This is a genomic window from Streptomyces sp. NPDC025793 (assembly GCF_055558375.1).
Genome location: NZ_JBVHMR010000015.1, coordinates 55,348 through 241,764 on the forward strand (window position 1 = coordinate 55,348; position 186,417 = coordinate 241,764).

Consider the following 186,417-nt stretch of genomic DNA (forward strand, 5'->3'; position numbering starts at 1 on the left):
CGGCGAAGAACAGCGGGGCGCCGATCAGGACGAAGGCGTAGGCGTACTTCTTCTCGTGCCTGTGCAGACCGGGCGCGACGAAGGCCCACAGCTGGTACAGCCAGATCGGCGAGGCGGTGACGACGCCGGCCATCAGCGAGACCTGGAGGGCCAGGGTGAACGGCGCGAGCAGGCCGTTGATGGTGATCTCCGCACACTGGTGACCGCTCTTGGTCTTCGCCAGTTGCTCGAAGCTCTGTGCGCAACCGACCGAGTCGAGGATCGGCTTGGTCAGGAAGTTGATGATGTCGTTGTAGAAGAAGGCGGCGACGATCGTCACGACGACGATGGCCAGCATTGCCTTCGCGAGCCGGTTGCGGAGCTCACGGAGGTGATCCGCGAGAGGCATCCGCCCCTCGGGATCCTTCTCCTTCTTGCGGGCGGGCTTGGGCAACCAACGTCCTCATCTCGTGCGGCAGGCCGGGGGCTTCCGGCCGTGCGTCAGCGCTGGGTGGTGTCCGTCGGCTCGTTGACCGGGCGTGAGCTGGTCACGTCGCCGGGGGCCGCCTGGATGGTGCGCTGGGACTGGGCCTGCTCGTCGGGGGCGGGCGCCTGGGCGGAGGCGTTGCCCTCCTCCTTCATCGCCTTGGCCTCGCTCTTGAGGATCCGCGCGGACTTGCCGAGCGAGCGGGCCATGTCCGGAAGCTTCTTCGCGCCGAACAGCAGGAAGATGACGACGAGGATGAGAATGATCTCGGGGGCTCCGAGCCTTCCGAACATAAGTCTTTACCTTCTCACCGAGGCGGCTGGGGTGGGATGCTGTCCGATCAGTCGGACATGCGTCCGATGGTCGTGCTGGCAGCGATCGTAACGCCGGGGGGTAAACACGAAGCAATCCCCTTGCGTACTCCCGGTCCACGGAACGGGCCTCGTTCTCCGCACCGCGACAAGCAGCGTACCTGTCCCGATGGGCAGCGTGACAGGGCGAAGGGTCCCGAAGCGCGTGCGTCGCAGCACTCACCGGAGGCCCGCGGGCGGGCTCACAGGGAATCGGCGGCACGGGCCGCGCTGACGGCCGCCCGCTCCAGGTCCTCGGCCGCCCTGCTGATGCGGCGCCCGGAGTCGGCGACCTGCAGTCCGAGGCGCCGCGCCGCCAGGAAGACCCGGACGGCGAGCACCCCCAGCACGACGAGACCCAGGAAACCCAGCGCTACCGCGAACATCGGCCAGAACATGACGTCGAGACTAGACGGTGGAGTGCAGCCGCAGTGTTCTGACCCCGCCGCCGGTGAGCAGCTCGACGATGCGCTCACCGGCCGGTTTGCGGACGGCAACGCCGCAGTCGGGGCAGGTGAAGGAGTAGAACGTCGTACGGCTGGAGGCGCCGATGGCGAGGCGCAGCGCGCTCGCGGCGAGCTCGAAGCGGCCCCGGCAGTCCGGGCAGCCCGCCTTGAACAGCACGGGAGCGACTCTTCGCATCCCGGCGAAGGCGGATGCCACGGTCATGTCACCAGCAGTGGTCACCGGAGACTCGGTCATGGGCCTGCTCCTTCTTGTGGTCGTTCGCCAGCCGTCGTGCCGTGATGTGCCGTCCCGCGTCCGCCGCGCCGTCGTGGCCGGTCGTCCCCGCCCCCCACGTGCTCGGCTTCGCTCGAACCCGGGCAGACCCCCAACGCGGCGGAGCCGCCTGTCGCGCACCGCCCCGCACCCCTTCAGGGGCGCTGCCCTCACTCCGCGTATGCCGCCAGGGCCTCTCCGGCCGCCCTTCGGGCGCTCTCCGCCAGTTCCGGTGGAGACACGATCCGGCCGTCGGCGCCGAGCCGCAGGGCGAGGCGGCGCAGGGAGGCCGGGTCGGGCGTGCGCAGAGTGATACGCAGCCCGCCGTCGGGAAGCTCATCGGCGCTGTCGTGCGGGTAGTACTCGGCGACCCAGCGGCCGCCGGGGCCGACCTCGACCACCACCTCCGGGTCCTCGGCGGCCGGCTGCACCAAGGCCTCGGAGAGGTCCCGCAGCTCTATCTCGGGCGGTGCGGACGACTCGTCCAGGATCCGGATCTCGGCGACCCGGTCGAGCCGGAAGGTGCGCCGGGCCTCGGAGCGCCGGCACCAGGCCTCGACGTACGTGTGGCCGACGCTGACCAGGCGGATGGGGTCGATCTCGCGCTCGGTGACCTCGTCGCGGGCCGGGGAGTAGTAGCGGATCCACAGCCGGCGGCGCTCGGAGATCGCGCGGTCGACGTCGGCGAAGACCCCGCCCTCGGACTCGAAGGTCACCGACAGCCGGGAGCTGGCGCCGGCCGCCTCACCGGCCGCGGTCTCCACCTTGGCGGTGGCCCGCAGCAGGGCCTGGCGGTCGCCCTCGCGCAGGCCGGGCAGCGTGGCGACCGCGCGGGCGGCCACCAGCAGGGCGGTGGCCTCGTCGGCGGCGAGCCGGAGCGGCTCCGCGGCCTCCTCGCCGAGCGCCGCCGGGTTGTGCCACCAGATGCGCTCGCCGTCGGTGTCGATGTCCAGCAGGTCGCCGCCGCGGAAGCTGGTGCCGCACATGGGCAGCAGATCGAGGTCGGAGACCAGCTCGTCCTCGGTGATGCCGAAGGCGCGGGCGACGTCCGCGATCCGCGCGCCGGGGCGCTCCCGGAGATACGTGACCAAAGAGAGCATCCGCCGGGTCTGGTCGATGGCGTTCACGGGCCTGACCGGTTTGCCTGCCACAGTTCCGCTCCCCCACTCAGCCCTTGGCCACGGCACGCAGCCGGTCCACGACGTCCGCGCGCAGCTCGGCCGGCCCCAGCACCACCACGTCCGGCCCGAACTCCACCAGCCAGGCGTCCAGGCCGTGCCCGTACGGAATCTCCAACTCGTCCCAGCCGTCGCCGAGTTCCCGGACCTCGGTGGCCTTCGCCCGAAGGGGGTACCCGGAGCCGGAGCGCAGCCGGATCAGCGCCGAGCGGTGGGCGATCTCGCCCGCCCAGCTCGCAACGGTCTCGCGCACGGTGACCACGTCCGGCACGGGCACGGTGAAGCCCGTGCCGCGCGAGCGGACCCGGCCGGTGATCCGGGACAGCCGGAAGACACGCTCAGCGCCCCGGTCGCGGTCGAAGCCGGCCAGGTACCAGTGCCCGCGCCAGCACTCCAGGGCCCACGGCTCGACGTGCCGGGGCTCGGGGTGGGCGGCGGAGGCCTTGCGGTACTCGAAGAGCACCGGGCGGCGGTCGCGGCAGGCCAGCATCAGCGGCTCGAAGGCGGCCTCGTGCACCGGGATACGGGGTTCGAGCGCGCCGTGCGCCTCGTACGGGTCGACGTCCTCCGGGAGCCCCGCGGCCCGCAGCTTCTGCAGGGCGCCGCTCGCGGCGCCGGCGAGCCGGGCCTGCTGCCACACCTTGGCGGCCAGGCCGAGCGCGGCGGCCTCCTCGGCGTCCAGGACGATGGGCGGCAGGCGGTTGCTGTCGCGGCGGGCGAGGTAGCCGACCTCGCCGTCGAGGTTCTCGACCGTGTCGATGACCAGGCCCAGCTCGCGCAGGTCGTCCTTGTCCCGCTCGAACATGCGGTTGAAGGAGTCGTCCGAGCCCGCTTCCAGATAGGCCTCGATGGACCCCCGCAGCTCACGCTTGCTCAGCGGCCGGCGCGCCCCGAGCAGGCACAGCGCGAGGTTCATCAGCCGCTCGGCCTTGGCAATGGCCATCGACGCCCTTCGCCTCCCCTTTTCATGCTTCCGACCGATGACCGTACCGCTCCTCGGTGCGGTGGCAAAAGCGAGGGCCCATGCCCGGACAGGCATGGGCCCCGACCGATCGGATCCGATCAGACGGCGAGGAGGTCGACCACGAAGATCAGGGTCGAGCCCGCCGGGATGAGCGGGCTCGGGCTCTGGTCGCCGTAGGCGAGGTGGGCGGGGATGGTCAGCTGGCGACGACCGCCGACCTTCATGCCCTGGACGCCCTGGTCCCAGCCCTTGATGACCCGGCCGGCGCCGAGCGGGAAACGGAACGGCGAGTTACGGTTCCAGCTGGCGTCGAACTCCTCACCCGTCTCGAAGGTGACGCCCACGTAGTGCACGGTGACGTTCTGGCCGGCCACGGCCTCCGCTCCGTCACCCTCCCAGATGTCCTTGATCTCAAGGTCCTTCGGGGGCTCGCCGCCCGGGAAGTCGATCTCGGGCTTCTCGATGCTCACGTCAAAGCTCCTGCTTGTGTACGACACGAATCAGGGACAGTCTTTCATCCCCGTGGCCTCCCCGCCCGCCACGGGGACCGGGGGCTACATCGCCGCGAGCACGTCCACCGTGAACACCAGGGTGGAGCCCTTCTGGATGGGCCCGCCGCTCGGCGGGGTGTCGCCATAGCCGAGCTCCGGCGGGACGACGATCAGCACGCGGCTGCCGACCTTCTTTCCGACCAGGCCCTGCGCCAGGCCCTTGACCGTCTGCTGCATCTGTTCCAGCGAGAACTGGGCGAGCCGGCCCGAGCCGTACGTCCGCTGGAAGGTCTTGCCGCCGTCCCAGACCAGGCCCTGGAACTGGCACAGCACCGCCTGGTCCGCCTTCAGCTCGTCGCCGTCGCCCTCCAGGACATACGTCGACACGAGCTTCTTCGGCGGGTCGGTCTTCGGGACCGTGACCTTCGGGACGGCGCCGTCGGTGTTGGTGGCCACCTTCGGCAGGGCCGCGTCGCTCTGCGCGACCGCCTTGCCCGTGACGGAGCTCTTGGAGTTGTAGGACTCGATCACGTCGATGACGAACACCAGGGTGTCGGTGCCCTTGATGCCCGCCTGCGCGTTGCCCGACGTGCCGTAGCCCCAGGTGGGCGGGACGGCGATCTGGACACGGCTGCCGACCTTCTTGCCCGTCAGGCCGTACCGCCAGCCGTCGATGATGCTGCCCTGCGCGAGCTGCATGACCAGCGGGCGCTTGCGGTCGTAGGAGTTGTCGAAGACCTTGGCCGTGTCCCAGATCTGGCCCAGGTAGTTCGCCTTGATGAAGTCGTTCTCGGCGACCGTGCGGCCACTGCCCGCGATCACCGTCTTGACCGCGAGGTCCTTCGACGGCGCGCCCGTGCCCTTGGCGACGGTCGGCTTCTCGCCGAACCTCGTGCCCGCCGTGATCGCCGGCAGCGGTCCCGCCACGATCTTCGGCGGCGGTGGAGCGGACACCGAGGGCGTCGGCGAGGCACTCGTCTTGCTGGAGGCGGACTTGTTGTCACCGCACGCGGAGAGGGTGACCAGTCCCGCGGGAACGGCGGCGAGGAGGAGTGAGCGTCGGCGCACGGAAGGCCTCGTAATCGGTCGATCTTGTGGATTGGCGTGCGCGCAACTCTACGACGCGAGAAGGGCGCCGTACGGGAAACGTACGGCGCCCGTGTGGCGTTCCGGCATTACGGCGCGGAAACGCCCGACTCGGAATCCTTCGTCACATTCCGGCGATGAGCTTCTCCACCCGGTCGTCCACCGAACGGAACGGGTCCTTGCACAACACGGTGCGTTGTGCCTGGTCGTTGAGCTTCAGATGGACCCAGTCGACCGTGAAGTCCCGGCGCTGCTCCTGTGCCCGGCGGATGAAGTCGCCGCGCAGCCGGGCCCGAGTGGTCTGCGGGGGAACGGACTTGCCCTCGAAGATCTTCAAGTCGTTGCAGATCCGCGTGGCTTGGCCCTTGCGCTCCAGCAGGTAGTACAGGCCGCGGCGACGGTGGATGTCGTGGTAGGCGAGGTCTATCTGCGCGACCCGCGGATGCGACATCGTCATGTTGTGCTTGGCCCGGTACCGCTCGATGAGCTTGTACTTCATCACCCAGTCGATCTCGGTGGCGATCCGGTCGAGTTCCTCGCTCTCGATCGCGTCGAGGGTACGGCCCCACAGCTCCAGCACCTGGGCGACCGTGCCGGTGCGGATGCCGCGGCGGTCGCAGAAGTCCACAGCCTTGTCGAAGTACTCCCGCTGTACCTCCAGCGCCGAGGCCTCCCGGCCGCTGGCCAGGCGCACCTTGCGGCGGCCGGTGATGTCGTGGCTGACCTCGCGGATCGCCCGGATCGGGTTCTCCAGGGTCAGGTCGCGCATCACGGTGCCCGCCTCGATCATGCGCAGCACCAGGTCGGTCGCGCCGACCTTGAGCAGCATGGTCGTCTCGGACATGTTCGAGTCACCCACGATGACGTGCAGCCGGCGGTAGCGCTCGGCGTCCGCGTGGGGTTCGTCGCGGGTGTTGATGATCGGCCGCGAGCGGGTCGTGGCCGAGGAGACGCCCTCCCAGATGTGCTCGGCGCGCTGGCTGACGCAGTACACGGCGCCGCGCGGCGTCTGGAGCACCTTGCCCGCGCCGCACAGCAGCTGCCGGGTGACCAGGAAGGGGATGAGGATGTCCGCGAGCCGGGAGAACTCCCCGTGCCGCGCCACCAGATAGTTCTCGTGGCAGCCGTAGGAGTTGCCCGCCGAGTCGGTGTTGTTCTTGAAAAGGTAGACGTCGCCCGCGATTCCCTCCTCGTGCAGGCGTCGTTCCGCGTCCACCAGGAGTCCTTCGAGAATGCGCTCGCCGGCCTTGTCGTGGGTGACCAGTTCGGTCACGTTGTCACATTCGGGTGTCGCGTATTCCGGATGTGAGCCCACGTCGAGATAGAGCCGGGCGCCGTTTCGCAGAAAGACATTGCTGCTGCGGCCCCATGACACGACACGGCGGAAGAGGTACCGCGCCACCTCGTCAGGCGACAGGCGGCGCTGTCCCCTGAACGTGCACGTGACGCCGTACTCGTTCTCCAGCCCGAAAATGCGGCGGTCCATGACTGAACATTACGCCCGATCCCCTGAGCTGAAACGGGGTTCGACAGCACGATTTGGATCAGTTTCCGATGAAGCCGCAACAACCGCACCCCGCGCGGGAGCTGCGAGGACCCGCCCGGTGGCGAGCAGGACCAGCAACGACACGGCACCCGCGACACCGGGAACCGCGAAGCCCCACACCGTGCCCCCGGCCTGGACCACGGGACCGGCGAGCCCCGTACCGACCGAGGCACCCACCGTGAACGTCGTGACAAGCCAGGAGAACGCCTCGGTGACGGTCCCCCTCGGCGCGTGCCGGTCGACGATGATGAACGCGCAGGCGATACACGGCGCGAGGAACACCCCGGAGACCACCGTCAGCAACACCATGGGCACCGCACCCGGCACCAGCATGAGCGGCAGGTAACACACCGCCAGAAGCGCCACCAGCAGGCGCAGTCGCCGCTCGGGCACGCCGGACCACCGACGGGCGCCGTACACCGCGCCGCCGACGAGCGCACCGAGGCCCAGCCCCGCCATCATCCAGCCGTAGACCGCGTCACCGCCGTGCCCGTCGGCGTACGAGACCGACGCGACCGTGATGGAGCCGAGCGCGATGCCGATGAACAGGAAGGCGCCGAGCAGGGCGAGCAGGCCGGGCGAACGCAGGGCACCGAGCCAGTGGGCCTCGCGCGGGGCCGAGCGCCACGCGCGCGAGGGCGGCGAGACGACCACGGAGAGCGCGCCGAGGACACCCAGGAGGTTCAGCACGAGCAGGGCGGCACGCTCGTCCCACACGGACACGCACAGGGTCACCAGCAGCGGCCCCACGGTGAACATGACCTCCTGCGCGATCGCGTCCATGGCGTACGCGGTGTGCACCTGCTCCTCGCCGCGCAGCACGGACGGCCACAGCGCGCGCAGGCCGCCCTCCAGGGGCGGGGCGAACAGCCCCGCCGCGGCGACGGCGGCGTAGGCCAGAGGCAGCGGATCGGTGCCGCTGAAGGCGAAGACGGTCATGGAGGCGGCGGCGAGGACCGCGGCGGGCAGCTGGACGCGCGGCTGTCCGTGCAGGTCCACGAGCCGGCCCAGCACCGGCTGGCCGACCGCGTTGGCGACGCCGTAGACGGCCGCGAGACCGCCGGCGAGGCTGTAGGTGCCGCCCTCGGCACGCACGAAGAGCACCAGGGCGATGGCCGCGGTCGCGTTGGGCAACCGGCCCACCAGCGTGCCGGTGAGCAGCCGCAGCGCGTGCCGCGCCCGGAGTATCCCGAGGTATCCGGTGGCCATGTCCTGCCCTTCAGCAGCTCGCACGCGGCGCCTCGCCCGCCCCACGTGTTACGTATAACGTCCTCCCTCATACGTACCATGTGCGCTGTTCGGACGTCCAGGTGAAGGAGCGCAACCACGGTGGCACGCAGCAGCACGCGACCGACCAGCCGTGACGTCGCCCAGGCAGCCGGGGTCTCGCAGGCCGCCGTCTCACTCGTCCTCGGCGACAAATGGCGCGGACGCGTCTCCGAAACCACCGCCGAACGAGTCCGCGAAGCAGCACGCGAACTCGGCTACCGGCCCAACCTCGCCGCCCGCAACCTCCGCCTCGGCCGCACCCGCACCGTCCTGCTCGTCGTCCCCGCCCTGACCACGGAGTTCTTCGCGGGCGTCTACACGGGCGCCGCACGCGTCGCCGCCGAACACGGCTTCGGCGTCGTGCTGTACCCCTCCCCGGAAGGCATCGGCCCCGCCCGCGACCCCTTCGCCTCCGCACAGGCCGCCCTGGACGGCGTCCTCGCCTCCTCGATGGCCGCCGACGCACTCACCGCGATCCGCGGCGACCAACTGCCCCTCGTCATGCTCGACAGCGACCCCGCGGGCAGCCTGGGCGCGGCGACCGTCAACCTGGACATCGCCGACGGAGTCCGCCAGGTCACCGACCATCTCCTGACCCTCGGCCATCGCCGAGTACTGCACCTCGCCGCCGACGTGCCGTCCTGGACCTTCGAACTGCGCGCACGGGAACTGGCCACACGCATGGCAGCCGCACCCGGCACCGAGGTCCGTACAGCCAGGGCCCCCATCTCCATCGACGGCGCCCAGGCCGCCACCGAGGCCGCACTCACCACACCCGGACCACGCCCCACCGCGGTCGTCTGCGACGACGACAAACTCGCCGCCGGCGCCTACAAGGCCATCCGCCGCCTCGGCCTGCGCATCCCGGACGACATCTCCGTCACCGGCCTCGACGACCTCGCCCTGGCCACCGCCATCGACCCCGAACTGACGACCGTACGACTCGACGCCGAACTGTTCGGCGAACGCGGCATGCAGGCCCTGCTGGCCGTCCTGGAGGGCACCGTGCCCGAAAGCGGGGACATCCCCGTCCACCTGGTCGTCCGCGGCTCGACAGCGCCGCCACCGCGCCACTGAGCGGACCCGACGAACGAAAACACGTGTGCCCCGGCCAGGACAACGGCCGGGGCACACCGGAGCGGAACAGGGCCGCAGGCTACTCCTCGCCCGACTCCTCCGGCTCCTCGGCGCTCTCCGCCTCGGTGGCCGCACCGTCCGCCTCCAGCAGACGGGCGAGCTGACGGCCGACGATGCGCTTGAACTTGCGCTTCTGCGGCCGCGTACGGTCCAGCACCGCGACCTCCAGCCGGTCGGCGGGAATCTCCCGCTGCGTGCCGTTGGACTCGCGGGACAGAGCCTGCACCGCGAGCTTGAGCGCCTCGGCCAGGCTCATGCCGTCGCGGTGCTCACGCTCCAGATAGGTGGTGATCTGCTCCGGATTGCCCCCGACCGCGACCGAGCCGTGCTCGTCCACGATGGACCCGTCGTGCGGCAGCCGGTAGATCTGGTCGCCCTCGGCGGTCTCCCCCACCTCGGCGACGATCAGCTCCACCTCGTACGGCTTCTCAGCCGCCGACGAGAAGATCGTGCCCAGCGTCTGGGCGTACACGTTCGCCAGACCACGGGCCGTGACGTCGTCACGGTCGTACGTGTAACCGCGCAGATCGGCGTAGCGGACACCGCCGATGCGGAGGTTCTCGTACTCGTTGTACTTGCCGGCGGCCGCGAAACCGATCCGGTCGTAGATCTCGCTGAACTTGTGCAGCGCACGGGACGGGTTCTCGCCGACGAACACGATGCCGTCGGCGTACTGCAGCACGACGAGGCTGCGACCGCGCGCGATGCCCTTGCGCGCGTACTCGGCCCGGTCGGCCATGGCCTGCTGGGGTGAGACATAGAACGGCGTCGACACCGGTTATCCGTCCCTTTCTGTCGTGGTCACTGGATCACCTTCACAAGAAACCGGGGCCCGCTGCCTCAGAGCAGGGCGGCCTTGGGGCCGTCCGGCTCCTCCAGGCGGCGCTGGAGCACCGCCCGGGACAGCTCCGAGGCCTCGTCCTCGGTGAGCCGGCGGAAGCCGTCCTCGGTGATCACGGTGATGATCGGGTAGATCCGGCGGGCGACATCGGGACCACCGGTCGCCGAGTCGTCGTCTGCCGCGTCGTAGAGAGCCTGGACCACCAGGGTGGTGGCCTGCTCCTCGGTCAGGTCGCCACGGAACAGCTTCTTCATCGCACCACGCGCGAAGATCGAGCCGGAGCCCGTCGCCGCGAAGTTGTGCTCCTCGCTGCGACCGCCCGTGACGTCATAGGAGAAGATGCGCCCCTTCTCACGGTCCAGGTCGTACCCGGCGAAGAGGGGGACCACGGCCAGGCCCTGCATGGCCATGCCGAGGTTGGAGCGGATCATCGTCGACAGCCGGTTGGCCTTGCCCTCCAGGGACAGCTGAGCACCCTCGACCTTCTCGAAGTGCTCCAGCTCCAACTGGAAGAGCTTGACCATCTCGACGGCCAGACCGGCGGTACCGGCGATACCCACCGCCGAGTACTCGTCCGACGGGAAGACCTTCTCGATGTCCCGCTGAGCGATGACATTGCCCATCGTCGCCCGCCGGTCACCGGCCAGCACGACACCTCCGGGGAACGTCACGGCCACGATGGTCGTACCGTGCGGCGCCTCCAGCACCCCCTGGGTGGGCGGCAGCTGCCGATTGCCCGGCAGCATCTCGGGCTGGTGCTCCGAGAGGAAGTCCATGAACGAAGAAGAGCCCGGCGTCAGGAAGGCAGCTGGTAGACGCCCGGTGCCACGAGTATTGGCTTCCACGAGATTCCTTCCAGATAGGCAGCGGCCCGGCGTACGGCGTCGGGGTCGTCACCCAACTTGCCGATGGCCGAGTTGCAGTTGAAGCACAGTACGCCTCGGACCCTACCCGTGTTGTGGCAGTGATCCACATGCACGGGCAGGGCATCCAGGCAGATCGCACACAGGCCTCGCTGGGAGGCGATCATCGCGTCGCGTTCGGCTTCGGTGAGGCCGTAGTTGCGCTTCAAGTGATGTGCTCGCCCTGCGGCTGCGCGGCACGCCTTGCAGCGGGTCGACAGGCCATCGGACACGGTGGCATTGCGATGCCATTCGCTGCGCGGCTTGACCTCCCCACACTTCAGGCAGAGCTTGTACCCATCAGGCACTTCCACCTTGGGCCTGACCTTCTCGCCAAGGCTCTCCTGACGCGTCCGGTGGTAGTCCGATGCGCACTCCCGGCAATGTCGCTGCAGACCGTCGAGGTTCGATCGCCGTTTAGCGAAGGCTGCGTGCGGCTTCGACTCGCCGCACCGCACGCAGCGCTTCACACCTTCGTCGCTTGCCAACTTCTCCGCCCCCATAGCCTTCGATTCGAAGGCTACTGACCGCCTTTTTGAACGAATGATCGAACGAAGTCCTCGGCGTTCTCCTCCAAGACGTCATCGATTTCGTCCAGCACGGAGTCCACGTCATCCGACAACTTCTCGTGCCGCTCCTTGAGGTCCTCCGAAGCCTGCGCGTCCTGCGCCTGCTCCTCGACTTCCTCGGTGGACCGTGTGGCCTTCTGCTGGCCGCCGCCGGTGTCCTTCGTCGCCATAACCCTCACCCCGCTCAGTTCGCCTGCCGATCGGTGATGATCAGACCCTACAAGCCGGGTCCGACATCGGCCCCGCAGTTTCCACAACGTGCGGGGGCCACCTCGATGATTCCCGGACGGCGGGTTTTCCACCCTGTCCGCCCGGGGCGCCGCGGCTGTCCGCCGGCTGTGCTCAGCCGCCCGACAACACCCTGACCAGGTCTTCTGCCGTGCGGCAGCGGTCCAGGAGCTCCTTGACGTGATTTCGCGTTCCGCGTAGCGGTTCCAGGGTTGGAACGCGCTGGAGGGAGTCGCGGCCGGGGAGGTCGAAGATGACCGAGTCCCAGCTCGCGGCGGCGACGTCGTCCGCGTACTGCTCCAGGCAGCGGCCGCGGAAGTAGGCCCTGGTGTCCTCCGGGGGTGTCGTGCGGGCCCTGTCGACCTCGGACTCGTCCAGCAGGCGCTTCATGCGGCCGCGGGCCGCCAGACGGTTGTAGAGGCCCTTCTCGGCGCGTACGTCGGCGTACTGGAGGTCGACCAGGTGGAGCCGGGCCGCGTCCCAGTCGAGGCCGTCGCGGCGGCGGTAGCCCTCCATGAGCTCTCGCTTGGCGACCCAGTCCAGCTCGCCCGCGAGGCTCATCGGGTCGTTCTCGAGCCGGTTGAGGGTGTCCTCCCAGCGGGTCAGGACGTCCTTGGTCTGTTCGTCGGCGTCGGCGCCGTAGCGCTCTTCGACGTACTTGCGCGACAGCTCGAAGTACTCCATCTGCAGTTGGACCGCGGTGAGTGTGCGGCCGCTGCGGAGGGTGACCAGGCGTTGCAGGCCGGGGTCGTGGGAGACCTGGTGGAGGGTGCGTACGGGCTGGTCGACGGCGAGGTCCACGGCGATGAAGCCGTCCTCGATCATGGAGAGCACGAGGGCGGTCGTGCCGAGCTTCAGGTACGTCGAGATCTCCGACAGGTTCGCGTCGCCGATGATCACGTGCAGTCGGCGGTACTTCTCGGCGTCGGCGTGCGGCTCGTCGCGGGTGTTGATGATGGGGCGTTTGAGGGTCGTCTCCAGGCCGACCTCGACCTCGAAGTAGTCGGCGCGCTGGCTGAGCTGGAAGCCGTGTTCGTGGCCGTCCTGGCCGATGCCGACGCGGCCTGCTCCGGCGAAGACCTGGCGGGAGACGAAGAAGGGGGTGAGGTGGCGCACGATGTCCGAGAAGGGGGTCTCCCGCTTCATCAGGTAGTTCTCGTGTGTGCCGTAGGAGGCGCCCTTGTTGTCGGTGTTGTTCTTGTAGAGGTGGATCGGCTGGGCGCCGGGGAGCTGGGCGGCCCGCTCGGCGGCCTCGGCCATGATCCGTTCGCCGGCCTTGTCCCACAGGACGGCGTCGCGCGGGTTGGTCACCTCGGGGGCGCTGTACTCGGGGTGGGCGTGGTCGACGTACAGCCGGGCGCCGTTGGTGAGGATCACGTTGGCGAGGCCGATGTCCTCGTCGGTGAGCTGGCTGGCGTCGGCGGCCTCCCGGGCGAGGTCGAAGCCTCGTGCGTCCCGCAGCGGGTTCTCCTCCTCGAAGTCCCAGCGGGCCCGTCGGGCCCGGTGCATCGCCGCCGCGTAGGCGTTGACGATCTGGGACGAGGTGAGCATGGCATTGGCGTTGGGGTGGCCGGGGACGGAGATTCCGTACTCCGTCTCGATGCCCATTACTCGCCGTACGGTCATGCGGCCCTCCTTGCCCGGCGGCACCCTCGGTCGTGGGCGCCGCTCACGTACCACCGGGGCTCCGGTGCGTGCGCGGTGCCCGTCCCCGCACGGCGCGACTCGGCGGCAGGAACGAGCCTAGAACGCCTTTGCGCTGGTGGGGAGATCATTTGCGTCATTGCCTGCTCCGGTCGTGGCCGGTGGTGGCGGGTGGTGGCCGGAAAAACAGAGGGCTGCGGGTACCCGGTGAGGGCACCCGCAGCCGCCCTGCTTTTACAGGTATTGACCGGTGTTCGCCACCGTGTCGATGGAGCGTCCGGTGTCCGCGCCCTGCTTTCCGGTGATGAGCGTGCGGATGTACACGATCCGCTCGCCCTTCTTTCCGGAGATTCGGGCCCAGTCGTCCGGGTTGGTGGTGTTGGGCAGGTCCTCGTTCTCCTTGAACTCGTCCACGCAGGCCTGGAGGAGGTGGGAGACGCGGAGGCCTTTCTGTGTCTTTTCGAGGAAGTCCTTGATCGCCATTTTCTTGGCGCGGCCCACGATGTTCTCGATCATGGCGCCGGAGTTGAAGTCCTTGAAGTAGAGGACTTCCTTGTCGCCGTTGGCGTAGGTGACTTCCAGGAAGCGGTTTTCCTCGGACTCGGCGTACATCTGCTCGACCGCCGTCTGGATCATGCTCTGGACGGTGGTGGTCTTGTCGCCGCCGTGTTCGCCGAGGTCGTCGGCGTGCAGCGGGAGGCGTTCGGTGAGGTACTTGCCGAAGATGTCCTTGGCGGCCTCGGCGTCGGGACGTTCGATCTTGATCTTCACGTCGAGCCGGCCGGGGCGCAGGATGGCGGGGTCGATCATGTCCTCGCGGTTGGAGGCGCCGATGACGACCACGTTCTGCAGGCCTTCCACGCCGTCGATCTCGGCGAGCAGCTGGGGGACGATGGTGTTCTCCACGTCCGAGCTGACGCCGGAGCCGCGGGTGCGGAAGAGGGACTCCATCTCGTCGAAGAAGACGATGACGGGGGTGCCCTCGCTGGCCTTCTCGCGGGCACGCTGGAAGACGAGGCGGATTTGCCGCTCGGTCTCGCCGACGTACTTGTTGAGCAGTTCGGGGCCCTTGATGTTGAGGAAGAAGCTCTTGCCGGCGGCTTGGCCGGTGACCTCGGCGACCTTCTTGGCCAGGGAGTTCGCGACGGCTTTGGCGATGAGTGTCTTGCCGCAGCCGGGCGGGCCGTAGAGCAGTACGCCCTTGGGCGGGCGCAGCTCGTGCTCCTTGAACAGGTCGGGGTAGAGGTACGGCAGCTCGACGGCGTCGCGGATGGCCTCGATCTGGTTGCCGAGGCCGCCGATCTGGTCGTAACCGATGTCCGGGACTTCTTCGAGGACGAGTTCTTCGACCTCGCTCTTGGGCACGACTTCGTAGACGTAGCCGGAGCGGGGTTCGAGGAGGAGGGCGTCGCCGGGGCGGATGGTGACGTCCAGCAGTGGCTCGGCGAGCCGTACCACCCGCTCCTCGTCGGTGTGCCCGAGTACGAGGGCGCGCTCGCCGTCCTCCAGGATCTCCTTGAGGGTGACGATGTCGCCGACGCTCTCGTATTCCATGGCCTCGACCACGTTGAGCGCCTCGTTGAGCATGACTTCCTGGCCGCGCCGCAGGTCGTCGAGGTCGACGCTCGGGCTGACGTTCACCCGGAGTTTGCGGCCGCCGGTGAAGATGTCGGCGGTGCCGTCCTCGTTCGCTTGCAGGAAGACACCGAAGCCGGCCGGTGGCTGGGCGAGCCGGTCGACTTCTTCCTTGAGGGCCACGATCTGGTCGCGGGCCTCGCGGAGGGTGTTGGCCAGTCGTTCGTTCTGGGCGGACACGCCGGCCAGGTTCGTCTGCAGCTCGACGATCCGCTCTTCGAGAATCCTCGTGTGCCGCGGAGAGTCGGCGAGCTTGCGTCGCAGGACGGCGATCTCCTGCTCAAGGTAGGCGATCTGCCCGGCCGGGTCGTCGGACCCTCGTCCCGGGCGGATGCCGCGGTTCATGTCGTCGTCGTGGGCTGCCACGGTCCTCACCTCCTCCAAGGGGAGCTGGACGCTTCCAGACCCTACCTGGGTGGGTGTCGATTGAAACCCCTAGATCACCAAGACTGTCAAGGTGTGTCGTCGGTCACCCGATGCGCTCTCCCTCGCACGGAGGGGATACCCACTCAACGTGATGTGGAAGCAGCTTGTTCCGGGCATCGCGTGGTCGAATTCCTTCGGTGCTGGCCGGAGTTGTCCGTTCAGGGCTGGTCGGCCTGTGTGCGGGCAGCCTGCCGCGCGCTCGCACGTCCTCACGCAGAGCGACGGTCCGGGCGGACGGTGTGACCGTCGGCGCGGCCTGAAGTGGTCGTTCCCCTGGCCGGGGCTCCCCTGTCCCGGTCGGGCCGTCGTACCCGTAGGTGATCGTGTGGAAACCCCGTCACCGGCGGAAGAGGGCCGGAAAGCGGCGGAGGTAGGGTCGAGGGGTGTTCAACAGCCGCTGGAGCGGACCCGGCTGGCGCTCCCGGCGCCCCGCCGCCCGGCGAACCGATACGGCAGGAGAGGTGACCGTGCAGCAGGAGGCCCCGGGGGGCGAGGCGCTGGAGGTCTGGATCGACCAGGACCTGTGTACCGGCGACGGGATCTGTGCCCAGTACGCCCCTGAGGTGTTCGAGCTGGACATCGACGGGCTGGCGTATGTGAGGGGCGCGGGCGACGAGCTGTTGCAGAGCGCGGGGGCGACGACGCCGGTGCCGCTGCCGCTGCTCGCGGACGTGGTGGACTCGGCCCGGGAGTGTCCCGGTGAGTGCATCCATGTGCGACGTGTTTCGGACAGGGTCGAGGTGTACGGGCCCGACGCGGACTGAGTCCCCGCCGGGCTCCGGGCCGCACGCCCCGGGTCAGACGCTGTGGGTGTCGGCGGGCGTGGTGCGGACGAACGCGCTGCCGCTCCACTTCCAGGTGACGGGGGTCTTCAGGTCGGGGCAGCAGTTGGGCACCGCGTCCGAGGAGTAGCCGAGCAGGGTGGCGGCGACCGCGCCCGCGCGTAGGGAGAAGCCGGTGACGGTGAACCGGTCCTGGGGCTTCACGAGGGTGGCGACCACGCGCGGCGTGCCGCCGTCGGACGGTCGGGTGATGACGTAGACCCCGTCCGGCGGGGTGCCCATGGCGGTGTCGCAGTGCACGACCGCGACCGTCTCCGGTCTGCCGTCCCCGTCCAGGTCCCCGCTGGCCTTCTTCACCACCACTGCCTTGACCGGTCCGCAGTTCAGCGGGAAGGCCACGCCGGTGGTGCCCGGCGGGGCGACGGCCGTGCGGGCGGCTCTGGGCTGTGTGCCGGTGGCGGCCGTGGCGGAGCCGGGCTGTACGACGGAGGAGAGGGCCACGACGCCGGCGACGGCGGTGGCCGTGGCGACCCAGTGGATGGGCCTGGTCTGGGTGTGGGCGAGCTCCGGGACGGCGGATTGCTGCACGAGGAGTGTCTCCTGTGAGGGCTGTGCCGGTGGGGTGGCCAGCATGGTGCCATACGTCACAGTGCGGGGGAACGGCGGGGTCCGGGATTCCCGCGGGGCGCAACGCCCGCGCGCGTGCGGGGTGTACGCACCGTGGGGGACGGGGAACCCTGGCATCCCGTCAACGAAGGGGCGCCGTGCCGGAGTTCCCGGTGGTCGGTGGGAACTCGGGCACGGCGCCCTCACGTTGAGCCGTGTGTGGCCGGTCAGCGGCCGGTGCCGCCGTCGGCGTTCGGTCCGGCGTAGTCCTCGCCGTAGGCGCCCTTGGCGGGGCGGCGGCGGCGCATGGGGGGTTCGACGCCGTCCGCGAGGCGGCGGGCGGTGAGCAGGAAGCCGGTGTGGCCGATCATCCGGTGGTCCGGGCGGACGGCCAGGCCCTCGATGTGCCAGTTGCGGATCATGGTCTCCCAGGCGGTCGGCTCGTTGAAGCAGCCGATCTCGCGGATGGACTCCACGGTCCGGGCGAGCTGGGTGGTGGTGGCCACGTAGCAGCACAGGATGCCGCCGGGGACGAGTGCCTTGGAGACGGCCTCCAGGCACTCCCAGGGGGCGAGCATGTCGAGGATGACGCGGTCGACGTCGGTGTCGGACAGGTTGTCCTGGAGGTCGCCGACGGTGAGCTGCCAGGCGGGGTGCGGGCCGCCGAAGTAGCGCTCCACGTTCGCCTGCGCGATCTCGGCGAAGTCCTCGCGGCGTTCGTAGGAGTGCAGCATGCCCTGGTCGCCGATGGCGCGCAGCAGGAAACTGCTGAGCGAGCCGGAGCCGACGCCGGCCTCCACGACGCGCGCGCCGGGGAAGATGTCGGCGAAGGCGAGGATCTGCCCCGCGTCCTTCGGGTAGACGACGGCTGCCCCGCGGGGCATGGACAGGACGTAGTCGGGGAGCAGGGGGCGCAGCGCGAGGTAGGCCACGTTGCCGGTGGTGCGGACAACGCTGCCCTCGGGAGCACCGATCAGTTCGTCGTGCGGGAAGGAGCCCTTGTGGGTGTGGAAGTTCTTCCCTGCTTCGAGCGTGAACGTGTAGTGGCGGCCCTTGGGGTCGGTCAGCTGAACCTGGTCCCCGACCTTGAAGGGCCCGCGCCTGCGGGCGGCACCGGTCGGTTCGGACATGTGAACAGACTACCGGCCCCGGCGGGGGCCGCCGACCACCAGGCGGAGGGGCGGGGCTAGGCGGAGGGGCGGGCCATGGCCTTGACGAAGGCGCGCTCGACGTCGGCCGCGGACAGGACGCCGTAGATCTCGCCGGTCTCCTCGACGACCAGGTACTCGGTGGCCGGGGTGGCGCGCAGGACGTCGAGGAGGTCCTCGCCGGCCAGTTCGGCGGAGACGCGCATGCCGTCGGTGAGGTCCTGGGCGAGGCCGCTGACCGCGACCCAGGGGCGGCGGTGCTCGGGCACGCCGACGATGGCGGCCTCGCGGACGAGGGAGAGGGGGTTGCCGTCGGCGTCGACCACGACCAGGGCGCGGGCACCGGCGGCGTTGGCGCGACGCAGGGCCTCGGAGAGCGGGGTGTCGGTCTGCACCGGCACGGCCCGCCGGGTGAGGGTGCGGGCGCGCAGCTCGGGGAGGTGCTCGCGCAGCCGGGCCATGCGCAGGCTGTTGCCGGCGCCGGTCCAGATGATCGCGGCGAGGATGGCGGCGAGCAGGGCGTCGGTGACGGTGTCCATGCCGTTCACCTCGGTGCCGTCGCCGCCGAGCGCGCCGGACTGGTTCATCAGCGGCAGGCCGATCAGTACGGCGACGGCGAGCGCGCGGCCGACCCAGGCGGCGGCGACGGTGCCGCTCATGGGCTTGCCGGTGATCTTCCAGACGACGGCGCGGAGCATGCGGCCGCCGTCGAGGGGCAGGCCGGGCAGGAGGTTGAAGATCGCCACGATCAGGTTGGAGATCATCAGCCCCGCGAGCAGCACGCCGGGCACGGAGCGGGGTTCGACGGGCTGCATGGCGAGGTAGAAGACCCCGGCGAGGACGAGGGAGAGCAGGGGGCCGACGAAGGCCAGCACGAATTCCCGGCCCGGGGTCTCGGCCTCCTTCTCGATCTCGGAGACGCCGCCGAAGAACTGGAGCTGGATGCGGCGGACCGGGAGCTTGAAGCGGATCGCGGCGACCGTGTGGGCCAGTTCGTGGACCAGCACGGAGGCGTAGAAGGCGACGGCGAAGAACAGCGAGACCAGGTAGCGCGCGGCACCCAGTTCGGGCAGCACGCGGTCGAGCTGGCCGCCGAAGACCCAGGTGATCAGCGCGGCGACGAGGAACCAGCTGGGCGCCACGTACACGGGCACCCCGAAGGGGCGCCCCATGAGGATGCCGCCGCCCGGCTCCTTGGGCCGCGGCTGCGGCGGTTCGCCCTTGGCGATGCCGGAGTGCGCGAGGGAGCGGTGTTCCGAGGGGGCCGCGGTGTCGTGGGGGTGGTCGTCGGGGGCGGAGGCGGTGCTGTCGGTCTCGGGACGTCGCGGGGTGCCGGCCCGGTCGTCGGCGTCCTGGGCGCCGGCCTGCCGAGCGCTGTCGTCCTCGGCGTTCTCAGGGGCCGGAGGAACCGCGGGGTGCTCGGCCGGCTCGTCGTTGCCGGGCCGTGGCTGCCCGCTCCCGCCGCTCACGTCCACGGTGTCCCCTCGTTCGAAGCGTCTTCCGCACCTGCCGGCCGGAAGGGTCCGAGGTCGATGGTATGCGGCCGTGGTGTCGTGTTTCGCCCCGGCACCCGTTGTGTTCGCCGCGTGGTCGCGCGGCCGGTCCGGGCGGCGGGTGGGTCACTGTCAGTGGCGGGCCGTAAGGTCTGTGGGCATGGACAGCAGCTTCGAGGGCGCGGCGGCCGAACACGTCGCCAAGGCGCCCACCTCCCTGTCGCCCTCGCGGGCCGGCGACTTCATGCAGTGCCCGCTGCTGTACCGGTTCCGGGTGATCGACCGGCTGCCGGAGAAGCCGAGCGCGGCGGCGACGAGAGGCACGCTGGTGCACGCCGTGCTGGAGCGGCTGTTCGACGCGCCCGCCGGGGAGCGGACCGCGCCGCGGGCCAAGGCGTTGATCCCGGGCCAGTGGGACCGGCTGCGGGAGAGCCGGCCGGAGGTGACGGAGCTGTTCGCCGACGATCCGGACGGTGAGCGGCTGGCGGGCTGGCTCGCGGAGGCCGAGCGGCTGGTGGAGCGCTGGTTCACGCTGGAGGATCCGACGCGGCTGGAGCCCGCGGAGCGGGAGCTGTTCGTCGAGGCCGAGCTGGAGTCCGGGCTGCGGCTGCGCGGGATCATCGACCGGGTCGACGTGGCGCCGACGGGCGAGGTCCGCATCGTCGACTACAAGACCGGCAAGGCGCCCCGGCCCGAGTACGCCGAGGGCGCGCTCTTCCAGATGAAGTTCTACGCCCTCGTGGTCTGGCGGCTGAAGCAGGTCGTGCCGCGCCGTCTGCAGCTCGTCTATCTCGGCAGCGGGGACGTGCTGACGTACGACCCGGATCTGGCCGATCTGGAGCGGGTCGAGCGCAAGCTGCACGCGCTGTGGGAGGCCATCGGGCAGGCCACGGAGACCGGCGAGTGGCGCCCGCGCCCGACCAAGCTGTGCGGCTGGTGCGACCATCAGGCGCACTGCCCCGAGTTCGGCGGCACTCCCCCGCCGTATCCGCTGCCGGTGAGGGCGGCCGAGCCGGAGGCCGGGTCGCAGGGCAGAATGGGCGCGGACTAGCGAAGGAGTGTCACGTGGCCATCCGCGTCCTACTGGTCGACGACCAGCCCCTGCTGCGTACGGGTTTCCGGATGATCCTGGAGGCCGAGCAGGATCTCGCGGTCGTGGGCGAGGCCGGTGACGGTCTGCAGGCCCTCGATCAGGTGCGGGCCCTGCAGCCGGACGTCGTGCTGATGGACATCCGTATGCCGCGGATGGACGGTGTGGAGGCGACCCGGCAGATCACCGGGCCCGACCGGTCCGGCCCGGCCAAGGTGCTCGTGCTGACCACGTTCGATCTCGACGAGTACGTGGTGGAGGCGCTGCGCGCCGGGGCCAGCGGCTTCCTGCTGAAGGACGCCCCCGCCAACGAGCTGGTGCAGGCGATCCGCGTGGTCGCGGCCGGTGAGGCGATGCTGGCGCCGAGCATCACGCGTCGTCTGCTGGACAAGTACGCGACGCATCTGCCCTCCGGCGAGGAGCCCGTGCCGGACACCCTGCACACGCTCACCGACCGCGAGGTGGAGGTGCTGAAGCTGGTGGCGCGCGGGCTGTCCAACGCGGAGATCGCCGCTGATCTGTTCGTCAGCGAGACGACGGTGAAGACGCACGTGGGGCACGTGCTGACCAAGCTGGGCCTGCGGGACCGGGTGCAGGCGGCGGTGTACGCGTACGAGAGCGGGCTCGTCCGCCCGGGCGCGCAGTAGCCCTGTACACAGCAGGGGCGCTGCCTCCTCCGTAGGGGGAAGCAGCGCCGCTGCGTCTGTATCGCTCAGTCCTTGCTGAGTTCCCAGAACCGGAACACGGTCGAGGCGTCCAGGCAGTACTCCAGGCCGTAGACGCCGTCGCGGGCGACTGCGTACTGCTTGGCCTGCCACACGGGCAGGACGGGCAGTTCGGCGGCGACGATGTCCTGGAGCCGGCCGAAGTCCTGGTCGGTGGCGCCGCGGTCGCTCTGCGCGGCGGTGTGCGGGATGAGCGTGCCGGTGATGGTGCTGTTGCGGTAGTGGTTGTCCAGCACGTTGCCCTTGCCGAAGAACGGGGCCGTGAAGTTGTCGGGGTCCGGGTAGTCCGGCACCCAGCCCTTCACGTAGACGCCGTATTTGCCGGCGGCGATGTCCTTCTCGTACTGGTCGAAGGTGACCGACTTGACGTCGGCGTCGAACAGGCCGCCGGCGTCGAGCTGTCCGGCGATGGCCTTCAACTCCTGGTCGGTGGCCGGGCCGTAGCGCGACGGGGTGGACCACAGGGTGAGCTTCACCTTGCCGGTGATGCCGTCGGCGCGCAGTGCGGCGGCGGCCTTGGCCTGTGAGGGGCGGGCGCCGTAGGTGTCGAAGAAGGCCGTGTTGTGGCCGGCGATGCCCGCCGGGACGATCGAGTACAGCGGGGTGGCGGTGCCCCGGTAGACGTTCTTGATCAGGGCGTCGCGGTCGAGGAGATAGGCCATGGCCTTGCGGACGCCGAGCTTTCCGGCGACCGGGTCCTTCATGTTGAAGACCAGGTGCTGGACCTCGGCGCTGCTGCCCTCGACGACGTCGACGCCCTTGCTGTCGTCCTGCTGGTCGAGGCCGGCGACGTCGGAGGCGGACAGGCCGCGGTAGGCGAGGTCGACGCCGCCGTCGAGGAGGGCCTTCTTCAGGGCGGCCCGGTCGCCGTGGAAGAACTTCAGGGTGATGCCGGAGTTCTTGACCTTCGCGGTGCCCCGGTAGTTGCCGTTGACCGAGAAGACGGCCTTGTCCTGGTCGAAGGAGTCCAGCCGGTAGGGGCCGGAGCCGACGGCCTTGCCGTCCTTGCGGAGCCCGTCCGCGTCGTACTGCCGGTGGTCCACGATGGAGCCGGCGCCGGAGGCGAGCTTGCTGGGGAAGGTGGCGTCGGGGACCTTCAGGTGGAAGACGACCTTCTTCGCGTCCGGGGTGTCGACCGAGCCGAGCGTCGGGAACATGATCGCGGGCCCCGACGGGTCGTTGATCCTCAGCATGCGGTCGAAGGAGAACTTCACGTCCTGCGAGGTGAGCGCGTCATCGTTGCTGAACTTCAGGCCGTCTCTCAGCTCGCACTGGTAGACCGTGGCCCGCGGGTCGGTGAAGGTGCACTTCTTGGCCAGTTCGGGCTGGGGTTCGGTGCCACCCTTGGGGAAACTGAGCAGCGACTGGAAGACGTTGTCGAACAACAGCCAGGAGCCGGGGTCGTAGCCGGACGCCGGGTCCGTGGCGAGGACGTCGTCGGACATCCCCATCACCACGGAGGTGCCGGTGCCTCCTAAGTCGCCGCTCTCCGTTCCACAGCCGGTCAAAAGGCCGGAGGCCAGCCCCGCCACGATGGGCAGGACCGGCCACTGGTAACGCATGTTCACTGCATGTGCCTTGTCGTCGGTTCCGTCACCCCGGGGCCGCCGTCCTGGCCCCGGGTCCCGGGTCAGCCGTTTGCGGCCCCCGGACGAGGAGAGCCGTCAGCCGCTCACACCGCGGCCGAGCTCCCACAGCTGAAGCGCCGAGGAGGAGTTGAGGGCGTACGCGACGCCCGTGATGTCGCCCCGTGCGGCGACGTACTGCTTGCCCTGCCACAGCGGCAGGACCGGGACGTCCTCGGCGACGGTGTCCTGGATCTGGGTCAGGCTCTTGGCGGCGGAGAGCCGGTCGGCCTCGCGGCGGGAGTCCGGGATCAGCGTGTTCTGGATGGTGGGGTTGGAGTACGGCGAGCCGAGGAAGTTGTCCTTGTCGAGGAAGGGCGCGAGGAAGTTGTCGGCGTCCGGGAAGTCGGGGAACCAGCCCATGCCGTAGACGTCGTACTGGCCCTTCTTCTCGGCGGGCCGGAACTGGTCCCAGGGGTGCCCCTGGATGGAGGCGTCGAACAGGCCGCTGCCGTTGAGCTGCTGCTGCAGGACCTCGAACTCCTGCTTCGTGGCCGAGCCGTAGTGGTCGGTCGTGTAGTGCAGGGTCAGCTTCACCGGGGTGCTGATGCCGGCCTTGGTGAGCAGGTCCTTGGCCTTGGCGGCACTGGGGTTGCCGTACTTGTTGAAGAACGAGTTGGAGTGGCCCGTGACGGTGGCCGGGACCAGCGAGTACAGCGGCTCGGCCTCGGTGCCGTAGACCTTGGAGACCAGTTCGCCGCGGTTGATCAGCTGGGCCATGGCCTGGCGGACGGCCTTGGACTTCACGCTGGGCGCGTTGGTGTCGAAGGCCAGGTAGCGGATCTCCAGGCCCGGCATGTCGACCAGGTCGACCTTGTTGTCGCTGCCGGAGTCCAGCTTCTGGATCTGCGCGGGATCCATCGTGCGGGTCATGACGTCGATGTCGCCCTTGTCGATCGCCGTGCCCATGGCGTCGGCGGAGTCGTAGGAGCGCAGCACGACCTTGCTGTTGTTCACCGTCACGCTGCCCTTGTACGAAGGGTTCTTGGTGAAGGTGGCGCTGACGATCGCGTTGTCCTTGACGTCGGCCTGGAAGCTGTACGGCCCGGAGCCGTCCACCGAGAAGCCGTCGCGCAGCTTGTCCTTCTCGTAGTCCTTCGGGTCGACGATGCCCGCGGGAGGAGTGGACAGCTTGTACGGGAAGGTGGCGTCGGCCGCATTCAGGTGGAAGATGACCTCGCGGTCGCCCTGCGTCTCGATCGTGTCGATGGTGTTCAGCAGCGCGGAGACACCGCTGTCCGACTTGATGCGCAGCACCCGCTCGATGGAGTACTTGACGTCCTCGGCGGTCACCGGGTCGCCGTTGGCGAACTTCAGTCCGTCGCGCAGCTTGCAGGCGTAGCGCTCGCTGCCGCTGTCGGTGAAGCCGCAGCTCTCGGCGGCGTCCGGGACGGGGTCACCCTCGCCCTTGGGCTGGGCCATCAGCGTCTGCTGGGTCTGGCGCAGGATGTTCCAGGTGCCGACGTCGTAGGCGTAGGCCGGGTCGAGCGGCGCCGGGGCGTCCTTCGTGGCGGTGAACCGGTCCGTGGTGCCGACGACGATGGCGTAGCCGCTCTTGCCCCCGCCGCCGGATCCGCCGCACGCGGCGAGAACCGGGGTGAGCAGGCCGGCCAGCGCCGGCAGCACCAAAGTCTTGCGGTTCATGCGGAAGTTTCTCCAGAGCTGTTCGGGTCCGTGTATCCGGCACGCGGGGATGGTGCGGCGGAAACACGGGGGATGCGGCGATGTTCTCGCGACGAGATTAGTCCGCGCCCGCAGGGGGCTTCACGGCCCTGCGAGTTGACCTGTCATCACGCAGTGAAACCGGCTGCGGACGCACAGAAAACCCGACAGCGGCAGGATTAGTGCAGCTTCCCACCAATCGGGACACAAGGAACCGCCGATCCCCCTCGAACGGGGCCGGTCAGCACACTCGGGTAACATTGTCGATACCCTGGAGGGTGGCGAACATCACACCTTCAACTGTGCGGGGAGTCAGTGGAATTCGGCCGCGCGACCGGGTGCGAATTCCACTCGGGTGTACTTCCCGGGATATTTGTCCAGTGCGCCTCTTCGCACCGCCGGTACCCCCGGTGAACGGCTAGGGCATTTCCGTCATCAGACCGCGCAGAAATGCCAGGTCCACCTCTTCCAGGGAGGTCACGACGGTGCGTCCCAAGGCCGGGGCGATGGGGGCGACGGACGGTACGGCGACCACCCGGCAGCCCGCGGCCTCGGCGGCGGCGACGCCGGTCGTGGTGTCCTCGACGACCGCGCAGCGGGCCGGGTCGGCGCCGAGCCCCGCCGCGGCGAGCAGGTACGGGTCGGGGTAGGGCTTGGTGCGCGAGACCTCGTCGCCCGCGATGGACAGCGCGAAGTGGTGCGGGCCGAGGACGCTCAGCACACGGTCGATGATGCGCCGGTGGGAGGCCGAGACCAGGGCCGTGGGCACGGCCTGTTCGTGCAGTTCGGCGAGGAGCCGCGCGGCGCCCGGCATCAGCGGCAGGGCGCGGCCGATGCGGCTCTCGAAGCCCTCGTTGAGCAGCGCGCTGAGTTCGGCGAGGGTGACGGCGGCGCCGGTGGCCTCGATGAGGAAGCCGGCGCTGCGGGTCATGGGGCCGCCCACCACGACATGCCGCCAGGACTCGTCCAGGGTGTGGCCGAGCGCGGCGAAGACCTCGACCTCGACGTCCCACCAGAAGCCCTCGGTGTCCACCAGGGTGCCGTCCATGTCCAGGAGCACCGCTTGCAGCGCCGAGCCTTCGGCCGTACGAGCTCCGAGCGCGGGGACCGTGCTGGTCATCCACGCACCTCCTTGCGGGACGAGCAGGCCGGTTCCCGCGCGGGAACCGGCCTGCAATGGGCCGACAAGTGTACGACTTATCCGATCAGCGCGCTGGGTGAGACGCGCCTCACCGGGCGTTGAAGTACTTCGCCTCCGGGTGGTGGATCACGATCGCGTCCGTGGACTGCTCGGGGTGCAGCTGGAACTCCTCGGACAGGTGGACGCCGATCCGCTCGGGCCGGAGCAGCTCGGCGATCTTCGAGCGGTCCTCCAGGTTCGGGCAGGCGCCGTAGCCGAGGGAGAAGCGGGCGCCCCGGTACTTCAGGGCGAACATGTCCTCGATGTCGGCCGGGTCCTCGCCGGCGAAGCCGAGCTCGCTGCGGACGCGGGCGTGCCAGTACTCGGCGAGCGCCTCGGCCAACTGCACGGACAGGCCGTGCAGTTCGAGGTAGTCGCGGTAGGAGTTGGCCGCGAAGAGCTTGGCCGTCTCCTCGCCGATGCGGGAGCCGACGGTGACGACCTGGAGGCCGACCACGTCCGTCTCGCCCGATTCCTCCGGGCGGAAGAAGTCGGACAGGCACAGCCGGCGGCCCCGGCGCTGGCGCGGGAAGGTGAAGCGGGTGCGCTCGTTGCCCTGCTCGTCCAGGATGATCAGGTCGTCGTCCTTGGACACGCAGGGGAAGTAGCCGTAGACGACGGCCGCTTCGAGGAGGTTTTCCGTCTGCAGCCGGTCCAGCAGACCGCGCAGCCGCGGCCGGCCCTCGCTCTCCACCAGGTCCTCGTACGACGGTCCCTCGCCGGTGCGGGCCTGCCGCAGCCCCCACTGGCCCTTGAACAGGGCGCCCTCGTCCAGCCAGGACGCGTACTCCTTGAGCTGGATGCCCTTGACGATCCGGGTGTCCCAGAACGGCGGGGCCGGCACCGGGTTGTCGGTGGTGACGTCGGAGCGGACGTGCCCCTCCTCCGGGCGTTCCTCGGCCGGGGCGACGACCGCGGGCCGCACCCGGCGCTGCTTCAGCTCGGGCAGCCTGGCTCCGGGGACGCCGCGCTTGACGCCGATGAGGGCGTCCATCAGGCGCAGGCCCTCGAAGGCGTCGCGGGCGTAGCGGACCTCGCCCTCGTAGATCTCGTGCAGGTCCTGCTCGACGTAGGCGCGGGTGAGGGCGGCTCCGCCCAGGATCACCGGGTAGGTCGCGGCCAGCTTGCGCTGGTTCAGCTCCTCCAGGTTCTCCTTCATGATCACCGTGGACTTCACGAGCAGCCCGGACATGCCGATCACGTCGGCCCGGTGCTCCTCGGCGGCCTCCAGGATCGCGGAGACGGGCTGCTTGATGCCCAGGTTGACCACGTTGTAGCCGTTGTTGGACAGGATGATGTCGACCAGGTTCTTGCCGATGTCATGGACGTCGCCGCGCACCGTGGCCAGCACGATGGTGCCCTTGCCCTCCGCGTCCGACTTCTCCATGTGCGGCTCCAGGTAGGCCACCGCCGACTTCATCACCTCGGCGGACTGGAGCACGAACGGCAGCTGCATCTGCCCCGAGCCGAACAGCTCACCGACGACCTTCATGCCGTCCAGGAGGGTGTCGTTGACGATGTCGAGGGCCGGCCGGTCCGCCAGGGCCGTGTCCAGGTCCGCTTCGAGGCCGTTGCGTTCGCCGTCGATGATCCGGCGCTTCAGGCGCTCCTCCAGCGGGAGGGCGGCGAGTTCCTCGGCCTTGCCGGCCTTCAGCGACTTCGCGGTGGCGCCTTCGAAGAGCCGCATCAGCTTCTGGAGCGGGTCGTAGCCCTCGGCGCGGCGGTCGTAGATCAGGTCGAGGGCGGTGGTGACCTGCTCGTCGTCGAAGCGGGCGATGGGCAGGATCTTGGAGGCGTGCACGATGGCCGAGTCCAGCCCCGCCTTCACGCACTCGTCGAGGAAGACGCTGTTGAGGAGGATGCGGGCGGCCGGGTTCAGGCCGAAGGAGATGTTCGACAGGCCCAGGGTGGTCTGCACATCGGGGTGGCGGCGCTTGAGCTCGCGGATCGCCTCGATGGTGGCCAGGCCGTCCTTGCGGGACTCCTCCTGACCGGTGCAGATGGTGAAGGTCAGGGTGTCGATGAGGATGTCCTCCTCACGGATGCCCCAGTTGCCCGTCAGGTCGGCGATCAGCCGCTCGGCGATCTCCACCTTCTTCTCGGGGGTGCGGGCCTGCCCCTCCTCGTCGATCGTCAGCGCGATCAGGGCCGCACCGTGCTCCTGGGCCAGCCGGGTGACGCGGGCGAAGCGGGAATCGGGGCCCGCGCCGTCCTCGTAGTTCACCGAGTTGATCACCGCGCGGCCGCCCAGCTTCTCCAGGCCGGCCCGGATCACGTCGACCTCGGTGGAGTCGAGCACGATCGGCAGCGTCGAGGCCGTCGCGAACCGCCCGGCCAGTTCCTCCATGTCGGCCACACCGTCCCGGCCGACGTAGTCCACGCACAGGTCGAGCAGGTGCGCGCCCTCGCGGATCTGCTCCCGCGCCAGCTCCACGCAGTCGTCCCAGCGGGCCTCCAGCATCGCCTCGCGGAACTTCTTCGACCCGTTCGCGTTCGTCCGCTCGCCGATCGCCAGGTACGACGTGTCCTGCCGGAACGGCACCGTCTGGTACAGGGAGGCCGCTCCCGGCTCCGGGCGCGGGTCACGCGCGGGCGGGGTCACGCCGCGCACCCGCTCGACCACCTGGCGCAGATGCTCCGGCGTCGTACCGCAGCAGCCGCCCACCAGGGACAGGCCGTACTCGTGCACGAACGTCTCCTGCGCGTCCGCCAGCTCGGGCGCGGACAGCGGGTAGTGGGCGCCGTCCTTGGTGAGGACCGGCAGGCCCGCGTTGGGCATGCAGGAGAGCGGGATGCGGGCGTTGCGGGCGAGGTGGCGCAGGTGCTCGCTCATCTCGGCCGGGCCGGTCGCGCAGTTCAGGCCGATCATGTCGATGCCGAGCGGCTCCAGGGCGGTCAGGGCCGCGCCGATCTCGGAGCCGAGGAGCATGGTGCCGGTGGTCTCGACCGTCACCGAGACGATCACCGGCAGGTCGAGCCCGAGGGCCGCGAGGCCGCGGCGGGCGCCGAGGACGGCGGCCTTGGTCTGGAGCAGGTCCTGGGTGGTCTCCACCAGCAGCGCGTCGGCGCCCCCGCCGACCAGGCCCTCGGCGTTGCGCTGGTAGGCGTCGCGCAGGGTCTGGTACGGGGCGTGGCCGAGGGTGGGCAGCTTGGTGCCGGGGCCCATGGAGCCGAGGACCCAGCGCTGCCGGCCGTCCCGCGCCTGGAACGCGTCGGCGACCTCGCGGGCCACCCGGGCGCCGGCCTCGGACAGCTCGTACACGCGCTCGGAGATGTCGTACTCGCCGAGGGCGGAGTGGTTGGCGCCGAAGGTGTTGGTCTCGACGCAGTCCACGCCCACGGCGAAGTACGCCTCGTGGACGGAGCGGACGATGTCGGGGCGCGTGAGGTTGAGGATCTCGTTGCAGCCCTCGAGCTGCTGGAAGTCGTCCAGGGTCGGGTCCTGGGCCTGGAGCATCGTGCCCATGGCTCCGTCCGCGACCACCACACGCGTGGCGAGCGCCTCTCGGAGCGCGGACACCCGGGTCCGGCTGTCGGCATGCGGGGACGTTGGCAACGAGGCCATGAAGGGGCTCCCTAGGTGCGACGGCTGTCGGCTATGCGGCTTCCCCGGATCGGGCTGGGGAAGAGCACGGCGTCAGAGTAACCGGGAGTGGGCTTGGATGGGCAGCGGCGTCCACGAGGCGGACCGGGTGGCCCCCGCGTCACGCTCCGGCCACGTGTGATGTAACAGGTGTCGACCGGCCATTGGCGGCAGGTCGACATGGACCGGTAGTGTTCGGCATTGCCGAACGCTGGGTAGCACGCCATGCGACGGTGTGCGATGGACGACGGGTGACGACACTCGGCACCGGGGACGACCGCGCGCGCCGCGTTCGTCGGCGGTCGAAGGGGACGGAGGCAGGACGGCGATGGCACGGAACATCCAGTCGCTCGAACGGGCGGCCGCGATGCTGCGGCTGCTCGCGGGCGGCGAGCGGAGACTGGGCCTGTCGGACATCGCCTCGTCGCTGGGCCTCGCCAAGGGCACCGCCCACGGCATCCTGCGCACCCTCCAGCAGGAGGGGTTCGTGGAGCAGGACGACGCCTCGGGGCGCTATCAGCTGGGCGCGGAGCTGCTGCGCCTCGGCACCACGTACCTGGACGTGCACGAGCTGCGCGCCCGGGCCCTGGTGTGGACCGACGACCTGGCCCGCTCCAGCGGGGAGAGCGTGCACCTGGGGGTCCTGCACCAGCAGGGCGTGCTGATCGTGCACCACGTCTTCCGGCCGGACGACAGCCGGCAGGTGCTGGAGATCGGCGCCATGCAGCCGCTGCACTCGACCGCGCTGGGCAAGGTGCTCTCGGCATACGACCCGGTGGCGCACAGCGAGGCGCTGGACACCGAGCGCAAGGCCTTCACGGACCGCACGGTGTGCGAGTGGGACGCCTTCGAGCACCTTCTCGACATCACGCGTGCGCGCGGCTACGCGGCCGACGTGGAAGAGACCTGGGAGGGCGTGGCGTCCATCGCCGCGCCCATCCACGACCGGCGCCGGATGCCCGTGGGCGCGGTCGGCATCACCGGAGCCGTGGAGCGGCTGTGCCGGGACGGCGAGCTGCGGCCCGAGCTGATCGCGGCGGTGCGCGACTGCGCCCGCGCGGTCTCCAGGGATCTGGGCGCGGGCCGGTTCTGAGCCCCCTGCCTCTCGCCGAGGGGCGACCGGGACGCCGGGCGGCGTTCCGGTTCTCGCCCTACCCTGAAGTGGACATATCGGGCTAGATCCTTTGAGATCCCACGTCAGTGCCTACGTCAGGTGCGCGATGAGTGATAACCCGCAGCGATCAATAACGATCCTGTTTTCAATAACAGAACCCTTGACGCATGCGTGACGCCGAAGCAAGACTCCCGTCCATCGGTCGGCATTGTCGAACACCTACCGGCAATACGCGTTAGAGTGTGACAACGCCAAGGGCCGACATCGCTCTCACCCCCGAGGGCAGCTCGAACTCCCGGAGGGACCCGGGGTTCGGTCCCCTGGACGAAGGACAAAGGAGTCGCGGGTGTCCAGCTCCGACATCTTCATCGGCGAGACCATCGGTACCGCCATACTCATCCTGCTCGGCGGCGGCGTCTGCGCGGCCGTCACGCTGAAGGCCTCCAAGGCCCGTAACGCCGGTTGGCTCGCCATCGCCTTCGGGTGGGGCTTCGCCGTCATGACGGCCGTGTACATCTCCGGACCCCTCTCCGGTGCACACCTCAACCCGGCCGTCACCATCGCCCTCGCGATCAAGAACAGCGACTGGACCAACGTCCCGGTCTACCTCGCCGGACAGCTGCTCGGCGCGATGATCGGTGCCGCCCTGGTGTGGGTCGCCTACTACGGCCAGTTCCTCGCGCACCTGACCGACAAGGAGATCGTCGGCGGTCCGGGCGCACAGGCCACGGACGCCAAGGCGGTCGAGGCGCAGGAGACGGGTGCCGGCCCGGTCCTCGGCATCTTCTCCACCGGTCCGGAGATCCGGAACGTGGCGCAGAACCTCGCCACGGAGATCATCGGCACCGTCGTGCTCATCCTCGCGGTCCTCACCCAGGGCCTGAACGACAAGGGCAACGGCCTCGGCGTCCTCGGCGGCCTCGTCACCTCGCTCGTGGTGGTGTCGATCGGTCTGTCCCTGGGCGGCCCGACGGGCTACGCCATCAACCCGGCCCGTGACCTCGGCCCGCGCATCGTGCACGCTCTGCTGCCGCTGCCCAACAAGGGTGGTTCCGACTGGAGCTACGCCTGGATCCCGGTGGTCGGTCCGCTGATCGGCGCCGCCATCGGTGCCGGAATCTACAACGTCGCCTTCGCATAAGAAGCCCGCCGTCTTCCGGCACGCGCCCCACGGACAGCCCCCTCACCACGGATCTTTCAGGAGCACACAGTGACCGACGCCCACACCGCAGGCCCGTTCATCGCCGCGATCGACCAGGGCACCACCTCCAGCCGCTGCATCGTCTTCGACCGGGACGGCCGTATCGTCTCCGTCGATCAGAAGGAGCACGAGCAGATCTTCCCGAAGCCGGGCTGGGTCGAGCACAACGCCAACGAGATCTGGACCAACGTCCAGGAAGTCGTCGCCGGTGCCATCGCCAAGGCCGGCATCACCCGGGACGACATCAAGGCCATCGGCATCACCAACCAGCGCGAGACCACCGTGCTGTGGGACAAGAACACCGGTGAGCCCGTCTACAACGCCATCGTCTGGCAGGACACCCGCACCGACGCCCTCTGCCGCGAGCTGGGCCGCAACGTCGGCCAGGACCGCTTCCGCCGCGAGACCGGCCTGCCGCTGGCCTCCTACTTCGCCGGGCCCAAGGCCCGCTGGCTGCTCGACAACGTCGAGGGGCTGAAGGAGCGCGCCGAGGCCGGCGACATCCTCTTCGGCACCATGGACACGTGGGTCATCTGGAACCTGACCGGCGGTGTCAACGGTGGCCGGCACGTCACCGACGTGACCAACGCCTCCCGCACCCTTCTCATGAACCTGCACACGATGGAGTGGGACGAGAAGATCGCCGAGTCCATCGGCGTGCCGCTGCAGATCCTGCCCGAGATCCGCTCCTCCGCCGAGGTCTACGGCGAGGTCACCGGCGGCACGCTCGGCGACCTGCTCGGCGGCATCCCGGTCGCCTCCGCGCTTGGCGACCAGCAGGCGGCCCTGTTCGGCCAGTGCTGCTTCGCCGAGGGCGAGACCAAGTCGACCTACGGCACCGGCACCTTCATGGTGATGAACACCGGTGACAAGATCATCAACTCCTACGCCGGTCTGCTGACCACGGTCGGCTACAAGATCGGCGAGCAGCCGACGGTGTACGCCCTGGAGGGCTCGATCGCCGTCACCGGCTCGCTGGTGCAGTGGATGCGCGACCAGATGGGCCTCATCTCCACCGCCGCCGAGATCGAGACGCTCGCGCTCTCGGTCGAGGACAACGGCGGTGCCTACTTCGTGCCGGCCTTCTCCGGTCTGTTCGCCCCGCACTGGCGCTCCGACGCCCGCGGTGTGATCGCCGGTCTGACCCGGTACGTCACCAAGGCGCACCTCGCGCGCGCCGTCCTGGAGGCCACCGCCTGGCAGACCCGGGAGATCGCCGACGCCATGGTCAAGGACTCCGGCGACGAGCTGGTGGCCCTCAAGGTCGACGGTGGCATGACCGCCAACAACCTGCTGATGCAGACGCTCTCCGACGTCCTGGACGCGCCCGTGGTGCGCCCGATGGTCGCGGAGACCACCTGCCTCGGCGCCGCCTACGCCGCCGGCCTGGCCGTCGGCTTCTGGTCCAGCACCGACGAACTGCGCGCCAACTGGCGCCGGGCCGCCGAATGGACCCCCCGCATGGACGCGGAGACCCGCGACCGTGAGTACAAGAACTGGCTCAAGGCCGTCGACCGGACCATGGGCTGGATCGAGGACGAGAGCTGAGCTGCCCCACAGCTCGGCTCTGACGAGGAGTAAGTACCCGACATGACCAGTCAGTCCACCCTGTCCGTGCCTGCCCTGGGGACGCACCCGGCCTCCGGCTCCAACCCGAGCCGCGCCGAGACCAGGGAGCAGCTCTCCAAGGCGTCGTACGACCTTCTTGTGATCGGCGGCGGCATCCTGGGCATCTCCACCGCCTGGCACGCCGCGCAGTCCGGACTCAGGGTGGCGCTGGTCGACTCCGGCGACTTCGCCGGGGCCACCTCCTCCGCCTCCTCCAAGCTGCTCCACGGCGGTCTGCGCTACCTGCAGACCGGCGCGGTGAAGCTGGTGGCGGAGAACCACTTCGAGCGCCGTGCGGTCTCCCGTCAGGTGGCCCCCCACCTGGCGAACCCGCTCACCTTCTACCTCCCCGTGTACAAGGGCGGGCCGCACGGCGCGGCGAAGCTCGGCGCGGGCGTCTTCGCCTACTCCGCGCTCTCCGCGTTCGGCGACGGCGTCGGCCACCTGCTCTCCCCCGCCAAGGCGGCGCAGGACGTGCCGGAGCTGCGCACCGAGAACCTCAAGGCCGTGGCCGTCTACGGCGACGACCAGATGAACGACGCGCGCATGGCGCTGATGACGGTCCGCGCGGCCGTCGAGGCGGGCGCGGTCGTCCTCAACCACGCCGAGGTCACCGGCCTGCGCTTCACCCGGGGCCGGGTCACCGGCGCCGAGCTCAAGGACCGTGTCTCCGGCGAGGAGTTCGGCGTGAGCGCCCGCCTGGTGCTGAACGCGACCGGCCCCTGGGTCGACCACCTGCGGAAGATGGAGGACCCGAACGCGGCCCCCTCCATCCGCCTGTCCAAGGGCGCGCACCTGGTCCTCAAGCGCACCTCTCCCTGGAAGGCCGCGCTCGCGACCCCCATCGACAAGTACCGCATCACCTTCGCCCTCCCCTGGGAGGACATGCTGCTGCTCGGCACGACCGACGAGGAGTTCGAGGGCGACCCGGCGGACGTCTCCGTCACCGAGAAGGACATAGCCCAGATCCTGGACGAGGCCGCGTTCTCCGTCCGGGACCAGCAGCTCCGGCGCGAGCTCATCACGTACGCGTTCGCCGGTCTGCGCGTGCTGCCGGGCGGCCCCGGCGACACCGCCAAGGCCAAGCGCGAGACCGTGGTGACCGAGGGCAAGGGCGGCATGCTGTCCGTCGCGGGCGGCAAGTGGACCACCTTCCGCCACATCGGCCGCACGATCATGAAGAAGCTGGAGGCGCTGCCGGGTCACCCGCTCGGCGACGACTTCGAGCCGATCTCCTCGCTGCCGAAGAAGCTCCCGCTGCCCGGCGTCGCCAACCCGCGCGCCGTCGCACACCGCCTGCTGGTGGACCACCCGGCGCCCGGCCCGCGCATGGCGGCCGACACGGCGAAGCACCTGGCCACCCACTACGGCTCCCTGGCCTTCGACATCGCCCGGCTGGCGAACGAGGACCCGGAGCTGGCCGAGCGCGTCCACCCCGACGCCCCGGAGATCTGGGCGCAGGTCGTCTGGGCCCGCGACCACGAGTGGGCCCAGACGCCGGACGACGTGCTGCGCCGCCGCACGACGCTGACGATCCGGGGCCTTGCCACGGACGAGGTCCGCGGCAAGGTCCAGGACCTGCTCGACAAGAGGTAACCGGGCACGGCGAAGGGGTGGTCCCGCTGCGGTGGGGCCGCCCCTTTCCCATGGCTCACCCGAACGGCCCCGGGAAGGGCCCGCATAATGTGGCTGAGACATCCGATGTCTGAGCGCATGCGCGCGGGGTGCGGGCGACAGGAGGCCGGTCATGGCAGTCACCGACGAGGCGATCGAGAAGATCAAGGACATGATCGTCTCGGGTGCGCTGCGCCCCGGCGACCGGCTGCCCAAGGAGAGCGAACTCGCCGCCGAACTGGGCCTGTCCCGCAACTCGCTGCGCGAGGCCGTACGGGCCCTGTCGCTGATCCGGATCCTGGACGTGCGCCAGGGCGACGGCACGTACGTCACGAGCCTCGACCCGCAACTCCTGCTGGAGGCCATGAGTTTCGTGGTGGACTTCCACCGCGACGACACCGTGCTGGAGTTCCTGGCGGTGCGCCGGATCCTGGAGCCGGCCGCGACGGCGATGGCGGCCTTGCGGATCAGCGAGCAGCAACTGGACGCACTGTCCGCCCAGTTGGACGCGCTGGGCGCGGAGCCTTCGGTGGAGGAGCTGGTCGCCGCCGACCTGGAGTTCCATCGCGGCATCGTGCGCGGCGCGGGCAACTCGGTGCTGTGCTCGCTGCTGGACGGCCTGTCGGGGCCGACCACACGGGCGCGGATCTGGCGGGGCCTGACCCAGGAGGACGCGGTCGGCCGCACCCTGCGCGAGCACCGGGCGATCCTGGCCGCGCTGCGCGACCGGGACGCGGAGGCGGCCCGCTCCTGGGCGACGGTGCACATCGCGAGCGTGGAGCAGTGGCTCCGGTCCACTCTGTGAGTCCGGGTGTTCCGCACTGGTGCACGGGGCAGTGATCCGTTCACTCCCCCGTGCAAGGGGGCTGCGGGAGCCCCCGCCGGACGCCGTAAGGTTGGTGAGTCAGGCGAGGGCACGTCGGAAGGAGGCACTGGGTGATCGAGCTGGAGGGGGTTCCCGAGCTGATCGACCCAGTCATGGTGGCCGCGTTCGAGGGCTGGAACGATGCCGGTGACGCCGCCTCCACGGCGGTCGCGCATCTGGAACGCGAGTTCAAGGGCGAGGTGTTCGCGGCGCTGGACGCCGAGGACTACTACGACTTCCAGGTGAACCGCCCCACGGTCTTCATGGACGGCGGGGTGCGCAAGATCACATGGCCGACGACCAGGCTGTCGGTGGTCCGCGTCGGCGGCGAGAAGCCACGCGATCTCGTGCTGGTGCGCGGCATCGAACCGTCCATGCGCTGGCGCTCGTTCTGCAACGAGCTGCTGGGCTTCGCGCACGAGCTGGGCGTGGAGCTGGTGGTCGTCCTGGGCGCCCTGCTCGGTGACACCCCGCACACGCGTCCGGTGCCGGTCAGCGGGGTCACGTCCGACCCGGACCTGGCCCAGCGGATGGACCTGGAGGAGACCAAGTACGAGGGCCCGACGGGCATCGTCGGCGTGCTCCAGGAGGCGTGCACGCACGCGGGCGTCCCGGCGGTGTCGCTGTGGGCGGCCGTACCGCACTACGTCTCCCAGCCGCCCAACCCGAAGGCGACACTGGCGCTGCTCAACCGGCTGGAGGACCTGCTGGACCTGCGCATCCCGCAGGGCGAGCTGCCCGAGGACGCGCGCGCCTGGCAGGTGGGCGTGGACCAGTTGGCCGCGGAGGACAGCGAGGTCGCCGAGTACGTGCAGACACTGGAGGAGGCTCGGGACACCGCCGAGCTGCCGGAGGCGTCGGGCGAGGCCATCGCCCGCGAGTTCGAGCGGTACCTGCGGCGCCGGGACGTGGGCCCGCCGGGCGGCCACGCGACGGCGGACGGCACGGACACCGGCCCGTGGCTGCGCGACAACCCGAGCGGGCGGACCCGGCCGCCCCTGCCGCCGCGGCCCGACGCCTCCGGCGGCCCGGACGACGACGAGGACTCCGAGGACTGACCCGGCAGTGACGGAAGGGGCGGTACGCGTGCGCGTACCGCCCCTTCCGCGTGTGCCGGAGTGGCCGGGCTAGACCGCCACGCCCAGCAGGGCGTCCACCGCCCGGGTCACCAGGCCGGGGGCACCCGTGTCGGTGCCGCCCTGCTGCTCCTGGCGCTCCGCCCAGCGGTCCACCGCGGCGAGCGCGGCCGGTGCGTCCAGATCGTGGGCCAGAGCCTCGCGGATCTCCTCGACCAGGGCGTCGGCGGAGGGGCCGTCGGGGCGGGAGACGGCGGCGCGCCAGCGGCCGAGGCGGGCCACGGCGTCCGCCAGGACCTGGTCGGTCCACTCCCAGTCGGCGCGGTAGTGGTGGGCCAGCAGGGCGAGCCGGATCGCGGCCGGGTCGACGCCGTCGCGGCGCAGCGCCGAGACGAAGACCAGGTTGCCCTTGGACTTCGACATCTTCTCGCCGTGCAGGGCGACCATGCCGGCGTGGACGTACGCCTTGGCCATCGGGAACTCGCCGGTGAGTACCTGGGCGTGCGAGGCGCCCATCTCGTGGTGCGGGAAGGCCAGGTCGGAGCCGCCTCCCTGGACGTCGAAGCCCATCCCGAGGTGGTCGAGGGCGATGGCCACGCACTCGATGTGCCAGCCGGGTCGGCCCCGGCCGAGCGTCCCGCCGTCCCAGCTGGGCTCGCCCTCGCGGGCCGCCATCCACAGCATCGGGTCGAGCGGGTTCTTCTTGCCCGGGCGCTCCGGGTCGCCGCCGCGCTCGGCGGACAGCAGCCGCATCGCGGCCGCGTCGAGGTTCGAGACCTTGCCGAAGTTCGGGTCGGACTCGACGGAGAAGTAGATGTCGCCGTCCAGGTCGTAGGCCGCGCCGAGGTCGCGCAGCCGCTCCACGAGCGGGACGATGCCGGGTATCGCCTCGACGGCGCCTATGTAGTGCCGGGGCGGGAGCAGCCGCAGGGCGGTCATGTCCTCACGGAAGAGGGCCGTCTGCTGCTCGGCGAGGGCGACCCAGTCGACGTTGTCCCGCACCGCGCGCTCCAGCAGCGGATCGTCGACGTCGGTGACGTTCTGGACGTAGTGGACCTGCCGCTTGGTGTCGAGCCACACGCGCTGAACGAGGTCGAACGCGTTGTAGGTCGCCGCGTGACCCATGTGGGTCGCGTCGTACGGAGTGATGCCGCAGACGTAGATACGGGCGACGGGACCGGGGTCGAGGGTGACCAGACCGCCGGTCGCGGTGTCGTGGATCCTCAGGTCGCGGCCCTGACCAGGCAGGGCGGGGACCTCGGAAGCGGGCCAGGCATGCATGTACATGAGCCTAACCGGCCAGGAGCTGCGTATACGAACGGGATCGGGCCGGATGGCCCGTTAGACGGTCTTGTACATCTGCCGCCGTTGTGCTCACACGGGCGGCCACGGGATCGCCGGCCACTCACCGCCCGGTTCCGGATGCACGCCCGAGGAGAGCAGTTCCTCGGTACGCGCGCGTGTGGCGTCGATCTCGGCCGGGGTGATCAGTCCGGCGAGCCGCTCGCCGAGCGGTCCGCCCAGGCCCTCGCGCAGGCCGCCCAGGACCTCGACGGCCTCGGCGGTCAGCGGCTCCCCGGCCCAGCCCCACAGCAGGGTGCGGAGCTTGTTCTCGACGTTGAAGGTGACGCCGTGGTCGATGCCGTAGAGCCTGCCCTCGGTGGTGGGCAGCAGATGGCCGCCCTTGCGGTCGGCGTTGTTGATCACGGCGTCGAGGACGGCGAGCCTGCGCAGCCGCTCGTCGTCGGCGTGCACGAGCAGCGCGGTGCGGCCCTCGCCGACCTCGGCGAGGCCGATCGCCTTCCAGCCCGGCTCCGGCTCCTCGGCGTCCACCAGGGCGAGCAGCTCCGCCTCGGCCTGGACGTCGATCCACAGCTGGCACATGCCCTCGCCGTAGGGCCCCTCGCGCAGCACGGTCGGCGGGACGAGGCCCCAGCCGGTGGCCTCGGAGACCGCGTAGGCGGCCACCTCGCGGCCGGCCAGGGTGCCGTCGGGGAAGTCCCACAGCGGGCGCTCCCCGGCCACGGGCTTGTAGATGCAGGAGGCTTCCCGGCCGTCGTACGCGACCGTGCAGAACAGCGCGGCGTTCGACGCCTCGCGGATGCGACCGCGTACGGTCAGCTCACCGCGCGCGAGCAGTTCGGCGGCGGCCGCGTCGGCGGACGTGTCGACGGACGTCACGCTCCGCGGCGGTATCCGTTCTGGCGCGGACATACATGTCCTTCCGGATCGAGCGGGAGGCTGCACAGCGGGCACGGCGGCCGCCCGGCGTTGACGACGTCGAGGGCGCGCTTGGCGAAGGCCCTGGCCTGCGCGCCGGTCAGCCGGACCCGCAGCATCGGGGGCCCGTTCTCCTCGTCCTGGAGCAGTCGCTCCTCGGCCTCGGCGAGGTCCTCGTCGGTGTCGGCGTCCAGCTCCACGAGGGCCTGCGCCTCGACGATCATGCGCTGTTCCTCGCCGTCCCACGCCAGCGCCATGGTGCCGACGCGGAACTCCTCGTCGACGGGGGTCTCCAGCGGGGCGGTGTCGGCGATCTCGGTGGGCGCCATGGCGGGGACGGCCGCGCTGCCGCCGCTGCGCCGTACGACCTCGTCGAGCAGTTCGTCCATGCGCTCGGCGAGCGCGGCCACCTGCGTCTTCTCCAGCGCCACGCTGGTCACCCGGGAACCTGCGACGGCCTGGAGGAAGAACGTACGGCGCCCGGGCAGTCCGACCGTGCCGGCGACGAAGCGGTCCGGCGGGTCGTAGAGGAACACCTGACGGGACACGTCCTGATCTCCATTGGGTTCGAGAGCTTCAGCGGTGCTGGCCACGCGGGTACGCGACTGCGGTGGATCCGAGTGCGGTGGATCGCTTCACCCTACTGCGGCCGACGATCACGGTGCGCCCGCACCACCCCCGACCGGTGCGTCGCCCTCACCGGTGCCCTCGTCCGGTTCGGCGCCCGGTTGTTCGCGCGGGGCGAGGGAGGCGAAGTCCCCGGTGTCGCCGAGCCGGATCAGGAACGGCCGCAGCCGGGTGAAGCGGATCGCGGTGACGGAACAGGGCTCCACGGAGATCCGCTGGAAGAGGTCGAGATGGAGCCCGAGGGCGTCGGCGACCAGGGACTTGATGATGTCGCCGTGCGAGCACATGAGGTAGACGGCGTCGGCGCCGTGCTCGCGCTCCACGCGCGCGTTCCACTCGCGTACGGCCTCGGCGGCGCGGGTCTGCATGGCGCGCAGGGACTCGCCGCCCGGGAAGGCGGCGGCCGACGGGTGGGCCTGGACGACCTCCATCAGCGGCTCGTCCTTCAGCTCGGCGAGCTTGCGGCCGGACCAGTCGCCGTAGTGGCACTCCCCGATCCGCTCGTCGGTGTGGACGCGCAGTCCCGGGCGGGCCTCCAGCAGCGGGCGCACGGTCTCCTGGCAGCGCTGCAGCGGGCTGGCGACGACCTCCGAGATCGGCAGGCCCGCGAGCCGGGCCGGCAGCGCGGCGGCCTGCGCGGCGCCCCGCTCGTCCAGGGCGACGCCGGGCGTCCACCCGGCGAGCAGACCGGAGGTGTTGGCGGTGGACCGTCCGTGCCTTACGAGGATCAGGGTGGGCATGCGGCCCAGGGTAGGCGTACCAGCGCGTGCGCCGCTGGGCGGGCGAGGGGAGAACGCGCTCCGTGATCGTGGACCGCGCCGTCTACCGGCACGGGCTCCGCGCCGAGGGCCCGGAGGACCTGTCCGAGGCGCCGGCGGAGGCGCGGGCGGCGGGCGGTTTCGTGCGGATCGGGCTGTACGAGCCGTCGGAGCGCGAGTTCGGCCAGGTCACCGAGGAGTTCGGGCTGCATCCTCTGGCGGTCGAGGACGCCCTCAAGGCGCATCAGCGGCCGAAGCTGGACGTGTACGCCGACTCGCTGTTCATGGTGCTGAAACCGGTCGTCTACGAGCCCGAGGGCGACACCGTCACGACGGGCGGGATCACGGTCTTTGTCGGCGACTCCTTCGCGGTGACCGTCCGCCATGAAGGAGCCGCGGTGCGTTACGAACACGGCATCGTGGAGACGCCGTCTGCGACACAGGGAGTCTCCCGGCTCACCGGAGAGAGCTCCAGACCTTCGAGCGGCAGGTCGGCATTGCCGTCGTTCCGCCGCGCTCGACGAGTCCGCTGCCTGTGAGCGACCCGTACGGCGCGGCGGAGCCTTTCGTGCACGACATAGGCGCGGCCCTTCTTCCGGGACGTGGGCGACCATCTGCTGCCGGTGAACGAGTCCGTGGAGGCGCGGGACCGGCTGGTGCCCGACATCCTCTCGGCGCATCTGGCGCAGATGAGCGTCCGGCAGAACGACGACATGCGGAAGATCTCCGCGTGGGCGGCCATGGCCGCGGTGCCCACGATGATCGCCGGGATCTGCGGCATGAACTTCGACCACATGCCGGAGCTGCGCTGGCTGTGGTCCTACCCGGCGGTGATCCCGCTGATGGCCGGGCTGGAGGAGGCACCGCGACTGGCTTTAAGGGGCCGGTTCGGCTCAGGCGAACTCGTGGGCCGGGGCGGTGGGCCCGCCGAGGGCGTCGCGGCGCTCGGGCATGCGCAGGGCGGCCATCCGGTGCCAGCCGGCGAGGCGTTCGTAGCCGTACAGCGCGTGGATGCCGGCGGCGAGCAGCGCGGACGTGGCCCGGGGCCAGCCGAGGATGCGCCCCATGTGGGCCATCACGGCGAGGCTGACGTCCCGGTGGACGGCGATCTCGGCGAGCGCGTACGCGCGCAGGGTCCGCTGGATCAGCCGGCCGTGTCCGGCGGCGGCGAGGCGCAGCAGTTCCTCATGGGTGTAGGCGAGGTGGTTGTCCTCGTCGGTGGAGATCATGCGTACGGCCTTGCCGACGTCCGGGTCGTCGGCGAAGTACCGGCGGAGCATCGTCATCTGCTCGGCGGCGCGCTGCTCGGTGACACGGCTGTGGGCGAGGTAGACGACGATGTCCCGTACGGACAGCGGCGCCTCGCGCCGGAGTCTGTCGTGCGCGAGGCCGATGCCGCGCCGCTCCAGGAGCATCGTGTAGTCGGTCTCGGGCGGTACGGCGACGGGGGTGAGCCCGCGCTTCCTCATCAGGGCGTGGAAGATGCGGCCGTGCTTGTCCTCGTCGGCGCCGTGGCGGGCGATCTTCGGAGCGAGCGCGCGTTCGCTGTCCGGCACGAGCGCGGCGATCCGCCCGTTCTCCCAGCCGCCCTGGCACTCCCCGCCGGCGGCGATGGAGCAGAAGAGCCGGAAGGACTCGTCGTGGTCGAGGATCTCCTGGAACAGACTCCTGGCCGAAAGCATCGAGGTCCCCTCTCCGCAAGATGCATGATTTCGCATCATCCGCGACATTCCGCAGAGAACGAGTCAAATGCGGGTGGAGAGGAGCCGCAACACGGATGCCCGGCGACTCGGCCGGAAGAAGGAACGCCGGGGTCGTAACCGCGCGGCGCCCGGCGCGTTGTTCCGGGTGACGGCCGTGGCGGGGAAGACCCCCGAGCCCCCACCACGGCCGCAGAAACCTTTACTGAACCCCTTCGGCCGAGGCCGTCAGGCGAGCCCGGCGCGCTCCAGCGCCTCGCTGCCGGCCCGCAGGGAGGCGAGCCGCTCGTCCAGCGTGAAGCCGGCCGGGGCGAGGCTGAGGGTGGTGACCCCGGCGGCGGCGTAGGCCTTCATCCGGTCCGCGATCCGGTCGACGGAGCCCAACAGCGTGGTCCTGTCGATGAGGTCGTGCGGCACGGCGGCCGCGGCACCGGCCTTGTCCCCGGACAGGTACTTCTCCTGGATGTCGGCGGCCTCCTTCTCGTATCCCATGCGCCGCGCGAGCTGGTTGTAGAAGTTCTGCTTGGCGCTGCCCATGCCGCCCACGTACAGCGCGGTGTAGGGCCGGAAGGTGTCGGCGAGCCGGGTCACGTCCTTGTCGTCGCCCACGGCCAGCGGCAAGGTGGGACAGACGTCGAACCCCTCAAGGGTCTTGCCGGCCTTCTCGCGCCCCGCGCGCAGATGCGTGATCGTGGTCTCCTCCAGGTGCTCGGCGGAGGGGAAGATCAGCAGGGCGCCGTCGGCGATCTCGCCGGTCTGCTCCAGGTTCTTCGGGCCGATCGCGGCGATGTACAGCGGGATGTGCTCGCGCTGCGGGTGCACGGTCAGCCTGATCGGCTTGCCGGGGCCGCCGGGCAGGGGCAGCGTCCAGTGCGCGCCCTCGTACGTCAGCCGCTCCCGGGTCATCGCCTTGCGCACGATCTCGACGTACTCACGCGTGCGTGTCAGCGGCTTGTCGAACGTGACGCCGTACCAGCCCTCGGAGACCTGCGGACCGGAGACGCCGAGGCCGAGCCGGAACCGCCCGCCGGAGAGCGAGTCGAGCGTCGCGGCGGTCATCGCGGTCATCGCGGGCTGCCGGGCCGGGATCTGGAAGATGGCCGAGCCGACGTCGATGCGCTCGGTCTGCGCGGCGACCCAGCTGAGCACCGTGGCCGCGTCGGACCCGTACGCCTCGGCGGCCCAGCACACGGCGTACCCCAGCCGGTCGGCCTCCTGGGCCACGGCCAGATTGTCCCCGTCCATTCCGGCGCCCCAGTAGCCGAGATTGATCCCGAGTTGCATGGCCCATTCCCCTTACCCGTGAGTAACGTCCCTGTGGGGGCGACCTTAGCGCGGGGGTGGGGGTCCGAGGCAGGGCGTGGCCGGGACAGGGGCCGGGATCACCGGTCCCGGGGTATGTCCGGCACCCGTCCGCCGAGTTATCCACAGGCCACCCACCGCATGGGTTCTGGCCAGTAATCTCGCGGTCATGGAGCAGAGGCATCTCGGCCGAACCGGCCTGCGCGTGTCCCGGATCGGACTCGGCACCCTCACCTGGGGCCGGGACACCGACCAGCACGACGCCGCGGACTTGCTGAAGACGTTCTGGGAAGCCGGCGGCACACTCGTCGACACCGCGGACGTGTACGGCGACGGGGAGTCGGAGTATCTGCTCGGCCAGCTGATGGAGGGTCTGGTGCCGCGCCGGGACCTGGTGATCTCCACGAAGGCGGGCAGCGTCCCCGATCCAGACCGCCGCTTCGACGGCTCCCGCGGTCATCTGCTCGCCGCCCTCGACGCCTCCCTGGCCCGCCTCGGCACGGACTACGTCGACCTGTGGCACGTGCACGCCTACGACCCCGGCACCCCCCTGGAGGAGACGCTCCAGGCCCTCGACATAGCGGTGAGCAGCGGCCGTGCCCGCTACGCCGGCGTCTCCAACTTCTGCGGCTGGCAGCTCGCCAAGGCCGCCACCTGGCAGCTCGCGGCGCCGGGCACCCGGACCCGCCTGGCCAGCACGCAGATGGAGTACTCGCTGCTCCAGCGAGGCGTCGAGCGCGAGGTGCTGCCCGCCGCGCTCGACCTCGGCGTCGGCCTGCTGCCCTCCTCCCCGCTCGGCCGGGGCGTGCTGACCGGAAAGTACCGGCAGACCACTCCCCCGGACTCGCGCGGCGCCTCCGAGCATCTGGCGCCGTTCGTAGAGCCGTACCTCGACGACACGGCGAGGCACATCGTGGACGCGGTGACGACGGCCGCCGACGGCCTCGCCGTCACCCCGCTCCAGGTGGCCCTGGCCTGGGTCCGGGACCGGCCCGGCGTGGCCGCCCCGATCGTCGGCGCGCGCAACGCGCAGCAGCTCACGGCGGCATTGTCAGTGGAGGCGCTTAGTCTTCCTGACGAGATCTGCCGGGCGCTGGACGATGTGTCGGCGCCCCTGCACCGCTATCCCGATCACGACTGGAGCACGCTGTGAGCACGGAGCCGGAGACCACGGAGAAAGCCGGGCCGGGGACACCGGACACCCCCGAGGCCCCGGGCGCCGAATCCGCGCCCGCGGAGAGCCGTGCGCAGGGCGGCGTGGGTGAGGACGGGAGCGACGGCGCGAGCGAGGCCGGGGCCGAGACCGAAACCGAGGACGGTGCGAGCGCCGGCGTCGCCGAAGGCGAGAGCGGCTCGGGTGGGGCCGGCGGCGGTGAGGGCGCCGGGGCCCAGGTGTCCGAGGCGGAGGCCGAGTTGGCCGCGCAGCGGGTCGAGCGGGAGCGGATCGCGCGCCGCAAGGCCGAGAAGACGGCCCCGGTCGAGAGCGGCGCCAAGCTCAGCGGCACGGCGGCGGACCTGCTCGCCGCGATCCGGGCCGTGGAGGGCGGCGCGAAGCCCGCGGCGACGGTGTTCGCCGAGCCCGCACCGTCCCCCCGCCGTCTGGCCCCGGAGCCGGTGCACCGGCCGCAGCCGACCCCGGCCCCGTCCGTCGCGCCGGGCGCTCCCGCCGCTGAGACCGCCGAGGCCGTCCGCCGCGTGCTGACCGAGGGCGGAGCCCCCGAGGCCCTGGCACCCCAGGTCGCGGCGGCGCTCGGCGAGGGCGCGGACACCGCGCTGCGCGAGGACCCCTGGCAGTTGCTGCGGGTCGGCGGCGTCCGGCCGGAGCAGGCCGACGGCTTCGCCCGGGCCCTGCTCGGCGCCGCCTGCGGACCCGACGACGAGCGGCGGGGCCGCGCGGTGACCGTCTGGCTGCTGGAGCAGGCCGCGCTGGCCGGGCACACCGCGCTGGAGCTGCCCACGCTCATCACGGCGCTGGGCCGGCAGGGCGTGCCCGACCCGGACGCGGCGGTGCAGAGCACACTCGCCGAGGCCGAGGCGCTGGCCTTCCAGGACGCCCTGGAGGACACCACCGGCGCGGCCCCCCAGGGGGCGGACGAGGGTGACGACGAGGGTGAGGAGGAGGAGCGGCCGGTCCGTGTCCTCGTCGGTCTGGAGCGCTACGCCCTGGCCGAGGAGAGCCTCGCCGACGGCCTCGCGAGGCTCGTCAACTCCCTGTCGAAGGACACCGAGGAGGCCTGGCGGGCGGCGGCCGACGCGGCCCGCGGCGGCGCGGCCGAGCTGGTCCGCGCGGTCGCCGGGCACGGCCTGGTGCTGCACACCGGCGGGGAGGCGGCCCGCGCCGAACCGGCCGCGCTGCTCGATGCCGCCCGCGCCGCCGGCCTGCGGGCCTTCGCCGTCTGCCACACGGCCGACGGCCGCCGTCGCCTGGCCGCAGTGCCGGGCCCCCGGACCAGCGGGGACGCGGCGACACGCGGCGTGGGTACGGCGGCCGGGCTGCTGTCCGGTGCCGAGGGCCCGGGCCGGGGCGCGGACGGCGCCCTGGAGCTGGACCTGCTGATCGTGCTCGACGCCCCGCAGCTGGACGTGGAGAGCGCCGCGATGCTCGTGGAGTCCCTGCCGGACGGGGCCCGGCTGGTGCTCAGCGGCGACCCGGCGGTGCTGTGGTCGGCCGGTCCGGGCCGGGTCTTCGCGGACCTGCTGGCCGCCCGTGCCTGCCCGCAGGTCGCCTCCCGCGTGCCCGACCCCGGCCCGATCGGCGAGCTGGTCTCCGGCATCGGCATCGGCGAGCTGAATCAGGTCGACGCCCCCGGCAAGGAGATCGTCATCGTCCCGGTGCGGGACGCGGGCGAGGCCGTGCACCGCACGGTCCAGCTGGTCGCGGACTCGGTGCCGCGGGCGATCGGTATCCCGGCCGACCAGACCGTGGTGATCACCCCGGGGCACGGCGGCGCGGCCGGCACCCGCGCGCTCAACGCCGCCCTGAAGGAGCGCCTCAACCCCGGCCCGGGCCGCTTCGGCGGCTTCGACCCCGGCGACCGGATCGCCTACACCCCCGCCCCGGGTCGTACGGTGCCGGGCGTGGTGGTGAAGGCCGACGCCGACGGGCTGCACCTGTCCTGCGCGGGCGCCCCCGTGGTCGTCCAGCGCGAGCGGGTGGAGGGGGCCGTACGGCACGGCTGGGCACTGACCGCGCATCAGGCGGTCGGGGCCCGCTGGCCGGCGGCGGTCGTGGTGCTGCCCGGTGACGCGGCGCAGACGCTCAGCAGACCGTGGGTGTACACGGCGTTCTGCCGGGCCGAGCGGCATCTGTCCGTGGTCCACGGGGTGGAGCAGGCCCTGCCGAAGGCGGTCGCGGAGACCTTGGCCAAGCCCCGCACGACCCGCCTGCGGACGCTGCTGCGCACCCAGGTGCCGACGGCGGCCGGCTGACCTCCGCGCCGGCGGATCGGCCGCGACGGCGGATCGCGGTGGTGCCGCGGCGGCCTCAGGCCGTCACGGCACCACCGGCGGACGTCATCTCGTGACGCCCTCGACCTCGTCGTCCGCTTCCGTGTCCTCGTCCGCGTCCTCGACGAATTCGAGATCCTCGTCGTCGGCGTCCTCGTCGTCGAACACCGCGCTCACGTCGAACCGGCACACCACACCCAGCGGGTCGACGTGCTCGAACGGCGTCTCCAGCCACTCACCGGGTTCCGCGGGCTCCTCCGCCGCGGTGACCCAGAGCGTGGAGTCGCCCTCCTCCAGACCGAACTCCTTGTGCCGGGAGGCGATCTCGTCCGGTTCGAACTCGCCGAAGAGGACGCCCAGCGCGCCGGGGACCGTGCCGGCGGCGCCGTCGGCCGAGCCGCCCGACTCGTCGTACTCCGCCGCCTCGACCCGCTGGGCCTGCGCGAGCAGCCGCTGGGGTTCCGCGACGGCGTAGTCGCGGCGGATCAGCACGCTGATCGCGTGGGGTTCCTCGGGGCCCGCGTACGGCGGCAGCTCCTCCGCACCGGGGATCTCGAAGGGTGTGACCTCGTCGTAGCGGTCGTAGAGCAGCTCGTCGTACACCTCGGCGGCCGCGGCGAGCTGGTTGAACGCCTCGGAGACGGCCGGGTCGTCCTCCCCCGACCTGCGTTCGACCGCCGCCAGATGACGGTCGAGCGCGGTCTTGACCGCCTCGGCGGCGGCACGTACCTCGGCAGCGGTGGGCTGCGCAGCATCAGACATAGTGCAGACGCTATCCGTACCGGGCCCCAGCCCGCACAATAGATGCGATGCCGGAATACGAATTTGTCGACGTGTACGTACCTCGCGGGGTCTCCCGCAAGGAGGCGACGCGTCTGCTGACGGACCATGCCGAGTACGGACACTGGGAGTTGGACCGACTGAGCCTGATGCGCGACGGCAGCCGCAGGGTGCGGTTGCGCCGGCGGATCATCCGCCAGGTGCGCGCCACGTGGTGAGGCCGGACACATGAACGGAGCGGGCCCGGCCGGCATGGCAGGGCCCGCTCCGTTTTCCGCGCCGTACGGCCCACAGTGCCGTACGCCCTTGTCCTCACCCGGTGTTGACCGCTGCCGGGCCGCGTCGGCCGCTAGGCGGAGGCGCGTGCCTTGCGGTACAGCACCGCGCCCGCGAGCAGCGCGCCCGCACCGGCCGGCAGCGCGAGGCCGAGCGGCACGTCACTGCCGGTGTGCGCCAGCTCACCGGTGGTGGGGAGCTGTTCGCCGCGGTCGCCCTGTGTCCGGACCTGGGAGGCCCCGTGCGGCTTGTGGGCCTGCTGCGTCCCCTGGGGCCCGTGGGGCGTGTGGCCCCCCTGACCGGGCGGGGTCGTCGGACCTCCCGGATGGGTCGGCTTACCGGGGTGACCGGGGTGTCCCGGGTGTCCCGGATGGCCAGGGTGACCCGGATGTCCCGGATGGCCGGGGTGTCCCGGCGGGTTGCCGTTCCCACCCCCCGGCGGCTGGGTCTGGTGACCGCCGCCGCCGTTGGCACAGTCGTTGCCCGTGGCGGTGTTGCCCACGCCGATGACGTTCACGCTGTTTCCGCAGACGTTCACCGGAGCGTCGATCGGCACCTGCACGGTGTTGCCGGAGCCGACGCCGGGCGAGCCGCCGGTGTGACCGCCCGCGTGCGAGCCCCCGGATCCACCGGAGCCGCCCGAGCCGCCGTGACCCCCCGACGCACCGCCGTGGTTGGCGCACGAGTTGCCGGCGGCCGGGTTGAGCAGTCCGACCACGTTCACGGTGTTGCCGCACACGTTCACCGGTGCGTGCACCGGCACCTGCACGGTGTTGCCGGACAGTACGCCCGGCGAGCCGGCCGCGGCGCCCATGGCGCCGGAGTCCGCGTGGGCGTAGCCGCTCGCGGCGGCGATCATCCCAGTCGCGGCGGCCATCGTCATCAGGCCTTTGCGCGTGCTTTGTCGCATGCTGATTCCCCCCTGCCTTCGCTTCACTTCGGAACGGAAAGGCCAGTCGGCCCCGGAGCGCATGGGGCGCACTCCGAGGCCGACGGCTTGTCGCGCACGCCCCCTCAGGGAGCCTGCGTCACTTGTTCAGGCAGGTGTTGCCGAAGGCGGGGTTCAGGAGCCCGATCACGTTGATCGTGTTGCCGCACACGTTCACCGGGACATGGATGGGCGCCTGAACGACGTTGCCGGAGACGACACCCGGGGAGTGCACGGCGGCACCCTGAGCACCGGAGTCCGCGACAGCCAGGCCCGCACCCGCGAGAACCAGCCCACCGGTGGCAGCCGCAGCAGCGACGACCTTCTTGATCATTACTTCCTCCTCGTTGGCAATGCGATCCCAAGCTGCTGGGATCACGTCACTTGTAACGAGGAGGGAGTAATGGAGCTACGAGCTTATGGTCGCATTCACCCTTCTCAGTCGGTGTCGTACGCGCGCCCGATTACTCCAGGGCAAGGCTTCACGACGCGTCGATGAACCGGTCCAGCACCCGCACGCCGAACTGGAGGCCGTCCACCGGCACCCGCTCGTCCACACCGTGGAACATGCCGGCGAAGTCCAGCTCCGGCGGCAGCTTCAGCGGGGCGAAGCCGAAGCCGCGGATGCCGAGGTCGTCGAAGGACTTGGCGTCGGTGCCGCCGGAGAGCATGTAGGGGATGGCCTTGGCGGTGGGGTCCTCGGCGAGCAGCGCGGACTGCATGGCCTCCACCAGCGCGCCGTCGAAGCCGGTCTCGACGGCCTTGTCGGCGTGCACGTCCTCGCGCCGGACGTGCGGGCCGAGCAGCCGGTCGAGGTCGCCGAGGAACTCCTCCTCGTAGCCGGGCAGGAACCGTCCGTCGATGTGCGCGGTGGCCTCGCCGGGGATGACGTTGACCTTGTAACCGGCGTTCAGCTGCGTGGGGTTGGCCGTGTTGCTGAGGGTGGCGCCGATCAGCTTGGCGATGCCGCCGAGCTTGGCGAGGGTGGCCTCCATGTTCTCCGGGTCCAGCTCGGTGCCGAGCGCGTCGCCCAGCTCGTCGAGGAAGGCCCGGGTGGTCTTGGTGACCCGGACGGGGAACTTGTGCCTGCCGACCCGGGCCACGGCCTCGGACAGCTCGGTGATGGCGTTGTCCCGGTGGATCATCGAGCCGTGCCCGGCGGTGCCGGCCACGGTCAGCTTCATCCAGTGCATGCCCTTCTCGGCCGTCTGGATCAGATAGAGCCGCCGCTGCTCGTTCACGGTGAAGGAGAAGCCGCCGACCTCGCTGATGGCCTCGGTGACGCCCTCGAAGAGGTCCGGGTGGTTGTCGACCAGGTACCGGGCGCCGTACGTACCGCCCGCCTCCTCGTCCGCGAGGAACGCGACGACGATGTCGCGCGGCGGCCGGCGCCCGCTCCTGAGCCGGTCCCGGACGACCGCCAGGGTCATGGCGTCCATGTCCTTCATGTCGACGGCCCCGCGCCCCCACACGCAGCCGTCGGCGACCTCGCCCGAGAACGGGTGGTGGGTCCAGTCGTCGGCGTTGGCCGGTACGACGTCGAGGTGGCCGTGGATCAGCAGCGCCGGCCGCGACGGGTCCTCGCCCGCGATACGGGCGACCGTGGAGGCGCGGCCCGGGTGCGACTCGTAGATCTTCGGCTCCAGCCCGACCTCGGCCAGCTTCTCGGCGACCCACTCGGCGGACGCCCGCTCACCGGGGCCCGAGTGGTCGCCGTAGTTGCTGGTGTCGAACCGGATCAGCTCGCGGCAGAGGTCCACGACCTCGTCCTCGCCGGTGACGCTCCTGGCCGTGTCCGTCTCGCTCACGTGCTTCCTCCCGCTGTCACTGCTGCTGGGTCCCCTCATCCTCTCTCCGGCCCCGCCCCCGGCCCAAGACGGGGCATGGCCCGTCACACGCCGTTCATGCGGCACGGCCCCGGGACCGGGGGTGATCAGCCATCCCCGAAAGCCTGGTAATGTTTCCTTCGTCGCCGCGAGGGAAACCCCGCCGAAAGGGATCCTTCGCACGACAGACACCTTGTCCGGGTGGCGGAATGGCAGACGCGCTAGCTTGAGGTGCTAGTGCCCTTTATCGGGCGTGGGGGTTCAAGTCCCCCCTCGGACACCAGTGAGGGCCCCTGTTGATCAGGGGCCCTTTCGCATGCGCCCCGAGTGGTTCCGCCCGCCGTCCGGCGCCCCAACCGCCCCTGATTGTCCGCTCATTGGCGGTGTGTGGGGCATGTCTCGTACGGCGCGAGGATTCCCAGCTCAGCGCCCTCGGGCCGGCTTCCTCCCGGCCACCGGTACGGCCCTCCCGAGTGGCCGGACCCGGAGCCTGCTCCTAGCGTCGGAGTAAAATCTTCGGTTTGTGACTTCAGCCGGACCGACGTGAGGACCCGATGGCAGCCATAGACGAGAGCAGTGCTCTCGGCCTGCTCGACGAAGAGATCCGCACGGAGTTCGGCGACCGGGCCCGCTTCTCGGCGGGGCCCGCCGGGTCGCCGCGCACGCTGGTGGACGTCTTCGACGCGACCGTGCGGGCCCACCCGGACGAGCCCGCGCTGGACGACGGTACGACGTGTCTCAGCTACCGGGCGCTGGCCGGTGAGGTCGAGCGGGTGCGGCGGCGGCTGGCCGAGGCCGGGGTCGGGCTCGGGGACCGGGTCGGGGTGCGGGTGCCGTCGGGGACCAACGAGCTGTACGTCGCGATCCTCGCCGTGCTCGCCGCCGGTGCCGCCTACGTCCCCGTCGACGCCGAGGACCCGGACGAGCGGGCGGAGTTGGTGTTCGGGGAGGCGGACGTACGGGCGGTCGTCGGGGCCGGGTGCGCCATCAGCGTGCGGGGCGACGCCGGCGGCTCCGCTGCCGCGCGGCCCGGGACCGGGCACGACGCGTGGATCATCTTCACCTCCGGGTCGACCGGAAGGCCCAAGGGCGTCGCCGTCTCGCACCGCAGCGCCGCCGCGTTCGTGGACGCGGAGGCCGCCCTGTTCCTGGCCGAGGAGCCGATCGGGCCCGGGGACCGGGTCATGGCCGGGCTGTCCGTCGCCTTCGACGCGTCCTGCGAGGAGATGTGGCTGGCGTGGCGGTACGGCGCCTGTCTGGTGCCGGTGCCCCGGTCGCAGGTCAGGAGCGGTGCCGATCTGGGCCCGTGGCTGGTCGAGCAGGAGATCACGGTCGTGTCCACCGTGCCGACGCTGGCCGCGCTGTGGGAGCCCGAGACCCTGAACGACGTACGGCTGCTGATCTTCGGCGGTGAGGCCTGCCCGCCCGAGCTGGCGCAGCGGCTGGTCACCGAGGGGCGCGAGGTGTGGAACACCTACGGGCCGACCGAGGCGACCGTCGTGGCCTGTGCCGCCCTGCTGACCGGCGAGGAGCCGATCCGGATCGGGCTGCCGCTGAACGGCTGGGAGCTCGCCGTCGTCGACGACGGCGGTGAGCCCGTGGCCATGGGCGACAGCGGGCAGCTCGTGATCGGCGGGGTCGGGCTCGCGCGGTATCTCGACGCCGAGAAGGACGCGGAGAAGTACGCGCCGCTCCAGTCGCTGGGCTGGGAGCGGGCCTACCGGAGCGGGGACCTGGTCAAGGCCGAGCCCGGGGGGCTGGTCTTCCTCGGGCGGGCGGACGAGCAGATCAAGCTCGGCGGGCGGCGGATCGAGCTGGGCGAGGTGGATGCCGCGCTCCAGGCGCTGCCGGGCGTCGCGGGGGCCGCCGCCGCCGTGCGCACCGCCCGCAGCGGCAATCAGCTGCTCGTCGGCTACGTCGTCACGCAGGACGGCTGGGACCACGCGGCCGCCGTCGAGAAGCTGCGCGCCGAGCTGCCCGCCGCGCTCGTACCGCTGCTCGCGCCCGTCGCCGAGCTGCCGACCCGGACGTCCGGGAAGGTGGACCGGGGCGCCCTGCCCTGGCCGCTGGAGGGCGTCGAGACGCCCAAGGCCGATCTGTACGGCACCGAGGCCTGGCTCGCCGAGCAGTGGACCGAGGTGCTGGGCATCCCGGTGACCGGCGCCGGCGACGACTTCTTCGCGATCGGCGGCGGCAGCCTCGCCGCCGCCCAGCTCACCACCCGGCTGCGCACCCGCTACCCGAGCGCGGCCGTCCTCGACATCTACCAGCAGCCGACCCTGCGCAAGCTGGCCCGGCGGCTGGAGCAGTCGGTGCAGGACGACGGCGGCACGCGGACCGTGGCTCCGGTTCCCGTCCGCGCCCAGGTCGTCCAGCTGCTGCTGCTCCTTCCGCTGTTCACGCTGCTCGGGCTGCGCTGGACGCTCGTGCTGGCCGCCGTCGGCAACGTGCTGCCGGGGTACGCCTGGCTGCCGACCGCCCCCTGGTGGCTCCTCGGCGCCGGCGCGCTGCTGTTCTTCACGCCGCCCGGCCGGATCGCGCTCGCGGCGGGCGGGGCGCGGCTGCTGCTGCGCGGGCTCGCACCCGGGCGGTATCCGCGCGGCGGGAGCGTGCATCTGCGGCTGTGGGCGGCCGAGCGGCTGGCCGAGTTCAGCGGGGCGACCACGCTCACCGGTTCCTGGCTGGAGCGGTACGCGCGGGCGCTGGGCGCCAGGATCGGGCCGGACGTGGACCTGCACTCGCTGCCGCCGGTCACCGGCATGCTCAGGCTGGGCCGGGGCGCGGCCGTGGAGTCCGAGGTCGACCTGTCCGGGTACTGGCTGGACGGCGACCGGCTGGAGGTCGGCCCGGTCAGGGTCGGCGCGCACGCCACCGTCGGCACCCGCAGCATGCTCTTCCCGGGCGCCCGCGTCGGCAAGCGCGCCGAGGTGGCCCCCGGCTCGGCGGTGAACGGGCAGGTCCCGACCGGCCAGCGCTGGGCGGGCGCGCCGGCGGTGAAGCTGGGCAAGGCCAAGCGCAACTGGCCGAAGGAGCGCCCGCAGCGGGGCACGTACTGGCGGGTGATGTACGGCCTGACCGGGCTCGCGCTGAGCGCGCTGCCGCTGGTCGCGGGCGTGGCCGCGCTGCTGGTCGCCGGGCTCTTCGTGGCGTCGGGCGACTCCGCGGGCCGGGCCCTGCGCGGGGCCGCGGAAGCCCTGGTCCCGGCCACGCTGGCCTACGGGCTGGCGTACGCGCTGCTGATCCTGGTCGCCGTACGGGCGCTGAGCCTCGGCCTGCGCGAGGGCACGCATCCGACGCACAGCCGGATCGGCTGGCAGGCGTGGACCGTGACGCAGCTGATGGACCGCGCGCGCGAGACGCTGTTCCCGCTGTACGCCGGGCTGGTCACGCCGGTGTGGCTGCGCCTGCTGGGGATGCGGATCGGGCGGGGCGCCGAGGTGTCGACCGTGCTGGCGCTGCCGAGCCTGACCACTGTCGGCGACGGGGCGTTCCTCGCCGACGACACGCTGACCGCGCCGTACGAGCTGGGCGGCGGCTGGGTGCGGATCGGGCGCGCGGAGATCGGGCGGCGGGCGTTCCTCGGGAACTCCGGGATGACGGCGCCGGGGCGCAGCGTGCCGGACGGCGGGCTGGTCGGGGTGCTGTCGGCGACGCCGAAGAAGGCGAAGAAGGGCACCTCGTACCTGGGGCTGCCGCCGGTGAAGCTGCCGCGCAGCGCCGCCGACGGGGACCAGAGCCGTACGTACGAGCCGCCCGCCCGGCTGCTGTGGGCGCGGGCTCTGGTGGAGCTGTGCCGGATCGTGCCGGTGCTGTGCTCGGCGGCGCTGGCCGCGGCGACGGTGGCGGCGCTGTGCGCGCTCGGCGTGTGGGCGTGGGCGCTGTCGGGTGCGGTGCTGCTGCTGGCCGGTGGCGTCGCGGCCCTCGGGTCGGTCGTCGCGAAGTGGGCGCTGGTGGGGCGGCACCGCACCGGTGAGCATCCGCTGTGGAGCTCCTTCGTGTGGCGCGACGAGCTGGCGGACACGTTCGTCGAGGTGCTGGCGGTGCCGTGGCTGGCCGGTTCCGTGCCGGGGACGCCGGTGATGACGGCGTGGCTGCGCGGGCTCGGGGCGCGTATCGGCCGGGGGGTGTGGGTGGAGAGCTACTGGCTGCCGGAGGCGGACCTGGTGACGCTGGAGGACGCGGCCACCGTGAACCGCGGCTGTGTGCTCCAGACACACCTCTTCCATGACCGGATCTTGCGGACGGATACTGTGGTACTCCGTGAGGGCGCCACACTGGGTCCTGGCGGGATCGTGCTGCCCGGCAGCACGGTCGGGGCCCGTACGACCCTGGGTCCCGCGTCGCTCGTCATGGCCGCGGAGTCCGTCCCGGACGACACCCGCTGGCTCGGCAACCCGATCGAGGCATGGCGTCCGTGACCGCGGGCCTCTCGGCGTCGGTGAACGGTGCGCCGGCGCAGCGGAGTGGTGGCACAGCGCAGGGAGCGGACACAGCAGTGGCAGTTCAGCAGTCGGCCGGCCCGGACCCCTACTTCCCGGACAACGGTGACGCACGGTACCGGGTGCATCGCTACGAGCTCGCGCTGGACTACCGGCCCGGCCCCAACCGGCTGGCCGGCACGGCCCGGATCAACGCCATCGCGGGCCGGTCGCCACTGACCGAGTTCCAGCTCAACCTGGCCGACTTCAGGATCGGCCGGCTCCGGGTGGACGGCCGCCAGCCGCACTGGACGCATCGCGGCGGCCGGCTGCGGATCAAGCCCGCCAAGCCGGTCCGGGCCGGGGCCGCGTTCACCGTCGAGGTGCACTGGTCCGGCAACCCGAAGCCGGTGGCCAGCCCCTGGGGCGGGCTCGGCTGGGAGGAGCTGGCGGACGGGGCGCTGGTGGCGAGCCAGCCGACCGGCGCGCCGTCCTGGTACCCGTGCAACGACCGGCCCGCCGACAAGGCGTCGTACCAGATCTCGGTGACGACGCCGTCGGCGTACGCGGTGGTCGCGGGCGGGCGGCTGCTGACCCGGACGACGAAGGCGTCCACGACCACGTGGGTGTACGAGCAGTCCGCGCCCACGTCCAGCTATCTCGTGGGTCTCGCGATCGGCAAGTTCCAGACGGTGCTGCTGGGCGATCCGGGTCCGGGCGGGGTGCCGCAGCACGGGCACATCCCGGCGCACCTGCTCCCGGAGTTCTCCCGGGACTTCGCGCGGCAGCCCGCGATGATGGAGATGTTCCAGGAGCTGTTCGGGCCGTACCCGTTCGACGAGTACGCGGTCGCGGTGACCGAGGAGGAGCTCGATGTGCCCGTCGAGGCACAGGGGTTGTCGCTGTTCGGCGCCAACCACGTGGACGGCGCCCGGGGTTCGGAGCGGCTGGTGGCGCACGAGCTGGCGCACCAGTGGTTCGGCAACTGCGTGTCGGTGGCGGACTGGCGGCACATCTGGCTGAACGAGGGTTTCGCCAAGTACGCGGAATGGCTGTGGTCCGAGCGTTCGGGCGGCCGCAGCGCCCAGCAACTGGCCGCCACCGCACACCAGTTGCTGACCACGCTGCCGCAGGATCTGCGGCTGGCCGATCCGGGGCGCCGGTCGCTGTTCGACGACCGGGTCTACGAGCGCGGCGGTCTGACCCTGCACGCGGTGCGCTGCGCGCTGGGCGACGAGGCGTTCTTCCGCATGCTGCGCGACTGGGTGCGGCTGCACCGCAGCGGCACGGTGACGACGGCCGCGTTCGCCGAGCACGTGGCCCGGTTCGCGGACGAGCCGACGGCCGGACTGTTCGAGGCGTGGGTGTACGGGGCGAAGCTGCCGCCGCTGCCGGTGCTCGCCAGGCCGCTGCCCGGGCAAGCTCCCTAGACTTGAGGGGTGGCCCGGCCCAACGAGGAGGTCGAGGCGCTCCTGCGGGAGTACGCGGACCTCGTCTCGATCACGGGAGGCGACGCCTTCAAGGCGCGCGCCTACGAGAAGGCGGCGCGTGCCATCGGCGGGTATCCGACGGACATCGCCACGCTGGACCTCGCCGGTCTGCGGGAGATCCCGAACGTGGGCCGGTCGATCGCCGAGAAGGTCGCCGAGTACCTGCGCACGGGGAAGATGGCCGTGGTCGAGGAGCGGCGGGCGAAGATCCCGGCCGGGGTCCGGGAGCTGACCGCGATCCCCGGCCTCGGCCCGAAGAAGGCGCTGCGGCTCTACGAGGACCTGCACATCGCGTCGGTGAGCGAGCTGGCCTCGGCGATCGAGGCGGACGCGCTGGCCGATCTGAAGGGCTTCGGCGAGAAGACGCAGGACAACATCCGGCACGGCATCGAGCTGCTCCAGCAGGCGGGCGCCAGGGTCCCGCTGTCGCTGGCCCTGGAGACGGCCGAGGAGATCGTCGGCGAGCTGTCCGGGGTGAGCGGGTGCAGGCGCTGTGCGTACGCAGGTTCGCTGCGCCGGATGCGGGAGACCGTCGGCGACCTGGACGTCCTGGTCGCGGCGAAGCGGTCGGAGGCGTTCATGGCGGCGCTGTGCGAGCTGCCGGCCACGGCCGAGGTGATCGCGCGGGGCACGAAGAAGACGTCGGTGCGCACCGCGAAGGGGCTCCAGGTGGACCTGCGGGTGGTGCCGCCGGAGTCGTGGGGTGCCGCGCTGCAGTACTTCACCGGTTCCAAGGCGCACAACATCCGCACCCGGACCATCGCCGTGCACCAGGGGCTGAAGCTGTCGGAGTACGGCCTGTTCGACGCGGACAGCGGTGAGTCGCTGGCCTCCCGTACCGAGGAGGAGGTGTACGCCCGGCTCGGGCTGCCGTGGATCCCGCCGACGCTGCGGGAGGACCGCGGGGAGATCGAGGCGGGCCTGCACGGCGAGCTGCCCGAGGTGGTGACGGAGAAGGACATCCGCGGTGATCTGCACACCCACACCGACCTCACCGACGGGCTGGCCCCGCTGGAGGAGATGGTGGCGGCGGCCGCGGCGCGCGGCTACGCGTACTACGCGGTCACCGATCACGCGCCCGACCTGTACATGCAGCGCATGACCGACGAGAAGATCCTCGCCCAGCGGGAGCGGCTGCGGGAGCTGGACGGCGGCCGGCGGAGGATGCGGCTGCTGCACGGCACGGAGCTGAACATCGGCCCGGACGGTGCGGTGGACTGGCCGGACGAGTTCCTGGCGGGCTTCGACCTGTGCGTGGCCTCGCTGCACTCGCACTTCGACCTGGGCAGCGGGGCGATGACGAAGCGGCTGGTGCGGGCCGTCGAGAACCCGTACGTGAACATCCTCGGGCACCCCACGACCCGGCTGATCGGCCGGAGGCGCGGGGTCGACGCCGACTGGGACGAGGTGTTCGCGGCGTGCGCGCGCACCGGCACGGCGCTGGAGGTCAACTCCCAGCCGGACCGGCTGGACCTGCGGGACGAGGACATCCTGCGCGCCCGCGAGCACGGGGTGCGGTTCGCCGTGAACACCGACGCGCACGCCGTCCCGCATCTCGCCGCGTTGCGCTACGGCATCGGCACCGCGCAGCGCGGCTGGCTGACCGGTGAGGACGTGATCAACACGTGGCCGCTGGCGAAGCTGCGGAAGTTCCTGCGCAAGGGGCGCTGAGGAGGCTCATTCCCATTTCCGGTCCATCCACAGCGGCGACAGTTCCTCCATGTCGGCCGCTCCCACGGCCTTCATGTCCCCGTCGGCCGCGCGCAGCAGGATCCGGCCCATGGCGATCAGCGCCCGCCCGGCGGCGAGTTCGTCGCCGATCTCCGGCACGTCGGGGTCGTACGGGCTGCGGCGGGCCTCCGCCCGGCTCTCCAGAACGTTGTCCCCGGTGTCCAGCACGATCCGGGCCGTGGTGTCCGGGTCGTGCTCGGACAGATACAGGTTCAGCCGCCACTCCTTGACGGCCGGGGGACGGCCCCGCATGGAATCGGTCATCGCCCGCCTCGCCTCCCTGCACCGCGCGTCGCCCTTCCACTGTGCACCCGACCCGCAGTGGCCGCCTCTCCTCGGCCGGGCAGAATATGGCCCATGACCTCGCGCACGTGCCCCTGCGGACTCCCCGGGACCTACGACGACTGCTGCGGCCGCCTCCATCGGGGAACCGCCGGCGCGCCGACGGCCGAGTCGCTGATGCGGTCGCGGTACAGCGCGTTCGTGCGGGGGGACGCGGGGTACCTGCTGCGCACCTGGCATCCCCGGACCCGGCCGGAGCGGCTGGAGCTGGATCCGCGGATGCGGTGGACGGGGCTGGAGATCCTGGACAGCACCGACGGGTCCGCGTTCCACACGACGGGCACGGTGACGTTCCGCGCCTCCTACCGGGGCGGTTCGCTGCACGAGCGCAGCCGTTTCGAGCGGGTCGACGGGGCGTGGGTGTACGTCGACGGGGACTTCCTCGACTGACGCGGTCAGGGCGCCAGGATGTCCAGTTCCTGGAGGGCGCCCACGGTGATCTGCCGGGTCAGTTCCTCCGCGCGGGCCGCGTCGCCCTCGCGGACGGCCTCCGCGACCTGTACGTGCAGGGTGACGGCCGCCGGGTCGGGGTCCTCGAACATGACCTCGTGATGGGTGCGCCCGGCCAGCACCTCCGCGACGACGTCGCCGAGGCGGGCGAACATCTCGTTGCCCGAGGCCGTGAGGATCACGCGGTGGAAGGCCATGTCGTGGATCAGGTAGCCCTCCAGCTGGTGGCCGCGTGAGTTGGCGACCATGCCGAGGGCGCACTCGGTGAGTTCGGCGCACTGCCCGGCCGTCGCGTGCCGCGCGGCGAGGCCCGCCGCGACGGGTTCGACCGCGGAGCGCAGCACGGTCAGCGAGCGCAGCTGGTGGGGGCGGTCGGCGCCCGCGAGGCGCCAGCGGATGACCTGCGGGTCGTAGACGTTCCACTCGCACTTGGGGCGGACGGTCACACCCACCCGGCGGCGGGACTCGACCAGGTGCATCGATTCGAGCACGCGGACCGCCTCGCGCATCACGGAGCGTGACACCTCGAAGTGCTGGGCGAGTTCGTCCGTCCGCAGGACGCTGCCCGGGGGGTACTCGCCCCCGGTGATGGCGGGTCCGAGGGAGTCCAGTACATGGCCGTGCAGCCCCCGGCCCGGTGTGCTCATGCACTCAGCGTACGGCCTGGATCACCGACCGAAAAAGTCAGACTTATATGTCACACACTCTTGAATTCGTCGTACCTAATGAGTTTCAGTGTGGCGACGCCGATGTGGCGTCGGATGTCGAGGAAGACAGCGAGGCAGAAATGCGTAGCCCCCAGGTCGTCGTCGTGATGGGCGTCGCGGGGACGGGCAAGACCACCATCGGTCCCTTGCTCGCCGCGCGGCTGGGCGTTCCGTACGCCGAGGGCGACGACTTCCATCCGCCGGCCAACATCGCCAAGATGTCGGCCGGGACCCCGCTGGAGGACGCCGACCGGTGGCCGTGGCTGGACGCCATCGGGCACTGGGCGCACGGGCGGGCCGGACTGGGCGGGGTGGTCAGCAGCTCGGCGCTGAAGCGGTCGTACCGCGACCGGCTTCGGGCCGCCGCCCCCGGGATCGTGTTCGTGCACCTCACGGGCGACCGGAAGCTGATCGAGGACCGGATGGGCCACCGCCAGGGCCATTTCATGCCGACCGCGCTGCTGGACTCCCAGTTCGCCACGCTCCAGCCCCTGGAGCCGGACGAGGCCGGTGTCGCCGTGGACGTCAGCGGCGGCCCCGAGGAGATCACCGAGCGCGCCGTACGGGCGCTGGCCGCCCTCCCCGCCGCCGCGTGAGGCCCGCGTTACCCACGCCTTCGCGTGACCCCCGCATCCGTGCAACCCCCGCCCCGGCGGGACACCCCCGAAAAGTCCCCGTAACCGCAAGGGAACCCCCGTGACCAGACTCAGCGTCGAGATGCTGGCAGCGGACGCGCCTGCGCCGATCACCTCCGCAGGACACGCCCAGCTGGGCATCGCCGTCCTCGTGGGCATCGCCGTGATCGTCCTGCTCATCACCAAGTTCAAGCTCCACGCCTTCCTGGCGCTGACCGTCGGGTCGCTGGCGCTCGGGGCCGCTGCCGGGGCACCGCTCGACAAGACGATCACCAGCTTCACCACCGGGCTCGGCTCCACGGTGGCCAGTGTGGGTGTCCTGATCGCGCTCGGGGCGATCCTGGGCAAGCTGCTGGCCGACTCCGGCGGTGCCGACCAGATCGTCGACACGATCCTCGCCAAGGCGGGCGGGCGCGCCATGCCGTGGGCGATGGTGCTCATCGCCTCCGTGGTCGGCCTGCCGCTGTTCTTCGAGATCGGCATCGTGCTGCTGATCCCGGTCGTGCTGATGGTCGCCAAGCGCGGCAACTACTCCCTGATGCGCATCGGCATCCCGGCCCTGGCCGGTCTGTCCGTGATGCACGGCCTGATCCCGCCGCACCCCGGGCCGCTGGTCGCGATCGCCGCGGTCAAGGCCAACCTGGGCGTGACCCTGGCGCTCGGCATCGTGGTCGCGATCCCGACGGTGATCATCGCCGGTCCGCTGTTCTCCAGGGTCGCGGCCCGCTGGGTGGACGTCCAGGCGCCCGACCGGATGCTGCCGCAGCGCCCCTCGGAGGAGCTGGAGAACCGTCCCGGCTTCGGCGCGACGCTCGCCACCGTGCTGCTGCCCGTCGTGCTGATGCTGGCCAAGGCGCTGGTGGACATCGTCGTGGACGACCCGGCGAACCGGACCCAGCGGGTCTTCGACGTCATCGGCTCTCCCCTGATCGCCCTGCTCGCCGCCGTGATCACCGGCTTCTTCACGCTGGGCCGGGCCGCCGGGTTCGGCAAGGACCGGCTCCAGCAGACGGTCGAGAAGGGCCTGATGCCGATCGCCGGCATCCTGCTGATCGTCGGCGCGGGCGGCGGCTTCAAGCAGACGCTGATCGACTCCGGGGTGGGCCAGATGATCCTGGACATCTCCAGGAACTGGTCGATCCCGGCGCTCCTGCTGGCCTGGCTGATCGCGGTCGTGATCCGGCTGGCGACGGGTTCGGCGACGGTCGCGACCGTGTCGGCGGCGGGACTCGCGGCTCCGCTGGCGGCCGGCATGTCGACCACCCACACCGCCCTGCTGGTCCTCGCCATCGGCGCCGGCTCGCTCTTCTTCAGCCATGTCAACGACGCCGGCTTCTGGCTGGTGAAGGAGTACTTCGGGCTGGACGTCGGGCAGACCGTCAAGACCTGGTCGGCCATGGAGACGATCCTCTCGGTGGTGGCCGGCGGTCTGGTCCTGCTGCTCTCACTGATCATCTAGGGGTACGGCGATGACGGCTCACCCGCTCTTCGACATCAGCGGCCGCACGGCCCTGGTCACCGGCGCCGGCCGGGGCATCGGACTCGCCCTCGCCCGGGGCCTGGCCGAGGCCGGCTGCGCGGTCGTCCTCAACGGACGCGACGCCGGCCGCCTCGCGACAGCGGCGGCACAGCTGCCCGGGGACCGGGACCGGATCCACACGGCCGTGTTCGACGTGACCGACGGCGCCTCGGTGGCCGCCGGGATCGCGGACGTCGAGGAGCGGGTGGGCCCGCTCGACATCCTGGTGAACAACGCGGGCATGCAACTGCGCGCCCCCTTGCTGGAGTTCGCGGACGCCGACTGGCACCGGATCCTGGACACCAACCTCACCGGCCCGTTCCTCGTCGGGCGCGAGGCCGCCCGACGGATGACGGAACGCGGCCACGGCAAGATCATCAACATCTGCTCGCTGCAGAGCGAGGTCGTCCGCCCCGGCATCGCGCCGTACGCGGCGACCAAGGGCGCGCTGAAGATGCTCACCAAGGGCATGTGCGCGGACTGGGGGCCGTACGGCGTCCAGGTCAACGGGCTCGGCCCGGGCTACATCGAGACCGAGCTGACCCGGCCCCTGGTGGACGACGAGGAGTTCGACGCATGGGTGCGCCGGCGCACCCCGGCCGGCCGCTGGGGCCGCACGGAGGACCTGGTGGGCGGCGTGCTCTTCCTGGCCTCGCCCGCGGCCGACTTCGTGAGCGGGCAGATCCTGTACGTCGACGGCGGCATGACGAGCGTCCTGTAGAAAGGAGCGGTGGCCATGCCGGGTTGTGTCATCCACGGCGCGGGCGACCTGCGGGTCGCCGAGCTGCCGATGCCGGTCCCCGGGCCCGGCGAGGCCCTGGTCGCCGTGCGCTACGGCGGCATCTGCGGCTCCGATCTGCACTACTGGCGGCACGGCGGGGTCGGTGACTTCCGGCTCCGGGAGCCGATGGTGCTCGGGCACGAGGTGGTGGGCACCGTGGTGTCCTACGGCGCCGGGGCCACGGGTCCCGCGCCGGGTACGGCGGTCGCCGTGCACCCCGCCACGCCGTGCGGACACTGCCCGGAGTGCGCGGACGGGCGGGCGAACGTCTGCCGGGACACCCGGTACCTGGGCAGCGCGGCCCGCTTCCCGCATGTGCAGGGCGGGTTCGCGGCCCACGTGGCCGTTCCCGCCGATCAGTTGAGGGAACTTCCGGACGGGCTCGGGCTGCGGCGGGCCGCGCTCGCGGAGCCGTTGTCGGTGGCGCTGCACGCGGTGCGGCGGGCCGGGGACGTCACGGGCCGGCATGTGCTGGTGACCGGGGCCGGGCCGATCGGGTGCCTGGTGGTCGCGGCGGCGAAGGCGGCCGGCGCGGCGCGGGTGACGGTGACCGACCTGCTGCCGGAGGCACTGCGGTACGCGGCCGTCGCCGGAGCCGACGCGCTCGTGCGGGCCGACGACCCGGACGACGCCGGATGGCCGGACGAGGCGGACGAGGCGGACACAGCCGTCGAGGCGTCGGGGGCCGTGGGCGGGCTCGACACCTGTCTGCGGCGCGTGCGGCGCGGGGGCGTGGTCGTCCAGCTCGGGATGCTGCCGCCGGGCCGGAGCCCGTTCGCCGGGAACCTCCTGGTGAGCCGGGAGATCGAGCTGCGGGGCGCGTTCCGCTTCGGTGCGGAGTTCGACGACGCGCTGGAACTGCTCGCCGCGCGCGGGGAGTTCGACGGACTGATCAGTCGCGTGGTTCCCGTGGGGGACGCCGAGGAGGCGTTCGCGCTGGCCGCCGACCGCAGCCGCTCCTGCAAGGTGCTGCTGGAGTTCTGAGCGGACTCACGGGCGCCACAGCGGGTGTTCCCGCTTCGCCCAGTCCCTGCTCACCGTCCCCGTGCGCAGGCCCCGTCGCGCCTCCGGGTCGCCCAGGGCCATGCCGATGTGGCCCGCCAGGACCACGCCGATCGTCAGGGCCAGCCAGTCGTGGACGAAGGTCGCCGAGGTGCGCCACATCAGCGGGGCGAGGTGGGTGAACCACATCAGCAGCCCGGTGCCGAGCATGACCAGGGTGGCGCCGGCGATCCAGGCGGCGTAGACCTTCTGGCCGGCGTTGAACTTGCCAGCCGGGCGGGAGGACCGGCGCTTGTCGCGCAGCAGCGCGGCGCGCAGCCACATCCGGTCGTGCGGGCCGAAGCGGTTGAGGAAGCGCAGGTCGGTGCGGAAGGCGCGGGAGGCGAGGCCGAGCAGGACCGGCACCGGCAGGGCGAGGCCCGCGCACTCGTGGACCCGGACGACCAGTTCCCGGCGGCCGACCAGGATCGCCAGCTGCGGGACGTAGAGGATCGCCGCCGTCGCCACGCACACGCCCATCAGGGCGGCGGTGACGCGGTGCACCCAGCGTTCGGCCGGGCTGAAGCGGCGGACCCGGGCGTCCGGCGGGGCCGGGGTGTCAGCTCGTAGGGGCATCGGTCCGTCCGTTCGACTTGCCGACCCAGGCGTCGACGTCGTAGCCGAGGTGCTCCCAGTAGCCGGGCTGGACATGGTCGGTGACCGTGATGCCGGAGAGCCACTTGGCGGACTTGTAGAAGTACATGGGGGCGACGTAGAGGCGGACCGGGCCGCCGTGGTCGTGGCCGATGTCCTTGTCCTGCATGCGCAGCGCGACCAGGATGTCGGGGCGGCGGGCCTGGTCGAGGGTGAGGCTCTCGGTGTAGGTGCCGTCGAAGCAGGTGAAGCGGATCGCCTTCGCGGCGGAGCGGACCCCCGCCGCGTCCAGCAGGTCGGCGAGGCGGACCCCCTCGAAGGGGGTGCCCGGCACCCGCCAGCCGGTGACGCACTGGACGTCCTTGACCAGCCGGGTCTGCGGCAGGGCGCGCAGGTCGGCCAGGGTGTAGGTGCGCGGGTGGTCGACCAGGCCGTCGATCGTCAGCTGGTAGTTCGCGGCCGTCCTGTCCGGCACCGACGCGGCGACGGAGTAGTAGCGGAAGCCGCCGCCGTTGGGCAGCAGGCCGGTCAGGCCCGTGGGGTCCTTGCCGGCGACGGTGCCGAGGAAGCCCTCCATGCCGCGCTGGAGCGTGGGCGCGGCGACCACGCCGAGCGCGCCCAGGCCGAGGGTGCCGAGGAGCACGCGGCGGCCGACGGGCGTGCCGCCCCGCTCACCGTGCCGTTCCTCGGATTGTTCAGAGTTCACGTTTTCATTCGAGCACTCGGGGCTGTGGGGAGCCAGGGAATCGGGGCACCGGTCAGACTTCCGTAATGACTTCTTACATACGCCTCGGAGAGCCGTACGGCTCAGCGGGCCGTGCCGTTCAGCCCACCGTGCCGTTCAGCGCGCGGGCGCGGGCCTCGCGGAAGGAGGCGCGCGGGTCGCGGTGTGCGTAGCACCAGGGCGCCCGGGTGGCGTGCCGGCCGATGCGCTGGAACAGGGCCGCCGCCTCGGCGGGGCGGCCGGCGCAGGACAGCGCGAAGGCGAGGTGGTTGAGGTCGACGTGGCGGCGGGGGTGTTCGTCGTGCTCCCACTCCAGCCACCAGTCGAAGCAGGCGCTGAGGATCCGGCGGGCCCGGGGGCCGGACCAGTGCCCGGAGGCGGCCGGGTCGGCGGAGGCCAGGCCGGTGGCGGCGAGGACCCGGTAGCGCTCGGCGTACGCGACGACCGGCAGGACGGCGAGCGGGGAGTCGGCCGGGGCCTCGGCGGCGGCCAGCTCGGCCAGGTCGTACGCCTCGTGCATCTCGGCGCCCCGGCCGCCCGCGGGCCGCTCGGCGAGCCGGGCGAGGAGCAGGTGGTGGGCGTGGTGGTGCTCGGGGTGGCGGCGGCGCAGCTCGGCGAAGACGCCGAGCACCTCGCGCTCCGGGCCGAGGGTGCGGGCGAGCCGGAGCAGGCCGAGCCAGGGGGTGGGGTCGACGGGGGCGAGGGCGGCGGCCGCGGCGCAGGCCTCGCGGGCCCGGTCGGGGTCCTCCTTGCCGCGCAGGGCGCGGTGGACCTGGGCGAGGGCGGTCAGCGCGGCGGCGTCGGCGGACTCGGGCTCGGCGAGCTGCCAGTCCCGGGCCCAGGCGAGGGCGTACGGCTCGGCGGCGAGCGCGGTGAGGCGGTGGCCCCGGCGGTCCCAGTCGTCGCCCGTGTGCAGCAGCAGGGAGCGGGCGGCCTGCCGGCGTCCCTGGGCCAACGCGGCGCGCGCGGTGAGCAGTTCGCCGTCGTCCAGGGCGTCGTCGTAGACCCCGTGGACCCCCGGACCGTGCGGGCCGGAGCCGTCCGGGGCGGTGTCGCCGGACTGGTCCGTGGGGGCCCGGCCCGCGCCGAGCAGAGGGAGAGGAGGGGGCACCGCGGAACTTCCTGTTTCTCGGGCTGCCATCGACCGATCACGCACAGCAAACCCTCACCCAAGGATCGCGTCAAGCGGAACGCGGCGTTACGAGCTTCAACTTCCGCTTTCGAAGCGGAACTTGACGAACTACGCGCAGGTGGGCCGGGAGGCGGGCGGGGCGGTCGGCGAGCGGTTGTGGCGTACGCCATGGCGCGGACGGACGCGGCCACGGAACATGGCGAGCCGACCGCCCGCCGACTGCTCCGGGTGCGGGCGCTTCCGGGTCGACACCGCCCCCGGGACGCTACAGTCGGCCCTTACACGCCCGTGGTCCGGCCCGATGATCGAGGTACGCAGCGTGTCCGTTCTGGTTCTCCTTGTCGCCGTGAGCGCGGCCTGCTGTCTGGGCTTCGGTTTCGTGCTCCAGCAGAACGCCGCCCAGCAGGCACCGCTCGGCGACTTCCTGTCGTTCCGGCTGCTGCTCGACCTGATGCGGGTGCCGCGCTGGCTGGGCGGGCTCGCCCTGATGGTGTCCGGCATGGTGCTGGGCGCCGTCGCGCTCGGCGAGGGCGAGATCTCCCTGGTGGAACCGCTGCTCGCGACCAACCTGCTGTTCGCGCTCGCCCTCTCCCGGTACCAGACGAAACAGCCCCTGGGCCGGCAGGGCTGGGCGGGTCTGCTGCTGCTCGCGGGCGGGGTGAGCGCGTTCATCACGGCGGGTGAACCGCGCGCCGGGCATGCCGTCACCGATCCGCTGCGGCACTGGCTGATCATCGGCCTGACGGTCGGCGCCGCCCTGGTGCTCACGACGTACGGCAAGCGCTCCCGGCTCAGCTGGGGCCCGGTCCTGCTGGCCACGGCGGCCGGGCTGCTGTACGGCGTGCAGGACGCGCTGACCCGGGTCAGCGGCACCCGCTTCGCCGCCGGCGGCTTCCCGGAACTACTCACCGGCTGGCAGCCGTACGGCGTGCTGGTGTGCGGGGTCACCGGGCTGGTCCTGGTGCAGAGCGCGTTCGAGACGGCCCCGCTGCGCATGTCGCTGCCCGCGCTCACCGCCGCGGAGCCGCTGGCCGGGATCCTGTGCGGGGTGGGCTTCCTGGGCGACCGGCTGCGCACCGACACCGGGGCGCTGGCCTGGGAGGCGGCGGGGCTCGCGGCCGTGGTCGCGGGCATCGTGCTGCTCGGGCTGCACCCGGCGATGCCGTGCGGCCCGGCGCAGGCGCAGCCCCCGGCCCTCGACCTCCAGCGCCGCTGAACCCCGGGGCTGTCACCGGGTCCTGCTTGGATGAGGGCATGAACCCTGCTGACGTGAACTCCTCCGACGTGAACCCCGCCGACGAGATCCTCGACATCGTCGACGAGGACGACCGGGTCGTCGGCCGGTACCCGCGCGGCGAGGCCTACGCCCGGGGCCTGCGCCACCGCTGTGCGTTCATCGAGGTCCGGGACGCGGCCGGCCGGCTCTTCGTGCACCGGCGCACGGCCACCAAGCTGGTCTTCCCCTCGCTGTACGACCTGTTCGTCGGCGGGGTCGTCGGCGCGGGCGAGTCCTACGACGAGGCCGCGCTGCGGGAGGCCGAGGAGGAGCTGGGGGTGAGCGGGCTGCCCCGGCCGGAGTTCCTGTTCAAGTTCCTGTACGACGACGGGGCCGGGAACAGCTGGTGGTCGGCGGTGTACGAGGTGCGCTGCGAGCTGCCCGTGCGCCCGCAGGCCGAGGAGGTCGAGTGGCACGCCTTCCTGCCCGACGAGGAGGTCGAGCGGCGGCTCACCGAGTGGGAGTGGGTGCCGGACGGGCGCGCGGCGTACGAGCGGCTGCGGGCGTTCCGTGCCGGCAGGTGAGCGGCCGGCGGGGTCGGCCGCGTAAGCGACTTCGTGCGGAACGCCCGGCTGCGGTGCGCGCCGGCCGGCCCGGCGTCGTACGACTCTCTCCGCCGCCGTGGCCGCCGTACTCACCGCGAAGGCCGCGCCACGCGTCCCATATGTTCGGATATTTACCATCCGCGCGTAGCCTGTGCGGCGTCGCATCCCGCCACGACCGCCCCCTGCGGGCGAGATCCCGCCCCCGAAGGTGAGCAGCATGACCACCCTTCACCAGGAACACACCGAGCACGGCACACACCGCCACGGTCCGGACTGCGGGCACAGCGCCGTGCCGCACGGCGACCACACGGACTACGCCCACGACGGACATCTGCACCGCGAGCACGAGGGCCACTGGGACGAGTGCGAACCGGCAGGGCACGCCCCGCACCAGGGCCATGAGCACGTGCACCACGACGAGTGCGGGCACGCGCAGGTGCGCCACGGCGACCACGTCGACTATCTGCACGACGGACACCGGCACGCGGAGCACGGGGACCACTGGGACGACCACTGACCCGGGCGGAACCAGGGCCGACGGCTCTCCGGGCGGCGCGCCGGGGAGCCGTCGGCCCGACGTGGCTCCGGTCACGTTCGGACGCGTCTTCGGCACGCGCACTGGACGACATACCGACCGGTCGGCATCATGAACGGGTCCTGTTCACCCGTTCGTAGGAGTGATGTATGAGCGCCGACCACCCGCCCGGACTCGACCTGGACCGGCTGCGCGCCCTGCTCGACCGCGAGCGCCCCGGTCTCGTCGCCGGCCCGCTGACCGGCCGGCTGATCGAGGGCGGCCGGTCGAACCTCACCTACGCGCTCTCCGACGGCACCTCGAAGTGGGTCGTGCGGCGGCCCCCGCTCGGCCATGTGCTGGCCACCGCGCACGACATGAAGCGCGAGCACCGCGTGATCAGCGCCCTCCACCCGACGCAGGTGCCGGTGCCGCGTCCGGTGCTGCTGTGCGAGAACCCCGAGGCCACGGAGGTGCTCGGGGCGCCGTTCTACGTCATGGAGTTCGTGGAGGGCACTCCGTACCGCACGGCGGAGCAGCTCGCCCCGCTGGGCGCCGAGCGCACCCGGAACGCGCTGCTGTCCCTGGTGGACACGCTGGTCGAGCTGCACGCGGTGGACCCCGCCGAGGTGGGCCTCGCCGACTTCGGCCGCCCCGAGGGCTTCCTGGACCGCCAGCTGCGCCGCTGGGGCAAGCAGCTCGACGCCTCCCGCAACCGCGAACTGGCGGGCATCGACGAACTGCACGCGGCCCTCGGCCGGGAGCTGCCCGTCTCCCCCGCCCCGGCCGTCGTGCACGGCGACTACCGCCTCGACAACGTCCTCATCGGTGAGGACGACCGGATCAAGGCGATCCTCGACTGGGAGATGTCCACCCTCGGCGACCCGCTGACCGACCTGGGCCTGCTGGTGATGTACAGCCGCCCGCTGGAGCTGCCGGACTCCCCCATCTCCACGACCGCGACGGCCGTCGGGCACCCCTCCCCCGAGGAGCTCGTCGAGCGGTACGCCGCGCGCTCGGGGCGCGACGTGTCCGCCGTCTCCTGGTACACGGCGTTCGCCTGGTTCAAGCTCGCCGTGATCCTGGAGGGCATCCACTACCGGTACACGCTGGGCCAGACGGTGGGGCGCGGCTTCGACCGGATCGGCGATCTCGTACCCGTCTTCATCGACCACGGACTGACCACTCTTCAGGAAGGCTGATCCAGAAATGGACTTCGCGTTCGACGCGCGCACCGAGGAACTGCGCGCCAAGCTGCTCGCCTTCATGGACGAGTACGTCTACCCCGCCGAAGCGGTCGCCGAGGAGCAGCGGGCCGCGCTGGCCTCCCCCTGGGACACCCCGGCCGTGGTCCACGAGCTCAAGGCCGAGGCCCGCAGGCAGGGCCTGTGGAACCTCTTCCTCCCGGACGCCGAGTACGGCGCGGGCCTCACGAACCTCCAGTACGCGCCCCTGGCCGAGATCACCGGCCGCTCCCCGCATCTCGCGCCCACGGCGACGAACTGCGCCGCGCCCGACACCGGCAACATGGAAGTGCTGGCGCAGTTCGCCGACGAGCGGCAGAAGAAGCAGTGGCTGGAGCCGCTGCTGGCCGGCGAGATCCGCTCGGCGTTCGCGATGACCGAGCCGGAGGTGGCCTCGTCCGACGCCACCAACATCACCACCCACATAGAACGGGACGGCGACGACTACGTCATCACCGGCCGCAAGTGGTACATCTCCGGAGCGATGAACCCGGACTGCAAGATCTTCATCGTGATGGGCAAGACGGACCCGGACGGCGCCGACATCCGCCGCCAGCAGTCGATGGTCCTGGTCCCGCGCGACACCCCGGGCGTCATCGTCAAGCGGGCGATGCAGGTCTTCGGCTACGAGGACCACTCGCACGGCGGCCACGCCGAGGTGATCTTCGACCACGCGCGCGTGCCGGTCACGAACCTCGTCGGCGAGGAGGGCGGCGGCTTCGCCATCGCCCAGGCCCGGCTCGGCCCCGGCCGGATCCACCACTGCATGCGGCTGATCGGCATGGCCGAGCGCGCGATCGAGCTGATGTGCCGCCGCGCGGTGTCCCGTACGGCGTTCGGCAAGGCGCTGGCCCAGCAGGGGGTCGTCCAGAACTGGATCGCCGATGCCCGGGTGACGGTGGAGCAGCTGCGGCTGCTGGTGCTGAAGACGGCCTGGCTGATGGACACCGTCGGCAACAGGGGCGCCCACACGGAGATCCAGGCGATCAAGATCGCCACCCCGCGCGCGGTGGTCGGCATCCTGGACCGGGCGATCCAGCTGCACGGCGCGGGCGGCGTGAGCCAGGACTTCCCGCTGGCCGAGCTGTACGCGAGCGCCCGCACCCTGATGCTGGCGGACGGCCCGGACGAAGTGCACCAGCGGTCGCTGGCGCGGCGGGAGTTGAAGAAGTACCTGTAAGGCGGCGCAGGGAGCACGGGTAAGGGGCGTCCGCCGGACGGGCGCCCCTTACCCGTGCGTCGCTACGGCCGCAGCGCCCGCAGCAGCAGGTCCGCCAGGTGGTCGGCGACCTGCTGCGGGGTGAGCGGGCCGTTCGGGCGGTACCAGGTCGACAGGTGGTGGACCGAGCCGAAGTGGTAGTCCACGACGAGATCGGCCGGGGTCGCCGTGGAGAAGACGCCCTCCTTCTGGCCCTCCTCGATCAGCGCGCGGAACCGTTCGTGGTAGCGCCTGCGCTCGGCGCGGACCTGCTTGCTCTTCTCCGGGCTCAGATGGTGCATCGAGCGGAAGAAGATCATCGCGTCGTCGAGGTTCTCGATCGTCGTGACGACCACGTCCGCCGCGGCGCCCCGCAGGCGCTGCTCGACCGGTGCGGCCATGTCGGCGAAGTGGTCGAGCCGCTCCATCTGGAGGCGCAGCACGCGCGCGTACACCTCGTGCAGGAGGTCGTCCTTGGAGCCGAAGTAGTGGTACAGCGCGCCCTTGGTGACGCCTGCCGCCTCCACGATCTCCTGCACCGAGGTGCGGTCGTAACCCTGCTCGGCGAAGAGCCGGGTGGCGGCGGCCAGCAGCCGCTGCGGGACGGGTGTCCCGTCCCCGTCCGTCGTCCTGGGCACTGCCGGCCACCTGCCTTTCCGTGTCGCTCGATGGTGCTCAGTGTTCGTCGTGCGCGCGGGAACGCAGTTCCCGGCGGAGGATCTTCCCACTCGCCGTCTTCGGCAGCTCGGGCAGGATCTCCACCTGACGCGGGTACTTGTAAGCCGCAAGTCTCTCCTTGCAGTACACCGCGAGTTCGTCCGGGTCCGTCTCGGCGCCCGGACGCAGGCTGATATACGCCTTGACGGTCTCGCCACGATAGCCGTCGGGCACCCCGACGACGGCCGCCTCGCGCACCGCCGGGTGGGTGTAGAGCACGTCCTCGACCTCGCGCGGCCACACCTTGAAGCCGGACGCGTTGATCATGTCCTTCTTGCGGTCGACGACGTAAAGCCAGCCCTGCTCGTCCATGAAGCCGATGTCGCCGGTGCGCAGCTCGCCGTCCGGGAAGGTCTCGGCGGTGGCCTCCGGGCGCCGCCAGTAGCCGGGTATGACCTGCGGGCCGCGCACGACGATCTCACCCTGTTCCCCGAACGGCACCTCCTCGCCCCGCTCGTCCAGGATGCGCACGAGCGTGTCGGCGCCGGGCACGCCGACCGACAGCGTCCCGGAGACGGGGTCCACCGGCGCCTCCAGGCCGGGCGGGACGGAGGCGCAGGGGGCGGTGCACTCGGTGAGGCCGTAGCCGACCCGGATGTAGGGCCCGAAGCGCTCCCGGAACCCCTCGACGAGGGCGGGCGGCACGGGGGCGCCGCCGGAGGAGATGTTGACGAAGGAGGCGAAGTGCTCGCGCGTCGCGTCCGGTCGGGCGGCCAGCGCCATGAAGGCGGTGGCGGGGCCGACCGTGTAGTGCGGGCGGTGCTCGGCGAACGCCTCCAGGACGACCCCGGGCTCGAAGCGGTAGGTGAGCACCAGGGTGCCCGCGCTGTTCAGACAGGCGCCGAACTGGCAGACCATGCCGGTGATGTGGAACAGCGGCGCGAGCGCGTAGTACACGGGCGCCTCGGGCAGCCCGAGCCCGGTGCTCTGCCGCTCGGCGTTGTGCATGATGTTGGCGTGCGTGTTGGTGGCGCCCTTGGGCGTGCCGCTGGTGCCGGAGGTGTAGCTGATCAGGGCGATGTCGTCCGGACGCGGAGCGCGGCCCTCGGGCGCCGTACCGCCCTGCCGGGCGACGGCCACGAGATCGTCGGCGTCGGCGGCCCGCGACGGCCGCTCGAACCCGAGCACGCGCGCGTCGTCACGCGTCTGGAAGTCCAGCTCGGACGCGGTGAGCACGATCCGCACCGGCGAGCCGGCCGCCGGCTCGCGCAGATACGACTCCCAGGCCCGGTCGGAGCAGACCAGCGCGGTCACCTCGCCGTCCCGCAGGACGTGCCCCACCTCGGCCGACTTGTACATCGGGTTGACGGGGACGACGACCGCGCCCGCCTTCCAGGCGCCGAGGAGGGCGAGCACGAAGTGCGGGGAGTTCTGGAGCAGCACGGCCACGCGGTCACCGCGCTCCAGCCCGCGCGCGGCGAGGTGGGCGGCGACGGAGTCGCTCAGCGCGTCCACCTCGCGGTAGCTCAGCCGGGCGTCGAAGTAGGCGAGGAAGCTGCGGTCGGGGGCCTCGGCGACGGCGGCGGCGAGCGCGTGCACCAGCGAGTCGGCGGGGTCGACGGGACCGCGCTGGGCCTCGTCGAGCAGGGCGAGCCAGGGCCGGTCGGCGTACCGGGAAGGGCGGCTCACCGGGCCTCCTCCCACGTGCGCTGGATGCGGTTCATGCCGCGCAGCCAGCGGTCGGGCTCGGCGGCGCGCGCCTGGTAGAAACCGGCCACCTCGGGGTGCGGCAGGATCAGGAAGCGATCCTCCTCGATCCCCCGGAACAGGTCGTCCGCGACGGCCTGCGGCTCGATCGCGGTCGACTGGAGCACCAGCTCCCCGGCGCTGCCGGTCGCGGCCAGCATGTCCGTGCGCACGCCCTGCGGACAGATCGCGTGCACCTTGACGCCCCGGTGCCGGTACGTCAGCGCCAGCCACTCGGCGAAGGCGTAGGCGCCGTGCTTGGTGACGCTGTAGGAGGGGGCGCCGATCATGGTGAGCAGCCCGGCGGCCGACACGGTGGACACGAACCGGCCGCGGCCGCGCTCCAGCCAGTCGGGCAGCAGCTCATGGGCCGCGCGGACGTGCGCCATGACGTTCACGTCCCAGGACAGCGCCCAGGACCGCTCGTCGAGCGGCCCGCCCGCACCGCCGTCCTCGAAGGCGACCCCGGCGTTCGCGCAGTAGACGTCGACGGTGCCGCCGAGTGCGTCCCGGGCGTCGGCGACGATCGCGGAGGCGTCGCCGGGCACGGCGGTCCCGCCGATCTCCGCGGCCACCGCCTTCGCCTTCTCGGCGTCCAGGTCGTTCACGACGACCCGCGCCCCCTCGGCGGCGAACCGCCGGGCCAGCGCGGCCCCGATCCCTCCGCCCGCCCCCGTGACAACCACTCCCGCATCCTGCACGGCTTCCACCATCGGTCTCCTTCGACACGACGCGACTCGGCTCAGCGCTCGCCAGACTAACCAGTCGGTATGTGTAAAAGGAAGAGCGACCGCACCACCCTCAAGGCATGCCTCTGTCCCGACGGAACCTCCTCGCATCGGCCACGCTGGCCGCCGCCCCACGCCCGCCGATGCACCGCGAACGCGTGCGAACCGGCTTCGAAAGGCTCGCGGCCGACGGCTACTCCCTGCTGGCGGACCAGCGCGTCGGCGTCGTCACCAACCCCACCGGCATCACCCGGGACGCCCTGCACATCGTCGACGTGATGCACCGGGACCCCCGGGTGAGGCTGACGGCGGTCTTCGGCCCCGAGCACGGCTTCCGGGGCACCGCGCAGGCCGGCGGCTCCGAGGGCCGCTCCACCGACCCGGCGACGGGCCTGCCAGTCTACGACACGTACCTCAGGAGCGGCCGGGCCCTCGCCGACATCTTCACCGCCGCCGGCGTCGACACGGTCGTCTTCGACATCCAGGACGTCGGCGCGCGCTTCTACACGTACATCTGGACGCTCTACGACTGCATGGAGGCGGCCCGGCTCGCAGGGAAGCGGTTCGTGGTCCTCGACCGGCCCAATCCGGTGACCGGCCGCGAGGCCCGCGGACCGGTCCTGCACAAGGAGTTCGCGACCTTCGTCGGCCGGCAGCCGATCGCGCAGGCCCACGGCATGACCGTCGCGGAGCTGGCGCGGCTGTTCAACGGGGAGTTCCTGGACCGGCCGGTCGCGCTGGACACCGTCCCGGTGAGCGGCTGGCGGCGCTCGGACTGGTACGACGCCGCCGCCCTGCCGTGGGTGCCGCCGAGCCCGAACATGCCGACCCCCGACACGGCGCTCGTCTACTCCGGCACCTGCATGATGGAGGGCACCAACCTCTCGGAGGGCAGGGGCACGACGAGGCCCTTCGAACTGCTCGGCGCCGAGGGCGTCGACGGCCGCTGGGCCGCCGCCGCGAACCAACTCGCCCTGCCCGGCGTCCGGTTCAGGGAGGCGTACTTCGCGCCCACGTTCTCCAAGTTCGCGGGCAGGACGGTCGGCGGGGTGCAGATCCACGTGACGGACCGGACCGCCTACGACCCGGTACGCACCGGGATCGCGCTCCTGGTGACCGCGAAGCGGGTCTGGGCGGACTTCGCCTGGCGGCCGGACGACTGGATCGACAAGCTCACCGGTTCGGACCGGGTGCGCACGATGATCGACGCGGGCGCGGGCACGGACGAGGTGACGGGCGCCTGGCAGGACGAGCTGGCCGCGTTCCGGCGTACGCGAAAGGGGTATCTCCTGTACGAGTGAGGCCCGATGGACGGCCGAGGGAGCCCGGCATGGCGGATCCTGGAACGATCGTGTCTCCCTACTGGGAGCTGACCTTCGACGCGGACGGGGACGTGGACGGCCCCGAGCGCGACCGGTTGCTGGCACAGGTCGCGCAGCGCGGCGTCCGTGACCTGATCGTCTTCGCCCACGGCTGGAACGACGACCGTTCGGGCGCGACCGCCCTGTACCGCCGTTTCTTCGCCCCGATCCCCGGGCTCGCCCCGCGCGCCCGGCTCGGCTACGTGGGCGTGATCTGGCCGTCGATGCGCTTCAGCGACGAGCCGATCCCCGACTTCCCGAGGTCGACGGCGGTCGCGGCGGCGCAGCCGGCGGGGCTGGACGCGGACACCCAACGGGCGTTGGTGGCGGTCTTCCCGGACCGGGCGGCGCTGATCGGCCGGTTGGCCCGGATGCTGGACGAACGGCCGGACGGCGCCGAGGGGCTGGCCGAGTTCGGGCGGCTGGTGCGGCGGCTGATCGACGGGGAGCGGCTGCCCGGCGTCGCCGACACGGAGGAGGAGGGCGAGCCGCGGGTGTTCGCCGAGGACCCGGCGACCGCGTGCGCGGAGTTCGCCGAGGCGCTCGCGTCGGTCCGGCCCGCGGCAGCCCCCGCCGAGGGGTTCAGCATCCCGAACCCCTGGGAGGGCGCCAAGGAGCTGCTGCGGCAGGCGGCGTACTACACGATGAAGCGGCGCGCCGGGACCGTCGGCGAGCGCGGACTCGGCCCGGCGATCGGGAAGCTGGCGGAGGCGGTGCCCGGGGTGCGGGTGCATCTGATGGGGCACAGCTTCGGCGGGCGGCTGGTGTCGTTCGCGCTGCGCGGGCTGCCCGACGGGGTGCGGGCGGTGAAGTCGGTGACGCTGCTGCAAGGCGCCTTCTCGCACTACGCGTTCGCGGAGCGGGTGCCGCAGGCCCCGGACCGGGCGGGGGCGTTGAAGGACCAGCAGCGGCGGATCGACGGCCCGCTGGTGGCCTGCTACTCGCACTTCGACTCCGCGCTCGGCACGTTCTATCCGCTGGCCTCCCGGCTGTCGGGGGACGACCGCTCGTGCGTGGGCAGCGAGATCGCGGCCCTGCTCGGGCCGGAGTGGGGTGCCATGGGGCACGACGGGGTGCAGGCGGTGCCGGGGGCCGCGCGGCTGGACCTCGCGACGGCGCTGGCGTCGGGGCTGCCGGCGGCGGGGTGCGTGAGCGTGGACGCGGCGTCGGTCGTCCGCCGGGGCGGCCCGCCGGCCGGGGCGCACAGCGACATCGTGCACGCCGAGCTGGCGCGGGTGGTCCTGGCGGCGGGCCGTATCGGCTGAGCCGGCCCGCCGCCGGGGCGTCACCTCGTCCGCGTCACCTCATCGGTGCGAGGTGTACTCCACCACCTGCTGGAAGGTCGGCCGGTTCTGCCAGCTGATGTTGCCGTGCTTGATGCCGCCCAGGGTGCGCTGCACGATCGAGTCGGCGCACCACTGGTCGCCCGCGGAGCACAGCGAGTCTCCGGGGTAGACCTGGGCGGCGGTCATGCCCGCGGCCTGGTCCAGGGTGCTGATCAGGATGTTCCGGCAGGAGCCGAGGTCACCGCCGCCGCAGTACGTCTCGGCGAGTCCGCCCTGCACGTTCTCCCCGAGCACCGCCCGGATGTCCTTGTCGACATAGCTCCACCAGCCGTACTGGAAGGAGCTGCCGGCGTGCGAGCCGGTCGGGCCGTGTCCGGCGGACGGGGCCTCGTCGATCGACAGGTTGCCGGTCAGGTCGGTGTACAGGTCGCTGCCGAGGCCGGGTTCGAACTCCGCCTTGACCAGCAGCGGCCACCACGCGTCCAGGATGCGGATCGCGTCGGCGTCGGCGTACGTCTTGGAACCCGCCGAGGTCTCGGTGCGCCGCGCGCCCGCGGTGCTCCAGGCCTGGAGCTTGTTCACCGCGGCGACGGCCGTGGGGTCGGTCACCGCCGAGGAGTTGATCACCTTCAGCAGCTTCGGCAGCACGTCCTCGGCGCGCAGGTCGGCGAGGGCCGCGTCCGCCATGGCCTGCACCAGCTGGGTCCGGGTCACGCCGCCGGCCGCGACCAGCTTCTTCACCCGGTCGTCCAGCAGATTGCCGCGGTGCACCGAGCCGTCGCCCCAGGACGCGGTCGTGTAGTCCTTGGCCTGCTTGTTGTTCCAGGAGACGTAGTAGTCCTGGTCGATCGAGTTGGGATGCGCGGAGGCCGGGGTGTAGTCGGCCGTGTTGGTGTCCGGGTCCCAGTTCCGCCACTCGTACGCGGGCTGCGCCCAGACGGGGAACTCGGCGTCGACACCGGCGGCCCGGACCGGGTTGTCACCGCTGTTGTAGTACGCGGTGTGCCGGGAGTCGGCGTAGAACCAGTTGAACGTGAAGTTGATGTGCTGGGCCGCGCTCTGGAAGTCCTGGGGACCCTTGACGTAGTCCGGGTCGTTCAGCATCTGGAAGCCGATGATCGAGTCGGCCTCGTGCAGGTACGACGAGCGCAGCGTGGTGTAGGCGACCTTCTTGCCGCCGACGCTCGCGCGGTACTCCACCGGCCCGTACTTCGTGCGCCAGACCTTCATCGTGTACGACCCGGCCGGCGTGCTGTCGGCCGTGGTCGGTGACCAGGAGTTCTTCTGCTCGACCTCGTCCATGGCCGTACAGGTGCCGTGGTACAGGTAGTGGTGGTCGTCCTGGCACAGCTCGACGGCGTAGGTGTCGATGATGTCCTGGCCCGAGGTGGTCGCGGACCACGAGTAGTCCTGGCCGCGGCCGAGTTCGACGTACATGCTCAGGCCCGCGAAGGAGGCGCCGCGCGCGCTGATGCCGGGGCCCTGGATCTCCTGGAGCATGAGCAACTGCGGGGCGAAGTAGCCGGTCTGCGGCCCGAAGACGGCGATCGGATGCCCGCCGGCGGTGTACTTGCCGCTCACGACGAGGGCGTTGGACATCCCGCGGTGGGACGAGCTGAGCGTGGTCTTCGCCGCGGCGGCGGAGGTGCTCCTGGCGGCCGTGGTGGCCGCGCTGCCCGTACGGTCGTAGACGAGCGGCTCCTGGGTGACCGAGCCGGCGTCGGGCAGGGCCTCGCCCTGGGCGGTGTCCGGCTTGCCGCCGTAGGGGAAGCTCGATCCGTCGTGGACGGTCAGCACGGCCTCGGGGTCGTTGCGTTCACGGAAGGACTCCCAGACCTTGGTGCCCTCCTCGACCCCGTACTTCTGCTGGGCGGCGAGCAGGGAGACGGCGTTGTTGACCTCGCCGCCGCCGCCGGAGCCGAACAGCGTGCCGATGACGGAGGCCAGCGCCACCAGGTCGGTGATCTTGAAGTGGTCTATGGTGCCGGCGTTGGTGATCGGGTCCTTGTGGCCGGTGAGGTCGTACTCGCCGGGGAAGTAGCGGCCGCTGTCGGAGGCGTCGATGTACGAGTTGATGCCCGCGAGGTAGGCGTCGGCGTCGGCGAGGGCCTGCTGGCCGCGGGCGCCGTTCCTGGCCACCGCGTTGTCGATCTGGGCCTGGAGGTCGGCCTCGGTGTAGGGCGCGTTGCGGTAGAACTCCTGCTCCAGGCCCTGGTTGGCGGCCGCGCCGCCGGCGAAGGAGGTCAGCTGGCCGCGGCCGACGTGCCGGAAGACGTCCATCAGCCACAACCGGTCCTCGGCCGCCGCGTATCCGGCGCCGAACTCGGTGCCGTACCGCGTACTGCCTGTGATGTGCGGCACGCCGGTCTTCTTGTCGCGGACGATCGTCACGTCACTGCGGCCGGCCGGGTTCTCGGTGGAGGCGACCTGGTCGGACGGGACGCCGAACGACGAGTCGTTGAAGAAGTTGTTGATCGTCGCGTCGGTCAGGCCCTTGTAGCCGCTCGCCAGGTTCGCGTACGGGCCGAGTTGGTCCTCGGCGTGCGAAGGCTGGGTGCCGAAGGCCTGGTTGAGCAGGATCTGCGCGAGGGTGGCGTTGCCGTTCTCGCCGGGCGGCAGGATGTCGGAGCACTGGCCGCCGCAGTAGTCGTTCGAGGCGGTGGCCGTGGCGGCGGAGGCCGCCGTCTGCGTGAGAGGGGAGAGCAGGCCGCCGACGAGGACGCAGATCGAGGCGGTCTTCAGGAACCTGGTGAAGCGGCGGGACGTTCTCAGTCTGACAAGGGCGGTGCGTGGGGTTCGCCGTGGCATGGCAGCTCCAAGCGACTGGGGTGGCCGAACGTTACCGCCGGTATCCCCAGCTTTAAAGATGAACATGCGTCAGTTTTGGGAGTCGGCAAGCAGAACCACAGGACGAGATGGAGCCGAATCGCCTGTCGATACGTCTACTCGTCGACGCCGCGCGCGGTTCGCGAGGCAACGCCGAAGTGACCGAAGTACAGGTGCAGGTGTGACGGAGGTGCAGGGCGATGGCGGGTTTCCGGAGTCTGGCGAGACAGGTACGCGATCCGGGCTGCGATCTGGCACTGCGGCGGTACTCACTGCGCAAGTGCCTTGAGAAGTTCGCCCCTTACGGGCATCGGGCGACCTGGGACCATCTCTGCTCCCGGGCGGGCTTCGGCCCGGAGGACCGCTCCCCCGACCCGGTGCGGCTCGTGGCCGCGCTGGAGGAGCTGGAGGAGGCCCGGTCCGTCTGGCTCGCCTATGAGACCGACTTCACCGAGCGGCGCAGGAAGGAGAAGCACGACGGGCTGCGCCGGCCGGGCAGCGTGGACGACTGGCACCGGATGACCTGGGGGGGCTTCGGGGTCGCCTGGTGCGAAGACCCCCGGGTGCACCCGCACGAGCCGCTGGCGGAAGTGCTGCGCCGCCTGATCACCGCGCTGGAGCGCACACCGGGTTCGTGCTGCCCGGTCTGCGGCGCGGACCGCCTGGTCTGGCGCTACGGCCTGGACCACGAGCCGTCCTCCGGCCCTGTCTGCACGGACTGCGGGATCCTCGTCCCGCGTCCGCTGCTCACCGCGCGCGTGCTGGAGTACGCCCGGCGCGAACGGCTGCTGATGTCGGCCTGAGAACGGGGGGTCTTCCCTCGGGGGGTGCGAAGGGGGATGCCGCACCCCTGCCCGGGACCGAGCCCGTTGTCAGTGGCCACTGCCACCATCGGGGGCATGGTGCAGGTCTGTCTGAACGGGCGCCGCTCCGCCGTCGACGGCGCGAGCGTGCCGATGTCACCACAAGAGCTGGCCCGCAGCGCGGCGGAAGCCGTGGCAGCCGGGGCCACCGAGATCCATGTCCACCCCAGGACGCCGTGCGGCCACGACAGTCTCTCCCCGCGCGTCCTCGCACCCACGCTGGAGGCGATCCGGGCACGGGTGGCGGTTCCGGTCGGGGTGACCACGGGCGCGTGGGCGGAGCCCGACCCCGCGGCCCGGCTCGCGCGGGTGCGCAGCTGGTCGGCGCTTCCCGACTTCGCCTCGGTCAACTGGCACGAGCCGGGCGCCGAAGCGGTCGCCCGGCAGTTGCTGGACAGGGGCGTGGGCGTCGAGGCGGGCCTGTGGTCCGGCACGGACGGCGCGGCCCGGTTCGCGCGCTCCCCGCTCGGGCCGAGGGTGCTGCGCGTGCTGGCCGAGGTGACGGATCCGGACCCGGCGAGCGCCGAGTCCTCGGCACGGACCCTGCTGTCCGCGCTCGGCGAGACGTACGGCCGCCCGGTGCTGCTGCACGGCGAGGAGGGCGGCACCTGGCCGGTGCTGCGCCTGGCCGCCCGGTCGGGCCTCGCGACCCGGATCGGCCTGGAGGACACGCTGTTCCTCCCGGACGGCCGCCGCGCATCCGGCAACGCCGAGCTGGTCGCGGAGGGCCTGGTCCAGTACGCGCGCTCCCGGGGCCGGGCAGGAGCCGAGGATCACGACGGTAGCAGCCGCCAATCCACTCGCTCCAGCCGTTTACGGCTCGCAGAGTAGGGCGTGATGAAACACGTCTGAGGGCCGTCAACGTGCCCTTCTCCCCGAGGAGTTGCGATGTCGACGCTGCGCGTCACCGCCGAAGTGCTGACCGTCCACGAGCATCCGAACGCCGACGCGCTCGAACTGGCCCAGGTGGGCCTGTACCGCGCGGTCGTCGCCAAGGGCGCGTACCGCACCGGTGATGCCGCCGTCTACATCCCCGAGCAGGCCGTGCTGCCGCCCGGGCTGGTCGAGGAGCTGGGGCTGACCGGCCGGCTGGCGGGCGGCGAGGCCAACCGGGTCAGGGCGGTGCGGCTGCGCGGCGAGCTGTCGCAGGGCATCGTGTGCCGGCCGACGGCGCTGGCCGGCCTCGACCTGGCGCACGCGGCGGCCGAAGGCACGGACTTCGCCGAGCTGCTGGGCATCACCAAGTGGGTGCCGCCGGTTCCGCCGACCATGAACGGCGAGGTCGAGCAGGCGGCCGCGCTGCTGCCCTGGGTCGACATCGAGAACATCCAGCGCTACCCGGACATCTTCACGCCGGGCGAGCCGGTCGTCCTCACGGAGAAGCTGCACGGCTCGGCCTGCCTGCTGACGTACGTCGCCGGTGAGGGCCGGGCGTACGTGTCCTCCAAGGGCTTCGGCGCCAAGTCCCTGGCGCTGAAGGAGGATCCGCGGAACCTGTACTGGCGGGCGGTGCGCGGACACGGCGTCGCCGAGGCCGCCGCACGGCTCTGCGAACGGCTGGGCGCCACCCGGATCGGCGTCTTCGGGGAGGTGTACGGCGCGGGGGTGCAGGACCTGGCCTACGGCGCGGACGGCCGGCGGGAGACGCTGGGGTACGCGGCGTTCGACGTGTCGGCCGAGATCGACGGCGTCGTCCGCTGGCTGGACGCCGCCGAGCTGCTGACGGGGGAACTGCCGCTGGTGCCCCGGCTGTACGCGGGGCCGTACGACATCGATCGGGTACGGGAGTTCGCGAGCGGCCGGGAGACCGTGTCCGGACGGGGACTGCACCTGCGGGAGGGCGTGGTCATACGGCCCACGGTGGAGCGGTACAGCGCGGTGACGGGGGGCCGGGCCATCGCGAAGGCGGTGAGCCCGGCGTATCTGACGAGGAAGGGCGGCACCGAGTACGAGTAGGGGGCACACCCGGCGGGGCACCGGACCCCCGACGGTCGACACCGCGCGGCGATCAGCGCCCCTCCGCGAACAGCCGCGACCCAGTCAGCCGCTCGCCGAACACGTCGTCCGGGTTCGACAGCACGCAGTTCTCCAGCGACAGGCAGCCGCACCCGATGCAGTCGGTCAGGTGATCCCGCAACCGGTTCAGCTGCCTGATGCGCTCGTCCAGCTCCGAGCGCCACCGCTGCGACAGCCGCGCCCAGTCCTCACGGTTCGGTGTGCGCTCCTCGGGCAGCTCCGCCAGGGCGTCCCGGATCATGGCCAGCGGGATGCCGACCCGCTGGGCCGCGCGGACGAAGGCGACCCGGCGCAGGGTGTCCCGGCTGTAGCGCCGCTGGTTGCCGGTGGTGCGCCGGCTGCTGATCAAGCCCTTGGCCTCGTAGAAGTGCAGCGCGGACACCGCGGCGCCACTGCGCGCGGACAGCTGGCCGACGGTCAGCTCATGGATCTTCTCGGGAATCTGGGGCACTCCTCACAGCCTAGCGACCCGATCCCCGTCGCGGTCCGTTGACAGGCGCCCCGCGCCCGACCATGCTAAGCAGTCGCTTAGAGAATCGAGCGAGAGGCCGGGAACATGGCAGAACCGAGGACCTTCACCTCCCCCGACGAGCTGAGGGCGGCCGTGGGCGAGCAGCTGGGGTACACCGACTGGCTGGAGGTCGACCAGAAGCGGATCGACCTGTTCGCCGACGCCACGGGCGACCACCAGTGGATCCACGTGGACCCGGAGAAGGCCGCGAAGGGGCCGTTCAAGACCACCATCGCCCACGGCTACCTCACGCTCTCGCTGCTGCCGCTGTTCGGCCCGCAGCTGATCCGGGTCGAGGGCGTGACGATGGGCGTGAACTACGGCACGAACAAGGTCCGCTTCCCCGCCCCCGTCCCCGTGGGCTCGCGGGTGCGCGCCACCGCGAAGATCACCGGCGTCGAGGACGTCACCGGCGGTGTCCAGGTGACGGTCGCGTTCACCGTGGAGCGCGAGGGCGGCGACAAGCCGGTGTGCGTGGCGGAGTCGGTGTCCCGGTACTACCTGTGACGGAGCGGGCGCCCTACCGGGCGCCCACCATCCGCAGGACGAGGTCGGCGTAGAGCGCGCCGACCTCCTCGGGCGTGCGCGGGCCGTTCACGGTGAACCAGCGGGCCACGTCGATGCAGAGCGAGAGCACGGCGAGCGTGGTGCCCTGGACGTCCAGCACGTCGAACTCACCCGCGGCCACGCCGTCCTCGATGATCCCGCGCACCTCGGCGTCGACCTGGCGGCGCAGCGCCACGATCTCCGCGCGGGCCTCGGGGCCGAGGGCGTCGAGTTCGTACTGCACGACCCGCGCGGTGGTGCGCCGCCCGGCGTGCCAGCGCACGAAGGAACTGACCGCGTCGGCCAGTCGCTCGGCCGCGGTGCCCTCGCGCCGCGCCGCCGTGCGCAGGATGTCGAGGGCCTTGTCGTGGCCGATCCGGCTGATCCGGTGGAGCAGCTCTTCCTTGGTCTTGTAGTGGATGTAGAGCGCGGCCGGGCTCATGCCGGCGCGGCCCGCGATGTCCCGGGTCGTCGTCGCGTGGTAGCCGCGCTCGGCGAAGGCCTCCACGGCGGCGACCAGCAGCCGCCGGGCCGCGTCAGGGGTGACCTCTTCCCACGGCTCGATCTCGCCGCCGGTCGTCTCCTGCGCCGCACTCATCGCTCGCTCGCCCCTCTCGATGACAGGAGCACCACCATACCGCCGAAGGTGAGCGCTCGCTTAGCGCGCCTGCCCGGATCTTCGCGGTTCAGATCTTCGCGGTTCAGATCTTCGCGGTTCAGATCTTCTCGAAAGGATCGTGCTCGGCGAGGAGCTTCTCCAGGCGGGCCTGGTCGACCCGGCTGACGATCTGCCCGGCCTCCTGCCGGTCCCGGATCACCTTGGCGAGGGTGAAGGCGGAGGTGACGAGGTACAGGACCGCGATCGCGAGGAAGGCCCGGACCCAGGCGTTGGTGTCGAGCTGGTAGATGCCGATGGCGGTGGCCGCCATGGCGATGGCGAAGGACGCGACGGACTGGCCGTAGAAGGCGGTCGTGCTCTGCTGCTTGACCGGTGTGTCACTCATGGGGAAGAGCATCGACGCACGTGGCCCGCGCCACATCCGCACACATACTCAGATCGGTTACTCAGAACGCCGAAACCCCGGTCAGGGAACGGCCGATGAGGAGCTTCTGGATCTGGCTGGTGCCCTCGTAGAGGGTCATCACACGGGCGTCGCGCAGGAGTTTGCCGGCCGGGTACTCGTCGATGTAGCCGTAGCCGCCGAAGACCTGGAGGGCGTTGTTCGCGGCGCGCACGGCGGCCTCGGAGGCGAACAGCTTGGCCTTGGAGGACTCGACGGCGAACGGCTGCCCGCGGTCGATCAGATCGGCGACCCGCCAGGTCAGCAGCCGGGCCGCGTCCACGTCGACGGCGATGTCGCTGATCAGCTCCTGCACCAGCTGGTGCCGGGCGATCGGCTTGCCGAACTGCTCGCGCTCACCGGCGTACCGCACGGCCGCGTCCAGCGCCGCCTGGGCGATGCCGACGCACCCGGCCGCCACCGACATCCGTCCCTTGGCGAGCGCCGACATGGCGACGGAGAAGCCCTTGCCCTCCTCCCCCAGCATCGCCGAGGCGGGCACCCGGACGTCCTCGAAGGCGAGTTCGGCGGTGGTCTGGCCGCGCAGGCCGAGCTTGCCGTGGATGGTACGGCGGGTCAGGCCGGGGGCGTCGGTGGGCACGAGGAAGGCGGAGACTCCCTTGTGGCCGGGGGCGTCGGTGGAGCGGGCGAAGAGCAGCACGACGTCCGCCCAGGTGCCGTTGGTGATGAACATCTTCGCGCCGTTGACGACGTAGTGGTCGCCGTCGCGTACGGCGCGGGTGGTGAGGTTGCCCGCGTCGGAGCCGGTGCCGGGCTCGGTGAGGCCGAAGCAGCCGACGTACTCCCCCGAGGTCAGACCCGGCAGCCAGCGGCGCTTGTGCTCCTCGTCACCCCAGGCGGCAATGGTCTTGGCGACGAGCCCGAGGGAGACGGAGACGATCCCGCGCACGGAGGAGTCGCCGCGGCCCAGTTCCTCGGTGACGAGGCAGTACGCGAGATGGTCGCCGCCGGAGCCGCCGTACTCCTCGGGGACGGTCAGCCCGAGGAAGCCGACGTCGCCGAGTTTCCGCACGATGCCCCGGTCGACCTCCTCGGCCCGGTCCCAGGCCACGACGTGCGGGGCGATCTCGCGCGCCACGAAGTCCCGGGCGAGCTGCCGTACGGCGGCCTGCTCCTCGCTCAGCTCCAGGTTCACCACGAGATCACCCCACAGAAGACGGCACGGCAGACGACGGCACGAGCGGCAGATCTTGAAAGCCGGACATTTAAATTAGCACTGCTAGTTTCTGGCTCGCAGCCCTACTATGTGCGCCATGGCCCGACCGCGCAAGCCCCTCCTCAGCACCGAACGGATCGTCGAGACGGCCCGGGAACTCGTGGACCGCGAGGGACTGGCGGCCGTCTCCACCCGCCGGCTCGCCGCCGAGCTGGGCGTGAGCGGGCCTTCGCTGTACAACCACTTCCGCACCAAGGACCAGATCCTGGAGGCGGTCGCGGACTCGGTGAGCGCCCTGGTGGACCTGGCCATGTTCGAGGACGGCCGCGACTGGCGCACCGCGCTGCACGACTGGGCCGTCTCCTACCGGGCCGCCCTGCGCGACCACCCCAACATCGTCCCGGTGCTGGCCCGCGGCCCGGGCCGCCGTCCGGCCGCGCTCCGCCTGGCCGACGCGGTCTACGGCGCGATGGTCGACGCGGGCTGGCCGCCGGCCCAGGCGACCTCCATCGGCGCGCTGATGCGGTACTTCATCATGGGCTCCGCGCTCGGTTCGTTCGCCGGGGGCTTCGTGGACGACGCGAGCGCGTACGACCCGGCCGACTACCCCCACCTCGGCCAGGCCCACCTCCTCGCCGAGCAGCAGGAGAAGATCGACGAGCGGGCCTTCGAGACGGGGCTGACGGCGCTGCTGGACGGGCTGGAGCGGCAGTACGAGCAGGCCAAACAGGGAGGGCAGCAATAGTTCGGCGGGCGCCGAAATGTCGGTGCCGCATGCTGGGAGGCATGACCGTCAAGGATCCGCGGGCCGCCGCACTGGCCGCGCTCGCCGCGTTGCTCGCCGACGAGACCCGGGCCACGTGTCTGCTGGCGCTGCTCGACGGGCGGGCCTGGACGGCGGGTGAGCTGGCCCGGCACGCCCGGGTCGCCGCGTCCACGCTCAGCGAGCACCTGGACAGACTGGTGGCCGGCGGCCTGCTCGCGCAGGAGAGGCAGGGGCGGCACCGGTATGTGCGGCTGGCCGACGCGCGGGTCGCGGGGCTCGTGGAGGATCTCGCCGCGCAGGTGCCTGCGGCGGCGCGCCGGGCCCCTCGTACCCTGCGGGAGTCGGGTGCCGGGTCCGCGATGGCGCGGGGGCGCACGTGTTACGACCATCTCGCGGGGCGGCTCGGGATCGCGCTCACCGACGCGCTGACCGTCCGGGGGCTGCTGCGGCAGGACACCGGGTTCGCGCTGACGGACGCGGGGGTGCAGTGGTTCCGGGAGATGGGTATGGGGCTGGAGGTCTCGGGCCGGCGTCCGCTGGCCCGTGCCTGCCTGGACTGGACCGAGCGGCGGCCCCATCTCGCGGGGGCGGCCGGGGCCGCGCTGTGCCGGCACGCGCTGGAGGCGGGGTGGTGTGCGCGGATCGGGTCGGAGCGGGCGGTGAAGGTGACCGCGTCGGGGGAGCGGGAGTTGTCGGAGCTGCTCGGCATTCCTGCGGAAGCGTTGCGCTGAATTCCGGCTCCCCCGGGCGTCTTCGGGGCGCGAGCCTCAGAACACCACCAGCGCCCGGCCGCCCTTGCCCGCGAGCATGTTCTCGAAGGCCGCCGGGATGCCCTCCAGGACGATGCGTTCGGTGACCAGGGCGGACAGGTCCAGGCGGCCCGCGCGTACGTGCGCGGCGAGGACCGGCAGGTCGCGGGCCGGATCGGTGTTGCCGTAGACGCAGCCGGACAAGGTGCGGCCCCAGTGGAAGATCTCCAGGGCGTTGAAGGTGACCTGCTCCTCCTTGCCGCCGATGCCGACCACCGTCGTACGGCCGCCCCGGCGGGTCGAGTCCCAGGCGGCGCGGATGCTGACCGCGCGGCCCGCGCACTCCACGGCCACGTCCACGCCCTGTTTGCCGGTGAGGGCGCGGATCTCGCGGGCGGTGGTGTCGGAGGCGAGGACGAAGTCCGTCGCGCCGGCCGCGCGGGCCAGTTCCTCCTTCGCCGGGGAGACGTCCACGGCGATGATGCGGGACGCGCCCGCGATGCGCGCCGACTGGAGGGTGGCGAGGCCCACGCCGCCCACACCGAAGACCGCGACCGTCTCGCCGGGGCGGACCTTCGCCGAGTGGTGCACGGCGCCGTACCCGGTCAGGACGGCGCAGCCGAGGAGGGCGGCGTCCACGAGGGGCACGCCCTCGGGCAGGGGGAGCACGCAGGACGCGGCGACGACCGTCTCCTCGGCGAACGCGGCCACGTTGAGGCCGGGGTGGAGGTCGGTGCCGTCGGCGCTGCGGGCGTAGACGTCGGCGGCGCCGTTCAGCGCGTTGGCGCACAGCCAGACCTCGCCGAGCGAGCAGGTGTGGCAACTGCCGCAGGAGGGCGCCCAGTTGAGGACCACGGGGGCACCCGGGGACACGTGTGTGACGCCCTCGCCCACCGACACGACCGTGCCCGCGCCCTCGTGGCCGAGGACGGCCGGGACCGGCACCCGCATGGTGCCGTTGGACAGGGACAGGTCGGAGTGGCAGACGCCCGCGGCCGCGAGGCGGACGCGGACCTGTCCGGGTCCGGGGTCGGGCAGCTCGACGTCGGTGATCTCCAACTGCGCGCCGACGGCGGGCAGGACGGCGGCTCGTACGGCCATGGGTCGCGTACTTCCTTAGAACTGGAGGGACTTGGTCTGGAGGTACTCGGCGAGTCCGTGCGTGCCGAGTTCCCGGCCGACCCCGGACTGCTTGTACCCGCCGAAGGGGGCGAGGGGGTTGAACCGGCCGCCGTTGATGTCGACCTGGCCGGTGTCCATGCGGCGGGCGAAGGCGACCGCCTCGGCCTCATCGGCGGCCCACACGGCGCCCGCGAGGCCGTACACCGTGCCGTTGGCGATGCGCAGGGCGTCGTCCTCGTCGTCGTACGGCAGGATCGCGAGGACCGGTCCGAAGATCTCCTCCTGGGCGACGGTCATCTCCGGCGTCACGTCGGCGAAGACCGTCGGGCTGACGAAGTAGCCCTTCTCGTGCGGCGATTCGGGGCCGCCGACGACGAGGCGGGCGCCCTCGGCGACGCCCTTCTCGATGTAACCGCGCACCCGCGCCTGCTGCTTGGCGCTGACCACCGGGCCGATGCGGTCGCCGTACTTGGCGGCGGCGGTGCGGGCCAGCTCGACGGCCTCGTCGTACCGGTCGCGGTGGACCAGCATGCGGGTCCAGGCGCTGCACGTCTGGCCGGAGTTGGACATCACGTTGGCGACGCCGACGTTCACCGCCCTGGCGAGGTCGGCGCTCGGCAGGATGACGTTGGCGGACTTGCCGCCGAGTTCGAGGGCGACCCTCTTCACGGCCGCTCCGGCGACGGCGCCGATCTGCCGGCCGACGGCCGTGGAGCCGGTGAAGGAGACCAGGTCCACGCCCGGATGCTCGGCGAGGGCCTGGCCGGCGACCGGGCCGAGGCCGGTGACCAGGTTGAACACACCGGCCGGAACACCCGCCTCGTGGACGGCCTCGGCGAACAGCTGGGCGGTGAGCGGGGTGTCCTCGGCGGGCTTGAGGACGACCGTGCAGCCGGCGGCCAGGGCCGGGGCGACCTTGGCGACGATCTGGTGCAGGGGGTAGTTCCAGGGGGTGATCGCGCCGACGACACCGACCGGCTCGGCGAGGACGGTGGAGTTGCCGACCTTTTCCTCGAAGGAGTGGGCGGCCGCCAGTTCGGCGTAGGAGCCGGCGACCGCGATCGGCACCGCCGCGTGCACGGCCTGGGAGAACGGGAGCGGGGAGCCCAGTTCGGCGGTGACCGTCTCGGCGATCTCATCCTTGCGGGCCACGAGGACGTCCCGGAGCGCCGCGAGGCGTGCGGCGCGCTCGGCGGGGGGCGTGGCGGCCCAGCCGGGCAGGGCGGCCCGGGCCGCCCGGACGGCCGTGTCGACGTCCGCTGCGCCACCGGCCGGGACGCGGCCGATGACCTGCTCGTCGGCCGGGTTCACGACGTCGATCGCGTCCGCGCTCACGGCGGGGCGCCAGGCGCCGTCGATGTACAGGCCGTCATGTGCCCTCATGATGCTGCTTCCTCCCGGCGGGTCGGCATCGTCCGGCACACAAACTAGCGGCGTTAGTTTTTCTGCGCCAGACACCACCGGCTCCACCGGACGCTCCCGGACATCATCGCCGGGCCGGGCGGCCTTCACTCGCCCACCCCCTGCCCTGCCGGGCCGGCCGCGGATCGGCGGGCCGCCGTGGTTCAGCGGGCTGCCGCCGACGTGCCCGGTTCGCGTACGGCGGTGAGGTGGGCGAAGACGACCACGTTGCTGGTGTAGCCCGTCCGCCGGCTGTAGTAGCCGCCGCAGGTCAGCACGCGGAGCTCCGGGCGCCAGGCCGGGGCGTAGACCTCCTTGTCCGGGAAGCCCGCCTTGTCGTACACCGTCATCCGGTCCACCGTGTAGACGGCGGTGCGACCGTCGGCGCGGCTCACCTCGATGAGCTTGCAGGGTTTGACCTGGGCGAGCCCGGCGAAGACGGCCGGGCCGGTCGACGTGTCCCGGTGGCCGACGGCGATCGCGGTGCCGGACTCGCCCGGTGTGGGGCCGCCCTCGTACCAGCCGACCAGTTTGGGCCTGTCCATGGGCGGGGTCTCCAACTGCCCTGCCCTGTCGAGCCGGAGGCCCGTGATCTGGCCGTCGATGCCCAGCGAGGGGATGCGGAAGGACACCGGCCGGGACCGCGACAGCGGGTCGGGCGGGCGTCCGGAAGGCGCCTCGCAGGATCGTGCCCCGGCCGCCCCCGCTCCATGGGCGGCCGTCATCCCGCCCTGGTCCCCCGGCCCGGCGTACCCGCCCGCGCACCGGCGCCCCGCCGCCACCAGGACGGTCACCAGGAAGGCCGTCCTGGTGAGGCGGTAGGCGCGGGTCCGGTGCCAGGGCCTGCGTCGGCGTCTACGCGGCGCCATGAGGCCGCCGGCGGCTGCGGCGGAGGTACATCACACCGCCGACCGCACTCAGACCCACGACACCCGCGGCGGCCACCGGCGAGTACGCCGCGGCCGTGTCGATGAGACCGCCCCCGCCCGCGTGCACACCGCCCCGCGGCGGATCGTTGTGGTCTCTCCCGTCCCAGCCCGGACCGTCCTGCTGATGGTGGTCCCGGTGGTCCTCGATCTGTCCGTTCGCACCGTGCCCCTCGTCGTGCCCCTCGTCGTGCCGGGCGTCGTGGCAGTTGACGCGGAAGAGCTTCTCCTTCACGGCACCCGCCGCGACCCAGGTGAGCTTGTACTGCCCGTCGGTCAGGCCGATCGCGTCGGTGTGTCCGGCGCCGCCGGCGAGCTGGATGACCCCGGTGACGGTGGCGGCACTGGGCAGCGGGGGCTGTGCCTGGATGATGTAGGGGATATTGGGCAGGATGTCGAAGTTGACGGCGTCGAGGTAGAACTTGCAGACCGTCGGCTCATCCTTCGTCACACCGTAGGGCACGCCCACGCTGTGCACCCTGATGTCGCCGTTCTCCCCTTGGGCAGCCGCGTGCGGCGCCGCCACCCACGACGCACCCACTGCGGCCAGGGCGGCGATGACGACAGTGGCGCCCGCACGGGGGCCGAGAACACGTGGTGAGGTCTGAGTGGGCATGCACGTTCCTCCGAGTCAGACGATTTTCATACAAATCCATCTTTCGTCTGGACTCTGCGCGATGGCCGCCTCATCCCACGGCACCGACCTCCGACGCGCCGTCAGAGATCGCTCGTGCGGCGCAATCCCGTACGCCCCGCCCGCTTCCCCGCCACCCGTCCGGCCCCCTTGCGCCCCGGTGAGCGCACCGCCACCCCCGCCGACAGCAGCAGCAACGCCCCGAGCATCACGAACGGCGCCGCCGCGCCCGTGACCCCGGCGACCAGACCGGCGGCGGCCGGGGCGGCGACCTGGCCGAGCCGGTTGCCGGTCAGGCGCAGGGCGAGCGCGGTGGAGCGGGCCTCGTCGGGCGCGGCCTGCACCACCGTGGTCATCGACAGCGGCTGGCCCACCCCCAGACAGAAGCCGAGCAGCGCCAGGAGCAGGCCGAGCGTCCACACCGGCAGCGGCAGGGCGACACCCGCGCACAGCACCGCCGCCAGGAAGCAGGTCACGGTGAGCAGCGCGGGCCGGCCCAGCAGCCGCAGCAGCGGGGTGAGGACCAGACGGCAGGCGATCGTCGCCCCGGCGCGCAGGCCCAGCAGTACGCCGACGACCGCCGGTGTGATGCCCCGGTGTTCGCCGACGACCGGGAGGTAGGCGGTGAGGATGTCCGTGGCGGACAGCACGGAGAGGCTGACGAGCATGCCCGCCGGGACGCCCCGGGCGCGCAGGATGCGGCCGACCGGGACCCGGTCGCCCCGCTCCGCACGGGACGTGGCGGCCGTACGGACCGTGCGGTCTTCGAGTCGCCACAGCGAGGTGAGGGCGACCGCCGCGCCCGCGCCCGCCGCCACGAGGGCGCGGGCACTGCTGCCGGCCATGTCCGGACCGCCGATCAGCAGGCCCGCGGCGATGGGGCCGAGGAACTGGCCCAGGGAGGCGCCGATGGTGAAGTGGCCGAAGTTGCGGTCCTGTTCGTGCGGCGCGGACCGGCGGGCGACGAGCGACTGGGCGCCGATGACGAAGCCGAGGTGGCCGAGGCCCATCACCCCGCTCCACAGGGCCATCGCCCACAGGGAGTTCGCCGCTCCGCTCAGCGCGCAGCCGCCGCAGATGAGGACCACGCCCGCCGGGAGCAGGGGGGCGCACCGGCCGTGGTCGGTGCGCCGACCGAGCGGTACGGCGGCGAAGAGGGGCAGCAGCGCGTACACACCGGCGATGACACCCACCGCCCGCTCGTCGGCGCCGAGCGCGAGGGCCCGGTAGGAGACGGCGGGCCGGGCCATCGACACCGCCCCCTGCGCGAAGCCGAAGGCGAGGACGAGGCGGAGCAGCCAGCCGCGGTTCCCACCGGGTGCCATGGATACGACCTCCGTCGAGTGATCGGCTCGCGGTTGTCAGACGATGCCGAAGACGATTCCTGCCCCGAGCACGGCCAGGGATGTCAGCGCGGCCCACGTGACGACGAACCGGGTGTGGTCGCCGAACTCCACCTTGGCCATGCCGACCAGGACGTAGGCGGCCGGGACGAGCGGGCTGGACATGTGCAGGGGCTGGCCGACGATCGAGGCGCGGGCGATCTCCAGCGTCGGGACGCCGTGCGCCCCGGCCCGCCTCGGCGAGCACCGGCAGGACGCCGAGGGAGAAGCCGTCGTTGGACATGAAGTACGTCGGCGCGATGCTCAGCACGCCGGTGACGAGGGCCATGTGCGGGCCCATGCCGTCGGGGACGTCGTCCACGAGCCACGTCGCCATGTGGTCGACCATGCCGGTGCCCTGGAGGACGCCGCTGAAGACGGCGGCGGCGAAGACCATGCCGGAGACGTTGAGGACGTTCTCGGCGTGGGCGGCGATGCGGGCCTCCTGGTCGGGCGTCTGCGGGAGGTTGACGCTCAGGGCGAGGGCCGCGCCGAGCAGGAACAGCACCGGGATCCGCGGCCACTCCATGATCACGGCGGTCAGCAGCGCGACCGTGAGCAGTGCGCCGCACCAGTACGGCCCGGGGCGCAGGGTGGTGCGGCGGGGGTCGAGCCCCTGGAAGCCCTCGTCCTCGACGGACTCGTCCCCTGGGCGGCCGGGGCCCGTGCCGGCACCGGGGCCCGAACCCCGCGGACGCCGGGGACTTGGCGGAGCCGGCGCCCACCAGGACGGTCTCCTGCTCCGTCACGAGCACCTCGTCCAGCGTGAGCACGCCGAGCCGGCGCCGTTCGCGGCGGCCGAGGACGCAGGAGAGGACCAGGACGAACAGCAGGCCCACGGCCAGGGCCGGGATCATCGGCACGAAGGCATCGCTCGCGTCGGCCTTCAGCGCGGTGGCGGCGGTGGGGGTCCCTGCGCGCGAGCGAAGCCGAGCGTGGGGGACGTCGGGCCGCCCCACGGCGGCGTGTTCATCACGCCGTTGGCCATGGCGGCCACTCCGGTCATCACGACCAGGGACATCTTCGGCCGCTTGTACAGCGGGGACATCGCCGAGACGGCGATCATGAAGGTGGTGGAGCCGTCGCCGTCCGGGGAGACGATCGCCGCGAGAGCGCCGTACCGACGACGACGCGCAGCGGATCGGCCTTGCAGAACCTGAGGATGCCGCGCACGACCGGGTCGAAGAGGCCGACATCGAACATCACACCGAAGCAGACGATCGCGAACATGAGCATCGCCGCGGTGGGCGCGAGGGCGGTGACGCCGTCGATGACGTAGTCGCCCAGGTGGGCGCCCTTGCCGACGAACACACGGAAGAGTGCGGGGATCAGCACGAGCGCCGCGATCGGCGACATCTTCTTCAGCCTGATCAGGACCAGGAAGGTCGCGATCACGGCGAAGCCGAGGATGGTCAGCATGAGTGGATACCCGGCGTTCGCCCTTGAACATCCCGCCTGGGAGTCGGCGGTGCGATGACGTCAGGTCCGGCCAAACGGCGTCAACAAGACGTTGACGCACGAGCAATAAGCGCAGAATTCCAGGTCACAGCCTTGCGGCCGGCGACTCAGTCCAGCACGCGGCCCAGGTACGCCCGCAGCAGCTCACGGGTCTCGGTGATGATCGCCTCGTCGCCCTGGGGGTCCGTGCGGAAGGCCAGCTGGACGAGGGCGTCCGCGCTCTCCACGGCGACCAGGAAGACGCGCCGCAGTTCGTCGTCCGGGGCGCGGCCGACATGGCCGGAGAGCAGCCGGACGAGCCGGTCGGCGACCCGGGTGTTGGGCTCGGACCGGCGGTCGCCGACCGGTATCTGATTGCCGAAGTCGACCAGCGAGAAGCCGGGCGCGGTGCGCTTCATGGCGAGGTACTCGTCGAGGACGGCGTCCATCGCGGCCCGCCAGTCTCCCCCACGTGGGGCCTGCTTCAGCCGATCGGTGACGCGCTCGGTGTAGCGCTCCAGGTTGCGTTGGGCGAGGGCGTCGGCCATCTGCCGCTTGTTGCCGAAGAAGCGGTAGACGGAGCCGATGGGCACACCGGCGCGCAGCGCGACCGCGCGGGTGCTCAGGTCGTCGTAGCCGACCTCGTCGAGGAGTTCGGCACAGGCGTCGAGGATCCTGGTCAGCCGTTCGGCACTGCGGCGCTGGACGGGCGCACGGCGGAGCGAAGTCGCGTGGGGCACGGGCTTCATGATGCCTCTCCGCCCCGGGTCCGGTGAACCTCGCCCTCCCGCACGGACAACGGTGGGTGATGCACTCATCGCACCGGGGAAGCGCCCATCGTCGGCGCGGACGCCCTTCCCGCGGACCGCGACGAGGCCGGCGCGGGAGTCGGCGACGAGGCCGGCGCGGGGCTCCGCGAGGGCTCCGGGTCCGAGACCGTGATGTCGGCGGTGCTCTGGACCGGCTTGCCGTGCACGGCCCACGCGGTGCCGTCGTCGGCGTACAGGCGCGCGGTGACGTGGTGGGTGCCGCGCGGGACGAGCCGGCCCGGCAGGTGGTAGTCGTACGAGCGCAGCCGGGCGGCCTCGTGGCCGTCGACGAAGAGATAGGCGAGCCCGCGTCCGGTCGCCGCCGCGCGTCCGGCGCCGGGCGCGGAGCAGTGGAAGCGGCGGAAGGTCAGGCGCACGTCCCAGCCGTCGCGCCTGTCCGGCGTGACCTCGACGCCGACCTCGGGCGCGTTCTTCGTGTCGACCTCGCGCAGATGGCGCCCCGTCCCGTCGGTGTCGCCCAGGACCTTGCCCACCGGCGCGGGCGACGGCGCGCCGCCCCGTGCGTGACCGCCCGTACAGCCCGCCGCGCCCAGCGGCAGCAGGACGCACGCCGCGAGTGCGGTGAGAGTCCTGCGGGTCCACGGCGTCCTGGGCATGGTCGCGAGGGTAGAACAGCTTTCCGGCCTTTCGAATCCGTCTGAAGTCTGGTTCCGGCCGGTCTCCGTGGTCCCCCGGAGGGAGTGGGCGAGATCCTCTTGCGCCCGCCCCCACTCATTCCTACGGTATTACATAGGAATCGGCACGCGAGGGAGCGATCATGAGCGGGGACGCGCGGAAGACGGCCGCGGGACTGTCGTACCTGACGGGGTTCGGCAACGAACACGCCTCCGAGGCGGTGCCGGGCGCCCTGCCCGAGGGCCGCAACTCGCCGCAGCGTGCGCCGCTCGGCCTGTACGCGGAGCAGCTGAGCGGCTCGGCGTTCACCGAGCCCCGGGCGCACAACCGCCGCTCCTGGCTGTACCGCATCCGCCCGTCGGCCGCGCATCCCGCGTTCACCCGCACCGACAACGGCGCGCTCCGCACGGCGCCCTTCACCGAGTCCGTGCCCGACCCCAACCGGCTGCGCTGGAACCCGCTGCCCGAGCCGCCCGTCGGCACGGACTTCCTCGCCGGCCTGTGGACGCTCGGCGGCAACGGCGACGCGGCGCAGCGCACCGGCATGGCCGTGCACCTGTACCACGCCAACTCCTCGATGGAGCGCGTCTTCTCGGACGCCGACGGCGAGTTGCTGATCGTCCCCGAGCGCGGCGGGCTGCTGCTGCACACGGAGTTCGGGCGCCTGCACGTGGAGCCCGCGCACGTGGCGCTGGTCCCGCGCGGGGTGCGCTTCCGGGTGGAGCTGCTGGACGAGTCCGCCCGCGGGTACGTCTGCGAGAACTACGGGGCGCCGTTCCGCCTCCCCGACCTGGGTCCGATCGGCGCCAACGGGCTCGCCAACGCACGGGACTTCCGGGCGCCGGTGGCCGCGTACGAGGAGGGGGCGGGCCCGGTGGAGGTGGTGAACAAGTTCTGCGGCAACCTCTGGGCGGCGACCTACGACCACTCCCCGCTCGACGTCGTCGCCTGGCACGGCAACCACGTGCCCTACGTCTACGACCTGCGCCGGTTCAATGTCATCGGCAGCATCTCCTACGACCACCCGGACCCGTCCGTCTTCACGGTCCTGACCTCCCCGTCGGACACCCCGGGCCTGGCCGGCGTGGACTTCGTGCTCTTCGCGCCGCGCTGGCTGGTGGGCGAGGACACGTTCCGGCCGCCGTACTTCCATCGGAACGTGATGAGCGAGTACATGGGCCTGATCGAGGGCGCGTACGACGCGAAGGCCGAGGGCTTCGTGCCCGGGGGCGGCTCGCTGCACAACATGATGTCGGCGCACGGCCCGGACCGGGAGACGTTCGACCGGGCGAGCGCGGCCGAGCTGACGCCGCAGAAGATCGACGACGGTCTGGCGTTCATGTTCGAGACCCGCTGGCCGGTGGCCCTCACCGCGCACGCGGCGGGCGCCGACCACCTCCAGCCGCGCTACGACGACGTGTGGCGGGGTCTGGAGCCCCACTTCCGCGCGTGACACGTGTGTTGCGCCTGATGTTCATCGACAGGTACGGATAGCCGTGTGACCTCCTTCGCCCCGGACTCGATCGTCCTGAACCGCAAGCTGCCGCTCTGGTACCAGGTGTCGCAGTCGCTGCGCGCCTCGATACTGGGCCGCTCGGCCGAGGCCCCGCTGCGGCTGCCCACCGAGGAGCAGCTGGCGGAGCACTACGGGGTGAGCGTGCTGACCATGCGGCAGGCGCTGAAGGAGCTGGAGGACGAGGGGCTGATCAGCCGGCACCGGCGGCGCGGCACGTTCATCGAGCCGGACGCCCACCGGGGCGCCCCGGTGCGGCTGCTCGGCTCGGTGGACGCGATCGTGGCCCAGCAGTCCGGCATGACGACCGAGCTGCTGGACCACGGCAGCGCACCCGTGCCGGCACCGCTCGCCGAGTACTTCCCGGACCTCGACGAGGTCGCGACGTACCACCGGCTGCGCAGCGACGAGAAGACCGGCGAGCCGACGAACCACGCCGTCAACCACATCCGCCCCGAACTGGCCGCGCACGTCGACCTGGAGGACCTGATCCGCTGGCCGATGACGAAGGTGCTGCGGGACATGGTCGGGGCGGACATCAGCCGCATCACGGACACGGTGGAGGCCCGGCTCGCCGACCCGGAGACCGCCCGTCTCCTCCAAGTACCGCTGCTCAGCCCGATCCTGCACTACACGGGAGTGACGTACGACACCGAGGGCCGGGTGCTGGACGTGGCGGTGATCCACTACCGGGGGGACCGGTTCTCGTTCACGGTGACCTTGGAGGCGACCTGAACCGGTCCGTGCAGGGAGCCCGTACCATGCCCTGCGTGACGTACGCCGACGCTCCGCTGCTGGCGGACCTCATGCCGTGGTCCGTCGCACCGCTGCGGCCGGGGCGCGCCTGGCCGGTGGCGCCCGATCCGGATTCCCTGACGGCCCGCTGGGACGCGCTGCTGACGGCCGAGGGCGAGGGCCGCCTGGCCCTGTTCGAGCCGAGCCGCGCCCGCACCCTCGACTCGGCGGTGGGCCAGCTGCCGGGGCAGTCGACCGGCACGGAGCGGCTGGCCCGCGCCGAGGGCCCCTGCGCGCGGCCGGTACGGGTGCTGGCCGCCCCCTTCGACGAACAGTGGCTGATCCCGGACCACCGGCTGCTCGACGCCGCCCGCCCGGAGTTGTGGCGGGTGGCGGACGCGCACCAGGTGTTCACGGCGGAGACGGCCGACCCCGGTCTCCCGCTGCTGGCCACGTCGCTCCTGCCCACCCTGCGCGGCACCCGGATCCGCCCCCTCTACCGCCGCCCGGGCGGCGCGGAACCCAATCTGGCGCCGGGCCTGCTGGGCCTTCTCGCGGACCGCCTCGGCAGCCGCCCCACGGCGGCGGACCTGCTGGCCTGGATCCTGGCGGCGGTCCGCCCGGACCTCACCGTCCCGCTCACCGGGGACGCCGAAGTATGGGACCGGGGTGTGGAGTTGGGCCGCCGCACCCGGTGGCTGATGCGCCGCGACGGCGACCGCCCCAAGCTGCCGGGCGGCCGCCGCCCCTACGTCCGCGCACCCCTGCCGCCCCGCCCCCTCACCGTGCACTACGACGCCGAGGAGGAGACCCTCCACCTGGACGACGGCCGCATCTCCCCCGTCCCGCCGCAGGCCTGGGACTTCGAGGTGGCGGGGGTCCGGGTGCTGGAGTCCTGGTTCACGGCCCGTACCGCCCCGGCCGCCGCCGGCACCCTGGCGGCGATCCGCCCGGCGGTCTGGCCGCAGGGCTGGACCTCGGAGCTGCTGGAACTCATCACGGTCCTGGCCCTGCTGGCCGAACTGTGCCAGGGACGCGCCGAGTTGGAGATCGCCTCGCCGATCACCACCGGCGATCTGCACGCGGCCGGCATCCTTCCGCCACCGGCCGCGTCCCGCCGCCCCGCCTCCGTCCTGGACCACCACGAGGAGGGCCCGGAGGGCCAGTTCGCTCTGCTCTGACGGTTCCGTCCGGCGAGGTCGTGGACGGATGGGCCAGGTGTCTGCTGAGGGATCTTGAACAGGTGAAGACCTTCCGGGTTCGGTGTCGACCACGACGTCCGCCCCGAACAGGAAAGGGCCTCGTGCCCCACCGTAATTCCCACCGTCGCATCCCGGTCGGCGAGGGTGAAACTGCTGCCCAGCGCGCCCCTGACGAAGTCGAGCTGGAGATCGGGGGCGGGCCGCTCGGCGAGGGGCGCGGCGTCCCGTGCCCGCGCGCGCCGGTCGATGTCCCCGTGCTCCCGGGTGACCTCCCCGAGGAAGAAGTCCACGGCCCAGCCGCCGCGCAGCCAGAGCGGGATGCCCTGAAGACGGGCCGCCGCGGGGGTCTGTGCGATCAGGGCGAGTTGCCCCCCGGAGCGTTCCCGGTTCGCCGGTCGCCGTTCCCCGGGGCGAAGCCGTCGAGCAGCCGCCCGAGCGCCCGCTCGAAGACCTCCTCCAGATCCACCGGCCCCGCGTCCCGCGCGAACACCTCCGCCATCCTCGGAAACGCGCCGGAGGCCAGCTGCCGCCCCAGATACGCGCCGCGCGCCCCGTTCTCCTCGGCCTCCGACCACGGCAGCGCACGCACCCGCTCGGCGGTGTCGAGTTCGTTGCGGACGTACGTCGTCACCACGCCGTTGACCATCGCGACGAGTTCCAGCTTCGTGCCGTAGGACGCGTCCAGCGGGTCCAGGCAGGCCAGGCAGTGCTCCAGATAGCGCAGGGCGTGGGGGCTGAAGCCGTAGACGGGGGACATCAGGCGCGCCATCCACGGATGCCGGCGCATCAGCGCGCGCGTCTCGCGCGCCACCCTCATCAGGTCGGCCCGCCAGTCGCCGCCCGGCTCCCACAGGACGTGCTCCGCGCTGGCCGTGTCCATCATCAGCTCGTACAGGTCCTCCTTGCGGGGGACGTAGTTGTACAGCGACATGGTGCCGCACCCGAGCTCGGCCGCGACGTGCCGCATCGACACCGCGTCGAGCCCCTGCGCGTCGGCGATCCGGACGGCGGCCGCCGCGATGTCGTCGCGGGTGTACGCCGGTTTCGGACCCCGCCCGGTGCGCTCGGGGCGCGCCCAGATCACCTCGGGGACGGTCCCTCGGACTGCCATCGGTCATCACCTCGGTCACCATGCTAGTTACGTACAGCGTACGCAGTGCGCTATGGTCGACGCATGACAACTACGTACGCTGTACTTAGTGAAGGCCTGGAGAAGCGCTTCGGCGCCGTCCACGCCCTGCGGGGACTGGACCTGGCCGTCGCCGAGGGCACCGTCTGCGGACTGCTCGGGCCGAACGGCGCCGGGAAGACGACCGCCGTACGGCTGCTGACGACGCTGCTGCGGCCGGACGGCGGATCCGCGCGGGTCGCCGGGTGCGACCTCGTGCGCGAACCCGCCGCCGTACGGAGCCGGATCTCGGTCACGGGGCAGTACGCCTCGGTCGACGGGGACCTCACCGGGCGGGCGAACCTGCGGCTGTTCGCCCGGCTGCACCGGGTGCGCGGACCGGCCGACCGGACCGGCGAACTGCTGGAGCGCTTCGGGCTCACCGAGGCCGCCGACCGCAAGGCCTCGACCTACTCGGGCGGCATGCGGCGCCGGCTGGACCTCGCGGCGAGCCTCATCCGCCGCCCCGACGTGCTCTTCCTCGACGAGCCGACCACCGGGCTCGACCCGGCCAGCCGCAACCACGTCCACCAGGCGGTGCGCGAGCTGCGGGCGGACGGCACGACGGTGCTGCTGACCACGCAGTACCTGGAGGAGGCGGACCAACTCGCCGACGGCATCGCCCTGGTGGACCGGGGCCGGGTCGCGCACACCGGCTCGCCCGCCGAACTCAAGGCGCTCATCGGGTCGTACGCCGAGGCCGTGGTCGCGGCCCCGGACGCGCTCCCGAAGGCCGCCGCCGTGCTCGACCAGCTCACCGGCGGCGAGCCCGTGTTCGACCGCGAGCGCGGCGCCGTCGGCGCGGTCACCACCGACCCGACGCTGACCCTGCCGCGCCTGGTGCGCGAACTCGACGCGGCGGGCGTGCCGTTGCTCGACGCGAGCCTGCGCCCGCCCACCCTCGACGACGTCTTCCTGCGGCTCACCGGAGGCTCCGGGGCCGCGTCCGCCGACAGCAAGGAGCCGGTGACATGAGCGCGTTGACCCACGACGGCCTGGCGATGACGGGCAGGCAGCTGCGCCGGGTCCTGGGCAACCCGGGCCTGACGGTCCTGACCCAGCTGATGCCGGTCAACATGCTGCTGTTCTTCGGCTACGTCTTCGGCAGTGCGCTGGCCATGCCCGGCCGGGAGTACCGCGCCTTCCTGGTGCCCGGACTGCTGGTCGCGACCGCCGCCGGCGGCCTGATGAACGGCATGTTCCAGGCCGCCGCCGACACCCACCGGGGCGTGATGGACCGGTTCCGGACGATGCCGGTGAGCCGGGCCGCCGTACCCCTCGGTCAGGCCGTGGCGGACCTCGTGGTCACGACGCTCGGCACGATTCCGCTGCTGCTGGTGGGGCTCGCGGTGGGCTGGCGGGTCGAGGGCGGCACGCTCGACGCCGTCGCCGCCGTCGGGCTGCTGCTGCTCTTCCGGTTCGCCTGCACCTGCGTCGGGATCCACCTCGGGCTGCTCACCCGCAGCGAGGACGCGGCCGGGCAGCTCGGGGCCTCCTCCTTCGTGCTGCCGCTGCTGTCCGACGCGTACATCCCCACGGACAACCTGCCGGGCTGGCTGCGCGCGGTCGCCGAGTGGAATCCGATCAGCGCCGTGACGACCGCCCTGCGAGACCTGTTCGGCAACGCGCCCGTCCCGCGCGGCGCCGCCTGGCCCGTGACGCACCCGGTCGCCGGGTCGCTCGCCTGGAGCCTCGCGCTCAGCGCCGTGTTCCTGCCCCTGGCGGTGCGCCGGTACAGCCGCGGCGGCTGAACCGCACTACTTCCGGGCTCGTGTCGGTGACCGGGACTCCGGAGCCGGGGCACCGCTGCACCACGCGATGCACGGGGGCGAGTCCCCCGCGCGTACCGGGCTCGCGCACGCCGTGATCGCGCCGTACGACGCCTGTCCGACGGCCGGCGGCGGGCACGTGCCGCTGTCCGTGCGGAACGACCGGGAGGGGCGGCGGCCGGCCGAGCGGGGAGCGGTGGCGTCAGGTGGGTTCGCCACTGGGGCCGCTGAAGGGGCGCTGCCTCCCTGCCCCAGCTGCCGGGTGGGGACGAGGCACGGATGGGTGATGTGCCCGCGCTCGGGCAGCACACCGGGGCGCTGCTGCGTGCCGTGGGGATGACGGACGACGAGATCGCAGCGATGCGCCGGGACGGTGTGACGGCCTGAGCGCGGGCGCCCCGGATGGGTTCCAGGGGGCCGCTCGCTCGGTCAGCGGCGGCTCACCGTCCGCTCGGCCCGTTCAGTGCCCGCGTCCGTGACCGCCGAAGAGCGAGCGGCGCAGCCGGCGCAGCGGCGCGAACAGGGAGACGCGGCTGACCCGCTTGCCCCGGTCACTGCGCTGGTGGGCGGTGTCACGCGCCGTCAGTTCGAGCATCAGCGAGGTCGCCTCGACCGTCTCCCGCTGCGGTATGGCGGGACCCGCCAGCACCGACAGATGGCGGTCGAGGCGCGAACTGGTCGCGCTGCTCCCGCAGGTGATCGCAGGGATCCTGGCCCTGCTGCGCACTGTTATCTGATCCATGTCACTCCCCACCCGTACGAGTCCACCCGGCCCGGGCAGGGTAACCCTATCGCCCCAGGGCGGCACGCGTGTATCTCGGCCACAGGATTCACCTTCCCCGCAAGGAGGTTGACCATCCCTCGATGACTACTCTCCGAATCCGACCGATTTCAGGGTGAGTTGGACAATGGGCTGGCCGGTGGGCTGCGCTGAGCCGCCGCCAGGCTCGACGGTTACGGCGAGTGACGTCGAGGAGGTCTCAAGCCCCTTGGCGATCAGCGGCGTGTCAGCCGTGAAGAGCCCGAGGGAGCGCGGTTGCGCATGGGGGCGCATCTGCCAGAGCTGGTGTACACGGCCGCCGGACGGGGTGCCGTATCCGCTGAGGGTGACGACGGCCTCCTGCTCCGAGGCGGAAGCGATCACTCCGATACCGCGGCCCCGAGCGTCCTTGCTGCTCGTGGCGCGGGCGTCGGGAGCGGCCAGAACGTGGGCGATCTCACGTGCCCGCACCTGCGCGGCGTCGAGCCGGCCCTGTGCGCGGTGCGCCTGGACCCCGAAGAGCGAGGCGACGACGAGGGCCGCCGCCGCGGTCGCCGTGGCGAGCGGCACGAACAGGGGGCGCGTGCGGGGCGTACGGGTGCGTCCCGGCGGCGGCTGGGTGCCCCAGACGTGCGGCGGCAGCCGGGGCGTGTGCTCCGCGCCCGACGCCGCGGCGGCCGGCGCCGGGGCCTGCGGTGTCGCGCGTACGGCGGCCAGCACCCGGTCCCGCAGGGCGGCCGGTGCCGGGGCCGCCGTGGACCAGGCGAGCCGCACGGCGTCCTCGGCCAGCGCCCGGGTCTCGGCGCCGCAGCGCTCGCAGTCGCGCAGATGCTTCTCGAACCGGCGCCGCTCGCCGGGTTCGAGGGCGTCGAGCGCGTACGGGGCAGCGAGGGAGTGCGGATCGCCGCGGCGCAGCAGCCTGCCGAGGATGCTCATGCGGCGCCTCCCAGGCACTGGCGCAGCCGGGTGAGTCCGTCGCGCATCCGCGTCTTGACCGTGCCGAGCGGCAGCGAGAGCCGCTCTGCGACCTCACGGTAGGTGTAGCCGTCGTAGTAGGCGAGGGTCACCGACTGGCGCTGGAGGTCCGTGAGCCGCTGCAGACAGCGGCGCACCCACTCCCGCTCCAGTCCCGCCTCGACCTCCTCGGCGACCTGGTCGAACGCCGGTTCCCCGGCGCGCAGTGCCTCCCGCTGCTCGCGTTCGCCGGCCGCGCGGGCGCTGCGCACCCGGTCGACAGCGCGGCGGTGGGCGAGGGTGAGGATCCAGGACAGCGCGCTGCCCCGGCCCGGATCGAACCGGGCAGCGGACCGCCAGGTCTCCAACAGCACCTCCTGGGCCACCTCCTCGGACTGGGCGGGGTCGCGCACCACCCGCCGGACGAGCCCGTACACCGGGCCGGACACCAGGGCGTACAGGTCCTCGAACGCCCGGTGATCGCCGCCCGCGACGAGCACGAGCAGCTCGTCCGCCTGTATGCGGGCCCCCTCGCCGTGGCCGCAGCCGGCCCCTCCCCGTGCTCCACGCATCCGCACGAACGCCCACCTCCCGCCGGTGATACGGATCAGCGGGCCGAAAACGCGGGTCGGAAGCCGCCCAAAACTTTTTTCCCGTCCGGCCAATCCGTCCCCCGCCCGGCTCCGAATGAGCGTCCGTCAAGGGCAAGTCGGCACCGAGGACGGACGGACAGACGGCATGACACCTCTTGTTTCCAGGCGCGGCCGGGGCCGCACGGGCCTGGTCACGCTCCTGTGCGGCGCGCTGGCGGCCGGCGGGCTCACCGCCGCGGGCGTCGCCGCGCTGGCCCCCGGGGCGGCCTCCGCCTCCTCCCACCGGGAGGCCCCGCTGATCTCGGGGACCCCGCAGTACGACAACACGGACCTGTACGCGTTCGTCAGCCCGGACAAGCCCGACACGACGACGATCGTGGCGAACTGGATCCCGTTCGAGGAGCCGGCGGGCGGGCCGAACTTCTACACGTTCGCCGACGACGCCCAGTACGACCTGCACATCGACAACAACGGCGACGCGCACGACGATCTGGTCTTCCGCTACACCTTCAGGACCCACACGAAGAACGGCAGGACGTTCCTCTACAACACCGGTGTCGTGAAGAGCCTCGACGACCCGAACCTCAACATCACGCAGACCTACGACATCGATCTGCTCCAGTTCAGGCACGGGCGGGTGGTCTCGCGCGCGAAGCTCGCGAACGACGTGCCGGTGGCGCCCTCCGACGTCGGCAAGGCGTCCATGCCGGACTACGCCAGACTGCGCGCCCAGGCGATCCACCGGACGAAGGGCGGCGGCACGACCTTCGCCGGGCAGGCGGACGACCCGTTCTTCGCCGACCTGCGCGTCTTCGACCTGCTGTACGGAGGCAACCTCAGCGAGGTCGGCAACGACACGCTCAAGGGCTACAACGTGAACACCATCGCCCTGCAGGTGCCCACCGCCCTGATCCGCGAGTCCGCGGGCCAGCCGGTGGTCGGCATCTGGTCCACCACCCAGCGCCGTAACGCGCAGGGCTACTACAGCCAGGTCTCCCGCCTGGGCAACCCGCTGGTGAACGAGGTCGTGAACCCGCAGAAGGACAAAGACAGGTTCAACGCCTCCCAGCCCGCCGACGACGGCCGGTTCCTGAACAACGTCATCCACCCCGAGCTGCCGAAGCTCATCGAGTCGATCTACAAGATCAAGGCGCCGAGCGAGCCGCGCAACGACCTGGTCGACGTGTTCCTCAAGGGGGTCAAGGGCCTCAACCAGCCGCCGAACGTGCGGCCTTCGGAGGAGCTGCGCCTGAACACGTCGATCAAGCCGAGCGCGCACCCCAAGCGGCTCGGCGTCCTGGACGGCGACAACGCGGGCTTCCCGAACGGCCGTCGGCTCGGCGACGACGTGGTGGACGAGGCGCTCCAGGTGATGGAGGGCGAACTGGTCGGCATGAAGAACGACTTGGGCGACGGGGTGAACGCGAACGACCAGACCTTCGAGAAGTCCTTCCCGTACGTCGCCGAGCCCACCTCCGGCTCGCGCGGCCCGCTCGCCAAGGGCACGAGCGCGGGCACGGACGTCCGCAGCCAGCTGGGCGACGCGCTCCAGCCGGCGGGCTCCTCCGGCGGCTCCGGCGACACGATGCTGATCGCCGCGTCGGCGGCGTCGGGCGCGGCCGGGATCCTGCTGCTCGGCACCGCCTTCGCCTGGTGGCGCCGCCGCCTGCAGCGCCCGTACTGACCCCGTCCCCACCCCAGACCGGCGCGGCCCGTATCCCCCCCCACGGCGGGCCGCGCCTCCCACCCCGTCGACGGAGCAGACGGGGAGCAGACGGAGCAAGGAGAGGCGGAGAGGCCATGAGCCCGCGCGCGAAGAACGAGAACGACACGGCCGCCGCCGACGAGCGGGGCGCCGCCGGGCGGCGGTGGCGAATCCTTCAACTCGGGGGCGCTGCCGTACTGTTGGCGACGGCGCTGACGGGCGGTGCGGTGGCCGTCGGCGCCGGCCGGGCGCCCGCGGCCGCGCCTGCCGCGTCCCGTGCCGTGGATCCCGGGCTCCTCGGCACCGGGAACCTGGACGCGAGCATCGCCTCGCTCCAGGCGCATCTGCGCACCCAACCCAAGGACGCCGGGAGTTGGGCCACGCTCGCCCTGGCCTATGTCGAGCAGGCGCGGACCAAGGGCGACCCGTCGCGGTACCCGCAGGCGGACCAGGCGCTGCGGCGCTCCCTGGCACTGGCGCCGGACAGCGACCAGGCGCTGGCCGGACGCGCCGCGCTCGCCGCCGCGCGGCACGACTTCGCGGGCGCGCTGACCTACGCGGACCGGGCGCTGCGGCAGAACCCGTACAGCGAACGCGCGTTGTGCTCCCGTGTCGACGCCCTGGTGGAGCTCGGCCGGTACGACGAGGCGGCGCGGGCGGCGGACACCGCCGACGCGCGCAGGCCGGGCGTGCCGGTGTTCACGCGGTACGCGTACGTGCACGAGCTGCGCGGGGACGTGCCGGGCGCACGCCGGGTCCTCCAGCAGGCGCTGTCCTCCGCCACCTCGCCCGGCGACATCGCCTACGTGGCCGCCCAGCTCGGCCAACTCGCCTGGAACCAGGGCGAGTACGGGACCGCGCTCGCGGAGTACGCGCGCGCCCTCGCCGCCGACGAGACCTACCTCCCCGCACTGGAGGGCCGGGCCCGGGCGCAGGCCGCGAGCGGTGACCGGGCCGCGGCGATCACGGGCATGGAGTCGGTGGTGTCCCGGTATCCGCTGCCCGCTCCGCTCGTCGAGCTGGGCGAGCTGTACGAGGCGCGCGGCGCGGCCGGGGACCGGGCCAGGGCGCGGGAGCAGTACGCGCTCGTGGACACCTGGGTCGCGCTGGCCCGCGCCAACGGCGTCGACGCCGACCTCGACACCGCGCTGGCCGCCGCCGACCACGGCGACAAGGCGGCCGCCCTGCGCGCCGCCCGCGCCGAGTGGGCCCGTCGGCACACCGTGCACACGGCGGACGCGCTCGCCTGGGCGCTGCACGTCAACGGCCGGGACGCCGAGGCCCTTTCCTACGCCCGTCGGGCCACCGCCACCGGCTACCGCAACGCCCTCTTCCTCTACCACCGCGGCGTGATCGAGGTGGCCACCGGCGACCGTGCGGCCGGCCGCGCCCTGCTGGCCTCGGCCCTGAAGCTGAACCCCGGTTTCTCCCCCGTGGGCGCGGCCGCGGCCCGCACGGCCCTGGAGGCCGCGAAGTGAGACCGCGTCTGCCGTTCGTCCTCGCCGCCGGGTGCGCGCTCGTGTTCCTGCCGGCCGCCGCCGCGAGCGCGCATCCGCTCGGCAACTTCACCGTCAACCGGTACGACGGACTCGTCCCGGCGCCGGGGCAGCTCCGGGTGGAGCACGTCGAGGACCTGGCCGAGATTCCGGCGACCCAGGCGAAGCCCGACATCGAGCGGCTGGGGACGGCTCGGTGGGCCCGGCAGCGCTGCGAGCGGGACGCCCGGGGCAGCGAGGTGAGCGTGGCCGGGCGCCGTGTCCCCCTCACCGTGCGGGACAGCCGGGCCACGCCACGGCCCGGCCAGGCGGGGCTCAACACCCTGCGGGTGGAATGCCGTTGGACCGCCCCGCTCCCCCGCACCGGGTCGCTCGCCCTCGGTTTCCGCGCCGACACGAACTGGTCCGGTCCCGGCTGGCGGGAGATCACGGCGCGCGGCGACCGGACGACGCTCACCGGCTCGGACGTGCCGAGGACGTCCGTCTCGCACGAACTGACCACGTATCCCAAGGACTTGCTGTCGTCTCCGGCCGACGTCTCCACCGCGTCGCTGCGGGTGCGTCCCGGCGGTCCCGCCCTCGCCGAGGAGCGGCCGGACGCCCCGGCCGCCTCCGTGCTGCCCCGGGGCGCCGACCGCTGGACGCGGGCCCTCGACGGTCTGGTGGCCCGCCATGACCTCACCGTCGGCTTCGCCGCCCTCGCGCTGCTCGTCGCGGTCGTCCTCGGCGCCCTGCACGCCCTCGCGCCGGGGCACGGCAAGACCCTGATGGCGGCCACCGCGGCGGCGCGCGGCGGCCGGGCCGGGCTCCGGGACGTACTGCCGCTGGCCGCGTCGGTCACCGTCACCCACACCCTCGGCGTCGTCGCCCTGGGCCTGCTCGTCACCGCCGGGTCCACCGCCACGCCCTCGGTGATCGCCTGGCTGGGCCTGGCGAGCGGGGCCCTGGTCCTGGCGGCGGGCGTGAACCTCGTACGCCGGGCACTGCGGAACCGGACACACGGCCACGAACACGCCCACACGCACCCTCATGACGGCCACGCCCACGGTGAGCACACCCACACCCACACCCACACCCACGGCGGTCACACCCACACCCACCCCACCGTGCCCACCCTGCGCGGCACGATCCTGCTCGGCTTCGCCGGGGGGCTCGTGCCCAGTCCGTCGGCCGTGGTCGTGCTCGTCGGCGCCGCCGCACTCGGCAAGGCCTGGTTCGGGCTGCTGCTCGTCGTCGCCTACGGCGCCGGGCTCGCGCTGACGCTCACCGCGGCCGGGGTCGCCGTGGTCCGGCTGGGCTCGGGGGCGTCCCGGGTGCTCGAACGGCGCCCGCGGTGGACCGCGCACCCCGTGAGCGCGCTCGTGCGCCGGAGCCTGCCGCTCGCCTCCGCGCTCACCGTCCTGGCCCTGGGCGCCGGATTGGTGCTCAAGGGGGCCGCAACAGCCCTCGGTTGAGCTACGTTTGTGGAGAAATCACGCGACATGCCTGGGGGGCGCTCGTGTCCGAAGATCCGGGCCGCGACCGTGTGATCGCGGGCCGCTACCGTCTGCTGTCCCCGCTGGGCGAGGGCGGCATGGGCACCGTGTGGCGGGCCCGGGACGAGGTGCTGCACCGAGAGGTGGCCGTCAAGGAGGTGCGCGCCCCGGCCGGGCTGTCCGCCTCCGACGTCGAGCGGATGTACGCCCGCCTGGAGCGGGAGGCGTGGGCCGCGGCCCGGGTCGCGAACCGCAACGTGGTCACGGTGTACGACGTGGCGATGGAGGGCGGCCGCCCCTGGATCGTGATGGAGCTGGTGCGCGGGCTGTCGCTCGCCGACCGGCTGGAGGCGGAGGGCCCGCTGGCACCGCAGGAGGCCGCGCACATCGGCGCCGAGGTGCTGTCCGCGCTGCGCGCCGCGCACGCGGCCGGGGTGCTGCACCGGGACGTGAAGCCGCCCAACGTGCTGCTCGCGAACGACGGCCGGGTGGTGCTGACCGACTTCGGGATCGCCTCGGTCGAGGGCAGCTCGGCGATCACCATGACCGGTGAGGTCGTCGGCTCGCCCGAGTTCCTGGCTCCGGAGCGTGCGCTCGGCCGCACCCCCGGCCCCGAGCCGGACCTGTGGTCGCTGGGCGTGCTGCTGTACGCGGCCGTCGAGGGCGTCTCCCCGTTCCGCTACGACACCCCGCTGAGCACCCTGCGGGCCGTGGTGGACGAGGAGTTGCCGCCGCCGCTGCGGGCAGGTCCGCTCGCGCCGGTGATCGCGGGCCTGCTGCGCAAGGACCCGGCCGGGCGGCTCGGTGCCGAGCGGGCGGAGCGGGAGCTGCGGCTCGTCGCGGCCGGGGGTACCCCCTCCGGAGGAGTGGCGCCCCGCCCGGAGCCGCCACCGGATCCGTCCGCGTACGCCCGGACCGTCGTGGCCCGGGAACCGTGGTCGCGGCAGCAGTCCTGGGCGCCCCAACCACCGCCCGCCACCACGCAGTCACCGCCCGACGAACCGGAACCCGGGCGCCGCCGCGGGGCGGTGGTCGCGCTGGTGGCGGGGCTGCTCGTGATCGTGGTCGCGCTGGCGGGGCTGGCGTACGCCCTGCTCAACCGTGACAACGGCGGGCACGGGAGCGACGGCGCGAGCGGCACGGGCGGTCCCCTGGTGAGCGGCAGCGCCCAGGCGCCCACGCACAGCGGCACGGACGCGGGCAACGGCACGCCGTCGGCCCCGCGCAGCGGCGCCTCGTCGTCGGCCCCGCCCGCTCAGTCGGTTCAGGTCACGCTGACCGGCGCGCACACGGCGTACTCCGGCCCCTGTCCGCCGCCGAGCGGACAGACGCCCGCGTTCACGGCGACGTTCACGGTGGGACGGGTGCCGGCGCAGGTGGCGTACCGGTGGGTGCTCGCGCACGGGTCGGTCGCGGATCCCGGCTGGCAGACGCTGTCGTTCGGGGCCGGTGACGGGACGCGCCGGCAGGTGCGGGTGACCCTGACGACGTACTCCCAGCACGGTTCGGCCGACAACGCGGTCAGCGTCGAGGTACGGGCCCCGGTGCGGGCCACGTCGAACGCGGTGCCGTTCTCGGTGAGCTGCGCGACGGCGACGGAGACCCCGTCGGGCGGGGCCTCCGCTTCCGCTTCGGACTCGTCCGGAACTTCACCCTGACGAGTGATCGGAACGGGTGACGTGCTGACGCGTGGATCACCCGTGCCGCGTACGGTCGGTTACGCGTTGTCGGTGAACGCCGGCAGATAGCCGCCGGAGTGGCCGGCCGCGGTGGGGTGGTACGACTCGGTGATGTCGAGCCAGTTCACGCTGTGCAGCCACGAGTCGCCGGAGCAGATCTCGTGGCTGGAGAAGGCCGAGCGGACGTCGGCGAAGACGAAGCCGTGCGCCGCGGCACGCGCTTGGATGGCGGTGTCCATGTAGTCGGCTGCGCCGTTGATCGCGGAGCGCTTGGTGTCGGACAGCCCGAGGCAGGTCTGGCCGAGCAGGTAGAAGCGGGGGTAACTGAGCACGACCACCCTGGCGTTCGGGGCCTTGGCGCTGATCTGGTTGTAGACGTTGTCGAGCTTGCCGGGGAGCGTGGAGTCGACGTACGCCTTGGCGGTGTTGATGCGGCTGATGCAGCTGCTGTCGGACTGGAGCACGCAGGTCGTCATGACGTCGGAGAACCCGGCGTCGTTGCCGCCGATGGTGATGGAGACCAGTGAGGTGCCGGAGTTCAGCGCGCCGAGCTGGTTGCCGAGGACGTCGTCCGTGGTGGCGCCGGAGCAGGCGTTGAAGGCGAACGACGACGGGGAGTGGGCCGCGTTCCACAGGTACGGGTACGCGTTGGTGCTGCGGTCACAGCTGCCGCTGGAGCCGATGTAGCTGCCCGCTCCCACTCCGGAGGAGTAGGAGTCACCGAGCGCCACATAGCCGCCGGTTGCCGCCGTCGAGGCCTGGGCCGCCGCGGCTCCGCCGAGTCCGAGTCCGGCGGCGAGGAGGAGCGAGGTCACGAATCCGAAAAGTCTGGAACGACTCATGGTGCCTCCCTATAGCAGGATCTCTGCCTACAACTGTGGTAACTCCTACGCGTGTTGACCGGAAGTGTTCATGCCAAGAACTTTTGAAGTCTGAACAAGATCAGCCGAAGAAGTTCACCGCACCGCATCTTGCGCGTGCATGCCAAGCGTGTTGACCGCGAGTCAACTCGGCCCCGGATCCCGTCTTGACGCCCCGCCCCGGCCTGCGCCACATTGAAGCCCGACATCCCGCGCGTCGGGGTCAAATCGGGGGGCACGGTCGCCAATGCAGACCTTACGCATCAAGTCACGTCCATCGGACGGCGCCACCGAGCAGCCCGAAGGGGCACGGCCAGGACCGGGGAGGGTCCTGTCGCCGCTGCTCATGGGGGCCGCGACCGCCGTCGCGGCGGTCGGCGCCCTGCTCGCCCTGACCGACTCCGGCTCACCGCTGCGCGGTCCGTGCACGCTGTTCTTCCTGCTCGCCGCGCCGGCCGCGGCCATCGCGGCGGCGCTGCGCGGGCTGGATCCGTACCCCCGGACGCTCGCCGCCCTTGCGGGCTCGGTCGTCCTCAACATGCTGGTGGCCCAGAGCATGCTGGCCGTGCACCGCTGGTCCGTCCACGGCGGGGTGATCGCCGTGACCGCACCGAGTCTGCTGCTGCTCCTGTGGGTTCTTCTACGTAAAAGTGAGTAACTCCGGCCAAAGTTATGCAACGGCCAAACCAACAGAAACGTGAGACTGATATCCAGGTCTTGCCATTCTGGTTCAATCGTCAATACCGTCATACGTCTCACCCGCATCGGTCCGTCAGCACACGGTTCAGGGGAGGGCTCAGGGCCGTGACGTTCCGGCGCGGGGCGCGGTAGGGGGGTGCCGTGCTCGGTGACCACAGCTGTGACCGAGTCGTGCCGCGCGACCGGCTGCCGTATTTCCCGGGCAGACCGGCCAGCTTTGCCAGCTCATCAACGTGCCCGGAGATCATTTCGCCGTACCGAAGATGAGTAACCCCCCTTTCGAACCGGACAGACAACCGGGCCACCCGGGGGTGGGTGGTCCACCGGACGAGAGGGAAAAGACCCATGAGTTCCGTTCTGCGCCCGCCGGCTTCGGGGCAAGATCCGTTAATCGCCGCGAACTACCGGCCCATCTCCTCTCACCTCGCGATCACTCCGCCGGTGAGCGTGGTGATTCCCGCCATGAATGAGGCGGAGAATCTGCCCTACGTCTTCAAGACCCTTCCGGACTGGATACACGAAGTCGTTCTGGTGGACGGCAATTCCACCGACGACACGGTCGAGGTGGCCCGGTCCCTGTGGCCCGGCGTCAGGGTCGTCGAACAGAGTGGCAAGGGCAAAGGGGATGCCCTGATCACCGGGTTCGAGGCCTGCCGGGGCGACATCATCGTGATGGTCGACGCGGACGGCTCGGCGGACGGCGGCGAGATCGTGTCGTACGTCTCCGCGCTCGTCTCCGGCGCCGACTTCGCCAAGGGCTCCCGCTTCGCCAACGGCGGCGGCACCGACGACATGACCTTCATCCGCAAGCTCGGCAACCGTGCGCTGTGCGCCGTGGTCAACCGCAAGTTCGGGGCGCGCTACACCGACCTGTGCTACGGCTACAACGCCTTCTGGCGGCACTGCCTCGACAAGATCGACCTCGACTGCACCGGCTTCGAGGTCGAGACGTTGATGAACATCAGAGTGGTCAAGGCGGGGCTCAAGGTCCAGGAGATACCGAGCCACGAGTACCTCCGCATCCACGGCACCAGCAACCTGCGCGCCGTACGCGACGGGTTCCGGGTGCTCCAGGTCATCCTGAAGGAGCGCTCCAACCGGCGTGAGCTGCGCCGCCAGGAACGCCACTCGCCGATGCTCGACGCGGTCCGGGGAGAGGTGTCTTGAGAGATCCCGACATCTCCGTCGTGATCTGCGTGTACACCGAGGACCGCTGGGAGGACATCCTCGCGGCGGTCTCCTCGGTGCGCGCGCAGTCGCGCCCGGCGCTGGAGACGCTCCTGGTCGTGGACCACAACCCGGCCCTGAAGGACCGGCTGGAGCGCGAGTACAAGGAGGAGTGCGAGCCGACCGGGAGCGTCCGCGTGCTGGCCAACGCGGGCCCGCGCGGCCTGTCCGCCGGCCGCAACACCGGCATCGCGGCGTCCCGCGGTGACGTGATCGCCTTCCTCGACGACGACGCCGTGGCCGAGCGGGACTGGCTGCGCCACTTCGCCGCCGGGTACGCCGACCCGCGCGTCATGGCGGTCGGCGGCCGTACGGTGCCGGTCTGGGCGTCGGGCCGGCGCCCGGACTGGTTCCCGGAGGAGTTCGACTGGGTGGTGGGCTGCACCTACAAGGGCCTGCCTGCCGGCCGGGTGCGGGTCCGCAACGTGCTCGGCGGAAACGCCTCGTTCCGGCGTACGGCCTTCGACGCGGCGGGCGGCTTCGCCACCGGCATCGGCCGCGACGGTGACCGCCGCCCGCTCGGCTGCGAGGAGACGGAGCTGTGCATCCGCCTCACCCGCGCCCGCCCCGACGCCGTCCTGCTCATCGACGACCGGGCGGTGATCCACCACCGGGTGCCCGCGCCCCGCGAGCACTTCGCCTACTTCCGCACCCGCGCCTACGCCGAGGGCCTGTCCAAGGCACTGGTCGCCCGCAGCGTCGGCGCGGGCAAGGGGCTGGAGTCCGAACGCCGGTACACCACCCGGGTGCTGCCCGCCGGGGTGGCTCGTGGTCTGCGGGACGCCCTGCTGGCCCGCCCGGGCGGCGCGGGCCGCGCGGCCGCCATCGTCGCGGGCGTGCTGAGCGCCGCCGGCGGCTACGCGGTGGGCAGCCTACGGGCGCGGCGCAACGGTACGACGTTCTCGGCGGCCCCGATCCAGGCGGCACCGTCCGCGCCTGCAACCCCACAGACACCCTCCACACCACCGGACAGGGCAACGCCGTCCACCCCGCCGGTCCGGGGGACGCTGTCCACGCCCCCGGTCCCGGGGGCACCGCCTGCACCGCCGGCCCAGGGGGCGCCGTCCGCACCGCCGGCCCAAGGCACGTCACCCGCGCCACCGGTCCAGCAGACGCCCTCCGCGCCACCGGCCCAAGGGACGCCGTCCGCGCCACCGGCCCAGACGACGCCACCCGCACCGCCAGTCCACGGGCCGCCACCCGTGCCACCGGCCCAGCAGGCACCCGCGCCACCGGCCCCCGGCGGCGCTCGGGCACACGGCGCTGCCGCAGAAGGCGGTCGGGCGCACGCCGGTTCGGCGGGGGGCACCGATGGATGAGTCGACCGTGCCCATCCTCATGTACCACTCCGTCGCCACCGCCCCCAACGACGCCACCCGGGCCCTGTCGGTCGCGCCGGAGGCGTTCGCGGAGCAGATGGCGCTGATCGGTGATCTGGGCCTGGCCCCGCTGACCACCGCCGGCCTCGCGGAGCGCTGGCGCACCGGCCGCCCGCTGCCCGCCCGGCCGGTGCTGATCACCTTCGACGACGGCTACGAGGGCGTGCACCGGCACGCGCTGCCCGTGCTCGCCAAGCACGGCTTCCCGGCCACGCTGTTCGTCTCCACCGGCTGGCTCCGGGGCGCGTACGACACCGGAGGCGGACTGGACACCATGCTCGACTGGCCCCAAGTGCGCGAACTGGCCGCCGCCGGCGTCGAGATCGGCGGCCACAGCCACACCCACCCGCAGCTCGACCAGCTCGGCGACGACGAGCTCCGTGCCGAGCTGGACCGCTGCACCGAGATCGTCGAGGGCGAACTCGGCGCCCGCCCGCTGTCGTTCGCCTACCCGTACGGCTACTCCAGCCGCCGGGTGCGCCGGGCGGTGCGGGCGAGCGGCTACGCCCAGGCCCTCGCCGTCGGCAACGCGCTCGCCCGCCGACGCCAGGGGCCGTACGCACTCGAACGGGTCACGGTCCGGCGCGGCACCACGGTCGAGGAGTTCGAGCGGCTGCTCCAGGGCCGTGCGATCGCCCGCACCTTCGCCGGGGACCGAGCCCTCACCAAGGGGTACGCCCTCGTCCGCAGAGCCCGCCAGATCCGCCAGGTCCGCCGGAAGGCCATGCGTTCCCGTGTCTGACACGACGACCACCACCGAGGCCACGACCAGCGCCGACGAGGCGCCCGGGGCGGGCCGGTCCCCGCGCGACGGCAGCCCGCTGTTCCGCAATGCCTACGCGCTGATGCTCAACACCGGCATCAGCGCCGTCCTCGGGCTGGGCTTCTGGCTGGCCGCGGCGCGCTACTACTCCGAGTCGGCGGTCGGGCAGGGCTCGGCCGCCATCGCCGCGATGAAGTTCCTCGCCGGACTGACCGCGGTCACCCTGACCGGTGCCCTCGCCCGCTTCATCCCGGTGTCCGGGAAACGCACCGGCACGATCATCCTCCGTACGTACGCGGGCAGTTCGCTGGTGGTGGCGGTCGCGGCCGGCGTCTTCCTGCTGACCCTGGACTCCTGGGGACCGTCCTACCGGTTCCTGCACGGCACGCTGCACGGGCTCGGTTTCGTCGTGGCCGTCATGGCCTGGAACCTGCTCACGCTCCAGGACGGTGTGCTGACCGGGCTGCGCAGCGCGACCTGGGTGCCGGTGGGCAACACCGTGTTCTCGGCCGTGAAGCTGGCCCTGCTCGCCGCGTTCGCCGTCGCCATACCCGCCACCGGTGTCTTCGTCTCCTGGGTGGCCGCCATCGCCACCTCGGTCGTGCCGCTGGGCTGGCTGGTGTTCCGGCGGCTGGTGCCCCGGCACGTCAGGGCGACCGAGGGCCGCACCGAACCGCCCACGCTGCGACAGGTCGGCCGGTTCCTGGCCGGGGACTACACCGGCTCGCTGTTCTCGCTCGCGGTGATCTACCTCGTCCCGGTGATCGTCGCCTCGCAGGTCAGCTCGGCGCAGAACGCGTACTTCTACATCGCCACCACCATCGGCGGCACGACCGACCTGCTCGCCATCAACATGGGCGCCTCCCTCACCGTCGAGGGCTCGCACGACCCGGACCGGCTGGCCGCCCACACCCGGGCGGCGCTGCGGCGGATGGCCCGGATCATGCTGCCGATCGCCGCCGTCCTGATCGTCGGCGCGCCCTGGATCCTCGGCGTGTTCGGCGCGGGCTACGCGGACGCGGCGACCCCGCTGCTGCGCTGGCTCGCGGTCGGCTCGGTGCTGCGGGTCGTGATCGAGACGTACTTCGCGGTGCTGCGCGCGCGCAGCCGCACCGGCGGACTCGCCCTGTTCCAGGGCCTGTTGTGCGCTCTGGTGCTGGGGGCGACCCTGCTGCTCCTGTCCCGGATGGGGCTGACCGGCGCGGGCGTCGCCGAGGCCGGCAGTCTCGCGGTGATCGCCGCGCTCGCCGCGCCGCGGCTGTGGCGGACGATCCGGAGCGCCCCCGACGCCGCGGCCGACGCGGCCTCACCCGACGGGGACCTCGCCGACCTGGGCCCGCGCGAGGTCCCGGCCGCCGGCGTCACGACGCGCCGGCCCGGTCCGGCCTGGGCGCTGGACTCGGACACCCTCGCCCTCGGCATCCACGTCGACTTCGACCACGCCGAGCGCCGTCCCGACGTCCGCCCGGGCCCGGGCACCCCGCCCACGGGCACGCCGCTGCCGCGGGAGGCGGCGGCGGCGGTCGACGCGCCGTCCACGGCGGGGGGACCGGACACGTCCCTGGCCGCCGAACGCGCCGTACCGGACGAGGAAGAGGCCCCTGAGGAGCACGCGGCGCACGGGCCGCTCACGCAACGTCTGTTGCCCACCCGCTCCGGAGTCGTCCTCGGCTGTCTGCTGATCGCCGCCCTGCTGCTGTACTGGGTGCCCGCGCTGCGGCTCGGCGAGGCGGACCTGGACCGGATGGGCGGGCTCGGGCTGGTCTCGGTGCTGCCGCTGCCGACCCTGGCCGGGGCCGCTCTGCTGGTCACGGTATTCGCCGCGCTGCTGTGGCTGCGCCGCGAACACCGGGCGCTGCTGCTGCTCACCCTGCTGGCGACGGTCGTGTCACTGCACGCCCTGCCCGCCGTGCTCGAAACCGAGCCGCGCTTCCCCACGGCGTGGCAGCACCTCGGCTTCCTCGACTACATCGACCGCACCGGCTCCGCCGTACCCGACCTGGACGCCCGCTGGAGCTGGCCCGGGTTCTTCGCGGTCGCCGCGTTCGTCGGCCGGGCCTGCGGGGTCACGGACTTCACCGAGGTCATCCGCTGGTGGCCGACCGCCGTCCAACTCGCCTATCTGGCCCCGATGTTCCTGCTCACCCGGTCGATGCGGGCGAGCTGGCGGGCGAAGTGGACCGGCGTCTGGCTGTTCGTGCTGTGCGGCTGGGTCGGCCAGGACTACTTCTCCCCGCAGGGCTTCACCTATCTGCTGTACCTGATGTTCGTGGCGATCCTGCTGGTCTGGTTCCGGTCGCCGCGCGTGATCTGGACGGCGTACCGGCCCGGCGAGGCCGAGCCGGCACCGGCCGACCGGCAGCAGCGGTCCGTCCTGCTCCTGGTGTTGATCGGCCTGTACGCGGCGAGCGTGCCCGCGCACCAGCTCACCCCGTTCGTCATGCTCGGCGTGCTCGCGGCCCTGGTCCTGCTCGGCCGCTCCGAACTGCGCGGCCTGCCCCTGCTGTTCGGGGTCCTGGCCGCGGTATGGCTCGGCTTCATGGCCGAACCGTACTGGTCCGGGCACTTCAACGATCTGTTCGGCGGGGTCGGCGGGGTCGGCAGCAATGTGTCGACCTCCGTCTCCGGCCGTATCCAGGGCGGCAGTTCGAGCCACAAGCTGGTGCTGTACGTCCGCGTGCTGCTGGCCGGCTCGGTGCTGGCGTTCGCCTGCTGGGGCTGGTGGCGCCGGCGCATCCACCGCTACCGCGAACGCTCCCTGCTGGTCCTCACCTTCGTGCCGTTCCTCGGCTTCGGCATGCAGTCGTACGGCGGCGAGATGGCGCTGCGCGTCTTCATGTTCGCGGTGCCGGGCGCGGCCCTGCTCGGCGCCCTCGCCCTCTTCCCGCGCACCGGCGTCACGGCGAAGGAGCGCGCGAAGGACCGGGTGAGCCTCGCCCCGCCGGCCGCGCTGCTCGCCGGGCTGCTGCTGATGGGCGGCTTCCTGGTGGCCCGCTGGGGCAACGAGACGTTCGAGCGGACCCGGCCCGGCGAGGTCGCGGCGATGAACTGGGTGTACGCCCACGACAGGCCGACGGTCCGCCTCCTGTGGCTGACGCAGGACACGGTCAACGACGTGACCCCGGCACTGCCGTGGGGCGCGAAGGACATGGAGCGCGTGAACTACGTGCCCACGCTGGCCCCGACCGACCCGGTGCTGGTGTCGGGCCTGGTCAAGTCGTTGAAGGACGCGGGCCCGAACTCGTATCTGATGATCAACCGCAGTCAGGTCACCTATCTCCAGCTGGACGCGGGCTACCCCGTGTCCTGGGAGCGGCGGCTGGTCGAGAACCTGGACGACCGGCAGGAGCTGACGAAGGCCTACGTCAACGACGACGTCACCGTGTACGCGATGCGGCAGCGGCCGGCGGGCGCGGTGCCGAAGCCGGACCCGGGGCCGACCGGGCCGATCGTGACCTGGACCCCGTGGTCGGTGGTCGGCGCGCTGGCCGCCGTCCTGCTGGTCCTGCTGCTGGCCGCACGCGAGGTCGCACGCGTCGCGATGCGTCCGGGCGTACGGCAACTGCGCCTGTTGCAGGGCTCGTTCTGGTTCTCGTTGCCGCTGCTGGCGGTGGTGCTGGCCGCGCTGGTGCAGCGGTTCCTGACCATGAAGTGAGGGTGGCTCGGCCGTTCAGCGGTCGAGCCACTTCACCTCGTACGGCCCCATGCCGAACCGTTTGCCGTCGATCCGCACGCTGATCGGCCGGTTCCGCGTGTTGACCACGAGGACGGTCCTGTCGCTCGCCAGGACACGGACGTTCGGCACGTCGTCCGCGGCGACCGGCACGTCCTCGTACCGCGTGCCCGGCGGGAAGGCCCTGGCGAACCGGGACACCAGGTCGTACATGGGCAGTTCGCGGCCGCCGGCGGCGCTGTCGGTCGGCGTCCACAGGCAGCCGGCGCAGCCGCTGCCGGACTTGCCCTCCGGGTTCCAGTAGAAGCCGGAGTCGGCGCCGCCCCGCACCAGTGCGATCATGCCGGTGGCCTGCGCGGCGACGCGGTGCGGTTCGGTCCAACCGGTGCGGTTGCCGTTGCCGTCGCCGGGCTCGACGTAGTACTCGGCCCACCACAGCGGCAGGTCGTGGGTCTGCCGCCGGATCCACGCGCCGACCGCGGTGAACTTGCCGGTGGCCGCGAACTCGTCCGGCAGCAGGTCGTCGTCGCGGGTGTAGCTGGAGCCGTCGACCACGGTGAAGTCGGCGCCCGCCTTGTGGGCGTTCCAGTAGGAGAAGGCGTCCAGCACCCGCTGGTCCATGGCGCCCCACGGACCCCTCACCGCGGCGGAGGCGTTCTGGTCCCTGGGGTCGACGCTGTCCATGACGAGGTACGGCCCGCCGACCATGATGTCCTTGTCGACCTTCTTCAGCGCCGTGTGCACGAGGTTGTACAGGGTGGTGTAACCCTCGTAGTCCCAGCGGGACTTGGCGTCGTTCCAGAAGCCCTTGAACTCGTTCCAGACGATGAAGTGCTTCACGTCCGGGTAGCGCCGGGCGACGGTCGCGGCGAGGTCGGCGTAGTCCTGGTAGTGGTCGGGGGTGGGGGCGGTCTCCAGGGCGGACCGGCTCCAGTTCGTGTTGCCGACCCCGGCCCGCCCGCCCTTCATCCAGTCCGGGGCGCAGCACAGGGTGATCACCGGGGTGCCGCCGGAGGCCCGCATGAAGTCGATCCGCCGGTCCAGGGCACCGAAGTCGTAGTGCCCCTGGACCGGTTCGGGGTTGTCCGCGCCCCAGCCCATGACGGCCTGGTTCTGCGCCAGTCCGCGGTTCTGCGTGAGCAGTCGCTCCACGCGCGTGGTGGCCGCGCCGGCGCCCTGGTCGGCGCTGTACTGGGTGTGTGTGAAGCCCCAGCCGACGTACGGCTCCGGTGCCGCGCTCGGCCGGGCCGGAGTGCCGTGCACCGTGGCGCCGTCGCGGGTGGTGCCGGTCGTGCCGGGACCGCCGGACAGCGTGCTGACGAGGGTCACCACCAGGGCCAGCGCGACCGCGCCGACGCCGAGCAGGGCGGTGAGCCGCCACCGCCGAGTATCCGAATCCCACCCATGACGTCCCATCAAGGACAACAGTAACGGCGGAGGGCATCCGTCCGGCGGGAGTTCGCGACACCCGCGACGGCCCTTCGGAACACCCGGCACAAGGGGAGGAAATGCCGTGCGCGGAGGTCATCGGTGGCGGATCATGGCGGCATGTCTGCTAACCCACACGACGCTCTGCCGATCCGGCTCCACGTCGACGACTCCGACTCGCCGTCCGACGTCGTCGACGCGCTGTTCCTCGGCCGCTTCGCGACGGGCGAGCAGCCGTACTCGCACGCCGTGAACATCGACCGCGTCCGCTCCGGCGCGACCCTGCTGCCCGACGGCGCCCGCGTGCTGCGCGCCGCCCGCGACGACGACCGCAGCGCCACGCTCGCCGAGGGCGACGGCTGGACCCTGCTGGTCTCGCGCTGGAACCGCGGCGCGGACGTCACGGTCACCGCGACCAGCGCGGACCTCGCCGAGCGGGTCCTCGACCAGGCCACGGACGGCGCGGCCGACGAGCCCGAGCCGCAGCCCGAGAACGTGACGATGGGCTTCTGGTACGTCTCCCCGCGGCGCGGCCCGCACCGCACCACCCGGCAGATCTCCGCGGGCACCTGGGACGAGATCCGGCCCAACTACACGGCCCCGGTGGCGGACGCGATGGACCGCCTGATGAAGACGACCCCGCAGGACATCGCCGGCCGCCTCCTGCTGCTGCACGGCCCGCCGGGCACCGGCAAGACCTCCGCGCTGCGCACGCTCGCCCGCTCCTGGCGGGACTGGTGCCAGGTCGACTGCGTCCTGGACCCCGAGCGCCTCTTCTCCGACGTCGGCTATCTGATGGACATCGCGATCGGCGAGGAGGACAGCGCGGGCAAGGGCCGCTGGCGCCTGCTGCTCCTGGAGGACTGCGACGAGCTGATCCGCGGCGAGGCCAAGCACACGGCGGGCCAGGCCCTGTCCCGGCTGCTGAACCTGACCGACGGCCTCCTCGGCCAGGGCCGCAACGTCCTGGTCGGCGTCACCACCAACGAGGACCTGGAGCGGCTGCACCCGGCGGTGGTCCGCCCCGGCCGCTGTCTGGCCCGTATCGAGGTGGGCCCGCTCAGCCGCCGCGAGGCGGTGAACTGGCTCGGCACCGAGGAGGGCGTCGCCCGCGAGGGCGCCACCCTGGCCGAGCTGTACGCGCTGCGCCGGGGCACGGCCCCGACCTCGGTGCCGGGGGCGCGGGACGGTGCGGACGCGGGGCTGTACCTGTAGTGCTTTGATGGTGGTGTGACCTTGTTCGTCGGCACCTCCGGCTGGCAGTACAAGGACTGGCGGGACCTCGTCTATCCGGCCGGGGTCCCGGCGCGGCTGTGGCTGGAGGAGTACACCCGGCTCTTCGCGACGGTGGAGCTCAACAACGCCTTCTACCGGCTGCCGACCCGGGAGAACTTCGAGACCTGGCGCGAGCGCGTGCCGCCGGACTTCGTCGTCGCGGTCAAGGCCAGCCGCTATCTCACCCACATCAAGCGCCTGAAGGACCCCTCCGAGCCGGTCGACCGGCTGATGACCCACGCGGCGGGCCTCGGTGACCGCCTGGGACCGGTCCTCCTCCAGCTCCCGCCGACCCTGCGCGCGGACCCCGCGCTGCTGGACGCCTGTCTGGCCCGCTTCCCGTCCGGTACGAGGGTGGCGGTCGAGCCCCGTCACGCCTCCTGGTGGACGTCCGAGGTGCGCCAGGTCCTGTCGGCCCGGGGCGCGGCGCTGTGCTGGGCGGACGTGCAGGCCCGCCCGACGACCCCGCTGTGGCGCACCGCCGACTGGGGCTACGTCCGCTTCCACGAGGGCCGCGCCCACCCCTGGCCCCGCTACGGCCGCCGCTGCCTGGAGACCTGGGTGGACCGCGTCGCGACGACCTGGTCCCACGCGCGTGATGTGTACGCCTACTTCAACAACGACCCCGGCGGGGCGGCGGTGGCGGACGCGGTGACGTTCGGGAGGGCGGCGCAGCGGGCGGGTCTGGCGGTGACGCGCGTGCCGGAGCCGGCCCGGCTCCACTGAGACTTCCCGCCTTCGCGTTACTTCCCGTAACCGGCCCGCAGGGCGTCCCGCACGGCGGCCAGCGCCTCCGGCTCGTCCAGCCCCAGCCTCCGGACGTGCTCGACATACGTCTGCGCCGCGGCGGCGGCCCCCCGCTCCGCGGCCGAGCCGGCGGCCGCCACGAAGGTGCCGTTGCGCCCCCGGGTCTCGATCACCCCGTCCGTCTCCAGCGCCCGGTACGCCTTGGCCACGGTGTTCACGGCGAGCCCCAGCGACTCGGCCAGCCCGCGCACGGTCGGCAGCCGGTACCCCACCGGCAGCACCCCGGACCGCGCCTGCTCGGAAATCTGCGCCCGCACCTGCTCGTACGGGGGCGCGCTGTCATCGATGCGGATCTTCAGGCTCACGACCCGATTGTCCCGCACCCGGCGTGGCACACCCGCCGGAAAATGAGAGGCGTACCGGAACGTGTGTCCGTACGGTCCCCTGTCATGACTGTGACCGTGCGCGATCTGCGTCCTGGTGACCCGCCCGACGTCGAGGACTTCACCCGGGTACGGCATCAGGCCCTCCCGTACATCCTGTGGACCCCCGCGTCCGTCCTGCACACGCTCACCCGCACCCCTCCCGAGGCCTGGGCCCGGTCCCTCGTGGCGGAGGAGGACGGCGAGGTGATCGGTACCGCCCAGGTGATGCTGGCGCACGACAGCCCCGAACCCGGCCAGGGGATGCTCAACATCTACGTCCACCCGGAGCGGACCCGGCGCGGCGCGGGCGACCTGCTGGTGCGGGCCGCCGAGGAGCATCTGGCGGCGCACGGGGCGACGAAGCTGTTCGCGTGGGTGCTGGACGAGCCGGCCAACCGCGCCTTCGCCGAGAGGCGCGGCTACCGTGCCAGCCGCTCCGCCCACTTCCTCCGGCTGGACCTGGCCCGCGCCTCGCTGCCGCCCCTGCCCGCTCCCCCGCCGGGCGTCGAACTGCGCACGGCCGCGGACTTCGCGGACGACCCGCGGCCGCTGTTCCGGCTGGACGCGGAGACGATGTCCGACGAACCGGGCGACGTCGACGTCGAGTTCACCGACTACGAGGCCTGGCTCACGGGATCCTGGGCGCATCCGCTGCTCGACCGCGAGCTGACCACGGTCGTGGTGGCCGGGGGCCGCCCGGTCGCCTTCAGCGTGGCGTACACCGACGGGGGCAGTCGCTATGTCACCGCGATGACGGGCACCGCGCGCGCCTTCCGCCGGCGCGGCCTGGCCAAGCTGGCCAAGACCGACTCGCTGCACCGCGCCCGCGCCGCCGGCCTGACCGACGCGCTGACGGGCAACGACACCGCAAACGCCCCGATGCTGGCGATCAACACGTCGCTGGGGTACGAGATCTGTGCGACGGAGGTCCGCCATGTCCGCGAACTCGTCTGAACCGACGGCCGGGTTGACGGTCGTACTGGTCAAGGGCGGCCGTACGAAGATCCGTTACCCAGCCGAGCTGCTCCACGACGACGGCACGCGCATCGCCGTACGGGCCCCCTGGGCGGGCGCCGGGGTCCGGGACTTCGGCTTCGTCCGCTTCGAGCCGGGCGACGTCTTCACCGAGTACTTCTGGCGGGACCGCTGGTACGCGGTCAAGGAGGTCCGGGCCGGGGACGGCACGGTGAAGGGGTGGTACTGCGACATCACCCGCCCGGCGGTGCGCACCGGCGCCGAGCTGGTGGTGGAGGACCTCGACCTGGACCTGTGGCGCTCCGCCGACGGCAGCGACGTACGACGGCTGGACGAGGACGAGTTCGCCGCGAGCGGGCTGACCGAGGCGGACCCCGGGGCCGCGTCCGCCGCCGTGGCGGCCCTGGACACGCTGGAGTCCCTGGCCCGCGCCGACGGCTTCGCGGACCTGCTGGCCTGACCCGCTGAGCCGGAGCCGGGCGCAGGCACGCGCGCCCGGCCCGGATCGGCTCACACGGTCGCCACCACCGCGTACCGTTCGTCCTCGACGGCTCTGCCCCACAGCTGCGGGTCGCCGGACAGTCGCTCCACGCGTATGTCCGCGCTCAGCGGCGCGAGCAGGGCGGTGAGGCGCCCGGCGGGGATGCCGACGGGGTGCGCGGTCCCCCAGACCCCTTCGACCAGCACGAAACGGCCTCCGGGCCGCAGCAGCTCGCGCCAGTGCCGCAGCACCCGGTCGGGCGCGGGCAGGGCCCACAGCACATGCCGGACGAGGACGACGTCGAAGCGCTGCTCGCCCACCGGCGGGGCCGCGGCGTCCCCGCACAGGACCGCCGCGTCCCGCCCGGCGAGCTTGGCGCGGGCCCGCTCGACCATCGCCGGGGACGCGTCGACACCCGTCACCCGGTGTCCCCGCTCGGCGGCGAGGAGCGCGAGGCTGCCGGTGCCGCAGCCCAGGTCGAGGACGTCGGCGGGATGCCCGGGCAGCCAGCCGCGCACTCTGGCCGCCCAGGCCGCGCGGACCTCGGGGTCGCGCAGCCCGTGGTCCGGTTCGTCGTCGAAGCCGGCGGCCTCGGCGTCCCAGTCGATCTCGTTCGTGCCCACAGCGCTCATGCCCACAGAGTGACACCCGCCACTGACAATCCGGCTCCGATGAGGAACCCTCCCCGAAAGCGTCTGCCTCCGTGACATCACGGAACCGGGTAGGTGCTGAAGGAGGCAGCCATGCGCCGCGCGACCGTGCAGAAGCCCCTGAAGAGGACGGACAGCCGCCGCATCCGCGAAGAGGCGGAGGAGCGCCCCGCGGGGCGTCCGGAGGTGCGCAAGGACATCGCACGCACCTGGTGGCCGGACGGCTGACCGGACCGGCCGCGCGTGGTCAGCCCAGCCGTTTGCGGTAGTGGATGCGGTCGTACGGCCCGTCCGCGCGCCGTTCCACCGCCTCGTAGCCGAACTTCGGATAGATCTCCTGGTTCTCCCACATCATCGCGTTCGTGTAGAGCCTGACCTCGGGCAGACCGAGCGCACGCGCGCGTGCGTCCACGAATTCCAGCAGGCGCCGTCCCACCCCGTTGCCGTGTGCGTCGGGGTGAACGGCGATGCTGTCGAGGAACAGGTGGTCGTCGTGGGTGCCGATGACGACGAGCCCGGTCACCGGCTCCCCGAGGACGAACACCCGGCCCGCGGCCACGTCCGCCACGTGGTCCGCCTCCATGGGCTGCGGCACCACCCCGATGCGCTCGATGTAGTGACGGTAGGCCGCGTCGGTCACAGCCTTCACGGCCGGTGCGTCGGTGGCCCGGGCGGGCCTGATCTCGTCGTTCGTCATGGCGTGGACGCTATCTGCCTCAGCGCAGTCTGAGCACTCCCTTAACGCCGCCATAAGGATCTCCCCCGCCCGCCCCCAGCAGGCGATTTTCTCGGTTTCTTGGGACTAGCTTCGGATACGGGATCCAGCCCGCCCCCGAGGACCGTTCGAGGAGTTCCCCATGCCCGCACGCCGCAAGGTCGCCGTCGTCGCCGCCCTCGGCAGCACCGCGCTGGCACTCGCCGCCGCGCCCGCGTCCGCGCACGGTTCGATGGGCGATCCGGTCAGCCGGGTCTCCCAGTGCTACGCCGAGGGGCCGGAGAGCCCGAGGTCGGCCGCGTGCAAGGCGGCCGTGGCGGCGGGCGGCACCCAGGCGCTGTACGACTGGAACGGCATCCGGATCGGCGACGCGGCCGGCCGGCACCGGCAGCTGATCCCGGACGGCAAGCTGTGCAGCGCGAACAACGAGGAGTTCAAGGGCCTGGACCTGGCCCGCGCCGACTGGCCGGCGACGCGCGTGCGCAGCGGGTCGTACACCTTCAAGTACCGGGTGACGGCCCCGCACAAGGGCACCTTCACGGTCTATTCCACCAAGCCCGGCTACGACCCGGCGAAGCCGCTGGCCTGGTCCGAACTGGATCTGGCGCACCCGGTGGCGACGGTCACCGACCCGGTCGCCTCGGGCGGCTTCTACACGTTCTCCGGCACGCTCCCCGAGCGCTCGGGCAAGCAGCTGCTGTACGCGGTCTGGCAGCGCTCGGACAGCCCGGAGGCGTTCTACTCCTGCTCGGACGTCGACTTCGGCGGCACCACGGAGAACACGGGCACCGCCCCCGCCCCGGCCGCCTCCGCCCCCACCGACCGGCAGATCGCGGCGGGTGCCGACAAGTCGACGATGAGCCACCACGACCGCGGCGGCGACGCGGCCGCCCCGCACCGCACCGCCAACGCGCCCGAGGCCGCGGGCACTTCGCGCAACCTGGCGGAGACCGGTGCGTCCACCGGCACCACCTACCTGGCGCTCGGTGCCGCGGCGGCGCTGGCGCTCGGCTCGGCCGCGCTGTTCCTGTCGGTGCGGCGCCGGACGACGGGCCGCCGCTGAGGGTTCCGGGGCCTGTCCGGCGGCTCAGGTCGGACAGGCCCCGGCGCGCGTCAACTGAGGGCCGACGCGCAGGTGGTGGCGCTCGCGTGGGCCGGATCGAGCGCGTTCGCCACCTCGTGGAAGGCGATGCGGTCGAACAGGCCGATCGCGACGTGCTCGGTGAGGTCGAGCGGGCACAGGTCCTGGAGCAGGACGTTGTGGACGTCCGAGCCGCTCAGGTACTGGCTCTGCCAGGGCGTGGCCACCTCGTCGTACTTGGTCGCGATGACGGTGTAGTGCACTCCGGGGACGGTGTCGCCGCCCGCGTTGAGCCTGGTGAGGAAGTCCGAGCCGGGGATCTGGTCGGCGAGGCCGGGGGTGGTGGCCTTGATCAGGTCCGAGGCGCCGGGGAAGTACGGCAGCAGGTTGGTGAGGCCGCTGAGGGTGGCGCCGTGGTTGTCGGGGGCGAGGCCGACGAGGGCGTTCACCTTGGCGGCGCCGCCGAGGAACTTCAGGTAGTAGCGGGGCATCATGCCGCCCTGGGAGTGGCCGACGAGGTCGGCCTTGGCGGCGCCGGTCGCGGCGAGCACCTTGTCGACGAAGGCGGACAGCTGGCCGGCCGACTCGTCGATGGGGCCGAGGCCGTAGAAGACGGGGACGCCGGCCAGTTGGCCGTAGTCGACGGAGAAGACGCAGTATCCACGGGCCTCCAGGTAGGGGGCGAGGGAGAGCCAGTTGTCGACCGAGTTGCCCAGGGTGCCGTGCACCAGGACGACCGGCCGGGGATGGTCGGCGGAGGGCTTGCAGCTGAAGTCGTTCCAGCCGGTGCTCGGGGCGGAGTCGGCCGCGTGCGCGGTGGCGGCGGGTACGACGGCGACGGCGGTGGTGAGCAGCAGTGCGGCGAGGGGTCTGAGGGCTCGCTTCCAGGGCAGCATCGAGTGATCTCCTTGCGGCTCAAGGGAGGTGCGACGGCCTTACCCTGTGATCCGGATCACGAGGACGCTGTTCACTCGTCAAGTTACGGGCGAGTAGTGCAAGTGTGAAGTTACGCGCCAGTAAAAACCTTCCAGCACCGGTGGAACATCACTGGAACCGACACTCCGTCACCAGGCCAGCCTGATCGGCCCGCCCGGCGCGACGCGCGCCAACCGCTCCCCCAGCAGGCGCACTTCCCGCTCCCCGAGCACCTCGGCCCATCCGCCCACCACCTCGGCGGCCGCCTGCTCCGCCGCCCGGGTGCAGTCCCGGCCACGCTCGGTCAGCACGACCAACCGGGCACGCGCATCCCGCGGATGCGGCCGGCGCTCGGCGTACCCCTTGCGCACGATCTCGTCGACCAACTGACTCGCGGCCTGCTTGGTCACGCCGAGATGGGCGGCGAGGTCGCTGACGGTGGCCCCGTCCGGAGAGAGCCGCGCGAAGGCGAAGCCGTGGGCGGGCCGCAGATCGGCGAACCCTCGGGCCAGGACCCCCTCGTGAATGCGTTGCGTGAGGTCGCCCGCGGCGGCGAGCAGTGCGGCGGACAGGGCCATGGCGTCGGAGTTCTGCACCGAGGCATTGAAACACCCTTGACGGATCGATCAAGCTGCTTGACCATATAGTCAAGCAGCTTGACTACTTTTCCGAACGGAGAGCACAGCCATGCCCGTCGTCCGTTCCGCCCAGGCCGTGTCCCACGAGATCCACGGCGCCCGCTTCGTCTCGTACGCGACCCCGCTCACCGGAAGCAGAGAACTGTGCGCCTGGCGCGGCGAGATTCCTCCGGGGACCAAGGCCCCGGCGCACACCGTCACCCGGGAGGAGATCTTCCATCTGCTCGTCGGCGACCTGCTGATCACCCTCGACGGCCGGACCGACCGCATCGGCGCGGGTGACACCGTGATCGTCAACGCCGGCGCGACCCTCGCCGTGGAGAATCCGTCCGGCCACACGGCGATCTCCTGGGTCACCACCTCCGTCGGTCTGGAGGCGGAGCTCGCCGACGGCACCCGCATCGCTCCGCCCTGGGCCAACTGACACCCGGCCGAACGGAGTCACGCCGCCAGTGACCCCGGGATCACCGCTCTGGGGCCGAACTTCGCCCGTACGCGGTCCGCGACCTCCTCGATGCGGCGGACCTTTTCGTCCACGGGGTCGAAGGTGAGCTGGTAGGAGGCCTGGTCGGCGCAGGTCAGGCCCTCGGCGCGCAGGACGATCGCGCGGACCCGGGCGCGCTGGAGGCCGAGCGCCTCGTACATGCCACAGGCCGTCCGCGTCAGGGCCGCCGAGTGCGCGGTGGGCTCCTTCAGGGTGCGGCTGCGGGCGGTCGAGGACCGGTCGGCGTAGCGCACGGTGAGCGTCAGGGTGCGGCAGACCTTCTCCAGCGCGCGCAGCCGGGCACCCAGTTCCTCGGCGGCCGACAGCAGCGCCCTGTGATGCCGGTCGGGGTCCACCTCATCGCGTTCGAAGGGCCGTTCGGCGACGAGCGACCGCGAGACACCGTTCGGTACGACGCGCCCGCGATCGACGCCGTTCGCCTTCTCCCGCAGCTCCCGGCCCGCCCGCGCGCCGATCAGCCGCTGGAGCGTGGACAGCGGCGCGGCGGCGACCGGTCCCAGGGTGTCCAGGCCGTACTCGCACAGGGTGCGGGCGGTCGCCGCACCGACGCCGGGCAGCGCGGACACCGGTAGCCCGGCGAGGAAGTCCGCGACGGCGTCCGGGTCCTCCGGCACGGCACACGTCACCCCGGGCCGGGCGCCGCGCAGCGCCACGCGGGCCAGCATCGGCCCCGGCCCCGCGCCGATCGCGCAGTCGACGCCGTACCGCGCGAGGGCCCGCACCCGGATCACCGAGGCCAGTTCCACGGCACCGCGCCCGAAGTACCGCTGGGCACCGCGCAGATCGGCCAGCGCCCCGTCCGGGGGCAGCGCCTCGACGACGGGGGTGAAGTCCTCCAGCAGTCCGAGCAGCCCCGGCAGGGCCGCCTCGTACATCGGCGGCAGCTGGAAACGTACGCAGAGGATGGTCATCCCGCACTCCCCGGACTCTGGTGCCACAACTTCCGTATCGCCGCGGGCCCTTGCGCGGCCTCCTGCCCGGCGGGGCGCAGGTCGGCCCACGGATGCATCTCGTATCCGGTGGGCAGACGGATCCGCCGCCCACCCGTGCCGTCGCCGTCCCCGTCCCCGTCTCCGGCTCCGTCACCGCCCCCGGTCACCGGCTCCGCGAGCCGCGCGGCCACCACGTCCAGCCCGCCCTCGGCACGCAGTTCGACCAGTTCGGCGAGGTTCCAGGCGGCGGAACCCACCACGCTCAGACTGCGCGGCCCGCGCCGCTGCACCACACCCCGGACCAGCAGCAGCCACGAATGGAAGACGGTGTGGGCGCAGGCGTCGTGCGAGTCGTCGAAGAACGCGAGATCGACCAGCCCCGTGCCGTCGTCCAGCGTGGAGAAGATGACTCGTTTGCCGGACCGGATCGGCGGGGTCTGAGTGGCCGCCTTGGCGCCCGCGACCAGCACGGTCTCCCCGTGCCGCGCCGCACGCAGCCGGCGTGCGGAGACCACGCCCAGCTCCCCGAGGAACTCCCGGTGGTCGTCCATGAGATTCCGCGAGGCATCCATGGACAGCACCCCGAGCTCGGCGCTGAGCCGCTCGGCATCCGACAGATCCGGCAGTCCGGCCGGGGCGGTCCCGCGCCCACCGGCCAGGGGCAGTTGACCACCGCCACCGCTTCGCGCCCCCCGCTGCAGCTCGGTCAAGTGCAGTTGCAGATCACGCCGGTTGGCGCCGAACGCGTCCAGCGCCCCGACCTGGGCGAGCCGCCCGGCCAGCGGCCGGCTGGGCCGCCCCCGCTCCCAGAAGTCCACCAGGGAGGCATACGGCTGCCCGTCCTCGATCCTCTTCGCCTCCGCCTCGCTGATCCCGTGCACATCGCACAGGGCGAGCCGCACCCCCCACACCCCCGATTCAGACACCAGTTCGATCCGATGGGCGACCCCGGACACGTTCACGTCCAACGGCAGGATCGGCACCCCCCGCCGCCGCGCGTCGGCCAGCAGCAGCCGCTTCGGGTACATCCCCGGGTCGTGCGTGAGCAGCCCGGCATAGAAGGCCGCCGGGTGATGGGCCTTCAGCCAGGCCGACTGATACGTCGGCACGGCAAAAGCCACGGCATGCGCCTTGCAGAAGCCGTACGACCCGAAGGCCGCCACGATCTCCCAGGTCCGCCGGATCGTCTCCAGGTCGTACCCGTTCGCCGCCGCACGCTGCGCGAACCACACCCGGATCCGCCCCTGCGACTCCGGGTCGGACAGCCCCCGGCGCACCCGGTCGGCCTCGCCCCGCCCGCACCCGGTCAGGATGGCGACGATGTCGATGATCTGCTCGTGGAAGACGACGACGCCGTACGTCCCCCGCAACGGCCCTTCCAGGTCCGGATGCGGATACCGCACGGGCGCCCGCCCGTGCCGTGCCTCGATGAACGGCCGCACCATGTCGGCGGCGACGGGCCCGGGCCGGAACAGCGAGATGTCGACGACCAGGTCATGGAAGGTGCTCGGCTGCAGCCGCCCCACCAGATCCCGCTGCCCCGGCGACTCGATCTGGAAGCACCCCAGCGTCTCGGCGGACCGGATCAGCTCGTACGTCGCCGCGTCCCCCGCCGGCACCGCGTCCAGGTCGAGCCGCTGCCCGGTGGCCCGCTCCACCTCGGCCAGGGCGTGCGCCATGGCCGACTGCATCCGCACCCCCAGCACATCGAGCTTGAGCAGCCCGAGATCCTCCACGTCCTCCTTGTCGAACTGCGACATCGGCAGTCCCTCGCCGCTGGTCGGCACCACCGGCGTACGGGCGCGCAGCGAGGCGTCGGACAGCAGCACCCCGCACGGATGCATGGCGACCCCGCGCGGCAGGGCGTCGAGCGCCTCGACCAGCTCCCACAACCGCCCGAACCGCTCCTTCTCGCCCGCCAGTTGCCGCAGTTCGGGCAGCTCCTCCAGGGCGGCCCGCGCGTCCCGGGCCCGAATGTGCGGAAAGGACTTGGCGACCCGGTCGATCTCCTCCGGGTCCATCGACAGGGCGGCACCCACGTCCCGGACGGCATGCCGGACCCGGTAGGTCTCCGGCATCGCGACCGTCGCGACCCGCTCCTCGCCGAAACGCCCGATGATCGCGCGGTACACCTCGATCCGGCGCGCCGACTCCACGTCGATGTCGATGTCGGGCAGCACGATGCGCTCCTTCGACAGGAAGCGCTCCATCAGCAGCCCGTGCTCGACCGGGTCGGCGTTCGCGATGCCCAGGAGGTGATTCACCAACGATCCCGCGCCGGAGCCACGGGCGGCAACCCGGATGCCCATCTCCCGTACGTCGTCCACGACTTGGGCGACCGTCAGGAAATAGGAAGCGAAACCATGGTGGTCGATGATGTCCAGCTCGTCGTGCATCCGCTCCCAGTACGCACGCCGCCCGCCGTACCCGAGCCGCAGCATCCCCGCCGCCGCCCGTGAGGCGAGGGCCCGCCGGGCGGTCCGCCGCCCGGCACCCACGAGGTGGGCCTCGGGGAAGTGGACCGTACCGATCCCGAGGTCGTCCTCGGGGTCGACCAGGCACTCGGCGGCCGTCGTCCGGGTCTGCTCCAGCAGCCGGTGGGCGGCGCCGCGCCGGTAGCCCGCGGCTTCCACGATCCGCTCGGCCGCCCGCAGCATGTCCCCCGCCCCCTTGAGCCAGGCCTCCCCGGAGTCCAGCTCCTTCGTCGGGTCGATCGGCACCAGCCGCCGGGCGGCGTCCAGCACGTCGGCGACCGGGCCCTGGCCGGGGTCGGCGTACCGGACCGCGTTGGTCAGCACCGGCCGCACCCCCTGCTCGGCGGCGAAGCCGACGGTACGGGCGGCGAGCCGCAGCGAGCCGGTCCCCGTCCCCGTACGCCCGTGCCAGACGGCCTCCAGCCGCAGCGCGTCCCCGTAGACCTCACGCCAGGCGGCGAGCAGCACGGCAGCACGGTCCGGCCGCCCAGCGGCCAGCGCGCGCCCCACGTCGGAGCCGGGCCCGAGCAGCACGGTCAGCCCGTCGCCGTGGTTGTCGGGCCAGGTCAGCCGAGGGGTGTCCGCGCTCTTGTGCGCGGCCGTGACGAGCCGGCACAGGTCGGCCCACCCCTGGGCGCCGGCCCGGGCGAGATAGGTGACCCGGGGCATCGACTCATCGACAAAGGCGCCACCGCGGACCGGGGCACGCCGCCGCTCGCCTCGCGGCGCCCGCGCCGGAGCCACCGCGAGGTTCACCCCGAAAACCGGCCGCACGCCCGCCCCCGCGCAGGCCTTGGCGAAGCGCACGGCCCCCGCCACGGTGTCCCGGTCCGTCAGTGCGAGCACGTCCATGCCCCGCTCCGAGGCACGCTCGGCCAGCCGCTCCGGATGGGAGGCCCCGTACCTCAGGGAGAACCCGGAGACGGTGTGCAGATGCGCGAAGCCCGGCACACGCACCTCCCGCACTCGAACATCAGTTCCCTACTTCCACCCCCACCATACCTCCATTCTCGAACGTGTGTACGACATCCGTTCGATCACCTCCCACCTGCACAAACGTCCGCACGCCAGGACCGCGGGGGCATGCCGGAGCCCCGCCCCCACCACCCTGGGGACGGGGCTCCGCGAGAAGTACGGGTCAGAAGTACGGGTCAGCCGATCTGCGCCCCGGTGGCCGACAGGGCCGCCGTGACCGGCTGGAAGAACGTCTCGCCACCGGAGGTGCAGTCACCGCTGCCCCCCGAGGTCAGCCCGATGGCGTTGCTCCCGGAGAACAGCGACCCGCCGCTGTCACCGGGCTCGGCGCACACATCGGTCTGGATGAGCCCGCTGACGGTCCCCTCCTGGTAGTTCACGGTGGCGTTCAGCCCGGTGACCGTCCCGTCGTGCACATGGGTGGTGGACCCGCTGCGGGTGACCTTCATCCCCACCGTCGCCCCGGCGGCCCCGGTGATCTTCTGGGTGGACCCGTCGTACAGGTCGACCTCGCTCGGGTGCGCGACGTCCGCCGTGTACTTGACGAGCCCGAAGTCGGTGCCCGGGAAGTGCGACTCGGCGTTCTGCCCGATCTCCTTGCCGCCGGCGTCCGACCAGGCGGAGATGTCCGCCGTGCAGTGCCCGGCGGTCAGGAAGTACGGCTGCCCGCCCTTGACCACGTTGAACCCGAGCGAGCAGCGCCCGCCCGACCCGCTGATCGCGTCACCGCCGGCGATGAAGGGCTTGAACTCCCCCTTCGACCGCTTCAGTTCGGCCTTTGCGCCGAGCCCGTCGACCACCTTGCTCAGCTTGGCCCACTGCGCCCCGGACACCGTCTTGTCCGCGGTGACGACGACCTTGTTGCCGACCGGGTCGGTCGCCCAGGACGTACCGGCGATGGTCGCGTCCTTCTTCAGCGTGGTCCGCGCGCCGTCGAGTGCGGCGAGCGAGTTGCCGACGAGTCTCGCCCTGGCCCCCGCCGCCTCGACCGTCCGGGCGGCACCCTGGTCGAGCACGTTGACGACGAGGCTCTTCGCCTGGGCGTCGTAGTAGCTCCCGGCGGCATCGGAGCCCAGATGGCTCAGCAGCGTGGAGGCGAGATTTCCAGCCGCGGGAGCGGAGAGAACTCGCACCTCCGGAGCGGACTTCACCGGCTCGCTGGCGTTCGCATTCTGCAAGGTGACACCCGCGGCGACCAGCGCGGCGATGCCCGCGCCGGCCACGGCGGCCCGCCGCCCGGGTATGCGTCGGTGCTTCAACTCACGTCCTCCTGTGGGGGGACGGCCCGCAGGCTGTGGGGACCTGGACGGGCCGGAAGGCTGGTTGACGAGCGCCCACTCTTCCGAACGGCACAGGGAGCACACAAGGTTGACTTCAGGACGCGCACGGAGAAGCCCCGCGCACCCCACCGCTTTAACCGTCCACCGTCACGCCAGGAGGTTCGCACTGCAAACACTACGAGCGAGTAGCACTGCTCGAAGCGTGATGGCCGAAACAGAGCCCCCGCAGGCGGGACGCCCGCGGGGGCTCTGGAGACCGAAGCCGAAGCCGGAACGGAACCGGAACCAGGGACGCTACGGCAGCGTGACCCCGTAGTAGCTCAACGCCTCGGTCACCGGCTGGAAGAACGTCGTGCCGCCGGAGGTGCAGTCACCACTGCCACCGGACGTCAGCCCGTACGCCACGGACCCGCCGTACAGCGGACCGCCGCTGTCGCCGCCCTCGGCGCAGACGGTGGTCTGGATGAGCCCGGAGACGATGTCCCCGCTGCCGTAGTTGACGGTGGCGTTCAGCGCGGTGACCCGCCCGCTGTGCGTACCGGTGGTGGAACCCCGGCGGTAGACGGTCGTGCCCACGGACGGCGTGGCCGCGCTCGTGATGGACTGACTGCCCACCGAACTGGGGTGCGCGACGGCCGAGTTGGTGTACCGGACCAGCGCGAAGTCATTGCCCGGGAAGCTGTAGCCGACGTTGGTGCCGAGCACCGTGCTGTGGCTGGAGTTGCTGTACCAGGTGGAGGCGATCTGGCCGCAGTGGCCGGCCGTGAGGAAGTAGTACGTGCTGCCGCTGTGCACGTTGAACCCGAGCGAGCAGCGGTAGGAACCACCGTAGATGGCGTCGCCACCGGTGATCAGCTTGTTGAACTTGCCCGGGGTGTGCTTGATGGTGAGCGCGTCCGACTCGGCACCGGCCTGCCGCTTGATCCTGGCGATCTCGGCCTGGGACACGGTGCTGTCGACGGTGACCACGACATGTCCGGTCCTGCTGTCGACCGCCCAGGCCGTACCGGCTACGTCGGCCTGGCGGACGGAGTCGCTCGCCCTGGTGAGCTGGGTCGCGCTGAACGTGTGGGCGTCGCCGGCGTTCGCGGTGGGGGCGGCGAACGCCGCCGCGGCCAGGAAACCGGCCGCCACGGCGATCAGCCGGGTCCGTCTCGCCGTACCGCTGCGGGCAGTGGTGCGCTTGATCCTCACTTTTCGTTCCCTCCAAGGGAAGTCGGGGGCCCGCGTGGGGTCGGGGCCCGTGAGGCGCAGCCGGGGACAGGCCCGGGATTCCGAACACACATGCCCCCGACAAGCGCTGAGGGGGAGTATTCGGCCGAACGACCGGTCGCCACAAGGGCGCCTTTCAGCCGTAGAAATTTAAACCGCTTTTACGCAAAGCGCTCCGTCCTCCGGTGCGCCGTCCGGCGTTCCCCCGGTCATGACGTACCGCCGAGCGGACCGGGCGAGCCCGAGGTGGTCGCGCAGCGTGCTGCCCGGATAGAAGGTGCGGAACAGGCCGCGGTGCTGGAGCAGCCCCACCGTGCCGTTGACGAGCCGCTCCAGGTCACGGCGCGGCTCGACGGGCACGAGGTGGAAGCCGTCGGCGGCACCGTCGGCGTGCCAGCCGGCGACCAGTTCCGCGAGGTCGACCGGTCCGCCCCGGTACAGCGGGCCGCGCGCGGTCGGCCGGGGTCCTCCGCCGCCGGATCCGGGCTCGGCGGCGTACTCCCCGTCGCCGAGGTCGATCAGCAGGCTCACCAGCACCCGCAGCGCGTCCGGCCCGCGCCCCGACTCGGCGGCCAGCTCCCGCAGTTCGGCACGGACGGCGGCGGCCTCCTGCGGACGGGAGACCCGCACCAGGGCCACGTCCGCGCACCGGGCGGCGACGGCGCGGCTGTGCCCCTCGGTGGCGTCGACCACCCGCACGCAACACCCCCGCAACGACTCCCCTTCCTCCGCCTCCCCCTTCTTCCCGGACACATCGCCCCTCCAGCCGGCCCGCCCGCCGCTGACCCAGTCCAGCGTCACCACGGCGTCCCGCACCCGGACGGGCTCGGCGCGGGCGGCGGAAACCGTCGGGACCAGGCCGATCCGGCGGGTCGCGGGCGCCACCCGGCACAGCACGTCCAGCGCGTCGGGCCCGGGCCGGCCGAGGGGGTCGTCCAGCGTCACGAAGTCCAGCCCGCCCCGCTCGGCGAGCAGGGCCAGTTCGAGGTAGGCCCCGGCGTCGAAGGAGCCCGGCAGATCGATGCCGGCGGCGAGGTGCAGCAGCCCCGGCCGGTACCGGCCCGCGGCCATGACACTCATGAAGGGTTCCCTTACTGGTCGTTGACGGTCGTTACCGGGTCGGGGCAGCCGGCTCAGGCGGCGGCCCGCCCGGCCAGGCTCCGCAGCATTCCCAGCGCCGCCCGGACGGTGGCGTCGTTCTGCCGGAACGCGGGCCCGCCGGTGCGCGGCCGGGTGAAGGCGCCGGAGGTACGGGCGTCGGTGTACGGGCCGAGCGCGAAGCGCCGGGGATGCGGGCGCCCGGCCATGTCGAGGACGCGGCCGTCGCCGCGGTCGACCCGGAGCAGTCCCTCGGGGCTCTCGGCGGCGCCGTCGGCGTGCAGTTCGCGCAGCAGACTGTCGCGGGCCCGTCCGACGGTGGGGTCGGGCAGCCGGGCCTCGACCAGCGCCCGGGCCTCGACGGAGAAGCCCGGCACGGTGGGACTGGCGGCCCGGAACACCCCGTCCTCGGCCCGCACGGTCATGTCGGCGCCGACGAAGCGGAGCAGTCCCGCCCGGGACAGCGCGAGCATCTGCCGCAGCCGGGGCCCGGGCGGACCGGACGCCAGATAGCTGAAGAACCCGTGCCACCAGGACCCGGTGCTCCCGAGCCGCACCATCTGTCCGTAGACGGACAGCAGGCCGAGAAACACCCCCAAGTCCGCACTGTACGAGGGATCATGACGTCGTATCAGGTCATTCTCCACGTACCCGCGCAGCCCTTCCTGGAACGCCTCGTGCGACGCGTACCGCACTCCCTCCAGCGGACGGTCGAGCGCGCCGAGGTCGAGCCGGTCGGCCGGGTCCGGTACGGCGGCGGCGACCAGCGCCCGCATCTCGGCGGGGCCGGCGGCGGCCGCGTACTTCTCCTCGAAGTCGGCCCAGGCCATCGCCGTACGTCCGGCGTGGGCGGTGAACAGCCGGTGGTAGTGGGCGAAGCCCAGCTCCTTCTCCACCAGCGGCCACACATCGCGCCGGAAGTCGAAGCCGGCCGGCCGGGCGAGCAGTTCCTCGACCTCGGCGGGGCCGAAGAAGCGGGGCAGCGGGGGCCGGTCGCCGGTCCACTCGTAGCCGATCTTCGAGTGGTACGGCACTCCGCGCCGCGAGCCGACGTACAGCACCGGCTCCCGCCCCGAGGGGAGATAGGTGTCGCCCTCGTACCGGCCGCCGCGGCCCTCGGTGAGCAGGACCATCAGGTCGACGAAGGCGAGACCGAAGCCGCGCACGAGCACGGGCTCGCCGGGGCGCAGCGGGGACAGGTCCGTGTCGGCGGTGAAGTCGGGCGGCAGGTGCACCAGGCCGTGCTCGCGGGCGTGCGCCGCCAACGCGGTCTGCTCGTCATCCAGTTCGGCGTCGAGGTGGCCGAGGGTGAGGATCACCAGGTCGGCGAGGAGGGGGCGGGACCGGCCCGCCAGCCACACCTGCTGGCGCCCGTCGCGCGGGCCGCTGACCCGCAGGGCGCGCCGGGGGTGGTGGTGGACGGTGATGCCCTCGGGCAGTTCGGCCAGCGCGCGCTCGTACACGTGGCGCAGATAGCGGCCCTGGAGCTGCCGGTCGGCGAAGGTGCCGCCGTCGAGTCCGGCCCATTCGTGCAGGGTGGGGCCCTCGCGCACCGGGCCGTCCATGGCCACGGTGTCGTCGGTGAACATGGTGACGTCCTCGGCGTGCGAGTTCATCCACAGCAGCGGCGACTGCGCCTGGCGCCAGATGCGGCCGCCGCCCGGCGGGTGGGGGTCGACCAGATGGATGTCCAGGCCCGTGCCGGCGTACAGCTCGGGGGCGTTGGCGGCGATGCGCTCCAGGAGGCCGGTCCCGCGCGGGCCGGCTCCCACGATCACCAGCTGCGGCCTCATCGGGCACGCTCTGCGCCGAGTTCGTCGTGCTGGACGGTGGCGAGGATGTCGAATGGCATGCGAAGGCTCCGTGACGCGAAGAGTCAGGGTTGGCGCCTTCACACGGCCGAGCCCCTCAGCAGGGCCGTCCGTCGAGAGTACGTGGGCGTTTCCGCACTCTGTCAAGGCTGTCCGTACTGTGAGCCGTACGTCTCACGTCAGTTGACGCGGAACCGGATGCCTGTTCCACTTACCCCATGCATCCACAGCAGTGGCTGGTCACCCGCTCCCACATCGACTTCGGTCGCGTGTGGTCCTCTTCCTGTTGAGCTGACCCCCTGCGCGCGCCCGCCGCGAACGGGCGTACTCGCGTCCTCTCTTCTCTCCGCACTCTCCTCGCACCCTCTCCACGCCTTCACGCACCCCCTCCCCTCGCGCCTCTCGCCGCTAGCACCCGTCACAGGGGCAGCAGCAGTCGCATCCGTCGCAGCAGCCGTCACACCCGTCGCATCCGTCGCACGGGCAGTCGCAGTCACAGTCCGAACAGCACCCCTCCCGCTTCTTCCGCGACCAGGGACCCTCGTACTCGTCCGCGCAGCACATCTGGCAGGTGCAGCACACCAGGAGAAACGCCCCGCACCCGGGCAGGAACCCCCGCGGCGCCTTGGGCTGCTGCGGATGCGGGCGAGGGGGCTGTCGCGGGTCATGCGGGCCGAACGCCCGGTCCACCGACCGCCTCAACTCGTGCGCGAGCAGCAGATGCACCAGCTCGCCGTCGGCGAACTCGGCGTCGCGCAGGGCGAGCCGGATGCCGTGCAGGGCGTCGTCGGCGAGCCGGCGGGCCTGCGCACGGGACGTGCCCGTGGCGGTGAGCGGGTTCCAGGCGCCCGACAGGGCATCGGATTCCTGATCCTCCACGGCGTCCAGCAGATGCGCGAGCCGGCCGAAGAGGCGCCCGGCCTCCGCCAGGGGACGCGCGTTGTCCGGGCGGCCGGCCAGCACCGCGGTGTGCGCGAAGGCCGCCGCCGTCGCGGTCTCGGTCGGCTCGGTGACCGTCAGGATCGGAGTGCCGTAACCGGCGAGGGTCTCCAGGCCGAGCTGCCGGTCGACGGCCTCGACGAGGACGCCGGTGTCGAAGCCGACGGCACCGCCGCCGCGCGCACCGGCCCGGCCCCAGCCCGCGGCGACCCGGCGGGCCGCGGCGGCCACCGGTCTGCGCGCCAGCAGCCCGTCCCGGTCGGCGACATGGTCGCGGACCTTCGCCGCGGCGAGCACCAGCGAGACGGCCGCGGCGAGCCGCGCGCCCTCGCCCCGGGCGACGGACGCGGTCCGCATCCCGCGCAGCGCGCACGGTCCGGCCGTGCGCCGGGAACCCTCGGCCGGACCGGCCTGAGCATCCGTCAGAACCGATATGAGCAGCCCGTCATAGTTCGTCACGATGCGCGCGAACTGGCCGTGGTCGCGGCGCAGCGCGAGGCACAGCCCGCACAAGTGCGCCATCCACTCGGCTTTGAGGCGTTCACCGAGCCGGTGCGAGCACGGTCTGACGATTCCGAACACTGCCGATCCCCCGTTTTGTGGTGCGGCGTTGGTGTTCACCCGTACGCAGTGACGCTCACCCATCCGCCGCCGACGATCATATTTCACTCACAGTCAGCAGCCATATGTGGCTGGAGCCTTGGGGCACAAGGGCTCTCGACGGATCGGCTGTGCACCAGTACCGTCACAAACCCCCCGCGCGGCGTCTATCCACTTGGCGCACCGTCCGCATCATGGATGACCATAGGGGTGCGGAAAGCGAGAAAGCCTGCTGTGAGAGGAGGCGTCCATGGGATCGGTACGCAAGGCGAGTGCGTGGCTCGGCCTCGTCGACGACAACGATGACGAGCGTTACTACGACGACGAGTACTCCGAGGGCACCGAGTCCGGGGACGCCTGGGTCACGGACCCCCGGGTGAAGGTGGCCACGGACACGGCCGGGGAGAAGGGCCACCGGATCGGCACGGTCACCCCGGACAGCTTCCGGGACGCCCGCGCGATCGGCGAGCTGTTCCGGGAGGGCGTCCCGGTCATCATGAACCTCACGGCGATGGAGCCGGCCGACGCCAAGCGCGTGGTGGACTTCGCGGCGGGGCTGACCTTCGGTCTGCACGGCACGATCGAGCGGGTGGCGACGCGGGTGTTCCTGTTGACGCCGTCGAACACGGAGATCATCAGCGGTGAGCCGGCGGCGCGCCGCGAGGACGGGTTCTTCAACCAGAGCTGAGGCAGGGCCGCTCACCGGCCCTGCCTCCCGAGCCCCGCCTCCGGAAGGGGCTCACCGGACGGCGGGTTCACCGAAAGGCGTCGAGCCCGGTGAGCGCCTTGCCCAGCACGAGCTGGTGCATCTCCACGGTGCCCTCGTAGGTGAGCACCGACTCCAGGTTGGTCGCGTGCCGCATCACGGGGTATTCGAGGGAGATCCCGTTGGCACCGAGGATCGTCCGCGCCGTACGGCAGATCTCGATGGCCTCGCGGACGTTGTTGAGCTTGCCGAAGCTGACCTGCTCGGGACGCAGGCGGCCGGCGTCCATCCGCCGCCCCAGATGGTGGGCGAGCAGGATTCCCTTGTGCAGTTCGACCGCCATGTCGGCGAGTTTGGCCTGGGTGAGCTGGAAGCCTCCGATGGGCCGCCCGAACTGCTCGCGCGACTTCGCGTAGTCGACGGCCGCCTCGAAGCTGCTGCGCGCCGCGCCCATCGCACCCCAGACGATGCCGTAGCGGGCGTGGGACAGACAGCTGAGCGGGCCGCGCAGTCCGGTGACCTCCGGGAGTACGGCGTCGGCGGGCAGTCGTACGTCGTCCAGGACGAGTTCGCTGGTGACCGAGGCGCGCAGGGACCACTTGTGCTTGATCTCGGGGGCCGAGAAGCCGGGGGTGTCGGTCGGGACGACGAAGCCGCGGATGCCGTTCTCGGTCTGCGCCCAGACGACGGCCACCCCGGCGACCGAGCCGTTGGTGATCCACATCTTGCGGCCGTTCAGCACCCAGTCTCCCCCGCCGTCACGCTTGGCGTGGGTGCGCATCGAGGCGGGGTCGGAGCCGTGGTCGGGTTCGGTGAGTCCGAAGCAGCCGATCACCTCGCCGGCCGCCATGCGGGGCAGCCACCGGAGCTTCTGCTCCTCGCTGCCGAACCGGTGGATCGCGTACATGGCGAGCGAGCCCTGCACGGAGACCAGGGAGCGGATGCCGGAGTCGGCCGCCTCCAGCTCCAGACAGGCCAGGCCGTACTGCACGGCCGTCGCGCCCGCACAGCCGTATCCGGTCAGGGACATGCCGAGGGCGCCGATCGTGCCGAGTTCGCGGGCGAGTTCCCTGATCCCGGGCAGTTCCCCGTTCTCGTACCACTCGGCGACGTACGGCAGCACGCGGTCCGCCGCCCAGGCCCGCACGGTGTCCCGCACGGCGAGGTCTTCGGGCTCCAGCAGGTCGTCGATCCCGAGCGGGTCGGCGGGATCGAAGGGGGGCAACTTCGAGGACGCGGACATGGGAAACCCTCCGGCACACAGAAAACTAGCGCTGCTAGTCACATTTTGCCGCCGACGTTACGGCGCGGTGTCCCGCACGTCCAGTACGTCGGGCAGGCCGAGACCCGGGACTCGGCCACTTCCCTCGGCGCGGGCAGCTCCACCGTCGTCACGGCCTCGGCGGCGCAGTGCATGACCCGCGGCAGCCGCAGCGCCATCACCGCGCCCAGCAGCAACAGCCCCGCGCTCACCAGCAGCGTCACATGCAGCCCGTGCACGAAGGAGTCCCGCGCGGCCTGCCGCAGCGCGGCCCCGGCGTCACCGCCGAGCCGGTCGGCCAGGTCGTAGGCCTCGCCGAGCGAGTGCCCGGCCGCGCGCGAGGCGAGCCGCGGCACACCCGGCACCGACCGCAGCCCCGGCGCGTAGGCGGCGTTCATCACGCTGCCGAGCAGGGCGATGCCGATGCCGGCGCCGAGCTGGTACGACGTCTCGCCGATCGCCGCCGCGCCGCCGGCCTGGTCCGCCGGGGCCTCGCTGAGCATCGACTCGTACGCCCCGAAGAGCGTGGTCTCCAGGCCGAAGCCGAGCAGCACGAAACCGGACAGCAGCAGCGGCGCGTTGTCGTCGGCGCCCATCGCGGTGAGCGTGAGGACGGCGGCGGCGGTCAGCAGGAAGCCGGCGCAGACCATGCGGCGCGGCCCGAAGCGGCGCAGCAACCGCGCGCCCGCCAGGCCCGCCGCCATCGCCGCGACGGTGAGCGGCAGGAGCCGCAGGCCGGTCTGCAGCGGCGACAGCCGGAGGACCAGCTGCAGATACTGCGCGGCGATCAGCTCCAGGCCCACCAGCGCGAGCATCGCCAGCACGATGCAGCCCACCGAGGTGCTGAACGCGGGTCGGCGGAACATCCGCAGGTCCACCAGCGGATGGAGCCGCCGCCGCTGGCGTCGTACGAAGAGGACGAGGAGCGCCGCGCCGATCAGCAGCGGCAGCACGGTGAAGGGGCTCGCCGGCGCCTCTCCCCCGCCCAGCCGCTTCGCCCCGAGGACGACACCGAACAGACCGCCGGCCGCCATCAGGGCACCGCCGACGTCCCAGGGGCCGCTGCGGTCTCCGCGGGACTCGGGCAGCAGGATGCGACCGACCGGCAGGCTGACCAGCATCAGCGGGATGTTGACGAGGAAGACCGCGCCCCACCAGAAGTGCTCCAGCAGAAAGCCGCCGAGCAGCGGGCCGACCGCCGCGCCGACGGCGGCGACCGCGCTCCAGATGCCGATGGCGAGCGCGCGCTCGCGCCGGTCGGGGAAGACCTGGCGCAGGATCGACAGGGTCGCGGGCATGATCATGGCGCCGCCGACGCCGAGCAGCGCGCGGGCGAGGATCAGGGTCTCGGCGGTCGGCGCGAAGGCGGCCATGGCGGAGGCGACGCCGAAGAGGCCGTAGCCGAGGAGCAGGACGCGTCGGCGGCCGATCCGGTCGCCGAGCGTGCCGAAGAGGATCAGCAGCGAGGCGCAGGCCAGCGGATAGACGTCGACGATCCAGAGCAGTTCCACGGCGCCGGGCCTGAGGTCCTCGGTGACGGCGGGGACCGCCACGTGCAGCACGGTCGCGTCGAGGGCGACGAGCAGCAGGCTGACGCAGAGGACGACGAGCACGACCCAGCGGTTGGCACCGGCTCCGGCTGCCCGGCGGCGCGGCCGCACGGCAGCCGAGGTCGTACCGGACATGCGTGTACCTCCCAGCTGATCCCTCGCGTGCGGCGGACCGACGGGTGGGGACTCCCTGTCGCTGAACCGGAGAGGAGCGGTGTCTCCGGCCCGCTCGAACCCACGCGGGTGACTCGTCAGCGTACGCGAGTCCGTCGCGGGCACACGTGGCGGACCTCTCACACGCCCGACCGGACCCGTGTGGCGTATGCCACTTCGCCCTCTCTTGACCGAAACCTCCTCTATGCCCCCGGCGGCGGGACCGGTTCCGCGGTCGTCCGATAATCGAGCCCGTGACCGTTCTTGACATACGCGCGGGCGGCACCCGCGCCCCCCTCCCGCGCCGGGCCGTGCCCGCCCTGCTGGGCTATGCGGCGGTGCGCGCCCTGGGGCTGGTGGTGCTGGCGGTGTGGAGCGCCGCGCGCGGCAAGAGCGCGTACGGCCTCCTGACCGCGCGCTGGGACTCCCTCTGGTACACCCGCGTCGCCGAGCTGGGCTATGGCTACGAGGTGCGGCTGCCGAACGGCGACGTCCACTCCAATCTGGCCTTCTTCCCGCTGCTGCCCTGGCTGGAGCGGCTGCTGCACGCGCTCTCGCCGCTGTCGTACGCGGACGCGGGTTTCGCGGTGAGCCTGCTCGCCTCGCTGGCCGCGGCGGCGGGGATCTTCGCGGTCGCGGAGCGGGTGTACGGCGCCCGGGTCGGGGTCTTCGCGGTACTGCTGTGGGCGGTGCTGCCCGTGGGGATCGTGCAGTCCATGGCGTACAGCGAGTCGCTGTTCACGGCGCTGGCGGCCTGGTCGCTGTACGCGCTGCTCGCCGGGGGCTGGGTGAGCGCCGGGCTGCTCGCGTCGCTGGCGGGGCTGACCCGGCCGGTCGGGGCGGCGGTGGTCGCGGCGGTGTGGGTCGTGGGGGTGCTGTCGTTCGCACGGGACCGCCGTGAGCGCGCGGGAGAGCACGGCGGGCCGGGCCCGCAGGCCCCCGCCCGGCGCCGCGCCCTCGGCATGCTGCTGGCCCCGCTCGGCGCCGCCGGTTACGTCCTCTGGGTCGGGCACCGCACCGGCAAGGGCCCTCTCGGGTATCTGGACGTGCAGGCCGGCTGGCGCAACGGGTTCGACGGCGGCTACGCCTTCGCGCGTTTCGTGGCCGACAAGTTCACGTCATTTCCGTCCGCGCTCGCCGGTGTCGGCCTGATCGTCGGCGTCGCCCTGCTGCTGTGGCTCCACGTCGTCGGCGTCCGGCAGCGCCAGCCCGTCGCCCTGCTGGTGTACACGAGTGTCGTGCTCGCACTCGCCCTGTGCGCGTCGAGCTACTTCGGCTCCAAGCCCCGGCTGCTGCTGCCCGCGTTCCCGCTGCTGCTGCCGCTCGCCCGCGCCCTCGCCCGGCTGCGCATCGCCAAGTCCGCGCTGGTCACCGTGGGTTTGGCGGTCGTTTCGGCGATCTACGGGGCGTTCTGGCTGAACGGCTCCGGTCCACCATGATCGACTTCTTGGGGCGGTGACGCTCCGGAGAATTCCGCACCAGGACCCGGTTAACGCATTTATAAGCGCCATATAAACAACACCCGGAACGATCAAAGGAATTGAAGACGGCGATCTCACCGGATTCCGGAATCCCCGGAATTCGAGCCACGCTTGAGAGGTTTGCCACATCACATCGTCATCACAAAGCCGCAGTTTCGACGGGGTTCACACCTCACTCGCTGTAACGTCGATTGGGTGCGTACCGAACGAAACCTCACTCGGCGTCTGGACCGGGTGTTCGCCAGACTCGACCGTGAGCCGGAACGACCGGCCCACATCGATGTGCCGAGGATGAGCCGGCACCGGGTCGTGCTGTTCACGGCGACCCTGGCTTTCTACCTGGCGATCGTGTGGGCCGTGGTGATCACGTCCTGGCTGGTCCGGCTCGACTGGCAGGTCATGTTCTTCCGGCCGTACCAGCAGTGGCCGCAGATCCACGCCTTCCTCGACTACTACGTGGTGCTCGGCCAGCGCGGCCCCACCGCCGTGATGGTCGCGGCCTGGCTCGGCTGGCGCTCCTGGCGGCAGCACACCCTGCGCCCGCTGCTGACCCTGGCCGCCTCGCTGCTGCTGCTGAACATCACGGTCGGCGCCGCCAAGTACGGGATGGGGCGCCTCGGTCCGCACTACGCGACCGTGATCGGCTCGAACGAGATGATGCGGGGCGGCGATATATTTCCCAGCGGCCACACCGCCAACGCGGTCGTGACGTGGGGAATCCTGGCGTATTTGGCCTCCACCCCACGGGCGCGCCGCTGGCTGTCGGCGCTGTCCGCGATCACCTCGCTCGGCGTCGGCATGACCACCGTCTACCTCGGTACGCACTGGCTGAGCGATGTGCTGCTGGGCTGGGCCGCGGGCCTGCTGATCCTGCTCGCGCTGCCGTGGTTCGAGCCGCCGATCGCGCGCACCGAGGACTGGCTGTTCGACCTGCGCGACCGCTGGCGGGCCCGCCGCGGCCGCCCGGTGGCCGAACCGGCCGTCCCGGTCACCCCGGTGGTGCTCAAGCCGCGCAGCGCCCCGCAGTCCGAGCAGCCGTCGCCGGCCCGCGAGCCGGTCGCCTCGACCCGTGCCTCCCGGGGGCTCGCCCACCTGGCCCCGGGGCCGCACACGACCCGCTCGGAGCGCACTCCGGTCACCCCGGCGGGCAGTCGCCGCCCGCCGCACACCGACCACCGCGTCCCGCGCGGCACGACCCAGCCGGCCCGCCCCCTCACCGGCGGCTGACGGCCCGGTCCGGCGGCGGGTCCGGTACGCACACCCCCGCCGCCACGTACGAGAAAGGCCCCGCCTCCCCCATCGGGAGCGGGGCCTTTGCCGTACGCACCCGCCGTCGAGGGGCGGTCAGCCCTTCCAGGCGCGGGCCACCCGGCCGTCGCGTACCTCGAAGTTCAGCCGCCCCACCCGGTACTCCATCGTGATGATCGCGCCCGGCGGCAGCGGCCGCACCGTCGCCCAGCCGCGCTGCCGAGCGAGCCGCTCGGCGTCGGCGGCGTCGAGGCCGACGTACCCGTCCGGACTGTCCTGGGGCTCCGCGGGCGGAGTGGGAATCGGTGCCATACCACCAAGCTAGCAAGGTAAGAGGAAGATCTGCCCCGGGTCACACTTCTGTCACAGCTTCCCGGGTCACACGTACGGGGGTTTCCGCCCGGCTCGCTCGGTCAATCGAACAGAATTCACACCCTCCGTCGGACCGCTTCGAATTAGCCACGGAAAGGCCCGCGGTGGGGAACGGGAACGGTGCGTGGACGGCATTCCCCGGGCAATCCCGTGCGATACCCGGGCAGCTGACGTCGCATAGGAATTTCACGGAACCAGCACACGCGGCGGGGCACGGCACGGATGCGGGACAGCCGCCGCCTTCGGTGGGCGGCGGCTGTCCCGCGAGGTGCTCGGCGCTCAGAGCGCCAGGCGCTGGCCGGGCACGATCAGGTTCGGGTCGTCGCCGATGACCTTCTTGTTGGCGACGTAGATCCGCTGCCAGTCGGTCCCGTGCGCGACGGCGATCGCGCTCAGGGTGTCACCCTCACGGACGAGGTAGTCGCGACCCTCCGGGGAGCCGCTGCGGCCCGAGTGGGCCGCCGGACGCTCCGCCGTCCGCGCCGGAGCCGACGGTGCCGGAGTGGACCTGGTCGGGGCGGACTTCGTCGTCACGCCCTTGGAGTCGGCCGAGCCGGAGTCCGAACCGGAGGAACCGGTGCGGTCGGCCGCGGGGGCCGCACCGAAGGCGCCGGCGCGGGCCGAGCAGACCGGCCAGGCGCCCCAGCCCTGGGCCTGCTGGACCTTGGCGGCGACGGCGATCTGCGCGCCCCTGGAGGCCTCGTCGGCCGTCGCGGCGTAGGCGGAGCCGCCGTACGCGCGCCAGGTCGAGGCGGAGAACTGGAGCCCGCCGTAGTAGCCGTTGCCGGTGTTGATGTGCCAGTTGCCGCCGCTCTCGCACTGGGCGATGCGGTCCCACACCCCGCTGTCCGCCGCCGCGGCGTTGCCGGTCGCGGCCAGCAGCCCCAGCGGGGCGAGCAGCGCGGCGCCGGCGAGCGCGGCCGTCGTACGGCCCTTGCGGGTGCCGTCGTGACGGGCGGCGTTGCGGGTGGTATCGGCACACTCGGACATGTAATTCCCTCTCCACGAACCCGGGGTCCCCCAGGCGGAGCACGTCTCGCCGCGCATGAATGCGGTTCCTCGTGTCCGCCCCGTCCGCCGCGGACCGGTACCGGCGGTGCTGCTGCCGGTGCCGGGCGGTGGACGTTCCCGAGCGGTGCTCGTTGCACACGGCGGAGGAATGTATGGAGGGTGACCTGCCGAAATCAACCAACTCCCTGTCCTTCCAGGCCAGTTGACTGTTACCGCAGGTAGCGGCGAATTCAGGCCACCCACTACATCCCTGGATTTCCTGATTTTTCGACCAGTAACCGAAGTCAAACGTGATTCACTTCACCCGTTCAAGCTCCTTGACTGGGCGGGGAGTTGACGGTGAGTGGCCGGTTCCGCACGTCTCGTGACCGTGTGCGGTGGTTGATGCGAACCGGTTCCTGCCGGGGCGTGACTCCCACCACAGGACGCCCGTTGTCTTCTTCATGAGCCCGGAACCCCGGGGCTCATCGGCCGGGAGCCACCCGGCCGACCCAGCACGCATCCCGAGGGAGCCCCCGTGCCGCGCATGCTCGACGTCAGTGACGAGGTACGCGCCGAGATCGGCGACGAAGAAGCCGACCGGCTGCTCGCCGACGAGAACACCCCGGGCAGTTACGACTGCACCTCCTGCCGCACCCCGGGCGACTCCGGACAGGAACGCACCAGCACCGTTCTGTTCGTCGGGGACGAGACCGCCGTCCTCGCCTTCGCCCACGCCAGCTGCCTGCCCTCGCAGGTCGTCCAGGTCACCGAGGAGCAGCTCCAGGGCGCCGTCCGGTCCATCGGCGGGGTCGCCCCCGGCGCGGGCGAGCCGCCGAAGGCCGTGCCCGAGCAGGCGGTGCTCGGCGTGACCAGCGGACTCGTGCTGATCGAGGGCGAGTTGCACCCCGCGCTCGTCGTCGAGCCGACCACGCCGATCGTGCGCCCGGGCACCACCGGGCCCGGCGACGACTTCCTTCCGCTGCTCATCGAGCAGGGGTTCACCCCGGTGACCGAGCTGACGTCCGTGCCACCGGTGCTGCACGGCTGGTCGGTGCTGCTCGCCATGGGCCAGCTGCACGCGGTGCTCCAGCCCTCGGCGAACGGCGGGCAGCCGGTGGCCTGGTGGCAGGCGCACCAGCCGCTCCAGGTGACCGACAGCTGGCGGGCCGCGGCCAACAAGCACCAGCAGGTGCTCATGTTCGCGGCGCCCGTGGGGTCCATCGGGCGGCAGCCGCGGGAGGACCTGCTGCGGGAGTCCCTCGACAAGGCGGCGGCGGTGGGCAAGCTGGTCGCCGCCGCCTTGCCTCTCGCCGGTACGTGACGTTCTCCCCAGGGGGCAGCCCCGCGCACCTCGGGAGATCACAGAACCGCATCTCTTCAGGGTCCCGGTCGTTTGGACATACGTGCACGCATACGACACTCCGCCCCCTCGCCGAACCTCCTTCGTCTCCGTTCCGTCAGCCCGGCTGGCGCAGGACGGGGCCGTGGGGGGTTCGGCCACGCCCATCTACGACATGCTCTACGCGGAATGGGTCAAGTCCTTCCGCACGCTGCCGGGGGACCGCAGCGGGGAGGAGGGGCTGAGGTTCAGTCCCTTCGGTGAACTCCCAGGCGTGACAGGCTCGTACGGGGGTCCACGGGCGGGGTCGTTCAGCAGCTCGTACAGCGCCTACAGCGCCGGGGCCTACAGCGCGCGGCAGCAGTCGCAGTGGCAGCGGATCGGCACGATCGGGCGGCCCCACCCGCACGACACCGGGATGCACTACGTCGCCCCGGCCCTGCCGCCGGGACCGCGCCAGGGCGCGTGAGGTACGGCAAGGGCGGCCCCCCGGCCTTCTGGTCGGGGGGCCGCCCTTGCCGTACGGCGGTTACTTCTTCTTCTGGCCGCGCTTCTCGCGCACCCGCACCGAGATGTGGATCGGGGTGCCCTCGAAGCCGAACTCCTCGCGCAGCCGGCGCTCGATGAAGCGGCGGTAGCCCGCCTCGATGAAGCCGGAGGCGAAGAGGACGAAGCGCGGGGGCTTGGTGCCGGCCTGGGTGCCGAACAGGATGCGGGGCTGCTTGCCGCCGCGGACCGGGTGCGGGTGGGCCGAGACCAGTTCGCCGAGGAAGGCGTTCAGCCGGCCGGTGGGGACGCGGGTCTCCCAGCCGGCGAGGGCGGTCTCGATCGCCGGGACCAGCTTCTCCATGTGCCGGCCGGTGCGCGCCGAGACGTTCACGCGCGGGGCCCAGGCGACCTGGCCCAGCTCGGTCTCGATCTCGCGCTCCAGGTAGTAGCGGCGCTCCTCGTCGAGGGTGTCCCACTTGTTGAAGGCGAGGACGACCGCGCGGCCCGCCTCGACGGCCATGGTGACGATCCGCTGGTCCTGCACGGAGATGTTCTCGGCGGCGTCGATCAGGATGACCGCGACCTCGGCCTTCTCCACGGCGGCGGCCGTGCGCAGCGAGGCGTAGTAGTCGGCGCCCTGCTGGAGGTGGACGCGCTTGCGGATACCGGCGGTGTCCACGAACTTCCAGGTGACGCCGCCGAGTTCGATCAGCTCGTCGACCGGGTCGCGGGTGGTGCCCGCCAGCTCGTTGACGACGACGCGCTCCTCGCCGGCGACCTTGTTCAGCAGGGAGGACTTGCCGACGTTCGGGCGGCCGATGAGCGCGATGCGGCGGGGGCCGCCGATCGCGGTGCCGAAGTTCTGCGCGGGCGCCTCGGGCAGCGCCTCCAGGACGGCGTCCAGCATGTCGCCGGTGCCGCGGCCGTGCAGCGCGGAGACGGGGTGCGGCTCGCCGAGGCCGAGGTTCCACAGGTAGGCCGCGTCGGCCTCGCCGCTCGGGCCGTCGACCTTGTTGGCGCACAGCACGACGGGCTTGCCGGCCTTGCGCAGCAGCCGGACGACCGCCTCGTCGGTGTCGGTCGCGCCGACCTTGGCGTCCACGACGAAGACGACCGCGTCGGCCGCCTCGATCGCGTACTCGGCCTGGGCGGCGACGGAGGCGTCGATGCCGAGGACGTCCTGCTCCCAGCCGCCGGTGTCGACGACCTTGAAGCGGCGCCCGGCCCACTCGGCCTCGTAGGTGACGCGGTCGCGGGTGACACCGGGCTTGTCCTCGACCACGGCCTCGCGGCGGCCGATGATCCGGTTCACCAGGGTCGACTTGCCGACATTGGGGCGGCCGACGACGGCGAGCACCGGCAGCGGGCCGTGGCCCGCCGCCTCGATGGCGCCCTCGACGTCCTCGATGTCGAAGCCCTCTTCCGCGGCGAGCTCCATGAACTCCGCGTACTCGGCGTCGCCGAGAGCCCCGTGGTCGTACTCGTGCGCGTCCTCGTACGCGGCCGAGCCGTCGGGCTGGATGTCGTCGTTCATGAAGTCCGTACCTCGTCGTTCATTCGTGGTGATCGGTGGACCGGCCCAGCCTGGGCTGATCCACTACTCAAGTGTCACCTAGCGCCCGGTCAGGCGCCTGGCGTTTTCCAGGTGGCTGGTGAGCTGCTTCTGGATGCGCTCGGTCGCCTCGTCCAGCGCCTTGCGCGTGCGCCGCCCACTGCCGTCGCCCGCGTCGAAGGGGTCGCCGAAGACGACATCGACGCGGGAGCGCAGCGGGGGCAGCGCCTTTATCAACCGGCCGGGCGTCTTTGCGCTTCCCAGTACGGCGATGGGCACGATCGGCGCCCCGCCGCGTACGGCGAAGTAGGCGAGCCCGGCGCGCAGCGAGGCGAAGTCGCCCTCGCCCCGGGTGCCCTCCGGGAAGATGCCCAGCACACCGCCGGCCTCCAGCACGCCGAGCGCGCGGGTGATGGCGGTGCGGTCGGCGGTGGTGCGGTCCACCTTCAACTGGCCGATGCCGGTCAGGAAGGAGCCCAGCGGGCCGACGAACGCCTCCTGCTTGATCAGGAAGTGCGTCGGCCGGGGTGCCACGCCCATGACCATCGGGCCGTCGACGTTGTGGGAGTGGTTCACCGCGAAGATCACCGGGCCGGTGGCCGGCACCTTCCAGGCGCCGAGCACCCTCGGCTTCCACAGCCCGTACATCAGGCCGACGCCGATGCGCCGCCCGACCTCGGCGCCCCTTACGGAGGGAACCGGCTCGCTCACTTCCCCGCCCGCTTCTCCTCGACCAGGGTGACGACGCACTCGATGACCTGGGCGAGGGTCAGCTCGGTGGTGTCCACCTCGACCGCGTCGTCCGCCTTGGCGAGCGGCGAGGTCTTGCGGGAGGAGTCGGCCGCGTCCCGCTTGATCAGCGCCTCACGGGTGGCGTGGACGTCGGAGCCCTTCAGCTCGCCGCTGCGGCGGGCCGCGCGGGCCTCCGGGGAGGCGGTGAGGAAGATCTTCAGGTCGGCGTCGGGCAGAACGGTCGTACCGATGTCCCGGCCCTCGACCACGATGCCCCGCTCCGCGCCGCCGGCGATCGAGCGCTGGAGCTCGGTGATCAGGGTGCGCACCTCGGGCACCGCGCTGACCGCGCTGACCTTGGAGGTGACCTCCTGGGTGCGGATCGGGCCGGCCACGTCCACGCCGTCGACCGTGATGGTCGGCTTGTCCGGGTCGGTGCCGGAGACGATCTCCGGCTTGCCGGCCACGGCGGCGACGGCGGTCGGGTCCTCCAGGTCGATGCCGTTGGTCACCATCCACCAGGTGATCGCCCGGTACTGGGCGCCGGTGTCCAGGTAGCTCAGGCCGAGCTGGGCGGCCACGGCCTTCGACGTGCTCGACTTGCCCGTGCCGGAGGGGCCGTCGATCGCGACGATCACGGGCTTGGCGGTCGGGGCGGCGCCGTTTTCCACGGAGGGACACCTTCCTGGTGCGGTGCGGGCGGGGTGCGGGGAGCGAGTGCGCCCTGCACAAGGTTACTGGGTACGGGTCACTCGTCCGGACGCGTAGGCCCGCTACTGCCGCAGCGCCCAGCCGCGCTCCCGCAGCGCGGCGCTCAGCACCGGTACCGCCTTGGGCTCCACCATCAGCTGCACCAGACCGGCCTGCTGTCCCGTCGCGTGCTCGATGCGGACGTCCTCGATGTTGACCCGGGCCGCTCCCGCGTCCGCGAAGATCCGGGCCAGCTGTCCCGGCTGGTCGTCGATCAGGACCGCCACGACCTCGTAGACCCGCGGCGCGGACCCGTGCTTGCCGGGCACCCGCACCCGGCCGGCGTTGCCGCGGCGCAGTACGTCCTCGATGCCGGCGGTGCCCTCGTGCCGCTTGGCGTCGTCGGAGGACTGGAGGGCGCGCAGGGCCTCCACGGTCTCGTCCAGGTCGGCGGCGACGTCGGCGAGCAGGTCGGCGACCGGTCCGGGGTTGGCGGACAGGATGTCGATCCACATGCCCGGGTCGGAGGCGGCGATCCGGGTCACGTCCCGGATGCCCTGCCCGCACAGCCGTACGGCGGCCTCCTCGGCGTGTTCCAGGCGGGCGGCGACCATGCTGGACACCAGCTGGGGCATGTGGGAGACGAGGGCGACGGCGCGGTCGTGGGCGACGGCGTCCATGACGACCGGCACGGCCCGGCAGTGCGAGACCAGCTCCAGGGCGAGGTTCAGCACCTCGGTGTCGGTGTCCCGGGTCGGGGTGAGCACCCAGGGGCGGCCCTCGAAGAGGTCGGGGGTCGCGGCCAGCGGGCCCGACTTCTCCCGGCCGGACATGGGGTGGCTGCCGATGTACGCCGACAGATCCAGGCCGAGCGCCTCCAGCTCGCGGCGCGGGGCGCCCTTGACGCTGGCCACGTCGAGGTAGCCGCGGGCCACGCCGCGGCGCATGGCGTCGGCGAGCACGGCGGCGACGTGGGCGGGCGGGGCGGCGACGATCGCGAGGTCGACGGGTCCGTCGGGGGCCTCGTCGGTGCCGGCGCCCAGCGCGGCGGCCGTGCGGGCCTGGCCGGGGTCGTGGTCGGCGAGGTGGACGGTGACGCCGCGCTGGGTGAGGGCCAGGGCGGCGGAGGTGCCGATGAGGCCGGTGCCGATGACGAGTGCGCTTCTCACTGGGCGATGTCCTTGCGCAGGGCGGCCGCGGCGCCGAGGTAGACGTGCGCGATGGCGGCGCGCGGCTTGTCGGACTCGACATGGGCGAGGACCCGCACGACCCGGGGCATGGCACCGGCGACGTCCAGTTCCTGGGCGCAGATCAGGGGTACGTCGGCGAAGTGGCTGCCGAGCCCCCGGGCGGCGGCGGCCGGGAAGTCGCTGTGCAGGTCGGGGGTGGCCGTGAACCAGATGCTGATCAGGTCGTCGGCGGTCAGTTCGTTGCGCTCCAGGATGGCGGTGAGCAGGGCTGCGACCTGCTCGTCCATGTGCGCGGCCTCGTCCCGCTCCAGTTGGACGGCCCCACGGACCGCTCGTACCGCCACGGCGCTGCTCCTTGCTGACATGCGGATCTGTTGTTGGTCCGTCCAGCGTAGTCAGCCCGTGCGGGCCCAGCGCGCGGCGCCCGATCACTGAGACGATGCGAAGCGTCCGGGATATCCCGGTTCCGACGTCGGTACGGAGGGCGGCATGGCCGAGGGTGCGAAGCGGCGCACGGTTCTGGTGACGGGGGCGGCGGTACTGACCGTGCCCCTCGTGGCCTGCGGCGGCAAGAGCTCCGGCAGCGGTGGCCGGACGCTGGGCGACACCGCTGAGATCCCGGAGGGCGGCGGCAAGATCTTCAAGGAGCAGAAGGTCGTCGTCACACAGCCGGCCAAGGGCGACTTCAAGGCCTTCTCGGCGATCTGCACGCACCTGGGCTGCACGGTGAGCCGGGTCGCCGACGGCACCATCGACTGTCCGTGCCACGGCAGCAGGTTCCACATCGCCGACGGCACGGTGGCCCACGGCCCCGCGAAGAGGCCGCTGCCGCCGAAGTCGATCAAGGTGAGCGGAAATTCGATCCGTCTGACGTGAGGGGCCCGCGTACGCTCCGGGCATGCGGCCGACCGACCTCGTGCGCGAGCACACGATCTACGCCTGCGTCATGGGTTCCCGCGCCTTCGGCCTGGCCACGGACGCGAGCGACACCGACCGGCGGGGGGTGTTCCTCGCCCCCACTGCCCTGTTCTGGCGGTTCGAGAAGCCGCCGACGCATGTCGAGGGGCCGGGCGAGGAGCAGTTCTCCTGGGAGCTGGAGCGGTTCTGCGAGCTGGCGCTGCGCGGCAACCCGAACATCCTGGAGTGCCTGCACTCCCCGCTGGTGGAGCACGTGGACGACACCGGCCGGGAGCTGCTGTCCCTGCGCGGCGCCTTCCTGTCCCGCCGGGCGTACGACACCTTCACGCGCTACACCCTCGGCCAGCGCAGGAAGCTCGACGCCGACGTCCGCACGACGGGCGCCCCGCGCTGGAAGCACGCCATGCACCTGCTGCGGCTGCTGACGAGCGCGCGGGACCTGCTGCGCACCGGCGAGCTGCGCATCGACGTCGGCGAGCGGCGCGAGGCGCTGCTCGCGGTCAGGCGCGGCGAGGTCCCCTGGCCGGAGGTCGAGGCCCGGATGGCCCGGCTGGCGGCGGAGACGGAAGAGGCCCTGCGCCGCACGCCGCTGCCTGCGGAGCCGGACGACGGCCGGGTGTCCGACTTCCTCTTCCGCACCCGCCGCGCCTCCGCACTCACCGGACTGTCCTAGGGCCTGTCGTCACATTCCCGTCGTCCGCCCGAAGGGCGGCCCGCGCGGCGTCCGGTGCGTGCAGCTGCAGGGCGGAGGAGGGAGTCGACGCGCGGGGGCCCCTCCCGCCCGAGCGAAGCCGAGCGTGGGAAAGTCGGCGACCGACGACAACACGGCTGGGGTGCCCCCCCTCTGGGGAAGCGCGTGCCAGGCGCCGCACGGCAGGCGGGAAGGTGACGACAGGCCCTAGGGGGTGCCGTCAGCTCTCCAGTCGCATGCGGATCACGAAGTCGTGCAGGGCGTCGTGGGCGTCGTGCGCGTCGGGGAGCGCTGAGGTGGCCTGGGCCTCGTCGAGGACGGCGTGCAGCCGCTCCACATCGGCCTCCACGCGCGCGTGCGCGACGTCTTCGGCCTTCCCGTGCTCCCGTTCCCGCTTGGCGGCTATCAGCTCGGGCAGATAGCCGGGCGCGTCGATCTCGTCCAGCAGGGTGGGCAGATGGGCCTGGACCCGGCCGCTGCGCAGGAGATGGATGCCGGTGAGCAGCACGCGGAACGTGTAGAGCAGCGGCTTGAGTTCGCCGGTCTTCTCGAACAGCCGCCACTGGGTCACCGCGAACCCCCGGTAGTGGTGGGCGTGGTGGCTGGTGAGGACGGCGGGCGCCAGCGCGGCCAGCTCCCGGTGCGGGTCGCCGGTGTGCACGACCAGGGGCGAGAGCAGCTGCTCCAGCACATAGCCGTTGCGGCGGAGCATCAGCCGTACGAACTTGCGCAGGTCGTGGGTGACGAGGTCCAGCTCGACGCCGTAGCGCACCCAGGCCCGCGAGCGGGTCTCCGCCGGCTCGCGCAGGCCGACGAGGTCGGCGACGGGGAGCAGATGGACGCCGCGCAGGTCCACGTCGGAGTCCTGCGAGGGGAAGCCGTAGAGATGGGCTCCGGAGACGGTCGCGAACAGCACCGGGTCGGGCTGTTCCGCGACCACGGGCGCGAGGTCGAGGTCGAGGTCTTCGATCATGGACTCAAGCGTCCCAGAGCGCTCCCGGCTCCGACAGGCCGCCTCGGTTCGGACCCACGACCACCGCCCCCGCCGGTCGTCACTGTGACGGCGGACGGGGGCGGTGATCAGGTCACGGCAGGGCGATTGCGGGGTCGGCCTAGAGATCGACTTCCTTCATCAGCATGCCGACCTCGGTGTTGGACAGCCGGCGCAGCCAGCCCGACTTCTGGTCGCCCAGGGTGATCGGGCCGAAGGCGGTGCGCACGAGCTTCTCGACCGGGAAGCCGGCCTCGGCCAGCATGCGGCGCACGATGTGCTTGCGGCCCTCGTGCAGGACGACCTCGACCAGGTAGTTCTTGCCGGTCTGCTCCACGACCCGGAAGTGGTCCGCGCGCGCGTAGCCGTCCTCCAGCTGGATGCCGTCCTTCAGCCGCTTGCCCAGGTCGCGCGGGATCGGGCCCACGATGGCGGCGAGGTAGGTCTTCTTCACGCCGTACTTCGGGTGCGTGAGACGGTGCGCCAGCTCGCCGTGGTTGGTGAGCAGGATGACGCCCTCGGTCTCGGTGTCCAGCCGGCCGACGTGGAAGAGCCGCGTCTCACGGTTGGTGACGTAGTCGCCGAGGCACTGGCGTCCCTCGGGGTCCTCCATGGTGGAGACGACACCGGCGGGCTTGTTCAGCGAGAAGAACTGGTACGACTGCGTCGCGACCGTCAGGCCGTCGACCCTGACCTCGTCCTTCTCGGGGTCGACTCGCTTGCCCTGCTCCAGCACGATCTCGCCGTTGACCTCGACGCGCGCCTGCTCGATCAGCTCCTCGCAGGCCCGCCGGGAGCCGTAGCCCGCGCGCGCGAGGACCTTCTGCAGCCGCTCGCCCTCCTGCTCGGCGCCCGGGAAGGTCTTGGGCGGCTTGACGTCCTTCTTGCCCGCGTACCGCTCGCGATTGCGCTCCTCGGCCCGCGCCTCGTACTCACGGGAGCTGCCGGGCGCCGTACGGCCGCGCTGCGGCTGGGCCTTCTTCGGGCCGCCCTTGGCACCGCCGCGGGCCGCGCCGCCGCGCCCGGACTTGGGGCCCTCCTGGGAGGCGCCGGGGCCCACGTCGTAGCGGCGCTCCTCGGGGCGGGGCTTGCGGGGACGGCCCTGCCCCTGCCGCTCGTCCCGGTTGTTGCCGGCGCCGCGGTGGTTACCGCGCCCGCCACTCTTGCCGCTGCCGCTGCTTCGCATCAAATTTCCGTCTTAGTCGTCTGCGTCCTCTACGCCGGGCGCGTCGGGCGCGTCCGGGTCGAACGACGGGACTCCCTCCTGGGTCTCGGCCTCGATCGCCTCCGCCTCCGGGAGGAAGGGCGCGAGCTCCGGAAGCTCGTCCAGGCCGCGCAGGCCCATCCGCTCCAGGAAGTAGTTCGTCGTCCTGTACAGGATCGCACCTGTTTCGGGTTCCGCGCCCGCCTCCTCGACCAGACCGCGCTGGAGCAGGGTGCGCATCACACCGTCGCAGTTGACCCCGCGGACGGCGGAGACGCGGCTGCGGCTGACCGGCTGGCGGTAGGCGACGACCGCGAGGGTCTCCAGCGCAGCCTGGGTGAGCCGGGCGGTCTGGCCGTCCAGGACGAGCCGCTCGACGGCCGGCGCGTACTCCGCGCGCGTGGAGAAGCGCCAGCCGCCCGCGACGAACCGCAGCTCGAAGCCGCGCCCCTGGACGGCGTACTCGTCGGCCAGCTCCCGGAGCGCGTCGGCGATCTGCCGTCGCGGCCGCTCCAGCAGCTTCGCCAGGTGCTCCTCGGTCGCGGGCTCGTCGACGACCATGAGCATGGCCTCCAGGGCGGGTTTGAGGCCGAGGTCGGCGACGGTCCGCAGCCCGGCCGGGACCTCGGCGGTCTCCTCGCTCATGCCTTCATCTCCTCCTCGGGCGGCTCGGGCCGCCGGTCGAACTCGTCGGTGACCATCGGCGACGTGTCCGTGTCCCCGCCGGTCCAGCGCACGATCAGCTCCCCGAGCGCGGTCTCCTGCTCCAGGGCGACGGCCTTCTCGCGGTACAGCTCCAGCAGGGCGAGGAAGCGGGCGACGACGGTGAGGGTGTCGTCGGTGTCCTCGACCAGGGTCCGGAAGCCGGCCTCGCCCAGCTCCCGCAGCCGGGCGACCACGATCCGGGCCTGCTCCTGCACGCTGACCAGCGGGGCGTGGATGTGGTCGACGTAGACCTGCGGCTTGGGCTTCGGCTGCATCGCCTTGACCGCGAGCCTGGCGAAGCCCTCGGGGCCGATGCTGATGACGACCTCGGGCAGCAGCTCGGCGTACTGGGGTTCCAGGCCGACGGTACGGGGGTACCGGCGGGCCTCCTCGTCCAGGCGCGCGTTGAAGATGTCCGCGATCCGCTTGTAGGCGCGGTACTGGAGCAGCCGCGCGAACAGCAGGTCCCGGGCCTCCAGCAGCGCCAGGTCGCCCTCGTCCTCGACCTCTGCGGCGGGCAGCAGCCGGGCCGCCTTCAGATCGAGCAGCGTGGCCGCCACGACGAGGAACTCGGTCGTCTGGTCCAGGTCCCAGTCCGGCCCCATGGCGCGGATGTGCGCCATGAACTCGTCGGTGACCTTCGACAGGGCGACCTCGGTGACGTCCAGCTTGTGCTTGGAGATGAGCTGGAGGAGGAGGTCGAAGGGGCCCTCGAAGTTGGCGAGGCGGACCTTGAAGACGCCGTCAGGGACTTCTTCGGGTGCCGGCGCCGGCGGCGGGGCGACCTGCGCCGACGTGTCCGGGTGAGTGTCCGGGTGGTCCTCCGGCGGTGCCGCGATCGGCTCGGCGCGCTCGGCCGGTACGGCCGGCGCGGCACCCGGCCCGCGCCCCAGCACACGCCGCCGTCCGGCGGCCGGGCCGGAGGCGGACGCGGGGGCGGGAACGTCGGGCGAGGTCATGGCCCCCGCAGGCTACCCCTACCGTCCCCGCAGCCGTCGTACGAGGATGCTCGCGTCCCCGCGGGATTCCAGGTCGGCCAGGACCACGGCCACCGCCTCGCGGACGATGCGCCCGCGGTCCACCGCCAGCCCGTGCTCGCCGCGGAGCACCAGGCGGGCGTGCTCCAGGTCCATCAGTTCCTCGGCGGACACGTACACCGTGATCTTCTCGTCGTGCCGCTCGCGTCCGCTGGGCCGCCGGTTCGCCGCCCGCCCCCGCTTGCGCGGCTGGTCGTCGGCAGAACCTTCCTGCGTGCCCTGCCGTCGCGCCGGCCGGGTGCGGGACTCGCCGGACTCCCCCCGTTCGGCCTCCGCGGCGACGTGCTCCGCGCCCTCGCCGTCACCGCCCTGGACCGGCACCGACTGCGGTGCGTCCTCGGCGGCGACGTCGTCGCTCTCCGCCGCGGGGGACGGCACCCGGGCCTCACCGTTCGCTGGGCGGCGGGGAGTCGACGGCTGAAGCGCCATCCCCCCTGTCGTACGGAAGAGTTCGTCGGCCCCGGGCAGACTCACTCGGCGTGACACCGGGCGAGCACCTCCCTGGCGAGCTGGCGATAGGCGGCGGCACCGACGGAGTTCGAGGCGTAGGTGGTGATCGGCTCACCGGCGACCGTGGTCTCCGGGAAGCGGACCGTGCGGCCGATGACCGTGTGGTAGACGTGGTCGTCGAACGCCTCGACCACCCGGGCCAGGACCTCGCGGCTGTGGACCGTGCGCGAGTCGTACATCGTGGCCAGGATGCCGTCCAGCTCCAGGTCGGGGTTGAGCCGCTCCTGGACCTTCTCGATGGTCTCGGTCAGCAGGGCCACACCGCGCAGGGCGAAGAACTCGCACTCCAGCGGCACGATCACCTTGTGAGCGGCCGTCAGGGCGTTCACGGTGAGCAGGCCGAGCGAGGGCTGACAGTCGATCACGATGTAGTCGTAGTCGTCCATCAGCGGCTTCAGAGCGCGCTGGAGCGTCGACTCGCGGGCGACCTCGGAGACCAGCTGGACCTCGGCGGCCGACAGGTCGATGTTGGAGGGCAGCAGGTCCATGTTGGGGACCGCCGTCTTCAGCAGGACCTCGTCCGCCGACATTCCCCGCTCCATGAGCAGGTTGTAGACGGTCAGGTCCAGCTCCATCGGATTGACGCCGAGTCCCACCGACAGCGCGCCCTGCGGGTCGAAGTCCACGAGCAGCACGCGCCGGCCGTACTCCGCGAGCGCGGCACCCAGGTTGATGGTCGACGTCGTCTTGCCGACGCCGCCCTTCTGGTTGCACATCGCGATGATCTTCGCGGGGCCGTGGTCGGTCAGCGGGCCCGGGATCGGGAAGTACGGCAGCGGGCGTCCGGTCGGACCGACGCGCTCACGGCGCTGGCGGGCCGCGTCGGGCGCGAGCGTGGCCGCGTACTCCGGATCGGGCTCGTACTCGGCGTCGGGGTCGTAGAAGTGCCCCTCGGGCAGTTCGTCGTAGTCGGCGAAGTGGTTGTGGGGCGCGCCACTTCCGTCGCCGGCCATGGCGTTCACGTGATGGCCATCCATGCTCTGGTGTGCTGTCCGGATCACCTGCGGAACCGGACTCTGGTGGGCTGCGAAGGTGCGCACTGCGACGGAGCCGACAGCCTCGAATCCCGTGGGCCCCTGGCCCTGTGCCGGCATTCCTGGTTGACCACCCCCGGGAGAAAATGTCGACTCATTCACAAGTCGTCTTACCTCCTTGGTGACCAGGGAACTTCTAGACAAGGTCAGCGTGGCACCATGCCGACGGTTGGCGACTCTATGGCGTGTCGGCGGTCCGCAGCAACACAATCCGCCGGACCCGGCACGATGTGTCGGCAATGAAACATCTCGCTGTCAAGGGCGTACGGCCGTCGCACAGCAGGTTTCACCGGTGTACGAATCGGTCGAAGGGTTACGTTCGAGGCGAGTTGACCGAGAGCCGCAAAGTGACCATACACACATCCGGCCGGACCTTGTCGGGCAAGGTCCGGCCGGGTGCGTGCCGTTGACACGCCTTGTTGACGTATCGCCTTTACGAAAAGGTGACTTAGCCGAGCAGCGACGCCAGCTCGACGTGCTCCAGGCCGTGGGCGTCCGCGACCTCCTTGTAAACGACCTTGCCGTCATGGGTGTTGAGACCCCTGGCGAGCGCGGCGTCGCGGCGCAGCGCCTCGACCCAGCCGTTGTTCGCGAGCGAGACGATGTACGGCAGCGTCGCGTTGGTGAGGGCGTTGGTGGAGGTGTTGGGCACCGCGCCGGGCATGTTGGCGACGCAGTAGAACACCGAGTTGTGCACCTTGAAGGTCGGCTCGGCGTGGGTCGTCGGGTGGGAGTCCTCGAAGCAGCCGCCCTGGTCGATCGCGATGTCGACAAGAACACTTCCGGGCTTCATGCGGGCCACCAGCTCGTTGGTGACGAGCTTCGGGGCCTTGGCGCCCGGGATGAGGACGGCGCCGATGACGAGGTCGGCGTCCAGGACCGCCTTCTCCAGCTCGAAGGCGTTGGACATGATCGCCTTCACCTTGGTGCCGAAGACCTTGTCGGCCTCGCGCAGCTTGTTGATGTCGCGGTCGAGCAGGGTCACGTCGAAGCCCATGCCGACGGCGACCTGCGTGGCGTTCCAGCCGGAGACACCGCCGCCGATGACGACGGCCTTGGCCGGGGTCACGCCCGGGACGCCGCCGGGGAGCACACCGCGGCCGGCGTTCGGGGCCATCAGGTGGTAGGCGCCGACCTGCGGGGCGAGGCGGCCCGCGACCTCGGACATCGGGGCGAGCAGCGGCAGCGCGCGGTTCGGCAGCTCGACCGTCTCGTAGGCGATGGCCGTGGTGCCGGACTCGACGAGCGCGTCCGTGCACTCCTTGGAGGCGGCCAGGTGCAGGTAGGTGAAGAGGATCTGGTCCTTGCGCAGGCGGTGGTACTCCTCCGCGATGGGCTCCTTGACCTTCAGCAGCAGCTCGGCGGCGGCCCAGACCTCGTCGGCGGTGTCGAGGATCGCGGCACCTGCGGAGACGTACTCCTCGTCCGTGATCGAGGAGCCGAGGCCGGCGCCCCGCTCGATGACGACCTGGTGGCCGTTGCGCACCAGCTCGTGCACACCGGCGGGGGTGATGGCCACCCGGAACTCGTTGTTCTTGACCTCGCGGGGGATGCCGACCTTCACGTCGATCACGGTCCTTGGCTCAGAGGGTATGGGGGGGCGTTACAAGACATACCCAGGCATGCGGGGGCACACCGGGAGACACCGCAGGAGAACGTGCGGCAGAGCCAGTTTAATGAAGGTGTTCTGCGTGTCTAGCCTTTCATTGCATCAATCTTCACTGGATGGACTACGGATTTCGCAGGTGTTCCTGTCCTGTTCCGCCCTTGTGTCGTCCTCGGTGCCGTCCTGCGGGGCCTCCTCACCCAGCATGCGCTCGGCCGCCGCGCGGTGCAGTCGGGCGGCCGTGGGGTCGCCGAGATGCTCCAGCGTGTCGGCGAGCCGGAGCTGGAGCGCGGCCTGCAGCCGGACGTCCTCGGCGCGGCGCGCCCACTCCGCCGCCTCCTGGCAGGTGCGCAGCGATTCCTCGAAGCGTCCGGCGTACTCCTGCACCCGGGCCAGCTCGCTCAACGCCCGTGCGTGGGCGGCGACATCACCGCCCTTGCGGTACCCGGCGACGGCCGCCCGCCAGTTCCTGAGACCCTCGCCGTAACGGCCCGCGTAGGTGTGGGCGGTGGCGATCCGGCCGTACAGCCGGGCGGCCTGCTCGCGCTCGCCCCGGGCCAGCCGCTCGGCCAGGGCCCGGCCGAACCAGTCGGCGGCCCGGTCGTGGTCCCCCAGCTCCTGGTACGCCCCGCCTACGGATTCCATCGCGCGGCCGGTCGCGTACGGGTCGTTCGCTTCGCGTCCGGCCGCCAGCGCCAGCCGATAGCGGGCCAGCGCGTCCCGGGTGCGGCCTGTCTGCGCGTCCACGTCGCCCAGGTTCAGCAGCGCGGCGGCCTTCTCCCGGGGCAGCCCGCGTCGCTCGGCGACATCGAGGACGAGGCTGTGCAGGCCGTACAGGTCGGCCGCGGCGGCCTGGGTGCCCTCGTGCGCCACCAGGGCCCTGACCAGCTGGGACATCAGCCGCCGGGCGAGCGTGTCCAGCTCGCCGTCGGCCACCGCGAGCCGGGCGGAGGCGAGCAGGGCGGGCCGGCGGATGCGCAGCCAGTCGGCGGCGGCCCGGGGGTTGGGGAAGCGCACCTCGCGGGGCATGGCGTTCAGCTTCTCGCGGGCCTGCGGGCTGTCCGTCTCGGTGATCGCCCGGCACGCCTGGAGCAGCCGTACCGTCCGCTCCAGCATCCGGGCCCGGGCCAGCTGGAGCTCCGCGGGCCGCTCCTGGCTCCGGGCGAGGGCCCACAGCAGCGGGTGCAGCCAGCCGGGGACCTCGTACTGCGGCAGCGGGGAGTCCGCCGCGCGCAGCAGGCCGAGGGCGACGAGGTCGTCCAGGACGGTGCGGGCGGCGTCGACCGAGCAGCCCGCGAGCGCGGAGGCGGTGTGCGGGTCGGCCAGGCCGGCCGGGGCGAGCGCGAGCAGCCGCAGGATCCGGGCGGCCGGGGCGGACAGCTCGTCGTACACATGCCGCAGGACCCGGGCCGGCGGGCTGGCGTCCACGGCGTCGTCGGCGCCGGCGTGCAGCCGTTTGGCCAGGTCGGAGACGGCGGCCTGGGGTCGGGCGGCGAGCCAGCCGCCGGCCAGCACCAGCGCGGCCGGGTGGCCCTGGCAGGCCTCGGCGAGGCTCTCGGCGGCGCGCGGGTCGACGGTGATGCGGACCGCGCCGGTGTAGCGGGTGAGCAGTTCCACCGCGGACTTGGTGTCGAGGCCGCCGACCGTGCAGGGGCGGACGTCCGCGATGCCGGTGAGCGGGCCCTTGGAGACGGCCACGACCAGGCAGTCCGGGGAGTCCGGCAGCAGCGCGTCGACCTGCTCGGCGCCGGTCGCGTCGTCCAGGAGCAGCAGGGTGCGCCGGTCGGTGAGGGCGGTGCGCAGCGCCTCGGTCAGCTCGTCCTCGGCGGCGCCGGGCGGGGCCGGCCGGTCCAGCGCGGCGAGCAGGTCGCGGGCGGTGCGCTCGACCGGGACGGGGGTGCCGTCGGGCTCGCCGAGCCGGGCGCGCAGCACCCCGTCGGGGTAGCGGCGGGCGATCTGGCGGACGAGTTTCTCGGCGAGCGCGGTCCGGCCCGAGCCGGGGCGGCCCGCGATCAGGAGCACGCGCGCGCGAGGGGCCTTGCGGCCGGCGAGGGTGTCCAGGCCCGCGCGCTCGATGTCGGCGCGCAGCTCCTTCAACTCCCGTGTACGCCCCAGGAAATAGTCGTCCGTGACCTCGTGCGCCGGTCGCCCCACGCCGCCTGCGTCCACCGCCTGATCCGTCACGGGCCACACTCCCGTCCCACCGCACGCGCAAGCCCGCCGGATCTTCCGAGACAGGCGTGAAAAGCCTAGTTCACGCTCTCTGACGTGCGGTGAGGAGCGCGGCGCACAGATCGCTCGATCGGATCAGGCGATCGTCACACCACCGAGCCGAACGGGTGGCTCAGGAGGTGAAGGGCCGGGCGGGCCAGGGGGCGTCGGCCGGGCGCAGGGCGTCGAGACCGTCGCCGCCGCGGGCCGCCACCAGCGAGAGCACGCCCACGACCAGGCAGTTGTTGTGCACGTCGCCGGCCAGGACGCGGCGCACCAGCTCGTCGACCGGCACGCGCGCGTACTCCATGTCGGTCTCCTCGTGCTCGGTCTCGAACCGCTCGCCCTCGGCCTCCGCCAACTCCCGCGCGAGGAAGACCCGTACGGCCTCGTCGCAGCCGCCGGGGGTGGTGTACACGTCGGTCAGCACCCGCCAGTCCTCGGCCTTGACGTGCGCCTCCTCGTACAGCTCGCGCTGGGCCGCGTGCAGCGGGTTCTCGCCGGGGACGTCGAGCAGGCCGGCCGGGATCTCCCACAGCTTGTGCCGCACGGGGTGGCGGTACTGGTTGATCAGCAGGACCCGGTCCTCCTCGTCCAGGGCGAGGACGGCGACCGAGCCGGGGTGGACCTGGTAGTCACGGCGGACGACCGAGCCGTCGGGCATGACCACGTCGTCCGTGCGCACGGAGGTCTTGTTGCCCACGAAGGGGGTGTCCGTCGCCCGGATCTCCCACTCCTCGGGACTGTCCTTGATCGTCATGCCCTGTCCTTCCCCACATGCGCCGACGGCCGGGGCGCGAGCGTGCTGGACACCCGCGCCCCGGCCACCGTACCGCTCCTGTGCTACTTCGCGATCTTCCGCTCGACCGCGGCCTTCACCAGCCCGGCGAAGAGCGGGTGCGGGCGGGTCGGCCGGGACCGCAGCTCCGGGTGCGCCTGGGTGGCGACCAGGTAAGGGTGCGCGTCACGGGGGTACTCGACGTACTCGACGAGCTTGCCGTCCGGCGACGTGCCGGAGAACAGGATCCCGGCCTTCTTCTCCAGTTCCGCGCGGTAGGCGTTGTTGACCTCGTAGCGGTGGCGGTGGCGCTCCTCGACGTACTCCTTGCCGTCGTAGACCTCGCGCACGATGGAGCCCTCGGCGAGCTTGGCCGGGTACATGCCGAGCCGCATGGTGCCGCCCATGTCGCCCTCGCCGGCGACGATGTCCATCTGCTCGGCCATGGTGGAGATGACCGGGTGGGCGGTGGCGGGGTCGAACTCGGTGGAGTTGGCGTCGGGGATGTCGGCCAGGTTGCGGGCGGCCTCGATCACGATGCACTGCAGGCCCAGGCACAGGCCGAGCAGCGGAATCCTGTTCTCGCGGGCGAACCTGATCGCGCCGACCTTGCCGAGCACACCGCGGTCGCCGAAGCCGCCGGGGATGCAGATGCCGTCGACGTCGCCGAGCTGGGCCTTGGCGCCGGCCGGGGTCTTGCAGTCGTCGGAGGTGACCCACTTGATCTTCACGCGGGCCTTGTTGGCGAAGCCGCCGGCGCGCAGGGCCTCGGTGACCGACAGATAGGCGTCGGGCAGGTCGATGTACTTGCCGACCAGGGCGAGGGTGATCTCGTGGTCGGGGTTGTGGACGCGGTCCAGCAGGTCGTCCCAGGTCGTCCAGTCCACGTCGCGGAAGGGCAGGTCGAGCTTGCGCACGACGTAGGCGTCCAGGCCCTCGGTGTGCACGACCTTCGGGATGTCGTAGATGGAGCGGGCGTCGGGGCAGGCCACGACGGCGGCCTCGTCCACGTCGCACATCAGCGAGATCTTGCGCTTGATGGCGGTGGGGACCTCGCGGTCGCAGCGCAGCACGATCGCGTCGGGCTGGATGCCGATGTTGCGCAGCGCGGCCACGGAGTGCTGGGTGGGCTTGGTCTTCAGCTCGCCCGAGGGGCCGATGTAGGGCAGCAGCGAGATGTGGACCACGAAGACGTTGTCACGGCCGACCTCGTGGCGGACCTGGCGGACGGTCTCCAGGAAGGGCAGGGACTCGATGTCGCCGACGGTGCCGCCGACCTCGGTGATGACGACGTCGACCTCGTCCGTCGCCATGCGCCGGATGCGGTGCTTGATCTCGTTGGTGATGTGCGGGATGACCTGCACGGTGTCACCGAGGTACTCGCCGCGGCGCTCCTTGGCGATCACGGTGGAGTAGACCTGGCCTGTAGTGACGTTGGCGGTGCCGTCCAAGTCACGGTCGAGGAACCGCTCGTAGTGTCCGATGTCGAGGTCGGTCTCGGCACCGTCGTTGGTGACGAAGACCTCACCGTGCTGGAAGGGGTTCATCGTGCCCGGATCGACGTTCAGATACGGATCCAGCTTCTGCATCACGACGCGCAGCCCGCGGGCCTTGAGCAGCATGCCCAGGCTGGAGGCGGTGAGGCCCTTGCCGAGCGAGGAGGCGACACCCCCGGTGACGAAGATGTGCTTGGTCGTCGTGGATTTCGGCGGCATGGCCAAGAGGGGGCTCCCGTGGTCGCTGGCTTTCGTGCGGTGCGGCTGCCGGCCCGGACATCGCTGTGCTTCCGGGTGGGGGCGCCGCCGCTGCGGTTCGGGGGAGCCCGTCTGTCTTCCTTCGGGTCCCACCGGTCCACGGGCTACCAGGGTATCAGCGCCCGGAGGAGATGGCTTCCGGCCACACTCCGCACCCGCGCGGACACGGCCCGGCCCGCCGCGGGTGCCCGCACGGGGCCGGCCGACGGGTCTCCACCACGTCCGCCACACGTGTCACCACAAAAACGCGCCGGTCACATCGTCATCACCCGCTGCTCACTCGTTCGGCCCACACGGGTTGTCCGGAGCGGCACGCAGATCATCTGGCTGCGTCGTATCCTGCTCGGACATTCGCTGCCGAGCCAGGCCGGAACGACGGCACACCCCCGCCGATATCCACCGGAACAACGAGCGCGCGGCAGTTCGTTGAGCAAGGACTGTCGTTTTGCCTCAGGGCTCGGCGGGCTGCTTTGCTTCACCGCTCAACGACGCACAACAACGACCCCTTGACCGCATCAGCGACAGCCCCCTGCGCGGGGGCGTGACGTGGCCGTTCGACTGGAGTTGCACGTGGCCGGGCGCATCGAAGACTACGCACTCATCGGAGACATGCAGACCGCGGCACTGGTCTGCCGGGACGGCACGGTGGACTGGCTGTGCCTGCCCCGCTTCGACTCGCACGCCGTCTTCGCCGGCCTGCTGGGCACCGAGGAGCACGGCTTCTGGCGGCTCGGCCCGGCGCACGCGGCCGACGCGCAGCCGCCGACGGCCACCCGGCGCGGCTACCGGGGCGACTCGCTGATCCTGGAGTCCGAGTGGGACACCCCGCGGGGCACCGTGCGCGTGACGGACTTCATGCCGCCGCGTGACGGCGCGCCGCAGCTGATCCGGATCGTCGAGGGCGTCACCGGCCGGGTGCCGATGCGCTCCGCCCTGCGGATGCGGTTCTCCTACGGCCGGGTGGTGCCCTGGGTGCACAGGAACGAGGGCCGTACGGTGGCCGTCGCGGGCCCGGACTCGGTGTGGTTCGACACCGAGGCGGAGACCTACGGAAAGTCGCTGACGACGTACGCCGACTTCACGGTCGCCCCCGGTGACCGGATCGCCTTCACCATCTCGTGGCAGCCCTCGCACCGGGAGCCGCCGCCGCTGCCGGAGCCGGAGGCGTCGCTGGAGGCGACGGAGGAGTTCTGGCGCGAGTGGGTGGACCACTGCACGTACCACGGGCCGTACCGCGAAGCGGTGATCCGCTCGCTGATCACCTTGAAGGCGCTGACGTACGCCCCGACCGGCGGCATCGTCGCGGCCCCGACGACCTCCCTGCCCGAGGACATCGGCGGCGTGCGCAACTGGGACTACCGCTACACCTGGCTGCGCGACGCCGCGATCACCCTGTCGTCGCTGCTGCGCACCGGCTACCGCGAGGAGGCCCGCGCCTGGCGCGAGTGGCTGCTGCGCGCGGTCGCGGGCGACCCGGAGAACCTGCAGATCATGTACGGCATCGCCGGTGAGCGCGAGCTCGGCGAGGCCGAGCTGGACTGGCTGCCCGGTTACGAGAAGTCCGCCCCGGTCCGGGTCGGCAACGGCGCGGCGCACCAGCTCCAGCTGGACGTGTACGGCGAGGTCACCGAGGCCCTGCACCTGGCCCACATGACGGGTCTGGCCCGCAACGACTACGCCTCGCTGCTCCAGCTGAAGCTCATCCGCTACCTGGAGGACCACTGGCAGGAGCCGGACGAGGGCATCTGGGAGGTGCGCGGCCCGCGCCGGCACTTCGTGCACTCCAAGGTGATGGCCTGGGTCGCCGTCGACCGCACGATCAAGCTGATCGAGTCCGGCGACGCGGACGGCCCGCTGGAGCGCTGGAAGGAACTGCGCGACGACATCCACCGGGACGTGTGCGAGAAGGGCTACGACAAGGAGCGCAACACCTTCACGCAGTCCTACGGCTCCCAGGAGCTGGACGCCTCGCTGCTGCTGATCCCGCAGATGGGCTTCCTGCCGCCGGACGACAAGCGGGTGATCGGCACGATCGAGGCGATCCAGCGCGAGCTGTCCACCCCGGACGGGTTCATCCTGCGCTACCCGACCTCGGGCGGCGACGAGGGCGTCGACGGCCTGCCGGGCGACGAGGGCGCCTTCCTGGCCTGCTCGTTCTGGATGGCCGACGACCTGGCGATGATCGGCCGCGTCGACGAGGCCCGCAAGCTGTTCGAGAAGCTCCTCGTCCTGCGCAACGACCTCGGCCTGCTCGCCGAGGAGTGGGACCCGCGCCTGCAACGCCAGGTCGGCAACTTCCCGCAGGCCTTCAGCCACGTGCCGCTGATCGACACGGCGCTGCGGTTGACCGCTTCGGGGGCGTACGGAGGCTGAGCGCGACCCGGTGACCGGTCCCGCCTAGGCTGAAAACCGAACGCATCCCCCCTTTCCGGAATGGGGGCGGTCGGCCATGGCTTCCCTCTCGACGGCGCGGGCGGCCCTGGCCGTGCTGCGCGAGGATCTGGCCGGCGACGTGTTCGCCCCGGGGGATCCCGGTTACGACGGGGCCCGGGCCGTCTTCGACGCACGGATCGACCGGCGCCCGGCCGTGATCGCCCGGTGCGCGGACACGGCCGACGTCGTCCGGGCGGTGCGCTTCGCACGCGATCTGGACCTGCACATCGCGGTGCGCGGCGGCGGGCACGGCCTGGCGGGCGGCCCGGTCGACGGGGCGCTCCTGGTGGATCTGAGCCGGATGCGCACGGTCACCGTCGACCCGGCGGACGAGGCGGTCCGGGTCGCGGGCGGGGCCACGACGAGCGACCTGGACCGGGCGAGCCGGCCCCACGGCCTCGTGGCCACGGGGTGCCATGTGCCGGGTGCCGGGGTCGCCGGCTTCGTCCTCGGCGGCGGTACCGGCCGCCTGGACCGCGCCTTCGGCCTGGCCGTCGACGACCTCATCGCGGTGGAGCTGGTGACGGCCGACGCCGAGCGGGTGCGCGCGAGCGCCGACGAGAACCCCGAGCTGTTCTGGGCGCTGCACGGCGGGGGCGGCGGTTTCGGCGTGGCGACGGCGCTCACGCTGGAGCTGCACGAACTGCCGCGGTACGCGGTCGCACTGCTGCGGTACCCGCCGAAGGCCGGCCCGGACGTGGTCCGCGCCTTCCGCGAGGTCATCCGTACCGGTCCGGACGAGGTGGGCGGAGCCGTGCTGTACCTGACCGGTCCGCGGGCGTGGTCCGGGCCGGGGTGCTGCGCCCTGCTGACGTACGTGGGCGGCGAGAGCGGCCTGCGTGAGCTCGCCGGGCCGCTGCTCGCGCTGCCGCACGAGACGGAGCCGGACGCCCTGCCGTACCCGCCGTGGGGAATGCGCGCCCACTGGTCGGCGCAGTGCCTGGACGCTCTGCCCGACGCGGCGGTGGACGCCTTCTGCGCCCGCGCGGCGGACCTGCCGGTGCCGGGCGCGCACCGGCTGGCGCTCGTCCCGCTCGGCGGCGCGATCGCCGCCGGCCCGCACACCTACCCGGTGCCGTACCGGGACGCGTCCTGGCTGCTGCACCCCTTCGCCGGCTGGGCGGACGCGGCCGACGACGAGCGTGCGACGGCCTGGGTGCGGGACGCGTGCGCCGACGTACGGCCCTGGAGCACCGGTGCGGTCTGCCTCGGCCTCGTCGGCGACGAGGGCCCCGAGCGGCTGCGGGCGGGCCTCGGCGCCGGGAACCTGCTGCGGCTGGAGAAGGTGAAGCGGCGCTACGACCCGGACAACGTCTTCCGCTTCGGTCACACCGTCGAACCGGTGTGACCCGAAGCCGTCCCGAAGCTGTCCCGAAGGGCGTTCGCGCAGGTAGCGTCCGCTGCATGGACAGCCGCACCGACCACCGACTCGACACCCAGGGCGCCGGGATCACCGTGCAGCGGGCCCTGGAGCTGCCCGGCCTGCGCAGCGGACTGCCCGAGATCCTGGCGGGTGCCGACCGGCTGGGGCGCCCGGTGCGCTGGGTGCACGCGGGCGAGGTGCCGAACATCGCCTCGCTGCTCAAGGGCGGCGAGCTGCTCCTCACCACCGGCTACGGCCTCGGCACCCGCCCCGCCGAGCAGCGGGCGTTCGTGCGCACCCTCGCCGAGCGCGGGATCGCCGCCCTGGTGGTGGAGCTGGGCCCGCGCTTCACCCGGCTGCCCGCCGCACTGGTGGACACCGCGCGGACCGCCGGGCTGCCGCTGGTCCAGCTGCACCGCGAGGTGCCGTTCGTGACGGTGACCGAGGAGATCCACACCGAGATCGTCAACGGCCACTACGCGCTGCTCCAGCGGGCCGAGGAGGTGCACCGGCGCTGTACCGAGGCGCTGCTCGGCGGTGGCGGGGTGCCGCAGGTGCTGGGCATCCTGGCCGGCTTCGGCGGCAACCCGGTGTTTCTGGAGACGCCCGACGGCCGGCTGCTGTACGCCGCCGGGGAGGGCCCCGAGGGCGCGGATCCGCTCCAGGTGTGGGAGGGGCTGCGCGGCCCGCACAAGGACGCGCCGCCGCCCGCCGGTTCGGTGCTGGTGGACGTGCCCGGCGGCGGACCGGGGACGGCGGGTTCCGTCCGCGCCCGCCTGGTGCTGCTGCCGGTGTGCTCGCCGCTGGCTCCGGTGCATCGGATGGCCGCCGAGCGGGCCGCGGGCATCCTGGCCGTGGTGCTGATGCAGGCCCGGCAGGAGGAGGAGCTGGCGGCGCGCGGCCGCGGTGACTTCCTCACCGATCTCGCCGAGGGCCGGATCTCGGCGCAGGACGCTCCGGCACAGGCCCGGGTGCTCGGCTTCAAGCCCGGCGAGAGCCCGCTGCTGCCCGTGGTGATGCGGATCGGCGACTCCCTTTCCCCGGGCGGGGGTTGGGCGGTGCTGGCGCGGGCGGTGTCCGAGGAGCTGGCGGCGGTGGGGGTGCCGGTGCTGCTGGGGGTGCGGCCGGTGGAGGGCCGGGTGCTGGTGCTGCTGGGCCTGCGCGCGGAGCCGGAGCGGGCCGCGGTCGCGGACCGGGTGGCGGCGGCCCTCAGGGCGGGGGTGGAGCGGGCCGGGATGCGGCGGCCGGGCTCGCCGCCGCCGGTCGTGGTCGTCGCCGCGGCGGGCGGCTGGGCGGCCGCCTCGGCGGGACTGCGGCACGCGGCGGAGACGGCGACGGCCGCGCAGGGTCTGACCGACCGGCCCTGGTACGACGCCCGGCGCCTGGACATCGACCTGCTGCTGTGGCGGCTGCGCGACCACCCGGACCTCGCCGCGTTCGTGGACCGCGCGATCGGCCCGCTGCGCGAGCACGACCGCCGCTCCAGGCCGCCGCTGCTGCCGACCCTGGAGACGTATCTGGCGCACGCCGGCCGCAAGGCGGAGACGGCCCGCGAACTGCATCTGAACCGGCAGACCCTCTACAACCGCCTCGCCCGCATCGGGGAGTTGCTGGGCACCGACCTCGACGACCCGCAGACGGTACTGGCGTTGAGCCTCGCGCTACGGGCACGCCGCCACGTGCCCTAGAGGGCCCCGCTCAGGCCAGCGGCCGGGGCTGCGTCAACTCGTCGTAGACGCTGAGCACTTGGGCGACCGTCTCGTCCTCGGTCGGCCAGCCGGCGGTCTGCCGCACCCCCGCCTCGCGCAGCTCCTGGCAGCGCTCGGGGTCATCGAGGAGGCGTACGACGGTGTCGGCGAGCGCCTCCGCATCGCCGTAGGGGACGAGGGCGGCCGCGTCGCCGACGAGGTCGGGGATGCCGCCGACCCGGGTCGCGACGAGGGGCACGCGCGCGTACAACGCCTCCTGGGCGAGGACCGAGCGCGACTCCCAACTGCTCGTCAGGAGCGTCAGATCGGCGGCGGCGAGCAGTTCGGGCACGTCCTCGCGGCGGCCGATGAGCCGCACGGGCAGCTCCTCGTCCTCGATCCGGCGCGCCAAGTGCGGGCGCAGCGGCCCCTCCCCCGCGATCACGACCAGCGGGGTGGGGTCCAGGTCCCGCCAGGCGCGGGCGGCGTCGAGCAGGACGTCGTAGCCGCGGTGGCGGTCGAGGGAGCCGACGGCGATGAGCAACGGGCCCGATCCGGCGCCGAGTTCGGCGCGGATCTTGGCCCGCAGCCGGTCGGGGTCGTCGCGGTCGACGGGCGTGCGCTGTCCGGGCAGGCCGACGGCGGCCAGCCGGGCGTCCCGCGCCCCGGTCCGCCGGGCCCGCTCCACCAGGTCGGAGCTGGTGCCGAGGACCACGGTCGCGGTGCGGACCACGCGCCGCTCCAGCACCTTCAGCAGTTGGGATCGCGGCCCTTCCGCGCGGGCCCGGTCGTGCCAGGTGACCACGAGCGGGGTGCGCCGGCCGCTGAGCGCGAGCACGGTCCGGAAGGAGGCGTGCAGTCCGTGTGCGTGCACCAGGTCGGCGCCCGAGCAGGCCGCCCGGAGCGCGGCCACGGAGACGGGGTCGCTGCTGCGCGGCACGTGCACGTGCTCGGCACCGGCGCTGGTGAAGTCGTAGGCGCGGTCGGCCTCGACGGGGGCGCACACGGTGACCCGCACGCCCCGTGCCACGAGCCCCGCGGCCAGGGAGCGCACATGGGCGCTGCTGCCGGCGTTGCCTCCGCCCAGCACCTGCACGGTGCGCAGCGTCGACTGACCGTGCGGCGCGTTGCTGCTCAGGGGGCTCACGTGGCCGAGGCTCCTGGTTCGACGTGGGCGGTCACGAGGAAACGTACAGAAAGTAGCGGGCGCAAGGGAGCGGAAGGACATACCCCGCGCGCCTCCCGCGCGGGCCCGTCCGGGCCGCCGCCCGCCCCCGTTCTCCGCCAAGCATGCCAGGGCGTAGGGCCGTTGCGGGAAACCCGGGCGGGCGCACGCTGCCGCGGGCCGGGGCAATGCGCCGGCGCACGTCACCCACACGGGTGAAGGAATGCCTGGCGCGGGCGAACGACGCGCGCCCCCGTCCGCCGAGGTCAGACGGTCACAGCGAGCGCACCGCGGCGGTCACCCGATCGCCGTACGCCGCAGCGGCCACGACCGCGATGGCGTGCGCGAGCAGTCCCGCGCGCCGGTTGCCCGCCGCGATGGCCGCCCCCAGCGTGGCACCGAGGGCGTGCGCCCCCCGTGTCACCGAGCATCGCGCGCTCCCCCAGGTCCTCCGGGAGCACGGCAGCGGCCGCGCCCATCGCGGCGGCCGACAACTCGGCGCCGGACCCGGTGCGCAGCAGCCCGGGCGCGCCGAGCGCGAGCACCGCGCCCGCGGCCCGCCCGGGCCGTACGTCGACGAGATTGACGAAGTGCGCCGTACCGGCGATCACGATCCCGGCGAGCAGCTTGTCCAGCGCCCGCTCCTTCAGCAGTGCGCCGGCGGCCGGCCCGGCGGCCGAGATCCCGAACAGCTTCACGGCCCCGCTGGTGACCTCGCCGTTCCGCAGCGCGCCGAGATGCGCGCGGAAGCCGCGCCGGGTGTCCCCGGAGAGGTGGGCGGCGACATCGTCGTAGGCCCCGCAGGCTCCGGCGGCCAGTACGGCGGCCCCGGCGGCCGGGTGCACACGGGCGGCGGCGAGCGCCGTACCGACGGCCGAGGCGGGCCCGGCGTACAGCTCGACGGTCCGCCCGGCGTGGTTCTTCCGCTCCCAACGCGCGCGCGTGCCCGGCACGCCCAGGCGCAGGGCGGCCGTGCCGGCGCGGGTGACGGCGGCGGCGAGCGCGCAGGAGCCCGCCAGGGCGGTGAGGGTGCCCGTCCGGCCGCTCACGCGTCCGCCCGGGCCGTCGCCAGCAGTTCCTCGGCGTGGGCGCGGGCCGTCTCGGAGTCCTCCTGGCCGGCCAGCATCCGGGACAGCTCCCGGACCCGCTCCTCGCCCTCCAGGACCTTCACGCCGGACCGGGTGACGGAGCCGTCGTTGGTCTTCTCGACCAGCAACTGCCGGTCGGCGAAGGCGGCGACCTGGGGCAGGTGGGTGACCACGACGACCTGCGCGCTCTTCGCCAGCTTCGCCAGGCGCCGCCCGATCTCGACCGCGGCCTTGCCGCCGACACCGGCGTCGACCTCGTCGAAGAGGTACGTCGGCACGGGGTCGGTGCCCGCGAAGACGACCTCGACGGCGAGCATCACCCGGGACAGCTCACCGCCGGAGGCGCCCTTGGCGATGGGCCGCGGCGGGGCGCCGGGGTGCGGGGCGAGCAGCAGCTCGACCTCGTCCGCGCCCGAGGGGCCGCAGGCGACCGTGCGCCCGCCGACCTCGACGCCCTCCGGGTCCTCGGTCTGCCGGATGTCGAAGGACACGCGCGCGTGGGGCATCGCCAGCGAGGCCAGCTCGGCGGTCACGGCGGCGGCGAACCGCGCGGCGGCCTCCGTGCGCGCGTCCGTCAACGCCTGTGCGAGGCCGCCCAGTTCGGTGCGGAGCGCGTCCCGCTCCGCGGTCAGCTCCCCGATCCGCTCGTCGTCGCCGTCCAGCTCGGTCAGCCGGGCGGCGCTGCGCTCGGCCCACGCCAGCACGGCGTTGACGTCGTCGCCGTACTTGCGCGTCAACGCGGTCAGCGCGGCCCTGCGCTCCTCCACCGCCGCCAGCCGCAGCGGATCGGCGTCGAGGTCGTCGGCGTACCCGGCCAGTTCGCCGGCGACGTCGCCGAGCAGGATCCCGATCTCCCCGATCCGGCCGGCCAGCGCGGCCAGCGCCGCGTCGTGGGACCGGACGGCCTCCAGGGCCCGGTGGGCGCCCGCCACGAGCGTCGACGCGTCGATCCCCTCGGGGTCCTCGGGGTTGCCCGCGAGAGCGGCGTGCGCGGCCGTCGCGGCGGACGACAGCGCCTCGGCGTGCCCCAGCCGCTCGGCCTCCTCGGCCAGTTCGACGTCCTCCCCGGCCCGCGGTTCGACCCCGGCGATCTCGTCGAGGCCGTAGCGCAGCATGTCGGCCTCCTGCGCCCGCTCACGCGCGCGCGTGGTGATCTCCTCCAGCTCGGCGGAGACCGCCCGCAGCCGCCGGTAGGCCTCGGCGTACTTCGCCAGCGGCACGGCGACGGCGTCGCCCGCGTACCGGTCCAGGGCCTGCCGCTGCCGGGTCAGTTTCAGCAGGCCCTGCTGGTCGGTCTGCCCGTGCACGGCCACCAGGTCGTCGGCCAGGTCGGCGAGCAGCCCGACGGGCACGCTGCGGCCGCCCACGTGCGCGCGTGAGCGGCCCTCGGCGGAGACGGTACGGCTGATCAGGAGCGCGCCGTCGTCCAGCTCGGCACCGGCCTCCTCGGCGCGTACGACGACGGGCGCGCCCGCGGGGACGGTGATCCGCCCCTCCACGACCGCCTTCCCGGCGCCGATCCGCACGAGCGCCGGATCCGCCCGGCCACCGAGCAGCAGCCCCAGGCTGGTGACCACCATGGTCTTGCCCGCACCCGTCTCACCGGTGACCGCGGTGAACCCCGGCGACAACTCGACGACGGCATCGTCGATGACCCCGAGCGACCGTATCCGCATCTCCTCCAACACGGAACAGACCATACGAGGTCCGGGGCGGGGAGTGCACACAGGCCGCCCCTCTCACTCCGTCGAGTGGTGCGGAGCCCCTCGCCATCCCGTGGTCGGCAGCGCGAACTTCGCGACCAACCGGTCCGTGAACGACGAATGGTGCAACCGGGCCAGCCGCACCGGCACCGCCCCCCGCCGCACCTCCACCCGCGCCCCGGGCGGCAGCTCGACGGTCCGCCGCCCGTCGCACCACAGCACACCCGGCGGGATGTGCGGCAGCACCTCCACCGCGAGCACGGAGTCCGGCGAGGTCACGAGCGGCTTGGCGAACAGCGCGTGCGCGCTGATCGGCACCATCAGCAGCGCCTCCACCTCGGGCCACACCACGGGCCCGCCGGCCGAGAAGGCGTACGCGGTGGATCCGGTCGGGGTCGACAGCACGACACCGTCGCACCCGAACCCCGTCACCGGACGCCCGTCGATCTCCAGCACGACTTCCAGCAGCTTCTCGGCGCCGGCCTTCTGCACGGCCGCCTCGTTCAGCGCCCAGTCGGTGTGCACGATGTCCCCGTTGCGGTGCACGACGACGTCGACGGTCATCCGCTCCTCGACCTCGTACGACCGCGCCACCACCCGGTCGACCACCCGGTCGAGGTCGTCCCGCTCGGCCTCCGCGAGGAATCCCACCCGCCCGAGGTTGACGCCGAGCATCGGCACGCCGGACGCGCGGGCGAACTCGGCGCCCCGCAGCAGTGTGCCGTCACCGCCGAGGACGATCAGCAGCTCGCATCCGTCGAGGCAGTCCGGTGTCGCCTCCTTGACCAGCTCCACCTCTTCGGGGAGCGGCAGGTCGCACGCCTCCTCCTCCAGCACCCGCACCCCGATGTCATGCCGGAGCAGGCCCTTGACGACGAGTTCCGCACTGCGGATCGCCGCGGGCCGCCCGGTGTGGGCGAGCAGGAAAACAGTACGCGCCAGGTTCTGTGTCAACGCGGCCCCTCCGCCACTGCACGGTCGACGTCGGCCGGGTCCAGGCGGGGGGCGCCGGACCGCAGCCAGAGAAAGTACTCGACGTTGCCCGAGGGGCCGGGCAGCGGACTCGCGGTGACACCACGCACCCCGAGCCCCAGCTCCCAGGCCTTCTCGGCCACCCCGCGCACGGCCTCCGCCCGCAGCTGCGGACTCCGTACGACACCCCCGCTGCCGAGCCGTTCCTTCCCCACTTCGAACTGCGGCTTGACCATCATCACCAGGTCGGCGTCCGGCTTCACACACCGCTTGAGGGCCGGCAGCACCAGCCCGAGCGGGATGAAGGACAGATCGCCCACAACAAGATCCACAGCTTCCCCATCGATCGCGTCGAGCGTCAACTCCCTTACGTTCGTACGGTCCTTGACGGTGACCCGTTCATCGTTCCGGAGAGACCAGGCGAGCTGTCCGTAGCCGACGTCCACGGCGACGACGTGCGCGGCGCCCGCGCGCAGCAGCACGTCGGTGAAGCCGCCGGTGGACGCGCCGGCGTCCAGCGCTCGCCGGCCCTCGACGACGAGCCCCAGCGGCACGAAGGCGGCCAGCGCGCCCGCGAGCTTGTGGCCGCCCCGGGAGACGTAGTCGGGGTCGCTGTCGTCGCTCTGCACGACGATCGCCGCGGCCGTCTCCACCTGCGTGGCCGGCTTGGTCGCCACGGCCTTGCCGACGGTGACCCGCCCGGCGATGATCAGCTGGCTGGCGTGCTCGCGCGAGCGCGCGAGCTTCCGGCGGACCAGCTCCGCGTCCAGACGACGGCGTGCGACTCCTGCCACGTTCGGTTCAGCTCCTGCTTTTGTCTGCTTTTGTCTACGGCCGTGGGGGCGCCTGAGGTCCCGGGCGGGCGTCGAGCGCGGTGAGCGCGTCGCGCAACCCCCGATGTACATCCTCGTACACCTCGACGTGTCCGTCGGTGGCGAGGTGGTCGGTGTCGGCGAGCCGGTCGAGCTGGGCGTCGACCTCGGCGTTGCCGGTGGGGGTGCGCGGGACGTTCAGCGGGGCGGGCGCGGCGGGGTCGTACTCCTGCGCCGCGTCCTCCGCCTCCGGCGTGTCCGCCGGGATCTCCGTCTGCGGAACCGAGTCGTTCATGCCCCGACGCTACCCCGAACCGCTGGTATACCGTCGGGGGCGATGGCCACGATCGAGGCGTGCCGCGCCGCACTGGAAAAGCTTTCGGACAACATGCAGGGCGCCGAAGGCGACGTCCGGGCGGCCGCCGCCCTGGACCGCTCGGTGAGCTGCCACGTCACGGACCTGGACGTCACCTTCACCGGCCGGCTGACCGGCGGCCGGATCGAGGTGGACGACACCCACCCCGGTCCGCCGCGGGAGAAGGCGCAGATCAGGCTCGCCATGGCCGGGGACGACCTGGTGGACCTGGTGGGCGGCGAGCTGAACTTCGCGAGCGCGTGGGGCACCGGCCGGGTGCGGCTGGAGGCGAGCCTGCTGGACCTGTTCCGGCTCAGAAAGCTGCTGTGACCGTCCTCAGGACGCCGCCGCGGCCCTGGTCTTGCGCGCGGCCGGCACCACCAGCGGGGTCCCGGTCTCGGGGTCGTCGATGACCTGGCAGCGCAGCCCGAAGACCTCCTCGACCAGTTCGGCCGTGACGATGTCGTTCGGGGCACCCTCGGCGACGACGGTGCCGCCGCGCAGCGCGATCAGATGGGTGGCGTAGCGGGCCGCGTGGTTGAGGTCGTGCAGGACGGCGACGAGGGTGCGGCCCTGGGTCTCGTGCAGCTCGGCGCACAGGTCGAGGACGTCGATCTGGTGCTGGATGTCGAGGTAGGTGGTCGGCTCGTCCAGGAGCAGCAGCGGGGTCTGCTGGGCCAGCGCCATGGCGATCCACACCCGCTGGCGCTGCCCGCCGGAGAGCTCGTCGACGTACCGGTCGGCGAGCTCCACGACCCCGGTCTGCCGCATGGCCTCCCGCACGACCCGCTCGTCCTCCGTCGACCACTGGCGCAGCAGCCCCTGGTGCGGGTAGCGGCCGCGGCCGACGAGGTCGGCGACGGTGATGCCGTCGGGCGCGATGGACGACTGCGGCAGCAGGCCGAGGGCGCGGGCCACCTTCTTCGCCGGCATCGACTGGATGACCTGCCCGTCGAGCAGCACCCGGCCCGCACTGGGCTTGAGCATCCGCGACAGCGCCCGCAGCAGCGTCGACTTGCCGCACGCGTTCGGGCCGACGATCACCGTGAAGGAGTTGTCGGGGATCTCCACCGACAACTGCTCGGTGATGACACGCTGTTCGTAGGCAAGGGTGACGTTCTCGGCGGACAGGCGGTTCACAGTGCTCCTAGGGGGTGTCGTTTGGATCATGCCGGCGTCGCGACGCCTGGCACGCGCATCTGCGGCGTTGTCGTCGGTCGCCGACTCCCCCACGCTCGGCTTCGCTCGCGCGGGAGGGGCCCCCACGCGTCGACCGACTCCCTCCTCCGCCTTCCAGCTGCACGCACCAGTCCCCGCTCGGGTCGGCCGGCAGGCGCCGTTCCTCACGGCCGGCCTGATCCGAACGACACCCCCTAGAGGTATTCGTGTGCGTGCCGCTCATATCCGGCCCGCCCTGCGCTCGGTGACCAGCAGCCAGAGCAGATAGCCGCCGCCGAGGACGCCGGTGACCACGCCGACGGGCAGCTGGTCGGCGCCGAAGGCGCGCTGCGAGGTCCAGTCGGCGGCGACCAGCAGGGCGGCGCCCATGCAGAGGGAGGGCACGAGGTTCGGGCCCGGCGAGCGGGTCAGGCGCCGGGCGAGCTGCGGCGCGGTGAGCGCGACGAAGGCGACGGGTCCGGCGGCGGCCGTGGCGGCGGCGGTGAGCAGCACGCTGGAGACCATCAGCACCAGCCGGACGCGCTGCACGCGCACCCCGAGGGCGCCCGCGACGTCGTCGCCCATCTCCATCATCCGCAGGCCGCGCGCGTTCGCGAGCACGACCGGGACGAGGACGGCGCACAGGGCGAGCAGCGGCCAGACCTGGTCCCAGTCACGGCCGTTGAGGGAGCCGGTCATCCACACGACCGCGCGGGCCGCGTCGACGATGTCGGCCTTGGTGAGCAGATAGCCGTTGATCGCGGTGGCGACGGCGGAGATTCCGATACCGACCAGGACCAGCCGGTATCCGTGCACGCCCTGCTTCCAGGAGAGCAGATAGATGGCGCATCCGGTCGCCAGACCGCCGATCAGCGCGCCGAGGGTGACCTGGGTGGCGGTGCCGGACATCAGCACGATGACGACCAGCGCGCCGGCCGTGGAGCCCTGCGACAGACCGAGGACGTCGGGGCTGCCGAGGGGGTTGCGGGAGACGGACTGGAAGAGGGCGCCGCCGAGGCCGAGCGAGGCACCGACCAGCAGGCCGACCAGGACCCGCGGCAGCCGCAACTCGCCCACGATGAAGTCCTGATAGGCGGTGCCGTTCCCGGCGAGGGTCCTCAGCACGTCGGCCGCCGGGATCTTCGCGTCGCCGGTGCCGATCAGCAGCACGCCCGCGGCACCGGCGGCCACCAGCAGGATGACGACGACGAGCACGGCCCGCACGTCCAGGCGCAGGGAGAGCCCGCCGGGCGTGCGCAGGGCCCGGTTCACGGTGGGGGTCTTCACAGCTGGGCCGTCCTCCGCCGTCGTACGAGAAAGATGAAGACCGGGCCGCCGATGATCGCGGTGACGATGCCGACCTGGAGTTCCGAGGGGCGGGCCACGACCCGGCCGATCACGTCGGCGCCGAGCAGCAGCACGGGCGACAGGACCGTGGCGTACGGCAGGATCCAGCGCAGGTCGGGGCCGGTGAAGGAGCGCACGACGTGCGGCACCATCAGGCCGACGAACACGATCGGACCGCAGGCGGCGGTCGCGGCACCGCACAGCACGGTGGCGGCCAGCATGGCGAGCGCACGGGTGCGGCCCAGGTGGGCGCCGAGGGCACGGGCGGTGTCGTCGCCCATGGCCACGGCGTTCAGCGGCCGGGCCAGCCCGAGCGCCAGCAGCGTGCCGGCCGCGAGGAACGGCAGCACCTGCACGATGGTCGTGTTCGTGGCCGAGGCCAGCGAACCCACCGTCCAGAAGCGCATCTTGCCCAGCGCCGCGTCGTCCGTGATCATCACGGCCTGGAGATAGCCGTAGAGGGCCGCGCTGACGGCCGTACCGGCGAGGGCCAGGCGGACCGGGGTGGCGCCGCGGCTGCCGCCGAGGAACCACACCAGCGCGCCGACCGCCGCGGCGCCGAGGAAGGCGAACCACACATAGCCGGTGAGGCTGGTGACTCCGAGACAGGTGATGGCGGTGACGACGGCCGCGGAGGCACCCGCGTTGATCCCGAGCAGCCCGGGATCGGCCAGCGGATTGCGGGTGAGCGCCTGGAGCACGGCACCGGACAGACCGAGCGCGGCCCCGGCGAGCAGCCCGAGCACCGTGCGCGAGATGCGCTCGTCCACGACGACATCGCCGTACGTGCCCGTGTCGTGGAACAGGCCGTGCCAGACCTGGTCCGGCGACAGTGCTTTCGCCCCGATCGCGATGCTCGCCAGAGCGACGAGCACCAGGACCACGACGGAGAGCAGGAGCCCAAGGGCCCGTACCGCCTTGCGACTTGGGGGCGCGGGGGCGGTCTCCGCGCGCTGTTCCGGAGGACTGTCGACCAACACGAGGTTAGGTTAGCCTACCCTCGCCCCGATCTCGATCCCCGGGGCCCCTCACAGTCCGAGCCGCGCCAGCGCCTTCCCGCCGTCCAGCTCGCAGGAGCCCTCCCCGGCCGCCGTCCAGGCCGCCGCGCACAGCGCCCGCAGCCCGTCCAGCGCCTCGCCGTCGCCCTCCAGCTCCAGCCGGTCCGACCCGGCCGCCGCCGTCCAGCCGCCGCAGCGGAAACCCTCGCCCGCCGCCGTGACCTCCGGCTGACCGGTGAGCAGCCCGCGCAGATCGGCGTCCACGTACGTCGGCCGGTGCTGCGGCGGCGCGGACAGCAGCAGGGTCCCGTCGGTGACACCGGTCAGCACCAGCAGCGAGTCCACCCCGCCGTTGAACGCACCCTCGATGTCCGTGTCCAGCCGGTCCCCGACCACCAGCGGCCGCCGCGCACCGGTACGGATGATCGTCTCCTTGTGCATCGGCGGCAGCGGCTTGCCCGCCACCTGCGGCTCCTTGCCCGTCGCGATCCGCACGACCTCCACCGCCGCCCCGTTGCCCGGCGCGATGCCCCGCCCGCTCGGGATCGTCAGGTCCGTGTTGGACGCGAACCACGGCACCCCACGCGCCACCGCGTACGACGCCTCCGCGAACCGCCCCCAGGTCAGCTCCGGCCCGCCGAAGCCCTGCACCACCGCCGCCGGATCGTCGTCCGCCGACTCCACCGGGGTCAGCCCCCGCTCGCGCAGCGCCACCCGCAGCCCCTCACCGCCGACGACCAGCACCCGCGCCCCCGCCGGCACCTGCTCGCTGATCAGCCGTGCCACGGCCTGCGCGGACGTGATGACGTCGTCCGCCCCCGTCGGTATGCCCAGCTCCGTGAGGTGCTCCGCCACCGCGTCCGGCGTGCGCAGCGCGTTGTTCGTGACGTACGCCAGATGCATCCCGCCCGTCCGCGCCACCGCCAGCGAGTCGACGGCGTGCGCGATCGCGTTCCCGCCCGCGTACACCACCCCGTCCAGATCGAGCAGCGCCGTGTCGTACGCCTCGCTCAGGGGCTGCCCACTGCCCTCGGGCCTCGTCCTGACCGCCTGGCTCATTCCACATCGCTCCTCGTTCGATCGCCTTTCCCCCGATCATCCCGCACGCCACTGACACACGTACGATGCCGGGATGAATACCGCAGGTCACTCGGAAGCGAAGGCGCGCCGAGGCCTGGAACTCACGCCGTTCCGAGGCCTTCGCTACGACCCCGAACGGGTCGGCAGCCTCGCCTCCGTCACGTCCCCGCCGTACGACGTCGTCGTCCGGCCCGACGGGGTACACCACCTCCAGTCCGCCGACCCGCACAACATCGTCCGGCTCATCCTGCCCGAGGCCGGCACCCCGAGCGCCCGCACCGAACAGGCGGCAGACACCCTGCGCCGCTGGCTCACCGAGGGCATCCTCACCACGGATCCGGAACCCGGCCTGTACGTCTACGAGCAGAGAGACGGCGACGGCCTGCTCCAGCGCGGTGTCATCGGCGCGCTGCGGATCTCGGAGCCGTCCGAGGGCGTGGTGCTGCCGCACGAGGACGTCATGCCGCCCGTCGTCGCCGACCGGGCGGACCTGATGCGCGCCACGCGCGCGAACCTGGAACCGCTGCTGCTGACCTACCGCGGCAACGGCACGACCGCCGAGGTCATCGAGCGCACGGCGCAGCGGCCCCCACTGCTCTCCACGACCACCGAGGACGGCTTCCACCACCGCCTGTGGTCGCTCACCGACCCCGCCGAGCTGACCCTGGTACAGGACGACCTCGCCCGGCACCAGGCCCTGATCGCCGACGGCCACCACCGCTGGGCCACCTACCGGCTGCTCCGCGCGGAGCAGCCCTCCCCCAGCGCCTGGGACTACGGCCTGGTCCTCCTCGTCGACACCGCCCGCTACCCGCTGCGCGTGCGCGCCATCCACCGCCTGCTGCACGGCCTGCCGGTCGCGGACGCGCTGGCCGCCGTGGAAGGCCTGTTCCGGGTACGGCACCTCGACGCCCCGCTGGCCGAGGCCCTGGACGTGCTCGCGGACGCGACCTGCACGGGCAACGCCTTCCTGCTGGCCGGCGACGGTGCCTTCCACCTGCTCGACCACCCGGACCCGGACCTGCTGGCCCGCACGATCCCGGCCGACCGCCCGGCCGCCTGGCGCTCCCTGGACGCCACCGTCCTGCACGCCACGCTCCTCGACCACGTCTGGCGCATCCCCGAGGACTCCCCCGCCCACATCGCCTACATCCACGACACGGCCGCGACGGTCGCCAAGGCGGAACGCGACGGCGGTACGGCCGTCCTGATGCACCCCGTCCGCGAGGAGGTCGTACGCGACCTGGCCCGCCAGGGCGTCACCATGCCGCGCAAGTCGACGTCCTTCGGCCCGAAACCGGCGACGGGGCTGGTGCTGCGGGCCCTGGAGACCTGAGCCGGCAGCACGTCCGAGGACGACCGCCGAGGACGACCACAACACGAAAGAGGGCAGACCCCCGCCGGGGGACCTGCCCTCTTTTCAGTGACGGACGTCGGTCAACGGACGTCGGTCAACGGACGTCGGTCAACGGACGTCAGTCCTTGTCAGCGGCCTCGTCGGTGACCTCGTCGCCGTCCTCGCCGTGGTTCTCCCCGGGCTCCGAGGCCTTCGCGGCCTCGCCGTCGCTCTCGTCGAGGGCGTCGACGAACTCCACGCCGTCCAGCTCGGCGAGCCGGTCCGAGGCGTCCGTGCTGCCGTCCCGGTCGGCCTCGACGGCCTTGGCGAACCACTCACGCGCCTCGCCGTCCCGGCCGGCGGCCAGCAGGGCGTCGGCGTAGGCGTAGCGCAGCCGGGCGGTCCACACCTGCACGGAGTTGGAGGCCAGCTCGGGGCTCTGGAGGGTCACGATGGCCGCGTCCAGCTGGCCCATGTCACGCCGGGCACCGGCCGCAACCAGGCGCATCTCGACCTGACCGGCCTTGTCCAGCTTGTGCACCTCGGGAGCACCGGCCATGTCCAGCGCCTTCTCCGGCCGCCCGAGCCCACGCTCGCAGTCGGCCATCACCGGCCACAGCTCCACGGTGCCGGTCATCCGTCGGGCAGCCCGGAACTCGGCCAGCGCCTCGCTGTACTTCTGGTTCGCGTACGCGGCGAACCCGGCGGCCTCGCGCACGGCGGCCACACGGGACGCCAGGCGCAGGGCCACCCTGGAGTAGCCGTAGGCGCCCTCGGGGTCCTCGTCGATGAGGCGGGCGACCATCACCAGGTTCCTGGCGACGTCCTCGGCGAGCGTCTTGGGCAGGCTCTGGAGCTCCTGCCGGACGTCCTTGTCGATCTCGTCACCGGTGACGTCCTCCGGGATGGGCAGCCGCTTGATCGGCTCCCGGTCCCGCTCCCGCTCGTCACGGAAGCGGCCACCGCCGCGGCTGTCGTCGCGGCGGCCGTAGCCGCCCCGGTCGTCACGGCGGTCATCACGACGATCGTCACGGCGGAAGCCACCGGGCCGACCACCGCGGTCGTCCCGACGGGGCCCACGGGCACCACGGTCGTCCCGCCCCCGGAACCCGCCGCGCTCACCGCGGTTGTCGTCACGCCGGCCGTAACCGCCGCGGTCGTCGCCGCGCCGGTCGTCACGGCGGTCGTCGCGGCGCCCGTAGCCACCGCGGTCGTCGTCACGGCGGAAGGCCGGACGGTCGCCGCCACG

At 72.2% G+C, this 186,417-nt stretch carries 166 protein-coding genes, 1 tRNA gene and 6 pseudogenes (1 of these 173 only partly in view); 70 read left to right on the plus strand and 103 right to left on the minus strand.

The window, feature by feature from the left end; all coding sequences use genetic code 11:
* The 10 genes from tatC to ACZ4MF_RS26650 form a co-directional block, all read right to left on the minus strand.
* Positions 1–433: the 5' portion of a twin-arginine translocase subunit TatC gene (tatC, locus tag ACZ4MF_RS26605; protein WP_467494434.1), read on the minus strand. The gene continues 518 nt to the left of window position 1, outside the view; the window shows 433 of its 951 coding nt (coding positions 1–433); its start codon is at positions 431–433; its stop codon lies off the left edge, out of view.
* A gap of 47 nt (positions 434–480) precedes the next feature.
* On the minus strand, positions 481–759 hold the full coding sequence (gene tatA, locus ACZ4MF_RS26610; protein ID WP_467494435.1) for a Sec-independent protein translocase subunit TatA: 279 nt from the start codon (positions 757–759) through the stop codon (positions 481–483).
* 260 nt (positions 760–1,019) lie between these two features.
* Complete coding sequence (locus tag ACZ4MF_RS26615; RefSeq protein WP_356022337.1) at positions 1,020–1,214, minus strand: hypothetical protein; 195 nt, start codon at positions 1,212–1,214, stop codon at positions 1,020–1,022.
* Positions 1,215–1,224: 10 nt separating this feature from the next.
* On the minus strand, positions 1,225–1,518 hold the full coding sequence (locus ACZ4MF_RS26620; RefSeq protein ID WP_356022339.1) for a hypothetical protein: 294 nt from the start codon (positions 1,516–1,518) through the stop codon (positions 1,225–1,227).
* 188 nt (positions 1,519–1,706) lie between these two features.
* Positions 1,707–2,687, minus strand: coding sequence for a helix-turn-helix transcriptional regulator (locus ACZ4MF_RS26625; RefSeq protein ID WP_467494436.1), 981 nt, complete (start codon positions 2,685–2,687; stop codon positions 1,707–1,709).
* Positions 2,688–2,703: 16 nt separating this feature from the next.
* Positions 2,704–3,657: a helix-turn-helix transcriptional regulator gene (locus ACZ4MF_RS26630; protein WP_467494437.1), complete on the minus strand. Its 954-nt coding sequence runs from the start codon at positions 3,655–3,657 to the stop codon at positions 2,704–2,706.
* 119 nt (positions 3,658–3,776) lie between these two features.
* Positions 3,777–4,148, minus strand: a complete 372-nt coding sequence (locus tag ACZ4MF_RS26635; protein ID WP_356022346.1) for an FKBP-type peptidyl-prolyl cis-trans isomerase — start codon at positions 4,146–4,148, stop codon at positions 3,777–3,779.
* An 84-nt stretch (positions 4,149–4,232) separates the two neighbouring features.
* Positions 4,233–5,237: an FKBP-type peptidyl-prolyl cis-trans isomerase gene (locus tag ACZ4MF_RS26640; RefSeq protein ID WP_467494438.1), complete on the minus strand. Its 1,005-nt coding sequence runs from the start codon at positions 5,235–5,237 to the stop codon at positions 4,233–4,235.
* 142 nt (positions 5,238–5,379) lie between these two features.
* Positions 5,380–6,741: a Pup--protein ligase gene (gene pafA, locus ACZ4MF_RS26645; protein WP_467494439.1), complete on the minus strand. Its 1,362-nt coding sequence runs from the start codon at positions 6,739–6,741 to the stop codon at positions 5,380–5,382.
* A gap of 9 nt (positions 6,742–6,750) precedes the next feature.
* On the minus strand, positions 6,751–8,010 hold the full coding sequence (locus tag ACZ4MF_RS26650) for an MFS transporter (RefSeq protein WP_467494440.1): 1,260 nt from the start codon (positions 8,008–8,010) through the stop codon (positions 6,751–6,753).
* A gap of 120 nt (positions 8,011–8,130) precedes the next feature.
* Here ACZ4MF_RS26650 and ACZ4MF_RS26655 point away from each other — a divergent pair, with 120 nt between their 5' ends.
* Complete coding sequence (locus ACZ4MF_RS26655) at positions 8,131–9,147, plus strand: LacI family DNA-binding transcriptional regulator (RefSeq protein ID WP_467494441.1); 1,017 nt, start codon at positions 8,131–8,133, stop codon at positions 9,145–9,147.
* 79 nt (positions 9,148–9,226) lie between these two features.
* Here the strand turns inward: ACZ4MF_RS26655 and prcA are convergent, their stop codons facing one another.
* From prcA to arc, 6 genes are all read right to left on the minus strand, one after another.
* Positions 9,227–9,982, minus strand: coding sequence for a proteasome subunit alpha (prcA, locus tag ACZ4MF_RS26660; RefSeq protein ID WP_356022358.1), 756 nt, complete (start codon positions 9,980–9,982; stop codon positions 9,227–9,229).
* Between the two features lie 65 nt (positions 9,983–10,047).
* Complete coding sequence (prcB, locus tag ACZ4MF_RS26665) at positions 10,048–10,893, minus strand: proteasome subunit beta (protein WP_467494442.1); 846 nt, start codon at positions 10,891–10,893, stop codon at positions 10,048–10,050.
* Complete coding sequence (locus ACZ4MF_RS26670; RefSeq protein WP_467494443.1) at positions 10,845–11,453, minus strand: endonuclease VII domain-containing protein; 609 nt, start codon at positions 11,451–11,453, stop codon at positions 10,845–10,847. Before ACZ4MF_RS26670 ends, prcB begins: the two co-directional genes overlap by 49 nt.
* Positions 11,454–11,470: 17 nt before the next feature.
* The gene (locus ACZ4MF_RS26675) at positions 11,471–11,689 is read right to left on the minus strand and encodes a ubiquitin-like protein Pup (RefSeq protein WP_030608326.1); all 219 of its coding nucleotides are present in this window, start codon (positions 11,687–11,689) and stop codon (positions 11,471–11,473) included.
* Positions 11,690–11,861: 172 nt separating this feature from the next.
* A complete protein-coding gene (gene dop, locus ACZ4MF_RS26680) occupies positions 11,862–13,373 on the minus strand; it encodes a depupylase/deamidase Dop (RefSeq protein ID WP_467494444.1) in 1,512 nt (503 codons plus the stop codon).
* A gap of 252 nt (positions 13,374–13,625) precedes the next feature.
* Positions 13,626–15,392, minus strand: a complete 1,767-nt coding sequence (gene arc / locus ACZ4MF_RS26685; RefSeq protein WP_071375775.1) for a proteasome ATPase — start codon at positions 15,390–15,392, stop codon at positions 13,626–13,628.
* Between the two features lie 521 nt (positions 15,393–15,913).
* On the opposite strand from arc, the gene ACZ4MF_RS26690 reads away from it, so the two are divergent.
* Positions 15,914–16,216 carry a ferredoxin gene (locus tag ACZ4MF_RS26690; RefSeq protein WP_467494445.1) on the plus strand — a complete coding sequence of 101 codons (303 nt, stop codon included), beginning with the start codon at positions 15,914–15,916 and terminating at the stop codon, positions 16,214–16,216.
* Positions 16,217–16,249: 33 nt separating this feature from the next.
* Here the strand turns inward: ACZ4MF_RS26690 and ACZ4MF_RS26695 are convergent, their stop codons facing one another.
* The 3 genes from ACZ4MF_RS26695 to ACZ4MF_RS26705 form a co-directional block, all read right to left on the minus strand.
* Entirely contained in the window at positions 16,250–16,822 is a 573-nt protein-coding gene (locus tag ACZ4MF_RS26695; protein WP_467494446.1) for a hypothetical protein, read from the minus strand.
* A 245-nt stretch (positions 16,823–17,067) separates the two neighbouring features.
* On the minus strand, positions 17,068–17,970 hold the full coding sequence (locus tag ACZ4MF_RS26700) for a tRNA (adenine-N1)-methyltransferase (protein ID WP_067050546.1): 903 nt from the start codon (positions 17,968–17,970) through the stop codon (positions 17,068–17,070).
* Positions 17,971–18,026: 56 nt separating this feature from the next.
* Positions 18,027–19,463: a site-2 protease family protein gene (locus ACZ4MF_RS26705; RefSeq protein WP_467494447.1), complete on the minus strand. Its 1,437-nt coding sequence runs from the start codon at positions 19,461–19,463 to the stop codon at positions 18,027–18,029.
* Between the two features lie 178 nt (positions 19,464–19,641).
* Here ACZ4MF_RS26705 and ACZ4MF_RS26710 point away from each other — a divergent pair, with 178 nt between their 5' ends.
* Both ACZ4MF_RS26710 and ACZ4MF_RS26715 read left to right on the plus strand, forming a co-directional pair.
* The gene (locus tag ACZ4MF_RS26710; RefSeq protein ID WP_467494448.1) at positions 19,642–20,532 is read left to right on the plus strand and encodes a RecB family exonuclease; all 891 of its coding nucleotides are present in this window, start codon (positions 19,642–19,644) and stop codon (positions 20,530–20,532) included.
* Between the two features lie 14 nt (positions 20,533–20,546).
* Positions 20,547–21,218, plus strand: a complete 672-nt coding sequence (locus ACZ4MF_RS26715) for a response regulator (protein WP_071375780.1) — start codon at positions 20,547–20,549, stop codon at positions 21,216–21,218.
* A gap of 65 nt (positions 21,219–21,283) precedes the next feature.
* Here ACZ4MF_RS26715 and ACZ4MF_RS26720 read toward each other — a convergent pair whose 3' ends face one another.
* The 4 genes from ACZ4MF_RS26720 to metH form a co-directional block, all read right to left on the minus strand.
* Complete coding sequence (locus ACZ4MF_RS26720) at positions 21,284–22,864, minus strand: ABC transporter substrate-binding protein (protein WP_467494449.1); 1,581 nt, start codon at positions 22,862–22,864, stop codon at positions 21,284–21,286.
* Positions 22,865–22,960: 96 nt separating this feature from the next.
* On the minus strand, positions 22,961–24,565 hold the full coding sequence (locus ACZ4MF_RS26725) for an ABC transporter substrate-binding protein (protein WP_467494450.1): 1,605 nt from the start codon (positions 24,563–24,565) through the stop codon (positions 22,961–22,963).
* 436 nt (positions 24,566–25,001) lie between these two features.
* On the minus strand, positions 25,002–25,703 hold the full coding sequence (locus tag ACZ4MF_RS26730) for an HAD family hydrolase (RefSeq protein WP_467494451.1): 702 nt from the start codon (positions 25,701–25,703) through the stop codon (positions 25,002–25,004).
* A gap of 109 nt (positions 25,704–25,812) precedes the next feature.
* On the minus strand, positions 25,813–29,328 hold the full coding sequence (gene metH / locus ACZ4MF_RS26735) for a methionine synthase (RefSeq protein ID WP_467494452.1): 3,516 nt from the start codon (positions 29,326–29,328) through the stop codon (positions 25,813–25,815).
* 346 nt (positions 29,329–29,674) lie between these two features.
* On the opposite strand from metH, the gene ACZ4MF_RS26740 reads away from it, so the two are divergent.
* The 6 genes from ACZ4MF_RS26740 to ACZ4MF_RS26765 all read left to right on the plus strand — a co-directional run bounded on the left by ACZ4MF_RS26740 (position 29,675) and on the right by ACZ4MF_RS26765 (position 36,806).
* Entirely contained in the window at positions 29,675–30,439 is a 765-nt protein-coding gene (locus ACZ4MF_RS26740; protein WP_467494453.1) for an IclR family transcriptional regulator, read from the plus strand.
* 367 nt (positions 30,440–30,806) lie between these two features.
* Positions 30,807–31,601 (plus strand): MIP/aquaporin family protein, encoded by a 795-nt coding sequence (locus tag ACZ4MF_RS26745; protein WP_467494454.1) that lies wholly within the window; start codon positions 30,807–30,809, stop codon positions 31,599–31,601.
* 69 nt (positions 31,602–31,670) lie between these two features.
* Complete coding sequence (glpK, locus tag ACZ4MF_RS26750) at positions 31,671–33,209, plus strand: glycerol kinase GlpK (RefSeq protein WP_467494455.1); 1,539 nt, start codon at positions 31,671–31,673, stop codon at positions 33,207–33,209.
* 42 nt (positions 33,210–33,251) lie between these two features.
* The gene (locus tag ACZ4MF_RS26755) at positions 33,252–34,865 is read left to right on the plus strand and encodes a glycerol-3-phosphate dehydrogenase/oxidase (RefSeq protein WP_467494456.1); all 1,614 of its coding nucleotides are present in this window, start codon (positions 33,252–33,254) and stop codon (positions 34,863–34,865) included.
* A 151-nt stretch (positions 34,866–35,016) separates the two neighbouring features.
* Positions 35,017–35,688: a FadR/GntR family transcriptional regulator gene (locus tag ACZ4MF_RS26760; protein ID WP_467494457.1), complete on the plus strand. Its 672-nt coding sequence runs from the start codon at positions 35,017–35,019 to the stop codon at positions 35,686–35,688.
* A gap of 131 nt (positions 35,689–35,819) precedes the next feature.
* Positions 35,820–36,806, plus strand: a complete 987-nt coding sequence (locus ACZ4MF_RS26765) for a PAC2 family protein (RefSeq protein ID WP_467494458.1) — start codon at positions 35,820–35,822, stop codon at positions 36,804–36,806.
* Positions 36,807–36,875: 69 nt separating this feature from the next.
* Here ACZ4MF_RS26765 and mshC read toward each other — a convergent pair whose 3' ends face one another.
* The 4 genes from mshC to ACZ4MF_RS26785 form a co-directional block, all read right to left on the minus strand.
* Positions 36,876–38,105 (minus strand): cysteine--1-D-myo-inosityl 2-amino-2-deoxy-alpha-D-glucopyranoside ligase, encoded by a 1,230-nt coding sequence (gene mshC / locus ACZ4MF_RS26770; protein WP_467494459.1) that lies wholly within the window; start codon positions 38,103–38,105, stop codon positions 36,876–36,878.
* Between the two features lie 93 nt (positions 38,106–38,198).
* On the minus strand, positions 38,199–39,038 hold the full coding sequence (locus tag ACZ4MF_RS26775) for an SCO1664 family protein (RefSeq protein ID WP_467494460.1): 840 nt from the start codon (positions 39,036–39,038) through the stop codon (positions 38,199–38,201).
* The gene (locus ACZ4MF_RS26780) at positions 39,002–39,592 is read right to left on the minus strand and encodes a DUF3090 domain-containing protein (protein ID WP_356022403.1); all 591 of its coding nucleotides are present in this window, start codon (positions 39,590–39,592) and stop codon (positions 39,002–39,004) included. The genes ACZ4MF_RS26775 and ACZ4MF_RS26780 overlap by 37 nt, the downstream gene beginning before the upstream one ends.
* Positions 39,593–39,700: 108 nt before the next feature.
* Complete coding sequence (locus ACZ4MF_RS26785) at positions 39,701–40,411, minus strand: histidine phosphatase family protein (RefSeq protein WP_467494461.1); 711 nt, start codon at positions 40,409–40,411, stop codon at positions 39,701–39,703.
* A gap of 62 nt (positions 40,412–40,473) precedes the next feature.
* Between ACZ4MF_RS26785 and ACZ4MF_RS26790 the strand changes: the two are divergent.
* Positions 40,474–41,286 (plus strand): annotated as a pseudogene (locus ACZ4MF_RS26790) (magnesium and cobalt transport protein CorA); the annotation flags it as partial.
* A gap of 36 nt (positions 41,287–41,322) precedes the next feature.
* Here the strand turns inward: ACZ4MF_RS26790 and ACZ4MF_RS26795 are convergent.
* Both ACZ4MF_RS26795 and ACZ4MF_RS26800 read right to left on the minus strand, forming a co-directional pair.
* The gene (locus tag ACZ4MF_RS26795) at positions 41,323–42,111 is read right to left on the minus strand and encodes a ferritin-like domain-containing protein (RefSeq protein ID WP_467494462.1); all 789 of its coding nucleotides are present in this window, start codon (positions 42,109–42,111) and stop codon (positions 41,323–41,325) included.
* A gap of 246 nt (positions 42,112–42,357) precedes the next feature.
* The gene (locus tag ACZ4MF_RS26800; protein ID WP_467494463.1) at positions 42,358–43,413 is read right to left on the minus strand and encodes an LLM class F420-dependent oxidoreductase; all 1,056 of its coding nucleotides are present in this window, start codon (positions 43,411–43,413) and stop codon (positions 42,358–42,360) included.
* Between the two features lie 187 nt (positions 43,414–43,600).
* Between ACZ4MF_RS26800 and ACZ4MF_RS26805 the strand changes: the two genes are divergently transcribed.
* Both ACZ4MF_RS26805 and ACZ4MF_RS26810 read left to right on the plus strand, forming a co-directional pair.
* Entirely contained in the window at positions 43,601–44,584 is a 984-nt protein-coding gene (locus tag ACZ4MF_RS26805; protein ID WP_356022413.1) for an aldo/keto reductase, read from the plus strand.
* A complete protein-coding gene (locus ACZ4MF_RS26810; RefSeq protein WP_467494464.1) occupies positions 44,581–46,860 on the plus strand; it encodes a helix-hairpin-helix domain-containing protein in 2,280 nt (759 codons plus the stop codon). Before ACZ4MF_RS26805 ends, ACZ4MF_RS26810 begins: the two co-directional genes overlap by 4 nt.
* A gap of 84 nt (positions 46,861–46,944) precedes the next feature.
* Here the strand turns inward: ACZ4MF_RS26810 and ACZ4MF_RS26815 are convergent, their stop codons facing one another.
* On the minus strand, positions 46,945–47,640 hold the full coding sequence (locus ACZ4MF_RS26815) for a hypothetical protein (RefSeq protein WP_467494465.1): 696 nt from the start codon (positions 47,638–47,640) through the stop codon (positions 46,945–46,947).
* A gap of 47 nt (positions 47,641–47,687) precedes the next feature.
* Here ACZ4MF_RS26815 and ACZ4MF_RS26820 point away from each other — a divergent pair, with 47 nt between their 5' ends.
* Positions 47,688–47,876 (plus strand): DUF5703 family protein, encoded by a 189-nt coding sequence (locus ACZ4MF_RS26820; RefSeq protein ID WP_046732800.1) that lies wholly within the window; start codon positions 47,688–47,690, stop codon positions 47,874–47,876.
* A 131-nt stretch (positions 47,877–48,007) separates the two neighbouring features.
* Here the strand turns inward: ACZ4MF_RS26820 and ACZ4MF_RS26825 are convergent, their stop codons facing one another.
* From ACZ4MF_RS26825 to ACZ4MF_RS26835, 3 genes are all read right to left on the minus strand, one after another.
* Positions 48,008–48,844 (minus strand): chaplin, encoded by an 837-nt coding sequence (locus ACZ4MF_RS26825; RefSeq protein ID WP_467494466.1) that lies wholly within the window; start codon positions 48,842–48,844, stop codon positions 48,008–48,010.
* A 118-nt stretch (positions 48,845–48,962) separates the two neighbouring features.
* On the minus strand, positions 48,963–49,196 hold the full coding sequence (chpH, locus tag ACZ4MF_RS26830) for a chaplin ChpH (RefSeq protein WP_071375800.1): 234 nt from the start codon (positions 49,194–49,196) through the stop codon (positions 48,963–48,965).
* A gap of 148 nt (positions 49,197–49,344) precedes the next feature.
* Positions 49,345–50,670: a M20/M25/M40 family metallo-hydrolase gene (locus ACZ4MF_RS26835; protein ID WP_467494467.1), complete on the minus strand. Its 1,326-nt coding sequence runs from the start codon at positions 50,668–50,670 to the stop codon at positions 49,345–49,347.
* 213 nt (positions 50,671–50,883) lie between these two features.
* Here ACZ4MF_RS26835 and ACZ4MF_RS26840 point away from each other — a divergent pair.
* The 4 genes from ACZ4MF_RS26840 to polX all read left to right on the plus strand — a co-directional run bounded on the left by ACZ4MF_RS26840 (position 50,884) and on the right by polX (position 58,267).
* A tRNA-Leu gene (locus ACZ4MF_RS26840) sits at positions 50,884–50,971 on the plus strand.
* Between the two features lie 271 nt (positions 50,972–51,242).
* Positions 51,243–55,106, plus strand: coding sequence for a Pls/PosA family non-ribosomal peptide synthetase (locus ACZ4MF_RS26845; protein WP_467494468.1), 3,864 nt, complete (start codon positions 51,243–51,245; stop codon positions 55,104–55,106).
* Positions 55,107–55,183: 77 nt separating this feature from the next.
* A complete protein-coding gene (locus ACZ4MF_RS26850; protein WP_467494469.1) occupies positions 55,184–56,536 on the plus strand; it encodes a M1 family metallopeptidase in 1,353 nt (450 codons plus the stop codon).
* Between the two features lie 9 nt (positions 56,537–56,545).
* Positions 56,546–58,267, plus strand: coding sequence for a DNA polymerase/3'-5' exonuclease PolX (gene polX / locus ACZ4MF_RS26855; RefSeq protein ID WP_467494470.1), 1,722 nt, complete (start codon positions 56,546–56,548; stop codon positions 58,265–58,267).
* Between the two features lie 6 nt (positions 58,268–58,273).
* Here polX and ACZ4MF_RS26860 read toward each other — a convergent pair whose 3' ends face one another.
* Positions 58,274–58,591 (minus strand): dsRBD fold-containing protein, encoded by a 318-nt coding sequence (locus ACZ4MF_RS26860; RefSeq protein WP_356022431.1) that lies wholly within the window; start codon positions 58,589–58,591, stop codon positions 58,274–58,276.
* A gap of 93 nt (positions 58,592–58,684) precedes the next feature.
* Here ACZ4MF_RS26860 and ACZ4MF_RS26865 point away from each other — a divergent pair, with 93 nt between their 5' ends.
* On the plus strand, positions 58,685–59,059 hold the full coding sequence (locus ACZ4MF_RS26865; protein ID WP_467494471.1) for a YchJ family protein: 375 nt from the start codon (positions 58,685–58,687) through the stop codon (positions 59,057–59,059).
* A gap of 5 nt (positions 59,060–59,064) precedes the next feature.
* Here the strand turns inward: ACZ4MF_RS26865 and ACZ4MF_RS26870 are convergent, their stop codons facing one another.
* On the minus strand, positions 59,065–59,766 hold the full coding sequence (locus tag ACZ4MF_RS26870; RefSeq protein WP_467494472.1) for a FadR/GntR family transcriptional regulator: 702 nt from the start codon (positions 59,764–59,766) through the stop codon (positions 59,065–59,067).
* A 140-nt stretch (positions 59,767–59,906) separates the two neighbouring features.
* On the opposite strand from ACZ4MF_RS26870, the gene ACZ4MF_RS26875 reads away from it, so the two are divergent.
* The 4 genes from ACZ4MF_RS26875 to ACZ4MF_RS26890 all read left to right on the plus strand — a co-directional run bounded on the left by ACZ4MF_RS26875 (position 59,907) and on the right by ACZ4MF_RS26890 (position 63,745).
* Positions 59,907–60,422, plus strand: a complete 516-nt coding sequence (locus tag ACZ4MF_RS26875; protein ID WP_467494473.1) for a gluconokinase — start codon at positions 59,907–59,909, stop codon at positions 60,420–60,422.
* A 100-nt stretch (positions 60,423–60,522) separates the two neighbouring features.
* Positions 60,523–61,920: a GntT/GntP/DsdX family permease gene (locus tag ACZ4MF_RS26880; RefSeq protein WP_467494474.1), complete on the plus strand. Its 1,398-nt coding sequence runs from the start codon at positions 60,523–60,525 to the stop codon at positions 61,918–61,920.
* Between the two features lie 10 nt (positions 61,921–61,930).
* Entirely contained in the window at positions 61,931–62,701 is a 771-nt protein-coding gene (locus ACZ4MF_RS26885; protein ID WP_467494475.1) for an SDR family oxidoreductase, read from the plus strand.
* A 15-nt stretch (positions 62,702–62,716) separates the two neighbouring features.
* A complete protein-coding gene (locus tag ACZ4MF_RS26890; RefSeq protein ID WP_467494476.1) occupies positions 62,717–63,745 on the plus strand; it encodes an L-idonate 5-dehydrogenase in 1,029 nt (342 codons plus the stop codon).
* 6 nt (positions 63,746–63,751) lie between these two features.
* Here ACZ4MF_RS26890 and ACZ4MF_RS26895 read toward each other — a convergent pair whose 3' ends face one another.
* The 3 genes from ACZ4MF_RS26895 to ACZ4MF_RS26905 form a co-directional block, all read right to left on the minus strand.
* On the minus strand, positions 63,752–64,378 hold the full coding sequence (locus ACZ4MF_RS26895; RefSeq protein ID WP_467494477.1) for a cytochrome b/b6 domain-containing protein: 627 nt from the start codon (positions 64,376–64,378) through the stop codon (positions 63,752–63,754).
* Positions 64,362–65,102, minus strand: coding sequence for a molybdopterin-dependent oxidoreductase (locus tag ACZ4MF_RS26900; protein WP_467494478.1), 741 nt, complete (start codon positions 65,100–65,102; stop codon positions 64,362–64,364). The genes ACZ4MF_RS26895 and ACZ4MF_RS26900 overlap by 17 nt, the downstream gene beginning before the upstream one ends.
* Before the next feature lie 118 nt (positions 65,103–65,220).
* Positions 65,221–66,231, minus strand: a complete 1,011-nt coding sequence (locus ACZ4MF_RS26905) for a hypothetical protein (protein WP_467494479.1) — start codon at positions 66,229–66,231, stop codon at positions 65,221–65,223.
* A 340-nt stretch (positions 66,232–66,571) separates the two neighbouring features.
* Between ACZ4MF_RS26905 and ACZ4MF_RS26910 the strand changes: the two genes are divergently transcribed.
* The 5 genes from ACZ4MF_RS26910 to ACZ4MF_RS26930 all read left to right on the plus strand — a co-directional run bounded on the left by ACZ4MF_RS26910 (position 66,572) and on the right by ACZ4MF_RS26930 (position 71,011).
* A complete protein-coding gene (locus tag ACZ4MF_RS26910; protein ID WP_356022455.1) occupies positions 66,572–67,468 on the plus strand; it encodes a DMT family transporter in 897 nt (298 codons plus the stop codon).
* Positions 67,469–67,506: 38 nt separating this feature from the next.
* Entirely contained in the window at positions 67,507–68,052 is a 546-nt protein-coding gene (locus ACZ4MF_RS26915; RefSeq protein ID WP_467494480.1) for an NUDIX hydrolase, read from the plus strand.
* A 238-nt stretch (positions 68,053–68,290) separates the two neighbouring features.
* Positions 68,291–68,590 carry a hypothetical protein gene (locus ACZ4MF_RS26920; protein ID WP_356022457.1) on the plus strand — a complete coding sequence of 100 codons (300 nt, stop codon included), beginning with the start codon at positions 68,291–68,293 and terminating at the stop codon, positions 68,588–68,590.
* A gap of 167 nt (positions 68,591–68,757) precedes the next feature.
* The gene (locus tag ACZ4MF_RS26925; RefSeq protein WP_467494481.1) at positions 68,758–69,789 is read left to right on the plus strand and encodes a phosphotransferase family protein; all 1,032 of its coding nucleotides are present in this window, start codon (positions 68,758–68,760) and stop codon (positions 69,787–69,789) included.
* 7 nt (positions 69,790–69,796) lie between these two features.
* Positions 69,797–71,011, plus strand: a complete 1,215-nt coding sequence (locus tag ACZ4MF_RS26930) for an acyl-CoA dehydrogenase family protein (protein ID WP_467494482.1) — start codon at positions 69,797–69,799, stop codon at positions 71,009–71,011.
* Positions 71,012–71,073: 62 nt separating this feature from the next.
* Here ACZ4MF_RS26930 and ACZ4MF_RS26935 read toward each other — a convergent pair whose 3' ends face one another.
* The 3 genes from ACZ4MF_RS26935 to ACZ4MF_RS26945 are packed head-to-tail and all read right to left on the minus strand — an operon-like array spanning position 71,074 to position 74,145.
* The gene (locus ACZ4MF_RS26935) at positions 71,074–71,667 is read right to left on the minus strand and encodes a TetR/AcrR family transcriptional regulator (protein WP_071375821.1); all 594 of its coding nucleotides are present in this window, start codon (positions 71,665–71,667) and stop codon (positions 71,074–71,076) included.
* Between the two features lie 37 nt (positions 71,668–71,704).
* On the minus strand, positions 71,705–73,375 hold the full coding sequence (locus tag ACZ4MF_RS26940) for a class I adenylate-forming enzyme family protein (protein WP_467494483.1): 1,671 nt from the start codon (positions 73,373–73,375) through the stop codon (positions 71,705–71,707).
* Entirely contained in the window at positions 73,372–74,145 is a 774-nt protein-coding gene (locus ACZ4MF_RS26945; RefSeq protein WP_467494484.1) for an SDR family NAD(P)-dependent oxidoreductase, read from the minus strand. The genes ACZ4MF_RS26940 and ACZ4MF_RS26945 overlap by 4 nt, the downstream gene beginning before the upstream one ends.
* Positions 74,146–74,240: 95 nt before the next feature.
* Between ACZ4MF_RS26945 and ACZ4MF_RS26950 the strand changes: the two genes are divergently transcribed.
* Positions 74,241–75,461, plus strand: a complete 1,221-nt coding sequence (locus ACZ4MF_RS26950) for an exo-beta-N-acetylmuramidase NamZ family protein (RefSeq protein ID WP_467494485.1) — start codon at positions 74,241–74,243, stop codon at positions 75,459–75,461.
* Between the two features lie 29 nt (positions 75,462–75,490).
* The gene (locus ACZ4MF_RS26955) at positions 75,491–76,786 is read left to right on the plus strand and encodes a serine-threonine protein kinase (protein ID WP_467494486.1); all 1,296 of its coding nucleotides are present in this window, start codon (positions 75,491–75,493) and stop codon (positions 76,784–76,786) included.
* Positions 76,787–76,825: 39 nt separating this feature from the next.
* On the opposite strand, the gene ACZ4MF_RS26960 is transcribed toward ACZ4MF_RS26955, so the two are convergent.
* Complete coding sequence (locus tag ACZ4MF_RS26960) at positions 76,826–79,615, minus strand: penicillin acylase family protein (protein ID WP_467494487.1); 2,790 nt, start codon at positions 79,613–79,615, stop codon at positions 76,826–76,828.
* A gap of 218 nt (positions 79,616–79,833) precedes the next feature.
* Here ACZ4MF_RS26960 and ACZ4MF_RS26965 point away from each other — a divergent pair, with 218 nt between their 5' ends.
* The 3 genes from ACZ4MF_RS26965 (at position 79,834) to ACZ4MF_RS26975 (ending at position 82,452) form a co-directional block, all read left to right on the plus strand.
* Positions 79,834–80,436: a hypothetical protein gene (locus ACZ4MF_RS26965; RefSeq protein ID WP_467494488.1), complete on the plus strand. Its 603-nt coding sequence runs from the start codon at positions 79,834–79,836 to the stop codon at positions 80,434–80,436.
* A 96-nt stretch (positions 80,437–80,532) separates the two neighbouring features.
* On the plus strand, positions 80,533–81,327 hold the full coding sequence (locus ACZ4MF_RS26970) for a 3-keto-5-aminohexanoate cleavage protein (protein WP_467494489.1): 795 nt from the start codon (positions 80,533–80,535) through the stop codon (positions 81,325–81,327).
* A 57-nt stretch (positions 81,328–81,384) separates the two neighbouring features.
* Positions 81,385–82,452 carry an RNA ligase (ATP) gene (locus ACZ4MF_RS26975; RefSeq protein WP_467494490.1) on the plus strand — a complete coding sequence of 356 codons (1,068 nt, stop codon included), beginning with the start codon at positions 81,385–81,387 and terminating at the stop codon, positions 82,450–82,452.
* 52 nt (positions 82,453–82,504) lie between these two features.
* On the opposite strand, the gene soxR is transcribed toward ACZ4MF_RS26975, so the two are convergent.
* Positions 82,505–82,963 (minus strand): redox-sensitive transcriptional activator SoxR, encoded by a 459-nt coding sequence (gene soxR / locus ACZ4MF_RS26980; RefSeq protein ID WP_467494491.1) that lies wholly within the window; start codon positions 82,961–82,963, stop codon positions 82,505–82,507.
* A 105-nt stretch (positions 82,964–83,068) separates the two neighbouring features.
* On the opposite strand from soxR, the gene ACZ4MF_RS26985 reads away from it, so the two are divergent.
* Positions 83,069–83,530 carry a MaoC family dehydratase gene (locus ACZ4MF_RS26985; protein WP_356022481.1) on the plus strand — a complete coding sequence of 154 codons (462 nt, stop codon included), beginning with the start codon at positions 83,069–83,071 and terminating at the stop codon, positions 83,528–83,530.
* A gap of 13 nt (positions 83,531–83,543) precedes the next feature.
* On the opposite strand, the gene ACZ4MF_RS26990 is transcribed toward ACZ4MF_RS26985, so the two are convergent.
* From ACZ4MF_RS26990 to ACZ4MF_RS27000, 3 genes are all read right to left on the minus strand, one after another.
* Complete coding sequence (locus tag ACZ4MF_RS26990; protein ID WP_467494492.1) at positions 83,544–84,167, minus strand: TetR/AcrR family transcriptional regulator; 624 nt, start codon at positions 84,165–84,167, stop codon at positions 83,544–83,546.
* Between the two features lie 118 nt (positions 84,168–84,285).
* Positions 84,286–84,573: a YiaA/YiaB family inner membrane protein gene (locus tag ACZ4MF_RS26995; protein ID WP_356022485.1), complete on the minus strand. Its 288-nt coding sequence runs from the start codon at positions 84,571–84,573 to the stop codon at positions 84,286–84,288.
* A 61-nt stretch (positions 84,574–84,634) separates the two neighbouring features.
* Positions 84,635–85,786, minus strand: coding sequence for an acyl-CoA dehydrogenase family protein (locus ACZ4MF_RS27000; RefSeq protein ID WP_467494561.1), 1,152 nt, complete (start codon positions 85,784–85,786; stop codon positions 84,635–84,637).
* A 118-nt stretch (positions 85,787–85,904) separates the two neighbouring features.
* On the opposite strand from ACZ4MF_RS27000, the gene ACZ4MF_RS27005 reads away from it, so the two are divergent.
* Together ACZ4MF_RS27005 and ACZ4MF_RS27010 are read left to right on the plus strand one after the other, a co-directional pair.
* Positions 85,905–86,552 carry a TetR/AcrR family transcriptional regulator gene (locus ACZ4MF_RS27005; protein WP_467494493.1) on the plus strand — a complete coding sequence of 216 codons (648 nt, stop codon included), beginning with the start codon at positions 85,905–85,907 and terminating at the stop codon, positions 86,550–86,552.
* Positions 86,553–86,593: 41 nt separating this feature from the next.
* A complete protein-coding gene (locus ACZ4MF_RS27010) occupies positions 86,594–87,304 on the plus strand; it encodes an ArsR/SmtB family transcription factor (RefSeq protein WP_467494494.1) in 711 nt (236 codons plus the stop codon).
* A 36-nt stretch (positions 87,305–87,340) separates the two neighbouring features.
* Here the strand turns inward: ACZ4MF_RS27010 and ACZ4MF_RS27015 are convergent, their stop codons facing one another.
* The 8 genes and pseudogenes from ACZ4MF_RS27015 to ACZ4MF_RS27050 form a co-directional block, all read right to left on the minus strand.
* Positions 87,341–88,423 carry a Zn-dependent alcohol dehydrogenase gene (locus tag ACZ4MF_RS27015; protein ID WP_467494495.1) on the minus strand — a complete coding sequence of 361 codons (1,083 nt, stop codon included), beginning with the start codon at positions 88,421–88,423 and terminating at the stop codon, positions 87,341–87,343.
* Between the two features lie 15 nt (positions 88,424–88,438).
* Positions 88,439–89,827, minus strand: coding sequence for an aldehyde dehydrogenase family protein (locus tag ACZ4MF_RS27020; RefSeq protein ID WP_467494496.1), 1,389 nt, complete (start codon positions 89,825–89,827; stop codon positions 88,439–88,441).
* 182 nt (positions 89,828–90,009) lie between these two features.
* On the minus strand, positions 90,010–90,714 hold the full coding sequence (locus ACZ4MF_RS27025) for a class F sortase (RefSeq protein ID WP_467494497.1): 705 nt from the start codon (positions 90,712–90,714) through the stop codon (positions 90,010–90,012).
* Entirely contained in the window at positions 90,701–91,387 is a 687-nt protein-coding gene (locus ACZ4MF_RS27030; RefSeq protein ID WP_467494498.1) for a hypothetical protein, read from the minus strand. The genes ACZ4MF_RS27025 and ACZ4MF_RS27030 overlap by 14 nt, the downstream gene beginning before the upstream one ends.
* Before the next feature lie 101 nt (positions 91,388–91,488).
* Positions 91,489–92,730 (minus strand): MFS transporter, encoded by a 1,242-nt coding sequence (locus tag ACZ4MF_RS27035; protein WP_467494499.1) that lies wholly within the window; start codon positions 92,728–92,730, stop codon positions 91,489–91,491.
* A gap of 36 nt (positions 92,731–92,766) precedes the next feature.
* Positions 92,767–94,206, minus strand: a pseudogene (locus ACZ4MF_RS27040) (CitMHS family transporter).
* Positions 94,207–94,352: 146 nt separating this feature from the next.
* A complete protein-coding gene (locus tag ACZ4MF_RS27045) occupies positions 94,353–94,973 on the minus strand; it encodes a TetR/AcrR family transcriptional regulator (protein ID WP_467494500.1) in 621 nt (206 codons plus the stop codon).
* Positions 94,974–95,038: 65 nt separating this feature from the next.
* Positions 95,039–95,650 (minus strand): hypothetical protein, encoded by a 612-nt coding sequence (locus tag ACZ4MF_RS27050; RefSeq protein ID WP_467494501.1) that lies wholly within the window; start codon positions 95,648–95,650, stop codon positions 95,039–95,041.
* Positions 95,651–95,811: 161 nt separating this feature from the next.
* Between ACZ4MF_RS27050 and hmgA the strand changes: the two genes are divergently transcribed.
* The 3 genes from hmgA to ACZ4MF_RS27065 are packed head-to-tail and all read left to right on the plus strand — an operon-like array spanning position 95,812 to position 99,098.
* Positions 95,812–97,122, plus strand: coding sequence for a homogentisate 1,2-dioxygenase (hmgA, locus tag ACZ4MF_RS27055; RefSeq protein ID WP_467494502.1), 1,311 nt, complete (start codon positions 95,812–95,814; stop codon positions 97,120–97,122).
* A gap of 45 nt (positions 97,123–97,167) precedes the next feature.
* The gene (locus ACZ4MF_RS27060; protein ID WP_356022511.1) at positions 97,168–97,917 is read left to right on the plus strand and encodes a GntR family transcriptional regulator; all 750 of its coding nucleotides are present in this window, start codon (positions 97,168–97,170) and stop codon (positions 97,915–97,917) included.
* Between the two features lie 26 nt (positions 97,918–97,943).
* Positions 97,944–99,098 carry a type ISP restriction/modification enzyme gene (locus tag ACZ4MF_RS27065; protein WP_467494503.1) on the plus strand — a complete coding sequence of 385 codons (1,155 nt, stop codon included), beginning with the start codon at positions 97,944–97,946 and terminating at the stop codon, positions 99,096–99,098.
* A 248-nt stretch (positions 99,099–99,346) separates the two neighbouring features.
* Here ACZ4MF_RS27065 and ACZ4MF_RS27070 read toward each other — a convergent pair.
* Both ACZ4MF_RS27070 and ACZ4MF_RS27075 read right to left on the minus strand, forming a co-directional pair.
* Positions 99,347–99,478, minus strand: a pseudogene (locus ACZ4MF_RS27070) (nucleotidyltransferase domain-containing protein); the annotation flags it as partial.
* Positions 99,475–100,230, minus strand: coding sequence for a TetR/AcrR family transcriptional regulator C-terminal domain-containing protein (locus ACZ4MF_RS27075; protein ID WP_467494504.1), 756 nt, complete (start codon positions 100,228–100,230; stop codon positions 99,475–99,477). The pseudogene ACZ4MF_RS27070 and the gene ACZ4MF_RS27075, both read right to left, overlap by 4 nt.
* 63 nt (positions 100,231–100,293) lie before the next feature.
* Between ACZ4MF_RS27075 and ACZ4MF_RS27080 the strand changes: the two genes are divergently transcribed.
* The 3 genes and pseudogenes from ACZ4MF_RS27080 to ACZ4MF_RS27090 form a co-directional block, all read left to right on the plus strand.
* Positions 100,294–101,262 (plus strand): ATP-binding cassette domain-containing protein, encoded by a 969-nt coding sequence (locus ACZ4MF_RS27080; protein ID WP_467494505.1) that lies wholly within the window; start codon positions 100,294–100,296, stop codon positions 101,260–101,262.
* Positions 101,259–102,038: an ABC transporter permease gene (locus ACZ4MF_RS27085; RefSeq protein WP_467494506.1), complete on the plus strand. Its 780-nt coding sequence runs from the start codon at positions 101,259–101,261 to the stop codon at positions 102,036–102,038. Before ACZ4MF_RS27080 ends, ACZ4MF_RS27085 begins: the two co-directional genes overlap by 4 nt.
* A 46-nt stretch (positions 102,039–102,084) precedes the next feature.
* Positions 102,085–102,443, plus strand: a pseudogene (locus ACZ4MF_RS27090) (hypothetical protein); the annotation flags it as partial.
* A gap of 73 nt (positions 102,444–102,516) precedes the next feature.
* Here the strand turns inward: ACZ4MF_RS27090 and ACZ4MF_RS27095 are convergent.
* The 3 genes from ACZ4MF_RS27095 to ACZ4MF_RS27105 form a co-directional block, all read right to left on the minus strand.
* Positions 102,517–102,798 (minus strand): hypothetical protein, encoded by a 282-nt coding sequence (locus ACZ4MF_RS27095; RefSeq protein WP_356022526.1) that lies wholly within the window; start codon positions 102,796–102,798, stop codon positions 102,517–102,519.
* Between the two features lie 126 nt (positions 102,799–102,924).
* Positions 102,925–103,752 carry an anti-sigma factor gene (locus ACZ4MF_RS27100; protein ID WP_467494507.1) on the minus strand — a complete coding sequence of 276 codons (828 nt, stop codon included), beginning with the start codon at positions 103,750–103,752 and terminating at the stop codon, positions 102,925–102,927.
* On the minus strand, positions 103,749–104,291 hold the full coding sequence (locus ACZ4MF_RS27105) for a sigma-70 family RNA polymerase sigma factor (RefSeq protein WP_467494562.1): 543 nt from the start codon (positions 104,289–104,291) through the stop codon (positions 103,749–103,751). The genes ACZ4MF_RS27100 and ACZ4MF_RS27105 overlap by 4 nt, the downstream gene beginning before the upstream one ends.
* Positions 104,292–104,508: 217 nt before the next feature.
* Here ACZ4MF_RS27105 and ACZ4MF_RS27110 point away from each other — a divergent pair, with 217 nt between their 5' ends.
* From ACZ4MF_RS27110 to ACZ4MF_RS27125, 4 genes are all read left to right on the plus strand, one after another.
* On the plus strand, positions 104,509–106,047 hold the full coding sequence (locus ACZ4MF_RS27110) for a DUF4331 domain-containing protein (protein ID WP_467494508.1): 1,539 nt from the start codon (positions 104,509–104,511) through the stop codon (positions 106,045–106,047).
* A gap of 116 nt (positions 106,048–106,163) precedes the next feature.
* A complete protein-coding gene (locus ACZ4MF_RS27115) occupies positions 106,164–107,546 on the plus strand; it encodes a tetratricopeptide repeat protein (RefSeq protein WP_467494509.1) in 1,383 nt (460 codons plus the stop codon).
* A complete protein-coding gene (locus ACZ4MF_RS27120; protein WP_467494510.1) occupies positions 107,543–109,018 on the plus strand; it encodes a nickel transporter in 1,476 nt (491 codons plus the stop codon). The genes ACZ4MF_RS27115 and ACZ4MF_RS27120 overlap by 4 nt, the downstream gene beginning before the upstream one ends.
* 44 nt (positions 109,019–109,062) lie before the next feature.
* On the plus strand, positions 109,063–110,697 hold the full coding sequence (locus tag ACZ4MF_RS27125; protein ID WP_467494511.1) for a serine/threonine-protein kinase: 1,635 nt from the start codon (positions 109,063–109,065) through the stop codon (positions 110,695–110,697).
* Between the two features lie 59 nt (positions 110,698–110,756).
* On the opposite strand, the gene ACZ4MF_RS27130 is transcribed toward ACZ4MF_RS27125, so the two are convergent.
* Positions 110,757–111,560: an SGNH/GDSL hydrolase family protein gene (locus ACZ4MF_RS27130; RefSeq protein WP_467494512.1), complete on the minus strand. Its 804-nt coding sequence runs from the start codon at positions 111,558–111,560 to the stop codon at positions 110,757–110,759.
* 364 nt (positions 111,561–111,924) lie between these two features.
* Between ACZ4MF_RS27130 and ACZ4MF_RS27135 the strand changes: the two genes are divergently transcribed.
* The 5 genes and pseudogenes from ACZ4MF_RS27135 (at position 111,925) to ACZ4MF_RS27155 (ending at position 119,301) form a co-directional block, all read left to right on the plus strand.
* The gene (locus ACZ4MF_RS27135) at positions 111,925–112,236 is read left to right on the plus strand and encodes a hypothetical protein (RefSeq protein ID WP_467494513.1); all 312 of its coding nucleotides are present in this window, start codon (positions 111,925–111,927) and stop codon (positions 112,234–112,236) included.
* Between the two features lie 386 nt (positions 112,237–112,622).
* The gene (locus tag ACZ4MF_RS27140) at positions 112,623–113,444 is read left to right on the plus strand and encodes a glycosyltransferase family 2 protein (RefSeq protein ID WP_071375857.1); all 822 of its coding nucleotides are present in this window, start codon (positions 112,623–112,625) and stop codon (positions 113,442–113,444) included.
* Positions 113,441–114,424 (plus strand): annotated as a pseudogene (locus ACZ4MF_RS27145) (glycosyltransferase family 2 protein); the annotation flags it as partial. The gene ACZ4MF_RS27140 and the pseudogene ACZ4MF_RS27145, both read left to right, overlap by 4 nt.
* A gap of 391 nt (positions 114,425–114,815) precedes the next feature.
* The gene (locus ACZ4MF_RS27150; RefSeq protein ID WP_467494514.1) at positions 114,816–115,625 is read left to right on the plus strand and encodes a polysaccharide deacetylase family protein; all 810 of its coding nucleotides are present in this window, start codon (positions 114,816–114,818) and stop codon (positions 115,623–115,625) included.
* The gene (locus ACZ4MF_RS27155; RefSeq protein WP_467494515.1) at positions 115,618–119,301 is read left to right on the plus strand and encodes a lipopolysaccharide biosynthesis protein; all 3,684 of its coding nucleotides are present in this window, start codon (positions 115,618–115,620) and stop codon (positions 119,299–119,301) included. Before ACZ4MF_RS27150 ends, ACZ4MF_RS27155 begins: the two co-directional genes overlap by 8 nt.
* Positions 119,302–119,316: 15 nt before the next feature.
* Here the strand turns inward: ACZ4MF_RS27155 and ACZ4MF_RS27160 are convergent, their stop codons facing one another.
* Positions 119,317–120,735 carry a GH39 family glycosyl hydrolase gene (locus ACZ4MF_RS27160; protein WP_467494516.1) on the minus strand — a complete coding sequence of 473 codons (1,419 nt, stop codon included), beginning with the start codon at positions 120,733–120,735 and terminating at the stop codon, positions 119,317–119,319.
* 132 nt (positions 120,736–120,867) lie between these two features.
* Between ACZ4MF_RS27160 and ACZ4MF_RS27165 the strand changes: the two genes are divergently transcribed.
* A complete protein-coding gene (locus ACZ4MF_RS27165) occupies positions 120,868–121,962 on the plus strand; it encodes a DUF5925 domain-containing protein (RefSeq protein ID WP_467494517.1) in 1,095 nt (364 codons plus the stop codon).
* A gap of 15 nt (positions 121,963–121,977) precedes the next feature.
* Positions 121,978–122,748: a DUF72 domain-containing protein gene (locus tag ACZ4MF_RS27170; protein WP_467494518.1), complete on the plus strand. Its 771-nt coding sequence runs from the start codon at positions 121,978–121,980 to the stop codon at positions 122,746–122,748.
* A gap of 17 nt (positions 122,749–122,765) precedes the next feature.
* Here the strand turns inward: ACZ4MF_RS27170 and ACZ4MF_RS27175 are convergent, their stop codons facing one another.
* On the minus strand, positions 122,766–123,134 hold the full coding sequence (locus ACZ4MF_RS27175) for a GntR family transcriptional regulator (protein WP_356022554.1): 369 nt from the start codon (positions 123,132–123,134) through the stop codon (positions 122,766–122,768).
* Positions 123,135–123,218: 84 nt separating this feature from the next.
* Between ACZ4MF_RS27175 and ACZ4MF_RS27180 the strand changes: the two genes are divergently transcribed.
* Both ACZ4MF_RS27180 and ACZ4MF_RS27185 read left to right on the plus strand, forming a co-directional pair.
* On the plus strand, positions 123,219–124,148 hold the full coding sequence (locus ACZ4MF_RS27180; RefSeq protein WP_467494519.1) for a GNAT family N-acetyltransferase: 930 nt from the start codon (positions 123,219–123,221) through the stop codon (positions 124,146–124,148).
* Entirely contained in the window at positions 124,129–124,629 is a 501-nt protein-coding gene (locus ACZ4MF_RS27185) for a ribonuclease FAU-1 family protein (RefSeq protein ID WP_467494520.1), read from the plus strand. Before ACZ4MF_RS27180 ends, ACZ4MF_RS27185 begins: the two co-directional genes overlap by 20 nt.
* 50 nt (positions 124,630–124,679) lie before the next feature.
* On the opposite strand, the gene ACZ4MF_RS27190 is transcribed toward ACZ4MF_RS27185, so the two are convergent.
* Positions 124,680–125,282 (minus strand): class I SAM-dependent methyltransferase, encoded by a 603-nt coding sequence (locus tag ACZ4MF_RS27190; RefSeq protein WP_467494521.1) that lies wholly within the window; start codon positions 125,280–125,282, stop codon positions 124,680–124,682.
* A gap of 111 nt (positions 125,283–125,393) precedes the next feature.
* On the opposite strand from ACZ4MF_RS27190, the gene ACZ4MF_RS27195 reads away from it, so the two are divergent.
* Positions 125,394–125,528, plus strand: a complete 135-nt coding sequence (locus ACZ4MF_RS27195) for a hypothetical protein (RefSeq protein WP_256464732.1) — start codon at positions 125,394–125,396, stop codon at positions 125,526–125,528.
* Between the two features lie 19 nt (positions 125,529–125,547).
* Here the strand turns inward: ACZ4MF_RS27195 and ACZ4MF_RS27200 are convergent, their stop codons facing one another.
* On the minus strand, positions 125,548–125,997 hold the full coding sequence (locus ACZ4MF_RS27200; RefSeq protein ID WP_467494522.1) for a GNAT family N-acetyltransferase: 450 nt from the start codon (positions 125,995–125,997) through the stop codon (positions 125,548–125,550).
* Between the two features lie 160 nt (positions 125,998–126,157).
* Between ACZ4MF_RS27200 and ACZ4MF_RS27205 the strand changes: the two genes are divergently transcribed.
* Positions 126,158–127,078 carry a lytic polysaccharide monooxygenase auxiliary activity family 9 protein gene (locus ACZ4MF_RS27205; protein WP_467494523.1) on the plus strand — a complete coding sequence of 307 codons (921 nt, stop codon included), beginning with the start codon at positions 126,158–126,160 and terminating at the stop codon, positions 127,076–127,078.
* Between the two features lie 50 nt (positions 127,079–127,128).
* On the opposite strand, the gene ACZ4MF_RS27210 is transcribed toward ACZ4MF_RS27205, so the two are convergent.
* Both ACZ4MF_RS27210 and ACZ4MF_RS27215 read right to left on the minus strand, forming a co-directional pair.
* Positions 127,129–127,992: an esterase/lipase family protein gene (locus tag ACZ4MF_RS27210; protein WP_467494524.1), complete on the minus strand. Its 864-nt coding sequence runs from the start codon at positions 127,990–127,992 to the stop codon at positions 127,129–127,131.
* Between the two features lie 168 nt (positions 127,993–128,160).
* Positions 128,161–128,607: a MarR family winged helix-turn-helix transcriptional regulator gene (locus tag ACZ4MF_RS27215; protein ID WP_467494525.1), complete on the minus strand. Its 447-nt coding sequence runs from the start codon at positions 128,605–128,607 to the stop codon at positions 128,161–128,163.
* Positions 128,608–128,698: 91 nt separating this feature from the next.
* On the opposite strand from ACZ4MF_RS27215, the gene ACZ4MF_RS27220 reads away from it, so the two are divergent.
* On the plus strand, positions 128,699–129,073 hold the full coding sequence (locus ACZ4MF_RS27220; RefSeq protein WP_376289090.1) for a cupin domain-containing protein: 375 nt from the start codon (positions 128,699–128,701) through the stop codon (positions 129,071–129,073).
* 17 nt (positions 129,074–129,090) lie between these two features.
* Here the strand turns inward: ACZ4MF_RS27220 and ACZ4MF_RS27225 are convergent, their stop codons facing one another.
* The 7 genes from ACZ4MF_RS27225 to ACZ4MF_RS27255 form a co-directional block, all read right to left on the minus strand.
* The gene (locus ACZ4MF_RS27225; RefSeq protein ID WP_467494526.1) at positions 129,091–130,065 is read right to left on the minus strand and encodes a DNA polymerase Y family protein; all 975 of its coding nucleotides are present in this window, start codon (positions 130,063–130,065) and stop codon (positions 129,091–129,093) included.
* Positions 130,062–133,511, minus strand: a complete 3,450-nt coding sequence (locus ACZ4MF_RS27230) for a DNA polymerase III subunit alpha (RefSeq protein ID WP_467494563.1) — start codon at positions 133,509–133,511, stop codon at positions 130,062–130,064. Before ACZ4MF_RS27230 ends, ACZ4MF_RS27225 begins: the two co-directional genes overlap by 4 nt.
* A 200-nt stretch (positions 133,512–133,711) precedes the next feature.
* Positions 133,712–134,794 carry a S1 family peptidase gene (locus ACZ4MF_RS27235; RefSeq protein ID WP_467494527.1) on the minus strand — a complete coding sequence of 361 codons (1,083 nt, stop codon included), beginning with the start codon at positions 134,792–134,794 and terminating at the stop codon, positions 133,712–133,714.
* 315 nt (positions 134,795–135,109) lie between these two features.
* Positions 135,110–136,009, minus strand: coding sequence for a S1 family peptidase (locus tag ACZ4MF_RS27240; RefSeq protein WP_467494528.1), 900 nt, complete (start codon positions 136,007–136,009; stop codon positions 135,110–135,112).
* A gap of 168 nt (positions 136,010–136,177) precedes the next feature.
* On the minus strand, positions 136,178–137,098 hold the full coding sequence (locus tag ACZ4MF_RS27245; protein WP_467494564.1) for an LLM class flavin-dependent oxidoreductase: 921 nt from the start codon (positions 137,096–137,098) through the stop codon (positions 136,178–136,180).
* A 62-nt stretch (positions 137,099–137,160) separates the two neighbouring features.
* Complete coding sequence (locus tag ACZ4MF_RS27250) at positions 137,161–138,918, minus strand: FAD/NAD(P)-binding protein (RefSeq protein WP_467494529.1); 1,758 nt, start codon at positions 138,916–138,918, stop codon at positions 137,161–137,163.
* A 426-nt stretch (positions 138,919–139,344) separates the two neighbouring features.
* Positions 139,345–140,457: a DUF5685 family protein gene (locus ACZ4MF_RS27255; protein ID WP_467494530.1), complete on the minus strand. Its 1,113-nt coding sequence runs from the start codon at positions 140,455–140,457 to the stop codon at positions 139,345–139,347.
* A gap of 268 nt (positions 140,458–140,725) precedes the next feature.
* Here ACZ4MF_RS27255 and ACZ4MF_RS27260 point away from each other — a divergent pair, with 268 nt between their 5' ends.
* The gene (locus tag ACZ4MF_RS27260) at positions 140,726–141,163 is read left to right on the plus strand and encodes a cell division protein SepF (RefSeq protein ID WP_467494531.1); all 438 of its coding nucleotides are present in this window, start codon (positions 140,726–140,728) and stop codon (positions 141,161–141,163) included.
* Between the two features lie 67 nt (positions 141,164–141,230).
* On the opposite strand, the gene ACZ4MF_RS27265 is transcribed toward ACZ4MF_RS27260, so the two are convergent.
* Positions 141,231–142,424, minus strand: a complete 1,194-nt coding sequence (locus ACZ4MF_RS27265) for an acyl-CoA dehydrogenase family protein (protein WP_467494532.1) — start codon at positions 142,422–142,424, stop codon at positions 141,231–141,233.
* A 38-nt stretch (positions 142,425–142,462) separates the two neighbouring features.
* Entirely contained in the window at positions 142,463–144,127 is a 1,665-nt protein-coding gene (locus tag ACZ4MF_RS27270) for an MFS transporter (protein ID WP_467494533.1), read from the minus strand.
* Between the two features lie 272 nt (positions 144,128–144,399).
* Here ACZ4MF_RS27270 and ACZ4MF_RS27275 point away from each other — a divergent pair, with 272 nt between their 5' ends.
* Positions 144,400–145,584 (plus strand): glycosyltransferase family 39 protein, encoded by a 1,185-nt coding sequence (locus tag ACZ4MF_RS27275; protein ID WP_467494534.1) that lies wholly within the window; start codon positions 144,400–144,402, stop codon positions 145,582–145,584.
* Between the two features lie 237 nt (positions 145,585–145,821).
* The gene (locus ACZ4MF_RS27280; protein ID WP_467494535.1) at positions 145,822–146,853 is read left to right on the plus strand and encodes a phosphatase PAP2 family protein; all 1,032 of its coding nucleotides are present in this window, start codon (positions 145,822–145,824) and stop codon (positions 146,851–146,853) included.
* 117 nt (positions 146,854–146,970) lie between these two features.
* Here the strand turns inward: ACZ4MF_RS27280 and ACZ4MF_RS27285 are convergent, their stop codons facing one another.
* A complete protein-coding gene (locus ACZ4MF_RS27285) occupies positions 146,971–147,186 on the minus strand; it encodes an I78 family peptidase inhibitor (RefSeq protein ID WP_356022602.1) in 216 nt (71 codons plus the stop codon).
* Between the two features lie 339 nt (positions 147,187–147,525).
* Positions 147,526–148,236 carry a transglycosylase family protein gene (locus ACZ4MF_RS27290; RefSeq protein ID WP_467494536.1) on the minus strand — a complete coding sequence of 237 codons (711 nt, stop codon included), beginning with the start codon at positions 148,234–148,236 and terminating at the stop codon, positions 147,526–147,528.
* Between the two features lie 538 nt (positions 148,237–148,774).
* Here ACZ4MF_RS27290 and ACZ4MF_RS27295 point away from each other — a divergent pair.
* Entirely contained in the window at positions 148,775–149,560 is a 786-nt protein-coding gene (locus ACZ4MF_RS27295) for a hypothetical protein (RefSeq protein ID WP_071375881.1), read from the plus strand.
* An 82-nt stretch (positions 149,561–149,642) separates the two neighbouring features.
* On the plus strand, positions 149,643–150,047 hold the full coding sequence (locus ACZ4MF_RS27300; RefSeq protein ID WP_071382313.1) for a hypothetical protein: 405 nt from the start codon (positions 149,643–149,645) through the stop codon (positions 150,045–150,047).
* A 60-nt stretch (positions 150,048–150,107) separates the two neighbouring features.
* On the opposite strand, the gene der is transcribed toward ACZ4MF_RS27300, so the two are convergent.
* The 5 genes from der to aroH all read right to left on the minus strand — a co-directional run bounded on the left by der (position 150,108) and on the right by aroH (position 154,575).
* Entirely contained in the window at positions 150,108–151,601 is a 1,494-nt protein-coding gene (gene der / locus ACZ4MF_RS27305) for a ribosome biogenesis GTPase Der (protein ID WP_467494537.1), read from the minus strand.
* 78 nt (positions 151,602–151,679) lie between these two features.
* Positions 151,680–152,267: a lysophospholipid acyltransferase family protein gene (locus ACZ4MF_RS27310; protein ID WP_467494565.1), complete on the minus strand. Its 588-nt coding sequence runs from the start codon at positions 152,265–152,267 to the stop codon at positions 151,680–151,682.
* Between the two features lie 59 nt (positions 152,268–152,326).
* Positions 152,327–153,022, minus strand: coding sequence for a (d)CMP kinase (gene cmk / locus ACZ4MF_RS27315; protein WP_467494538.1), 696 nt, complete (start codon positions 153,020–153,022; stop codon positions 152,327–152,329).
* A gap of 102 nt (positions 153,023–153,124) precedes the next feature.
* Positions 153,125–154,210 carry a prephenate dehydrogenase gene (locus ACZ4MF_RS27320; RefSeq protein ID WP_356022613.1) on the minus strand — a complete coding sequence of 362 codons (1,086 nt, stop codon included), beginning with the start codon at positions 154,208–154,210 and terminating at the stop codon, positions 153,125–153,127.
* Positions 154,207–154,575, minus strand: a complete 369-nt coding sequence (aroH, locus tag ACZ4MF_RS27325) for a chorismate mutase (protein ID WP_071375886.1) — start codon at positions 154,573–154,575, stop codon at positions 154,207–154,209. The genes ACZ4MF_RS27320 and aroH overlap by 4 nt, the downstream gene beginning before the upstream one ends.
* Positions 154,576–154,720: 145 nt before the next feature.
* On the opposite strand from aroH, the gene ACZ4MF_RS27330 reads away from it, so the two are divergent.
* Positions 154,721–155,107, plus strand: a complete 387-nt coding sequence (locus ACZ4MF_RS27330) for a Rieske (2Fe-2S) protein (RefSeq protein WP_467494539.1) — start codon at positions 154,721–154,723, stop codon at positions 155,105–155,107.
* Positions 155,108–155,129: 22 nt separating this feature from the next.
* Entirely contained in the window at positions 155,130–155,822 is a 693-nt protein-coding gene (locus tag ACZ4MF_RS27335) for a nucleotidyltransferase domain-containing protein (RefSeq protein ID WP_467494540.1), read from the plus strand.
* 238 nt (positions 155,823–156,060) lie between these two features.
* On the opposite strand, the gene ACZ4MF_RS27340 is transcribed toward ACZ4MF_RS27335, so the two are convergent.
* The 10 genes from ACZ4MF_RS27340 to ACZ4MF_RS27385 form a co-directional block, all read right to left on the minus strand.
* Entirely contained in the window at positions 156,061–156,813 is a 753-nt protein-coding gene (locus ACZ4MF_RS27340; protein ID WP_467494541.1) for a nucleotidyltransferase domain-containing protein, read from the minus strand.
* Between the two features lie 139 nt (positions 156,814–156,952).
* Entirely contained in the window at positions 156,953–158,017 is a 1,065-nt protein-coding gene (locus ACZ4MF_RS27345; RefSeq protein ID WP_467494542.1) for a pseudouridine synthase, read from the minus strand.
* Positions 158,018–158,029: 12 nt separating this feature from the next.
* A complete protein-coding gene (gene scpB / locus ACZ4MF_RS27350; RefSeq protein WP_467494543.1) occupies positions 158,030–158,680 on the minus strand; it encodes an SMC-Scp complex subunit ScpB in 651 nt (216 codons plus the stop codon).
* Complete coding sequence (locus ACZ4MF_RS27355) at positions 158,677–159,699, minus strand: segregation and condensation protein A (protein ID WP_467494544.1); 1,023 nt, start codon at positions 159,697–159,699, stop codon at positions 158,677–158,679. The genes scpB and ACZ4MF_RS27355 overlap by 4 nt, the downstream gene beginning before the upstream one ends.
* Before the next feature lie 18 nt (positions 159,700–159,717).
* A complete protein-coding gene (locus ACZ4MF_RS27360; RefSeq protein ID WP_467494545.1) occupies positions 159,718–160,263 on the minus strand; it encodes a hypothetical protein in 546 nt (181 codons plus the stop codon).
* On the minus strand, positions 160,248–161,381 hold the full coding sequence (locus tag ACZ4MF_RS27365; RefSeq protein ID WP_467494546.1) for a ParA family protein: 1,134 nt from the start codon (positions 161,379–161,381) through the stop codon (positions 160,248–160,250). Before ACZ4MF_RS27365 ends, ACZ4MF_RS27360 begins: the two co-directional genes overlap by 16 nt.
* A 388-nt stretch (positions 161,382–161,769) precedes the next feature.
* Positions 161,770–162,894 carry an alanine dehydrogenase gene (ald, locus tag ACZ4MF_RS27370; RefSeq protein ID WP_467494547.1) on the minus strand — a complete coding sequence of 375 codons (1,125 nt, stop codon included), beginning with the start codon at positions 162,892–162,894 and terminating at the stop codon, positions 161,770–161,772.
* A 138-nt stretch (positions 162,895–163,032) separates the two neighbouring features.
* Positions 163,033–165,111, minus strand: a complete 2,079-nt coding sequence (locus ACZ4MF_RS27375; protein WP_467494548.1) for a tetratricopeptide repeat protein — start codon at positions 165,109–165,111, stop codon at positions 163,033–163,035.
* 160 nt (positions 165,112–165,271) lie between these two features.
* Positions 165,272–165,898: an NUDIX hydrolase gene (locus ACZ4MF_RS27380; protein ID WP_356022640.1), complete on the minus strand. Its 627-nt coding sequence runs from the start codon at positions 165,896–165,898 to the stop codon at positions 165,272–165,274.
* 83 nt (positions 165,899–165,981) lie between these two features.
* On the minus strand, positions 165,982–167,631 hold the full coding sequence (locus ACZ4MF_RS27385; RefSeq protein ID WP_071382327.1) for a CTP synthase: 1,650 nt from the start codon (positions 167,629–167,631) through the stop codon (positions 165,982–165,984).
* A 609-nt stretch (positions 167,632–168,240) separates the two neighbouring features.
* Here ACZ4MF_RS27385 and ACZ4MF_RS27390 point away from each other — a divergent pair.
* The 3 genes from ACZ4MF_RS27390 to ACZ4MF_RS27400 all read left to right on the plus strand — a co-directional run bounded on the left by ACZ4MF_RS27390 (position 168,241) and on the right by ACZ4MF_RS27400 (position 173,154).
* A complete protein-coding gene (locus tag ACZ4MF_RS27390; protein WP_467494566.1) occupies positions 168,241–170,043 on the plus strand; it encodes a glycoside hydrolase family 15 protein in 1,803 nt (600 codons plus the stop codon).
* A 76-nt stretch (positions 170,044–170,119) separates the two neighbouring features.
* On the plus strand, positions 170,120–171,451 hold the full coding sequence (locus ACZ4MF_RS27395; protein ID WP_467494549.1) for an FAD-binding oxidoreductase: 1,332 nt from the start codon (positions 170,120–170,122) through the stop codon (positions 171,449–171,451).
* Positions 171,452–171,507: 56 nt separating this feature from the next.
* The gene (locus tag ACZ4MF_RS27400) at positions 171,508–173,154 is read left to right on the plus strand and encodes a PucR family transcriptional regulator (RefSeq protein WP_376289117.1); all 1,647 of its coding nucleotides are present in this window, start codon (positions 171,508–171,510) and stop codon (positions 173,152–173,154) included.
* A 10-nt stretch (positions 173,155–173,164) separates the two neighbouring features.
* Here the strand turns inward: ACZ4MF_RS27400 and ACZ4MF_RS27405 are convergent, their stop codons facing one another.
* The 6 genes and pseudogenes from ACZ4MF_RS27405 to ACZ4MF_RS27430 form a co-directional block, all read right to left on the minus strand.
* On the minus strand, positions 173,165–174,301 hold the full coding sequence (locus tag ACZ4MF_RS27405) for a glycosyltransferase family 4 protein (protein WP_467494550.1): 1,137 nt from the start codon (positions 174,299–174,301) through the stop codon (positions 173,165–173,167).
* Positions 174,302–174,593: 292 nt separating this feature from the next.
* Positions 174,594–175,338: pseudogene (locus ACZ4MF_RS27410) on the minus strand (hypothetical protein).
* A gap of 26 nt (positions 175,339–175,364) precedes the next feature.
* Positions 175,365–177,107 (minus strand): DNA repair protein RecN, encoded by a 1,743-nt coding sequence (gene recN, locus ACZ4MF_RS27415; protein WP_467494551.1) that lies wholly within the window; start codon positions 177,105–177,107, stop codon positions 175,365–175,367.
* Between the two features lie 39 nt (positions 177,108–177,146).
* Positions 177,147–178,064 (minus strand): NAD kinase, encoded by a 918-nt coding sequence (locus ACZ4MF_RS27420; protein ID WP_071382332.1) that lies wholly within the window; start codon positions 178,062–178,064, stop codon positions 177,147–177,149.
* Entirely contained in the window at positions 178,061–178,876 is an 816-nt protein-coding gene (locus ACZ4MF_RS27425; protein ID WP_467494552.1) for a TlyA family RNA methyltransferase, read from the minus strand. Before ACZ4MF_RS27425 ends, ACZ4MF_RS27420 begins: the two co-directional genes overlap by 4 nt.
* Before the next feature lie 34 nt (positions 178,877–178,910).
* Positions 178,911–179,189, minus strand: coding sequence for a hypothetical protein (locus ACZ4MF_RS27430; RefSeq protein ID WP_467494553.1), 279 nt, complete (start codon positions 179,187–179,189; stop codon positions 178,911–178,913).
* Positions 179,190–179,231: 42 nt separating this feature from the next.
* Between ACZ4MF_RS27430 and ACZ4MF_RS27435 the strand changes: the two genes are divergently transcribed.
* Complete coding sequence (locus ACZ4MF_RS27435) at positions 179,232–179,579, plus strand: SCP2 sterol-binding domain-containing protein (protein ID WP_467494554.1); 348 nt, start codon at positions 179,232–179,234, stop codon at positions 179,577–179,579.
* Positions 179,580–179,585: 6 nt separating this feature from the next.
* On the opposite strand, the gene ACZ4MF_RS27440 is transcribed toward ACZ4MF_RS27435, so the two are convergent.
* From ACZ4MF_RS27440 to ACZ4MF_RS27455, 4 genes are all read right to left on the minus strand, one after another.
* The gene (locus ACZ4MF_RS27440) at positions 179,586–180,389 is read right to left on the minus strand and encodes an ABC transporter ATP-binding protein (protein WP_467494555.1); all 804 of its coding nucleotides are present in this window, start codon (positions 180,387–180,389) and stop codon (positions 179,586–179,588) included.
* A gap of 258 nt (positions 180,390–180,647) precedes the next feature.
* Positions 180,648–181,694: a FecCD family ABC transporter permease gene (locus tag ACZ4MF_RS27445; protein WP_467494556.1), complete on the minus strand. Its 1,047-nt coding sequence runs from the start codon at positions 181,692–181,694 to the stop codon at positions 180,648–180,650.
* Positions 181,691–182,734, minus strand: a complete 1,044-nt coding sequence (locus ACZ4MF_RS27450) for a FecCD family ABC transporter permease (protein WP_467494557.1) — start codon at positions 182,732–182,734, stop codon at positions 181,691–181,693. Before ACZ4MF_RS27450 ends, ACZ4MF_RS27445 begins: the two co-directional genes overlap by 4 nt.
* A 48-nt stretch (positions 182,735–182,782) precedes the next feature.
* Positions 182,783–183,811, minus strand: coding sequence for an HAD-IIA family hydrolase (locus tag ACZ4MF_RS27455; protein WP_467494558.1), 1,029 nt, complete (start codon positions 183,809–183,811; stop codon positions 182,783–182,785).
* 73 nt (positions 183,812–183,884) lie between these two features.
* Between ACZ4MF_RS27455 and ACZ4MF_RS27460 the strand changes: the two genes are divergently transcribed.
* Positions 183,885–185,168, plus strand: a complete 1,284-nt coding sequence (locus ACZ4MF_RS27460) for a DUF1015 domain-containing protein (RefSeq protein WP_467494559.1) — start codon at positions 183,885–183,887, stop codon at positions 185,166–185,168.
* Between the two features lie 139 nt (positions 185,169–185,307).
* Here ACZ4MF_RS27460 and ACZ4MF_RS27465 read toward each other — a convergent pair whose 3' ends face one another.
* Positions 185,308–186,081: a tetratricopeptide repeat protein gene (locus ACZ4MF_RS27465; protein ID WP_467494567.1), complete on the minus strand. Its 774-nt coding sequence runs from the start codon at positions 186,079–186,081 to the stop codon at positions 185,308–185,310.
* Between the last annotated feature and the right edge of the window lie 336 nt (positions 186,082–186,417).

Coding starts and splice junctions, on each gene's coding strand:
- tatA (WP_467494435.1), bottom strand. CDS start 759: ATGTTCGGAAGGCTCGGAGCCCCCGAGATCATTCTCATCCTCGTCGTC.
- ACZ4MF_RS26615 (WP_356022337.1), bottom strand. CDS start 1,214: ATGTTCTGGCCGATGTTCGCGGTAGCGCTGGGTTTCCTGGGTCTCGTC.
- ACZ4MF_RS26620 (WP_356022339.1), bottom strand. CDS start 1,518: ATGACCGAGTCTCCGGTGACCACTGCTGGTGACATGACCGTGGCATCC.
- ACZ4MF_RS26630 (WP_467494437.1), bottom strand. CDS start 3,657: ATGGCCATTGCCAAGGCCGAGCGGCTGATGAACCTCGCGCTGTGCCTG.
- pafA (WP_467494439.1), bottom strand. CDS start 6,741: ATGGACCGCCGCATTTTCGGGCTGGAGAACGAGTACGGCGTCACGTGC.
- ACZ4MF_RS26650 (WP_467494440.1), bottom strand. CDS start 8,010: ATGGCCACCGGATACCTCGGGATACTCCGGGCGCGGCACGCGCTGCGG.
- ACZ4MF_RS26670 (WP_467494443.1), bottom strand. CDS start 11,453: ATGGGGGCGGAGAAGTTGGCAAGCGACGAAGGTGTGAAGCGCTGCGTG.
- ACZ4MF_RS26675 (WP_030608326.1), bottom strand. CDS start 11,689: ATGGCGACGAAGGACACCGGCGGCGGCCAGCAGAAGGCCACACGGTCC.
- dop (WP_467494444.1), bottom strand. CDS start 13,373: ATGACCGTACGGCGAGTAATGGGCATCGAGACGGAGTACGGAATCTCC.
- ACZ4MF_RS26700 (WP_067050546.1), bottom strand. CDS start 17,970: ATGTCCGAACCGACCGGTGCCGCCCGCAGGCGCGGGCCCTTCAAGGTC.
- ACZ4MF_RS26710 (WP_467494448.1), top strand. CDS start 19,642: ATGGACAGCAGCTTCGAGGGCGCGGCGGCCGAACACGTCGCCAAGGCG.
- ACZ4MF_RS26725 (WP_467494450.1), bottom strand. CDS start 24,565: ATGAACCGCAAGACTTTGGTGCTGCCGGCGCTGGCCGGCCTGCTCACC.
- ACZ4MF_RS26730 (WP_467494451.1), bottom strand. CDS start 25,703: ATGACCAGCACGGTCCCCGCGCTCGGAGCTCGTACGGCCGAAGGCTCG.
- metH (WP_467494452.1), bottom strand. CDS start 29,328: ATGGCCTCGTTGCCAACGTCCCCGCATGCCGACAGCCGGACCCGGGTG.
- ACZ4MF_RS26740 (WP_467494453.1), top strand. CDS start 29,675: ATGGCACGGAACATCCAGTCGCTCGAACGGGCGGCCGCGATGCTGCGG.
- ACZ4MF_RS26755 (WP_467494456.1), top strand. CDS start 33,252: ATGACCAGTCAGTCCACCCTGTCCGTGCCTGCCCTGGGGACGCACCCG.
- ACZ4MF_RS26760 (WP_467494457.1), top strand. CDS start 35,017: ATGGCAGTCACCGACGAGGCGATCGAGAAGATCAAGGACATGATCGTC.
- mshC (WP_467494459.1), bottom strand. CDS start 38,105: ATGCATGCCTGGCCCGCTTCCGAGGTCCCCGCCCTGCCTGGTCAGGGC.
- ACZ4MF_RS26775 (WP_467494460.1), bottom strand. CDS start 39,038: ATGTCCGCGCCAGAACGGATACCGCCGCGGAGCGTGACGTCCGTCGAC.
- ACZ4MF_RS26785 (WP_467494461.1), bottom strand. CDS start 40,411: ATGCCCACCCTGATCCTCGTAAGGCACGGACGGTCCACCGCCAACACC.
- ACZ4MF_RS26795 (WP_467494462.1), bottom strand. CDS start 42,111: ATGCTTTCGGCCAGGAGTCTGTTCCAGGAGATCCTCGACCACGACGAG.
- ACZ4MF_RS26800 (WP_467494463.1), bottom strand. CDS start 43,413: ATGCAACTCGGGATCAATCTCGGCTACTGGGGCGCCGGAATGGACGGG.
- ACZ4MF_RS26805 (WP_356022413.1), top strand. CDS start 43,601: ATGGAGCAGAGGCATCTCGGCCGAACCGGCCTGCGCGTGTCCCGGATC.
- ACZ4MF_RS26815 (WP_467494465.1), bottom strand. CDS start 47,640: ATGTCTGATGCTGCGCAGCCCACCGCTGCCGAGGTACGTGCCGCCGCC.
- ACZ4MF_RS26820 (WP_046732800.1), top strand. CDS start 47,688: ATGCCGGAATACGAATTTGTCGACGTGTACGTACCTCGCGGGGTCTCC.
- ACZ4MF_RS26825 (WP_467494466.1), bottom strand. CDS start 48,844: ATGCGACAAAGCACGCGCAAAGGCCTGATGACGATGGCCGCCGCGACT.
- chpH (WP_071375800.1), bottom strand. CDS start 49,196: ATGATCAAGAAGGTCGTCGCTGCTGCGGCTGCCACCGGTGGGCTGGTT.
- ACZ4MF_RS26845 (WP_467494468.1), top strand. CDS start 51,243: ATGGCAGCCATAGACGAGAGCAGTGCTCTCGGCCTGCTCGACGAAGAG.
- ACZ4MF_RS26860 (WP_356022431.1), bottom strand. CDS start 58,591: ATGACCGATTCCATGCGGGGCCGTCCCCCGGCCGTCAAGGAGTGGCGG.
- ACZ4MF_RS26865 (WP_467494471.1), top strand. CDS start 58,685: ATGACCTCGCGCACGTGCCCCTGCGGACTCCCCGGGACCTACGACGAC.
- ACZ4MF_RS26870 (WP_467494472.1), bottom strand. CDS start 59,766: ATGAGCACACCGGGCCGGGGGCTGCACGGCCATGTACTGGACTCCCTC.
- ACZ4MF_RS26875 (WP_467494473.1), top strand. CDS start 59,907: ATGCGTAGCCCCCAGGTCGTCGTCGTGATGGGCGTCGCGGGGACGGGC.
- ACZ4MF_RS26885 (WP_467494475.1), top strand. CDS start 61,931: ATGACGGCTCACCCGCTCTTCGACATCAGCGGCCGCACGGCCCTGGTC.
- ACZ4MF_RS26890 (WP_467494476.1), top strand. CDS start 62,717: ATGCCGGGTTGTGTCATCCACGGCGCGGGCGACCTGCGGGTCGCCGAG.
- ACZ4MF_RS26895 (WP_467494477.1), bottom strand. CDS start 64,378: ATGCCCCTACGAGCTGACACCCCGGCCCCGCCGGACGCCCGGGTCCGC.
- ACZ4MF_RS26915 (WP_467494480.1), top strand. CDS start 67,507: ATGAACCCTGCTGACGTGAACTCCTCCGACGTGAACCCCGCCGACGAG.
- ACZ4MF_RS26920 (WP_356022457.1), top strand. CDS start 68,291: ATGACCACCCTTCACCAGGAACACACCGAGCACGGCACACACCGCCAC.
- ACZ4MF_RS26925 (WP_467494481.1), top strand. CDS start 68,758: ATGAGCGCCGACCACCCGCCCGGACTCGACCTGGACCGGCTGCGCGCC.
- ACZ4MF_RS26930 (WP_467494482.1), top strand. CDS start 69,797: ATGGACTTCGCGTTCGACGCGCGCACCGAGGAACTGCGCGCCAAGCTG.
- ACZ4MF_RS26945 (WP_467494484.1), bottom strand. CDS start 74,145: ATGGTGGAAGCCGTGCAGGATGCGGGAGTGGTTGTCACGGGGGCGGGC.
- ACZ4MF_RS26950 (WP_467494485.1), top strand. CDS start 74,241: ATGCCTCTGTCCCGACGGAACCTCCTCGCATCGGCCACGCTGGCCGCC.
- ACZ4MF_RS26955 (WP_467494486.1), top strand. CDS start 75,491: ATGGCGGATCCTGGAACGATCGTGTCTCCCTACTGGGAGCTGACCTTC.
- ACZ4MF_RS26960 (WP_467494487.1), bottom strand. CDS start 79,615: ATGCCACGGCGAACCCCACGCACCGCCCTTGTCAGACTGAGAACGTCC.
- ACZ4MF_RS26965 (WP_467494488.1), top strand. CDS start 79,834: ATGGCGGGTTTCCGGAGTCTGGCGAGACAGGTACGCGATCCGGGCTGC.
- ACZ4MF_RS26970 (WP_467494489.1), top strand. CDS start 80,533: ATGGTGCAGGTCTGTCTGAACGGGCGCCGCTCCGCCGTCGACGGCGCG.
- ACZ4MF_RS26975 (WP_467494490.1), top strand. CDS start 81,385: ATGTCGACGCTGCGCGTCACCGCCGAAGTGCTGACCGTCCACGAGCAT.
- ACZ4MF_RS26985 (WP_356022481.1), top strand. CDS start 83,069: ATGGCAGAACCGAGGACCTTCACCTCCCCCGACGAGCTGAGGGCGGCC.
- ACZ4MF_RS26990 (WP_467494492.1), bottom strand. CDS start 84,167: ATGAGTGCGGCGCAGGAGACGACCGGCGGCGAGATCGAGCCGTGGGAA.
- ACZ4MF_RS26995 (WP_356022485.1), bottom strand. CDS start 84,573: ATGAGTGACACACCGGTCAAGCAGCAGAGCACGACCGCCTTCTACGGC.
- ACZ4MF_RS27005 (WP_467494493.1), top strand. CDS start 85,905: ATGGCCCGACCGCGCAAGCCCCTCCTCAGCACCGAACGGATCGTCGAG.
- ACZ4MF_RS27010 (WP_467494494.1), top strand. CDS start 86,594: ATGACCGTCAAGGATCCGCGGGCCGCCGCACTGGCCGCGCTCGCCGCG.
- ACZ4MF_RS27015 (WP_467494495.1), bottom strand. CDS start 88,423: ATGGCCGTACGAGCCGCCGTCCTGCCCGCCGTCGGCGCGCAGTTGGAG.
- ACZ4MF_RS27020 (WP_467494496.1), bottom strand. CDS start 89,827: ATGAGGGCACATGACGGCCTGTACATCGACGGCGCCTGGCGCCCCGCC.
- ACZ4MF_RS27025 (WP_467494497.1), bottom strand. CDS start 90,714: ATGGCGCCGCGTAGACGCCGACGCAGGCCCTGGCACCGGACCCGCGCC.
- ACZ4MF_RS27030 (WP_467494498.1), bottom strand. CDS start 91,387: ATGCCCACTCAGACCTCACCACGTGTTCTCGGCCCCCGTGCGGGCGCC.
- ACZ4MF_RS27035 (WP_467494499.1), bottom strand. CDS start 92,730: ATGGCACCCGGTGGGAACCGCGGCTGGCTGCTCCGCCTCGTCCTCGCC.
- ACZ4MF_RS27045 (WP_467494500.1), bottom strand. CDS start 94,973: ATGAAGCCCGTGCCCCACGCGACTTCGCTCCGCCGTGCGCCCGTCCAG.
- ACZ4MF_RS27050 (WP_467494501.1), bottom strand. CDS start 95,650: ATGCCCAGGACGCCGTGGACCCGCAGGACTCTCACCGCACTCGCGGCG.
- hmgA (WP_467494502.1), top strand. CDS start 95,812: ATGAGCGGGGACGCGCGGAAGACGGCCGCGGGACTGTCGTACCTGACG.
- ACZ4MF_RS27065 (WP_467494503.1), top strand. CDS start 97,944: ATGCCCTGCGTGACGTACGCCGACGCTCCGCTGCTGGCGGACCTCATG.
- ACZ4MF_RS27075 (WP_467494504.1), bottom strand. CDS start 100,230: ATGGCAGTCCGAGGGACCGTCCCCGAGGTGATCTGGGCGCGCCCCGAG.
- ACZ4MF_RS27080 (WP_467494505.1), top strand. CDS start 100,294: ATGACAACTACGTACGCTGTACTTAGTGAAGGCCTGGAGAAGCGCTTC.
- ACZ4MF_RS27085 (WP_467494506.1), top strand. CDS start 101,259: ATGAGCGCGTTGACCCACGACGGCCTGGCGATGACGGGCAGGCAGCTG.
- ACZ4MF_RS27095 (WP_356022526.1), bottom strand. CDS start 102,798: ATGGATCAGATAACAGTGCGCAGCAGGGCCAGGATCCCTGCGATCACC.
- ACZ4MF_RS27100 (WP_467494507.1), bottom strand. CDS start 103,752: ATGAGCATCCTCGGCAGGCTGCTGCGCCGCGGCGATCCGCACTCCCTC.
- ACZ4MF_RS27110 (WP_467494508.1), top strand. CDS start 104,509: ATGACACCTCTTGTTTCCAGGCGCGGCCGGGGCCGCACGGGCCTGGTC.
- ACZ4MF_RS27115 (WP_467494509.1), top strand. CDS start 106,164: ATGAGCCCGCGCGCGAAGAACGAGAACGACACGGCCGCCGCCGACGAG.
- ACZ4MF_RS27130 (WP_467494512.1), bottom strand. CDS start 111,560: ATGAGTCGTTCCAGACTTTTCGGATTCGTGACCTCGCTCCTCCTCGCC.
- ACZ4MF_RS27135 (WP_467494513.1), top strand. CDS start 111,925: ATGGGGGCCGCGACCGCCGTCGCGGCGGTCGGCGCCCTGCTCGCCCTG.
- ACZ4MF_RS27140 (WP_071375857.1), top strand. CDS start 112,623: ATGAGTTCCGTTCTGCGCCCGCCGGCTTCGGGGCAAGATCCGTTAATC.
- ACZ4MF_RS27150 (WP_467494514.1), top strand. CDS start 114,816: ATGGATGAGTCGACCGTGCCCATCCTCATGTACCACTCCGTCGCCACC.
- ACZ4MF_RS27160 (WP_467494516.1), bottom strand. CDS start 120,735: ATGGGACGTCATGGGTGGGATTCGGATACTCGGCGGTGGCGGCTCACC.
- ACZ4MF_RS27165 (WP_467494517.1), top strand. CDS start 120,868: ATGTCTGCTAACCCACACGACGCTCTGCCGATCCGGCTCCACGTCGAC.
- ACZ4MF_RS27180 (WP_467494519.1), top strand. CDS start 123,219: ATGACTGTGACCGTGCGCGATCTGCGTCCTGGTGACCCGCCCGACGTC.
- ACZ4MF_RS27185 (WP_467494520.1), top strand. CDS start 124,129: ATGTCCGCGAACTCGTCTGAACCGACGGCCGGGTTGACGGTCGTACTG.
- ACZ4MF_RS27190 (WP_467494521.1), bottom strand. CDS start 125,282: ATGAGCGCTGTGGGCACGAACGAGATCGACTGGGACGCCGAGGCCGCC.
- ACZ4MF_RS27195 (WP_256464732.1), top strand. CDS start 125,394: ATGCGCCGCGCGACCGTGCAGAAGCCCCTGAAGAGGACGGACAGCCGC.
- ACZ4MF_RS27200 (WP_467494522.1), bottom strand. CDS start 125,997: ATGACGAACGACGAGATCAGGCCCGCCCGGGCCACCGACGCACCGGCC.
- ACZ4MF_RS27205 (WP_467494523.1), top strand. CDS start 126,158: ATGCCCGCACGCCGCAAGGTCGCCGTCGTCGCCGCCCTCGGCAGCACC.
- ACZ4MF_RS27210 (WP_467494524.1), bottom strand. CDS start 127,992: ATGCTGCCCTGGAAGCGAGCCCTCAGACCCCTCGCCGCACTGCTGCTC.
- ACZ4MF_RS27220 (WP_376289090.1), top strand. CDS start 128,699: ATGCCCGTCGTCCGTTCCGCCCAGGCCGTGTCCCACGAGATCCACGGC.
- ACZ4MF_RS27225 (WP_467494526.1), bottom strand. CDS start 130,065: ATGACCATCCTCTGCGTACGTTTCCAGCTGCCGCCGATGTACGAGGCG.
- ACZ4MF_RS27245 (WP_467494564.1), bottom strand. CDS start 137,098: ATGGCCGCGGGCCGGTACCGGCCGGGGCTGCTGCACCTCGCCGCCGGC.
- ACZ4MF_RS27250 (WP_467494529.1), bottom strand. CDS start 138,918: ATGAGGCCGCAGCTGGTGATCGTGGGAGCCGGCCCGCGCGGGACCGGC.
- ACZ4MF_RS27260 (WP_467494531.1), top strand. CDS start 140,726: ATGGGATCGGTACGCAAGGCGAGTGCGTGGCTCGGCCTCGTCGACGAC.
- ACZ4MF_RS27265 (WP_467494532.1), bottom strand. CDS start 142,424: ATGTCCGCGTCCTCGAAGTTGCCCCCCTTCGATCCCGCCGACCCGCTC.
- ACZ4MF_RS27270 (WP_467494533.1), bottom strand. CDS start 144,127: ATGTCCGGTACGACCTCGGCTGCCGTGCGGCCGCGCCGCCGGGCAGCC.
- ACZ4MF_RS27285 (WP_356022602.1), bottom strand. CDS start 147,186: ATGGCACCGATTCCCACTCCGCCCGCGGAGCCCCAGGACAGTCCGGAC.
- ACZ4MF_RS27290 (WP_467494536.1), bottom strand. CDS start 148,236: ATGTCCGAGTGTGCCGATACCACCCGCAACGCCGCCCGTCACGACGGC.
- der (WP_467494537.1), bottom strand. CDS start 151,601: ATGAACGACGACATCCAGCCCGACGGCTCGGCCGCGTACGAGGACGCG.
- ACZ4MF_RS27310 (WP_467494565.1), bottom strand. CDS start 152,267: ATGTACGGGCTGTGGAAGCCGAGGGTGCTCGGCGCCTGGAAGGTGCCG.
- ACZ4MF_RS27330 (WP_467494539.1), top strand. CDS start 154,721: ATGGCCGAGGGTGCGAAGCGGCGCACGGTTCTGGTGACGGGGGCGGCG.
- ACZ4MF_RS27335 (WP_467494540.1), top strand. CDS start 155,130: ATGCGGCCGACCGACCTCGTGCGCGAGCACACGATCTACGCCTGCGTC.
- ACZ4MF_RS27340 (WP_467494541.1), bottom strand. CDS start 156,813: ATGATCGAAGACCTCGACCTCGACCTCGCGCCCGTGGTCGCGGAACAG.
- ACZ4MF_RS27345 (WP_467494542.1), bottom strand. CDS start 158,017: ATGCGAAGCAGCGGCAGCGGCAAGAGTGGCGGGCGCGGTAACCACCGC.
- scpB (WP_467494543.1), bottom strand. CDS start 158,680: ATGAGCGAGGAGACCGCCGAGGTCCCGGCCGGGCTGCGGACCGTCGCC.
- ACZ4MF_RS27355 (WP_467494544.1), bottom strand. CDS start 159,699: ATGACCTCGCCCGACGTTCCCGCCCCCGCGTCCGCCTCCGGCCCGGCC.
- ACZ4MF_RS27365 (WP_467494546.1), bottom strand. CDS start 161,381: ATGCCGGCACAGGGCCAGGGGCCCACGGGATTCGAGGCTGTCGGCTCC.
- ACZ4MF_RS27380 (WP_356022640.1), bottom strand. CDS start 165,898: ATGACGATCAAGGACAGTCCCGAGGAGTGGGAGATCCGGGCGACGGAC.
- ACZ4MF_RS27385 (WP_071382327.1), bottom strand. CDS start 167,631: ATGCCGCCGAAATCCACGACGACCAAGCACATCTTCGTCACCGGGGGT.
- ACZ4MF_RS27395 (WP_467494549.1), top strand. CDS start 170,120: ATGGCTTCCCTCTCGACGGCGCGGGCGGCCCTGGCCGTGCTGCGCGAG.
- ACZ4MF_RS27400 (WP_376289117.1), top strand. CDS start 171,508: ATGGACAGCCGCACCGACCACCGACTCGACACCCAGGGCGCCGGGATC.
- recN (WP_467494551.1), bottom strand. CDS start 177,107: ATGGTCTGTTCCGTGTTGGAGGAGATGCGGATACGGTCGCTCGGGGTC.
- ACZ4MF_RS27430 (WP_467494553.1), bottom strand. CDS start 179,189: ATGAACGACTCGGTTCCGCAGACGGAGATCCCGGCGGACACGCCGGAG.
- ACZ4MF_RS27435 (WP_467494554.1), top strand. CDS start 179,232: ATGGCCACGATCGAGGCGTGCCGCGCCGCACTGGAAAAGCTTTCGGAC.
- ACZ4MF_RS27455 (WP_467494558.1), bottom strand. CDS start 183,811: ATGAGCCAGGCGGTCAGGACGAGGCCCGAGGGCAGTGGGCAGCCCCTG.
- ACZ4MF_RS27460 (WP_467494559.1), top strand. CDS start 183,885: ATGAATACCGCAGGTCACTCGGAAGCGAAGGCGCGCCGAGGCCTGGAA.